Annotated in this window: 221 protein-coding genes, 12 tRNA genes and 3 pseudogenes (1 of these 236 only partly in view); 91 read left to right on the top strand and 145 right to left on the bottom strand. The window is 38.7% G+C overall.

Features of this window, described 5'->3' with window-relative positions; genetic code table 11:
• Window positions 1–206: 206 nt before the first annotated feature.
• Together pssA and PCI70_RS06720 are read right to left on the bottom strand one after the other, a co-directional pair.
• A complete protein-coding gene (gene pssA / locus PCI70_RS06725; protein ID WP_269914553.1) occupies window positions 207–1,016 on the bottom strand; it encodes a CDP-diacylglycerol--serine O-phosphatidyltransferase in 810 nt (269 codons plus the stop codon).
• Window positions 1,017–1,031: 15 nt separating this feature from the next.
• Window positions 1,032–1,889 carry a 23S rRNA (adenine(2030)-N(6))-methyltransferase RlmJ gene (locus PCI70_RS06720; RefSeq protein WP_269914552.1) on the bottom strand — a complete coding sequence of 286 codons (858 nt, stop codon included), beginning with the start codon at window positions 1,887–1,889 and terminating at the stop codon, window positions 1,032–1,034.
• 105 nt (window positions 1,890–1,994) lie between these two features.
• On the opposite strand from PCI70_RS06720, the gene PCI70_RS06715 reads away from it, so the two are divergent.
• Together PCI70_RS06715 and PCI70_RS06710 are read left to right on the top strand one after the other, a co-directional pair.
• The gene (locus tag PCI70_RS06715) at window positions 1,995–2,594 is read left to right on the top strand and encodes a 2OG-Fe(II) oxygenase (protein WP_269914551.1); all 600 of its coding nucleotides are present in this window, start codon (window positions 1,995–1,997) and stop codon (window positions 2,592–2,594) included.
• Window positions 2,595–2,607: 13 nt separating this feature from the next.
• A complete protein-coding gene (locus PCI70_RS06710; RefSeq protein ID WP_269914550.1) occupies window positions 2,608–3,126 on the top strand; it encodes a hypothetical protein in 519 nt (172 codons plus the stop codon).
• Here the strand turns inward: PCI70_RS06710 and PCI70_RS06705 are convergent.
• The 4 genes from PCI70_RS06705 to PCI70_RS06690 all read right to left on the bottom strand — a co-directional run bounded on the left by PCI70_RS06705 (window position 3,118) and on the right by PCI70_RS06690 (window position 7,036).
• A complete protein-coding gene (locus PCI70_RS06705; RefSeq protein ID WP_269914549.1) occupies window positions 3,118–3,351 on the bottom strand; it encodes a DUF2789 family protein in 234 nt (77 codons plus the stop codon). The two genes, PCI70_RS06710 and PCI70_RS06705, sit on opposite strands and share 9 nt — an antisense overlap.
• A gap of 84 nt (window positions 3,352–3,435) precedes the next feature.
• Window positions 3,436–4,419 (bottom strand): malate dehydrogenase, encoded by a 984-nt coding sequence (locus PCI70_RS06700; RefSeq protein ID WP_269914548.1) that lies wholly within the window; start codon window positions 4,417–4,419, stop codon window positions 3,436–3,438.
• Window positions 4,420–4,466: 47 nt separating this feature from the next.
• Window positions 4,467–5,111 carry a ribonuclease T2 family protein gene (locus PCI70_RS06695; protein WP_269914547.1) on the bottom strand — a complete coding sequence of 215 codons (645 nt, stop codon included), beginning with the start codon at window positions 5,109–5,111 and terminating at the stop codon, window positions 4,467–4,469.
• 2 nt (window positions 5,112–5,113) lie between these two features.
• Window positions 5,114–7,036 (bottom strand): lytic transglycosylase domain-containing protein, encoded by a 1,923-nt coding sequence (locus PCI70_RS06690; RefSeq protein ID WP_269914564.1) that lies wholly within the window; start codon window positions 7,034–7,036, stop codon window positions 5,114–5,116.
• A 126-nt stretch (window positions 7,037–7,162) separates the two neighbouring features.
• On the opposite strand from PCI70_RS06690, the gene miaB reads away from it, so the two are divergent.
• Genes miaB through ybeY form a run of 3 tightly spaced genes read left to right on the top strand, consistent with a single transcriptional unit; the run spans window position 7,163 to window position 10,182 of the window.
• Window positions 7,163–8,608: a tRNA (N6-isopentenyl adenosine(37)-C2)-methylthiotransferase MiaB gene (gene miaB / locus PCI70_RS06685; RefSeq protein ID WP_269914546.1), complete on the top strand. Its 1,446-nt coding sequence runs from the start codon at window positions 7,163–7,165 to the stop codon at window positions 8,606–8,608.
• A 35-nt stretch (window positions 8,609–8,643) separates the two neighbouring features.
• Window positions 8,644–9,684 (top strand): PhoH family protein, encoded by a 1,041-nt coding sequence (locus tag PCI70_RS06680; RefSeq protein ID WP_269914545.1) that lies wholly within the window; start codon window positions 8,644–8,646, stop codon window positions 9,682–9,684.
• 9 nt (window positions 9,685–9,693) lie between these two features.
• Window positions 9,694–10,182, top strand: coding sequence for an rRNA maturation RNase YbeY (gene ybeY, locus PCI70_RS06675; RefSeq protein ID WP_269914563.1), 489 nt, complete (start codon window positions 9,694–9,696; stop codon window positions 10,180–10,182).
• Here the strand turns inward: ybeY and PCI70_RS06670 are convergent.
• Window positions 10,158–11,024, bottom strand: coding sequence for an energy transducer TonB (locus tag PCI70_RS06670; RefSeq protein ID WP_269914544.1), 867 nt, complete (start codon window positions 11,022–11,024; stop codon window positions 10,158–10,160). The two genes, ybeY and PCI70_RS06670, sit on opposite strands and share 25 nt — an antisense overlap.
• A 113-nt stretch (window positions 11,025–11,137) precedes the next feature.
• On the opposite strand from PCI70_RS06670, the gene PCI70_RS06665 reads away from it, so the two are divergent.
• From PCI70_RS06665 to PCI70_RS06655, 3 genes are all read left to right on the top strand, one after another.
• Window positions 11,138–11,755 carry a hypothetical protein gene (locus PCI70_RS06665; RefSeq protein ID WP_269914543.1) on the top strand — a complete coding sequence of 206 codons (618 nt, stop codon included), beginning with the start codon at window positions 11,138–11,140 and terminating at the stop codon, window positions 11,753–11,755.
• Between the two features lie 4 nt (window positions 11,756–11,759).
• Entirely contained in the window at window positions 11,760–12,434 is a 675-nt protein-coding gene (locus PCI70_RS06660; protein ID WP_269914542.1) for a DUF3108 domain-containing protein, read from the top strand.
• 74 nt (window positions 12,435–12,508) lie between these two features.
• On the top strand, window positions 12,509–13,090 hold the full coding sequence (locus PCI70_RS06655; protein WP_269914541.1) for a xanthine phosphoribosyltransferase: 582 nt from the start codon (window positions 12,509–12,511) through the stop codon (window positions 13,088–13,090).
• Here the strand turns inward: PCI70_RS06655 and cycA are convergent.
• Both cycA and wrbA read right to left on the bottom strand, forming a co-directional pair.
• Window positions 13,087–14,460, bottom strand: coding sequence for a D-serine/D-alanine/glycine transporter (gene cycA, locus PCI70_RS06650; RefSeq protein ID WP_269914540.1), 1,374 nt, complete (start codon window positions 14,458–14,460; stop codon window positions 13,087–13,089). The genes PCI70_RS06655 and cycA overlap by 4 nt on opposite strands.
• A 39-nt stretch (window positions 14,461–14,499) precedes the next feature.
• Window positions 14,500–15,093 carry an NAD(P)H:quinone oxidoreductase gene (gene wrbA, locus PCI70_RS06645; protein ID WP_269914539.1) on the bottom strand — a complete coding sequence of 198 codons (594 nt, stop codon included), beginning with the start codon at window positions 15,091–15,093 and terminating at the stop codon, window positions 14,500–14,502.
• A 103-nt stretch (window positions 15,094–15,196) separates the two neighbouring features.
• Between wrbA and PCI70_RS06640 the strand changes: the two genes are divergently transcribed.
• Window positions 15,197–16,444, top strand: a complete 1,248-nt coding sequence (locus PCI70_RS06640; RefSeq protein ID WP_269914538.1) for a YihY family inner membrane protein — start codon at window positions 15,197–15,199, stop codon at window positions 16,442–16,444.
• A gap of 22 nt (window positions 16,445–16,466) precedes the next feature.
• Here PCI70_RS06640 and PCI70_RS06635 read toward each other — a convergent pair whose 3' ends face one another.
• The 8 genes from PCI70_RS06635 to PCI70_RS06600 form a co-directional block, all read right to left on the bottom strand.
• A complete protein-coding gene (locus PCI70_RS06635; RefSeq protein ID WP_269914537.1) occupies window positions 16,467–17,099 on the bottom strand; it encodes a fumarylacetoacetate hydrolase family protein in 633 nt (210 codons plus the stop codon).
• Between the two features lie 17 nt (window positions 17,100–17,116).
• Window positions 17,117–17,611: a YcxB family protein gene (locus PCI70_RS06630; protein WP_269914562.1), complete on the bottom strand. Its 495-nt coding sequence runs from the start codon at window positions 17,609–17,611 to the stop codon at window positions 17,117–17,119.
• Between the two features lie 85 nt (window positions 17,612–17,696).
• A tRNA-Arg gene (locus PCI70_RS06625) sits at window positions 17,697–17,773 on the bottom strand.
• A gap of 77 nt (window positions 17,774–17,850) precedes the next feature.
• Window positions 17,851–18,024: a hypothetical protein gene (locus PCI70_RS06620; RefSeq protein WP_269914536.1), complete on the bottom strand. Its 174-nt coding sequence runs from the start codon at window positions 18,022–18,024 to the stop codon at window positions 17,851–17,853.
• A 53-nt stretch (window positions 18,025–18,077) separates the two neighbouring features.
• Window positions 18,078–18,377, bottom strand: coding sequence for a hypothetical protein (locus tag PCI70_RS06615; RefSeq protein ID WP_269914535.1), 300 nt, complete (start codon window positions 18,375–18,377; stop codon window positions 18,078–18,080).
• A gap of 178 nt (window positions 18,378–18,555) precedes the next feature.
• Window positions 18,556–18,632, bottom strand: a tRNA-Arg gene (locus PCI70_RS06610).
• 27 nt (window positions 18,633–18,659) lie between these two features.
• A tRNA-Arg gene (locus tag PCI70_RS06605) sits at window positions 18,660–18,736 on the bottom strand.
• Window positions 18,737–18,744: 8 nt separating this feature from the next.
• Window positions 18,745–18,834 (bottom strand) — tRNA-Ser (locus tag PCI70_RS06600).
• A gap of 211 nt (window positions 18,835–19,045) precedes the next feature.
• Between PCI70_RS06600 and rnr the strand changes: the two genes are divergently transcribed.
• Complete coding sequence (rnr, locus tag PCI70_RS06595) at window positions 19,046–21,373, top strand: ribonuclease R (protein ID WP_269914534.1); 2,328 nt, start codon at window positions 19,046–19,048, stop codon at window positions 21,371–21,373.
• Window positions 21,374–21,383: 10 nt separating this feature from the next.
• Here rnr and PCI70_RS06590 read toward each other — a convergent pair whose 3' ends face one another.
• Window positions 21,384–21,896, bottom strand: coding sequence for a TetR/AcrR family transcriptional regulator (locus PCI70_RS06590; protein ID WP_269914533.1), 513 nt, complete (start codon window positions 21,894–21,896; stop codon window positions 21,384–21,386).
• 62 nt (window positions 21,897–21,958) lie between these two features.
• On the opposite strand from PCI70_RS06590, the gene PCI70_RS06585 reads away from it, so the two are divergent.
• Genes PCI70_RS06585 through PCI70_RS06570 form a run of 4 tightly spaced genes read left to right on the top strand, consistent with a single transcriptional unit; the run spans window position 21,959 to window position 25,103 of the window.
• The gene (locus tag PCI70_RS06585; protein ID WP_269914532.1) at window positions 21,959–22,405 is read left to right on the top strand and encodes an HPP family protein; all 447 of its coding nucleotides are present in this window, start codon (window positions 21,959–21,961) and stop codon (window positions 22,403–22,405) included.
• 25 nt (window positions 22,406–22,430) lie between these two features.
• Window positions 22,431–24,458: a M3 family metallopeptidase gene (locus PCI70_RS06580; protein WP_269914531.1), complete on the top strand. Its 2,028-nt coding sequence runs from the start codon at window positions 22,431–22,433 to the stop codon at window positions 24,456–24,458.
• A gap of 37 nt (window positions 24,459–24,495) precedes the next feature.
• Window positions 24,496–24,696, top strand: a complete 201-nt coding sequence (locus PCI70_RS06575; protein WP_269914561.1) for a YheV family putative zinc ribbon protein — start codon at window positions 24,496–24,498, stop codon at window positions 24,694–24,696.
• Between the two features lie 8 nt (window positions 24,697–24,704).
• The gene (locus tag PCI70_RS06570) at window positions 24,705–25,103 is read left to right on the top strand and encodes a hypothetical protein (protein ID WP_269914530.1); all 399 of its coding nucleotides are present in this window, start codon (window positions 24,705–24,707) and stop codon (window positions 25,101–25,103) included.
• On the opposite strand, the gene PCI70_RS06565 is transcribed toward PCI70_RS06570, so the two are convergent.
• From PCI70_RS06565 to rpsJ, 30 genes and pseudogenes are all read right to left on the bottom strand, one after another.
• Window positions 25,093–25,479 (bottom strand): hypothetical protein, encoded by a 387-nt coding sequence (locus PCI70_RS06565; protein WP_269914529.1) that lies wholly within the window; start codon window positions 25,477–25,479, stop codon window positions 25,093–25,095. The two genes, PCI70_RS06570 and PCI70_RS06565, sit on opposite strands and share 11 nt — an antisense overlap.
• Window positions 25,472–25,717, bottom strand: a complete 246-nt coding sequence (locus PCI70_RS06560) for an FAD assembly factor SdhE (RefSeq protein ID WP_269914528.1) — start codon at window positions 25,715–25,717, stop codon at window positions 25,472–25,474. The genes PCI70_RS06565 and PCI70_RS06560 overlap by 8 nt, the downstream gene beginning before the upstream one ends.
• Before the next feature lie 64 nt (window positions 25,718–25,781).
• Window positions 25,782–26,159: a 50S ribosomal protein L17 gene (gene rplQ, locus PCI70_RS06555; protein ID WP_269914527.1), complete on the bottom strand. Its 378-nt coding sequence runs from the start codon at window positions 26,157–26,159 to the stop codon at window positions 25,782–25,784.
• An 18-nt stretch (window positions 26,160–26,177) separates the two neighbouring features.
• Window positions 26,178–27,185, bottom strand: coding sequence for a DNA-directed RNA polymerase subunit alpha (locus PCI70_RS06550; RefSeq protein ID WP_269914526.1), 1,008 nt, complete (start codon window positions 27,183–27,185; stop codon window positions 26,178–26,180).
• Between the two features lie 18 nt (window positions 27,186–27,203).
• A complete protein-coding gene (rpsD, locus tag PCI70_RS06545; protein ID WP_269914525.1) occupies window positions 27,204–27,827 on the bottom strand; it encodes a 30S ribosomal protein S4 in 624 nt (207 codons plus the stop codon).
• A gap of 12 nt (window positions 27,828–27,839) precedes the next feature.
• On the bottom strand, window positions 27,840–28,226 hold the full coding sequence (rpsK, locus tag PCI70_RS06540; protein ID WP_179989923.1) for a 30S ribosomal protein S11: 387 nt from the start codon (window positions 28,224–28,226) through the stop codon (window positions 27,840–27,842).
• A 19-nt stretch (window positions 28,227–28,245) separates the two neighbouring features.
• Window positions 28,246–28,602 (bottom strand): 30S ribosomal protein S13, encoded by a 357-nt coding sequence (gene rpsM / locus PCI70_RS06535; RefSeq protein WP_269914524.1) that lies wholly within the window; start codon window positions 28,600–28,602, stop codon window positions 28,246–28,248.
• A gap of 107 nt (window positions 28,603–28,709) precedes the next feature.
• Window positions 28,710–28,826 (bottom strand): 50S ribosomal protein L36, encoded by a 117-nt coding sequence (gene rpmJ, locus PCI70_RS06530; RefSeq protein WP_017395330.1) that lies wholly within the window; start codon window positions 28,824–28,826, stop codon window positions 28,710–28,712.
• Window positions 28,827–28,846: 20 nt separating this feature from the next.
• Complete coding sequence (gene secY / locus PCI70_RS06525; RefSeq protein ID WP_269914560.1) at window positions 28,847–30,166, bottom strand: preprotein translocase subunit SecY; 1,320 nt, start codon at window positions 30,164–30,166, stop codon at window positions 28,847–28,849.
• A 44-nt stretch (window positions 30,167–30,210) separates the two neighbouring features.
• A complete protein-coding gene (rplO, locus tag PCI70_RS06520) occupies window positions 30,211–30,651 on the bottom strand; it encodes a 50S ribosomal protein L15 (protein WP_269914523.1) in 441 nt (146 codons plus the stop codon).
• A gap of 3 nt (window positions 30,652–30,654) precedes the next feature.
• On the bottom strand, window positions 30,655–30,831 hold the full coding sequence (rpmD, locus tag PCI70_RS06515) for a 50S ribosomal protein L30 (protein WP_004985357.1): 177 nt from the start codon (window positions 30,829–30,831) through the stop codon (window positions 30,655–30,657).
• Between the two features lie 6 nt (window positions 30,832–30,837).
• Complete coding sequence (gene rpsE / locus PCI70_RS06510) at window positions 30,838–31,335, bottom strand: 30S ribosomal protein S5 (protein WP_269914522.1); 498 nt, start codon at window positions 31,333–31,335, stop codon at window positions 30,838–30,840.
• Window positions 31,336–31,337: 2 nt separating this feature from the next.
• On the bottom strand, window positions 31,338–31,688 hold the full coding sequence (rplR, locus tag PCI70_RS06505; protein WP_269914521.1) for a 50S ribosomal protein L18: 351 nt from the start codon (window positions 31,686–31,688) through the stop codon (window positions 31,338–31,340).
• A gap of 14 nt (window positions 31,689–31,702) precedes the next feature.
• Window positions 31,703–32,236, bottom strand: coding sequence for a 50S ribosomal protein L6 (gene rplF / locus PCI70_RS06500; protein ID WP_269914520.1), 534 nt, complete (start codon window positions 32,234–32,236; stop codon window positions 31,703–31,705).
• A gap of 13 nt (window positions 32,237–32,249) precedes the next feature.
• On the bottom strand, window positions 32,250–32,645 hold the full coding sequence (gene rpsH, locus PCI70_RS06495) for a 30S ribosomal protein S8 (protein ID WP_269914519.1): 396 nt from the start codon (window positions 32,643–32,645) through the stop codon (window positions 32,250–32,252).
• A 12-nt stretch (window positions 32,646–32,657) separates the two neighbouring features.
• Entirely contained in the window at window positions 32,658–32,963 is a 306-nt protein-coding gene (gene rpsN / locus PCI70_RS06490; protein ID WP_269914518.1) for a 30S ribosomal protein S14, read from the bottom strand.
• Between the two features lie 9 nt (window positions 32,964–32,972).
• Window positions 32,973–33,509, bottom strand: coding sequence for a 50S ribosomal protein L5 (gene rplE / locus PCI70_RS06485; RefSeq protein ID WP_269914517.1), 537 nt, complete (start codon window positions 33,507–33,509; stop codon window positions 32,973–32,975).
• Window positions 33,510–33,525: 16 nt separating this feature from the next.
• On the bottom strand, window positions 33,526–33,846 hold the full coding sequence (gene rplX, locus PCI70_RS06480; protein WP_269914516.1) for a 50S ribosomal protein L24: 321 nt from the start codon (window positions 33,844–33,846) through the stop codon (window positions 33,526–33,528).
• Between the two features lie 9 nt (window positions 33,847–33,855).
• A complete protein-coding gene (gene rplN, locus PCI70_RS06475; protein WP_023273394.1) occupies window positions 33,856–34,224 on the bottom strand; it encodes a 50S ribosomal protein L14 in 369 nt (122 codons plus the stop codon).
• A gap of 91 nt (window positions 34,225–34,315) precedes the next feature.
• On the bottom strand, window positions 34,316–34,573 hold the full coding sequence (rpsQ, locus tag PCI70_RS06470; protein WP_269914515.1) for a 30S ribosomal protein S17: 258 nt from the start codon (window positions 34,571–34,573) through the stop codon (window positions 34,316–34,318).
• On the bottom strand, window positions 34,570–34,767 hold the full coding sequence (gene rpmC, locus PCI70_RS06465) for a 50S ribosomal protein L29 (RefSeq protein ID WP_269914514.1): 198 nt from the start codon (window positions 34,765–34,767) through the stop codon (window positions 34,570–34,572). The genes rpsQ and rpmC overlap by 4 nt, the downstream gene beginning before the upstream one ends.
• Complete coding sequence (gene rplP / locus PCI70_RS06460) at window positions 34,767–35,180, bottom strand: 50S ribosomal protein L16 (RefSeq protein WP_269914513.1); 414 nt, start codon at window positions 35,178–35,180, stop codon at window positions 34,767–34,769. The genes rpmC and rplP overlap by 1 nt, the downstream gene beginning before the upstream one ends.
• Window positions 35,120–35,936, bottom strand: a pseudogene (gene rpsC, locus PCI70_RS06455) (30S ribosomal protein S3). Before rpsC ends, rplP begins: the two are co-directional and overlap by 61 nt.
• A gap of 1 nt (window position 35,937) precedes the next feature.
• Complete coding sequence (gene rplV, locus PCI70_RS06450) at window positions 35,938–36,267, bottom strand: 50S ribosomal protein L22 (protein ID WP_269914512.1); 330 nt, start codon at window positions 36,265–36,267, stop codon at window positions 35,938–35,940.
• Between the two features lie 12 nt (window positions 36,268–36,279).
• The gene (gene rpsS, locus PCI70_RS06445) at window positions 36,280–36,555 is read right to left on the bottom strand and encodes a 30S ribosomal protein S19 (protein WP_086189610.1); all 276 of its coding nucleotides are present in this window, start codon (window positions 36,553–36,555) and stop codon (window positions 36,280–36,282) included.
• Window positions 36,556–36,575: 20 nt separating this feature from the next.
• The gene (gene rplB, locus PCI70_RS06440; RefSeq protein WP_269914511.1) at window positions 36,576–37,400 is read right to left on the bottom strand and encodes a 50S ribosomal protein L2; all 825 of its coding nucleotides are present in this window, start codon (window positions 37,398–37,400) and stop codon (window positions 36,576–36,578) included.
• 11 nt (window positions 37,401–37,411) lie between these two features.
• A complete protein-coding gene (rplW, locus tag PCI70_RS06435; protein WP_269914510.1) occupies window positions 37,412–37,732 on the bottom strand; it encodes a 50S ribosomal protein L23 in 321 nt (106 codons plus the stop codon).
• Window positions 37,729–38,331 (bottom strand): 50S ribosomal protein L4, encoded by a 603-nt coding sequence (gene rplD, locus PCI70_RS06430; protein ID WP_269914509.1) that lies wholly within the window; start codon window positions 38,329–38,331, stop codon window positions 37,729–37,731. The genes rplW and rplD overlap by 4 nt, the downstream gene beginning before the upstream one ends.
• A gap of 11 nt (window positions 38,332–38,342) precedes the next feature.
• A complete protein-coding gene (gene rplC, locus PCI70_RS06425) occupies window positions 38,343–38,981 on the bottom strand; it encodes a 50S ribosomal protein L3 (RefSeq protein WP_269914508.1) in 639 nt (212 codons plus the stop codon).
• 56 nt (window positions 38,982–39,037) lie between these two features.
• Window positions 39,038–39,349: a 30S ribosomal protein S10 gene (gene rpsJ / locus PCI70_RS06420; RefSeq protein ID WP_000070912.1), complete on the bottom strand. Its 312-nt coding sequence runs from the start codon at window positions 39,347–39,349 to the stop codon at window positions 39,038–39,040.
• A gap of 310 nt (window positions 39,350–39,659) precedes the next feature.
• Here rpsJ and yihA point away from each other — a divergent pair, with 310 nt between their 5' ends.
• Window positions 39,660–40,445: a ribosome biogenesis GTP-binding protein YihA/YsxC gene (gene yihA / locus PCI70_RS06415; protein WP_269914507.1), complete on the top strand. Its 786-nt coding sequence runs from the start codon at window positions 39,660–39,662 to the stop codon at window positions 40,443–40,445.
• A gap of 28 nt (window positions 40,446–40,473) precedes the next feature.
• Here the strand turns inward: yihA and purU are convergent, their stop codons facing one another.
• Together purU and PCI70_RS06405 are read right to left on the bottom strand one after the other, a co-directional pair.
• Window positions 40,474–41,340 carry a formyltetrahydrofolate deformylase gene (gene purU / locus PCI70_RS06410; RefSeq protein ID WP_269914506.1) on the bottom strand — a complete coding sequence of 289 codons (867 nt, stop codon included), beginning with the start codon at window positions 41,338–41,340 and terminating at the stop codon, window positions 40,474–40,476.
• A 76-nt stretch (window positions 41,341–41,416) separates the two neighbouring features.
• Complete coding sequence (locus PCI70_RS06405) at window positions 41,417–42,091, bottom strand: TetR/AcrR family transcriptional regulator (RefSeq protein WP_269914505.1); 675 nt, start codon at window positions 42,089–42,091, stop codon at window positions 41,417–41,419.
• Window positions 42,092–42,373: 282 nt separating this feature from the next.
• Between PCI70_RS06405 and rpmB the strand changes: the two genes are divergently transcribed.
• The 3 genes from rpmB to PCI70_RS06390 all read left to right on the top strand — a co-directional run bounded on the left by rpmB (window position 42,374) and on the right by PCI70_RS06390 (window position 44,559).
• Window positions 42,374–42,610, top strand: coding sequence for a 50S ribosomal protein L28 (rpmB, locus tag PCI70_RS06400; RefSeq protein ID WP_000048256.1), 237 nt, complete (start codon window positions 42,374–42,376; stop codon window positions 42,608–42,610).
• 12 nt (window positions 42,611–42,622) lie between these two features.
• A complete protein-coding gene (gene rpmG / locus PCI70_RS06395) occupies window positions 42,623–42,778 on the top strand; it encodes a 50S ribosomal protein L33 (RefSeq protein WP_001205031.1) in 156 nt (51 codons plus the stop codon).
• A gap of 83 nt (window positions 42,779–42,861) precedes the next feature.
• A complete protein-coding gene (locus tag PCI70_RS06390) occupies window positions 42,862–44,559 on the top strand; it encodes a cation:proton antiporter (RefSeq protein ID WP_269914504.1) in 1,698 nt (565 codons plus the stop codon).
• Between the two features lie 24 nt (window positions 44,560–44,583).
• Here PCI70_RS06390 and PCI70_RS06385 read toward each other — a convergent pair whose 3' ends face one another.
• Genes PCI70_RS06385 through PCI70_RS06375 form a run of 3 tightly spaced genes read right to left on the bottom strand, consistent with a single transcriptional unit; the run spans window position 44,584 to window position 46,601 of the window.
• Window positions 44,584–44,862: a hypothetical protein gene (locus tag PCI70_RS06385; protein ID WP_269914503.1), complete on the bottom strand. Its 279-nt coding sequence runs from the start codon at window positions 44,860–44,862 to the stop codon at window positions 44,584–44,586.
• A gap of 52 nt (window positions 44,863–44,914) precedes the next feature.
• Entirely contained in the window at window positions 44,915–45,415 is a 501-nt protein-coding gene (locus tag PCI70_RS06380; RefSeq protein WP_269914502.1) for a DUF6586 family protein, read from the bottom strand.
• 22 nt (window positions 45,416–45,437) lie between these two features.
• Window positions 45,438–46,601, bottom strand: a complete 1,164-nt coding sequence (locus PCI70_RS06375; protein WP_269914501.1) for an MFS transporter — start codon at window positions 46,599–46,601, stop codon at window positions 45,438–45,440.
• Between the two features lie 98 nt (window positions 46,602–46,699).
• Between PCI70_RS06375 and PCI70_RS06370 the strand changes: the two genes are divergently transcribed.
• A complete protein-coding gene (locus PCI70_RS06370; RefSeq protein WP_269914500.1) occupies window positions 46,700–47,557 on the top strand; it encodes a LysR family transcriptional regulator in 858 nt (285 codons plus the stop codon).
• On the opposite strand, the gene PCI70_RS06365 is transcribed toward PCI70_RS06370, so the two are convergent.
• The 5 genes from PCI70_RS06365 to PCI70_RS06345 all read right to left on the bottom strand — a co-directional run bounded on the left by PCI70_RS06365 (window position 47,554) and on the right by PCI70_RS06345 (window position 53,660).
• Window positions 47,554–47,790, bottom strand: a complete 237-nt coding sequence (locus PCI70_RS06365; RefSeq protein WP_269914499.1) for an RNA recognition motif domain-containing protein — start codon at window positions 47,788–47,790, stop codon at window positions 47,554–47,556. The two genes, PCI70_RS06370 and PCI70_RS06365, sit on opposite strands and share 4 nt — an antisense overlap.
• Window positions 47,791–47,822: 32 nt before the next feature.
• Window positions 47,823–49,733 (bottom strand): ATP-dependent helicase, encoded by a 1,911-nt coding sequence (locus tag PCI70_RS06360; protein WP_269914498.1) that lies wholly within the window; start codon window positions 49,731–49,733, stop codon window positions 47,823–47,825.
• A complete protein-coding gene (locus PCI70_RS06355) occupies window positions 49,730–50,485 on the bottom strand; it encodes a hypothetical protein (RefSeq protein ID WP_269914497.1) in 756 nt (251 codons plus the stop codon). The genes PCI70_RS06360 and PCI70_RS06355 overlap by 4 nt, the downstream gene beginning before the upstream one ends.
• Before the next feature lie 82 nt (window positions 50,486–50,567).
• Window positions 50,568–53,198: a type I DNA topoisomerase gene (topA, locus tag PCI70_RS06350; protein ID WP_269914496.1), complete on the bottom strand. Its 2,631-nt coding sequence runs from the start codon at window positions 53,196–53,198 to the stop codon at window positions 50,568–50,570.
• Window positions 53,199–53,219: 21 nt separating this feature from the next.
• A complete protein-coding gene (locus PCI70_RS06345; RefSeq protein ID WP_269914495.1) occupies window positions 53,220–53,660 on the bottom strand; it encodes an ammonium transporter in 441 nt (146 codons plus the stop codon).
• Between the two features lie 207 nt (window positions 53,661–53,867).
• Here PCI70_RS06345 and dps point away from each other — a divergent pair, with 207 nt between their 5' ends.
• A complete protein-coding gene (gene dps / locus PCI70_RS06340; RefSeq protein WP_269914494.1) occupies window positions 53,868–54,362 on the top strand; it encodes a DNA starvation/stationary phase protection protein Dps in 495 nt (164 codons plus the stop codon).
• A gap of 85 nt (window positions 54,363–54,447) precedes the next feature.
• Window positions 54,448–56,070: an SEL1-like repeat protein gene (locus tag PCI70_RS06335; RefSeq protein ID WP_269914493.1), complete on the top strand. Its 1,623-nt coding sequence runs from the start codon at window positions 54,448–54,450 to the stop codon at window positions 56,068–56,070.
• Between the two features lie 29 nt (window positions 56,071–56,099).
• Here PCI70_RS06335 and PCI70_RS06330 read toward each other — a convergent pair whose 3' ends face one another.
• Both PCI70_RS06330 and PCI70_RS06325 read right to left on the bottom strand, forming a co-directional pair.
• Window positions 56,100–56,900, bottom strand: coding sequence for a PIN domain-containing protein (locus PCI70_RS06330; RefSeq protein WP_269914492.1), 801 nt, complete (start codon window positions 56,898–56,900; stop codon window positions 56,100–56,102).
• 52 nt (window positions 56,901–56,952) lie between these two features.
• The gene (locus tag PCI70_RS06325; protein ID WP_269914491.1) at window positions 56,953–57,198 is read right to left on the bottom strand and encodes a SlyX family protein; all 246 of its coding nucleotides are present in this window, start codon (window positions 57,196–57,198) and stop codon (window positions 56,953–56,955) included.
• 31 nt (window positions 57,199–57,229) lie between these two features.
• On the opposite strand from PCI70_RS06325, the gene PCI70_RS06320 reads away from it, so the two are divergent.
• The 3 genes from PCI70_RS06320 (at window position 57,230) to PCI70_RS06310 (ending at window position 60,307) form a co-directional block, all read left to right on the top strand.
• Window positions 57,230–59,125 carry an ATP-binding cassette domain-containing protein gene (locus tag PCI70_RS06320; RefSeq protein WP_269914490.1) on the top strand — a complete coding sequence of 632 codons (1,896 nt, stop codon included), beginning with the start codon at window positions 57,230–57,232 and terminating at the stop codon, window positions 59,123–59,125.
• A gap of 52 nt (window positions 59,126–59,177) precedes the next feature.
• On the top strand, window positions 59,178–59,678 hold the full coding sequence (locus PCI70_RS06315) for a hypothetical protein (protein WP_269914489.1): 501 nt from the start codon (window positions 59,178–59,180) through the stop codon (window positions 59,676–59,678).
• A gap of 203 nt (window positions 59,679–59,881) precedes the next feature.
• Window positions 59,882–60,307, top strand: a complete 426-nt coding sequence (locus PCI70_RS06310) for a hypothetical protein (protein WP_269914488.1) — start codon at window positions 59,882–59,884, stop codon at window positions 60,305–60,307.
• 35 nt (window positions 60,308–60,342) lie between these two features.
• Here PCI70_RS06310 and phoA read toward each other — a convergent pair whose 3' ends face one another.
• The 4 genes and pseudogenes from phoA to PCI70_RS06290 all read right to left on the bottom strand — a co-directional run bounded on the left by phoA (window position 60,343) and on the right by PCI70_RS06290 (window position 62,776).
• Window positions 60,343–61,722 carry an alkaline phosphatase gene (gene phoA, locus PCI70_RS06305; protein WP_269914487.1) on the bottom strand — a complete coding sequence of 460 codons (1,380 nt, stop codon included), beginning with the start codon at window positions 61,720–61,722 and terminating at the stop codon, window positions 60,343–60,345.
• A 46-nt stretch (window positions 61,723–61,768) separates the two neighbouring features.
• Window positions 61,769–62,002, bottom strand: a pseudogene (locus PCI70_RS06300) (GNAT family N-acetyltransferase); the annotation flags it as partial.
• An 86-nt stretch (window positions 62,003–62,088) separates the two neighbouring features.
• The gene (locus PCI70_RS06295; protein ID WP_269914486.1) at window positions 62,089–62,220 is read right to left on the bottom strand and encodes a hypothetical protein; all 132 of its coding nucleotides are present in this window, start codon (window positions 62,218–62,220) and stop codon (window positions 62,089–62,091) included.
• Window positions 62,210–62,776, bottom strand: coding sequence for an O-acetyl-ADP-ribose deacetylase (locus tag PCI70_RS06290; protein ID WP_269914485.1), 567 nt, complete (start codon window positions 62,774–62,776; stop codon window positions 62,210–62,212). The genes PCI70_RS06295 and PCI70_RS06290 overlap by 11 nt, the downstream gene beginning before the upstream one ends.
• A gap of 184 nt (window positions 62,777–62,960) precedes the next feature.
• On the opposite strand from PCI70_RS06290, the gene PCI70_RS06285 reads away from it, so the two are divergent.
• The 8 genes and pseudogenes from PCI70_RS06285 to infA all read left to right on the top strand — a co-directional run bounded on the left by PCI70_RS06285 (window position 62,961) and on the right by infA (window position 71,427).
• Complete coding sequence (locus tag PCI70_RS06285) at window positions 62,961–63,896, top strand: LpxL/LpxP family acyltransferase (protein ID WP_269914484.1); 936 nt, start codon at window positions 62,961–62,963, stop codon at window positions 63,894–63,896.
• A gap of 35 nt (window positions 63,897–63,931) precedes the next feature.
• Window positions 63,932–64,966, top strand: a pseudogene (locus PCI70_RS06280) (glycosyltransferase); the annotation flags it as partial.
• Window positions 64,967–65,300: 334 nt separating this feature from the next.
• Window positions 65,301–66,416: an aspartate-semialdehyde dehydrogenase gene (asd, locus tag PCI70_RS06275; RefSeq protein WP_269914483.1), complete on the top strand. Its 1,116-nt coding sequence runs from the start codon at window positions 65,301–65,303 to the stop codon at window positions 66,414–66,416.
• A 126-nt stretch (window positions 66,417–66,542) separates the two neighbouring features.
• The gene (locus PCI70_RS06270; protein WP_269914482.1) at window positions 66,543–67,712 is read left to right on the top strand and encodes a FimV/HubP-related protein; all 1,170 of its coding nucleotides are present in this window, start codon (window positions 66,543–66,545) and stop codon (window positions 67,710–67,712) included.
• A 45-nt stretch (window positions 67,713–67,757) separates the two neighbouring features.
• Complete coding sequence (locus tag PCI70_RS06265; protein WP_269914481.1) at window positions 67,758–69,290, top strand: hypothetical protein; 1,533 nt, start codon at window positions 67,758–67,760, stop codon at window positions 69,288–69,290.
• A 48-nt stretch (window positions 69,291–69,338) separates the two neighbouring features.
• A complete protein-coding gene (locus PCI70_RS06260; protein ID WP_269914480.1) occupies window positions 69,339–70,286 on the top strand; it encodes an asparaginase in 948 nt (315 codons plus the stop codon).
• A 12-nt stretch (window positions 70,287–70,298) separates the two neighbouring features.
• Window positions 70,299–71,096 carry a tRNA pseudouridine(38-40) synthase TruA gene (gene truA / locus PCI70_RS06255; protein WP_269914479.1) on the top strand — a complete coding sequence of 266 codons (798 nt, stop codon included), beginning with the start codon at window positions 70,299–70,301 and terminating at the stop codon, window positions 71,094–71,096.
• Window positions 71,097–71,205: 109 nt separating this feature from the next.
• Window positions 71,206–71,427: a translation initiation factor IF-1 gene (gene infA, locus PCI70_RS06250; RefSeq protein ID WP_004718087.1), complete on the top strand. Its 222-nt coding sequence runs from the start codon at window positions 71,206–71,208 to the stop codon at window positions 71,425–71,427.
• A gap of 219 nt (window positions 71,428–71,646) precedes the next feature.
• On the opposite strand, the gene leuB is transcribed toward infA, so the two are convergent.
• From leuB to PCI70_RS06215, 7 genes are all read right to left on the bottom strand, one after another.
• On the bottom strand, window positions 71,647–72,723 hold the full coding sequence (gene leuB, locus PCI70_RS06245) for a 3-isopropylmalate dehydrogenase (protein ID WP_269914478.1): 1,077 nt from the start codon (window positions 72,721–72,723) through the stop codon (window positions 71,647–71,649).
• Window positions 72,724–72,737: 14 nt separating this feature from the next.
• Window positions 72,738–73,319 (bottom strand): hypothetical protein, encoded by a 582-nt coding sequence (locus PCI70_RS06240; RefSeq protein ID WP_269914477.1) that lies wholly within the window; start codon window positions 73,317–73,319, stop codon window positions 72,738–72,740.
• Window positions 73,320–73,401: 82 nt separating this feature from the next.
• Complete coding sequence (gene leuD, locus PCI70_RS06235) at window positions 73,402–74,052, bottom strand: 3-isopropylmalate dehydratase small subunit (protein ID WP_269914476.1); 651 nt, start codon at window positions 74,050–74,052, stop codon at window positions 73,402–73,404.
• 11 nt (window positions 74,053–74,063) lie between these two features.
• On the bottom strand, window positions 74,064–74,603 hold the full coding sequence (locus tag PCI70_RS06230; RefSeq protein ID WP_269914475.1) for a YbhB/YbcL family Raf kinase inhibitor-like protein: 540 nt from the start codon (window positions 74,601–74,603) through the stop codon (window positions 74,064–74,066).
• Window positions 74,604–74,618: 15 nt separating this feature from the next.
• The gene (gene leuC, locus PCI70_RS06225) at window positions 74,619–76,037 is read right to left on the bottom strand and encodes a 3-isopropylmalate dehydratase large subunit (protein ID WP_269914474.1); all 1,419 of its coding nucleotides are present in this window, start codon (window positions 76,035–76,037) and stop codon (window positions 74,619–74,621) included.
• 230 nt (window positions 76,038–76,267) lie between these two features.
• Window positions 76,268–76,984: a hypothetical protein gene (locus tag PCI70_RS06220; RefSeq protein WP_269914473.1), complete on the bottom strand. Its 717-nt coding sequence runs from the start codon at window positions 76,982–76,984 to the stop codon at window positions 76,268–76,270.
• A gap of 131 nt (window positions 76,985–77,115) precedes the next feature.
• Complete coding sequence (locus PCI70_RS06215; protein WP_269914472.1) at window positions 77,116–77,775, bottom strand: hypothetical protein; 660 nt, start codon at window positions 77,773–77,775, stop codon at window positions 77,116–77,118.
• Window positions 77,776–77,915: 140 nt separating this feature from the next.
• Here PCI70_RS06215 and PCI70_RS06210 point away from each other — a divergent pair, with 140 nt between their 5' ends.
• Complete coding sequence (locus PCI70_RS06210) at window positions 77,916–78,779, top strand: LysR family transcriptional regulator (protein ID WP_269914471.1); 864 nt, start codon at window positions 77,916–77,918, stop codon at window positions 78,777–78,779.
• On the opposite strand, the gene PCI70_RS06205 is transcribed toward PCI70_RS06210, so the two are convergent.
• On the bottom strand, window positions 78,771–79,421 hold the full coding sequence (locus PCI70_RS06205; RefSeq protein ID WP_269914470.1) for an HAD family hydrolase: 651 nt from the start codon (window positions 79,419–79,421) through the stop codon (window positions 78,771–78,773). The two genes, PCI70_RS06210 and PCI70_RS06205, sit on opposite strands and share 9 nt — an antisense overlap.
• A gap of 171 nt (window positions 79,422–79,592) precedes the next feature.
• On the opposite strand from PCI70_RS06205, the gene PCI70_RS06200 reads away from it, so the two are divergent.
• The 3 genes from PCI70_RS06200 to PCI70_RS06190 all read left to right on the top strand — a co-directional run bounded on the left by PCI70_RS06200 (window position 79,593) and on the right by PCI70_RS06190 (window position 84,293).
• Complete coding sequence (locus PCI70_RS06200; protein WP_269914469.1) at window positions 79,593–80,066, top strand: RNA pyrophosphohydrolase; 474 nt, start codon at window positions 79,593–79,595, stop codon at window positions 80,064–80,066.
• 35 nt (window positions 80,067–80,101) lie between these two features.
• Window positions 80,102–82,402 carry a phosphoenolpyruvate--protein phosphotransferase gene (gene ptsP / locus PCI70_RS06195; RefSeq protein ID WP_269914468.1) on the top strand — a complete coding sequence of 767 codons (2,301 nt, stop codon included), beginning with the start codon at window positions 80,102–80,104 and terminating at the stop codon, window positions 82,400–82,402.
• 373 nt (window positions 82,403–82,775) lie between these two features.
• Complete coding sequence (locus tag PCI70_RS06190; protein WP_269914467.1) at window positions 82,776–84,293, top strand: catalase; 1,518 nt, start codon at window positions 82,776–82,778, stop codon at window positions 84,291–84,293.
• Window positions 84,294–84,324: 31 nt separating this feature from the next.
• On the opposite strand, the gene PCI70_RS06185 is transcribed toward PCI70_RS06190, so the two are convergent.
• Complete coding sequence (locus PCI70_RS06185; protein ID WP_269914466.1) at window positions 84,325–85,368, bottom strand: MBL fold metallo-hydrolase; 1,044 nt, start codon at window positions 85,366–85,368, stop codon at window positions 84,325–84,327.
• A 205-nt stretch (window positions 85,369–85,573) separates the two neighbouring features.
• On the opposite strand from PCI70_RS06185, the gene hcaR reads away from it, so the two are divergent.
• Entirely contained in the window at window positions 85,574–86,464 is an 891-nt protein-coding gene (gene hcaR, locus PCI70_RS06180) for a DNA-binding transcriptional regulator HcaR (protein ID WP_269914465.1), read from the top strand.
• Here hcaR and PCI70_RS06175 read toward each other — a convergent pair.
• From PCI70_RS06175 to PCI70_RS06165, 3 genes are read right to left on the bottom strand one after another with little or no spacing between them, the layout of a single operon-like run.
• Window positions 86,456–87,187, bottom strand: a complete 732-nt coding sequence (locus tag PCI70_RS06175; RefSeq protein ID WP_269914464.1) for an SDR family oxidoreductase — start codon at window positions 87,185–87,187, stop codon at window positions 86,456–86,458. The two genes, hcaR and PCI70_RS06175, sit on opposite strands and share 9 nt — an antisense overlap.
• Before the next feature lie 29 nt (window positions 87,188–87,216).
• On the bottom strand, window positions 87,217–87,870 hold the full coding sequence (locus PCI70_RS06170) for an HAD-IA family hydrolase (RefSeq protein ID WP_269914463.1): 654 nt from the start codon (window positions 87,868–87,870) through the stop codon (window positions 87,217–87,219).
• On the bottom strand, window positions 87,870–88,790 hold the full coding sequence (locus PCI70_RS06165) for an RluA family pseudouridine synthase (protein ID WP_269914462.1): 921 nt from the start codon (window positions 88,788–88,790) through the stop codon (window positions 87,870–87,872). Before PCI70_RS06165 ends, PCI70_RS06170 begins: the two co-directional genes overlap by 1 nt.
• 636 nt (window positions 88,791–89,426) lie before the next feature.
• Between PCI70_RS06165 and PCI70_RS06160 the strand changes: the two genes are divergently transcribed.
• The 9 genes from PCI70_RS06160 (at window position 89,427) to PCI70_RS06120 (ending at window position 99,697) form a co-directional block, all read left to right on the top strand.
• On the top strand, window positions 89,427–92,633 hold the full coding sequence (locus PCI70_RS06160) for an Rne/Rng family ribonuclease (protein WP_269914461.1): 3,207 nt from the start codon (window positions 89,427–89,429) through the stop codon (window positions 92,631–92,633).
• Window positions 92,634–92,718: 85 nt separating this feature from the next.
• Window positions 92,719–94,515, top strand: a complete 1,797-nt coding sequence (locus PCI70_RS06155) for a long-chain-acyl-CoA synthetase (RefSeq protein ID WP_269914460.1) — start codon at window positions 92,719–92,721, stop codon at window positions 94,513–94,515.
• Window positions 94,516–94,613: 98 nt separating this feature from the next.
• Window positions 94,614–94,689 (top strand) — tRNA-Lys (locus PCI70_RS06150).
• Window positions 94,690–94,706: 17 nt separating this feature from the next.
• Window positions 94,707–94,782, top strand: a tRNA-Lys gene (locus PCI70_RS06145).
• 122 nt (window positions 94,783–94,904) lie between these two features.
• Window positions 94,905–95,123, top strand: coding sequence for a PspC domain-containing protein (locus PCI70_RS06140; RefSeq protein ID WP_269914559.1), 219 nt, complete (start codon window positions 94,905–94,907; stop codon window positions 95,121–95,123).
• Window positions 95,124–95,243: 120 nt separating this feature from the next.
• Window positions 95,244–96,221 carry a glycine--tRNA ligase subunit alpha gene (gene glyQ / locus PCI70_RS06135; RefSeq protein ID WP_269914459.1) on the top strand — a complete coding sequence of 326 codons (978 nt, stop codon included), beginning with the start codon at window positions 95,244–95,246 and terminating at the stop codon, window positions 96,219–96,221.
• Complete coding sequence (gene glyS, locus PCI70_RS06130; RefSeq protein WP_269914458.1) at window positions 96,221–98,290, top strand: glycine--tRNA ligase subunit beta; 2,070 nt, start codon at window positions 96,221–96,223, stop codon at window positions 98,288–98,290. Before glyQ ends, glyS begins: the two co-directional genes overlap by 1 nt.
• A gap of 166 nt (window positions 98,291–98,456) precedes the next feature.
• Window positions 98,457–99,290, top strand: a complete 834-nt coding sequence (locus tag PCI70_RS06125; RefSeq protein ID WP_269914457.1) for a hypothetical protein — start codon at window positions 98,457–98,459, stop codon at window positions 99,288–99,290.
• Window positions 99,291–99,430: 140 nt separating this feature from the next.
• Window positions 99,431–99,697: a hypothetical protein gene (locus PCI70_RS06120; protein WP_269914456.1), complete on the top strand. Its 267-nt coding sequence runs from the start codon at window positions 99,431–99,433 to the stop codon at window positions 99,695–99,697.
• Here the strand turns inward: PCI70_RS06120 and PCI70_RS06115 are convergent.
• The gene (locus tag PCI70_RS06115) at window positions 99,694–100,650 is read right to left on the bottom strand and encodes a 2-hydroxyacid dehydrogenase (RefSeq protein WP_269914455.1); all 957 of its coding nucleotides are present in this window, start codon (window positions 100,648–100,650) and stop codon (window positions 99,694–99,696) included. The genes PCI70_RS06120 and PCI70_RS06115 overlap by 4 nt on opposite strands.
• A gap of 115 nt (window positions 100,651–100,765) precedes the next feature.
• A complete protein-coding gene (locus PCI70_RS06110; RefSeq protein ID WP_269914454.1) occupies window positions 100,766–102,028 on the bottom strand; it encodes a hypothetical protein in 1,263 nt (420 codons plus the stop codon).
• Window positions 102,029–102,259: 231 nt separating this feature from the next.
• On the opposite strand from PCI70_RS06110, the gene PCI70_RS06105 reads away from it, so the two are divergent.
• Window positions 102,260–102,748 (top strand): hypothetical protein, encoded by a 489-nt coding sequence (locus tag PCI70_RS06105; RefSeq protein WP_269914453.1) that lies wholly within the window; start codon window positions 102,260–102,262, stop codon window positions 102,746–102,748.
• On the opposite strand, the gene PCI70_RS06100 is transcribed toward PCI70_RS06105, so the two are convergent.
• Both PCI70_RS06100 and PCI70_RS06095 read right to left on the bottom strand, forming a co-directional pair.
• Window positions 102,730–102,987, bottom strand: a complete 258-nt coding sequence (locus PCI70_RS06100) for a DUF7709 family protein (protein ID WP_269914452.1) — start codon at window positions 102,985–102,987, stop codon at window positions 102,730–102,732. The genes PCI70_RS06105 and PCI70_RS06100 overlap by 19 nt on opposite strands.
• Window positions 102,988–102,989: 2 nt before the next feature.
• A complete protein-coding gene (locus PCI70_RS06095; protein ID WP_269914451.1) occupies window positions 102,990–103,826 on the bottom strand; it encodes an aldo/keto reductase in 837 nt (278 codons plus the stop codon).
• Between the two features lie 139 nt (window positions 103,827–103,965).
• Between PCI70_RS06095 and PCI70_RS06090 the strand changes: the two genes are divergently transcribed.
• Window positions 103,966–104,754: a class I SAM-dependent methyltransferase gene (locus PCI70_RS06090; RefSeq protein WP_269914450.1), complete on the top strand. Its 789-nt coding sequence runs from the start codon at window positions 103,966–103,968 to the stop codon at window positions 104,752–104,754.
• Window positions 104,741–105,229 (top strand): hypothetical protein, encoded by a 489-nt coding sequence (locus tag PCI70_RS06085; RefSeq protein WP_269914449.1) that lies wholly within the window; start codon window positions 104,741–104,743, stop codon window positions 105,227–105,229. Before PCI70_RS06090 ends, PCI70_RS06085 begins: the two co-directional genes overlap by 14 nt.
• 19 nt (window positions 105,230–105,248) lie before the next feature.
• On the opposite strand, the gene PCI70_RS06080 is transcribed toward PCI70_RS06085, so the two are convergent.
• The 3 genes from PCI70_RS06080 to PCI70_RS06070 form a co-directional block, all read right to left on the bottom strand.
• Window positions 105,249–105,650, bottom strand: a complete 402-nt coding sequence (locus PCI70_RS06080) for a protease inhibitor I42 family protein (RefSeq protein WP_269914448.1) — start codon at window positions 105,648–105,650, stop codon at window positions 105,249–105,251.
• 63 nt (window positions 105,651–105,713) lie between these two features.
• Complete coding sequence (locus PCI70_RS06075; RefSeq protein ID WP_442865161.1) at window positions 105,714–106,271, bottom strand: hypothetical protein; 558 nt, start codon at window positions 106,269–106,271, stop codon at window positions 105,714–105,716.
• A 578-nt stretch (window positions 106,272–106,849) separates the two neighbouring features.
• Window positions 106,850–107,311, bottom strand: coding sequence for a Holliday junction resolvase-like protein (locus tag PCI70_RS06070; protein ID WP_269914447.1), 462 nt, complete (start codon window positions 107,309–107,311; stop codon window positions 106,850–106,852).
• 116 nt (window positions 107,312–107,427) lie between these two features.
• On the opposite strand from PCI70_RS06070, the gene PCI70_RS06065 reads away from it, so the two are divergent.
• Window positions 107,428–108,063 (top strand): ParA family protein, encoded by a 636-nt coding sequence (locus tag PCI70_RS06065; RefSeq protein ID WP_269914446.1) that lies wholly within the window; start codon window positions 107,428–107,430, stop codon window positions 108,061–108,063.
• Between the two features lie 29 nt (window positions 108,064–108,092).
• On the top strand, window positions 108,093–109,106 hold the full coding sequence (locus PCI70_RS06060) for an AI-2E family transporter (protein WP_269914445.1): 1,014 nt from the start codon (window positions 108,093–108,095) through the stop codon (window positions 109,104–109,106).
• A 136-nt stretch (window positions 109,107–109,242) separates the two neighbouring features.
• On the opposite strand, the gene PCI70_RS06055 is transcribed toward PCI70_RS06060, so the two are convergent.
• The 3 genes from PCI70_RS06055 to tusA are packed head-to-tail and all read right to left on the bottom strand — an operon-like array spanning window position 109,243 to window position 110,806.
• A complete protein-coding gene (locus PCI70_RS06055; RefSeq protein ID WP_269914444.1) occupies window positions 109,243–110,013 on the bottom strand; it encodes a nucleotidyl transferase AbiEii/AbiGii toxin family protein in 771 nt (256 codons plus the stop codon).
• Between the two features lies 1 nt (window position 110,014).
• The gene (locus PCI70_RS06050; protein WP_269914443.1) at window positions 110,015–110,566 is read right to left on the bottom strand and encodes a hypothetical protein; all 552 of its coding nucleotides are present in this window, start codon (window positions 110,564–110,566) and stop codon (window positions 110,015–110,017) included.
• Window positions 110,567–110,569: 3 nt separating this feature from the next.
• Window positions 110,570–110,806, bottom strand: coding sequence for a sulfurtransferase TusA (gene tusA, locus PCI70_RS06045; RefSeq protein WP_269914442.1), 237 nt, complete (start codon window positions 110,804–110,806; stop codon window positions 110,570–110,572).
• A 178-nt stretch (window positions 110,807–110,984) separates the two neighbouring features.
• On the opposite strand from tusA, the gene PCI70_RS06040 reads away from it, so the two are divergent.
• The 8 genes from PCI70_RS06040 to PCI70_RS06005 all read left to right on the top strand — a co-directional run bounded on the left by PCI70_RS06040 (window position 110,985) and on the right by PCI70_RS06005 (window position 120,673).
• Window positions 110,985–111,818: an HlyC/CorC family transporter gene (locus PCI70_RS06040; RefSeq protein WP_269914441.1), complete on the top strand. Its 834-nt coding sequence runs from the start codon at window positions 110,985–110,987 to the stop codon at window positions 111,816–111,818.
• Window positions 111,815–113,344: an apolipoprotein N-acyltransferase gene (gene lnt, locus PCI70_RS06035; RefSeq protein ID WP_269914440.1), complete on the top strand. Its 1,530-nt coding sequence runs from the start codon at window positions 111,815–111,817 to the stop codon at window positions 113,342–113,344. The genes PCI70_RS06040 and lnt overlap by 4 nt, the downstream gene beginning before the upstream one ends.
• 51 nt (window positions 113,345–113,395) lie before the next feature.
• Window positions 113,396–115,582, top strand: a complete 2,187-nt coding sequence (locus PCI70_RS06030; protein ID WP_269914439.1) for a primosomal protein N' — start codon at window positions 113,396–113,398, stop codon at window positions 115,580–115,582.
• A gap of 12 nt (window positions 115,583–115,594) precedes the next feature.
• A complete protein-coding gene (locus PCI70_RS06025) occupies window positions 115,595–117,016 on the top strand; it encodes a cation:proton antiporter domain-containing protein (RefSeq protein ID WP_269914438.1) in 1,422 nt (473 codons plus the stop codon).
• A gap of 43 nt (window positions 117,017–117,059) precedes the next feature.
• Window positions 117,060–117,935, top strand: a complete 876-nt coding sequence (hslO, locus tag PCI70_RS06020; protein WP_269914437.1) for an Hsp33 family molecular chaperone HslO — start codon at window positions 117,060–117,062, stop codon at window positions 117,933–117,935.
• 60 nt (window positions 117,936–117,995) lie between these two features.
• Complete coding sequence (locus tag PCI70_RS06015; protein WP_269914436.1) at window positions 117,996–119,357, top strand: flavin monoamine oxidase family protein; 1,362 nt, start codon at window positions 117,996–117,998, stop codon at window positions 119,355–119,357.
• Between the two features lie 103 nt (window positions 119,358–119,460).
• Window positions 119,461–120,342, top strand: a complete 882-nt coding sequence (locus tag PCI70_RS06010; RefSeq protein ID WP_269914435.1) for a DnaJ C-terminal domain-containing protein — start codon at window positions 119,461–119,463, stop codon at window positions 120,340–120,342.
• Between the two features lie 13 nt (window positions 120,343–120,355).
• Window positions 120,356–120,673, top strand: coding sequence for a chaperone modulator CbpM (locus PCI70_RS06005; RefSeq protein WP_269914434.1), 318 nt, complete (start codon window positions 120,356–120,358; stop codon window positions 120,671–120,673).
• 295 nt (window positions 120,674–120,968) lie between these two features.
• Here the strand turns inward: PCI70_RS06005 and PCI70_RS06000 are convergent, their stop codons facing one another.
• Both PCI70_RS06000 and PCI70_RS05995 read right to left on the bottom strand, forming a co-directional pair.
• The gene (locus PCI70_RS06000) at window positions 120,969–121,370 is read right to left on the bottom strand and encodes a gamma-glutamylcyclotransferase family protein (protein ID WP_269914433.1); all 402 of its coding nucleotides are present in this window, start codon (window positions 121,368–121,370) and stop codon (window positions 120,969–120,971) included.
• Window positions 121,371–121,373: 3 nt separating this feature from the next.
• Window positions 121,374–122,222: a Cof-type HAD-IIB family hydrolase gene (locus PCI70_RS05995; protein WP_269914432.1), complete on the bottom strand. Its 849-nt coding sequence runs from the start codon at window positions 122,220–122,222 to the stop codon at window positions 121,374–121,376.
• Window positions 122,223–122,414: 192 nt separating this feature from the next.
• Here PCI70_RS05995 and PCI70_RS05990 point away from each other — a divergent pair, with 192 nt between their 5' ends.
• Window positions 122,415–124,631, top strand: coding sequence for a TonB-dependent siderophore receptor (locus PCI70_RS05990; protein WP_269914431.1), 2,217 nt, complete (start codon window positions 122,415–122,417; stop codon window positions 124,629–124,631).
• Between the two features lie 33 nt (window positions 124,632–124,664).
• Here the strand turns inward: PCI70_RS05990 and PCI70_RS05985 are convergent, their stop codons facing one another.
• The 6 genes from PCI70_RS05985 to PCI70_RS05960 all read right to left on the bottom strand — a co-directional run bounded on the left by PCI70_RS05985 (window position 124,665) and on the right by PCI70_RS05960 (window position 138,307).
• Window positions 124,665–125,885 carry a magnesium transporter CorA family protein gene (locus PCI70_RS05985; RefSeq protein WP_269914430.1) on the bottom strand — a complete coding sequence of 407 codons (1,221 nt, stop codon included), beginning with the start codon at window positions 125,883–125,885 and terminating at the stop codon, window positions 124,665–124,667.
• Between the two features lie 79 nt (window positions 125,886–125,964).
• Window positions 125,965–128,088: a polyribonucleotide nucleotidyltransferase gene (pnp, locus tag PCI70_RS05980; protein WP_269914557.1), complete on the bottom strand. Its 2,124-nt coding sequence runs from the start codon at window positions 128,086–128,088 to the stop codon at window positions 125,965–125,967.
• Between the two features lie 205 nt (window positions 128,089–128,293).
• On the bottom strand, window positions 128,294–128,563 hold the full coding sequence (gene rpsO, locus PCI70_RS05975) for a 30S ribosomal protein S15 (RefSeq protein ID WP_269914429.1): 270 nt from the start codon (window positions 128,561–128,563) through the stop codon (window positions 128,294–128,296).
• A 702-nt stretch (window positions 128,564–129,265) separates the two neighbouring features.
• Entirely contained in the window at window positions 129,266–131,035 is a 1,770-nt protein-coding gene (gene recD / locus PCI70_RS05970; RefSeq protein ID WP_269914428.1) for an exodeoxyribonuclease V subunit alpha, read from the bottom strand.
• A 57-nt stretch (window positions 131,036–131,092) separates the two neighbouring features.
• A complete protein-coding gene (locus PCI70_RS05965) occupies window positions 131,093–134,692 on the bottom strand; it encodes a UvrD-helicase domain-containing protein (RefSeq protein ID WP_269914427.1) in 3,600 nt (1,199 codons plus the stop codon).
• Window positions 134,693–138,307 (bottom strand): exodeoxyribonuclease V subunit gamma, encoded by a 3,615-nt coding sequence (locus tag PCI70_RS05960; RefSeq protein WP_269914426.1) that lies wholly within the window; start codon window positions 138,305–138,307, stop codon window positions 134,693–134,695.
• 138 nt (window positions 138,308–138,445) lie between these two features.
• Between PCI70_RS05960 and PCI70_RS05955 the strand changes: the two genes are divergently transcribed.
• Window positions 138,446–138,952, top strand: a complete 507-nt coding sequence (locus tag PCI70_RS05955; RefSeq protein ID WP_269914425.1) for a hypothetical protein — start codon at window positions 138,446–138,448, stop codon at window positions 138,950–138,952.
• Between the two features lie 28 nt (window positions 138,953–138,980).
• Here the strand turns inward: PCI70_RS05955 and pap are convergent, their stop codons facing one another.
• Entirely contained in the window at window positions 138,981–140,363 is a 1,383-nt protein-coding gene (pap, locus tag PCI70_RS05950) for a polyphosphate:AMP phosphotransferase (protein WP_269914424.1), read from the bottom strand.
• 89 nt (window positions 140,364–140,452) lie between these two features.
• On the opposite strand from pap, the gene PCI70_RS05945 reads away from it, so the two are divergent.
• Genes PCI70_RS05945 through PCI70_RS05930 form a run of 4 tightly spaced genes read left to right on the top strand, consistent with a single transcriptional unit; the run spans window position 140,453 to window position 144,379 of the window.
• Window positions 140,453–141,163 (top strand): FFLEELY motif protein, encoded by a 711-nt coding sequence (locus PCI70_RS05945; RefSeq protein ID WP_269914423.1) that lies wholly within the window; start codon window positions 140,453–140,455, stop codon window positions 141,161–141,163.
• A 39-nt stretch (window positions 141,164–141,202) separates the two neighbouring features.
• Entirely contained in the window at window positions 141,203–142,084 is an 882-nt protein-coding gene (gene ubiE / locus PCI70_RS05940; RefSeq protein WP_269914422.1) for a bifunctional demethylmenaquinone methyltransferase/2-methoxy-6-polyprenyl-1,4-benzoquinol methylase UbiE, read from the top strand.
• Window positions 142,085–142,099: 15 nt separating this feature from the next.
• Window positions 142,100–142,756, top strand: coding sequence for a ubiquinone biosynthesis accessory factor UbiJ (locus PCI70_RS05935; protein ID WP_269914421.1), 657 nt, complete (start codon window positions 142,100–142,102; stop codon window positions 142,754–142,756).
• A 3-nt stretch (window positions 142,757–142,759) separates the two neighbouring features.
• Window positions 142,760–144,379 carry an ABC1 kinase family protein gene (locus PCI70_RS05930; protein ID WP_269914420.1) on the top strand — a complete coding sequence of 540 codons (1,620 nt, stop codon included), beginning with the start codon at window positions 142,760–142,762 and terminating at the stop codon, window positions 144,377–144,379.
• 486 nt (window positions 144,380–144,865) lie between these two features.
• On the opposite strand, the gene PCI70_RS05925 is transcribed toward PCI70_RS05930, so the two are convergent.
• Window positions 144,866–145,699, bottom strand: coding sequence for an alpha-glutamyl/putrescinyl thymine pyrophosphorylase clade 3 protein (locus tag PCI70_RS05925; protein ID WP_269914419.1), 834 nt, complete (start codon window positions 145,697–145,699; stop codon window positions 144,866–144,868).
• Window positions 145,700–145,773: 74 nt separating this feature from the next.
• Here PCI70_RS05925 and PCI70_RS05920 point away from each other — a divergent pair, with 74 nt between their 5' ends.
• The 11 genes from PCI70_RS05920 to PCI70_RS05870 all read left to right on the top strand — a co-directional run bounded on the left by PCI70_RS05920 (window position 145,774) and on the right by PCI70_RS05870 (window position 158,107).
• The gene (locus PCI70_RS05920; protein ID WP_269914418.1) at window positions 145,774–147,003 is read left to right on the top strand and encodes an FAD-dependent oxidoreductase; all 1,230 of its coding nucleotides are present in this window, start codon (window positions 145,774–145,776) and stop codon (window positions 147,001–147,003) included.
• A 50-nt stretch (window positions 147,004–147,053) separates the two neighbouring features.
• Entirely contained in the window at window positions 147,054–147,827 is a 774-nt protein-coding gene (gene hisIE / locus PCI70_RS05915) for a bifunctional phosphoribosyl-AMP cyclohydrolase/phosphoribosyl-ATP diphosphatase HisIE (RefSeq protein ID WP_269914417.1), read from the top strand.
• Window positions 147,824–149,284, top strand: a complete 1,461-nt coding sequence (locus PCI70_RS05910) for a UvrD-helicase domain-containing protein (protein ID WP_269914416.1) — start codon at window positions 147,824–147,826, stop codon at window positions 149,282–149,284. Before hisIE ends, PCI70_RS05910 begins: the two co-directional genes overlap by 4 nt.
• A gap of 360 nt (window positions 149,285–149,644) precedes the next feature.
• Window positions 149,645–152,461, top strand: coding sequence for a monovalent cation/H+ antiporter subunit A (locus tag PCI70_RS05905; protein ID WP_269914415.1), 2,817 nt, complete (start codon window positions 149,645–149,647; stop codon window positions 152,459–152,461).
• A gap of 3 nt (window positions 152,462–152,464) precedes the next feature.
• Window positions 152,465–152,836, top strand: a complete 372-nt coding sequence (locus tag PCI70_RS05900) for a Na+/H+ antiporter subunit C (protein ID WP_269914414.1) — start codon at window positions 152,465–152,467, stop codon at window positions 152,834–152,836.
• Complete coding sequence (locus PCI70_RS05895; RefSeq protein WP_442865164.1) at window positions 152,830–154,656, top strand: monovalent cation/H+ antiporter subunit D; 1,827 nt, start codon at window positions 152,830–152,832, stop codon at window positions 154,654–154,656. The genes PCI70_RS05900 and PCI70_RS05895 overlap by 7 nt, the downstream gene beginning before the upstream one ends.
• Before the next feature lies 1 nt (window position 154,657).
• Window positions 154,658–155,140, top strand: a complete 483-nt coding sequence (locus tag PCI70_RS05890; protein WP_269914412.1) for a Na+/H+ antiporter subunit E — start codon at window positions 154,658–154,660, stop codon at window positions 155,138–155,140.
• Entirely contained in the window at window positions 155,137–155,412 is a 276-nt protein-coding gene (locus tag PCI70_RS05885) for a monovalent cation/H+ antiporter subunit F (RefSeq protein ID WP_269914411.1), read from the top strand. The genes PCI70_RS05890 and PCI70_RS05885 overlap by 4 nt, the downstream gene beginning before the upstream one ends.
• Before the next feature lie 9 nt (window positions 155,413–155,421).
• Window positions 155,422–155,862, top strand: a complete 441-nt coding sequence (locus PCI70_RS05880; RefSeq protein ID WP_269914410.1) for a Na+/H+ antiporter subunit G — start codon at window positions 155,422–155,424, stop codon at window positions 155,860–155,862.
• 119 nt (window positions 155,863–155,981) lie between these two features.
• Window positions 155,982–156,845, top strand: a complete 864-nt coding sequence (locus PCI70_RS05875; RefSeq protein ID WP_269914409.1) for an SDR family oxidoreductase — start codon at window positions 155,982–155,984, stop codon at window positions 156,843–156,845.
• 47 nt (window positions 156,846–156,892) lie between these two features.
• Entirely contained in the window at window positions 156,893–158,107 is a 1,215-nt protein-coding gene (locus tag PCI70_RS05870) for an AGE family epimerase/isomerase (RefSeq protein ID WP_269914408.1), read from the top strand.
• A gap of 35 nt (window positions 158,108–158,142) precedes the next feature.
• Here PCI70_RS05870 and PCI70_RS05865 read toward each other — a convergent pair whose 3' ends face one another.
• From PCI70_RS05865 to PCI70_RS05770, 20 genes are all read right to left on the bottom strand, one after another.
• Entirely contained in the window at window positions 158,143–158,538 is a 396-nt protein-coding gene (locus tag PCI70_RS05865) for a ribosome-binding factor A (protein WP_269914407.1), read from the bottom strand.
• Window positions 158,538–161,228, bottom strand: a complete 2,691-nt coding sequence (gene infB / locus PCI70_RS05860; protein ID WP_269914406.1) for a translation initiation factor IF-2 — start codon at window positions 161,226–161,228, stop codon at window positions 158,538–158,540. The genes PCI70_RS05865 and infB overlap by 1 nt, the downstream gene beginning before the upstream one ends.
• 10 nt (window positions 161,229–161,238) lie before the next feature.
• On the bottom strand, window positions 161,239–162,723 hold the full coding sequence (nusA, locus tag PCI70_RS05855; RefSeq protein ID WP_269914405.1) for a transcription termination factor NusA: 1,485 nt from the start codon (window positions 162,721–162,723) through the stop codon (window positions 161,239–161,241).
• A gap of 28 nt (window positions 162,724–162,751) precedes the next feature.
• Window positions 162,752–163,273, bottom strand: a complete 522-nt coding sequence (gene rimP, locus PCI70_RS05850; protein ID WP_269914404.1) for a ribosome maturation factor RimP — start codon at window positions 163,271–163,273, stop codon at window positions 162,752–162,754.
• A gap of 179 nt (window positions 163,274–163,452) precedes the next feature.
• Window positions 163,453–163,529: transfer RNA gene (locus PCI70_RS05845), tRNA-Met, on the bottom strand.
• Between the two features lie 78 nt (window positions 163,530–163,607).
• Window positions 163,608–163,684: transfer RNA gene (locus PCI70_RS05840), tRNA-Met, on the bottom strand.
• Between the two features lie 105 nt (window positions 163,685–163,789).
• The gene (locus PCI70_RS05835) at window positions 163,790–164,710 is read right to left on the bottom strand and encodes a glycosyltransferase family 2 protein (protein WP_269914403.1); all 921 of its coding nucleotides are present in this window, start codon (window positions 164,708–164,710) and stop codon (window positions 163,790–163,792) included.
• A complete protein-coding gene (locus PCI70_RS12160) occupies window positions 164,710–165,060 on the bottom strand; it encodes a GtrA family protein (protein ID WP_442865159.1) in 351 nt (116 codons plus the stop codon). Before PCI70_RS12160 ends, PCI70_RS05835 begins: the two co-directional genes overlap by 1 nt.
• Window positions 165,057–166,496, bottom strand: coding sequence for a glucosyltransferase domain-containing protein (locus PCI70_RS05825; protein ID WP_269914401.1), 1,440 nt, complete (start codon window positions 166,494–166,496; stop codon window positions 165,057–165,059). The genes PCI70_RS12160 and PCI70_RS05825 overlap by 4 nt, the downstream gene beginning before the upstream one ends.
• Window positions 166,497–166,649: 153 nt before the next feature.
• Complete coding sequence (locus PCI70_RS05820; RefSeq protein WP_269914400.1) at window positions 166,650–167,078, bottom strand: prepilin-type N-terminal cleavage/methylation domain-containing protein; 429 nt, start codon at window positions 167,076–167,078, stop codon at window positions 166,650–166,652.
• A 281-nt stretch (window positions 167,079–167,359) separates the two neighbouring features.
• A complete protein-coding gene (locus PCI70_RS05815; protein WP_269914399.1) occupies window positions 167,360–168,781 on the bottom strand; it encodes an FAD-dependent oxidoreductase in 1,422 nt (473 codons plus the stop codon).
• Between the two features lie 14 nt (window positions 168,782–168,795).
• Window positions 168,796–173,271, bottom strand: coding sequence for a glutamate synthase large subunit (gene gltB, locus PCI70_RS05810; RefSeq protein ID WP_269914556.1), 4,476 nt, complete (start codon window positions 173,269–173,271; stop codon window positions 168,796–168,798).
• A 286-nt stretch (window positions 173,272–173,557) separates the two neighbouring features.
• The gene (locus PCI70_RS05805; RefSeq protein ID WP_269914398.1) at window positions 173,558–174,265 is read right to left on the bottom strand and encodes a hypothetical protein; all 708 of its coding nucleotides are present in this window, start codon (window positions 174,263–174,265) and stop codon (window positions 173,558–173,560) included.
• Window positions 174,266–174,270: 5 nt separating this feature from the next.
• The gene (gene aroB / locus PCI70_RS05800; protein ID WP_269914397.1) at window positions 174,271–175,356 is read right to left on the bottom strand and encodes a 3-dehydroquinate synthase; all 1,086 of its coding nucleotides are present in this window, start codon (window positions 175,354–175,356) and stop codon (window positions 174,271–174,273) included.
• Window positions 175,356–175,895, bottom strand: coding sequence for a shikimate kinase AroK (gene aroK / locus PCI70_RS05795; RefSeq protein WP_442865163.1), 540 nt, complete (start codon window positions 175,893–175,895; stop codon window positions 175,356–175,358). The genes aroB and aroK overlap by 1 nt, the downstream gene beginning before the upstream one ends.
• A gap of 24 nt (window positions 175,896–175,919) precedes the next feature.
• Window positions 175,920–177,947 carry a type IV pilus secretin PilQ gene (locus tag PCI70_RS05790; RefSeq protein ID WP_269914395.1) on the bottom strand — a complete coding sequence of 676 codons (2,028 nt, stop codon included), beginning with the start codon at window positions 177,945–177,947 and terminating at the stop codon, window positions 175,920–175,922.
• Between the two features lie 14 nt (window positions 177,948–177,961).
• A complete protein-coding gene (locus tag PCI70_RS05785) occupies window positions 177,962–178,489 on the bottom strand; it encodes a pilus assembly protein PilP (protein WP_269914394.1) in 528 nt (175 codons plus the stop codon).
• A gap of 1 nt (window position 178,490) precedes the next feature.
• The gene (locus PCI70_RS05780; protein WP_269914393.1) at window positions 178,491–179,183 is read right to left on the bottom strand and encodes a type 4a pilus biogenesis protein PilO; all 693 of its coding nucleotides are present in this window, start codon (window positions 179,181–179,183) and stop codon (window positions 178,491–178,493) included.
• Entirely contained in the window at window positions 179,180–179,812 is a 633-nt protein-coding gene (locus PCI70_RS05775) for a PilN domain-containing protein (RefSeq protein ID WP_269914392.1), read from the bottom strand. Before PCI70_RS05775 ends, PCI70_RS05780 begins: the two co-directional genes overlap by 4 nt.
• A complete protein-coding gene (locus PCI70_RS05770) occupies window positions 179,812–180,870 on the bottom strand; it encodes a pilus assembly protein PilM (RefSeq protein ID WP_269914391.1) in 1,059 nt (352 codons plus the stop codon). Before PCI70_RS05770 ends, PCI70_RS05775 begins: the two co-directional genes overlap by 1 nt.
• Before the next feature lie 161 nt (window positions 180,871–181,031).
• On the opposite strand from PCI70_RS05770, the gene PCI70_RS05765 reads away from it, so the two are divergent.
• The gene (locus PCI70_RS05765) at window positions 181,032–183,518 is read left to right on the top strand and encodes a penicillin-binding protein 1A (protein WP_269914390.1); all 2,487 of its coding nucleotides are present in this window, start codon (window positions 181,032–181,034) and stop codon (window positions 183,516–183,518) included.
• A 110-nt stretch (window positions 183,519–183,628) separates the two neighbouring features.
• On the opposite strand, the gene PCI70_RS05760 is transcribed toward PCI70_RS05765, so the two are convergent.
• Genes PCI70_RS05760 through rsmH form a run of 7 tightly spaced genes read right to left on the bottom strand, consistent with a single transcriptional unit; the run spans window position 183,629 to window position 191,512 of the window.
• Window positions 183,629–184,426, bottom strand: a complete 798-nt coding sequence (locus PCI70_RS05760; protein WP_269914389.1) for a putative RNA methyltransferase — start codon at window positions 184,424–184,426, stop codon at window positions 183,629–183,631.
• Between the two features lie 48 nt (window positions 184,427–184,474).
• Window positions 184,475–185,593: a phospho-N-acetylmuramoyl-pentapeptide-transferase gene (gene mraY, locus PCI70_RS05755; RefSeq protein WP_269914388.1), complete on the bottom strand. Its 1,119-nt coding sequence runs from the start codon at window positions 185,591–185,593 to the stop codon at window positions 184,475–184,477.
• Complete coding sequence (locus PCI70_RS05750) at window positions 185,594–186,973, bottom strand: UDP-N-acetylmuramoyl-tripeptide--D-alanyl-D-alanine ligase (RefSeq protein WP_269914387.1); 1,380 nt, start codon at window positions 186,971–186,973, stop codon at window positions 185,594–185,596.
• Between the two features lie 3 nt (window positions 186,974–186,976).
• Window positions 186,977–188,446 (bottom strand): UDP-N-acetylmuramoyl-L-alanyl-D-glutamate--2,6-diaminopimelate ligase, encoded by a 1,470-nt coding sequence (locus PCI70_RS05745; RefSeq protein WP_269914386.1) that lies wholly within the window; start codon window positions 188,444–188,446, stop codon window positions 186,977–186,979.
• A 10-nt stretch (window positions 188,447–188,456) separates the two neighbouring features.
• Window positions 188,457–190,256 carry a penicillin-binding protein PBP3 gene (gene ftsI / locus PCI70_RS05740; protein WP_269914385.1) on the bottom strand — a complete coding sequence of 600 codons (1,800 nt, stop codon included), beginning with the start codon at window positions 190,254–190,256 and terminating at the stop codon, window positions 188,457–188,459.
• A gap of 9 nt (window positions 190,257–190,265) precedes the next feature.
• Entirely contained in the window at window positions 190,266–190,604 is a 339-nt protein-coding gene (ftsL, locus tag PCI70_RS05735; RefSeq protein WP_269914384.1) for a cell division protein FtsL, read from the bottom strand.
• Window positions 190,601–191,512 (bottom strand): 16S rRNA (cytosine(1402)-N(4))-methyltransferase RsmH, encoded by a 912-nt coding sequence (rsmH, locus tag PCI70_RS05730; protein WP_269914383.1) that lies wholly within the window; start codon window positions 191,510–191,512, stop codon window positions 190,601–190,603. Before rsmH ends, ftsL begins: the two co-directional genes overlap by 4 nt.
• 227 nt (window positions 191,513–191,739) lie before the next feature.
• Here rsmH and PCI70_RS05725 point away from each other — a divergent pair, with 227 nt between their 5' ends.
• The 6 genes from PCI70_RS05725 to PCI70_RS05700 all read left to right on the top strand — a co-directional run bounded on the left by PCI70_RS05725 (window position 191,740) and on the right by PCI70_RS05700 (window position 196,760).
• On the top strand, window positions 191,740–191,997 hold the full coding sequence (locus PCI70_RS05725) for a hypothetical protein (protein ID WP_269914382.1): 258 nt from the start codon (window positions 191,740–191,742) through the stop codon (window positions 191,995–191,997).
• Between the two features lie 64 nt (window positions 191,998–192,061).
• Window positions 192,062–193,573: a glutamate--tRNA ligase gene (gltX, locus tag PCI70_RS05720; RefSeq protein WP_269914381.1), complete on the top strand. Its 1,512-nt coding sequence runs from the start codon at window positions 192,062–192,064 to the stop codon at window positions 193,571–193,573.
• A gap of 87 nt (window positions 193,574–193,660) precedes the next feature.
• A tRNA-Glu gene (locus tag PCI70_RS05715) sits at window positions 193,661–193,736 on the top strand.
• Window positions 193,737–193,819: 83 nt separating this feature from the next.
• Window positions 193,820–194,158 (top strand): hypothetical protein, encoded by a 339-nt coding sequence (locus tag PCI70_RS05710; protein WP_269914380.1) that lies wholly within the window; start codon window positions 193,820–193,822, stop codon window positions 194,156–194,158.
• A gap of 441 nt (window positions 194,159–194,599) precedes the next feature.
• Window positions 194,600–195,364 (top strand): osmolarity response regulator transcription factor OmpR, encoded by a 765-nt coding sequence (gene ompR / locus PCI70_RS05705; RefSeq protein WP_269914379.1) that lies wholly within the window; start codon window positions 194,600–194,602, stop codon window positions 195,362–195,364.
• Between the two features lies 1 nt (window position 195,365).
• Entirely contained in the window at window positions 195,366–196,760 is a 1,395-nt protein-coding gene (locus PCI70_RS05700) for an ATP-binding protein (RefSeq protein ID WP_269914378.1), read from the top strand.
• Here the strand turns inward: PCI70_RS05700 and PCI70_RS05695 are convergent.
• The 4 genes from PCI70_RS05695 to PCI70_RS05680 all read right to left on the bottom strand — a co-directional run bounded on the left by PCI70_RS05695 (window position 196,743) and on the right by PCI70_RS05680 (window position 199,071).
• Window positions 196,743–198,251, bottom strand: coding sequence for a hypothetical protein (locus PCI70_RS05695; RefSeq protein ID WP_269914377.1), 1,509 nt, complete (start codon window positions 198,249–198,251; stop codon window positions 196,743–196,745). The genes PCI70_RS05700 and PCI70_RS05695 overlap by 18 nt on opposite strands.
• Window positions 198,252–198,420: 169 nt before the next feature.
• A tRNA-Phe gene (locus tag PCI70_RS05690) sits at window positions 198,421–198,496 on the bottom strand.
• A 122-nt stretch (window positions 198,497–198,618) separates the two neighbouring features.
• Window positions 198,619–198,694: transfer RNA gene (locus PCI70_RS05685), tRNA-Phe, on the bottom strand.
• Between the two features lie 35 nt (window positions 198,695–198,729).
• Window positions 198,730–199,071 (bottom strand): GNAT family N-acetyltransferase, encoded by a 342-nt coding sequence (locus tag PCI70_RS05680; RefSeq protein WP_269914376.1) that lies wholly within the window; start codon window positions 199,069–199,071, stop codon window positions 198,730–198,732.
• Window positions 199,072–199,134: 63 nt separating this feature from the next.
• On the opposite strand from PCI70_RS05680, the gene hisB reads away from it, so the two are divergent.
• From hisB to hisA, 4 genes are all read left to right on the top strand, one after another.
• Window positions 199,135–199,728, top strand: a complete 594-nt coding sequence (gene hisB, locus PCI70_RS05675; RefSeq protein WP_269914375.1) for an imidazoleglycerol-phosphate dehydratase HisB — start codon at window positions 199,135–199,137, stop codon at window positions 199,726–199,728.
• Complete coding sequence (gene hisH, locus PCI70_RS05670) at window positions 199,729–200,346, top strand: imidazole glycerol phosphate synthase subunit HisH (RefSeq protein ID WP_269914374.1); 618 nt, start codon at window positions 199,729–199,731, stop codon at window positions 200,344–200,346. It abuts the gene before it with no gap.
• A gap of 101 nt (window positions 200,347–200,447) precedes the next feature.
• Window positions 200,448–201,041, top strand: a complete 594-nt coding sequence (locus PCI70_RS05665; protein ID WP_269914373.1) for a DUF805 domain-containing protein — start codon at window positions 200,448–200,450, stop codon at window positions 201,039–201,041.
• A gap of 148 nt (window positions 201,042–201,189) precedes the next feature.
• The gene (gene hisA, locus PCI70_RS05660; protein ID WP_269914372.1) at window positions 201,190–201,933 is read left to right on the top strand and encodes a 1-(5-phosphoribosyl)-5-[(5-phosphoribosylamino)methylideneamino]imidazole-4-carboxamide isomerase; all 744 of its coding nucleotides are present in this window, start codon (window positions 201,190–201,192) and stop codon (window positions 201,931–201,933) included.
• Window positions 201,934–202,067: 134 nt separating this feature from the next.
• On the opposite strand, the gene PCI70_RS05655 is transcribed toward hisA, so the two are convergent.
• Together PCI70_RS05655 and PCI70_RS05650 are read right to left on the bottom strand one after the other, a co-directional pair.
• Window positions 202,068–203,483 (bottom strand): NAD(P)/FAD-dependent oxidoreductase, encoded by a 1,416-nt coding sequence (locus tag PCI70_RS05655; RefSeq protein WP_269914371.1) that lies wholly within the window; start codon window positions 203,481–203,483, stop codon window positions 202,068–202,070.
• A gap of 10 nt (window positions 203,484–203,493) precedes the next feature.
• Complete coding sequence (locus PCI70_RS05650) at window positions 203,494–204,828, bottom strand: APC family permease (protein WP_269914555.1); 1,335 nt, start codon at window positions 204,826–204,828, stop codon at window positions 203,494–203,496.
• A gap of 84 nt (window positions 204,829–204,912) precedes the next feature.
• On the opposite strand from PCI70_RS05650, the gene PCI70_RS05645 reads away from it, so the two are divergent.
• Window positions 204,913–205,272 carry a helix-turn-helix domain-containing protein gene (locus PCI70_RS05645; protein ID WP_269914370.1) on the top strand — a complete coding sequence of 120 codons (360 nt, stop codon included), beginning with the start codon at window positions 204,913–204,915 and terminating at the stop codon, window positions 205,270–205,272.
• A 176-nt stretch (window positions 205,273–205,448) separates the two neighbouring features.
• Here PCI70_RS05645 and PCI70_RS05640 read toward each other — a convergent pair whose 3' ends face one another.
• Genes PCI70_RS05640 through PCI70_RS05630 form a run of 3 tightly spaced genes read right to left on the bottom strand, consistent with a single transcriptional unit; the run spans window position 205,449 to window position 207,390 of the window.
• On the bottom strand, window positions 205,449–205,829 hold the full coding sequence (locus PCI70_RS05640) for a DUF4870 family protein (protein WP_269914369.1): 381 nt from the start codon (window positions 205,827–205,829) through the stop codon (window positions 205,449–205,451).
• A gap of 12 nt (window positions 205,830–205,841) precedes the next feature.
• On the bottom strand, window positions 205,842–206,450 hold the full coding sequence (locus PCI70_RS05635) for a DUF1294 domain-containing protein (RefSeq protein ID WP_269914368.1): 609 nt from the start codon (window positions 206,448–206,450) through the stop codon (window positions 205,842–205,844).
• Window positions 206,443–207,390, bottom strand: a complete 948-nt coding sequence (locus tag PCI70_RS05630; protein ID WP_269914367.1) for a homoserine kinase — start codon at window positions 207,388–207,390, stop codon at window positions 206,443–206,445. Before PCI70_RS05630 ends, PCI70_RS05635 begins: the two co-directional genes overlap by 8 nt.
• A gap of 84 nt (window positions 207,391–207,474) precedes the next feature.
• On the opposite strand from PCI70_RS05630, the gene hisF reads away from it, so the two are divergent.
• Complete coding sequence (gene hisF, locus PCI70_RS05625) at window positions 207,475–208,233, top strand: imidazole glycerol phosphate synthase subunit HisF (protein ID WP_269914366.1); 759 nt, start codon at window positions 207,475–207,477, stop codon at window positions 208,231–208,233.
• Between the two features lie 23 nt (window positions 208,234–208,256).
• Here hisF and PCI70_RS05620 read toward each other — a convergent pair whose 3' ends face one another.
• Window positions 208,257–209,024 (bottom strand): CDP-diacylglycerol diphosphatase, encoded by a 768-nt coding sequence (locus PCI70_RS05620; RefSeq protein WP_269914365.1) that lies wholly within the window; start codon window positions 209,022–209,024, stop codon window positions 208,257–208,259.
• 173 nt (window positions 209,025–209,197) lie between these two features.
• On the opposite strand from PCI70_RS05620, the gene PCI70_RS05615 reads away from it, so the two are divergent.
• Window positions 209,198–209,273 (top strand) — tRNA-Thr (locus tag PCI70_RS05615).
• Window positions 209,274–209,310: 37 nt separating this feature from the next.
• Here the strand turns inward: PCI70_RS05615 and PCI70_RS05610 are convergent.
• The 4 genes from PCI70_RS05610 to PCI70_RS05595 all read right to left on the bottom strand — a co-directional run bounded on the left by PCI70_RS05610 (window position 209,311) and on the right by PCI70_RS05595 (window position 213,513).
• Window positions 209,311–210,075, bottom strand: a complete 765-nt coding sequence (locus PCI70_RS05610) for an SAM-dependent methyltransferase (protein WP_269914364.1) — start codon at window positions 210,073–210,075, stop codon at window positions 209,311–209,313.
• Window positions 210,076–211,374, bottom strand: a complete 1,299-nt coding sequence (locus PCI70_RS05605; RefSeq protein ID WP_269914363.1) for an FAD-dependent oxidoreductase — start codon at window positions 211,372–211,374, stop codon at window positions 210,076–210,078.
• A 182-nt stretch (window positions 211,375–211,556) separates the two neighbouring features.
• Window positions 211,557–212,099, bottom strand: coding sequence for a single-stranded DNA-binding protein (ssb, locus tag PCI70_RS05600; RefSeq protein ID WP_269914362.1), 543 nt, complete (start codon window positions 212,097–212,099; stop codon window positions 211,557–211,559).
• Window positions 212,100–212,151: 52 nt separating this feature from the next.
• On the bottom strand, window positions 212,152–213,513 hold the full coding sequence (locus PCI70_RS05595; protein WP_269914361.1) for an MFS transporter: 1,362 nt from the start codon (window positions 213,511–213,513) through the stop codon (window positions 212,152–212,154).
• Between the two features lie 298 nt (window positions 213,514–213,811).
• Between PCI70_RS05595 and PCI70_RS05590 the strand changes: the two genes are divergently transcribed.
• Window positions 213,812–214,444, top strand: a complete 633-nt coding sequence (locus PCI70_RS05590; RefSeq protein ID WP_269914360.1) for a TenA family protein — start codon at window positions 213,812–213,814, stop codon at window positions 214,442–214,444.
• Between the two features lie 8 nt (window positions 214,445–214,452).
• On the opposite strand, the gene PCI70_RS05585 is transcribed toward PCI70_RS05590, so the two are convergent.
• The 8 genes from PCI70_RS05585 to PCI70_RS05550 all read right to left on the bottom strand — a co-directional run.
• On the bottom strand, window positions 214,453–215,040 hold the full coding sequence (locus PCI70_RS05585; RefSeq protein ID WP_269914359.1) for a TerD family protein: 588 nt from the start codon (window positions 215,038–215,040) through the stop codon (window positions 214,453–214,455).
• Between the two features lie 5 nt (window positions 215,041–215,045).
• Window positions 215,046–215,762 carry a TIGR00266 family protein gene (locus PCI70_RS05580; RefSeq protein ID WP_269914358.1) on the bottom strand — a complete coding sequence of 239 codons (717 nt, stop codon included), beginning with the start codon at window positions 215,760–215,762 and terminating at the stop codon, window positions 215,046–215,048.
• An 87-nt stretch (window positions 215,763–215,849) separates the two neighbouring features.
• On the bottom strand, window positions 215,850–216,428 hold the full coding sequence (locus PCI70_RS05575) for a TerD family protein (RefSeq protein ID WP_269914357.1): 579 nt from the start codon (window positions 216,426–216,428) through the stop codon (window positions 215,850–215,852).
• Window positions 216,429–216,447: 19 nt separating this feature from the next.
• Window positions 216,448–217,512, bottom strand: coding sequence for a DUF475 domain-containing protein (locus PCI70_RS05570; protein WP_269914356.1), 1,065 nt, complete (start codon window positions 217,510–217,512; stop codon window positions 216,448–216,450).
• Window positions 217,513–217,514: 2 nt separating this feature from the next.
• Entirely contained in the window at window positions 217,515–218,090 is a 576-nt protein-coding gene (locus PCI70_RS05565; protein ID WP_269914355.1) for a TerD family protein, read from the bottom strand.
• A 16-nt stretch (window positions 218,091–218,106) separates the two neighbouring features.
• Window positions 218,107–219,237, bottom strand: a complete 1,131-nt coding sequence (locus PCI70_RS05560; protein WP_269914354.1) for a TerD family protein — start codon at window positions 219,235–219,237, stop codon at window positions 218,107–218,109.
• 13 nt (window positions 219,238–219,250) lie between these two features.
• Entirely contained in the window at window positions 219,251–219,532 is a 282-nt protein-coding gene (locus tag PCI70_RS05555; RefSeq protein WP_269914353.1) for a YciI family protein, read from the bottom strand.
• 1 nt (window position 219,533) lies between these two features.
• Window positions 219,534–219,887: the 3' portion of a DUF2867 domain-containing protein gene (locus tag PCI70_RS05550; RefSeq protein ID WP_269914352.1), read on the bottom strand. The gene runs 147 nt beyond the window's last position; only the last 354 of its 501 coding nucleotides appear in the window; its start codon lies beyond the right edge, outside the window; the stop codon is at window positions 219,534–219,536.

The following is a 219,887-nucleotide window of genomic DNA, read 5'->3' as shown; positions in this document are numbered from 1 at the left end:
ATCGCACATCGCACATCGCACATCGCACATCGCACATCGCACATCGCACATCGCACATCGCACATCGCACATCGCACATCGCACATCGCACATCGCACATCGCACATCGCACATCGCACATCGCACAGATGATTTGTCTTTTCTATATTATAAGTAAAGATTTTTTATAAAAAAAGGCACTTGAATTAAGTGCCTTTTAAAACTACTTAGTGTCGCCTAGCTAGAAATGTCGTGACAAATCCTGAGAGTGCATAGAGCGAACAAACAATTAAAATGCCAACAGGAATGTTATATGTCATTGCCGCTAATATAAGTACTACTGGAAGCATGAAAATGAACGGTACTCGCTTTCGATCCATTTGCTTAAACGAATAATACTTCACATTTGAAATCATCAGTAAGCCAACGACTACCATAATCACAGCATAAAAAATCTGTGTGGTTCTTTCTTTGAGTGTAAATAATTCAGGGTAATCTTTACTAACCCAAACCAAACAAATCACCAAGATTGCAGCTAATGGACTCGCAATTCCAATGAAATAGCGTTTATCCACAGTCCCAATTTGTACATTAAAGCGTGCTAAACGAAATGCACCACATGCTGTATACACAAAACAGCATGCTAAACCAATACGTCCTAACTCGTGTAAATCCCAACTGTACATTAAAATTGCAGGCGCAACACCAAAAGCAATAAGGTCTGATAAAGAGTCAAACTGTTCGCCGAATGGACTTTGTGCACCAATAGCTCGTGCTACTCGTCCATCTAAACCATCTAGTAATGCCGCAATAAAAATTGCATAGATTGCATGCAAGTAATGACCATCCATACTCGCAACAATAGAATAAAAACCCGATAATAGCGCTGCCGTTGTGATGAGGTTTGGCCAAAGATAGATACCACGGCGTTTTACTTTTTCACCTTCGTTCGTATCTTCTTCTTCGATAACTTCAAATGTAAGTCCATCATGGGTATCGTCAGAATAGTCCCCATCATTTTTGGGTGTATTGCGCATATCTACGTTCCTTTGTTATTCGCCAACCGTCCATTTCACTGCAATTTGTGCGCCTTCCTCTTGCATACGTAAATGAGGAAGTAACCATTGCAATGCATCTTTTGCTTGTTGTGCAAATTTCCAAGGTGGGTTGATTACCATTAAGCCACAGCCATTGAGTCCAACAGGCGTATCGTCTGGCCAAATACAAATTTCACATACAAGTTGACGGCGAATATCTGTTTTTGCCATTTTTTTGTAAAAACGATCTGTCATCACACGGTCTTTAATTGGATACCAAATGGCAAATACGCCTGTTGGCCATTTTTTGTGTGCTTTTTGAATAAGTTCTACCAATTGAGGAAAGTCTTTACGTTCAACCTCATAAGGTGGATCAATCATCACTAATCCACGCTTTTCTTTTGGTGGAATCATCGCAAGTAAGCCTTCGTAAGCATCACGATGGTGTAGTCCCATACGGCGATCACGAATGTTATGACGTAATTGTTCAAACACATCAGGCTGCATTTCAAATACAGTGGCTTTGTCTATTTCGCGCATGCCTTGAAGTGCAAACCACGGCGAACCTGGGTAAGCACCTTTACTTTCTTGATCACGTAATTGCTCAACATGATTCATATATTGCTTAATAGCTTCAGGTGCTGTTTTCTTTTGCGCACTTTCTAACTGAATTAAGCGATGGATACCTGTTAAAAATTCACCCGATTTTTGTGATGGTGCTTCTGATAAATTGTATTTACCTGCCCCACCATGGGTGTCGATATAACGGTACGGTTTATCTTTTTCGTTTAAGCGTGTTAAAAGCTGAAGGAGTAACACGTGTTTCATAACATCAGCAAAGTTGCCTGCATGAAAATGATGACGATAATTCATGAATATATTCCTAATTTCTGAGGCTATATTAACATGAAAAAAAAACTTACATGTAACGTCTCAAATCAGGGTATTCTTCTGTGTCATTTTTTTTGCTAAACAGTTATGCAAATGTCTTTGCCTGCGCATTGGAATATTGAGCGCATTATCAATCAATTAGATGAATTTGGCTTTTATATTCTTGATGCGGCTTATTCTACTGAATATTTAAATGCAGTACGTCTTGAATGCATGTCTCATTTAGAATCTTTTCGGCAAGCTGCAATCCAAAATGGGGTTGTAAGTAATATTCGTAGTGATCATATTTTATGGTTAGATGACACCCTTTGTATTGCACAGCAACACACGCAGTGTTTAATGGCATTAGCACAGCAGTTAAATCGGGTATTCTTTTTAGGTATTAAAGATATAGAAGCACATTTTGCATGTTACAACGCAGGTGAGTTTTATGCGTTACACCGTGATAATCCACAAGAAAAAAATGGGCGCATAGTTTCGAGTGTGTTCTATTTGCATGAAGCATGGCAAAATGACTTTGGTGGCGAACTACGTTTGCAAGATAAACAAGGTCATTGGCATATTGTTCAACCCATGCCAAATCGTATTGTAATTTTTCAAAGTAACTTACTGCATGAAGTACTTTTGTCTAAGCAACAACGTTTATCTATTACGGGTTGGTTACGAAGCGATATTCCTTTAATTTAAGTGAGTGAATTGAATGACTAAACGTATTATTGAACGCCTTGGTGAAACAGATCAGTTATTTTTAAGTGAAAATTCGGCTGAGTTAGCTTTAGAGCGTGGAGATTTACGCTTACAATTGGTGGCACTAAGCAAAAATAAACAAGAACAAATTCATTTTTTGCACGAAGCGATTGCTATTTTAGAGCAAGGACGAATTGAGTTTGAAGATATTTCCGTATCGCTTTATCTTGATTTGTCTTTACAACTGGCTAAAGCGTATATGATTTATTTTGAACTGAGTCATGATACAAAGTTTGCACTGATTACCCAGCAAATTTTAAAGCCATTGGCACACTTAAATGATGGCAATATATTCTTATTTTTGGCATATTCCTGTGCTTGTAAACAAGAAAACGCGTTAACACGACATTGGTTAGTTAAATACGAAAAAACGGTTACTTTTGACCCAATTTTATTACAACAATACTCTGCATTTAAACCATTTCATGCAGAGCATTGGTTCAAAACATTAATTCAGCACAAGTTAAATTGATTTTTCATGTAACAGTTGATTAAGCGTATCTACAATAATTGCCCATTCATCATCTTCTGCACAGCGATTTTTTAAAAAAGAACGTTGAGAGTCATTCCAAAACGGCGCGTGTTCAAGTTGAACATCTTTTGGAAGTTGATGTGATTGTATAAATTGATCCATTTCATCAACCTCTAAGCCAAGTTGCTCAAAGAGTAGTTCTAGGGTGGGTTGTTCATTAAACATGTTGTTATCCTGCCTTGTTGTTTGTTTTATTGTATGCACAGTTTGATATAAAAAAGCACCTTCTAAAAGGTGCTTTTTTTGTTACTAAAGTAAGTGGCTAATGGCACTACGCTCTTCTTCTAATTCGGCAAGTGTTTTATCCATATACTTACGGCTAAACTCGTCAATTTCTAAATTCTCAACGCGTTTATATTCACCATTTTCGCACGTTACAGGTACACCATAAATGATGCCTTCAGGAATACCATAAGAACCATCTGAAGGTACACCCATTGTCACCCACTCACCTTGAGTGCCGAGTGCCCAATCATGCATATGATCAATCGCTGCATTTGCCGCAGAAGCTGCAGATGATAAACCGCGTGCTTGAATGATTGCCGCACCACGTTTACCTACCGTTGGTAGAAAAACATTTTCATTCCATTCTTGATCGTTAATTAAATCTTTAACTTGTTCACCATTTACTGTTGCAAAACGATAGTCTGCATACATGGTTGGTGAATGGTTACCCCACACTGTTAAGTTTTTGATATCTTTAACAGCTTTATCTGTTTTTTTAGCAATTTGCGTTAAAGCACGGTTGTGATCTAAACGTAACATTGCAGTAAAGTTTTTAGCAGGTAAATCTGGTGCAGATTTCATTGCAATATAAGCATTTGTATTTGCAGGATTACCTACAACCAATACTTTTACATCACGGCTTGCTACATCATTTAATGCTTTACCTTGTACAGTAAAGATTTTTGCATTTTCTTGTAATAGATCAGCACGTTCCATACCTGGACCACGCGGACGCGCGCCGACAAGTAATGCGTAATCTGCATCTTTAAATGCAACATTTGGATCGTCTGTACCAATCACATCAGCAAGTAATGGAAATGCACAGTCGTCTAATTCCATAATGACACCTTGCAGTGCCTGTTGTGCTTTTTCTACAGGAATTTCGAGTAATTGTAAGATAACTGGTTGGTCTTTCCCTAACATCTCACCACTTGCAATACGGAACAGTAAACTGTAACCGATTTGACCTGCAGCGCCAGTCACGGCAACACGAACGGGTTGCTTCATGTCATGATCTCCTTGTTAAAATCTTAATGATTGTACTCTTAAACTGCCTAATATGTACCCTGAATATTAAAATTTGTTGGACAATTTGCCGTGATTTGTGTTGGGCATGCTTTAAATTGTCCATTGGTTTTGTAACAAATACTGGCATGGGTAAGTAATGCTTTACGTCCAGCACGTTGACAATTAAATTGAATTGCATTTGCAGGCAAACTATTATTCAGTTTCATAAATTGGTCTTGTAACGCACTATAAGAAACTGTATGCGATGCAGCATCTGTGAGTAAGGTTGGAATTTTCAGGTTTTGTGCAAATGTCGTCATTGTTCTAAAATACTGCGATGCATTCATTGGCATACAACCACCAATGGTGCGCCAAAGTTGTACACGATATGCTTCATCAGGAATTAAGCGTGCCACAACTTTAGATTGTACTTGAGATAAATTAGCTGACGTATTGGTAAAGCAGTCCGAACGCATCACTTCAGGTACCAAACTTGCAACTGTCATGGCGTACCCTTCTAAGCATTTACGTTGGCGTTTTGCGTTATCATCAATTTCACAGATGGCAGGGGTCATCTGGATATGTAATACATATCCTAAATTACCCGTTGTGGTCATTGCAATATCTGCCCGACTGACCACACAACATCCCATCATGACTAAAATGACGACATAATGTTTTAACTTCTTCATATCTATTGTTCTGCACGCGTCGGAATGTCGCGCATCCATTTTCCAATATCCTGTAATCCCTGTCCCAATATGACGCCATAATGGGTGGCATTGGTCATGACATTTTTTACGTAGTTTCGTGTTTCATTGAGTGGAATACTTTCCACATATTGATCGGCTGGTAAATACTGATCTGTTGGTTGCCAACGGCGTGCTCGGTTAGGTCCTGCATTGTAACCTGCCGTTGCAAGCACTGCATTGCCTTCTAACTGACCTTGTATCATAGATAAATAATATGTGCCATAGCGAACATTGGTATTCATATCAGTTAATGCCGCAGGATTATAGCTTTCGCCCATTTGGCGAGCGACTAATTTAGCAGTATTTGGCATCACCTGCATAATCCCACCTGCACCAACATTAGAACGTGCAGTGGTCACAAAACGGCTTTCTTGACGCATTAACCCATATGCCCACGCAGGATCTAGCGTTACATTTGCGCTATGTGCCACAACTGCATCTTGATGTGGTGTTGCATATCTCAAACGGTAATTATGGCGATTTTGGGTACGATCTGCCGCGTAAATTGCACGGTCATACCAACCCATTTGGGTTGCGCGTTGTGCTGCGGCAAGTAGCAGCCCATCATCATGTTTTAAATATGATTGGCGTACTGCCCAATTCCACTCACGATTGGTATAGGTAGCAGGTGCATTAATACTCTTAAGTGTAAATGCCCGATTAAAATTGATATCTTGATTTAAACGTATAATATCATTTGATGTGGGCTGACTTTGTTCTAACTTATTGTATTTTCGACCCAAATGTTCTTGCGCTAGTAAGTTATGGTAATCATCACCTTGATCGGCAAGACGTTGATAGATCGCATTTGCTTGTGGTTTGTTACCCGAATTTTCATAGCTCCGTGCCAACCAATATTGCCAACGGTCTTCTTGCTGCTGCATTACATTCATACTTGAAATAGCACGAATCACACTTTGCCATGAACCAAAACGAATGGCTTGGCGTGCATAAATTTCTGCTTCTTCAGGACTAAATGCAAGCCCCACACTCGCGTTAAAATAATTAAGCACAATACGGTTAAAATTATTTTTAAGTACTGTGGTGCCACCAATATATGCCACTGTACGATATAAATACTTTTGCACATCAGGAGGCGTATTTTCGGCAGCACGATTGGCAGAACTTAAACCTGTGACTAAATCATTGGTTGCCAAACGCCCAAGCGCAAAAATTAAATAAGCATAATCGGTTTCGTTATTTTTAGGCGCAGACCACAAATAACCCAAAGGATTTTGTTGAATTTGGTTAAGCTGAGCTAAAGAAACATTTAAACCAATCGCTTGGGCAGTCGACACCGCTTGTCCTGTTTGCCCTGCTCTAAGTTGTGTCCATAAGCGTTGTTTTTTATCTTCTGTGGTCATCAAAGGGCTTTGTAATAATATACGGCTAAGCCCCATACAAGACTCTGGCATACTCTCAGTACTTAAAGATAAATCTTGATATTCTGCAAGTGCTAACGCATCGCCTGTTTTGGCACGTACTTGAGCAATTGCACAAGTTTCTGCTTGGTCAGGATTAGAAATATAAGGCAGTAATGGCTGTGCCCCAAAAAAGTCAGCTTGTTTTACTTTTTCTTCTACAAAATCGGATGCGAGTTTTTCTGCCATTGCCGACTGTGGGTAACGTTGAACAAAATTAAGAATATTGGCAGCAGGTTGAAAAGCAAGATTTTGATTAAGCTTCCAATATTCAGGATAATAACCGAGCACATCGTTTTGCATAGAAAATACGTACTGATCTAACGCCGTACTTGAGTTTGCAACTCTTAGTGCCTGACTAAAATCTTGGTTATCTGCATAGCTTGTACATGCTGTACCGCATAAAAAAAGCCATAGCCAATTTTTTGCTGTTCCCACACCCATTCCGTTTTGCGCCATCATTTTTGTCATCAGTTTAAATGCAACCGCCTCAGGTTTCTTGTTACGTTATGTAATATTTTTGGATAAAGTGATAAACTGCCGCTCTTTTTATCTCTGCTAGGAGCCAACATGACGGTTGAAACCTTCATTCCTACTCACGCCCCAGCTGCCTCAGACAACACTGTTCACCAGCACACGCCAAGCGATTCAATAAAAAAACTTTATATTGAAACGCAAGGGTGTCAGATGAATGAATACGACAGTCATCGTATGGCAGACTTATTAGGCGATTCGCACGGTTATGTGCTCACAAAAGACCCTAAAGAAGCTGATATTCTACTCATGAATACCTGCTCTATTCGCGAAAAAGCACAAGAAAAAGTGTTTAGTGAACTTGGACGCTGGCGCAAACTTAAAGACAAAAACCCTGATCTTGTGATTGGTGTTGGTGGCTGTGTGGCATCTCAAGAAGGTGATAACATTCAAAAGCGTGCGCCGTATGTCGACATGATTTTTGGACCACAAACACTGCACCGTTTACCTACGATGTTAGATCAGCATCAAGAACAAATTGAAAAACCAAAAAAAGAAAAAATTAAATTGGTCGATATCTCATTTCCAGATATCGAAAAATTTGACTTTTTACCCGAGCCACGCGTAGAAGGACACAAAGCTTTTGTTTCTATTATGGAAGGCTGTTCAAAATACTGTTCATTCTGTGTTGTGCCATACACACGTGGCGAAGAAGTTTCACGCCCATTAGATGATGTACTTGCCGAAATTGTTGGGCTTGCAGAACGTGGTGTACGTGAAATTAACCTATTGGGACAAAACGTAAACGGCTACCGTGGCGAAACATTTGACGGTGGTATTTGCACATTTGCAGAACTGTTGCGTCTTGTTGCAGAAATTCCGGGTATTGGACGTTTACGCTATACCACATCGCATCCACTTGAATTTTCTGAAGAGTTAATTGAATGTTATCGTGATTTACCACAAATGGTGTCTCACTTACATTTACCTGTGCAAAGTGGCTCTAACGATGTGTTACAAGGCATGAAGCGCAACCATACCATTGATATTTACGTGGATAAAATTGCAAAACTTCGTGCAATTCGTCCCGACTTACACTTATCAAGCGATTTTATTATTGGCTTCCCGGGTGAGCAAGATCATCATTTTGCAGAAACATTACAGTTTATTGAAGACTTAGATTTTGATCACTCATACAGCTTTATTTACTCAAAACGTCCGGGAACACCTGCGTCTGAACTTGAAGACAATATTCCTGAAGATGTAAAAAAAGCGCGTTTGGCTAAAGTACAAAAAGTGATTAAACAATCAAGTATTGCTAAAACAGATGCCATGTTAGGTACTGTACAACGTGTGCTCATTGAAGGTATTTCCAAGAACGATCCAAACGTATTAACAGGCACTGCCGATAACACACGTTTTGTGAACTTTATTGGTGATGCATCTTGGATTGGACGTTTTGCAGAAATCGAAATTACCGAAATTAAAACATTGAATTTAGTTTACGGAGAACTCTTGAATCTTGAGCCTGACGTAGCGTAATGTAAGGGTATTAACTCAAAGATAAAGGAACTCTCTTGACTGCAGCGATCCGACGTACAATAGCTTTTCCGGGTGTTTCAATGGAGCGTTTAAAAAGCATGCTCGGTGCTTATAACGGTCATTTGAAACAAATTGAACAACGCTTAGAAGTGCAAATCACACATCGTGGTGATACCTTTTACGTTGATGGCGATTTAGAAGCAGTTGAGCGTGCCGAAACGCTACTCAATAAAATGTATGAAGAATCCACTGATCCCATCAGTGCCGATCAACTTCATGTGATGATTCAAGGTAGCCAAACTCAAGAACACACAGGGTTAGATGAGGTTTGGCTACAAACACGTAAAGGACGCATTAACCCACGCGGTGCCAACCAAAAACGTTATGTTCAGCGTATTTTACAAAGCGACATTTCGTTTGGGGTTGGACCTGCAGGAACAGGTAAAACTTATCTTGCAGTTGCTGCTGCGGTAGATATGCTAGAGCGCAATGAAATTCAGCGTATCTTGCTTGTGCGCCCTGCGGTAGAAGCAGGTGAAAAACTTGGCTTCTTACCGGGTGATCTTACGCAAAAAATCGACCCGTATCTACGCCCATTGTACGATGCACTTTATGAAATGTTAGGCTTTGAGAAAGTTGCAAAACTGATTGAACGCCAAATTATTGAAGTTGCACCCTTAGCATATATGCGTGGTCGTACCTTAAATCATTCCTTTGTCATTTTAGACGAAGCACAAAACACCACGCCTGAACAAATGAAAATGTTTTTAACACGTCTAGGCTTTGGTTCTCGTGCTGTGATTACAGGAGATATTACACAGGTCGATTTACCTCGTGGACAACGTTCAGGGCTTTCTCATGCCTTACGTGTGCTTGAGAATATTCCCGAAATTCATATTACTCACTTTCATTCACGCGATGTTGTACGACATCAACTTGTGCAAAAAATTGTAGAAGCTTACGAAGGTTGGGACAGCGAGCAAAATCGCTTGAATAGCGAAGAGCGTGCTGCCAAAAAAGCAGAACAAGAAGCACTCGTTGCACAAAACGATGCGGCAGCAGATGCACAAAATTAAGGAATTGTGTTGAAACTTAACCTTTCATTACAACAAGATGTTTCAGTGCCAGAATTGGTGCTGAAACGTGCTTATATTAAAAAAGTGGTCGAAACTGCCCTACGTCATATTGGTTTAAACGAAGATTGTGAGATTGGCATTGCCTGTGTTGACCATGCACAAAGTCATGAACTGAACCTCGCTTATCGCCAAAAAGACAAATCAACCAATGTATTGTCTTTTCCAAGTGATATACCCGAAGAAGTGCTGAGCATGTTAGATGCGATGCCATTGGGTGATTTAGTGGTGTGTGTTCCTGTTGTATTACAAGAAGCGCAAGAACAACAAAAACAACCTCTACATCATTTTACTCACATGCTTGTACACGGCACGCTACACCTTCTTGGCTATGACCACGAAACAAGCGAAGAAGATGCAGAAGAAATGGAAGGTTTAGAAATTGAGATTTTAGCAAAACTTGATTTAGCTAATCCTTATTTAACTTCAAACTCTGCTTGAGCAGGATCAAACCGCCACGTTCTTACAATACGAAGCTCGGAAATATTCTGCATATTTTTGTCAAAACGTCCAAAAGGCGCACCACGGCGAACAGAGTTTTTCGCAGCTTCATCTAAAATTGTATGTCCTGAGCTTTCTAATAATCGAATAGCACGTATGCCACCTTCGGCATTTAAAATCACCATCAGTTGTACCTCACCTGCAAGCTGTTTGGCTTGTTCGGGATAATAACGATTACCGTACAACTCTACTTTTTCACGGAATTTTTCTAAATAAGCCGCAGAAGCATCACGCTTTGCTTGAATACCATCCACCGTTTTAATACTTTGTTGACGACTATAATCTTGCTGACGGCGTAAATATTGGGCTTCTAGACTTGCAATCATGGCTGCTTTAGCTTGATATTGACTTTCAAATTGTTCTTTAGCTTTTTTACGCTCTTGTTCTTCACTTTGTTTTTGCCAACTTAGCACTGTCATCAGCACCTTTTCTTCAAAGTGTAATTGGCGTTGTTGTTGGATCATTTCTAATTCATGTAATTGTGCCTGTTCGCCTGCCGTTTGCGTTTCGGGTGCAGGGGCAATCTCAGTCGATGTTTTATGTTTATCCTTATATTGACCACTACCTTGTTGATCTGCTTGTGCCAAAAAGTCAGCATGCTCAACAGATTTTTCACTTGGTCGAATCGTCACTGCAATATCTTGTACCGAACCTTGTTGCTGAGGCATTGTAAATTGAAACAACAACAACCCTGCATGCAGGAGCACAGCGATTACAATGCATAGCAAAAAAAATTTATCTTTTAATGACGAATAATCTTCGCCTATTTGCGCTCTTGCCATAACATTAAAATGACCACAATCTATTAAAAAAAACGTAAACTATAACAACTTGCCAATAAAGGCGATTATAATGTTATTTCTTGTCTAAAAATAACCGATTTTTGGAAAAATTTATGCCAACGCTAATCACCAGTATTTCTAATCATATACGTAATGCTTACCAAAAAGCAGGTGGATTTATTGAGGAAGAGCGCGAATTTGCTTTGTCACAAGTTTTTTTAAATGCCACTTTTCAGCGTTTTGTGACCGACAACGTTGGTTTATTAAAAGACCTCCATGCCGATGTACACGACGATTGGTTACGTTTATATGCCACAATTGACGTACAAGGGTTACATACAACGCTCTCTGTAGATTTAAAACTCTTACAGATGGAACTCAATAAAGACGTACAACTTTTAGTTTTTGAACAAATTAGTAAAACTAACGTCATTGAAGCCACATTTAAAAATATCTTCCAAAAAATGGGCTTTAAATGTGCCCTATTTGTTTTTCAAAAAGTGTTAAACAAAGACCCATTGGGTATGATTTTACAAAAATTTAACGTGGTACAAGTTAAAGATGGTTTACTTTATTTAGACCTGAACCAATGGCTTGGTAAAAACCGCTCTGTATTAGAAACGCTCAATAAAGTTCATGTCAATCATGCCGTATTACGTGAGTCAGAACTTGTAGTAATGGGTAATGTAAATTTAGAAGCTTTATTTAATAAAATGCCAAGTGGTGAATAATACTATGAAAAAAATTCTTTTTTTTATTGCAGCGAGTACGTTGTCTTGTAATTTATTTGCAATAACTCCTTTTGAGGCAAGTTATAAATTTGCCTACAATGGTAAAAATTTAGGAAGTGCAACACGTACACTGTCACAAAAAAATCAGAATTGGAATTATGTTTTCACTGCTACGGCAGGGATGATTGCATCAGCTTCTGAAAAAAGCTCATTTAATCTAAATAAAGGTATAGTTGATTCAAAGGACTTTAGCCGTACAAGTAAAATTTTAGTACATCAAGACAATATGAGTATTCATTTTGATGCTAACAAGCATGTTATTTCAACACAGAAAAAAGAAAAAAAACGTAGTTTTCAGTGGCAGCCTAATGTATTAGATGAACTCAATGCAGAAGTTCAAATTCGCGAAGACTTAATAAATAATCGTTTGCGCTCTACTTACTTATTAACTGATGCTAAAGGTATCGATGAACGTCAATTCATTAAGGAGGGAACAGAGCAAATACAAACTAATTATGGAACATTTGAGGCAATTAAAGTACGTATGCAACATAGTCGCCCTGACCGTAATACAATTTTTTGGCTTGCTCCAAAATTAGATTATTTACCTGTAAAGATTGTACATAACGATGATGGAACATCATATGGTTTAACACTCACCAATTATAAGAAATTTTAACTTGTAATTTTTTAAATGCTTCTTAAAATATCTTTTTGCTTAAAAAGCAAACAGAATATAGAGGTCTATTTAAAGTGCACGCACTTGAAGAAAAAATTCGTACAGAAGGCATTGTGCTTTCTGACCAAGTTTTAAAAGTTGATGCTTTTTTAAATCACCAGATTGATCCTGTTTTAATGCAACAAATTGGGCAAGAATTTGCAACACGCTTTAAGGATCAAGGCATCACCAAAATTATCACCATTGAAGCATCAGGTATTGCACCTGCTGTCATGGCAGGTTTAGTGCTTGGCGTACCTGTTATTTTTGCTCGTAAATACCAATCGCTTACACTTAAAGATGATCTATTTAAAGCAAAAGTTTATTCATTTACTAAGCAAACTGAAAGTACAATTGCTATTTCTAAAAAGCATTTAACAGCACAAGACAAAGCATTAGTGATTGATGACTTTTTGGCAAATGGGCAAGCTGCGTTAGGTTTGATTGACCTCATTAAGCAAGCAGAAGCAGAAGTGATCGGTGTTGGAATTGTGATTGAAAAATCATTTCAGACAGGGCGTCAGCTTTTACTCGATAAAGGCTACCGCGTAGAATCGTTAGCCCGTGTGGCATCACTAGAAAATGGCGTTGTTCGTTTTGTAGAAAAGACTGCTTAAGCAGTCTTTCTTTTTTTGGTAGATAAGTAATAACCAAATGCCAATAATACAAACCAAAGTGGTGTATATAACAATGCAGTGAGTGTGTCTTTTTCTAATGTTAGTAACACTAAAATAAACGCAAAAAAACTCAGCACCACATAGCACATCACAATACCGCCCGGCATTTTAAAATTAGACTTTGCATGTAATTCAGGTGATCTACGGCGATAGACCATATAACTGATTAAAATAATTGACCACACAAAGATAAATAAAATTGCAGCCACTGTGGTAATAACGGTAAATGCAGCCATGGCTGTAGGCATTAAAGATAAAACCCCATAAGCAAGCAACACACACAAACAAGAAAAAATAAGTGCATTTGCAGGCACACTATTACTTGAAAGCTTTGCAAAACATGCAGGAATGACCTTTTTTTCTGCTAAACCATACAACATACGGCTTGTGGAAAATACGCCACTATTTGCAGCCGATGATGCTGAGGTTAATACCACAAAATTGACCAAGCTTGCTGCAATTGGAATTCCTGCAAGTACAAACATGGTCACAAACGGACTCTGCTCAGGTACAATCTGATCCCACGGCGAAACTGACATAATAATGATCAGCGAAAAAACATAAAAGAAAATAATACGTAACGGAATAGAGTTAATCGCTTTAGGTAGATTTTTTTCAGGATTTTTAACCTCTGCGGCGGTTGTTCCTGCAAGCTCAATCCCTACAAAAGCAAATACTGCAATCTGAAACCCTGCAAAAAAGCCCATTAAGCCTTTTGGAAATAAATCGCCATGATTCCAAAAATTTGCAAAAGATGCGGTTGTTCCTGTAGGTGATGTAAAGCCTGTTGCAATCATATATAAGCCAAGCACAATCAAACCTGCAATTGCCACAATTTTAATCAAGGCAAACCAAAACTCTAATTCACCAAAGAGTTTTACTGCTGCTAAATTGAGTGCTAAAAATAATAAGATTGCACTTAAAACAGGTAACCACGAGTTTAGATCGGGCAACCAAAAATGAACATATGATGCAATCCCTATCACATCGGCAACAGCTGTTACAATCCAACACAGCCAGTATGTCCAACCCACAAAATAACCTGCCCAATCCCCTAATAAATCAGAGGCAAAATCAATAAAAGATTTATATTGTGTATTGGACAGTAATAATTCACCCATTGCACGCATTACAAAGAAAAGCATAAAGCCAATCACCGCATACGTAATCACAATAGATGGACCTGCCAAACTAATTGTTTTACCAGAGCCCATAAATAACCCTGTCCCAATGGCGCCACCAATTGCCATAAGTTGAACGTGACGATTATCTAAGCCTCGCCGTAACTCTTGAGGATCATGTGAGCTCATAACCTTTAAACTCTAAAAAAAATAGGCAGGCACTATACCTTATTTTAGGAGTTGTTGGGCAACTTGTCCTAAACGCACGCCCTGATGGAAACATAGTGTTTTTTCATCTGTACTCATTTTTTGGTCATGACGTGAGCCACTGACATGACTTGCACCATACGGTGTGCCACCTGTTTTAGTATTTGATAATTCAGATGATCCATTGGTAAGCCCTAATAGCATCATGCCATGATGAAATAACGGCGGTAACATACTTAAAAGTGTACTTTCTTGTCCGCCATGCATAGAGCCTGAACAAGTAAAAACACAAGCAGGTTTATTATGCAGTGCACCACTAAGCCACAATGTTGTGGTTTGGTCTAAAAAGTACTTTAGTTCACTTGCCATGTTTCCAAAACGAGTTGCTGAACCTAATGCCAAGCCTGCACAGTTTTGCAAATCTTCCAATGTACAGTAAATATCACCTTCTTCAGGAATGCTTGGTTCCACTGCCTCTATTGTAGAAGATATTTGCGGTACAGTTCTAACTTTGGTTGCAATTCCTGTCGACTCAATACCATCTGCTATTAAATGCGCCATTTTTTTTGTTGCGCCATATTTACTGTAATATAATACTAAAACATAAGGTTGCATCAAATTTTGCTCATTATAGAAATCAAAACTATACGGTATTTTTACTATTTATGTGTAAGGCTATACACTATTTAATAAATCATCATTAAAACTAATTTAAACCATGCTAGAACAGTATTTAAAAAAACTCCCTTTCTATGAAAAAACGTGGTTCCAATTTATTATTTTTGTGATTGGACGTTTTGAAGAAGATCGTTGCCGTGATAAAGCAGCGTCTTTAACCTATACAACACTATTTGCTGTTGTCCCTATGCTAACGGTCTTTTTGGTCATTGTGTCTTCTATTAAGGCACTTGAACCTGCAAGACAACAAATGCAACACTTGATCTATAGTAACTTTTTACCTAAAAGTTCAATTGCATTTGATAAAACCCTTAATTCATTTGCAGAAAACTCAAGTAACTTAACTGCCATTGGTGTGATCTTTCTATTTATCACTTCTGTAATGATGCTCAACAGCATTGAAGATGTGTTCAACCGCATTTGGCGTATTACAGACCGCCGAAATGGCATTGTCGGTTTTATGCGCTATTGGACAATTATCTCACTTGGTCCTATTTTACTAGGTGGCGCATTTGCACTTTCATCTACCGTTGCCTCAATGAATGTACTCAGTAACAACTTTGCAGGTTACGAACTTGATGGCACGATGTTTCTAGGTGTACTGTCTTATGCTTTAACTGTTCTTGGCTTTTTCTTTTTATATTGGACCATTCCAAACCGTACTATTCCACTACGTTCTGCCTTAATTGCAGGTGCATTTAGTGGCACAATTTTCCAACTGCTCAAAACAGTATTTGGCTATTTGATGTCAAATTTTACCAGTTATGAATTGGTGTATGGTGCGTTTGCTGCTGTCCCTATTTTTCTATTATGGATTTATCTTTCTTGGAATATTGTACTACTTGGTGTAGAGGTAAGTTTTGCAAGTACCTCTTTTAACACAGGTAAAGTCCAAAAACGCCATCCATTAGTGATGATGTTAGATATCTTAGATATGTTTTACCAAAAACAAAAAGTGGGTGAAACAGTGAATGATAATGAAGGTCTCAAAATCTTAGGACGCGGTGAGGTAGATCGCTGGTCATCTTACATTGAGATTTTAGAACAGCAACAAATGATTAAACGGACCGAAAATGATGAATACGTATTAGTCCGTAATCTATCTAAAGTTGATTTTTGGCAATTCTTCAGTGAGCTACCTTTTTCACTGCCAACTCGTAAAGACATTGGCAACATCCACCCAGATGATGAATGGATGCAACGTCTTGGTCCTTTTCTTGTTGACTCTAACGACTACTTAGCCGCTAAACTTTCAATTCCACTTGCTACAATTTTTGAAGAAAAGTAAAAAAAAGCCCTCTCTTGAGGGCTTATCTTACAGTCGTTTTCCAACAAAAATCTTGAGTCTTTCCTTTTAAAATCATTTTGAGCTGTTCGTTTGAATTTAATGCACCTACACCTGCAGGTGTACCTGTCATCACCACATCACCTTTTTCTAAGGTAGAGGTTTGACTGATGTCACATAACAACTCACCAATACTAAATAATAACTCTTTGGTACGTCCTTCTTGACGGATTTTGCCATCAATTTCTAGACGATACTCAATTTTGTCTAACTCAGGCAGTTCACTTAGCTCAACCCATTCACCCAAAATACAAGACCCATCATAAGCCTTAGCACGCTCCCATGATTGTGCTTTGGCTTTTAAAGCACTCTGTATATCTCTTAATGTTAGGTCTAATCCTAATGTTACAGCGCCGACTGCTTGTAATGCTTTTTTAGGATCTGTTTCATTTTTTAACACGTGATCTATACGTAAGCTGAGTTCGCACTCATAATGGCAACTACCTAAAGATTTATTCCATACAACCCCATCATCAAGTTCAGCAAGTGCACTTGGAGGTTTCATAAAAATCATGGGTTGTTCAGGAATTTCATTCCCCAATTCATGCGCATGATCGGCATACGTACGCACCAGACATACAATTTTTGATGGTCTCATCGTTCCCTCTGATTTTTTTATTGAAATGTATTTTTAAATACCGTCTGATCTGCAGATGATGCAAATGCACGTTTAGGTATAATAATGACTGTACGACTTTTTAACTCTAAAATATAGGTGATTTTTCCCTCACAGAAGCGCTTTACATCACTATATTCAAATGTACGCGTACGTCCTGCCGAGCTAAGTTGTGCATAATCTTGGTATAAAGAAAGATGTTGCTCGCTTTTACCTAGTTGATATTTAACAAATTGGCGTTTAAAAATAATAGGTAAAAGTGCGTAACGGACAATAGACTGCATGATAAGAAATAGTGCACCTAGAATAACGTAATAACGTCCTGCACCACTTGCACCTAAATACACACCCCAAATAATCAAACCAACACTAATTAATGGCGTAATAAACTGAGTGATTTGTTTTTTACCAAAAGTTGCAAGTTTAAAACCATCTTGAGATTCTTCTAGATTAAGAAGATAGTGAACAGATACCGCAGGCTTTTTGTCTGACATAACACGTTTCATCATATAAAAACTGCGTTATTAGAGCATATAAACAGGCACAAAAAAACCGCATTTAAGCGGTTAATTCTTCAATTGGTGCGCTCAGAGAGATTCGAACTCCCGACCCCTTAGTTCGTAGCCAAGTGCTCTATCCAGCTGAGCTATGAGCGCATCGTCTTGATAAGGTGGCATTATACGGAAGTTTTTAATTTTAGCTAGCTTATTTTCATAAATTTAGTCTGATTGTATTATTTCTCAACACTATTTAACTCATTTTTCCATTTTGGAATTAGATTTTGACCAAACTGTTGTTCTGTTTGTTGAGTGTTATGCTGATAATTACTTAAACTATCTATACATAAGTAATATGTTGCCTCTATACGCAACTCAAAATTAGTCTTTTGCCAAGTTTGATCAGTCATACAACTCTCAAACACTGAGTATGCTTTTTTATATCATGTATATCTAATTCATCTTATATATGAGAATAAGCCATCATTAATGCGTTTGCTTGTTTGGGCGTTAGTTTTTGACTACCATCATCCAAGGCAATCAATTTTTTGGCGGCTATATCAAATAATTCTTTTTCTTCATCCGTTATCCAAAGCGAATAACAAGTTTTCATACAATTTTCTAATGCTTTTCGATTACCCTTTAATACACCTTGATTACGTTCAAGCCTCATTCTATCTTCTTCTATTGTAGAAGACTCAATATAGTCTTCCAAGAAAGATAATGGTAGTACAATTGGAACCAATACCACCATATAAATCATATCTAAATTAGAACAACTACCACTTGAAAGAATATTGCATTTTGATTAGCTAATGAGTGCAACTAAACTACCTACAAGCAAAAGATAAATCACTACAACACAACCTAACACTTTTATTTTTCTTCTCACTAAAAATTAGGCACAAAAAAACCGCATTTAAGCGGTTAATTTTTTCAAGTGGTGCGCTCAGAGAGATTCGAACTCCCGACCCCTTAGTTCGTAGCCAAGTGCTCTATCCAGCTGAGCTATGAGCGCATATACTTGTGTGTTCAATTTATTACTTGGTGCGCTCAGAGAGATTCGAACTCCCGACCCCTTAGTTCGTAGCCAAGTGCTCTATCCAGCTGAGCTATGAGCGCGTAAGTAATGGCGGTGAGAGAGGGATTCGAACCCTCGATACAGTTACCCGTATGCATCCTTAGCAGGGATGTGGTTTCAGCCACTCACCCATCTCACCGGAACGAGACGAATAATACAAATTAAAAGACAGGTATGCAAGTGCTTTTATTACTATTTACTTATTTTTTAAGCAATTCGCATATTTTTTGCTAATATATCGTTCAATTTGAATAAAAACTGATATAACAACACATTGTTGCAATCATTTTCGTGCAGTCTCTATCTGCATGACTTATGCTAAACCTATCCATTAAATGAAACAAAAAGATATGATGAAAAACTGGGTCGATCCTGAAGCTAAAAATGAAGCACAGCGCTACGATAATCCCATCCCAAGCCGTACCTTAATTTTAAAGACACTTGAAACACACAATACGCCACAATCTCATGCAGAGTTTGTCGATCATTTTAATCTTTCTGATGAAAAAAGTATTGAAGCCCTTAGTCATCGCCTTAGTGCAATGGTACGCGATGGGCAATTGGGTAAAGAAGGCTTAAAGTTCCATGTTTTAGCAGATCAGCCTACTTACGAAGCAACGGTTTATATCAACAATAAAGGCTTAGGTAATGCCAAGATTGATGGTGAAAAAGAACTGTTACTCCCTGAACGTGAATTACGCTTAGTCTTTAACGGCGACCGTGTGAAAGTGCGTCAAACCTCTGTAGACCGTAAGGGCAAAGGTTGGGGATATATCGAAGAAGTATTACAACACCGTGTAAAACAAGTGATTGGTACACTTAAAACACATGATGGTGAATACTATATTCAACCTGCTGCTCCTAACCAACATCAACCTATTACACTTGAAAAAGAATTGGTTGATCATGCCAAAATTAAAGACGGCGAAACGATCCGTGTTGCATTAGACACATACCCAACGCGTGAGGAGTTTGCAACAAGTCATATTGTGCAATCTATGGCAGACAAAGCCGATACTGAAATTATTATTCCACAAACCATTTTAGAATACGGCTTACCTTACGAGTTTCCAAAAGAAGTGGTTGAAGAAGCAGAACGCTTTAAAGAACCTTCTGCACAAGAAACCCAAGGGCGTGTTGATTTACGTGACTTACCCCTTGTGACCATTGATGGTGAAGATGCACGAGATTTTGATGATGCCGTTTATGCAGAAAAACGCCCAGGCGGGGGTTATCGCGTTGTTGTTGCCATTGCCGATGTCAGCCATTATGTAAAACCAGAACATCCGTTAGATGACGAAGCACAAGAGCGTGGTACATCAGTTTATTTTCCACATTTTGTGTTACCAATGTTACCCAAAGCGCTCTCTAACGGCTTATGTTCACTTAATCCGCATGTAGACCGTTTATGCATGGTGTGTGATTTAACACTATCACGCGCAGGGCGTGTAACAGGGTACGAATTTTATCCGTCTGTGATGCATTCTCAAGCACGTTTAACGTATACACAAGTTGGACGCTTCTTTGATGGCGACTCACAGGCTATCCCTGAAGACCGTGGTATTCGTAAATCGATTAATACCCTATTTCAGCTCTACCAAGTTTTAAAAACCTTGCGTGCAGAACGTCATGCAATGGAATTTGAAACAGTCGAAACGTACATGACGTTTGACGAACTAGGCGGTATTAAAGAAATTTTACCGCGTAGCCGTAACGATGCACATAAACTTATTGAAGAATGTATGTTGTTAGCCAACGTTGCAGCAGCAGAATACTCACTTAAAAATGATATTCCAATGCTGTACCGTGTGCATGAACCACCTGAGTTTTCACGTATCCAAAAGGTACGAGATTTTGTCAAACTTCTTGGTTTACCGTTTCCTGAACAACCTACCCAAGCAGATTATCAAGCTGTTATTGATGCAACCAAAGATCGTATTGATGCAACCACAATCCATGCCGTTTTATTACGTTCAATGATGCAAGCTTATTACGGCGCAAAAAATGCAGGACATTTTGGCTTAGCATACGAGGCATATACGCACTTTACTTCTCCAATTCGTCGTTACCCTGATTTACTGTTACACCGTGCAATTAAATCTCACCTTAAACAAAAACCTTATCCTGTTTCAGGTGCAGAACTAGATAACGCAGGTGAGCATTTTTCACAAACTGAACGCCGTGCAGATGAAGCGTCACGTAGCGTAACGTCTTGGCTTAAATGCCATTATATGCAACAGCATTTAGGCGAAGAATTTATTGGACATGTTAGTGCTGTCACAGAGTTTGGTTTATTTGTGACACTCAAAGACTTATATGTCGATGGTATGATGCACGTTAGCCAACTTGGCGATGACTTCTTTGTTTTTGATGCACCTACACAGTCGTTAGTTGGACAAAATCGTGGGCAAATTTTTGGTTTAGGCGATGAAATTAAGATTAAAGTGGCTGGGGTAAACCTAGAAGAACGTAAAATTGATTTTGTACCTGTACAACAAATTACTCACGCAGGACGTACTGTACGTAGTCGTGCTCCTCGCGTTGTGACAGAAAACAACGAAAAGAAAAAGCCGAGTTCTTATAGCAAGAAAAAACCTGCTAAAAAGAAACCTGAGACAAAAGACAAAAAGAAAGTAAAGAAAAAAAGTAAGTCCAATGCCAAGGCAAAAAAAGACTAACAAAAAGGCTCTAAATTAGAGCCTTTTTTAATATCTGCTCTGCTACTTCTTCACAGTAGCCTTCAACCAAAAAACGGCTAATTAAACCTTCGAGCAAACAATACAATAACTCGCCTCGCACCTGATCAAACCTCACAATAAAATCCCTTAGCCATTGTTTATGTGAGATTGCAATTTGGCGAATTTCTTGCTGTTCAGGCGTAGATTCTGCTACAGCCCTAACAAATAAACACCCTTTAAATGTATCTGTTTTAAACCAACTCAAATGCCACTGTACAATTTTCTCTAATGCCTTGTGCCCCTCTAAACCTGCTGTTATTGCATACAATTGTTCTTTAAAAAAATTATCTCTTTGTATAAGTACCTGCTCAATGAGCTGATTTTTGTTTTTAAAATAAGTATACATCGTGGTCTTTGAACAACCTGATGTATCCCGAATTAAATCTACCCCTACGCCTACAAAACTATACGAATTAAAAAGCATTTGTGCTGTTGTTAAAATTTTTTGTGCAGATTTAGACATTTTTAATTCCAAAATAGTACAGATCTGTACTATTATAATTTTAAACACAAGGATGACAAGCAATGAAAATATTAACAGGATTTTTAGGCGGTTTTATTAGCATACTCATTTTATTGCTATTAACCCATTACACAACTTATCCATTGATTATGGCACCCTTTGGAGCAACCTGTGTCTTGTTATATGCAGCATCACAGTCGCCTTTAGCACAACCCAAAAACGTTATTTTAGGACACTTTATTTCTGCACTCATTGGTTTGGTAGTTTTACATACTTGGGGTTCGTCATCACTAAGTATTGCATTTGCTGTTGGGCTTGCCATTGCTGCTATGCAGTTTTTTGAGTGTATCCATCCCCCTGCCGGTGCAAATCCATTGGTTATTTTATTAAGTCCTGTGCCACTTCATTCCGATTTTTTACTTTTTCCTGTCTTATTAGGTGCTGTCGTTTTAGTCATTATCTCTAAGATTAACTTGATTTCTGCTTACCGAAGACTCACATTAAGATAAAGTACTTATTTAGTGGCATATAATTATGAAAGCACAGCTCCCCGTTCCAAATTTCGATACCATCAATTTACAAGACCTCAAACAACAAGTTGAAACGCTGTTAGAACAAAGTAAAGACTACTTAGAAACACTCACCCAAGTTCCTCAAAGTTTTTCTGAGCAACTTGCCGTTGTGTCTCACATGGATCATGTTGCCAATGATATTGATGAAGCTTGGGGAATTATTTGTCACTTAAATAGCGTCATGAGTACGCCTGAAATTCGCGAAATTTATCAGGGTATTATTCCACTTATGAGTGCCTACTATACCCGTATAGGACAACACCAAGCGTTATATCATACTTATCAAGCTATTCGCCAAGCACAAGATTTTGTTACTTTGTCAGATGCTCAACAAAGTGCTATTAACCACCGCTTAGCAAGCTTTGAGCTTTCTGGAATTGCACTTGAAGGTAAGGCAAAAGAACGTTTTGCAGAAATTTCTACACGCCTTTCACAACTTTCTTCAGATTTTTCCAATCATGTCTTAGATGCAACTCAAGCCTATTTCAAACCACTTTCAGATGAACAGCTCAAAGGCTTACCTCAAGATAGTATTGAACTTCTTAAGCAATATGGGCAACAACGAGAGCTTGACCAAGCTGTTGCAACGCTAGATTTTCCATCCTACTTAGCTATTATGACCTATGCCCAAGACCGTGTATTACGTGAAGAGTTATATAAAGCGTATACCACACGTGCATCTGAACAGGGTCAGCCTGAGTTTGATAATACGGCTGTGATGGAAGAAATTCTTAAATTACGTGCAGAAAAAGTAAAACTTTTAGGCTTTAATACATTTGCTGAATTATCACTCGCACGTAAAATGGCGCCTAATGTTGAAACGGTACAAACCTTTTTAACTGACTTATCAACACATGCAAAAACACCTGCACAACAAGAAATTAGCGAACTTAAAGCAATTGCTTTAGAAGATGGTATTGACGAACTCAAACCTTGGGATAGTACGTATTACTCCGAAAAGCTAGTTCAAAAGCAATTTAACCTTTCACAAGAAGAACTCAAACCATACTTCCCTGCACCTAAAGTCATACAAGGATTATTTGAAATTGTAAATCGCTTATACGGTATTAAGATTATTCAAAAAGATGCACCTGTATGGCATAAGGATGTGAGGTACTACGAAATTGAAGATCACGGAAAAGTGATTTCTGGTTTCTATTTTGATTTATATGCCCGTAGTGGTAAACGTGGTGGTGCATGGATGAGCGGTTTTCGATCACGCATGCAAACACAACAGGGCCTACAGCTACCAATTTGCTATATGGTCGGTAACTTTACGCCACCTCTTGGTCATCAGCCATCTTTACTCACACATGATGAAGTCATTACCTTATTCCATGAATTTGGACACGGCTTGCATCATATGCTAACAGAAGTGGATGACCTATCCGTAGCAGGTACACATAACGTTGCTTGGGATGCTGTAGAACTTCCAAGTCAATTTATGGAGTTTTGGGCATGGGATAAAGAGGCCCTCCACCTCATTAGCGAACATATCGAAACTAAAGAGCCTTTACCTGAACACTTATTAAAAGCCTTACTTGATGCTCGCTTCTTCCAATCAGGAATGCAAACACTTCGTCAACTCGAATTTGCTTTATTTGATTTTACAATCCATAACTTGCCAAGTTCACCAAATGCTCAGCAAATTCAAGAAGAATTAAACGCAGTACGACAACAAGTAGCTGTACTTCCAACAACTGAATATAACCGTTTTCAGCATAGTTTCAGTCATATCTTTGCAGGTGGTTATGCTGCAGGTTATTACTCATATAAATGGGCAGAAGTGTTAGCAAGTGATGCTTTTGACCGTTTTGAACAAGAAGGAATTTTCAATACTGCCACAGGTACTGCATTTAGAGACACTATTTTAGCTGTAGGTGGTAAAGAAAGCGCCCTTGATGCTTTTGTTAATTTTAGAGGACGTGAACCAAAAATTGATGCACTTTTACGTCATCAAGGTTGGACGAACATATCTCAAACCGATTAAACTAGTAGCATAGAATAACTGTGGTGATGTGATAATGATCAAAAAGCGTTTTATTGCAGGCGTAAATTGCCCTAAATGTAATACTTTTGATTCAATTGTTATGTTTACCACGGTTGATAGAGAGTGGATTGAATGCATTCAGTGCGACTATACCGACAATAGACCTGAATTTCCAACATTATCAAAAACACAAACTTCAGATATTGGCGTTGTTCAATTTCGCCCATCTAAACATTAATTAAGCATATGAAATCAAATAAACTATTGTGGGGAATTGTTACCGTTCTCCTTACTGTAACTATTCTTTTTGTTTTTTGGTTGAAGCCTACACAGCCTACACAGCCTACACAGCCTACACAGCCTACACAGCCTACACAGCCTACACAGCCTACACAGCCTACACAGCCTACACAGCCTACACAGCCTACACAGCCTACACAGCCTACACAAAATAGTTCACCTCCCCCCTTAGCACAACCTCTAGCTACTACTAAAGATGAAATTTCTAAATTTAAAGATATTAATGAGCGGCTAGAACAACAACAAGAGACCCTGCATGAACAGCATAAAAATGCAGATGAATTAATTAAACTCAAACAACAACAAATCGCCTTATTAGAACAACAACTTAAATCTACTCCTTAAAATGAGGATATAATTTGGTAAATAAGACTAACTTTTTCCAATCTTTTTTAGAAAGTTGGTCTTGCCAAATAATTACATTATGCGAAGTTGTATGAAAAATAATGTACAATCGATGATTAACTGTATAAGTAATATTAAATTTTTCTTTTTTGCAATCTGAATAAACAACGGTCCAAATATTCTTTTCAAATTCTGCAATCGCAATGATTTGTCTTTTTGTTTTCCAAAAGAACCAAAAACTTAAAAGTAAAGATACAGCTAATATAAAAAAACATAAAGGTTTTACCGTAATATATAACAATACTAAAATACAACCTAATCCATTTAAAGGTGCATACAATGCATAACGACTAGGTTGTAGCTCAAATTCAAGCATGAACATACTCTTTCATTTTTTGAATTAACTGCTTTAACTCTACAGTATTTGGTTCGCTTACTTCCATGAACCAATCTAGTAGATCTGGATCCTCACATTCTACTAGCTCAGCAAATAGTTTTTTCTCTTTTTCATCAGCCATTAAATAATAATTACTTGCATAAGGATGAAAATAAATATCAAGCTCCATTAAACCTCGGCGTGCACGATAAATTACTTTTCTTTCTTCTAATGTCATTTTTAATACCTCATAACAAAAAAGACCGGATAGTCCGGTCTTTTTTGAGAATAATATTTAACTATTACTCAGCTGAAGATTTAACTTCACGATCTACTAGCTCAACGTAAGCCATCGGTGCTGCATCACCAGCACGGAAGCCCGCTTTAAGAACACGTAGATAGCCACCGTTACGTTCTTTGTAACGAGGGCCAAGAACGGTAAATAATTTACCTACAGTTGCTGCATTACGAGTACGAGCAAACGCTAAGCGGCGGTTTGCTACAGTATCGTTTTTAGCTAAAGTGATTAAAGGCTCAGCAACACGACGAAGCTCTTTCGCTTTAGGCAAAGTTGTTTTAATTAACTCATGCTCTACTAAAGCATTTGTTAAGTTTTGAAACAACGCCTTACGATGGCTGCTTGTACGGCCTAATTTCACACCACTATTACGATGACGCATGGTGATAGTCCTACTTAATTAGCGGCTACGATAGGCAAAACGGTCATCCATTCGAAGACTAGCAGGTGGCCAGTTCTCTAAACGCATACCGAGTTGTAAACCTTTCGATGCCAAAACATCTTTAATCTCAGTCAACGATTTTTTACCTAAGTTAGGAGTTTTTAATAACTCAACTTCTGTACGTTGAACAAGATCACCAATGTAGTAAATATTTTCTGCTTTCAAACAGTTAGCAGAACGAACAGTAAGCTCTAGATCATCTACTGGACGAAGCAAGATTGGGTCAACTTCTTCACGAGGTTCTTGAGCAACAGGAGCTTGATCTTTCTGAAGATCAACAAAAATTGCAATTTGTTGTTGCAAAATTGTTGCCGCTTTGCGGATTGCTTCTTCTGGATCAACTGTACCATTGGTCTCAAGATCAATGACCAATTTATCAAGGTCGGTACGCTGTTCTACACGTGCATTTTCTACAGTGTAAGACACTCGTTTAATCGGGCTATAACTTGCATCTAACTGCAAGCGACCCACTGGGCGGGTTTCGCCTTCTGGGAAGCGTGAATCAGATGTTTCATAACCACGACCTTGAGCAACTTTCAGGCGCATTTTTAATGAACCTGTAGCACTTAACGTGCCAATCAAATGCTCAGGGTTAACCAATTCAACGTTATGAGGTAAACGAAGGTCTGCAGCTGTTACGTTGCCAGGACCTTGCTTTTCTAACGTTAAATATGCTTCATTTTGATCGAACAGCTTAATCGACAATCCTTTAAGGTTCAGCAAGAGCTCGACGATGTCCTGCTGCAAGCCTTCTAAAGTACTGTACTCGTGCTCGACGCCTTCTATTTCTACTTCAACCACAGCTGCGCCAGGTAAAGAAGACAATAGAATGCGACGTAAAGCATTACCAAGAGTATGACCAAAGCCACGCTCTAAGGGTTCTAGAATTACTTTTGCCGAGGTCCCGCTTGCCGCTTCGACCTTGATCGCTTGCGGAGTTAGAAACTCGTTTGCAGTACGCGTCATTTATTGCTACCTCAAGGATTATTTAGAATACAATTCTACAATCAAGCTTTCATTGATTTCAGCAGGTAGATCAGAACGATCTGGTGCAGCTTTGAACGTACCTTCTAACTTAGAATGATCAACTTCCATCCAAGTAGGAATACCACGTTGTGCAGCTAATTCAATTGCGCTTTTAATACGTAATTGTTGTTTAGCACCTTCGTGTACAGCAACAACATCACCAGTTTTCACTTGAATAGACGCAATATTTACACGACGACCATTTAAAGTAATAGCACGGTGACTTACAAGCTGACGAGCTTCTGCACGTGTAGAACCAAAACCCATGCGATAAACAACGTTATCAAGACGGCTTTCAAGTAACTTTAATAAGTTTTCACCTGTAGCGCCTTTAACACGAGCAGCTTCTTTATAGTAGTTACTAAATTGACGCTCTAACACACCGTACATACGACGTACTTTTTGTTTTTCACGTAATTGTAGTGAGTACTCTGATTGCTTAGCACGAGACTGACCATGTTGACCAGGTGCTTTTGCATGTTTTTTAGTTTTGACGTCAAATGGTTTAACGCCAGATTTTAATTGCAGGTCTGTCCCTTCGCGGCGAGAGAGTTTGCATTTTGGACCAATATAACGAGCCATGAATGTTTCTCCTTACACGCGACGTTTTTTAGGTGGACGGCAACCGTTGTGAGGAATCGGTGTCACATCGGTAATGCTGTTAATCTTATAACCCACTGCGCCTAATGCACGTACCGCAGACTCACGACCTGGACCTGGACCTTTTACAAGAACTTCCAAGTTTTTCAAACCATAATCTAAAGCTGCTTTACCAGCAACTTCAGCAGCTACCTGAGCAGCAAATGGAGTTGATTTACGTGAACCACGGAAGCCTTGTCCACCTGAGGTAGCCCAAGCCAATGCATTACCTTGACGATCGGTAATCGTTACAATGGTGTTATTAAAAGACGCGTGAATGTGTGCAACACCTTCAGAGACGGTACGAGTGACCTTCTTGCGTGTGCGAGTATCTTTAGCCATCTTTTAGCTTCCAGAAATCTTACTTTTTAATCGGTTTGCGCGGACCTTTACGGGTACGAGCGTTAGTTTTAGTGCGTTGACCGCGGACAGGCAAGCTACGACGATGACGAAGACCACGGTAGCAGCCTAAATCCATTAAACGTTTAATGTTCATGGAAATTTCGCGACGTAAGTCACCTTCGGTAGGAACCTTAGCAACTTCTGTACGAATCGCATCAAGCTGAGCATCATCCAAATCACGTACTTTAGTTGTTGGAGCAATGCCAACAGCTGCAAGAATATTCTGTGCAGTGTGACGACCAACACCAAAAATATACGTAAGGGAGATAACAGCATGCTTGTTATCCGGAATGTTTACACCGGCAATACGAGCCATTCACTTTCTCCAAAAAGGCAGCTGAGATAATTAACCGCCCATCAAATTCTTGAGGGGCGGATAGTAACCCAATTTGCCTACTGAAATCAACAGGTCTGAGTTATAAATTAACCTTGACGCTGCTTATGACGAGGTTCTGCGTTACAAATAACACGAATAACCCCATTACGACGGATAACTTTACAGCTACCACAAATTTTCTTTACAGAAGCTTGTACTTTCATGATGAAACCTCTAAGTACGCTTATCCTTTAGGATGAGCTGTCGTTTTTTTCATCAATGTTTGATTATCATATTGATGTGATGTCAAATGTGCTTGTAATTGTGCCATGAAGTCCATTACGACTACAACAACGATTAATAGCGATGTACCACCAACGCTCATTGTCATGCTGAATGCACTTTGAAGTATCATTGGCATTAAACAAATAAACGTAATATAAATTGCACCAATAAAAGTCAAACGATTGAGAATATGATCTAAATAACGAGCAGTTTGTTCACCTGGACGAATACCAGGTACATATGCGCCACTACGTTTTAAATTTTCTGCTACTTCTTTTGGACTAAAAACCAAAGCCGTATAAAAGTAACAAAAGAAAATAATTAACGCGCCAAATAGCACTAAATACAAAGTGTGTCCAGGTGACAAAACAAGTGCCAAGTCTTGTAGCATAGTTTTCACTATACCAGCATTTGGATCAGCACTACCAACCCACTGGCCTATACTTGCAGGAAACAACAATAACGAACTTGCAAAAATAGCTGGAATTACGCCAGCCATATTAATTTTTAATGGCAAATGCGTTTGCTGTGCCGTAAAAATACGACGACCTTGTTGCTTTTGAGCATAATTAACTGAAATACGACGTTGTGCTTTTTCAATAAACACAATTGAAGCAAGTACGGCTAATGAAAGTAACGCAAAAACGACTAAACCAATAATACTTGTTTGACTATTTTCGATCGCTGATACAGATTGCAAAACCATATTTGGTAAATTTGCAACAATACCTGCAAAAATAATCATAGAAATACCATTACCCACACCACGTTCTGTAATTTGTTCACCTAGCCACATTAAGAACATCGTCCCTGCAACTAAAGATGTTACAGCAGGAATGTAAAATGCTAAGCCCGATGAAAGTGTAATACCTTGGCTAATTAAGCCTGCACACATACCTACAGCTTGCACAACAGCAAGTAATAACGTTCCTTGACGTGTATATTGATTTATTTTTCGTTTACCTTGCTCACCTTCTTTTTTCAATGCTTCTAAAGATGGAATAACAGTTGACATTAACTGCACAATAATAGAGGCAGAAATGTAGGGCATTATTCCTAAAGCAAGAATAGACATACGTTGTAATGCACCGCCCGAAAACATGTTGAACAAACCAAGGATCGTACCTTGGTTTGCACTAAACAAATGTTCAAGAGCTGCATTATTAATGCCTGGTACAGGAATATGCGATCCTAGTCGAAAAACCAACAACGCACAGATTAAAAATACCATACGACGTATAATTTCACGATATTTTACGTGAAATGGTTGGCCTTTCATCATGTTCACATGACCAGAAGAACTAGGAGACATAGACACTGGAATTACTCCTCGACTTTACCGCCAGCAGCTTCTAGAGCAGCTTTAGCGCCTTTAGTCAATGCAACACCTTTTACAGTAAATGCACGAGTTACATCACCAGAAAGTACAATACGAGCACGCAATTGGTCACGACGTACAACGTTTGCAGCTTTTAAAGTTTCTAGGCTAATAATATCACCTTCAACTTTATTAAGTTCCGAAACACGTACTTCAGCAGTTTTTAATGCCATTTGGCTAGTGAAACCAAATTTTGGAAGACGACGGTATAATGCCGTTTGACCACCTTCAAAACCTGGACGTACACCACCACTTTTACGTGAGTTTTGACCTTTCACACCACGACCACCAGTCTTACCAACACCAGAACCGATACCACGGCCTAGACGACGATGTTCGCGCTTTGCACCTTCTGCTGGTGCAAGTTCATTTAAACGCAGAGTCATGGCTTATTCCTCTACACTAACCATATAGTAGACTTTATTGATCATACCACGGTTAGAAGGAGTGTCCTGCACTTCTACAGTATGACCGATACGACGCAGACCTAAGCCCTGCAAGCAAAGTTTATGATTTTTTAAACGATGCGAAGCAGATTTAGTCTGGGTAACTTTAATCGTTTTCATGATTGATTACCCTTGAATTTCTTCTACTGATTTACCACGTTTCGCAGCGACTTTCTCAGGAGAAGTCATGTCACGCAGACCATTAAAAGTCGCGTTTACTACGTTAGCAGCATTTGTAGAACCGTAACATTTAGCAAGTACGTTGTGTACGCCCGCAGCTTCAAGAACGGCACGCATAGCACCACCAGCAATTACGCCAGTACCTTCAGAAGCAGGTTGCATATAAACACGACTTGCACCGTGACGAGCATTCACAGGGTGTTGTAAAGTAGTCCCGTTTAGGTCAACTGTAATCATGTTACGACGAGCAGCTTCAAGTGCTTTAGAAATAGCAGCTGGAACTTCACGTGCTTTACCACGACCAAAACCTACACGACCATTACCATCACCTACCACAGTCAAAGCTGTGAAAGAGAAGATACGACCACCTTTAACAACCTTGGCTACGCGATCAACGGCAACCAGCTTCTCAACGAAACCTTCGTTTTGTTCAACTTTTGCCATGATTAGAACTCCAAGCCGCCTTCACGAGCAGCATCAGCCAAGGCTTTGATACGACCATGATATTTAAAACCAGAACGGTCAAATGCAACTTTAGTAACACCAGCTGCTTTAGCACGCTCTGCAATTAAAGCACCAACTTTATTTGCTGCGTCAATATTACCAGTAGCACCGCTACGCAAAGATGCATCTAAAGTAGAAGCTTGCGCTAATACTTTGCCACCATCTGCTGAGATAACTTGAGCATAGATGTGACGCGGAGTGCGGTTTACACACAAACGAGTCGCACCCAATGCACGAATGTGCAAGCGTGTGCTTTTCGCACGACGCAAACGGGATTGTTTCTTTTCGTTCATAAGAACCTCGCGCCTTATTTCTTCTTAGCTTCTTTACGAAGAATAACTTCATCCGAATAACGAACACCTTTACCTTTATATGGCTCTGGAGCACGGTATGAACGGATATTTGCAGCTACTTGACCTAATAATTGCTTATTAGCAGATTTTAATAAAATCTCTGTAGGTGTTGGAGTTTCTGCAGTCACACCTTCAGGCAATGTATAGTCGATAGGGTGAGAGAAACCAAGATTAAGATTAACTACGTTACCTTTAATCGCAGCTTTATAACCTACACCAATCAGTTGTAACTTACGTTCGAAGCCTTCGCTAACACCTTTTACAAGGTTATTTAACACAGCGCGAGCAGTACCAGCTTGCATCCAAGCGTCTTTAGACACTGTAACTGGAGCAATTTGAAGTTTACCTTCTTCCTGTTTTAGCTCGACCAGCGCATGCAGGTTGAAAGACAATGTACCTTTAGTGCCTTTCACTTCGACCTGCCGGCCGTTCTGAGTAACTTCTACACCATTTGGTAGAGCTACTGGGGCTTTAGCCACACGAGACATGAGGAATCACCTATTAAGAAACAAAAGCAATAACTTCACCACCAATGCCTGCAGCACGTGCAGCGCGATCAGTCATGATGCCTTTGCTTGTAGAAACAATTGCAATACCTAAACCTTGCTTAACGCTAGGAAGTTTATCTTTACCGCGGTATTGGCGAAGACCTGGACGGCTTACGCGCTTCACAGTTTCGATAACTGGTTTGCCTTCAAAATATTTTAAAGTGATAGTCAAAGTAGCTTTGCCTTCATTATCAGCAACTGCCACATTTGAAATATAACCTTCTTGCTCTAATACGTTTGCAATTGCAACTTTTAATTTAGAGCTTGGCATAGAAACATTTTGTTTTTTTGCCATTTGTGCGTTACGAACACGTGTTAGCATGTCGGCAACGGTATCTTGCATACTCATTTATGTCGCCCCTTACCAGCTAGCTTTCACAACGCCCGGTACATCACCTTGCATTACTGTATCACGTAATTTGTTACGGCTTAAACCGAACTTACGGAAGTAACCATGAGGACGACCAGTTAAACCACAACGGTTGCGAAGACGCACTGGAGATGCATTACGTGGCAATGCCTGTAATTTCAACATCGCTTCAAAACGCTCTTCATCACTTGCATTTACGTTTGCAATAACAGCTTTTAATTCAGCACGTTTTGCAGCGTATTTAGCAACTGTTTTTTCGCGTTTTAATTCGCGATTAACCATACCTTTCTTAGCCATATCGACCTCTTATTTGAACGGGAAGCCGAATGCACGCATAAGCGCACGGCCTTCGTCATCGGTGCGAGCAGTCGTAGTAACGGTAATATCCATACCACGAATACGATCAATCTTATCAAAATCGATTTCAGGGAAAACGATTTGCTCTTTCAAGCCCATAGAGTAGTTACCACGACCATCAAATGATTTCGCTGAGAAACCACGGAAGTCACGGATACGAGGGATTGCAATAGAGATCAAACGGTCTAAGAATTCGTACATTTGTTCGCCGCGTAAAGTAACTTTACAACCAATAGGCCAACCATCACGGATTTTAAAACCAGCGATTGATTTGCGAGCTAACGTAAGTACTGGTTTTTGACCAGCAATTGCTTGCATATCTGCTAATGCGCCATCTAATAATTTCTTATCAGCTGCTGCAGCACCAACACCCATGTTAAGCGTAATTTTTGTAATGCGAGGGATTTCCATCACATTACCAAGACCAAGTTCTTCTTTTAACTTAGCCTTTAATTCGTCGTTGTAACGTGTTTTAAGTCTAGCCATTGGCTTTTTCAACCTATTACTTCGCTACCGCCACTGATTCACCATTTGATTTATAAACACGAGTTTTCGCGCCATTTTCATCAATTTGGTAACCAATACGGTCAGCCTTTTGGGTTGCAGCATTTAAAATTGCCACGTTTGAAATATGAAGCGAAGCCTCTTGAGTAACAATACCGCCTTCAGCGCCTGTTACACGGTTTGGCTTCTGGTGCTTCTTCACTAAGTTAAGGCCTTCAACCTTAACGCGGTCATTAGAAACAGACAGAACAGTACCCTGTTTGCCCTTTTCTTTACCTGCGATCACAATAATTTGATCGCCTTGCTTAATCTTAGCCATGATTGCCTCTTATAGAACTTCAGGAGCCAATGAAATGATTTTCATGAACTGTTCAGTACGAAGTTCACGAGTCACTGGTCCAAAAATACGAGTGGCAATCGGCGCTTTGTTAGTATTTAACAAAACTGCAGCGTTGTCATCAAAACGGATTAATGAACCATCTGGACGACGGATACCGAATTTTGTACGAACCACTACTGCATTCATCACGTCGCCTTTTTTAACACGACCACGTGGGATTGCTTCTTTTACAGTAACTTTAATAATGTCGCCAACGGAAGCATAACGACGATGTGAACCACCTAGTACTTTAATACATTGTACGCGGCGTGCACCACTGTTGTCTGCTACGTCTAGCATCGTTTCGGTTTGAATCATTGCCCTACTCCAAAACCGAGCATCACCGGTCACAATTTCAAAAGCACATAGCGTACTCGAAATCGACCGATGATGCAACAAGAACGTCTAATTACTCAGCAGCTGCTGCAACTACTTCCACTAAAGTCCAAGCTTTAGTTTTAGAAATTGGGCGGCTTTCTTTAATGGTCACAACATCACCAGTTTTAGCAGTGTTGTTCTCATCATGAGCGTGTAATTTTGTTGAACGGCGAATTAACTTGCCATACAACGGGTGTTGAACTTGGCGTTCAATAAGCACAACAATAGATTTATCCATTTTGTCGCTTACAACTTTACCAGTCAACGTGCGGACTGTTTGTTCACTCATTGTCCGTTCCCCTGTTTTTCGGTAAGGAGTGTCTTAATACGAGCAATTGCCTTTCGAGTAGTTTGCACTTCGTGCGTTTTACCTAATTGACCAGTTGCTTTAGCCATACGAAGACGGAATTGGTTAAGCTGTTGCTCATCAAGCAAAGCTGTCAACTCTTCTACCGACTTTTCACGTAGATCTTTAGTTTTCATTACATTACCGTCCGAGTCACGATAGTGGTTTTAAACGGAAGTTTAGCAGCCGCTAGCGTGAATGCTTCACGTGCTAATTCTTCGTTTACACCTTCCATTTCGTAAAGGATCTTACCTGGTTTGATTTCGCAAACCCAGTATTCTACACTACCTTTACCTTTACCCATACGCACTTCTAAAGGCTTTTGAGTAATTGGCTTATCTGGAAATACGCGAATGTAGATTTTACCACCACGTTTAACACGACGGCTAATAGTACGACGCGCAGCCTCGATCTGACGAGCAGTCATGCGACCACGCTCTACAGATTTAAGTGCAATAGTACCAAATGATACTGTGCTTCCGCGGTGTGCTAGACCAGTGTTACGGCCTTTTTGCACCTTACGGAATTTAGTACGTTTAGGTTGCAACATGAATTATTCTCCTTTATCAGCAGAACGATCATTGCGACGACCACGACGCTCTTGACCTTCACCACGACCACGACCACGTTTAGCTGGACGTTCTTCTTGTGGTGCTGGGTTCATGACTTGTTTCATGCCACCTAAGATTTCACCGCGGAAAATCCAAACTTTTACGCCAATCGTACCGTAAGTAGTTTCTGCGCGAACTGATGCATAATCAATATCAGCACGAAGTGTATGCAAAGGTACACGACCTTCACGATACCATTCTGTACGTGCGATTTCTGCACCACCTAGACGACCAGAAACTTCAACTTTGATACCTTTAGCACCAGCACGCATTGTGTTTTGTACCGCACGCTTCATAGCACGACGGAACATTACACGCTTTTCTAATTGTGATGCAATTGCATCAGCAACTAAACGCGCGTCTAAGTCTGGACGATCGATTTCATTGATACTTACTTGCGCAGGAACACCCATGATAGTGGTAAGTTCACGCTGTAATTTCTCAATGTCTTCGCCTTTTTTACCGATTACGATACCAGGACGAGCAGTGCTAATTGTTACTTTAGCAGCGCCTGTTGGACGCTCGATAAGAATTTTACTTACCATCGCATTCTTAAGTTTTTTAGTTAAAAACTCACGAACTTGAAGATCTTTTAGTAAATATTCAGAATATTGTTTCGGATTCGCATACCAGTTAGCATTGTGACGTTTCACGACACCTAGGCGGATACCGATTGGATGAACCTTCTGACCCATATCAAACTCCTACCTTAACGGTAATGTGACAAGTACGCTTAGTGATACGATCCGCACGACCTTTTGCACGAGGCATGATGCGCTTAAGGCTCACACCTTCATCAACGAAAATCGTTGTTACTTTTAGGTCATCAACATCTAAACTGTTGTTGTGTTCAGCATTTGCAATTGCAGATTCTAATGCTTTTTTAACAAGCACAGCTGCTTTTTTATTGCTGAAGTTTAGAATGTCGAGTGCACGTGCAATCGATTTACCACGGATTTGATCAGCGACCAAACGTGTTTTTTGTGCCGAAATGGCGGCACCGCGTAATTTAGCAGTTACTTCCATGATTAGCACCTATTAACGTTTAGACTTCTTATCAACACCGTGACCACGATAGGTACGAGTTGGCGCGAATTCACCGAGTTTATGACCAACCATATGCTCAGATACGATTACTGGTACATGGTTACGGCCATTATGAACAGAAATTGTTAAACCAACAAAGTCTGGGAGGATCATCGAACGACGAGACCAAGTTTTAATCGGCTTGCGAGAGTTACTAGCAACAGCCGCTTCAATCTTAGCGAACAAGTGCGCATCGACGAATGGGCCTTTTTTCAATGAACGAGGCATTAGTCAGATTCCTTTACTTGTTACTTAACGCGACGGTCGCGAATAATCATCTTAGTCGTACGCTTGTTGGTACGTGTTTTGTACCCTTTAGCTTTTTGACCCCATGGGCTTACAGGTTGAATACCTTTATTACGCCCTTCACCACCACCATGTGGGTGATCAACTGGGTTCATTGCCATACCACGTACGGTAGGACGAACACCACGCCAGCGAGAAGCACCCGCTTTACCTAATGAGCGAAGGTTGTTTTCTTGGTTAGAAACTTCACCAATTACTGCACGGCATTCAACATGAACTTTACGCATTTCGCCTGAACGAAGACGAATAATTGCATAAGAACCATCACGACCCAATAATTGAACTGAAGTACCAGCAGAACGTGCTAATTGCGCGCCTTTACCAATTTTAAGCTCAAGATTGTGTAGTGTAGAACCGATTGGCATGTTGCGAAGTGGTAAGCAGTTACCTGGACGAATTGGTGCATCGTTACCAGATTGTACTTTATCACCAGCACGTAAGCCTTTAGGCGCGATGATGTAACGACGTTCGCCGTCAGCATACTTTAACAAAGCAATGTGTGCTGTACGGTTAGGATCGTACTCAATACGTTCTACAGTTGCAGGAATACCATCTTTGTTGCGTTTAAAGTCAACAATACGGTAATGCTGCTTATGACCACCACCAACGTGGCGAGTGGTAATGTGACCGTTGTTGTTACGACCACCTGTACGTTTTTTTGCTTCAACCAACGCTGCAAACGGGCGACCTTTGTGAAGGTGGTTATGAACCACTTTTTCTACAAAGCGACGTCCTGGAGACGTTGGCTTACATTTTTGAATAGGCATAATTCTCGTCCTTATTCCGCTGCGTTTTCAGCGGTATCGCCCAAGTCAGCCATTTCAACATCTTGGCCAGCTTTCAGGGTGACGTATGCTTTTTTAACATCAGAACGACGTCCTAATGTCTTACCAAAGCGTTTTGTTTTACCCTTAGTGATCGTTGTGTTTACTTTAACAACTTGAACACCAAAAAGTTGCTCAACTGCTTTTTTAACTTCAAGCTTAGTAGCACTGATGTCTACTTTAAATACTTGAACGCCAGCAGTTTCGCCTAAAACTTGTGCTTTTTCTGAGAATACTGGTCCACGTAGGACTTGATAGATACGTTCGTTGTTCATCCGAGTTCTACCTCAATTTTCTTAGCAGCAGCTACAGACATGACAACTTTATCAAACGCGATCAAGCTTACAGGATCGATAGCAGTTGCATCTACCACATCAACGTGTGGAATATTGCGTGCTGCAAGATATAAGTTCTCTTCTACAGCTTCTGTTACGATCAATGCACGTGGTGCGTTTAATTCGTTAAGTTTTGCAAGCAATTCTTTAGTTTTAGGTGCAGACACTTGAACGTCTTCAACTAATACTAAACGATCTTGGCGAACAAGTTCAGCTAAGATACATTGCATCGCACCGCGGTACATCTTACGGTTAACTTTTTGAGACCAGTCTTGTGGACGAGCAGCAAATGTTTTACCACCGCCAACCCAGATTGGGCTACGAATAGAACCAGCACGAGCACGGCCAGTACCTTTTTGACGGAATGGCTTTTTACCACCGCCAGATACTTCACCACGTGATTTTTGAGCTTTTGAACCTTGACGGCCGCCTGCTAAGTAAGCAGTAACCACTTGGTGTACAAGAGCTTCGTTAAATTCACGTCCGAAAGCAACTTCAGATAATTCAACAGCAGAGCCGGAAACAGTATTTAAATTCACGTTATTTCCCCTCAGGCCTTAATAGTAGGACGAACGATAACGTCGCCACCAGTTGAACCAGGAATAGCACCTTTAACAACAAGAACTGAACGTTCTGCGTCGATAGATACAATTTCAAGACCTTGAACTGTTACGCGATCATCACCTAAGTGACCAGGCATTTTTTTGCCTTTGAATACGCGACCAGGTGTTTGGTTTTGACCTGTAGAACCTAAAGCACGGTGAGATACAGAGTTACCGTGTGTTGCGTCTTGCGTACGGAAATTCCAACGCTTAACACCACCTTGGAAACCTTTACCTTTTGATTGTCCAGTTACGTCAACAATTTGACCTTCTGCAAACAAATCAACACCGATAGTTCCGCCAATTTCACGACCTTCAAGATCAGCTTCCGTTACACGGAATTCTTTTACTAAACGACCAGCAGCAACGCCAGCTTTAGCAAAATGACCTTTTTGTGCGTTTGTAACGCGTGATTCGCGACGTTCGCCAGTTGTCACTTGAATAGCTTGGTAGCCATCTGTTTCAAGTGTTTTAATTTGAGTGATACGGTTTGGATCAACTTCGATCACTGTAACTGGCACAGAAACGCCGGCTTCTGTAAAGATACGGGTCATACCGCACTTACGACCGACTAAACCAATAGCCATGTGTGTAAACCTCTTAAAATGCGGCTTGATTAACTAAGTTAATCAACCGACAAGCCTTATCCCAATGCGATCTGAACATCAACACCAGCTGCTAGATCTAATTTCATCAATGCATCAACAGTTTTGTCTGTTGGTTGAACGATATCGATCAAACGTTTGTAGGTGCGGATTTCGTACTGGTCACGCGCGTCTTTGTTTACGTGCGGTGAAGTCAGAACGTTGAAGCGTTCGATGCGAGTAGGCATCGGGATTGGACCACACACTTGTGCGCCAGTACGCTTTGCTGTTTCTACGATCTCTTGAGCAGATTGATCAATTAAACGATGATCAAAAGACTTAAGACGGATACGGATTCTCTGGTTAGACATACCAGTAAACTCCAAGCCAAAATATGTAAAGAATCACCCATGACGCATCTCACCTATTAAATTGGTAAGTGTCAAGGGCAGTGAAAATCACTAAGGTCGTGATCGATGCCACGACTGTAACGATAAAATTACTCGAATTTATCGTGAGCAATTTCCCCTTAATTAGGGGTCACTTATTATAACCATTGTTTAATCGTTACGCAAAGTTATTTTTGACTTAATTTTATTTTGTTAAATTTGCTTGTACATTTCACAGCGCTAGATGCTTGCTTTATACTTATCTTTAAATTTTATATTTGGCGTGATTTTTATGCATCGCTATGCAAAATCTAAAGATACGAAAGCAAAGCTAGCTCCGAAACAAAAAATTAGTTATGAAAAAAAGGAAAACCCAGCTTTAACTCAATATGCCCATCAAAGTTTAAACTGGCTCAGACAAGCTGAATTTTTAATGAGTGCACCAAAGCTGTCTATTTGTGTTGAAGATACAGGTTATGAAATCGCTTTTGCAGGGCGTTCTAATGCAGGTAAATCAAGTGCAATTAATGCCTTAACCAATCAAAAACAGCTTGCCCGTGCCTCTAAAAAACCGGGTCGTACGCAAATGCTTAACTTCTTTAGCTTAGGTAATCCACATCAGCGTTTAGTGGATTTGCCAGGTTATGGTTATGCGGCTGTACCCGAGGAGATGAAGCGCGTTTGGCAAAAAGAGTTAGAAAATTATTTAATACATCGCCAAAGTTTGCAAGGGCTTGTGTTGTTGATGGATATTCGTCATCCATTACAGCATTTCGATTTGATGATGCTTGAATGGGCTCACTCACGTAAGCTTTTTGTTCACATTTTATTAACCAAATCAGATAAGTTAAACCGTGGTCCTGCCCATAAGGTATTACTTGAAGTTAAGCAGTCATTAAAGAAACTAAAGATGGCGTTTTCTATTCAGCTATTTTCTTCTTTAAATAAGCAAGGCTTAGAAGAATTAGCAAGTGTCATGGCAGGGCGTTTACACTATACACTTGATGAAAATGCTCAAGCAATTGATATCAGTTTAATTCCTGAAGCATCTGATGATGATATAGTTGAAGAAGATTAAAAAAAGGCATGTTTAACATGCCTTTTTTTTATTGAAATACGACTGTTTTTGTACCATCAACAATAACACGATCTTCTAAGTGCCATTTGACCGCGCGCGCTAGAACATTACGCTCAACATCTTCGCCTAACTCACGTAGCTCTTCTACACTATTTTTATGGCTAACACGTTCTACATCTTGTTCAATAATTGGCCCTTGATCTAAATCGGCTGTTACATAATGGGCTGTTGCACCAATCAGCTTAACGCCTTTTTCGTGCGCTTGCTTATATGGATTTGCACCCACAAATGCAGGTAAAAATGAGTGGTGAATATTGATCACTTGCATTGGCCATTTTGATACAAAGTCTTCACTTAGAATTTGCATATAACGTGCTAGAACAAGTACATCATTGCCTTGCATAATTTCATTAATTTGCGCTTCTGCTTCTGGCTTGTTGTCTTTATTTACAGGCACAACGGTAAATGGGATACCAAAATTCTCAACAGACTCACGCAATGTGTCGTGATTTGAAACGACATGCGTAATTTCACATGGTAATGAGCCACGTGCATGACGCCATAATAATTCTAATAAAGCATGGTCTACTTTAGAAACTAAGATACCCACTTTTTTGATATCGCTTACTGAAGAAATATGCCATTGCATGTTATAGCGATGTGCGACATTGGTATCGAATGTTTGTAATAATGCTTCTTTACGCGCTTGTAAATGTTCTAACTCAAACTCAACACGCATGAAATAACGCCCGCCCTGCGCTTCTGTTGCATATTGGTCAAGTGCTGTAATATTTGCCCCTTGATGATACAGAAAACTTGATACAGCTTGTACGATACCAGGCTTGTCTTCGCACGTAATTAATAAACGTGCTGTATTGGCGGTCGTCATATTCATCTTGCTCTAATTGTTTATAAAAAAATCTAGCTCAACATTTTACTCATTTTTTATTTTTTGCACAGTCCTATTTGGGTTATACAGGGCTAAACAAATCTACTTCCTCCATAGATTCAAGTAGTGCTTGGCAAGCCGTTTTACTTTCTCCAAGTAAATAAGGCGACTCTAAAAAAATAAGCTGTCTAAGTGCTAAAAGCTTCCATTTCTCATTCAATTGGCTTTGTTCGGTGATATGTCCAGACATAAATAAAAAATTTGTCCAATTCGTCAGTACAATCCAACTATTAATAATTAATGCCTGAATTTCTGAAGGATTCATTTTCATAAGTTCTGCATCTACAAAAGCTTGATATAAGCATTGCACCTGTTGCATCACCTTTTGTGAAAAAAAACTCGATTGTTGTTGGAAGCTTTGATGATTTTCAACTAAATGGTACACATCTCGATGTAAAAAACGATAGTTCCAAAGTTGCTCACTCAATATTTTAAAATAATGTATTTTATCATTTGGTGTAACGTTGCGATTTTGAGGAAGTTGCAGCAGACTTAACGTTTGCTGCTGATATTGCTCAATCAATGCTTTTATAATGTCTTGCTTATTACTGTAGTGATAGTATAAATTGCCCGGACTCATACTCAGTGCTGCTGCAATATGATTAGTTGTAACCGAACGCTCTCCTTTTTCATTAAATAGCTGTAAACTGATATTGAGGATCCGTTGTTTCGTTTTTGAGGTCTTAGCAAGTCCCATTCAATTTCATTTCCAGCAAAATAAAAGGCTATTATAGATATATTAGAATAATTACTCTATATTTAAATCCATCAATTCCATTTGGTTTTAAATTTTTTTAAAATTTAGTTAGAATTAAATGATCAAGGCATGAGCTGTTACACAGTCTAGTGTTGTGTTTTATCTAAATTCGCTTGTCTTTTAATCGCATTTTTGCTATAAAACGCCCCTTGAATAAATTCAATCTGTTTGTTTTATGACTGGCCACAGATTTGCTGTTGGCTAAATCAATGGAGTTCCACCATGTCTAAGGTTTGCCAAGTTACCGGCAAGCGTCCAGTCGTTGGTAACAACGTCTCACACGCAAACAACAAAACTAAACGCCGGTTCGAGCCGAACCTGCACCACCACCGTTTTTGGTTAGAAAGCGAAAAGCGTTTTGTACGTCTTCGTTTAACCACTAAAGGTATGCGTATCATCGACAAATTGGGCATTGAAAAGGTTGTAGCTGATCTTCGTGCTCAAGGCCAAAAGATCTAAGGAGTCCTTGCCATGCGTGATAAAATTCGCCTAGTTTCTTCTGCAGGTACAGGTTATTTCTATACTACTACGAAGAACAAACGTACTATGCCGGAAAAAATGGAAATCAAAAAATTTGATCCAAAAATCCGTCAACACGTAATTTTCAAAGAAGCTAAAATCAAATAATTTTAGTTCTTTAAAGAAGCGACTCCTTTTGGGGTCGTTTTTTTTGTGCTATTGATAAGTTCTTACCTTATAAGGAATTTGCTGTGCCACATGATATTGACCTATTGGTATTACTTGCCGTAGGTTTTGGACTTGCCTTGTTTTTTGGCTATATAGCTGCGCGTTTGCGTCTTCCACCCCTTGTTGGCTATTTAGTTGCAGGTGTTGTCATTAGTCCAAATACACCGGGTGTTGTAGGTGATATTACGCTTGCCAACCAACTTGCAGAACTCGGAGTTATGTTTTTAATGTTTGGTGTGGGCATGCACTTTTCATTAAAAGACCTATTAGAGGTAAAACGCATTGCACTGCCTGGCGCTATTTTGCAAATTATTGTGGCAACCTTACTTGGGGTCGCAATGTGCTTTTGGTGGGGATGGTCTTTTGGTAGCGGTTTAGTCTTTGGTCTTAGTTTATCTTGTGCGAGTACAGTAGTACTCCTTAAAGCATTAGGCGACCGTGGGTTACTTAATTCTGTAAATGGTAAAATTGCGGTTGGTTGGCTTCTTGTTGAAGATTTAGTCATGGTTTTAGTCCTTGTACTATTACCTGCAACAGCAGTGCTATTAGGTGGTAAAGCACCTGCATCGGATCAATCTTTATTAATTACTATTTTACTTACATTACTTAAAGTATCTGCCTTTATTGCCTTTATGCTGATTGTAGGCAAACGCGTTGTCCCTTTAATTATGCAGTTTGTTGCACGATTAGGCTCTCGTGAATTATTTACACTTACTGTGGTTGCAGCAGCTGTTTCTATTGCCTATGGTGCGTATGCCGTTTTTGGTGTTTCTATGGCATTAGGCGCATTTTTTGCAGGAATGGTGGTTAAAGAATCTGATTTTAGTCATCGCGCAGAAGAAGAAACTTTACCCTTACGTGAAGTATTTTCTATTTTATTTTTTGTTTCTGTAGGAATGCTATTTGACCCCAAAATTTTGATTGAACAACCTTGGCATATTTTAGGGGTTGTTGGCATTATTATGTTGGGTAAAACTTTAGCAGCGATGGGCTTGGTATTATTTTTTAGATACCCCATTAATACCGCGCTGACAGTAGGTGCAAGCCTTGCCCAAATTGGAGAATTTTCTTTTATTTTGGCAGCATTAGGTATGTCTTTAGGGCTACTTAGCAATGAAGCACAAAATCTAATTTTAGCCGGTGCTTTGTTTTCTATTACCCTCAATTCTTTTATTTTCTCTGCAATTGAACCTACACAAAAATGGATTAAATCACGCTCACATCTCGCTCGTTTATTAGAACGTAGTGGCGATCCCCTTGCCATGTTACCTGATGAAGTTGACCAGTCTTATTTGCGTGATCAGGTGGTTATTGTAGGGCATGGTGAAGTAGGTAGACGCATTACTCAAACCTTGATGCAACAAAATATTAAAGTGGTCATTGCTGAAGAAAACCGTGAAATTGTTGAAGGTTTACGGGAAAAAGGAATTGCTGCTGTCAGTGGTGTCGCAACCGAACCCAGCGTTTTAATTCAGGCGCATATTATGCATGCTCGCCTACTCGTCATTTCACCCATGGATTTAATCAATATTCATCGTATTGTTGATATTGCTAAACAGCTTAATCCACAAATTCAAGTTTTAGTTTGTGCGGAAAACAAAGAAGAAGCTGATGCGATTCGTGCTGATGAAATTGGTGATGTCTTTTATGCCAAAGAAGAAATGGCAAATAATATGAGTACATACATCTTAAAACAAATTCATATTGCACACCAACATTAAAAAAACGCACATGATGTGCGTTCTTTAACTAAAATGTTTGGGCTGTTGGTCAAAAATTTCGGCTTGTAGCTCATTCATTTCTTTTTCTAGCAAACCTGCTAAAGCAGCTTGAATCATATTTTGAGCCACCACAGGCGTATTTTCACCTAGAAGTTTTTTAACCTCATCATTAAATTGAATGGTCACTAATGGCGCATTTTCAGAGCCAGCGTTGCGTAATGCAAGTTCACCATTTTCAAGTTGTACAAGTTCTAAAACGGCTTCTTGACTACCAAAAAGTTCTTTAAGTTGCTGTATAGACATATAACCTCCGTGCGCCTTTTTGTATTTAGGGCTGTTTTAGGTAAATTTCAAGTCAAAACTCAACCATTTCATTACGAAATCCATCAAACAGTGCCATTATTTCTTGGTGCCACTCTCTTAAAATAGCAGTATCGGGTAACCATGCCTGTGGTGTTTGTGTGACTTTGATAATCAGTTGCGATGATGCCTCGCCCTCATATTCAGGTACGTGAGGAACAGGTGCATAAAGACAATGATGATATGCTGTACTTAGTTCTGCTAAAAAACCTGATTTAAATAATGATTCTAAAACTAGAATTTCTGGAGACACCTGCCCTTTTTGTGCCATTTTTTGACTTACAGAAATAAGCGTGGGTTGTGAATCTGAAAGTTGATAGTAACGTACTAATTCTTGTAAAAAAGCAAAAATAGATTGATATAAATGACTCACTGCTGCTTCTTGATACGCCTGTTTTTCTTGATGCTGTGTTTTCTCAGCTTGCGAAATAGCTAACCTTGCAAAATAAAGTTTTTGATTTGTACGATCTGCATGATAGCGTGCAACCCGAGACATAAAATATTCCTTACTCTTTTTCTTAATATTTAACAGTTTTTTTAAAATTAAAATAGGGTAAGGGCAATAAAATAAGCGAAATAATGGCACAACCTAGGGCTGTTAACCAAACATTTTCCCAGCGTGCTATATGTGGCACGATTGCTGTTGTAATAAAAAAGCTCCCAAAAACAAAGGTATTTGCAATGCCTAAACCGCGCCCAACATATTGCTTCTGAGCCAGCACTGCCATCTGTGTATAGGCTAAACCATTCCAACAAGATGCAATGATGGCTGTAACAATAAATGTGATTATAATTGCCATTTGTATTTTAAAGTAAGTCAATATGCTTAAAATTAAAAACAAAATAACTAGAACAAAAGGAATCTGAGATAGTAATACGGCACGATTTTGTTTTCGATCTGTCCAATATCCTACAGAAACTCGTGCTGCACCTGCACCTAACTGAATAATCATCATCACAATACTAGTTTGAAGCAACGAAAGTGCACAAACTTGGTGTAAAAAAACCACAGCAAATACGACCATCGCAATTTGTGGGAAACACATCACACTTGAAAATAAAACAGTACGCCAAAAGGCAATTGTTTTTAAACCATTTTCAGAGATTATATGTTGTTCTTCAATATGCTGAGGTTCTTTAAGCCAAACAAAGACAAGGATTAAAGCTAAGATATTTAAACCACATAAAGTGCCATATACTGCAGTAAAACCAAAATGTGATGCGATAAAAGGTAAAATGACTGCACCCAATGCCCCACCAATCGGCAATGCAGTTTGGCGAATACTCATCGCTAAACCATGCTCTTGATGAGTAAACCAAACCATAATGGCACGCCCACTTGCGCCATTAATACTTCCACCTAAAAACCCAACTAAAAAAAGTAAATAAATAAGGTGTTGAGAAGATATTGCCATACACGCAAATAAAATAATGAGTCCCACTAACCCTATTTGTAAAACACGGCGATCTCCTAGCCAATCGGTCAAAATTCCCCACAGTATTTCACTTACTGCGATACCTAATGCAATCATGCCCAATGCAAGACCTAATTGTTGCGGTGTAAGCAAATAATGATGTTGCAATAGTACGGCAATTGCAGGAATTCCCGTTGCCGCAACTGAAAATATTGCATTGGCAAAAAAACCTGCCGCTAATACAAACCAACGCTGATGACTTTGCATATCCATATTTCTAAGTTAAAAATTCAGCGTAAATGAATTAAACTGTTCTGAAAATCACATAATATTAAACATATCATCCCAAATTTAAGGACAATATTTTGAACAAAACAAACTTAGATATGGATGCCTTAAGAACATTTGTGATTGGGCAAGAATTAGGGACTTATCGACAGGCAGCAGAAAAACTTAACCGCTCTACTTCTGCAATTAGTTCGCAAATTAAAAAACTAGAACAGCAAGTGGGCGCACCTTTATTTTATAAAGAAGGACGTTTACTCAAACTGACTGCTGTAGGTGGCATATTGTTTGAAGATGCAAAACACTTACTTACTTTAAATGACCACTTTTTTTCTAAGCTGGATCAACAACAGACAACAGAACATCTAAAGATTGGCTTAACTGAAGATTTTAGCCACTCTTTTTTACCTGTTATTTTAAAAAAATTGGCTGATTTATACCCACAAGTGCATGTAGAAGCGCACATCATGCGAAATGATGATTTGTTGACGCGTTTACAGCAAAAACAGTTAGATTTTGTGATTGGTTGGGCTCAAGAAGATTACATTGCCACTCAAGTCATTGCAGATTTACCCATTTGTTGGGTAAGTGCCTCTTCTTATTTTGTAACCACACCTGTGAAGTTGGTGTCCTACCATAACAGTTGTTTATTTCATAATTTAGCAACGCATGCGCTTAATGAAGCAAAGACAACTTGGTATTTAAGTTTTACAAGCTCAAACCTAGTGGGTTTATGGGCGGGGCTATCTTCTCATTTAGGTATTACCGCACGTACACCCTTATTTTTACCTTCTTATTTAAAAATTTTGCCACCCTGTCAACAGTTGCCCGTCCTCCCCAATATACAGCTCTGTTTATATCAACAAAAAGCATCAGTAATTGCAGATTTATTTGCCAAAACCATTATTGGAGAAGTACAGCAACATTTACAGATTTAGTCAGCAGCTTTTACACGAATTCCTAAACCTTTTACTCTAAGCGTATTTAAACCTTTGATTGCTTTCACAGCATCACGACCGTTTGGCATTTCAACAAAACCAAAACCTTTTGATTTTTTGGTTTCTTGATCCATCACAAGCGTACAACTTTGCACTTCGCCATAAGGCTTAAATAACGCTTCTAATTCAGCTTCTGTAATTGAGCGTTCTAAGCCACGGACTAAAATTTTCATTCATTCACCTTACGTTTTATCTAATACATAGTTTAATCGAAATTGATCCCAAATGATCTAGGGCGTTGATGGATTTCTGTATTCACCAATAATGCAGGTAAATCACCTAGAAAATATTGGCTCACTTTTCGTCCTTGATCGTCAATTTGGTCGTATGTCCATGTATTAAAGTCGGGCTTTGTTAATATTAATTCATTTTTAGCACGTGTCAGTGCAACGTACAAAATACGGCGTTCTTCTTCTACAGCATCAAAATCACCTTGCGCACGAGCATGTGGATATTGCCCTACGGTAAGATGTGGCACATAACAAACATTTTGTTCTGTTCCTTTTGCCGAATGAATCGTAATCAGCGTAACCACATCATTGTCTTGTGCTTGTTCTACTTCCGAAATAGAAATGGGCTCTAAAACATATTCTTCTAAAAATTCTGCCAAGCGACCATGTTTTTTTGCCAGTTTCTGTACCAAAGCAAAATCTTTTTCACGGCGTTTCCAATCTTGGTTTTTATAGTTTTGTTCCAACTGTTCTGCCAAAGCCTCTACTGCAAGTGCAATACATGCCTCTACTTCTTGTTGCAATACAGATAACTGCTTAAGAATGAGTAATGCTTTAGCGCTTACTTTGCCATGTTGTTCTAAACATGCAACTTGGGCATCAATATCATTTATTTGCGTTAAGCGCGTGGTGAGCTTACTTGCACCTACATCCCCAATACCGTTCCATAACGTTAGAAATCGCATCCATGCCAACTCATCTTGCGGATTAGCAGACACACGCAAAAAACTCAGCACATCTTTTACATGAGCAGACTCAAGTAATTTTGTACCCCCAATAAAACGATAAGGAATATTACTTTTAATAAAAGCACTTTCTATATGACGTGCAGCAAAACTTGAACGTACTAATATCATGTGCTCTTGCCAATCAGCATGCTGATGGCGTCTTTTTAAATCTTCAGCAATCCAATTTGCTTCTTCAAATTCATTTGCAAAAAGGTGCAAATCAGGTAATTCGCCATCACCACGTACGGTACGCAGATGTTTGTTATATTTAATCGGACTTTTTTCGAGTAGCCAATTTGAAACATCTAAAATGTTTTGAGTAGAACGATAATTTTGTTCTAATGTCAGCACTTGAGCATCGGGAACATGTGTTTTAAAGTGATGAATATTCTCAAAATCTGCACCTCTAAACCCATAAATTGACTGTGCATCATCACCTACACAAAATAATTGACTATGTCCTACTAAAGGTTGTAACAACGACCATTGCAGAGGGTTAGTGTCTTGCATTTCATCTACTAAAAACACATGACACAACTTACTCACCCAATTTACAAAAGCTGTAGAGGTTTGTAGTTGTTGCGCCACAATCGCTAAAATATCATCATAGTCTAAATAGCGATTTTCTTGTTTGCGTTGCTCATACGCTTGCATAATTTGCGCAATATCATCTTTAAGCTCAATGACATCGGGTAATACTTTTTCTATAGCAATAGACAGTGTGTTTTGGGTATTACGTGCAAATGAGTAGATATCGCAAAGTTGTGCTGCTTTTGGCAGTGCATCATTGCCTTTGCCACGTAACAATCGGAACATCATGATTTGATCATCACGGTCAATCACACTAAATTGACCTAGACCAAATGCTTTTGAGTTACGGCGCAATAAATGCAAACAAAATGTATGAAAAGTCGATGCACGTATGCCTTTGGCTTGTGTGTATTGTTCAATACGCGTCACAATTTCACTCGCTGCACGGCGTGTAAACGTTAAAATCTGAATTTTATCAGCAGGGACACCTTGAGAAATTAAATACGCAGCACGCGCTACAATGGTTTTCGTTTTGCCACAACCTGCCCCTGCAAGCACTAAACAGTTTTGTGCTTGAGTCGTTGCTGCTTCATACTGCTGTGTATTTAACTCTGCTTCAAAACTCATTTAGTCCAACCGACCTCTTTTGCTGTTTCTTGCCCAATAATGGTGTGTGCCAAATTATCAGGCATTTTATTGGTTGTTTTAGATAGTGGAATATAGCCTGCCATAATCTCAGCTTTGTGTTGCGGATACAAAGGTTGTTGCTGTGGATTTACATACCCAATTGGGAAAATGGGTTGACCTGTCGATAAGTCATATTTATCTGTTGCACCAAACGCATGTAAGAGTTCGTGAGTTAAAACAATATTATTTTGATTTTCTTGCTTTGTAGATGCAAATAAATTCACTGCACCAATACGCCCTTTTTCAAGTGCAGTGGAGTGCTTTAACATATTGGTGGTTTGTGGGTCATAATAATTTAAATACAGCGTTACACTTGGATGCCCATCACTCGATTGATGCTGTTTCCATGCATAATAACGGAACTTCAAACTCCATAATATCGCATCAAGCATATTACCTTCAGGCACTTTAGGTGGAGTTTGACGGATTTCACGCCCCATTTGGAAATAAAATGCGGTACTTTTCCCCCTTATTTTTTCTGCATTTTTCTGTAAATATTCACTTGCTTCTTGAAACTGCGATAAATTAAGACGATTAATATATTGCTGTGTGGATGTACGTCCATCTGCATTAATTGGATGCAACAACACAATGGTTGCTTGATTCCAATTTTTATTTTGATCTCGCCATGTGTCTACTGCCACATACAATAAAACTGACAAAAGCAATAAAATACGAAGCGCTTTCCACATTATTTTATCCTTGTTATTTTAAAACGCTGATTTTAGGGAGCAGACAAAAAAAATGCCAGCTTAACGCTAGCATTTTTTATCATTAACCTTCAATCCACTTGCCATCTTCAAATAGCAAACTCCACTTGGTTGGTTTGCCGTCTGCTTTTTCTGATCCGACATATTGCGCTTGGTTTTTACGACTAAAGCGTACAATGGTTGGATTACCCTCAGGATCAACATCAGGCGCACCAAGTAAGAACTGAAACTTTGGATCTAGCTGATCTTTGACTGTTCTCAGCTCTGCCACTTTAGGCGCACGCGTTTCGCGGATTTTGGGAAATTTACTTGCTGCCAAAAATAAACCTGCTGCTCCATCACGCAATACAAAAAAGTCATCGTTTTTGGTCGAGCGCAGATGCTCCATTTTAATTGGATCAACACGTGGTGGTGCAGGTTGTCCACTCTTTAAAACTTTACGGGTATTGTTACAGCTTGTGCAGGCAAAATAAGGACCAAAACGCCCTGTTTTTAACTGCATTTCACCATCGCACTTGTCACATGGAATGGTTGGACCATCATAACCCTTAATTTTGAACTCACCTTCTTCAACTTCAAAACCATCACAATCGGGGTTATTACCACATACATGCAATTTACGACCGCCATCAATAATGTAGCTGTCCATTGCTGTGCCACATTTTAAACAACGGCGTTTTGCCATTAAGTCTGCGGTTTCTGCCCCTTCATCATCAGACAATACTGCTAAAGACTCGACAGGCGTTAAATTAAGTGTACCTTTACAACGCTCTTTAGGCGGTAAGTTATAGCCCGAGCAACCTAAAAAGACACCCGTGGTACCTGTGCGAATTTGCATTGGACGGCTACATTCAGGACACGCAACATTTGCAACCTCTACAGGTTGGTTACGACGCATCCCATTTTCGCCTTGTGCATGGGTAAGCCGTTTTTTAAAGTCGCCATAAAAAGTATCTAATAACTCTTTCCAATTACGGTCACCAATTGCAATTTTATCCAGTTGCCCTTCTAAATCTGCTGTAAACGCATAATTCATCAAGTTATTAAAACTTTCATCAAGGCGATCTGTCACAATCTCGCCCATTTTTTCTGCAAATAAACGGCGATTTTCTAACTTCACATAACCACGGTCTTGAATAGTCGAAATAATCGCTGCATAGGTCGATGGTCGCCCAATCCCACGTTTTTCTAATTCTTTTACTAAAGATGCTTCGGTAAAACGTGCAGGTGGTTTGGTAAAGTGTTGGCTTGGGTCTAATTTTTCAAGACTCAGCACATCGCCTACCTTCACCGCAGGCAATAACACATCGTCATCAGACTTGTTTGCACCACGAACTTTGGTAAAACCATCAAAAACGAGCGTACGACCTTTTGCTTTTAACTCTAAATCTTCAATTTTAACAATAAGATTAGAAGACAAATACTGCGCAGGTGTCATTTGACACGCAACAAACTGACGCCAAATTAAATCGTATAGACGCTGTGCATCACGCTCCATTGCACTAAGCTGATCACCCACTAACTCAACATTTGATGGACGAATGGCTTCATGGGCTTCTTGTGCACCTGCTTTATTGCCATAACGATTGGCTGTTTCAGGTAAATACTTATCGCCAAATTCACTTTGGATATGTGTTCGTACCATCTGTAATGCATCATCACTTAAAAACGTAGAATCAGTACGCATATAAGTAATAAAGCCTGCTTCATACAAACGCTGTGCAAGCATCATGGTTTTTTTAACCGAGAAGCCTAAACGTGTACTTGCCGCTTGTTGTAACGTAGAGGTAATGTACGGCGCACTCGGATTAACCTTAGTCGGTTTATCTTCACGCTGTGCAACTTGATAGGCACCTTGTTTAAGGATGTTTAAAACGGCATCGGTTTCGGCTTTATTTTTAAGTTTTAATGCCTTACCTGCACGTTTTACTGCCTCAAAACGAATGGGGTCTTGCCCTGCTTTGGTGTCTGCAAAGACTTGCCAATATTCTTCTGGAATAAAAGCACGAATTTCACGTTCACGCTCTACCACCAATTTTACCGCCACAGATTGCACACGGCCTGCCGATAAACCACGGGCAATTTTTTCCCACAACAATGGCGAGATCATAAAGCCAACCACACGGTCTAAGAAACGACGAGCTTGTTGTGCGTTCACACGGTGAATATCTAAACGGGTTGGATGTTTAAAGGCTTCTTGAATGGCATTTTTGGTAATTTCGTTAAACACTACACGATGATAACGTGAATCATCTCCACCAATCACCTCACGTAAGTGCCACGCAATGGCTTCACCTTCACGGTCTAAATCCGTTGCAAGGTAAATTTCATCTACTTCAGATGCTAATTTTTTAAGCTCATCAACAACTTTTTCTTTACCTGGTAAAATCTCGTAATGCGCTTTCCACGCATGTTCTGGGTCTACCCCCATGCGATTGACCAAGGCTTTTTGCGCTTTTTCTTGTTTTTGTAGATCTGTTAATTTAACACGCGGTGTTGGTGCTTTTTTTTCTGTTGTTTTAGAACCGCCTGTAGGCAAATCACGGACATGCCCCACTGATGAGCGTACAACGTACTGCGAGCCTAAATACTTATTAATTGTTTTCGCTTTGGCAGGCGACTCCACAATCACTAAAGCACGTTTTTTTGCAGTCGATTCAGCGCTTGCTGTGCTGCGCTTAGGAGCATTCGCCATAACGTTATCTGTATCCTATTTTTAAATTTCTGACAAAGAAATTAGGTAAGTTTTCATTTCTTCTAATTGAGTTGCATGCAAATCTGCGTATTCATCCCAATAGACACCAATGCAGTTTGCTTGCATATCAATAGCATAAATTCCCTTTAAGGGCATAGTGTAATGCTGAAATTTTTCATCACCATACACCACCTTTAATTGTTGATCTTCAACCAATGCACGCATCAAAGGCAAACGTGCTTGAGGGAGTAACACACTATAATATGCCACCATACTGGCACGTTTTTCAGTGGCTTTTGGGATTTTCGTCCAATCTGGTGCCACCACTAAACGTGGATGTAACCCAATTTTACGAGCTTGGTCACGCATCATACCCAATGCTTTTTCGCGCGGGCTGATTCTTAAACCCAAAATCGAACCCAACACAAAAATCACAATAATGAGGGCAACCCAAAGTCCCATAATGTTCTCTGTTGATCACTAATATTGGCGTATGCTACTCGAATTTCAAGAAATAACAAATTACAAAAACGAAGCTTTGTGTATTTAGTTAACAATCAAGTTTAAATTTTACAATCGTTTACGCTATGTATCTGATTGTAAATAGCCCTCGACTTATGTCTAATATCGTTATAACTTAAAAACATACTTAAAAAGCGAGAGATAGTAATGACTAAGAAAAACGCTGCACTTCGCGTATATACACGTAACAATTTAGACGAAACAATCAAAACAGAAACACATACTATTTTAAATCAGGTGTTGTCTAACCTCATTGATTTATCTTTAATTACAAAACAAGCGCATTGGAATATGCGTGGTAGTAACTTTATCGCCGTACATGAAATGTTAGATACATTTAGAACGTCTCTGATTGATCATTTAGACAATGTTGCAGAGCGTATTGTACAAATTGGTGGTACAGCATTGGGTACAACGCAAGCGGTCGATAAGCAATCTCAATTGCCTGCATACCCAACAGATATCCATCAAGTACAAGACCATATTGTACAGCTTGCTGATCGTTATGCGATTGTGGCTAACCATCTGCGCGATACTATTGAAGAAATTAAAGAGCCGATCTCTGAAGATATTTTACATGCAGCACTTGAAGATTTAGATCAGTATTTATGGTTCTTAGAAGCCAATATTGAAAAGCAATAATAGTAAAGAGCCAGCGTTAAGCTGGCTTTTTTCTTCTAAGAAATAAAGATACAATTTATCTACAGAAACAATATATTGTATTTTTATGAAAGATTTTCAGGCACTATGTTTTGGTTTAGCCTTAAGTCTCTCTCCAATCACTCTAGCCTCACAAGTCAGTACAGAAAAAGCTGAAACAATATATAATACAGGCGTAGATTATTATAATGGTGAGGGAAAAAATCAGAAAAACCACTCTACAGCCTACGAGTATTTTAATAAAGCTACAAAACTAGGCTACAGTCCCGCTCAAGCGACCATTGGTATCATGTATTATTATGGATACGGCGTAAAACAAGATTATAAAAAAGCATACGAAAACTTTTTAAAAGCAGCAGAAAAAGGAAATTCAGATGGCCAATTGTATGTAGGAAGCATGTATTTAGACGGATATTACGTTAAAAAAAATGAAAATAGTGCCATACAATGGTTTACCAAATCTGCCGAACAAGAAAACTTAAAAGCACAGGAAGCTCTAGCCCGCCTTTTTGTTGAGAAAAATGACTTAATAAATGGTAAAAAATGGCTACTTAAAGCTGTAGAACAAAATTCAGCTGATGCTCAAACAGCTCTAGGCGCAATGTATTACTACGGTATAGGTATGCCACAAGATTTTGCTCAAGCTAAAGACTTATTTTTAAAAGCAGCAAACCAAAACCATCCGCGTGCACAGTATTATTTAGGTGTTATGTATATGGATGGATTGGAAGCTCCCACTGATTATGTCGCTGCTAAAGTGTGGTTAGAAAAATCAGTAGAACAAGAATACTCACCTGCCCAAGTTGCTTTAGGTGAAATGTATGAAAAAGGTCTAGGTGTTTCTCAAAACTATACAAAAGCAGCATCGTTTTATAAACAAGCAGCGGAACAAAACAATAGTGTTGGAGTTTATTCTTTAGGCTGGTTATATTTAACAGGTCACGGTGTAGAAGAAAATGAAGCTTTAGCCTTTAAATATATTAAAATGGCTGCCGAGCAAGACCATTTACCCGCACAAAGTGTCTTAGGTTCTTTATATAAAAATGGCTGGGGTACAAAACAAGATTACGCAGCTGCAATAACATGGTATCAAAAAGCAATTCAAGCAGGTAATACACCAAAAGCTGAATATCAGTTAGGTGAAATGTATTATGAAGGTTTAGGTACTCCTAAAGATATTCCTAAAGCAATTGAGTTATTTACGGCATCAGCAAATCATGGCAATGATGATGCTCAAGTACAACTAGCACTGATGTACTATATGGATACAGATTTACCACAAGATATCCCAAAAGCTCTTGAATGGGGTTTAAAAGCAGCAGAACAAGACAATACAACGGCTCAAGAACTTGTTGCTGATATCTATTTATTCAAATTAGACCCTATTAATTATGAAGAAAGCTTTAAATGGAATCTTATCCTTGCTCAGAAAGATGCCGTTGTAGGTCAAAATAATATAGCTGAATTTTATTTTAATGGACAAGGTACTAAGCAAGACTATCAACAGGCATTTTACTGGGCAAGTAAAGCAGCTCAAAAAGATGTCAGTGAGTCTCAATACTATCTTGGAATGATGTATTACAAAGGCTTAGGTGTTAAAAAAGACCAAAAACTTGGTAAATCATACATTGAAAAAGCTGCTGCTCAAGATTACGAGAAAGCTATTCAACTTTTACCTACTTTAAAATAACTCACTATCAAGGATAGCCACCTGTTTGGCTATCCTTGTATATAATTTTCAATAATCTTCAAATTATACTGAATCTTATTATTTCGATCATTCTGTATCACAATTTTATGCTTTACCAATAAATTATAGCGGTCAATAAGCGTTGTCTCTTTTTCAATATTCATCACGGTTTTAATAGAATTTAAAAGTGTTTTTTGAGTGGCGGGTCTATTGTTTTGGTTAAATAAATATTGGCAATATTGCTGTAAAAAAACTAAATGCGGTTTAGTTTGTGGCACAATTTTTTCTTTTTCTTCAGAAGTTAAAATACCTAACTGTAACACTTGCTTGAGTAACTGATTGGCTTGTGTACGATCTACCTTTGTCCAAGACATAATAGAGTTTAAAAAAGCCTCTTCACTGGTAGGTTTATTATTTACCTTAGCAAGCGTACTCACCAATTTTTCTAAAATGTCGCTTGTTTGGACTGCTTTTTTCTTCACTTCTACTTCAAAGTTTTGTCTTTGTAATAATTCAGCCACATAATCCATGGCATGATCATTTGAGATGATTTCAAAGCTCGTGTCTATCGGCTGATATTGCTGACTCAATTGTCCTGCAATAAACGCCAAGCCAAAATCTGCCGCATCCTTACCCACCGTTGGCATTTTAACCAAATGAAAACGCTGATTTTGAATAAATGGAATAAGCAGATACAATCCATCTAAAGATAAATTTACATTAGACGTGGCATACACCACATAAATTTGCGTATAGGTTTGTAATTTTTCTTCAAGTTGATGAAGTGCATGACCGCAGTTTTCAATATCAATCAGTAAAATTTTATTCATATTCAAAGTACGCTATTTTTCTTTTGAATATAACGTACTTTTTTTCATCACTCTAGTAGTGTGGTGGCTTATCCAAAATCGGATCAAACTGTGCAATGCCCTCTTGCAAATCTGAGGCTTCCACACGGCGATACAACAACTGCATCTGCTTTTGTAAATTTGCAATTTCTTGGTTTTGCTTAGCAATTTGATCATTTAACTGATCAACTAAATCATCTAAAAATGCAATTCGCACTTGCAAATCTTCAATGGGTGCGGAAAATGACGCTTGATCATCATGGTATGGTGGTTTAGTCACTCAACACTCCTCAATCTGAGATTTTAATACTATGGCATATATTACCTTACGGGATGTCCAACTGGCTTTTGGTGGACCTGCCCTACTCGACGGCGCAAACTTTACGCTAGAACGTGGCGAAAGAGTCTGTTTGATCGGTCGTAACGGCGAAGGTAAGTCTACTTTACTTAAACTCATTGAGGGAAGCCTTGTTGCCGACCAAGGTGAAGTTTTAATTCAAAATAGCTTAACCGTGGCAATGCTTGCCCAAGATGTACCGATGGATTCGGGCAAAGTTGCCGATATTGTGGCAGACGGTGCAGGCGAAGCAGCAAGTGTGTTAAAACAATATAATGCCGCAAGCGACGCATGTGTATTGGGTGACATGGATGCGTGTGAACGCATGGGCGATTTACAACACAAGATGGATCAGCTTGATGGCTGGTCACTTGAAAACAAAGTAAATACCATTTTAGGCAAGATGGGCTTAAACCCTGAAGATGATTTAGCGGATCTATCAGGTGGTCGTAAACGCCGTGTTTTACTTGCTCGTGCACTTTTGACACAGCCTGACGTACTTTTACTTGATGAACCAACCAACCATTTAGATGTAGAAAGCATTGAATGGTTAGAAAAATTCTTACTCGAACAAAATAACCTCACACTTTTATTTATCTCACATGACCGTTCATTTGTAGATCGTCTAGCAACACGTATTGTAGAGCTAGACCGTGGCACATTGCGTAGTTTTGATGGCAACTATTCACGCTATTTAGAACTTAAAGCACAGCAAATGGAAGCAGAAGAAAAACAAAACGCACTATTTGACAAAAAACTTGCAGAAGAAGAAGCATGGATTCGTCAAGGTATTAAAGCCCGCCGTACTCGTAACGAAGGACGTGTACGTGCCCTAAAAGACTTACGTGAGGCATCAAAAGCCCGTCGTTCACAACAAGGCAAAGTAAACATGGGCGTGCAAGAAGCACAACGCTCAGGCAAATTGGTCTTTGAAATTGAAAACCTAAACGTAAGTTATGGCGATACCCCAATCATTAAAGATTTCTCTGCAATGGTGATGCGTGGTGACCGTATTGGTTTAGTAGGCGATAACGGTGTAGGTAAAACGACACTGATTAAAGCCATTTTGGGTAACCTTGAACACACGGGTAAGGTTAAAACAGGTACACAGCTAGAAGTGGCTTATTTTGATCAGCTACGTAACCAACTTGACCTAGAAAATACCGTTGCCAACAACGTATCAGAGGGCTCTGACTTTGTTGATGTGAATGGTCAACGCCGTCATATTTATAGCTACTTGCAAGACTTCTTGTTCTCACCTGAACGTGCACGTACACCTGTTAAAGCACTCTCAGGTGGTGAGCGTAACCGTATCTTATTAGCTAAGCTTCTTCTTAAACCATCTAACCTAATTGTGATGGATGAGCCAACCAATGACCTAGATATGGTAACACTTGAGCTATTAGAAGAAATGCTCGGTGAATACAAAGGGACATTGTTACTTATCAGCCATGACCGTGCCTTTATGGACAATGTGGTAACATCAACTTGGGTATTTGATGGTAAAGGTGACGTACAAGAATATATTGGTGGTTACCAAGATTACCTTGTACAACGCGATGCGATTGCTGCACTCAAAAAAGAGTCTAAAGCTGCTTCATCAACACCCAAATCAACTGCAAAACCTGCAAACACGCCAAAAGTAAAACTTAGCTATAAAGATCAGCGCGAGCTTGATCAATTGCCAAAAGAAATTGAGGCATTAGAAGCTGAACAAACTGAGCTGACAGACCAACTTGCAGATGGTTCTTGGTTTTTAAAAGATGCTGATGCTGCAACGCAAGCAAGTCAGCGCCTTTCAGAAATTGAAGAGACATTGCTTGAAAAATTAGAGCGTTGGGACGAGTTAGAAAACTCTACTAAAGGTTAAAAAAATAAAGCCATACATGATGTATGGCTTTTTTATGAGAATTTTATAAAAAATGATTTCTTTTATATGGCTTATTCAAATACTTATTTATATATGTCTACCTGTTTTTTTATTTTGGGGATTATTAAAGTTACAAAGAACAGAAGTATTCAAAGCTTATTTATTGTTTAGCTTACCTGTTGCTACTGCTACTTTTTTTATATTTTTTCTTGATGTAATGGGCATGCAAAATGACCCAGGTCCTGAAATTTTTGGATTAGCAATATTTATGTTTGTTGCTCCTATTTATTTCATCCAGCTTTATTTAATTTACTTTGCAATTTTTTTTAGTCTAGTCTATATCATCAATCAAATTAAAAAATGGAAACCTGAATACGGTTTATATCTAATAACCTTTATTTCTAATATTATTTTTCAATATATTTGGTGGAAATATTTTTATACTTCTATTTCACTTCCTCGCAGAATCATCGGATGGAATGTTATTACAATTGTTTTCCCATGGTTACCTGTATTAGGTGCTTTATTTTGGACAAAAAGAAAAGGGGTTTAAGCCCCTCTTTCAATATTCAAAAATTGTTCTGCTGTTATAATATGTGCAAAGTTTTGTAATGCAGACAAATAGGCAATTTGTACATCTTGAGCTTGTTATATCGTAGTGGCTTGTTTTTCTAGCCATCAACTTAATTTATTTTTAGAAGAGATTGAACCTTTTGCAACTTATACAGTGGAAACGGTAATCAAACAAATTAAACCATGAAAAATCAAGTATCGCTGTTCTCATATTATGGCTATTTTAGCTTTCCATTTGCACTAATAACATGTGGTGTTTTTTTTATTGATGCAGTTAATCCACAAAGTGACCCTGGTCCTGGTTTTCTTGGATTTGCAATATTTTTTTTAGTTATGCCATTTTATTTTTTATCAGCATACTCTTTGTATTTGTTTATTTTTTTCGTTTTGGTTTACTTTACAAATAAAGTATTAAAATGGAAGCTCGAATATGGTTTATATTTTGTTACCTCTGTATTCATCATTATTTTTCAGTCTATTTGGTGGACAAAATTTTATACAGAGATATCTCTTCCAAGAAGAATAATCGGATGGAATATTATTACCATTATTTTTCCGTGGTTACCTGTCATTGGTGCTGTCTGGTTAGGAAAAAGAAAGTTTTCATAATAAAAAGAGGTACCGAAGTACCTCTTTACTTTTAACTATTTAATCTTCAAAGCATTTTTCATAATAAAGAACATATCAGTCTGGTCTAGTAAACCTGATACTTGCTCTGCCCCTGGTCCGTATGCTGCTGTACGTACTTGCGAACCTGTATGCTCTTGGCTAGAACCTGTTGATGTCGCATAGTTCACTACCATTGGTGAATTATCTTGCGTCAGTAAACGTGCCGTTTTACCTGGGCTTGGGCTATCGGTTGGAATAATTTGGCTTGCATGTGCATGGTCACCTGTCACAATAATTAACGTATCAGGATGTGTTTTCGCAAATGCCAAACCTGCTTGAATGGCTTCATCAAATGCAACCGTTTCACCAATTTGCCCACATGGATTGGCTAAATGGTTTTGTTTATCAATCGAGCCACTTTCCACCTGCAAGAAAAAACCTTTTTTATTCTGTTCCAATAAACTGATTGCTTTTTCCGTCATCGTTTTTAAAGATGGTGTAGATGCAGTCATTTCAGGGTTATTCTGACAACGTTGTGCTGCCATTTCTGAACCTCCTTGTACTGCTTGTGGACCTGTCCAACGTACAGGCAAATTACCTTGTGCAAATAAGCCTAATAGAGGTTTGTTTTGATTGGCTTGTGTGATGCTATCCAATCCTTGGCGATCCGTCACAACTTGATAGCCCTTATCTTGTGCCTGTGCAAGTAACGTTTGCCCTTTATATTTCCCTGCGCGTGCAGTTTCTTCAAAAGAAGCATAGCCACCACCCAATGTCACATCAGGTCGTGCATCCAATAATTGCTCACTAATTGAACCTAAACCATTATTTTCAAGTGCTTCATTTGGACATAATTTGGCTGTCGATGAAGGTGAATAACATTTACGATGGCTCACATGTGCCACTAATGCTGCAGGCGTTGCATCTTGGATTTCTGTTGTCGTGACATCCCCTGTTGCATAACCTGCTTTTTTAGCTAGTGCTAAAATAGACTCGCGTGGTTTTTGTTGTAAATCTACGCCAATAGCACCGTTATAGGTTTTAATTCCTGTTGCCCATGCAGATGCAGATGCGGCTGAATCAGTTACATAATCAATGGTACGGTCTTTATTAATCGAATATGTGGTGTAGCTTCCTGTATGTGGTAATGCATCGATGCCTTTAAAATAACCTGATGCACCCTCTACATAATTTCGTGCAATTGTAATTTCTGAATCACTTGTTCCATCGCCAATAAATAAAATTACATGTTTTACAGCAGGTGCATGCTCATTTTTTAGACGTGTTGCACCGCCAAACTGACGAATATCGCCTTTTACAGAGGCATCAATCAACGGGTGTTTTGGTGTAGTTGTCGTGGTACATGCAGCAAGTAATGAAATAAGGGCAGGTAAAAGTAATTTTTTCACGAACAAGAAGCTCCATCTTTTTTATATTGGGAGCTAACTTAGTTGGTAATTGTTACAGTTTTGTTGATGTCATAAAAGTTTCATATAAAACATGGGGTGCAAGTAGATGATCTTGCGCTAATTTGGGATGTAAAAATGTCTTTACATATCGCATATTTAATCGTTTCATCAAATTTTGTGAAGGAATATTGATAACGGCAGTCAATGCCATCATTTTGTTGGGATGCATATAAGACAGTACACAGTCTGCCGCCTCAGTGGCATAGCCATTCTCCCAAAAATTTAAATCAAAATACCATAAGTTAAGTAAGGTGCAACGATTTCACTTTGATTAAGCCCAATGAATTGTAGTGTTTTTAAATGAATAACTGCCTATATCACAGAGTATTGTTTTAACTGTTTAAAAAAAGCAATACTTTCTTGCTTATTAAGCCAATTTGGAAAGAATTGCATTACGTTTGGATTAGCATTTAATGCAATAAATTCAAGTCGATCAGTTTTCATTTTCCACTAAACGAATATTTGCTTGCTCTTGCTGAGATGAACTTAAACTACGAGTACGGTAGATTTGATAATTTTCATCGTTAAAACATACAAAAATAACCTCTTGTAAATTTTCAGATGTTTTTAAAAAATCAACTACTGTTTCAAGTGCAATTTCTGCTGCACGTACTTTAGGAAAATTATAAGCACCCGTTGAAATATTCGGAAATGCCATCGTTTCTAACTTTAAAGATTCGGCAAGTTGTAAGCTGTGTTCATAAGCACTTTTTAATAATTCTTCTTCATTGTGCGTACCACCTTGCCAAACAGGACCTACCGTATGAATCACATAGGTAGAGGGCATATTACCTGCTGTAGTGACAACAGCATCACCAACAGGGCACTCACCTTGTTTTTCACGAATACGTTTGCATGCTTCTAAAATTGACTGTCCGCCTTTGGCATGAATTGCACCATCTACACCACTACCACCTAATAAAGACGTGTTTGCTGCATTTACAATCGCATCCACGGTTTGCTCTGTAATATCTCCTTTTATAATCTGAATACTTTTCATAAATTACCCCAAACCTTCAATCAAATTTTGCGTATATTACTGCACATTGTCAGTAAAATGCATGATTTATGTATTATATGCCCAAGTTTTGCAAAACGATATGGATAAGTTTGTGTTCAGTTTGTTATCGAAAAATGGGTTTTAATGCTAAAATTTTCATCTTACTTGTTCAATTTATACACTCATGTCTAACAAGAACGCCTATCAATCTGGCAAATTTTATTGGTCTTTTCTACTCCCTCAATACTGGCTCACTTGGTTAAGTATTATTAGCTTAATGCTTCTTGCTGTTTTACCTTGGGCAATACAACGGCGTGTCGCACATGTGTTGGCAAATATTGCATGGAAGTTTTTAAAGTCGCGCAAAAAAACGACTTTACGTAATTTAGAAGTGTGTTTTCCTGAATGGTCAGAGCAAGAACGCTTGAAGCAAGCCAAACAAGTGTTTGTTGATATGATGCTTGGTACATTTGAAACCTTAAACGCATGGTATTGCCCTGATTGGTTTAATGGACGTGTTACCATTGAAGGCTTAGAACATATTCAAAACGCACAAGCACAAGGGCAAGGTGTTTTGTTACTCGGCACACACAGTACCCTACTTGATGCAGGTGGTTATATTTGTGCCAAATATTTTGAACCTGATGTGGTTTATCGTCCACAGAATAACCCTTTACTTGATATGCTGATTTACCGTTGTCGCAGTACAATTTATAAAGCACAAGTTGACCATGATGATATGCGTGGATTGATTCGCCACTTAAAAAATGGTGATGCCATTTGGTATAGTCCAGATCAAGATTTTGGACTTAAACAAGGCGTGATGGCACCTTTTTTTAATATTCCTGCTGCAACTGTCACCGCACATCGCCGTTTACTTAAAATCTCAAAAGCTGCCGCAGTCCCGCTTTATTTTTATAGATATGGCACAGAAAAGAATCCGAAATACAAAATTTTAATTGAACCTGCACTCAACAATATGCCATCAGATAACGAACTTGATGATGCAACACGTACCAATAAAATTATTGAACAACAATTACGCATTGCGCCAAGTCAATATATGTGGTTTCACCGTCGCTTTAAAACTCGCCCCGATGGATTTGAGCGTATTTACTAGGATTTTACCATGAAAACTGAACTCAACAGTGGTAGCGTGGCACGTTAGAAATTGCACGTGCCTTAGTTGCACAAGGATATCAATCTATTGTGGTGTCTAACGGTGGGCGTTTAGTCCCTGAATTAGAAGCTGAATGTACACAGCACTTAACCTTACCCGTGCATAAAAAATCGTTGGCAAGTTTGTGGCAAATTCGCCCATTACGCCAACTTATTTTAAAACATCAACCTGATGTGATTCATGTTCGCTCGCGTGTTCCTGCATGGTTAACGCACTTTGCTTTAAAAGGCATCGCTCATCCACCTCATCTTGTCAGTACCGTACATGGGTTTTATTCAGTTAATCGTTATAGTGCGATTATGACGCGTGCAGAAAAAGTGATTGCGGTCTCTGATAGCGTGGTTGACTATATCCATCAAAACTACCCGCAATGTCCGCCAAAAGATATTATTAGAATTTATCGTGGTATTGATCCCACTGCATTTCCTCATGGTTATCAACCTTCTGCACAATGGCTTAATCAAGTTTTTAGTGATTTCCCACAATTAGAAGATAAAATTATTGTGTGCTTACCTGGACGCATCACACGCTTAAAAGGACACGAAACACTCATTAAGCTGATGACACAACTTAAACAACATTATCCAAATGTTCATGCTGTGGTTGTAGGGGGTGCAGACTCTAAAAAACAAGCCTATTTAAGCGAACTCGAACAGACCATTCAAACTAAAAATTTAGTCGATCAAATTACATTTGTGGGGCATCGATCAGATATTCGTGAATGGTTGGCGTTTAGCAACATTGTATTGTCTTTATCTAACCAAGCCGAAACTTTTGGACGCACCGCTTTAGAAGCACTGTCTGTAGGTACGCCTGTAATTGGTTGGAAACGCGGTGGTGTTGCAGAAATATTGGATCAGCTTTATCCAGAAGGGTTAGTTGAAATTGATAATGAAACTCAACTTTTAAATACGCTGACACAACATATTCAAAATTTGCCTCATGTTACACCTGTACATACTTTTAGTTTAGAAGATATGTGTCAAAACACTATTAATGTCAAAAAATAATTAAACCCGAGCTAACGTCCTGTTAGACTCGGGCTAATTTGAGGTTGTGTTTTCAATTTTTTTGTTTTAGTGAACTCCGTTCTAAGCATCTTTTCCATGATGCAAACTCCATCAGCTTATGTCTTCCATAAGTGGGACTCTCCATTCCCGCTTCCATTTGCTGATGTGTTTAGAATAGGCCTTTTGATTTTCTGAAAAAAGTCGTCATCTACGGTTTTTAATGTAAGCATTTACTTACAGCAAAAAAACTCGAATTGTTGCTTGCAGTTAAAAGCACTTTTGGTACACTGAAAAATCGTCTAATTTTTTAACATAGCACCGAGGCAAAGCGACAATGAAAGTAGGTCTGGTCGGTTGGCGTGGAATGGTAGGTTCCGTTCTTATGCAACGTATGGTAGAAGAAAATGATTTTGCTCACATCGAGCCATTTTATTTTTCTACCAGTAACGCAGGTGGTGAAGCGCCTGCATTTGGCGGTAAAACTGCCCCAGCACTTATGGATGCAACAGACATTAATAGTCTGAAGCAGATGGATGTCATTATTACCTGCCAAGGTGGCGATTACACCTCTGCTGTTTATAGCAAGCTTAAACAAACAGGTTGGGCAGGCTATTGGATTGATGCTGCATCAACACTACGTATGACAGATGACGCGGTGATTGTACTTGATCCTGTAAACGCAGATGTGATTCAAAATGCCCTTGTAAATGGCACTAAAACCTTCACAGGTGGTAACTGTACAGTATCGTTGATGCTAATGGGACTAGGTGGTTTATTCAAACACAATCTTGTGGAATGGATGAGCGCAATGACCTATCAAGCAGCTTCAGGTTCTGGTGCGCAAAACATGCGTGAATTATTATCAGGTATGGGCTACTTATACAATAATACCCAAGACCTATTAAATGACCCTAAATCTGCAATTTTAGACATTGATCGTCAAGTTGCAGCATTACAACGTGGCGACCAATTTCCAAAAGAACATTTTGGCGTACCACTTGCAGGCTCTTTGATTCCATACATCGATAAACAACTTGAAAATGGGCAGTCTAAAGAAGAGTGGAAAGGACAAGCAGAAACAAATAAAATTTTAGATCGTTCACATATCATTCCAATTGATGGACATTGTGTACGTATTGGTGCAATGCGTTGTCATTCTCAAGCGCTTACCATTAAACTACGTAAAGATGTACCACTGAATGAAATTGAGGATATTATTCGTCAATCAAATGAGTGGGCAAAAGTAGTGCCTAACACGCGTGAAGCCTCTATGAATGAGCTGACACCTGTGGCAGTGACAGGAACACTATCTGTACCTGTGGGTCGTTTACGTAAAATGAATATGGGTAAAGAATACCTTGGTGCATTTACCGTAGGCGATCAACTTTTATGGGGTGCAGCAGAACCATTACGCCGTATGCTCCGTATTTTAATTGATTATAAAGCTTAATTTATAGCCAATTAAAGAAAGTCGACCTCGTCTGGTCGGCTTTTTTGTATAATCATTTTACAATTGATGATCATATCGCTACATTATAGCTGGGGAATCTTTTTTTGTTTTTTTAAGTTAGTAAGAATGATTACATATAATAAACTTTCTGCAGCTTTATTGTTGTTGTGTGCATCTCAATGGGGCAATGCTCTTACTTTTAGTCAGCCTGATATTCAATCTGCCCAAGATCAACTTCTCTATGTAGAAATACCATATAGCGGTGCGAGTAATAATGCGACTCTCTCTGCTAACACTGCAAGTGATGATGAGCTAGTTCAAATTGGCGTTTCACCTTCTCGCAATTTAGGTGAACTGAATTTTTTTGTGCGAAAAACAGATGACCAAAGTGGTGTAATCGTTGTTACTTCCTCACGCCCTATCATAGAAAAAAATATTAATCTTGTTTTAAAAATTCAAGATGGTGATGCTGTACATTTACAACAAATTCATCAGTCGCTATCTACAACAGTACCAACATATAAAGTAAAAGTTCATCAGGATGAACAGCCCCTGATACCACAAAAAATTAATGAAGAAAAAGAAATTGCACTAAATTTACCTCAAAGTCAGCAATACAATACACTATCAGCAACATCAGCAACATCAGCAACATCAGCAACATCAGCAACATCAGCAACATCAGCAACATCAGCAACATCAGCAACATCAGCAACATCAGCAACATCAGCAACATCAGCAACATCAGCAACAAATCATAAAGAAAAAACCAAAGCTGTCAAAAAAGTTACTGAAAAAGCGATGTTAAATCATTACATTGTCAAAAACCAAGATTCTTTATGGTCAATTGCATCTAGAATTTCTGAACAGACGCGTCGTCCATTCGCACAGGTTATGCGTGAATTAAAAGACCTCAACCAACATGCCTTTGTTGATGGAAACGTGAATCGCTTACGACAAGGTGTTACACTAAATACAAATCTTACTCAAGCACCTGCTGCAAAACCTAAACTATCTAAGGTAAAGGGACCGCATGCACAAACTACTAAATATCGTCTTAATCAAGCAGAAATGACGCTTGTAGGAGGTAAAAATGATAAAAGTGGTATTGCATCTTCTGAACTTTCTAAGAAACTAGGACATGCACAGCAAAATACCGTAACACTTCAAAAAAATGTTACAGACCTTGATCAAAATTTAAAGCAAAAAGAGCTTAAAATTGAGCTACTTAATTCTAAACTTGCTCGCCTTCAGCAAAAACTGAAAGAGCAAAATAGTAAAAAGAAACCGCTTTAACCTATTTCACGTTTGTTCCTTGTCAACACAACACAGGATTAAAATATGTTGCTCTACATTCTTCCCTTTGTTCTCTTGTTAGTCGTAGCAGTGATTCTCAAAAAACGTGAATCTAGCAAAACCGATGAACAGCCTAAAAAAACAGCCAAAAAAACTGTTGCAACTAAGACAACTAAAAAGGCAACAAAACCTGTATCTGAGCAACCTAAAAAAGAAGTTGTTGTTGAAAGCAAAGAAATTGAACCTGCTTTACGTCGTCAGATTGAGAACCTCATTCAACAACAAAACTTCTCTGCTGCAGAAGCGTTGATTAACCAAGCATTAAACGAAAATAATAAACAACATGATTTATACTTTTTGCTATTAGATATTCATCAACAACAAAATGATGAGTTTGCAATTAATCAATTACTTAATCATCTTAAAGCACTGCAACTACATGATATTAAATTAGAACTTGAACAAAAAATTAAAGAAAAAGAACGTAAAGCACCAAGTGATGGTATTCAATATACGCCTGTCCAACTAAATGAGTTAAAGCAAGAAGAATCAAAACCAACGCCTAAATCATCTGATAACAATGCATTTGATCAACTAAAGTCAAATCGTGATGATGCATTTAATTCAATTTTAGAAGAATCTAAAATTGAGCAAAATTCCAATAGCTTAGATTTTGGGAAAGAGCAAAAATCAATCTCTACACCTGAAATACCAAAAGAAGAAAAGAAAACTGACGATACACACGAATTAGATTTTAGCTTTTCGCCTGAATCAAAAGCGGAACAGCCTGAAGAAGAGAAAAAGCCTGATGATACCCATGAACTAGACTTTAATTTCTCACCTGAGCCAAAAGCGGAACAGCCTAAAGAAGAGAAAAAGCCTGATGATGCTCATGAACTAGACTTTAATTTCTCGCCTGAGCCAAAAGCGGAACAGCCTAAAGAAGAGAAAAAGCCTGATGATACCCATGAACTAGACTTTAGCTTCGCGCCTGAACCAAAAGCGGAACAGCCTAAAGAAGAGAAAAAGCCTGATGATCCTCACGAATTAGACTTTAGCTTCGCGCCTGAACCAAAAGCAGAACAACCTAAAGAAGAGAAAAAGCCTGATGATGCTCACGAATTAGACTTTAGCTTCTCGCCTGAACCAAAAGCGGAACAACCCAAAGAAGAGAAAAAGCCTGATGATGTTCATGAACTAGACTTTAGCTTCGCGCCTGAACCAAAAGCAGAACAGCCTAAAGAAGAGAAAAAAGCTGACGATACGCACGAATTAGATTTTAGCTTTTCGCCTGAACCAAAAGCGGAACAGCCTAAAGAAGAGAAAAAAGCTGACAGTACACATGAATTAGATTTTAGCTTATCAACTGAGCCTGAAGTAGAAAAAGCTTCAGATCCACTTTTAAACGAATTCCCTGAATTAAAAAATCTAAATGAACACGAACTTGATTTGGACCTTGCAGAACAATACATTAAACTTGGTGCTAGTGAATCTGCTAAAGTGCTTTTAACTCAAACGAGTTTTAATGAACAACAACAAAATCGTGCAAAAAACTTGCTGAATAAAATAGCATCTTAAGTCATATCGTTTTAACATAAGCAGTCACATTTGGCTGCTTTTTTTATTATGTCTAATATTGCTTTAATTTATATGGGTGGTACATTTGGCTGCGTTGGCGAGCCTTTAAGCCCAATGCCCGAACATCAATTTTTACCGCATTTAAACTCAGATACATGTGATTGTTTTGCAGCCCCTAGCATTAAAGACAGTAGCTCATATACCGCCACAGATTGGCTTCAGCTCGTTCAATTTATTCAAGAAAAACAAAAAGATTACGATGACTTTATTGTCATTCATGGTACAGATACTTTAAGTTATGCCAGTGCCGTACTTGCACGCTTTTTAGCACAATCTTGTCGTGTCATTATTACAGGTAGCCAATATCCACTCCTCAACACGCAAGGTACTGCTGTCCGCGATTTTACAGATGCACAAGACAACCTTAATTTTGCAATACAACAAATTAAACAGATCAATAAAGGTGTTTACTTAGCATTTCACCAACAGCTCTTTCATGGGCGTACAGCACTCAAAGTACACACCACAGAGCTTGATGCATTTTCAGGTCTAAGTACTCAAGAAATCATCGCGTTTGATCAAACGCAGACTATTACAGATCATGATATTGCCCGTAGTAAATCATTAAATATTGCTAATTTAATGATGCAACCGATCGGCTTAGAACAATTAGAACAAAATCTGAATGCTTTTATTACTGCACCGCCACACTTCCTCATATTACAAGGATTTGGTACAGGCAATTTAGTGACCAACACAGCAATCACTCACATTTTGCAACAGCTTAAACATCATAATTGTTTGCCTATTTTAACCACTCAAGTGACATTTGGCGGTATCGATCAACGTTATGCTGTGAGTGCATGGGTAAAAGATGCACAAATTATCACAACAGATACGCTTGGACATGCTGATTTATATGCCAAAATTTTACAATTATATTTACAATACGAACATGCCGAACAATGGTATACCCATTGGTCTGATTTTGTTTAATTTGAGGTGAGTATGCAACGCTACGCTGTTGGGATTGAGTTTTGTGGAACAAATTATCGAGGATGGCAAACTCAACAAGCGGGTGTGGTCAGTGTACAAGAAACTTTAGAGACCATTTTAAGTAAAGTTGCCAATCATCGTGTTGACTTGCATGGCGCAGGACGTACCGATGCAGGTGTACATGCAACCAATATGGTGGCACATTTTGATAGCGACGCAGAGCGTACAGACCGTGGTTGGTTGATGGGCTGTAACAGCCAACTGCCCTCTGATATTTCAATACAGTGGATTAAACGTATGGATGATGATTTTCATGCACGTTTTAAAGCCACAGCTAGGCGCTATCGCTATGTAATCTATAACGCGCCTGCTCGCCCTGCATTATTACACAAACAAGTAACGCATATTTACCACTCACTTGATATTCTTAAGATGCAACAAGCCGCTAAAAAATTTGAAGGCACACATAACTTTGAAAGTTTCCGAGCGGCAGCATGTCAATCCAATCAACCTGTCCGTACTGTTAGTCATTGTACGCTCACTCAACATGGTGCTTTTTTAATTCTAGATATTCAGGCTGATGGTTTTTTACACCATATGGTGCGTAATATTGTGGGCTGTCTGTTAGAAGTGGGACAAGCAAAATACGATGTCGAGCATATTGATGCTATTTTTGCAGCACAAGACCGTAAAGCCGCAGGCGTTACAGCACCTGCAGATGGGCTTTACTTTATTCAAGCCTATTACCCAACACAATTTGATTTACCCCAAATTATGCTAGGTCCACAATGGCTCAATTGGCCAAACTAAACAACTGACTGCTATATTTGAAAACAGTTGAACCTAGCCGTTATCTTGTTTTTCTAGTTTGTTCTGTATATAATTTGCACCTTCTGATTTTATATTATTTAGGTAGGCTATGGCCAATAAAGAGGAACTAATTGAGTTCGAAGGCGTTGTCACCGAAACGCTTCCTAACACTATGTTTCGTGTACGTTTAGAAAATGGTCACGAAGTCATTGCTCACATTTCTGGTAAAATGCGTAAACACTATATCCGTATTTTAACTGGCGATAATGTGAAAGTTGAAATGACTCCATACGACTTAACAAAAGGTCGTATTACTTACCGTGCACGCTAAGTATTAGTCGAAGCAAAAAAGCCACTGTATGAAGTGGCTTTTTTTGTTTTTGGGCTATAATAAAAGCAAGCTGAAGCATTAAGTAAGCTGCTCTAGAGGGGCGTTACTATACTTTCTTTAAACCTTACAGAGGATGATTCTTCATAGTAACGCAAAGAAAGAGTAAGACCTCCCACAATGCGAGAGGCAAAAGTCCCCGTTAACCACACGGGGCATTTTTTATAATGCGCTTACAACTGCCTCACCCATCGCTTTTGTACCTACTTTGGTCATGCCTTCAGACATAATATCGCCTGTACGGATACCTTGATCAAGTACTTTACCGACAGCATCTTCAATTGCTTGTGCTGCAGCTTCTTCACGGAAGGTATAACGAAGCATCATTGCTACAGATAAAATAGTCGCAAGCGGGTTAGCAATATCTTGTCCTGCAATATCAGGTGCAGAACCATGACAAGGCTCATACATCCCTTTACCGTTTTCATCTAAAGAAGCAGACGGTAACATCCCAATTGAGCCTGTTAGCATTGCAGCTTCATCAGATAAGATATCACCAAATAAATTACCCGTTACCAATACATCAAACTGTTTAGGTGCACGCACCAATTGCATCGCAGCGTTATCTACATACATATGCGATAAATCAATGTTTTGATACTGAGCTTGCTGTAAATCGGTTACTGTTTGACGCCATAACTCTGTGACTTCTAAAACGTTTGCTTTATCAACAGAGCAAACCTTTCCACCACGTAACTGCGCTAACTCAAATGCCACTTTTGCAATTCGCTTAATTTCAGATTCTGAATAAACGTCTGTGTTATAACCTTGCTTTTCGCCATTTTCTAATTCACGAATACCACGCGGTTGACCAAAATAAATACCGCCTGTCAATTCACGCACAATCAGAATATCTAAACCTGCCACAATTTCAGGTTTTAAGCTTGAAGCATCTGCCAATTGCGGATACAAAATTGCAGGGCGTAAATTTGCAAACAAGTTCAGTTCACTACGGATTTTTAACAAACCACGCTCAGGACGGATTGAACGCTCAATTTTATCCCATTTTGGACCACCTACAGCACCTAATAAAATAGCATCAGCTTTTTGTGCTTGTTGGCTTGTTACCTCAGGGTATGGCTGTCCATGAGCATCAATGGCTGCGCCACCCAACAAACCCTGTTCCCACGTTAACCCTAAGTTAAATTTTTGGTTAACTGTGGTTAAAACAGTTTCTGCTGCTGCAATAATTTCAGGACCAATTCCATCGCCTGCTAAAATAAGAATATGTTTAGACATCTCGTTTTCCATTTTTAAAATATTGTTTTTTGCTCCGCAAACTCGCCCAAACCTGTTAGCACATTATATGGCTTACAAAAACGGCGTACTGTACGTTTATCATCTAACAATGCTACACATAACGGGTCTGGGGCAGATACATTGAGTAAACTACCTGTACCACGGCTTCGGGCACGGTACATATTAAACGTATAGGTATGTCCTGCCATAAATTTGTGAATCACCGTAATTTTTTCTGCACGGTCTTTAGAAATTGGGTAAAAACGAATAACCACTTCGTTTTGTCCCGCAGGTACAGTTAAATAAATTGAGTTTGCTTGCAAAGTTGTAAGTTTGGGTTTTAAGCGAATGTATCCTTTTTGAATCGCATCATGGTTCACAAGGTGCGTACTTTCATTCACAATTTCGGTACGATTAATCCGCTCAAATTCGCAGTTTTCTGTACCTGTACAATAAATTTGTATATTGGTATTTGTGACTGGTTTCGGTGCTGTATAAATATTGACAGTATCTAAAGCACGTTGTGTATGTTGACATGCACTCAGTAATACCGCACACCCACCTAAAAGTAATGCTCGTCCCACAATGTTTTGCATGATATTGCCCAACCTTACAGCTCACTTTGCCTAAAAATGATGGCTCATGTTAGCAACAGTCGGGCAATTTCGCTATAATTTATTAACCTTGAATTTCTGCAAACACCCAAGGACGTGACTGCTTGGTTTTTTGCTCATAATCTTTAATGACTTCGGCATCTTGTAACGTCAAACCAATATCATCAAAACCATTTAATAAGCAGTGCTTACGAAACGGATCAACCTCAAATTTAAATGTTGTTCCATTTGGTGTGCGTACTTCTTGTGCTTCTAAATCAACCGTGATGCTATAGCCTTCGTGTTCAGCACATTCTTTAAATAACTGCTCGACTTGGTCTTCGGTAAGCACCACAGGCAACATACCGTTTTTAAAACAGTTGTTAAAAAAGATGTCAGCAAAACTTGGTGCAATTACGGTACGAAAACCATATTCATTCAATGCCCAAGGCGCATGCTCACGGCTAGAACCACAGCCAAAGTTTTGACGAGTAATCAAAATTTTAGCATCTTGATAGCGAGATTGGTTCAATACAAAATCAGGATTAATCGGACGTTTTGTATTGTCTTGCCCCGGATAACCTTCATCTAAATAACGTAATTCATCAAATAAGTTATCACCAAAACCTGTGCGTTTAATCGACTTTAAAAACTGTTTTGGAATAATTAAATCGGTATCTACATTGGCACGGTCTAATGGTGCAACAATACCTTGTTCTACTGTATATGCTTTCATGCGAAATTCCTCTAACGACCGTAGTAGCCAATAAACTGTGATTTTGCAATAACTTTGCCATTTAAACTAAACCCAAGTACCGCAGGTGTCACTGTATTGGGTACATCTAAGGTTGTGTTTAAAGCATAAAGGGTAAAAATGTAACGATGTGGCTGATCACCTACAGGTGGGCATGCGCCAAAGTAACCTTGTGTCCCTGCATCATTTTTTAATTGCTGTGCATTGTGTGGCACCGTATTACTTTGAATATGCGTCACGGTTGGGTCGATGTTATAGACATTCCAATGCCAAAAACCACTACCTGTAGGTGCATCGGGGTCATACATCGTTACCACTAAAGATTTTGCCTCTTTAGGTACATTTTTCCAACTTAACTCAGGGCTTGCATTGTGTCCTTCACAGCCAAAGGCATTGGCAACGTGTTGTATATTAAGTGTCTTAGATGGACTATAAAGTTGCATTGTTGATGATACGGGTGCATCAGGTTGTTTAATATCTAACGCATAAGCCGAACTAGACACCATTAAACTCAACAAAACACGGCGTATCATCTGCATCACCTTGAATTAAAATGTACGAACATCAACAAAATGACCTGCAATCGCCGCTGCCGCTGCCATTGCTGGACTCACTAAATGTGTACGGCCGCCATTCCCCTGACGCCCTTCAAAGTTACGGTTTGAGGTAGAGGCACAATGCTCTCCTGCTTGTAACTTATCTGCATTCATTGCCAAACACATCGAGCAACCCGGCTCACGCCATTCAAAGCCTGCGTCTACAAAAATTTGGTCTAAACCTTCTTTTTCTGCTTGTGCTTTAACAACGCCCGAGCCCGGTACAATCATAGCTTGCTTAATGCTTGATGCCACTTTACGACCTTTAACCACTTCAGCCGCTGCACGCATATCTTCAATACGTGAGTTGGTACAAGAACCAATAAACACACGATCAAGCTGAATCTCTGCCAATGCCTGACCTGCATTTAAACCCATATATTGATAAGCACGCGTCCAATCTTTACGCTGAACTTCATCTTTGGCTTGTTCTAATGTAGGCACAGCTTGCGATACAGGAATCACCATTTCAGGTGATGTACCCCAAGATACCTGAGGCTCAATCTCTTCACCTTTTAATACTACAACCGTATCAAAGTGTGCATCTTCATCAGAATGTAGGGTATTCCAATACTCAACCGCTTTATTCCAATCTTCACCTTTTGGTGAATACGGGCGGTCTTTTACATATTCGATAGTTTTTTCATCAACACCTACTAAACCAACACGCGCACCTGCTTCAATCGCCATGTTGCACACCGTCATACGTCCTTCAATCGACATATCACGGAAAACCTGACCACCAAATTCAATAGCATGACCTGTACCGCCTGCTGTACCAATTTTACCAATAATGGCAAGAACGACATCTTTAGACGTTACACCTTTGCCCAACGTGCCATCTACACGTACAAGCATGTTTTTCATTTTCTTTTGAACTAAACACTGCGTTGCAAGTACATGCTCTACTTCTGATGTACCAATACCATGTGCCAAACAACCAAATGCACCGTGTGTCGCTGTATGTGAATCGCCACACACAACTGTCATACCTGGTAATGTTAAACCTTGCTCAGGCCCCACCACATGCACAATGCCTTGACGTACATCGTTAATACCAAATTCAACAATGTTAAAACTTTTGCAGTTATCGTCTAATGTTTGAACCTGAATACGTGATGTAGTGTCTTCGATCCCTGCAATGCCTTGTTCACGTTCTTTTTTAGAGGTTGGCACGTTATGGTCAGGCGTTGCTACATTGGCACTCAAACGCCATGGCTTTCGACCTGCAAGCTGTAAACCTTCAAATGCTTGTGGCGATGTTACTTCGTGTAAAAGCTGACGATCAATGTAAATTAAGCTTGAGCCATCGTCACGTTGCTTAACTAAATGGTCGTCCCACAATTTGTCATATAAAGTTTTGCCTGCCATGTCGTGCTACTCCATTGGACTGGGTAATTTTTCTTAAGTATAGCAAGGGTTTTTTATAAATCTAATTTATCATTTTTATACGTTAGAAAACTTTTTGGAATGATTTAGTCATCTCCTCCATCATCTGAACTATCAGCATTATGAGAGTCATAAGAATCAGAGTTATGGTAACTTGAGCTTGCATCTGATGAAGTAGAACTATTCCAACTTGAACTAGAATCTGAACTACTCTAACTTGAACCTGTACCTAACCAATCGATAGGTTCGGATTGATAATCTTTAAATAATTGCTCCAATACAACATTTGAAACAAATGCAGTCGTTGCTATTTCACTTGTTTTAAACGATTCGTTGAGATGATAATTTTCTTTGATGTGTAAAATTTCCCTTAAACTGTAAGCCACACCACCTAAGTTTTCTAATGTCCAATCTAATAAAAACACATCAGGTAAACGGTTTGACCCGACGCCTCTCCCTTTTTTATTTAGTGCATGGTAAGTATGTAAATATGCAGGTACTCTACGATAGTTTCTTAACTTAACATGTCTTATTTTTCGTCTATACCGGCTAAACTTAAAATCTCTAAAATCAGGATTCGCTTCATAATTCCAAAACCGATTTAAATGTCTGCATGTCATTTTTTTAGATAATTCGGTATGCGCTTGATAAGTTAAAATAAACTCATTTAGTACATAAGATGATGAGACATAGTTTTTATTTTTACCTTTATGAATGCAAATAAAATCCCAAAATGCATGTTCAATTTCTTTTTTTTGCATTGGTGTAATAGAAAAACCTTTTGATATAAAGCTCTCCCAAATTTGATCAGGAATATTAAATTTTCTTTTTTCAAAAGAATAAGGAACAATTAACATACTAAAAGTGGCTGATAAAACGAGCTCTACAAGAAATTGTTCTTTTTTTAAACCAAAATTTAATGCAAACAATAATACATCTAACGTTGGCATAACTTGTAATAACATGATCTTAAATAAAAACTACCGTAAAAAATTCTTTAAATATTGCATTGAACACCAAATATCTTAATCATCATTATTTTATAAAAATAAATTCTAACTTAATCACATCCGCTACTACTATCAGAAGATGAGTCGCTGTTCCACATAAAATCAATACTACTATTTGTATCGCTATTAGAATAAGACGAACGGCGTGTTTTAATTTTAAAAAACTTCCTAAACCAAGTCCTGTAACGGTCTGACTTTTTTAAATCAAAAGACAAATTTGAAAACAATACAGAATGATCAAATATTTTGGCATCTTTAAGCTGATCTTGTAGCTGTTCATCTATCTTAAATAAACGAGGTAACTGACAAGATGGCTTCACCTTGTTTAAGTAACATGCCATTTTAAATGTTGATGCTAATGCAGATTTTTGTTCATTTACATAATAACGAGGTACATCAGATAAAAACTGTTGCCACATCGTTTGATAGGCAACACCATGACGTGCGTAGACTTTAATAAAGTGATGAACTGCATGTGATGGTAGGTAGTATCTTTTTTTATCCAACAAATATAGGGCAATAAAATCTTTAAAACCTGCCACAATAAGTTGGTACTGTTTTTGGGTTAAACGAGGATAATTTGCTTTAAACGCATCTTCGACATCTTGAGGAATTTTATAACGATTAAGTTGCCACAACCGATAACTTATTTTGAAGTAACGCCAAGGGCGGTAAGATAGTAAAAAAAGCCCTGTTACAAATGCCGTCACCCCTAAAATAAAACTTAAAAAATCCCCAAATAAACAGGCAAAAATAAAGCAAAGAAAAAAACATCTAAGTAGACCATAACAGTCTGTATAATTATAACGCCGATAACTCAATCAATACCCCTTTGATTTACAGGAAAAATATGAACCTTGCTGCGTTTGAAGCTTTTATTAAAGTTATGGAAACAGGTGCTATTTCAACTGCTGCCGATCAGCTGTTTATTACACAACCTGCAGTCACCAAACGTATTCATAGTTTAGAACAATATTTTGGTATTTCTTTATTTGAAGCCGCAGGACGAGGTATACAACCCACCCATGCTGCCCACACGTTACTGCCTAAAGTAAAAATTTGGCTCAATGAACTTAAAGAAATGCAACATACCGTAAGCCATGAACAGCATCATATTCAAGGCACATTACGGTTGGGTACAAGCCACCATATTGGCTTACACCATCTTGCCCCTTACCTCAAAAAATACGCCCAACTTTACCCACAAGTTACCCTTGATGTACGTTTTGTAGATTCAGAGCAAGCACACGAACAAGTTTTGGCAGGCGACTTAGAAATTGCATTTTTAACCCTACCGCCGCATGGTGATGAACGTTTGACCTATCAACCCATGTGGGAAGACCCTCTTATCTTTGTAGTGGCACCTTTTCATGCCTTAGCACAAGCTAAAAACTTACAGCTACAAGACTTAATGCATTATCAAAGTTTATTGCCTGCGGCAAAAACCTATACTAGTCAAATTACATTAGCCGCCTTTGAACAACAAGGGCTTAAGCCTAAAATTATGATGCGTAACAATCCTTTAGAATCCATTCGTATGTTGGTTTCTATTGGTTTGGGTTGGTCGGTATTGCCTCAAACTTTACTCAATCAAGACCTGCACCGCCTAGACATTAATTTAGAGCTTAAGCGCGAGTTGGGCTTGGTTTGGCATCCTGCACGCACACAGTCCAAAGCCTTACAAGCCCTCATTGAACTCGTTAATTTACAATGACCAATCTGCAATACGCCAGCCTTTTTCTTGTGCAAGTGCCAATAATCGCTCATCAGGATTAACCGCAATAGGATGTGTGGCATGTTCAAGTAAAGCACGGTCATTTATAGAATCTGAATATGCCCAAGATTCTTCTACCTCTTGCCCTGCTAACCACTCATTTAGACGCGTAATTTTACCTTCTTGATAACACGGCACACCTGCTACTTTGCCCGTATAACGCCTATCTACATATTCAGCACGCGTGGCAATCACGTTATGAATATCAAACGCATTAAAAATAGGCATGGTAATAAAATCACTCGTTGCTGTAATTCCGACTACAGTATGCCCAAGCGATAAATGCGCTTGAATGGTTTTTGCACCTTCAGGGCGCATTTGTGGTGCAATTACATTTTGCATAAAACGCTGATGCAATGCCTGAAGTTCATCATCGCTATGCTGTGTTAAAAATTCAAACACAAATTCATTATAAGCAATTGGGTCTAACTGCCCTGCCTTATAATCTTCATAAAACTGATCATTCATCTGACGATGGCGTACAGGATCGACTAAACCCTCATTGACTAAAAACTCGCCCCATGAATGGTCTGAATCGGTATTTAACAAGGTATGATCAAGATCAAATAAAGCCAATTTCATAAAAATTCTCGTTTAATCTGAAAAATAAAGAAAAAAAATGTAAATCAATTCTCGCTAATGGCAAGAAATTCGTTAAGATCATAGCAATTTTTAACAATATTCTTTGGTCTTTTTTTGAGATGGATTATCCCCGAACAAAAGACAACTAGAAAACAGATTTAGGAAAGCCAAATGATCGACTCTGAAGGTTTCCGACCCAATGTCGGGATCATTTTGGCAAACGATAACGGACAAGTTTTATGGGCAAAACGCATTGGACACAATGCATGGCAATTTCCACAAGGTGGTATCCAATACGGAGAAACACCCGAACAGGCACTTTACCGAGAGCTTGAAGAAGAAGTCGGTCTCTTGCCAGAGCACGTCCAAATTATTGCGCAAACCCGAGGTTGGTTGCGTTATCGTCTGCCTCACCGTTACATTCGGATTGGTTCAGAACCCGTTTGTATTGGACAAAAACAAAAATGGTTTTTGCTGAAATTGGTGGGTTCACCCCGACATATTCAGCTTAATTTATCCGATCCACCCGAGTTTGATCAATGGCAATGGGTGAGTTATTGGTATCCACTAGGACAAGTAGTAAATTTTAAACGTGACGTTTACCGTAAAGCGATGACAGAACTGTGTAGATATCTACCTCATTAAGTCACTGCTGTTTTTATTGCTCGGAGTATGCTTTTATGTCGAACATGCAACTAGACACCCTAAGACGAATTGTCCAAGAAATTAATGCGTCTGGCGGTTTGCATGAATCCTTAGAGATTATGGTCAATCAAGTCTCTGCCGCTATGGATGTTGATGTCTGTTCGATTTACCTCCTTGATGAGCGTAACCAATGTTATGTTCTTATGGCAACCAAAGGCTTAAACCCCGAAGCAGTCGGTACAGTATCGTTACAATCAGGCGAAGGCTTAGTAGGCTTAGTCGGACAACGTGAGGAAATTGTTAACCTAGACAATGCGGCTCAGCACACGCGTTATGCCTACTTTCCACAAACAGGTGAAGAACTCTATCACTCGTTTTTGGGTGTACCTGTCATGTATCGCCGCCGTGTGATGGGTGTTTTAGTGGTACAAAATAAAGCGCCTCAAGACTTCAGTGAAGCTGCCGAATCGTTTTTAGTGACGCTATGTGCCCAGCTTTCAGGTTTAATTGCACATGCCCATGCTGTGGGTAATATTGATGTCTTTAAAAAAGTGTCTAGCTCCAATATTGCCAATTACAAAACCTTTAAAGGTGTTTCAGGCTCAGGCGGCATTGCACTTGGTCGCGCTATTATTTTATATCCCCCTGCAGATTTAAGTGCTGTTCCCGACCGTGAAGCAGAAGATATCAGCCAAGAGCTTAATTTACTTCATCAAGCGATTACTTCTGTACGTACAGAAATTCAATCACTCGATGAAAAAATGAAAGATGCACTCATGGCAGAAGAACGTGCCTTGTTTAGTGTGTTTTTACGCATGCTTGATGAAAATGCTTTGCCTGCCGAAATTCAAGCAGAAATTAAAGATGGTATTTGGGCACAAGGTGCGGTTAAACGTGTCATTGATAAACATATTTCTTTGTTTGCACAAATGGAAGATGACTACTTACGTGAACGAGTATCCGACTTAAAAGACTTAGGACGGCGTATTCTTGCCTCACTGCAAGAGTCAGATCCAAGCCACCGAGAGATTAGCTCCGAAAGTATTTTGATTGGCGAAGAAATTAGTACAGCGGCATTAGTTGAACTGCCTGTCGATAAAATTGCTGCAATTGTAACCAGCGAAGGCGCTGCAAACTCCCACATGGTGATTGTGGCACGTGCACTTGGCATTCCTACTGTGGTTGGCGTTACAGAGTTACCCATCAACACCCTTGACGATGTGGAGATGATTGTAGATGCTTATCAAGGGCGTGTGACCATTCACCCACCACGCAGATTACGCCAACGCTATAAAGAAATTCAAAAAGAAGAAGAAGAAATTGCCAAAGACTTAAAACAATATGAAACTAAAGACGCGATTACACCCGATGGTGTACCCATCAAATTATTTGTAAATACAGGCTTAATGATTGATGTGATCCGTGGCGTACAACGTGGGGCAAAAGGCGTTGGTTTATACCGTAGCGAAATTCCATTTATGCTACGTGACCGCTTTCCTGGTGAAGAAGAACAACGCACCATTTACCGTCAGCAACTGAGTCACTTTGCGAATAAACCTGTGATTATGCGTACCCTTGATATTGGTGCAGACAAGGAATTACCGTATTTCAGTATTGATGAAGATAACTCTGCACTCGGTTGGCGTGGTTTACGTTTTACTCTTGATCATCCCGAAATTTTTTCTGCACAAATTCGTGCCATGCTCAAAGCAAGTATTGGGCTCAATAACTTACATATTTTATTGCCGATGGTCACTAGTGTCAGCGAAGTAGAAGAAGTACTGTATTTACTTGAACGTGATTGGATGGCAGTACAAGAAGAAGAACAAGTTAAAATTGCCAAACCTAAAATTGGAATTATGGTTGAAGTACCAAGTATTTTGTTCCAAATCAAAGAATTCGCTCAATTAGTCGATTTCTTCTCGGTAGGCTCAAATGACTTAATTCAATACTTACTCGCTGTTGATCGTAATAACCCACATGTATCGGGAGTGTATTCACACTACCATCCTGCTGTTTTACGTGCTTTGTCTTATCTTATTCAAGAATGTCAAAAATACGATAAACCGATTAGCGTATGTGGTGAAATGGCAGGCGATCCACTGTCTGCAATACTTCTTATAGCCATGGGCTTTAATACACTGTCTATGAGCTCAAGTAATATCTTAAGAGTGAGAAAAGCAATTTGTCATGTGTCATTAGAAGATGCAGAGCAATTACTCCAAGATGTCATTCATTTAGACAATCCACTTGTGGTAAAAAGTAAAATTGAGCACTTTTTTAGACAACATGGTTTGCATGACATGGTCAAAACCGATCGCCTTATTTCTGCATAGTTGGTTAAGATATGGTTTAGAAGTATCGTTCTACTTCTAAACCAATGCATATAGTTTAACCTCTAAATTCAAAAATCTGATTTTTTGTAAAATCATTGAATAATCAAAATAAACTGTGTTTTAAATTCTAAAATGGCTGTCATCTAAATACAAAATGTAGCGGTACACTATTCAAATTAAACCAATCGTTTTTATCTATTAAAAACATAGCTTTTATCTATTTAACAACAATATAAAAATGACGTATTTTTACAATAACGTGATAGTGATTTTTGCAATTTCGTGTAACAGTAGTTAAGATTTTTTATACGCTTGTTTATTCTTTTTATTTACTACAAAAACAGCAAGCCCTTACAACAAGGAGTCAGCAATAATGAGTAAGTGTCCTTACCATCAAACAACAACAGCGGGTTCACCCATTGCAGATAACCAAAACAGCTTAACGGTTGGTTCGCGTGGACCTGTGTTAATGCAAGATTGGCAACTTATCGAAAAACTTGCACATCAAAACCGTGAGCGTATTCCTGAACGCACGGTACATGCCAAAGGTTGGGGAGCATTTGGTACATTCACACTTACAAAAGATTTATCAGAATATACACGCGCTAAAATTTTTAATGGTGTTGGCAAACAAACGCCAATGTTAGCGCGTTTTTCTACCGTTGCAGGTGAACACGGTGCTGCAGATGCAGAACGTGATGTACGCGGTTTTGCATTGAAGTTTTATACAGAAGAAGGCAATTGGGATTTAGTGGGTAACAATACCCCTGTGTTCTTTGTACGCGATCCGTTAAAGTTTCCAGACTTTATTCATACACAAAAACGTCACCCACGTACTAACTTACGTTCACCCACTGCAATGTGGGATTTTTGGTCGCTTTCGCCAGAAAGCTTACACCAAGTGACGATCTTGATGTCTGACCGTGGTTTACCAACAGATGTGCGTCATATCAATGGTTACGGTTCACATACTTACTCATTTTGGAATGAACAAGGTGAGCGTTTTTGGATTAAATTCCACTTTAAAACCCAACAAGGACACCGTCATTGGACGAACCAAGAAGGGCAACAAAAAGTAGGTGAAAGCCGTGAAACGACACAAGAAGATTTGTACTATGCGTTAGAAAATGGCGACTATCCACGTTGGACAGTACAAGTACAAATTATGCCTGAATTAGATGCGCATAATACTAAATATAACCCATTCGATTTAACCAAAGTGTGGCCACATGCCGATTATCCACCTATTGAAATTGGTCACTTTGAATTAAACAAAAACCCAGAAAACTACTTTGCACAAGTAGAACAAGCAGCATTCTCACCGTCAAATGCTGTGCCTGGGATTGGTTTTTCACCAGATCGTATGTTGCAAGCGCGTGTATTTAGTTATGCAGATGCACATCGTCACCGTTTAGGGACACACTACGAAAATATTCCTGTTAACCGTCCTGTATGTCCTGTACATACCTACCATAAAGACGGACAAATGAATATTCAAGAGCATTTCCCTAACCCAGATGCTTACTACGAGCCAAACTCATTTGGTGGTCCAACTGAAAATCCAGACGTGAAAGAACCGCCTTTACGTTTAGATTCAAATGTTATGGATCATTTTAACCATCGTGAAGATGAAGGCAATAACGATTACGTACAAGTAACAGCATTGTTTAATTTGTTTGATGATGGTGAAAAATCTCGTCTATTTGGTAACATTGCAGATGCAATGCAAGGCGTACCAAAAGAGATTATCGAACGTCAGCTTGTTCATTTTGGACGTGTACATCCAGATTATGAAGCAGGTGTCCGCAAGGCACTACGTGAAAGTGGTCACAGCTCATATCAACAAGAAGATGGCAGTGAAGGCGAACAAAACGACGGTCACGCAGAATAAAAAAAGAAGCCCTCAATATTGAGGGCTTCTTTTATACCGTTAATTTTTTGCCTTCATGAATACAATAAAACGGATTCATCAATTTAGATGAATATTTAACTGCATGCTCTAACACTTTTTCGGGCTGATCTCTTGGCTCATCTGTAAGTTGAAATGTACGATAATGAATTGCCACCGAACGCTGTGCCTGTAAGTCCATATGTGCTTTTAAAGCATCATACGGATTCATATGCATATACTCCATCAGCTCTCTAGGTTCATATGCACCAATTGGTAAAAGTGCTACACGAGGTGCACCTAATTTATTATAAATTTGCTTGAAATGAGGTGAATAGCCTGTATCACCTGCAAAATAAACATATTGCTTACCCTGCTTTAAACAAAAGCTCCCCCATAACGCTTTATTCTGATCTCTTAAACCACGCCCAGAACCATGCTGTGCAGGCGTATATAAAATTTCAAAATCTTTAAAATGTGCACTTTGCCACCAATCTAGCTCAATCACATTAAACTCTTTTGGCAAATAATAACGATTACCTAATCCTGTATAAATAGGCATAGCAAACTGATCATGCAACCACTGTAACGTGGCAAGATCCATATGATCATAATGATTATGGCTTAATAACACCCCGTGAATAGGCGGTAAATGCTCCAAAGCAATCCCTGCAGGACATACACGTTTTGGACCTGTTCCCTTTTTAGGACCTGCGTACTCTGCCCAAACAGGATCTGTTAAAAAATTATATTCTCCAATCTGAATGAGCACAGTTGCATGCCCCACAAACCAAACTTTCCATTGATTGGGCACGGTTGCTTCAGGTACCTCATGCGGTTGCGCCAAACAGTCCTCAAATTCTTGTTCTATATTGATATTCCAAGAACTAGACTGACGTGATGCAATCCACTTAAACAAACGCCACTTACTACGTGTCACTGTTTTTGGAATTTGATTATGAAACTTACCATCCTTGAAATGCACAGAATGCTCAAAGTCTGGTTGAGGGCTAGAAATAGTGTGTGACCAACTGTTTTTTACAGGCAGTTGATAGTGGAGTACTTTAGATTTATTCATGCCTTCTTTTTAATTTTTTAATCAGATTAAAGAATGTTGGTATCAACAGATATTAGCATTAATAGCGCAAAAATTTGTGACATGATGTAGTCTCATTTAAGTTTTATTCATCGGACTTGGTTGTTTTTTAAACTTCAAAAAGAAACAGATTGTTCTATACTGAACAATAAATGTAATAAAAACTCTATTTTTTGGGATTGGTCTAATGGAACTACGCCATCTACGGTACTTTATTACTGTGGCAGAAGAACTTAATTTTAGTAAAGCTGCATTAAAACTTTTTACAGCACAGCCTTCTTTAAGTCAACAAATCAAAGACTTAGAAGAAGAAATTGGTGTAAGATTGTTTAACCGTACTAAACGAAAAGTAGAACTAACAGAAGAAGGTGCGGTATTTTTAGAACAAGCCCGTTTAACTATGGCACAAGCCGAGCGTGCTGTTGCAATGGCGCGCCAAGCCCACTTAGCTAAACAACAAATTTTACGTATTGGCTTTATTACTGCTGCTGAAATTCGTATTTTTCCTAAAATTTTGCCGACATTTAGAATTCAGCATCCAACACTTAAAATTGAACAGCAAATCTTGCATGATTTAGAGCAACATAAAGCACTTAAAAAAGGCGATTTAGATATTATTTTTAGCCGTCAACAAATTGAAGCTAAAAATATTAAAAATCATGTTGTATTTAAAGATGAGCTTGCACTTATTTTACCGAAACAACATCCGTTAGCACAGCTTGAGCGCATCCCTGTTAAAGAACTCGAAAAACTCAACTTTATTGTGCCAACATCAAATACCTTTGCCATCATGAACCAAGCAGTAAGTGAGTTTTTACAAGCCCATCACTTACACTTAAATGTTCATACAGAAACACAAAATATTGTAGATAGTTTGGCATTAGTCAACTCAGGTGTGGGTTGTGCAATTTTACCTAAATATGTTGATCCATTTAGTAGCTTACCTAATCTTGCAGTCCGCCCTTTAGAGATTGACTTACCAACGCTTGATTTAATTGTAAGCTACCGTACCGACACCATGACGCAACCTTTAAAAGAATTTATTGAAATTTTAGCTGCTGCGTTTCCACTACACTAGACCGCCATTTGCCCGAAGCGTTTGTCCATTGATCCACGCACCATCTTTACTTGCTAAAAAGGCAACTGTGGCTGCAATATCATCAGGTTGGGCAAGACGTTGTAATGGGCTTGCTTGTGCCATGCGTTCAATTAATTCTGGCGATTTTTCATTTAAAAATAAGTCAGTCGCAGTTGGACCAGGTGCAATGGCATTTACACAAATATTTTTACCACGTAATTCTTTAGCAAAAATAGCAGTCATGGTTTCTACGGCTGCTTTAGTTGCCGCATACACTGCATAGTTTTCAAGTTTCAAACCCACAACACTGGTCGAAAAATTAATAATCCGCCCGCCTTCGCGCAAATACTGTGCTGCTTCACGCAACGTATTAAATGTCCCTTTTAAATTCACATTTATTTGCTGATCAAACATATCATCTGTGGTATCTGCTATGGGAGCTAATTGCATAATCCCTGCATTGTTTACCAGTACATCCACACCACCATAAACCTGAATGGTCTGCTCAAATAATGCTTTAACTTGATGTGGTTGCGCAATATCGGCTTGTAGTGCAATAGCTTGACCACCTGCTTGTTCAATTTCTTCAACAACTCTTAACGCAGATTTGGCAGTTTGAGAGTAATTGACAACTACTTTAAACCCATCTGCTGCTAGGCGTTTTGCAATTGCCGCACCAATACCACGGCTTGCCCCTGTTATAATTGCAACTTTATTATCCATTCTATTTCTCATTTAAGTTTTAAATGAGTTTAGCCAATATATTGCTTTAATGTATGATGTAAATTTGTGACATTGTGTTCTATAGATAGGGGTTGATACTGTGCCAATGTCTTTTCATGATGAACCCCGTAACTGACGCCAATCCGAGGCATCTTTAAACGTTGTGCCATTTCCAAATCGTAACTGCTATCACCCACCATAATAGCTTGAGCAGGTTCAACCCCTGTATATGCCAAAATTTCTTCAAGCATTTGAGGATGTGGCTTAGATTGCGTTTCACTTGCTGCACGCGTAATACAAAACAGATCTGTACTTTGCGTTTGTTTAAGTACACGGTCTAAGCCTGCCCTATTTTTACCTGTTGCTACAGCCAATAATGTATTTTGTTGTTTTAAATCATGCAACATTGTTGCCACGCCATCAAACCATTTATCTTGAGTTGATAGCGTGGGATAAAAACCCTTATAGCTTTGTGTAATGGCTTCATGCAAATGCGGTACTTGAGGAAATAGCGTGTGCATCACTTCGGGTAAACCTAACCCAATCACACTTTTAGCTGCTTCTGGAGTTAATGGTTGTGCATGCTGTTCGGCGGCAAAGCACAAACTTTTTACAATTTGTGCCACAGAGTCAAACAGTGTTCCATCCCAATCAAAAATAACTAAACGTGTGTTTAAAGGCATTAGGCGTTCCTAAGTTGTACGAGCACTTCTTGCATATCTTCAGGCAAAGGTGCTTCTATGATTGGATAATTTGGAATTTGTAAACGCAATGCATGTAAACACAAACGGCGTGCTTGCACTTTTGTTGGCGTTTGATGTCCATATTTATCATCTCCAACTAGCGGATGTCCAATACTTAAACCATGGACACGAATTTGATGCGTACGCCCCGATAGCGGTGAGGCATGTACCAAGGTTGCTTGCTTAAAGCGTTCTGCCACTTTAAAAATAGTTTGGCTTGGCTTGCCATCTTTAGCAACACGTACACGGCGCTCGCCATTAGCAAGCTCATAACGTAATAACGGCGCATCAATACGCTGTTCATCTAAACTAATTTGCCCTTTTACAATTGCCGCATACGTTTTTTGAATTTTATGTTCGCGCAATAAATCTTGTAAATGTTTTAAGGTACTGCGCTTTTTACTAATCATCACTAAACCTGAGGTATCACGGTCAATACGATGAATGAGTTCTAAATATTTTTTACCTGTTGCCACGCGTAGGGCTTCAATTAAGCCATATGCCACACCGCTTCCGCCATGTACTGCAATGCCTGAAGGTTTATTAATCACCAACAGTCCTTCGTCTTCGTACACAATACGGCTCAATAAACCTTGTGCCACTTGATCGCTTACAGGGGCATCTTGTTTTTGCTCATAGCGAATAGGCGCAACACGGATTTGATCTCCAATGTTTAAGCGGGTTTCGGCTTTAATTCGCTTTTTATTTACACGTACTTGGCTTTCACGAATCAAACGATAAATGCGACTCTTTGGCACACCTTTTAAACGAGAAAATAAAAAGTTATCAATACGTTGCCCTGCTTGATGCTCGTCAACGTCAAACCATGTCACACTTTGCCACTCTTGATTGGAATTCATACAACTATTGAACCTTAAACTTTGATAAATTTGCGTAATATTTGAACACTTAGATGGTTTTTTTCATCAGAAACATCAACTCAACCCATAGGCAGATGCCCTAAGGTTTGATATAGTCAGCGCTCGGATACCGCCGTAAATAAGAAAACAACTTTAATAGTTGCTGACGACGATGCAGATTTGCATCACACATCGGAACGGTCCCAAAAGAATATGCCAACGCCGAGGGCTTATTATATCGGCAAAATAGTAGGCTGTTGCGTTAATTTGTGCTTTTGCATGCAAAACAGCCTGCCCCAAAAAAATATGTCGCCAACTTTGGTTGGTTATTAAACGTAAACTGGAACACATCAGACAAGTCGCTCCCTGATGGTATGTTCAGGCTTCAACGTTTGATGTATTGGAACTGTAGCGTTAAATCACATTACGACGAACATTCCGTAATGTGTTATTTAAACAAGGATGAATCTGCCTAATACAGTGAAAGTTTTACATCCAATACACCGTTAGACTGCCAGTGAATAATTCAGGTCGCTTGAAATAAGCAAGTATTACATGAGTGGCAAGAGATGATATAAGCTCACCATGTAACACGGATTGCTTGTCGTTGTGTGCCAACGATTAGGTATTACACCCATGAAACGTATGTTGATTAATGCAACACATGCCGAAGAGGTTCGTGTTGCACTTGTCACTGGTCAACGCCTGTATGACTTTGACCTTGAAAACCGTACCCGCGAGCAGAAAAAATCAAATATTTATAAAGGTCATGTCACTCGCGTAGAACCTTCTTTAGAAGCTGTATTTGTAGAATACGGTGCAGGACGCCAAGGCTTCTTGTCGATGCGCGAAATTGCACGTAGCTATTTCAATTCAGATGCCCGTGATACCAGCAATATCCGCGACTTAATTTCTGAAGGTACAGAATTACTTGTTCAAGTAGAAAAAGAAGAACGTGGCAACAAAGGTGCTGCGCTTTCAACTTATATTTCTTTAGCAGGTCGCTACCTTGTTTTAATGCCAAACAACCCTAAAGGCGGTGGTATTAGCCGTCAAATTTCGGGTAATGTGCGTGAAGAACTCAAGCAAATGTTATCGGCACTAAATGTACCGCGTGGCATGAGCGTAATTGTGCGTACAGCAGGCATTGGACGTACACAAGAAGAATTACAACTCGACTTACAACATCTTTTAGACCTTTGGGGTCAAATCCAAAATACAGCACGTTCTGGTCCATCACCAATGCTTGTACATCAAGAAGCAGGTGTTGTAACGCGTGCTATTCGTGATTATTTACGTGATGATGTTGCAGAAATTTTAATTGATAACGAGCAAGCCTATAACGAAGCATATAACTTTGTTAAAGCAGTGATGCCAAATCAATTAGACAAGTTAAAAACTTACACATTAAATGAGCCATTATTTGCACACTTCGCGATCGAAAGCCAAATCCAAACAGCGTACGAACGTGAAGTGAAATTACCATCTGGTGGGTCAATCGTGATTGATCAAACAGAAGCATTGGTTGCTATCGACATCAACTCTGCAAAATCAACCCGCGGACAAGATGTAGAAGATACAGCGCTCAATACCAACTTAGAAGCAGCCGAAGAAATTGCACGCCAATTACGTTTACGTGATATTGGCGGTTTGGTCGTGATCGACTTTATTGATATGAGTAAAGATCGCAACCAACGCATGGTTGAGGCTAAGTTACGAGAAGCCACGCAAAGCGACCGTGCGCGTATTCAATTTGGACAACTTTCACGCTTTGGTTTAATGGAAATGAGCCGTCAACGCTTACGTCCATCTTTAGAAGAAGCAACAGGCTACGTCTGCCCTCGCTGTCATGGTACAGGCATGGTGCGTGACGTACGCTCAATGTCATTGTCTATTATGCGTAAACTAGAAGAAATTGCGCTGGGTCAACGTCATGGTGAAGTACAAGTTGAAGTACCTGTCGAAATTGCAGCGTTCTTACTCAACGAAAAACGCCATAGCATTGTTTACTTAGAACAAACCACTAATGTCCGTGTCACTGTATTGCCTCACCCGCACTTAGAAACACCACATTACGAAATTAAATTTAATCCTGAAGGCTTTGCCCCAAGCAGTTACGAGCGCACAGAAGCAACACGTTCTAACGAAATTGGCTACGAATCTTCAACATGGCACTTAGATGAAAGCGAACAGCTTATTCCTGCGCCATCAGCTGATAAAAAACAGCAACAATCACAGAAGAAACAGCAACCTCAACAACAAGCGGTTGCACCAACAGCACAAGCACAAGTGCCTGCTCAAGACAGCAACAGCCCATGTGCATGGTTAGAAAACTTGTTTGTACAAAAACAAGCGCATACTGTAGACCAAGCACGCTCTGCAAATAACGCTGCTGCTGCCATTGAACAAATGGTGAATAACGGTGCTGTGAGCCGTGGTCAATTTGGTCAAGTGCAACAAGTTGCGAATACCACTGTTACAACACAAGCTGTAAGCAATACCACACAAGGTAATGCTTATATTTCTCAAACGCATAGCACCACAACTGCAACTACACATAAAGCAGAAAAACGTGATGTGCAACAAGACAAAGAAGAGAAAAACCAACGTAAAAATAACAAGCCGCAGCGTCAGCAAAAGCAACAACGTGACAACCGTGAACAGCCACAACATGAGCAACAAGAAGAGCATGTGCAGCTTTCTCGTCACGAAATGCGTGAGCTAAAACGTCAAAAGCGTCAACAACAGCAAGAGCAACAACAAAACGACCAACCACAGCAAACAGAAAATACTGTGCCACGTCGTGACCGCCATCAACAGCGTCCGCAACGCCCAAATCGCCAACGTGATACAAGCGTACTGAATACACCTGAAGAAAAAGTGGTTGAAGCACCTAAACCACAACAGGTTAAAGTGGATATGGTTGATGCACCACGCCATGAGGAAACTCCAACGGCATTAGTGGTTAATGTTGATCAGGCAACGCGTGATATTGTTGCATTAAACGATGCACCACAAGCGCAACCAAAGCAAAAAGAAGCAAAACCTGTTACTAAAACAGAAGAGCCAAAAGCGAAAAAAGTAGTTGCAGAAAAAGTGCGTTCTGAACCAGAACAACCTAAAGAAGCAACCAAACCACAACGTGCAAGCAACGACCCTCGTTCACGCCGTCGTGCGCAAAAATCTGCTCAACCTGTTGTACCTACAGTTGTAGCAACGCAAAATCCTGCACTTGCAGGGCATACATTGCGTAGTTTAATTCAGCATGTTTATGGTGAAGACTGTAACGTTCTGATTGAACAGTTTGGCTTAGTACAAACTTTCAGCCGTGCGTTAGTGAAATTTACGCAAACGTATGCCGAAACGTTAGTCAACACAACTGCGGTGGAAACAGCAAAACAGCCTGTAACGCGTGATGTTGCTGTACCAAGCAAAACCACAGAAGAAGCACAACCTGCACCTGTGTTATCGCTTACACCTGAAAAAGCAGATAAACCACGCGTGGCAAATGATCCGCGTGAGCGTCGTCGTTTAGCAAAACAGGCAGCCGAACAAGCACACGAGCAAGCAAAGGCAAAACATATTGAAGAAGAAGCTGTTGAAAAACCGCAAGAAACACCTGTGGCGACTCAAGAAGCTGAACCAACAGCTGAACAGGTAGAAGCACCAACGGTAACTGAAGAACCTAAGGCAGAAGAAAAACCTGCCGAAGAAGAAACAGCTAAGGAAAAGAAAACCACAACTAAGGCAAAAGCAACGAGTAAAGATAAAGCTGCTCGTCCGCGTCGCCCACGTGGTCGTCCACCTAAAAAGGCAGTGACACCGCCTGAATCAGAATCATAAAATGAAAAACCGCTCCAATGTGAGCGGTTTTTTTTACTTTCAGTTAAACTAAAACCTATGTACTTTTAAATTAGAGAAAATAAGAATGAAAAAATCTCCTAAAAATGTCGTTCATTTTAAAGAGATCATGCATCAATTCCCTCATGTTTTACCTAAAATTCCGCGCCTATTACGTGGTCTCAAACAGGTTTATACACAAAAACAAGAAACACCAATGGGGCTTGGACTTATTTTTGAAAAAATTGCTAAACAACATCCACGTTATAATGCCTTAAAATTTGGTGATCAAACCACAACCTATCAACACCTCAACCAACATGCCAACCAAATTGCCCATCTACTTATTGCGTATGGGTTTAAAAAAGGTGATGTTTTAAGTTTGGTCATGGAAAATCGACCTGAGTTTTTTGCAGTTATATTAGCAACAGCCAAGGTGGGTGTGATTTGTGCTTTAATTGATCCGACCAAAATAACTACAAAGACATTATTAAGCACCGAGCCTAAAGGTCTTATTGTTAGTGATCAATATCACCAACAAATAGATGCTTTAAAATTAAATTTTGAGCATTGTTTTTGGGTTGCATCTTCAAACCAAGATAAACAAGAAAATGCGCCGAGTGGTTATCGTAATTTAATTTATAGCGCTCAAGAATACCCAACGTTTAACCCACCCACTACTGCTCATATTTATGCACAAGATGGTTTATTTTATATCTACACATCAGGCACAACAGGACAACCCAAAGCAGCCCTTTATACGCATGGACGTTGGATTTTGGCTTATAACACCTACGGACAAACACTTGGGTTAGTCAATAAAGATATCCTTTATGTTCCCTTACCTCTACACCATGCTACCGCCAGTATTGTATGTTGGAGCAGTGTCCTTGCAGGACAAGGAACCTTTTCATTTAATGCTCATTTTTCTACACAAACATTTTGGCAAGATGCCCAAGATGCTGTAGCGATTGGCTATTCAAGTGATGTTTGCCGTCAACTGCTTGAACAACCTGTTCAGGCCAATAAACATCAAGTTAAAAAAATGATTGGCTATGGTTTACGTGCTTACTATTGGCGAACATTTAAACACCGTTTTAATATCAAAGAAGTATTTGAGCTGTATGCCTCAAACGAAAGTAATATTGGATTTAATAACTTATTTAACTTTGACAATACGGTTGGATTTTCTCCCCTACCTTTTGCAGTCGTTCAATATGATATTGACAGCCAAAAGCCAATTCGAGATAAAAATGGCTACTGCACCGAAGTAAAAAAAGGCGATGTAGGTTTACTGTTAAGCAAAATTACTAGCCGTACACCATTTGATGGTTATGGCAAACATGACATCAACGATGATGCTGTTTTACACCATGTATTTAATGAGCACGATGCTTACTACAACACAGGCGATTTGATGCGTCGCTTGGGATATCGCCATGTTCAATTTATTGACCGCTTAAGTGATACCTTTCATTGGCAAAATCAACGCATTTCAACACATGAGGTTGAAGATGTGATGTGTACTTGCCCAAGTATTAAAGAAGCCTCTATTTATGGTGTTAAAATTCCAAATTATGAGGGTAAGGCTTGTATGGCAACCGTTATTTTAAATTCACTCTCGCCTATCTTTGATTGTAAGAATATCTATGCAGAGTTTAAAAAAGCCTTACCTACGCATGCAATTCCATTATTTTTGCGCATACAGCTAACTTTACCTGTATCGTCTGCATTTAAATATTCTAAAAAAGAACTACAAAAGCAAGGCTTTGATATCCATCATTGCGATGATTTGTTACTTGTACAACTCCCCCATCAAGACACATATCACCCGTTAAATCACAAAATTTACGAACATATTATGCAAAAAAAGCCTTATTTTTAATATTTTTGTAGCTTTTATAAACAGTTGAGCATTTTTTTCTAGATTAGGACTTGCCATCACACAATAAATTGCTACAATACGCACCATCAAGACGATATGGGTCGTTAGCTCAGTTGGTAGAGCAGTGGACTTTTAATCCATTGGTCCCGCGTTCGAGTCGCGGACGACCCACCATTAATCTTGACCTTTACGGGTCGTTAGCTCAGTTGGTAGAGCAGTGGACTTTTAATCCATTGGTCCCGCGTTCGAGTCGCGGACGACCCACCAAGATTCAAAAAAGCCTCTTAACATTGTTAAGAGGCTTTTTTTATTACAAAAATATACTTTTAATTCATTCCCTTCCCCTCATATAAATACATATCTATTTATTCTTTTTTTGGAGTACCGCCATAATGTCAACAGGTCTATATCGTTCACGTAAGCATTGCATGATTGCAGGCGTTATGGGAGGTATTGCCGAACGCTTTGGTTGGAATGTCACATTAGTGCGTGTCTTATTTGTCTTAGTGTCTATATTAAGTGCCGCATTCCCTGGTATTTTAGTTTATATCGTGCTGTGGTTTGTGATGCCAAAACAATCTCGTTTCCAACCCACACAATACCGCTAAACCTTTTGCCATGTTCTTATCCTTAAGAATATGGCTTTTTTATATTTAGAAGCCTTTGCCACCTCAAGGCAAAATCCTTATACTTAAACTCAATTTTTCTCATAATTAAGTGGATGCTACATGAGTCGCGCCATCTCTCATATTGATACTTTTCAAGGCTTAATTCTTGCCTTACAAAATTACTGGGCTGAGCAAGGTTGTGTGGTTTTACAACCATACGACATGGAAATGGGCGCAGGGACTTTCCATACCGCAACTTTTTTACGTGCTTTAGGTCCAGAAACATGGAACGCAGCATACGTACAGCCTTCTCGTCGCCCTAAAGATGGACGTTACGGCGAAAACCCAAACCGCTTACAACACTACTATCAATTTCAAGTGGTGCTTAAACCAAATCCAGACAATATCCAACAACTCTATTTAGATTCTTTAAAAGCCATTGGAATTGACCCACTTGTACATGACATTCGCTTTGTAGAAGATAACTGGGAGTCGCCAACATTAGGTGCTTGGGGCTTAGGTTGGGAAGTATGGTTAAATGGCATGGAAGTGACACAGTTTACCTACTTCCAACAAGTAGGTGGTATTGAATGCTACCCTGTTACAGGCGAAATTACATACGGTTTAGAACGTCTTGCAATGTACCTTCAAGGGGTAGACTCTGTATACGACCTTGTTTGGACAAAAGGACAATTTGGTACTGTGACTTATGGCGATGTGTTCCATCAAAATGAAGTAGAACAATCAACTTATAACTTTGAACATGCCAACGTACCAAAATTATTTGAACTGTTTGATTTTTACGAAGCAGAAGCCACTCGCTTAATTGATGCCGAATTACCATTACCTGCTTACGAGCAAGTGGTTAAAGCATCACATACCTTTAACTTACTTGATGCACGTGGTGCCATTTCGGTAACAGAGCGTCAACGTTATATTTTACGTGTTCGTACACTTGCCCGTGCCATTGCACAAAGTTATGTACAAGCCCGTGCCAAACTTGGTTTCCCAATGGCAGAACCTCATTTAAGAGATGAAGTCCTTGCACAGCTAAAAGCACAAGTTGAAGCAGAAGCAGCAAAAGCGGAGAAGAAATAATGAACCACCATACCGTTTTATTTGAACTTGGCTGCGAAGAACTTCCACCCAAAAGCTTAAAAAAATTACGTGATGCCCTTCTTGCCGAAACTATCAAAGGCTTAAACGATGCAGGGCTTAAATTTAGCAGTACAGAAGCCTATGCAGCACCACGCCGTTTAGCCCTTAAAATTGTAGATGTTGAAAGCGCACAAGCAGATTCACAAAAACGTTTTGATGGTCCTGCTGTCCAAGCTGCTTTTGATGCTGAAGGTAAACCAACCAAAGCACTCGAAGGCTTTATGCGTGGGCAAGGCATTACAGCGGATCAAGTAAAAACATTCCAAGCAGGCAAAGTCGAAAAAGTTTGTTATTACAAAGACATTCAAGGGCAAAGCTTAGACACCCTACTGCCACAAATTTTACAAAATGCTCTTGATCGTTTGCCAATTGCAAAACGTATGCGCTCGGCAACTAGCCGTACCGAATTTGTACGTCCTGTAAAATGGGTGGTATTGCTTAAAGATGATCAAATTATTGATGCGACCATTCAAGACCATCAAACAGGTAATGTAACGTATGGTCATCGTTTCCATGCCCCACAAGCCATTACGCTGAACCATGCAAACGACTACTTAACAGCATTAGAGCAAGCACATGTGATTGCAGATTTTGCAACACGTCAAAACCTTATTCAAACTCAAGTAAAAGCATTGGCAGATGAAGTAAATGCCACTGCCATTGTGCCCGCAGATTTACTAGATGAAGTCACTGCATTGGTTGAATATCCTGTAGCTTTACGTGCAACGTTTGAAGAGCGTTACTTGGCTGTACCGCAAGAAGCACTCATTACGACAATGCAGGATAACCAAAAATATTTCTGCTTAATCAATGCCGAAGGTAAGTTACAACCGTACTTTATTACGGTGTCTAACATTGCGTCAAAAGACCCAGCACAGATTATTGAAGGTAATGAAAAAGTTGTACGCCCTCGTTTAAGTGATGCAGAATTTTTCTTCTTACAAGATCAAAAACAACCACTCGCAAGCCGTAAAGACAAACTTGCCAATATGGTGTTCCAAGCACAGTTAGGTACACTTTGGGATAAGTCTGAACGTATTGCCAAACTTGCAGAAAACTTAAGCCAAATTACAGGTGCAAATGTAGCAGATGCTCAAAAAGCAGCATTACTTGCAAAGTGCGATTTAACGTCTGAATTGGTCGGTGAGTTCCCTGAATTACAGGGTATTGCGGGCACATACTATGCCCGTATAGAAGGCGAAAATAACGAAGTTGCACAAGCCCTTGGTGAGCAGTATTTACCAAAATTTGCAGGGGATGTATTACCGCAAACCAAAACGGGTACAACACTTGCACTTGCAGACCGTTTAGATACGCTCGTGGGTATTTTTGGTATTAACCAACCGCCAACAGGCTCAAAAGACCCATTTGCCCTACGCCGTTCTGCTATTGGGATCTTGCGTTTAATCATTGAAAATCAGCTTAATGTAACCATTGAGCAACTTGTGAATTTTGCATTACAAGGTTACGGCGATGTGATTAAAGACCACGATAAAACCCGTACAGAAGCGACTGCCTTTTTAGAAGGGCGTTACCGTGCAAAATATGAAGATCAAGGCGTTGCAGTTGACGTATTACAAGCGGTACAAGCACTTTCGCCAAACTCACCGTTAGATTTTGACCAACGCGTCAATGCGGTGAATCACTTCCGTACATTACCAGAAGCAGCAGCACTTGCAGCAGCCAATAAACGTGTTGCTAATATTTTGGCAAAAGAAGCTGCACCAACAGGTGATGTGGTTGAGAGCAAGTTGGTTGAAGATGCAGAAAAAGCACTTTACGCTGAGTTACAAGCGATTACCCCTGTGGTACAACCATTGCTTCAAGCTCATCAATACACAGAAGCGTTATCTAAACTTGCAACATTACGCACCACCATTGATGCGTTCTTTGACAGTGTGATGGTGATGGCAGATGATGCCGAACTGAAAGCTAACCGTTTACGCTTACTTGCACAGTTACGTGAACTCTTTATTGCAGTTGCAGATATTTCCGTATTGCAAAGCTAATAAATAAAACAGAGAGCTTTGATGGCTCTCTGTTTTTACTTATATTTAAAAACTATAAAAAACATTATTTTTCTTTATATAAAATAAAGACTTAATTTTTAAAACTAGAAAAATTCTCTCTAATAAATATAATATGCACACTTATAGTATTTATTTTATATTTTTTATGAAGTTCTCTCATATTTTATTGTTAGTTCCTATTGCTACAGCATTCACTGGATGTAATACCGTTACTTCTATTCAATACCCAGCAGCAAATGTAAACAAAACCTTATCTGTTTCTTCAGAAACAACATCTCACTCTAAAAGTGTTGCAGGTCAGCACTTAATTGAAAATACGCAAACAACAGTTTCTGGACAAAAAAACTTATCTCAATCGGCTTTAGGGTCAGGTACTTTTGGCTTACTTGGTTCAATGACTGCAATGGCAATGGATAAAAGTGCTAATCATAATGCAATCAAAAAAAGTACTTTAAACCAAGCTATTAAATTTGATAAGTTGCTCAATACGGATTTAAAAACTGATATAGACAGAACATTAAGTCCCAATATCAAGATGTTAGAAATGAACCAAGCGTCTGATATTAAAATTACACCTTATGCCCATCTTTCTTTTGAATATAAACCAAAGGTTCTTGTAAGTTATGGTGTAGTCAGTGAGTTCTTAAATGCTGCAAACAATAATAAAAAAGCACGTCGTGAATATCAATTTATTAGCAAACAAAATAAATATACATTACCAGAACTTGAGGCAAATAATAATGCCCTCTTTACTGATGGTGCCAATAAAGCCTTTGCATTAATGTCTCAGGCAATTGCTTATGATATTAATCATAATTTTTCTTTAAATATATTTGACGAACAAAAACAACGTGATTGTAGTAATGCATATAGTTTTGGGGTGTCATTCTTAAAAACACCCGATAACTCATGCATTGGTGTTGAAAAAGATATAAAGGGAAATGTCATTGAAAGTACAATCTTTGTTACTGAACAATGAATCTTCTTGGGTGACAACTAAAAAAGTTGTCATCCTTTTACATACCATTTAACTATATAAAAAAATGCTGTGTAACGTTATATTGTATAAAACAAACAACTTTTTAAGCGATGAAAAAAATACTATTTGCTATTTCAGTTATGTCTAGTTCAATCGTTTTTGCAACACCCACTATCGAAAATCAGCCTCTAAACTCAGGTACAGATAATCCAAGTGTTTTTCGTGTGGTTAGCACAACGACAGGTCAGGCATTAGTGCGTGTAGGCGATGCCACTCAACGTGGTGTAGACCGAGTACAGCAATCTTGGAAAAATTCAAAACCTGAGCGTACAGCACTTAAACAAAAGATGGTTGGCACACCCAACACACAGCCTACACCCATAGAGCAAAACCAACTGTCTAATTAAACCTGACGAATTGGTTGCCCTGCTTTAAACGCTTTGGCATTTTCTACAAGTTGGCTGACCATTCTTTGGCGTGCTTCTACACTTGCCCATGCTGTATGTGGTGTCACAATTAAATTTGGAATTTCATCATCTAACAATACATTGCCTTCTTCAGGAGGTTCTACCGTCAGTACATCAACTGCCGCACCTGCAATTACCCCTGTTACCAATGCTTCAGCAAGTGCAGTTTCATGCACAATACCACCACGCGCTGTATTAATTACAAATGCGGTCGGTTTCATTAAATGAAGTGCATCAGCATTAATTAAATTACGAGTATCACTTGTTAAAGGGCAATGAAGCGTGAGTACATCCACCTGTGGCAATAACTCATTTAAGTCTAAACGATCTGCTTGTTTAGGACGATGTGGCAAATTACCAATTAACACCTTCATACCAAAGGCTTCTGCAATTTTAGCGACGGTTTGTCCAATATCACCATAACCCAAAATACCAATCGTTTTACCTGCAAGCTCAGTAATTGGATGATTTAACATACAAAACTGTGGAGACTCTTGCCACTCGCCTGCTTTAATGTCTTTGTCGTATTGCACTAAAGAGGTTGCAAGTGCCAAAATTAAGCTAAAGGTATGTTGTGCAACTGATGCAGAGCCATAATTGGTACAGTTACACACCACAATGCCTTGCTTTTTAGCCGCGTCTAAATCTACATTATTCGTGCCTGTGGCACACAATAAAATCAGTTTTAGCTTTGGTAGTTGATGTAATACATGCGCATCAAGCAGTACCTTATTTACAATTGCCACACTCACATCTTGTAGGCGGTCAACTGCTTGAGAGTAGTTGGTACGCTCATAAATATGTAAATCATCAAATACATGATGCAGTTCGTGCATATCTAAATCGTGTTGATCGAGTGTTGCATAATCCAAAAAAGCTGCCTTAAATAACATTGTATTTGTCCCTCATTTGCATGTTTTTTATATTTATCTTTTAGATATAACACAGCTTTTTTACAGGAGAAAGATGACTTCTATAAAAAAGACGGGTGATCAACCCGCCTTGTTGTTAAATCAGAATAAATTTTTCGGTCTCTTTAACAGGCGGTTCAACCAAGGCACATAAACCATGATCATCACTGCTTAAATTTAACCCTTTATAACTGATTACATAATAATCGGTGAATTTTTTAAGCACCAATGGACTCATATCACTCGTTAACGCATCCTCTTCTTTAAATAGCTTCGTCACACGGCGGTCATTCATTGCCACAATATAACGCTCACTATTCATCTCAATTTTTGCCAAACAGGTTCCTTTAGCCAAAATTGGAATAAGATATTTATGATTAAGCTCAATGGCATCTTGTGGATAGCTTTCTACTTTGTTGCTAATCATATTAAACACCAAGAAATTGCCAAAACAGTCTTGAAGCTGTGGGCGCGTTTCTTTAGGTGTATTCACCTGAATACCCAATTTTTGTAAATCTTGCTCTGTAACCTGACGGCGACTTAACATCACACGGGTAATCAGTTGTTTTAAGTTAGGGTCTAAATATTGCGCATCTAACTGTAGGTCGTTATTTTTTAAGATACGTCCTAACGCTTTACTATGGCGTGACATCAAACTGTTAATGACATTGCGGTAGTAAAATTTACTGTTTTTCTTTACTTCACGCATTTGCTCGTAAAAATAAGACGCATCTAAAGGATGACGAATAAAATCGTTGAGTAAACGTGAACTTGCCAAAACAGACAATGCCTCATGTCCTGTGAATGGCAATTTAAGCGTCAGTACATGCGGAATGAAAGGCTTAATCTTTAAATAATGCTCACGGTCATTGGCATAGTACGGGTCGTACACAATAATATACTCTGTACTTGGCAACACATCGTCCGCGGTAATGTGCATATTTTGATGTAAATTCTCATCAAAAAATTCTGTATAACGGCTGTCTTCCACTTCTTGTGGGTCAATACTGTATTGCGGTACAAATGAAATGGCACGCGTCATTTTAAGTAGTTTAGAGTACTTTAAAACCGCATATCCGCCCATAGAACCGCCATAGCCAATCACAGTATCAAATTGGTCTAAAATTGGCTGAACGTGAGGCATCATATTTTGCATGCTTGCCACAGGAAACCATGACTTTTCTTTTGGCATAATACCAATCACGTTATATTCATATTTTGTTAGTGATTTTTCAGCATTAATGCTTAAGCCTTTTGCACGAGTAATCAAATCACCAAACGAAAAAATCAATTCTTTTGAATTTCCGGGTAGAAAAATAACTCTGATTTGTTCATCTTCAAAAATGATTTGCTTTTCCATTACGCACCAAAAATTAAAATAATCGATTGCAATTTGATTCGCTCACCCCGCAAATTTGGGGGCTGACATACTCAAAGGGCACAAAATATAACACCTTTAGATATTAACACTAAATGATGATGGAAAAAATGAAGCACAAAATAACGAAGATCAAACAAAATACGTGATCTTTCATTGATTTGTCATATATTTTTGCCACATTACGGTGATCAAATTCAATGGATGTTGAACATGTCTTATACGAAAACAGCAGAAGGGATCACTGCACTGCAACAACGCAATAAAATTCTTTCCGTTAAACAAAGACAACTTCTCATTCTCATTGATACACCCGATTTTAAACGTTTAAACGATCAGGCACGCCAAAAAGTTTGTTCATCACAACTCCTTAACGAGTTAGTTGAATTAGGCTTTATTCAAGATAAAACTAAGCCAACACAACCGCCCCACCCTATTTCACCAAAACAACCGCAAGTGAGTATTGTGTTTGATGAAGATGGATTTGATGGCATTAAAAAACTTATGATTGAAACCTTAGAACAATACTGTGGACTCTTGGCACAAAGTCATATCAGACAATTAGAACGTACTACCACCTCACAACAATTACACCAATGCCACCGAATTTGGATTACGCTTTTGCAAGAAAGTCGTATACCAACCACTTACTTGCAATCGCTTAATCAGCATATCCAACAGTTTTATTTAAAGTACATTTGAGCCTCACGTGCAACAAAATGGCGTCCTGCATTATTGCCTTGCAACCATTCATTAATACTAAACAAGTTAAATAACCCCACTTTAATGAGTGTTGGAATTGCCACCTCACCGCGCGCACCTGCATTATACCGCTCGATGTTACGCAACATATTGGCAACCGTACCTATTTGCACCACTGTGCCATCGTTTAAAGTCACCTGTGGAAAATGATCGCCTTCTTTGAGGAGGTTATTATTCATGTTCAAAACTCTTCATAAATAGCAGGATCTTGATTTTTTAAACGCCCATCTGCTTTCGTCAGTGTGTTAATGCGTTGCATTGCATTATCATTTAAAGAAAAATCAAAAACCTCTTGATTGGCAATTTGGTTTTGATGACTTGCCGACTTTGGAATTGGAATAACACCTAATTGTACCTGCCATCTTAGAATGATTTGAGGCACAGAATAGCCCACCTCTTGGGCAATTTGTTGTAAAACAGGATGTGTTAAAACATCACTTGCACGTCCCAGTGGACTCCATGCCATCGTTATAATCCCTTGAGATTGGTCATAAGCGCGTTGTTTTTCCTGATTAAAAAATGGATGTAGCTCCACTTGATTAATGACAGGTAAAACGCCAGTTTCTTTTTTCAAAGTTTCGATATGTTCGGGTAAAAAATTACTTACCCCTATCGATTTAATTTGTCCTTTTTTTTGTGCATCAATGAGTGCTTGCCATGCTTCAACAAATAAGCCTTGTTTTGGATTTGGCCAATGGATTAAATACAAATCGTAATAGTTAAGTTGTGCACGAAACAAAGATTCTTCTATGGTTTGTACAGCTTGCTCGTAACGTTGACGGCGTCCGGGTAGTTTAGAAGTAATAAAAAATTCATCTCGTGGCACATCAGATAAACGTACCGCTTGTCCAACCGCACCTTCATTTTCATAGTTAAAAGCACTGTCAAGCATACGATAACCTTGTTCGATGGCTTGGCTCATAATTTTGACACCTTCGTGTCCATTAAGTGTATACGTACCAAATCCTAAAGCAGGAATTTCATAACCATCTTGTAATTGTAGTTTTGGAATTTTCATCACAGACTCCTTTGTGTTGTTGTTGCTGTTATTATGACCGATGGAGCGGCATAGTTTTGTATAAATCCTGCTAAGACAATATTTCTTTTTCAATGTAATTGTCCTATGCTTAAAACACTCTTGTGCCTTGGACCAGATTATGCGTCGCACCATTCATCCCACAGCCGAACATGGTTTTCGTTTAGGTGCAGAGCGGTACGCACAATCACGTCCTAATTATCCAGAAGATATTGTATTTTGGCTGCGAAATACACTTAATTTATCCGAACAAAAACAAGTTATTGACTTAGCATCGGGTACGGGTAAATTTACACAATACTTAAAAAGAATTACCCCACACGTCACTGCCATTGAACCTGTAGAAGAAATGCAGGCACAATTTTTAAAAGCACACCCCGAACTTGAAGTAGTTTCTGCGTTTAGTGATCATGTTCCACTCAATACACAAGCCTTTGATGCGGTATTAAGCGCACAAGCATTTCATTGGTTTGCACATGAATACACCCTTAAAGAAATGCATCGTTTACTCAAACCACAAGGACATTTGGGTTTAGTTTGGAACGACCGTGATACTTCAATTGAATGGGTACATGCTCTTGCAGAGTTGTTAAAACCCTTTGAGCAAGGCACACCACGTTTTTATCATCAATCTTGGAAAAAAGCGTTCCAAAAACAACCTTATTTTAAGTTAGAAAGCGAACAGCACTTTTGCTACGTGCATACAGGAACAGTCGAGCAAGTGGTGAGCCAACGTTTACTCTCTACTAGTTTTATTGCGCTACTCCCAAAACCACAGCAGCAAGCACTTAAACAACGCTTTGAGCGTATTATTTTTAAATATTTAGGCAAACATCCTCAAGATATCATTGAGTTTCCATATATTACTTATGCCTTTCACTTTCAACGGTTAGATCATGAATCAACTTAAAGCTATTTTTACAATATTAGCAACGAGCGGTGTGCTGATGGCTTGCCAACCACAGCAATCAGAACAAACCCAAAGCTCTGCCCCTCAACCCACAATAGAAACGGATATCAAAGCATTTTCTGCAACTCAAGAAGATGCCACCGATATTGAACATCTCAATACGTTTAATACGAATTTTATTACTATGAGCAATGAGATGTATCATGAACTTGAACAGCTTAAAACTCAAAACACGCTACAACCCGATTTTGTGCAACGCCGAAAGCGTGACCAAGCCTTATCTGCGCTTAATATGCTGAAAGACTTAGAGCTAAGTACACCACAAGGACACTATATTCAGGGCATGCTGTACGATTATTGGGAACAACAACTCAAATTTTTAGATGGGCAACAACAGCAAGCCCCAAATAAAAATATTGTGTTGCAAGCCGAGCATCAGTTACAACATTGGCAAGCACAAACAAAAAAAGCATGACGATCATGCTTTTTTTATATTACGATACTCGAACCCGACAAAACCATTGCTCGGCAGGTGGTGCACCTTTTTCCCAAGGGCGAACATAAACCAGTTCAATTTCTTCCTCGCCTGCGGTTTGTGCATTAAACTGATAAATCTTTTCAGTTTCTTGCCCAACAATTTGTTTATCGTTTTTAGGTGATTGCTTCGATTGTTCGACCGAAAATAAAGCCAATGGTTGATTAATTTGCCATTCATACCCTGTACTGACATTTTCAGGTGCATGAAACATCAAACTTTGCCCCACTTTCATCTCTAATAATGCAGGACACTTTTGCTTCAAAGTAAAGACATGTGTTTTGCCATCTACCGTTGGGCTACTGTTATGACACGCACTTAACCCAAGCAAAAGCACCAACATGCCAAAGACGTTTTTCATGATGTTGCTCGCTGTTTAAATCTGCTGTAGTTAGATTTTTACAAATCTTTGTTACATTAAACCTCAGATTTTAGATTTTTCAATCCATTGAATAGAATTTACTCGAAATAATTCACAAGCGCCCTCTCCAACGTCTAAATGACTCAGCGAAGAACGCCATACTAAATTCTGATCTTTAATTTCAACTAAGTCGCCTTTAAGTTTAACTAAATCACCGCGTGACACTTGTTTGATCTGTTGCGCAATTTTAGGGTTGGCAGGCACAATATGCATATTAGAGACCATTTGCATGGCTGTTTTAGGTGCTACAGGTAATGTTTTAAGTTGCCAATTTAAAAACCGATCGTACTGTTTAACCTGAATTTGCTTAGCAAAGTCAGGGCTTGCAAACATGCCAATACTTACAGCGTAATCAATCGGGGAAAATTTAGCTTGCTCATCTTGTGTATATGTTTTTGTGCCTAAAATTCTAAATTGCCCTGCATACGGTTTTAAGCTTGTAATAGATTGTCCATTTGCTGTAGGTGTTAAACCATTTGCAATACGATATTCAGGTAATACAGATGCCCAAACGGGCATACTTAAAAAACCCAATACACAACTCAACAATATTTTTTTCATTGATCACACTCAATTTAAAAGTCTATTGTAAAATTTGAATGCAAAAATACGATGTAGAAAAAAGAGGATTTTTGTATTCCTATAAAATAGACTATTTATGCGTAAATAAAAAAATTTACAAAAACTAAAGTGCAAGTATGCAATTCATTTTACAGCGTAAACGGTATTTGACTCTTTTTTTTAAATCCATTGTGTCTCTCAGAGGTTTAAAAAAAGTAAATTACCTCACTGTATTATGGTTAATCGCTCATACAGCCATAAAACTCTATTCCAATTAGAGAGTAATTACTCAAAATGCTTTTTTGCTGTTGCAATATACGAGATGACTTAAAAAGATCTATTACTCTAACTTTAAGTAAACAAAATTTTTATCAAAAAAAACTTCTTGATATGTTTTAACTAAATCAACTTTGGAATTTAGAAAAATTAAGTAAAACATTCTTCTAATTTCCAAAGATAATGCTTAAATCAAGCTTATTTTTTGTACTTATTTAAAAATTTGACCCAATAGCTTTTCTTACAACCTCAAATAAAGTGAAAATCAAAAAATAGGTCTATTAATATGCTTTAAAAGGGAATTAAAAATCTACTCGAATAGTCTCAAAACGAATACGCCCTTTTTTAATCGCATGGGCAATCGCTTGCTGTCCCTTAGTTAGACGTGCATTACCACTTTTGATATCAATTAAGATAATTTCAATATCTTTGGCATCTAACTCACCCTCTCTAAATTGGCTATATCCATTAAAAACGATGTAATCAATCGGATCACCTAAAAATTTAGAATCTGATGGCAGATAATCAAATTGGGGGAAAACAGGCGCAAACTGCTCTGCAATTTTACCTTTAAGTACGGCACGGCTACTACTCACACTACGTGACATCGCCTCATTTAATTCAATACGATGTTGTGCTTTGAGTTCTAACAGTTGTTTTTCATATTCTGCTTTGGTTTTTTCATCTTTAATACTTGCCATCACAAAAGCTGTAAAAATACCACCAATGAGTACGCCGATCATAATTGCAAGCCCAATAGACACTCAGCTTTACTCCACACATTTAATCAGGCGATTAAATCAAGATTAATCCACTTTGTCATGTCACAAATTTAAGCTATAAATGTTAAAGTATGTAAAAGCATAAAAGTTGATCACGGATGAAAACAATTTTAATTGCAAATCAAAAAGGCGGTTGTGGTAAAACCATGACCGCGATCTCACTTGCCAGTGCCCTTGCAAACAAAAATTACCGCGTTGCGCTTGCCGATGCCGACCCGCAAAAATCTGCACTACAATGGCTAAAGTCACGCCCAAAACATGTTGCGCATATTCAAGCACTCGATTGGCGACATCAACAAGAAATCCCTAAAAATTTGGATTACCTCATTATTGATGCGCCAGGTGCGCTCACTTCAAAACATGCCCATGATTTGATTGCACAAAGCCATACCATTATTACCCCGCTTCAACCCTCTTATTTTGATATTGATAGTACCAAACGATTTTTAAAACATATCAAAGAGGTAAAACGTATTCGTAAAGGTAAAGTGAATATTTTACTTATCGCAAACCGTATGCGCACCCAGCGCACCATTCCATCCGAAATTCAGCAATTTTTTGAAAAGTTGCAACAACCTGCAACCACTTGGATTTCAGAACGTGTGATGTATGGACAGCTTGCCATGCAAGGTTTGAGTATTTTTGATGGACAGCAAAAACGCTTTTTAGATGTGCAACCCCAATGGCAACCTATTTTAGATGCCATCATTGAAGATGATCAGCCTTGGTTCTAAGATAACTAAAACGATTATAGAGATTCACGATGTTTCATCGCATTTTACTGTTTGGGCTATTTGCCACACTCATTTTTTTAAGTTTTGATGTCTTAAAATATTTTATTATTCCTGTGGTTTGGGCAATGATCATTGCCTATATGACCTTTCCAATTTATCAATGGATTAAACAACGCTGTCAGCAAAAAGAAATGCTCAGTGCCTCAATCATGCTGTGTTTGATCACCTGTGTGATTGGTTTACCACTTATTTTAGGTGCAATTTTAGTTCAACACGAAGGACGGCATTTATTTACCGAGCTTCAACAACAGTTAGTTTCAGGTAACTTACAATTACCTCAGCAAGTGTATCAATTTCCAATTATTGGCGAAGAAGCACAACGTATTATGGCAGAGATTAACCAAAATCCACGTTTAATTACGGTTTGGATTCAATCTCATCTGAGCTATGGGCGTTTGGTCTTTACCGAAATTAGTAGTCAATTGGTTAAATTATTCTTAGCACTTTTTTCTTTGTTTTTCTTTTACCGCGATGGGCATACCTTACTTAATCAAGGACGTCAGGCATTACAAAAAATCATTGGAGACCGTGCAGATCATTATATCCAAACGATTTCAGATACCACGCGCGCAGTGGTGTATGGCTTTGGGTTAACAGCACTTGCCCAAGCTATTTTAGCGGGTATGAGCTACTTTTTTGCAGGTGCACCTAACCCTGTACTACTTACGCTTGTCACTTTTGTTCTTGCTATTATTCCGTTTGGTACACCTGTGGCATATACAGGCGTGGCACTGTGGTTATTTTCACAAGGGCAAGTTTTACCTGCTATTGGCGTCATGGCATGGGGTGTTTGTGTAGTAAGTACATCCGACAATGTTATTCGCCCACTTGTAATTTCAGGCGCAACTAAAATTCCATTTCTACTTATTATGTTTGGTGTACTCGGTGGTATTGCAAGCTTTGGATTAGTTGGTTTGTTTATTGGTCCTGTGGTACTTGCTATTTTACTTGCTACATGGCGTGAATGGTTGGAAACCAAATAACCCACATTAACGTGGGTTTTTTACTTTATATTCTAAATCTTTATCCATTACATATTTTGTTACTTCAAAATTAGGAGCATAGATGCCTATTAGCATAAAAAGATAATATCTTAGATTTACGTGAAAAATTATTTACCTATGACGTTGTAAGTAGTAACCTTAAGACTTGAGTAAAATTACTCCAAAATACATCAAAATTTTTAGGCAATTTATAAGATGGATGAGTAGGTAAATTCACCTGACTCCATGTTTTAGCTAAAACATTTTTAGCCTCACAAAACAATAATTTATTTTTATCTAGATCAATATTATCTCTTAAACATTCATCTTCTAATGTTTGCCAAATCATATCACGCTGTTGTTGAGTTTGAATATAAGGCAATAAGTGAGTTAAATCTAAAATATCTTTATGGCGTGGATTAACTAATGTTTGATGTAGTTTCCAAGCCACTTGCAATGCCACAGATGCACTTTGCTCAATGGTAAAAGGTTTGCCCTCATACGGTTTATAATTAATTGCAACAGGCGCATCTATCAAATTTAAGTTGAATGAAATATCAATCTCTAAGGTGATAAGTTTATTATTAAACTTTGCCTTAATATAATATTTTACTGTCGGAAAATCATCTGCCATTTCATATTCAGGATTCCACCAAAAATCATCTTGGTTGATGTCCTCAAATACAATATCATCATATAAATCTATCTTTGTCACCGTCTGTAAAAAGGCACATACAGTATTTTGAATTTGCTCTAACTCACAATGTTTTAAACATACAAAATCTAAATCGTTAGGAATACGCTGATAAAAATACTGACGTGTTAAAAAACTTCCCTTCAATAAAAAACGATGTCGATAATGACTCACTGCCCAACGGCGCAAAAATGCTTCATATAGGTTTAACATGCTATGCCCATCCCTGATCTAAACATATCCCATTATCATAAATACAACATTCGTGCTGTTGTTTTTCAAGCTCTCTTTCTTGCTGCACTAATATATCTTTAAAATTCTTTAGGCGTATTTCAAACTGCGTTTTATCTGTATCTCGCAGGGTTAAAAATCGAGTTTGACTATGTTGCTTAAGGGCATTTTTAGATAAATGTACATTGTATCGTTCACATAAGGCAATCAACTTAGGTACATCTTGATATAACACACGCCCATGCCATTCATAGTACAACGCTGTGTACAAATCATTTATTGGTGTTTCTACTTTTGTACGCAATAACGCCATATTATTTTTGGTAAAATAATTTGCCCAACCTTGTGCTGTATTTAAAACATCGGCTAAATGGTTTGCTTGCAGGGTTTTAGAAATCATCATATGTTTAGGGTATTGCCCTGTTGCCAATACAATTTCTAACGGCTTTGCACCTAATACATCACATACATTTAAAAATAACACATACTGATGGGGCTGAACATCAAAGGTTAAATGCACCTCAAAACATGGCATAACTTAACCTTTTTTCACCAAATAGTGATATTCCTTGGATGCCGTTTCTTCTTGAAGCAAAAGCTCATGTCCCATATGCGTACAAAAACGCGGAATATCCCAAGAGGTAGATGGATCTGTTGCAAATACTTCGACCACTTCACCACTTTGAATTTTACGGATTGCTTGACGCAACATCATAATTGGGTCTGGACAATATAACCCACGTGTATTTAACTCAACTTTTACATCTACAGACACAGCGCTTTGCCTTATACCAAAAACGCTAATTTTAACATAGAAAGTCTGTAGGTCTTGTCTTGGCTAAAATTACATCACTTTTTCAAAATTTTCATACAGTTTTACTAATGCATACGCGCTTTTTCTTCGGTATGATGATCACTTATTGCAAACACATACACCTTATTTAGGAAGGATCATGCACGAGGAATCTGGCTCATCGTGGGGCATGCGTGGCTTAAGAAAATGGTTAGGCACAGCACCAGAAACACGAGATGAATTATTAAAATTAGTTCACGATTCACGCCGTTTTTTAGAACCAGACACTGTTGCAATGTTAGAAGGCGTTTTAGACCTTCCTGCAACAAAAGTACGAGAAGTGATGACCCCTCGTACTGCAATGATTAGCTTACAAGAAGATGATCAATTACTTGATATTTTGCATGTTTTAACAGAATCAGCGCATTCACGTTTCCCTGTTTTTTCAGCAGATCAACCCGAAAACGTGGTGGGTATTTTACTTGCAAAAGATTTACTGCCATTTTTGCGCGAACCTCATGCCAAAGTCGATATTCATACCCTCATGCGTCAACCGCTGTTTATTCCAGAAAGCGCACGGTCTGACCAAGTGTTGCGTATGCTTAAAAATACGCAAACACATATTGCGATTGTGATTGATGAGCACGGCGCAACATCAGGTCTTGTAACGTTAGAAGATATTTTAGAAGAAATTGTGGGCGAGATTGAGGACGAGCATGATAAAAATAATGAAGAAGAACAATTTATTATGCCCGACTCAAAACATGACGGCTCTTGGATAGTACAAGCGCTTACCCCTATTGAGCATTTTAATGATGTACTTGATGCCAACTTTTCAGATGATGAAGTTGAAACTGTGGGTGGATTACTCTTACAAAAAATTGGTTTAGTGAATGATTTACAAGGTCAAACCATCGAGCTTGATAATTGGACATTTACCATTTTAGAAGCAGATTCGCGAACCATTCATTTAGTTCGGGCTGTACGTCAATGAGCCTAAGAGCTTCTTTTAATAAACCTAAAACAGCCAAAAAACCACTACCTAGTGCCCTGTTATGCTTAATTGCATTGGGTGCAGGGAGTGTCTTTAGTTTAAGTCTTGCGCCATTTTATTATTGGTGGTTAGCGTTGCTGTCACCTGCTTTATTGTATATGTGTTTAAGCAAACGTACTGCACCGCAAGCCTTTATGATTGGTTGGAGTTATGGCATTGGCACTTGGTTTACAGGTGCGTTTTGGCTGTACCACTCCATCCATTATTACGGCGATACCAGTGCATGGCTTAGTGTGGTTTTAATTGGTTTGATGTCCTGTGTTATGGGGTTGTTTACAGCCGTACAAACATGGCTTTACCGTCGCTTTTTCCCTGAAACACCGCTCACCTTTGCCCCATTGTGGATTGTTTTTGAATGGCTCAGAACATGGCTATTTACAGGTTTTCCGTGGTTGTTTGTTGGCTATGCATTTACAGAACGCTTTTTAGATGGTTATGCACCGTTATTTGGTGTACTCAGTATCTCATTTATTGCAGTTGCCATTGCTACAGGTGCAATAGAACTCATTAAAAAACGCTTTGTTTGGGCTGTACCTATTACCATTATGTTATTGGGTGCATGGGGTGCTTCGTTTTTACAATTTGTGCAACCAAGTCAGCAAAAACCTCTCTCTGTTTCATTGGTTCAAGGCAACATACCACAAGATGTTAAATGGTTAACGCAATACCAAGACAGAACCTTAGAAATTTACCAAAACTTAAGTGCTTCTGAATGGGGGCGTGACTTAATTGTTTGGCCAGAATCTGCAATTCCAATGGCACAAACAGCCGTTGAGCCTTTTATTGAGCAAACAGCACAAACGGCAAATGCATATGGTTCTGCGTGGATTACAGGCATACCGTATTACAACCAATTAGCTCAAGAAATTTATAACAGTGTTATTGCAGAAGGGCATCACACCCAAGGGCAATATAACAAGCAACGTCTTGTACCCTTTGGCGAATATGTACCCTTTGCAGGCTTAGCAAAATGGGTTGTGCCTGCTCTACAAGAACATGCAGGTTTAACCGCAGGTGCATCGGGGCAAAAGGCACTTAATGTACAAGGGCACGATTTAGGTACAGCCATTTGTTATGAAGTTGCCTATCCAAATATTACCCGTATCAATGCCCAAAACAGCGACTTTATGCTCACAGTTTCTAACGATGCATGGTTTACAGGCACAAGTGGTCCTTGGCAACATTTACAAATGGTACAAATGCGTGCCAAAGAAAATGGACGTTGGTTTATCCGTGCTACCAATACAGGCATCACGGCATTTATTGATCAAAATGGGCATATTGTTAAACAAGCTCCACTAGACCAACCGTATGTATTGCGTGGAGAACTTCCTAGCTTTGAAGGGCAAACGCTTTACAACCGTTTAGGCGATACACCTATTTTAATTTTTAGTGCCTTACTGCTTTTGCTTGGCTTGCGCTATCGCCCTAAAAAAGTAGATGTTTCTTTTAAATCTAGACGCTAACATTAAAAAGGTTTTCAACATGAAAACCTTTTTTCTACTTAAGGATATGCTATGAACCCACTTCGTGTGCAGGTTGCCGTACCTGTTCCGCTTTATGATTGCTTTGATTATGAAGTCACGGCACACCAATATGCACAAGTTTGTGTGGGTATGCGTGTACTTGTACCTTTTGGACGGCAACGTCTAGTGGGTATTGTAATGGGTAAACAAGACACGCCTTTTGAGTCTAGCTTTAAGCTTAAATCTATTTTAGATATTCTTGATGAACACAGTTTAATTGACGATATTACTTTTAAACTATTAACATGGTCATCAAAATATTATTTGTTTCCATTGGGCGATGTGATGCACTGTGCATTTCCTACTCTGCTCAGACAAGGCAAACCATACAACTTGCTTGCTCGCAATTGGAAAATAACTGATCCCAATGCACAGGACAAAATTAAACGTTCACTCAAACAGCAAGATGCTTACAAACTCTTAAAACTAAAACCACAAGGTACGCCCGAGAATATTTTAACCATGAGTGGCATAGAAACAGCCACACTCAAAGCCCTCGAAAAAAAGCAAATCATTGAATTTGACTTACAACAAATAGATTTTAAACCTGAACCTATGAAATTGGCAGAAATGCCCCTAACTCCCAACCCAGACCAACAAACTGCCATTACCCACATCAATAAAGAACTCAAACACTACCATGCTTTTTTATTAGACGGCGTGACAGGTAGTGGCAAAACAGAAGTGTACTTGCAGGTTATGCAAAAGGTACTTGAACAGGGCAAACAAGTCTTGGTTCTTGTGCCTGAAATCGGGCTAACACCACAAACTATTTCACGTTTTCAATCACGTTTTCATTGTCATATTGATGTGCTTCATTCGGGTTTAAATGACACCAAACGCTTACAAGCATGGCAACATGCCCAAACAGGTAAAGCCTCTATTATTTTGGGTACACGTTCTGCAATCTATACGCCTTTACCCAATCTAGGGCTGATTATTTTAGATGAAGAACATGACTTATCGTTTAAGCAACAAGAAGGCTTTCGTTACCATGCCCGTGATGTTGCGTTATACCGTGCATATCTCACAAAATGTCCTATTATTTTAGGCTCTGCTACACCTAGTATTGATAGCCTTGCACTGGTTGATCAGCACAAAATTACACACCTGCAACTGAACCAACGTGCAGGCAATGCCTTACTGCCTAAAGTGCATGTATTAGACTTAAAAGTTGCACCCAAACAACATGGGTTAAGTGAACATCTTATCCATCAAATTAAAGATCGCCTGAGTAAAAACGAACAAGTTTTAATTTTTTTAAACCGTAGAGGCTATGCCCCTGTTTTAATGTGTGAGGCATGTTCTTGGCAAGCTAACTGCCCACGCTGCGATGCTCACTTTACCATTCATACGCACCCTTATACGCATTTGCACTGCCATCATTGTGGTCTTATTCAACGTATGCCTGACGATTGCCCCGAATGCAAACACAATACGTTAAAACCTATTGGTATGGGGACGGCAAAAGTTGAAGATGGACTTAACGAACTGTTCCCCGATTATGATGTGATTCGTGTAGATAGAGACAGCACATCTAAAGTAGGCAGTTGGCAAAAAATTCTAGATAAAATTCATCAAAGCCAACCGCTTATTTTATTGGGTACACAAATGCTTGCCAAAGGACATCATTTTCCGTATGTAACATTAGTTGCCATTTTGGATATTGATGGGGGTCTGCTGAGTGTCGATTTTAGAGCACCCGAACGTACAGCACAGCTCATCACACAAGTTTCGGGACGTGCAGGACGTGGTGAACAAAAGGGCGATGTTTACTTACAGACTTTACGCCCTGAGCATCCTATTTTTAATACCCTTGTGCATCACGACTACCGCACTTTTGCCAAAGAAACCCTACAAGAACGTAAAAGTGCACTCTTACCCCCTTATCGCTACACCATTTTATTACGATGTGAAGCCCGTACAGCCGAGCAAAATTTAGATTTTTTAACACACATTGCCGAACAGCTCAGACACAACAGTCAAAATGAGATCGAAATTTGGGGACCTATTCCTGCGCCGATGCAACGCAAAGCAGGACGTTTTCACGCTCACATGGTACTACTTGCTACAGATCGGGCACGATTGCATTATTATGTAGAGTATTGGTGGGCAAGTCTTCAAATACCACCACAAATTCGCTTGACGTTAGACGTTGATCCGCAAGAACTTAACTAATTCAGGACATCTATGTCTGTTTTACTACAAATAACACTTTTTTTGGGTACGGCGGTTTTGATTGTACCTTTAGCTAAATATTTACGTTTACCTGCTGTTTTAAGCTATTTTTTGGCAGGTCTTGTTGCTCATTGTTATATAACGCTTCCTCAAGATTTTCTAAACTTGAGTATCATTTTACTTATGCTCATGATGGGGTTTAATTTTGAGCGCCCCAAACAGTGGCAAGTGGGGACTATCTTTACGTTAGTCAGTAGTTTAGTCCTTACAGCCATTACATGGTCAGTCTTTGGACAATATCTAGTCAGTAGTATGATTATTGGTTTTTCACTTGCGTTGTCTTCTCATTTTTTAAGTTCTCATCAACAGCACAATATTTTAAATACACAAATGATTATTGTTGTTCTTTTACTTACTATTTTACCTGTTCTGGCAGATGAGCAATCGATTCAACATGGTGTAGCAAATCTTTCAGTGACGGTGGCATGTCTAAGCGGATTATTGCTCATAAATCAAATTTTAATTAAAACCTCGCATTACTTAATCGTATCGGCATTTATCGTTGGGCTTGCCTTAACCATAGTGCAGGTTTTTAATATTCATCCTGCTATTGGTGCATTGTTTGCAGGTATTACCCTTGCCAATAGCCCATTTAAACATCAACTTACTGCATGCTTTATGCCATTTAAAGAAGTCGCGATTGGCTTATTCTTTATGATGATTGGTATTAATACACATCTAAATACCGTTATTGAATACCCGATTGCCATTTTAACAGGCACATTAACGCTTATTGCTTGCAAGGCATTGATTATGTTTGGGCTGAGTTATCGTAAACAAGGACAACTGATCAGCGTTGCATTAGCACAAGCAGGTGAACTTTCGCTCATTGTAATTATTTCCACAAGCAATCAACAACTTATCGACACACCCGAGCCACTGATTTGGGTTACCCTATGTTCAATGGCTTGCACACCGCTACTGTATAGACTTGTACAAAAATACATGCCGCAACCCTCTACACAGACAAGCACATATGATGTGACCATTATTGGATTTGGTAATTTTGGTACATTGGTGGGGTGTATTGCACAATCTCAAAATATTGAATTTTGTGTCGTAGATAAAAAGCCTGCACAACCTCATATTCATTGGCATCAAGCAGATGCAACCCAATACCAACAACTGCAAAACGTCAATCTTGAACAGACAAAAACGGTAGTCATTGCGCTTTCTGATCTTGAGGATGCCCTCAATGTTGCACGTTATCTCACTTTAAACTATCCACATATTCAAATTTTAACGCGTTCACACAGTGCCTATGAAGCCCAACTGTTTAAAGATTTAGGAATTCAATATGTTTATCAGGAGGTTGAAACGTCGGCGGTTCAACTTTCTAGACAATTGATTGACCTGCACAAACCTGCCTTGTGATTTATAATAGTGCCACCATTTAAACAGGGTATCGGAGGAATATATGCCAAACTTACGCCAACGTTTTTATGTTGAAGACTGCCCTGTTCGTGGTGAAGTCGTTCATGTAGAAGATGCGTTACAGACCATTTTAGCGCAAAAAGATTATCCCCAAGCTATTCAAGTTCTATTGGGTGAAATGCTGACTGCAACCGCTTTGCTTGCTAGTACCCTTAAAATAAAAGGACGTATTAGCTTACAAATTCAGGCACAAGGCTCATTTAAATGGGCAATGGCAGAGTGCAACCATTTAGGGCAAATTCGTGGATTAGCAGACTTTGAAGCCGACCCACGTTTTGAGCAAGCCACTAACAGCAGTACTGTATTTGCAACATTAGTTCAGCCTGTTTTATTTATTAATATTGAGCCTGAATTTGGCGAGCGTTACCAAGGAATTGTACCTTTAGATAAGCCGACGCTTGCACAGTGCTTAATGCAGTATTACGATTTATCTGCACAAATTCCAACGCAAATTACCCTTGCAAGTACACCACAACGCGCAGGTGGTTTACTCATTCAGTTATTACCACGTAATAACGAAGAAGAGCAAAACTTTGTAGATGAAGATCTTTGGCCACGTCTTAAAATGCTGACCGAAACGCTTAAACCTGAAGAGCTTACAGATTTAGAAGCCAACGAAATTCTATATCGTTTATATAACGAAGAAGACATTCGCTTACCTGAACCTGAACCTCTTGAGTTTGCCTGCACCTGTTCACGCGAAAAATGTGAAACGGCGCTTGTACAAATTGGTGTGGATGCTGTAAAAGAAACTCTCGAAATTCAAAATCCAATTACAATGGATTGCCAATTCTGTAATGCACAATATCGCTTTACTGCCGAACAAGCACTCGGTTTGTTTGGTGAGCATTTAAGTTAATTGCATTTTAGATCATATAAAAAGAGCAATTTATTTGCTCTTTTTTATTAGGATACCATTATGTTCAAACCTATCAAAACACGCCTTATGTGTATCGCTGTCATGAGCTTATGTATGTCACAACTTTATGCAAAACCGCCTATTATTATTGTGGGTGCAGGTACAGCAGGATTAAGTGCAGCGCAAACGCTACAAAAAGCAGGCGAAGAAGTTTTAGTCTTAGAAGCGCGTGACCGTATAGGAGGACGGGTTTATTCACAAACAATGCCAAAGCATACATTAGATTTAGGCGCATCTTGGATTCACGGTATTGAGGGTGGCAACCCCATTTGGAAAATTGCGCAACAAAATAAAATTAAAACGGTTGTATATGATTACGATGAGTCAACTTATTTCCATGATAATGGACAAGCTTTTAATAAAAAAGAACAACAAACCTTTGAACATGCCATTGAAAAAATTGAAAAAAAACTGAACCAAGCTGCACCCAACACCAATGCAGATGATGCTGTAAAGAATGCACTTGAACATACTTCTTTTAAAAATAAATCGTTTAATGAAACTGATCTTAAAAGACTGGTTTATAGTTTCTATAGCTATACAGCAACAGATCCCTACGCCACATCTCTCAATCAACTTTCTGCCCACTATACAGATTTTGAAGGCTATTTTCCTGGCGATGAGGTTATTTTTCCTAAAGGCTATCATCAAATTATTGATGTACTTGGAAAAGGAATTAAAATTCAAAAAAATACCCAAATTGAACAAGTAATGTTACTTAATGATGGCGTTGAACTCGTCGATCAAAATAACCAACACTATACTGCTTCTAAAGTAATTATTACTGTACCTTTGGGTGTGCTTCAGCATCATAAAATTAAATTTACGCCTGAATTACCAAATGAATATCAAAATTCGATTCAAAATATTGGATTTGGTTCATTTAATAAAGTGTTTGTGGAATTAGATAAGCCTTTAGCTCTGCCTGCCAAACACTTAAAAAATGATATTTATTATCAATATAAAGGACAATGGTTTAATATTTTAGATCTGTCTAAACCTTATAAAAAACCCATGTATTTATTTTTATTTGGTGGCCCTTATTCACAATGGGTAGATCATGCCAGTAATGAGCAGGTATGGGCTCTTATTCATGATGGATTAAATCAAAACTTCAAGCATATACCGTTAAAACCTAAAAACATAACAATTACCCGTTGGGGAAGCGACCCATATAGCTATGGTTCGTTTAGTTTTCCAACACCGCAATATAATAAAACACTGGTAGATACACTGACAGCTCCTATTCAAAACAAAATTTACTTTGCAGGTGAACATACCAATTTTGAATATTCCGGTACTGTTCATGGCGCTTATATTTCGGGGCAAGAAACGGCAAATCGAATTTTAAATCAGCCATAATTTTGGTTATTTTTAGAACAACAAGAATACAACACAATCATACTATTGCTTAATATTTAATCTAAGTATGGTGTAGGTATACCTAGTATTCCTCGCTATGCTTATGCCTAAAAATTACTATGAAGCACTTGGGGTTGACCGCGACGCAACACCAGAACAAATAAAAAAAGCGTATCGTAAACTTGCTCGAAAGTATCATCCCGATGTAAGCAAGGAAAACGATGCTGAAGCTAAAATGCAAGAAATTAATGTGGCTTATGACACACTAAGCCATACTGAAAAAAAAGCAGAATATGATCACCAACTTGATCATCCTCAAGGGCAACATCAGCATTATAGTCAAGATCAGCAAGGTTTTAGCGGTTTTGAAGACCTTTTTGGGCGGTTTGGTGCAGGTTTTGGTGGTGCGCGTCATCAAACCCATGCTTATAAAGGCGAAGATCAACATGCCTCTATTGAAGTGCCTATTCAGGTCGCTTATCAAGGCTCAACACAGCACATCACCCTACAAATTCCAACTTACAATGCTTATGGTGAACCTGAAGTTCAGCGCAAAACTTTAGAGATTAAAATTCCCAAAGGTTTAAAAGCAGGACAACAAATTCGTTTGACTAAACAAGGACAAGCTGGCATTAACGGTGGTGAAAACGGCGATTTATATATCGAAGTGCATTATCAAAATACAGCAGATGTTACGGTTGAAGATACAGATGTCTTTTTAACCACAAATATTAGCCCATGGGAAGCCGTTTTAGGTAGAACCATTCAAGTACAAACCCCTGCCGGTCTCTTGCAAATTAACCTTCCTAAAAATGCAAAGACAGGGCAAAAATTACGTTTAAAAGACAAAGGAATTCCTGCAAAAACCGCAGGACAACTGTATTTAATTTTGAATATTGTTTTACCTGATGTGCAGAATCAGCAAGATCAACACGCATTTGAACAACTTGCCCAACACTTTAAACACTTTAACCCGCGTGGGTGATTAGGAGTCCCAAATGACAACCATTCATTACCGTGAAATAACCACTCAGGGTGCTCAGCATCCTGAAATTGTAGATGATGAGCTAAGTTTAGACCAATTTGCACAAGCATGTGGGCAAACTCAAAGTTGGATTTTACAACTGCTCGAATATGAAATTTTACCTACACGCTCTCAACAGGTTTATACCTTCTTAAGCGATGATGTAACGCGTGCACGGCGTGCCTATCGTTTACAGCGTGATTTTGATGCCTCTTTTTCTGCTGTTGCCATGATGCTTGACTTAATTGATGAAGTACAACAGCTCAGACGCCAAGTTAAATTTGTTCATTAAATAAAGTAGGTACAGAGCGATACTGTACCTTTTTTAAAACATTTTAATTTTGTTAGTGACATTCTTTTAAAGATAATCATTAATTTAAAATAATAACTCTACGGTTCTACGGTTCTACGGTTCTACGGTTCTACGGTTCTACGGTTCTACGGTTCTACGGTTCTACGGTTCTACGGTTCTACGGTTCTACGGTTCTACGGTTCTACGGTTCTACGGTTCTACGGTTAAATTATCTTTGATACTGCAATAAGGTAAAGAAACACCATCCGTTTTAAGCAAATTATATTGAAACTCTTTATTTTAGAAATCCAACCAAATTGATTAAAAAATTGAATATATCAATTACATTCCAAAAATTTTCACTTGGTTTTTGTTGATACAACCATGCCTTTTTACCCGATTTTAACTCAACCCTTACACGTTCATAATTTTCAGCTTCATAATCATCTATTTTGAGTAACTCTGCCCCTGTAACTTCTAAAATAGAGCCATGAATTTCTTGGGTAGAAGCATTATTTTTTACCAAAATAGGATGAAAAGGCTCGCCACTTTGTTTAATGACCAGTGGATCCTTAATCTCGATTAATTTTTTCTCATAGCCCACTAAAATATCTTTAGAAACACATAAAGTTCTATTTAAAAGCTGTTGCTGTACTTGAGGATTTTGCAGTGTGCCATAAGAAAATATAAAAGCCATGCATTACTCTTGTTTAGCCAATTGATGGATTAAATCTTCTGTATTTTGTGCATGTAATACACAATCGAGTACATTGAGTACGCCTTCTTCCTCATTGCTTCTTACCACATAACTTGCAACATCTTTGAGTTCATCAACTGCATTTTTCATTGCAATGCCATAACCTGCTTTCTCAACCATTTCAATATCATTATTATTATCACCAATTGCTAAAATTTCGTGATCTGCAACTTGCCATTGTTTTTGTAAAAACGCTAACCCATAGGCTTTATGTTTTTTTGGCACAATTAGATCAATAAACCCAAATCCACTCGATACCATTTTCACTTGTTGTTGTTCAATATAGGTTTTCTTTTTAAGGGCATTTTGCAATGTGTCAAAATCAAAATGTTGCGTATTGATGGTCACTTTGCAAATCTCATCATCAATATTTAGTAAGTTTTCTACACTGGTGAGGCGCTTAAAATATTTATTAAGCTTAGGCATATCACTTTGAGGAACTTTTTGGCTGATATATGCACCTTTTTTACCACACACAATCGTGGCTTGTTCATACTGTGTTATTAAATCAGTCAAAAGCTGTTCTTTAATTTTTTGCGAAAAATGAGAAAAATGGATTTCCTCTGTGCCACTCATTACAAATGCGCCATTTTCTGCCACATAACTAATTTCGTTGGCAATCTCGGGAAAATAGTTTTTAAGGGTATACAACTGATTACCACTTGCCACAACAAAATGAATACCACGTTCTTTTAACTGTTGGTATTGTTGTAAAAAGCGTTGTTTATTGTATTTTTTTTCTTCATTTAAGAAAGTGCCGTCCATATCAACAGCGATGAGTTTTACTGTCATTCACACCTCTACTTTTATTATTTGTAATTCAGTATAGCGCGAACATATGACAAATTTGTGATTTAACTTGTTTCTTTAATGTATAAAACAACACCAAATTTGTATCTTTTGATAATTAAAATGTTATTGATAATCTTTCTCAAATGATACAAAATAAGACTTACTTCCACTTATTCACGTGCACGATTATCTATGTTGTCTGCAAAACTTTCCACTCGTCTTACAACACTTTCTTTAAGTCTCCTTATCTGCTCATGGGCTTATGCTAATGACGCTATGGATGTTGCTCAACCTCTAGAGACGATTGTCGTTAAAGGTCAAACCTCTTTACCCTATCAAACTGAAAAGAGTAAAAGTTATACCACTTCAAGCATGCGTACTACCACAGGCTTAGACTTAAGTGCCAAAGAAACACCTCAATCTGTAAGTGTTATTACGCAACAACAACTTAAAAATCGTGGCACAACAACACTGGCAGATGCTTTAAAGCAAACAACAGGCATCAATGTTATTCAAGATTCAGGACGTTATCGTTTTCAATCTCGTGGTTTTTATATTGACCAAATTGAAGAAGATGGTTTAAGCAGTACAGTTCCTGGTTCATCTTCTAACCCTTACCGTAGTTCTAGTAGCTCTACTAGCCTAGATATTTATGATCATGTTGAGGTTTTACGTGGTGCATCAGGCTTAACACAAGGTAATGCTGAACCAGGTGGCACAATCAATGTGATTCGTAAACACCCAACCGAAGATTTTCAAGCTCAAGGTTATATACAAGCAGGTACTTGGAATAATGTACGCTCAATGGCTGATGTTTCAGGTAGTTTAAATCAAGATAAAACTATTCGTGGACGCATGGTGGCTGCAGGTGGCTCATCAGACTCATTTAAAAATAATGTATCGAGTGATGATCGCTTACTTTATGGTGTTTTAGATTTCGACTTAAATCCAAACACGCTTTTACGTATTGGGGCACTTTACGAAAAAAGCAACGATACACCTGACTACTACGGTATTCCAATGGCTGCCAATGGTGCAGATAGCCATTTGCCAAACTCGACTTTTTTAGGAGCAAGTTGGTCAAATATAGAGTATGAAAAATACAATGTATTTACTGAGTTAGAACATAATTTTAATGATGATTGGAAAATTTCTGGAAAAGTAAATGCGAACTTTAATAAGTCAATCACAAAATTTTCAGGGCTTTCCAAACTTACCACAAGTTATACAGGACTAACCGATAGCAATTCAAGCCTTCCGACCAACAATAAAAATTATTACGATAATGATGGTAAAGAAATAACAGCTAAAATTAACTTAAATGGTAAATACAATTTATTTGGCAACACGCACGATTTATTTGTCATCGCAAATTATTCTAAATTGAATGAGAACTCTGAATGGCGACGTGTTTTAGATTCCACAGCATATGATGTGTGGACATTTAATCCAAATATGATTAGTCAGCCAGATTGGAGTAATGATAGCCTTTTAGATAACAATACATTCTATAAAACACAAATTGAACAGACTGCACTGGCTTTAGGAACACGTTTTAACTTCCTCAACGATTTTCATTTACTGGTGGGTGGTCGTTACACACAATATCATTACAAAGGTTCAACGTATTATCGTATCTATAATGGCTCATACGATGGTGAATATGCGACCAGTGACGTCAAAAAGAATAAGTTTATTCCTTATGCAGGTTTAACTTATGATATTACACCTAATACAAGTGCCTATTTAAGCCATACAGAAATTTTTAAGCCTCAAAGTAATAGAAATTCAGCAGGTGAAGTATTGTCACCTGTCGTGGGTAAAAATGATGAAATTGGCTTAAAATCCGCATTCTTTAATAACCGTTTAAATACATCCCTGGCTTTATTCCAAATAGAACAAGAAAATCGTGCAATTTATAACACAGCAACATTATCTTACTTTGCAGATGGAAAAGTGCGTAGCCGTGGGGTAGAAGCTGAAGTTTCGGGTAAATTGACAGATCAACTTGAACTTTTTGCAGGCTATACGTTTAATAAAAGTAAATATTTAGAAACTGAAAGCACAAGCTATCCAGCAGGAACTAACTTCAGCAAACATACGCCAGAACATATGTTTAGACTCTCATCACAATACCAATTTGGTGGTGAGCTAGAAAAATGGTCAGCAGGCGTTGGATTATCTGCTCAATCAGATACAAGTAGTTTATACAATATCCATCAAGGGGGTTATACCCTACTCAATGCCAATATCCGTTACGATATTAATCAAAACCTTTCGGTTAATTTGATTGGTAATAACCTCACAAACAAACGTTACTACCAAAATCAAAAAACACGTATGGAAGGTGGTAATAACTACTTAGGCGACCCTATTAATGCGATGTTACGTGTAGATTGGAAATACTAAGTTTAAGAAGCCAGAGCACTTGCTTTGGCTTTTTTAATTTTTTCTATTTGTTATTTTTTCCATGCCTTTTTTGATCGGTTGCATATCCACAAATGAGAAAATATTAATATTTTTCTGATGATGCGATTGTGACAACATATCAATTACACTTTTTTTGCCACGCCCTACCAAATGACGACGATAAAAATAAACAATGAGTAATACTGTACAAATAAGCATAGCAATTAACATCATCCAAAAACCTTGTGGCGATTTCAGCCCAGGAATAAACTCAAAGTTCATACCATAAATGCCTGTAAGCAAAGTTAAAGGTGCAAAGACTGCGGTAATGATGGCTAAAATTCGCATATTTTCATTGGTTTGGTTTGAAATAGCAGAAAAATGTAAATCTATCGCAGATTGAATAGAACTTCTTAAACGTGACGTATGTTTTTGGATACGTTCTATATGGCTCACCAAATCGTTTAACCGCACTAAAATTAAATCTAAAGATTCTGTTTTTTTCTGATCTGTTAAATGATGATAATCTTCTACCACCTCATCTCTGAGTTCTTGAAGTACCTCAATTTGTTCTTCACACAAATTTTCAACTTGCTGAAATGCCATGTTTTCTTGTAACAATGGTTGCCATTTTTTAAAAGAATGACTACGTTGTAATAGTTCGGTTTGCCAATATTCTACACGGCGTGTTAATGGCACACGTAACCCTAAATAATCATCAATAATATTGTTTAAAAGACGCATCGTTAAATTGAGGGGCGTATTCGGCAATTTACGCATACGGTTTTGTTCTTTGGTTGGCTTCTTAAGTGTGCCTTCCAAGCGTTCTAAATACATCTCAACTGATTTATTACCCCGTTCACTTACCGTAATTAACGCATGTGGTGCAATAATAAAATTAACAGGGGTAGTCACTAAACCAAATTCACTGTTATGTTGTTCTAAGCTTTTTTCTGTTTCTAAATTAATATGATCTTCTGGCGTAATCAGCTTACGAAAAATCAAGCTGTCATAATTCTCCATGGCATCAAATGCACAAGGGTGCTCTAAATTTAAAATATCTAAAATATGAAATTCATTAATTGAAATATTAGTCAGTTGTTTTATTTTTTCTTGCCATTGGTCGCTGTGTCCAATGACATCCTCTCTTAGACTATCTACCCATAAAAATAAAAGATGATGTGTCGTGTTTTCTTCGGTCGTTACAAAAATATGGTTTTCTTGAGCGTGGCGGTAAAAATAGTAAACTTGCATAACCCATCATCAATTTGTCTTTATTTTTATGATGCCACAAAAAAGCCCGCATAAAGCGAGCTTTTCTTTAAATCAACAATTATTCAGCTGCTGGTGCAACTGCTGCTGACGCTTCTTCTTGCTGTGCAACGTCTTTCATGCTCAATTTAATACGACCACGGTTATCGACGTCTTGTACTTGTACTTTCACTTCTTGACCTTCCGTTAAAACGTCTGCAACGTTGGCAATACGCTCGTTCGAAATTTGAGAAATGTGAAGTAAACCATCAGTACCTGGCATAATGTTTACAAATGCACCAAATTCAACAATACGGATTACTTTACCCACGTAAATTTTACCTGGTTCAATTTCTGCTGTTAACGCTTGGATTTTTGCAATTGCTGCTTTCGCTGCTGCTTTAGACTCACCAAATACACGTACTGTACCGTTGTCTTCAATATCAATCGCTGCTTTTGTTTCTTCTGTAATTTGACGGATGGTTGCACCACCTTTACCAATTACATCACGGATTTTATCAGGATTAATGCTGATTACTTCAAACGTTGGTGCATGTGCATTAATTTCTGGACGCGCACGAGAAATCACTTTGTTCATTTCATTTAAAATATGCATACGACCAGCAAACGCTTGGTTTAATGCCACTTCCATGATTTCTTCAGTGATGCCTTCAATTTTGATATCCATTTGAAGTGCAGTAATACCGTTTGCAGAACCTGCTACTTTAAAGTCCATATCACCTAAATGATCTTCATCACCTAAGATGTCAGACAATACAGCAAAACGCTCGCCTTCTTTTACTAGACCCATTGCAATACCTGCAACTGGTGCTTTTAATGGTACACCTGCGTCCATAAGAGAAAGTGATGCACCACATACTGATGCCATAGAAGAAGAACCGTTTGACTCTGTAATATCAGACACAATACGGATTACATATGGGAAACGGTCGATTGGTGGAAGTACAGCTTGTACACCACGGCGTGCCAAACGACCATGACCAATTTCACGACGCTTAGGACCAGACTCACGACCTGTCTCACCTACAGAGTATGCAGGGAAGTTGTAGTGCAACATGAAGTTGTCAGTTTTTGTACCCGCTAATGTATCTACCATTAACGCATCACGCGTGTTACCCAAAGTCGTTGTTACTAACGCCTGAGTTTCACCACGCGTAAATAATGCAGAACCGTGTGTACGCTCTAAAACACCCACTTGAACGTCTAACGCACGTACAGTTTTAGTATCACGACCATCGATACGTGGCTTACCAGACAAAATGTTGTCACGTACAGTACGGTATTTTAAATCGTCAAATAAGTAGTTAACTTCGTCTGCAATACCTGCTTCGTCTTCTTCAGGTACAAACTGCGCTACAGCTTCATCATATAAAGCACCTAATGCTGCATAACGATCTTGTTTAACCGCAATTGTGTATGCTTCAGAAATTTTTGCTTCAAATGCTTCTTTTAATTTTGCACGTAACTCTTCGTTGTGTGTTGGCGCAGACCATTCACTACGTTGTACGCCAACTGCTGCAGCAAATTCGTTGATTGCTTGAATCGCCACTTGCATTTCGTCGTGACCATACAATACAGCACCTAACATTTGGTCTTCTGAAAGCTCTTTTGCTTCAGACTCAACCATCAATACAGCTGTTTCTGTACCTGCAACCACTAAGTCTAGGTCTGACTGTGCAATTTGCTCATGATTTGGGTTAAGAACGTATTCACCGTTAATTAAACCAACACGTGCAGCACCAATAGGACCATTAAATGGCGTATCTGAAATTGCAAGTGCAGCAGATGTACCTAGCATTGCAGCAATATCTGCATCCATTGTTTTATCAGAAGAGATAACGCTTGCTGTTACTTGTACTTCGTTATAGTAACCTTCTGGAAATAACGGACGAATTGGACGGTCAATTAAACGAGAAATTAGTGTTTCTGCTTCAGATGCACGACCTTCACGCTTACCGTAACCACCTGGAATACGACCTGCTGCATATTGTTTTTCTTGGTAGTTTACAGTTAGTGGGAAAAAGTCTTGACCTGATTTCGCTGTTGGTTGAGCAACCACAGCCACGAGTACAGACACACCACCCATTGTCACTAAAACAGAGTTTGCTTGACGTGCAACACGACCTGTTTCTAAAACAACTTGCTGTTGACCAAATTGAAATTCTTTACGAACGATATTAAACATCGACATATTATTTTTCCTATCTTTTATTCTAGTGGCGACCCCTAAGGTTTGCATTCACACATGTAAATGGCAAAGCTTAGAAGCCCAAGCTCACTAGAGTTTACACACAAAGAAGGAGCGAACATTCGCCCCTTCTAGATGACTTAGCAATACACTAAGCCCTGCTTTATTTTCAGCAATGCCGAAAACATGCGGTTAAATCGAATTAACGACGTAAACCTAAAGCACCAATTAACGCTACATAACGACCATGGTCTTTACCATTTAAGTAGTCAAGTAATTTACGACGTTGGTTAACCATACGGATTAAACCGCGACGGCTATGGTGGTCGTGTTTATGAGCTTTAAAGTGTGACTGTAAATCATTGATTTGAGCAGACAATAAAGCAACCTGTACTTCTGGAGAACCAGTGTCGTTTTCTGCACGAGCAAATTTAGCGATGATGTCAGCGCGGTCTTGGTTAGTTAAAGCCATTCGATTTCTCCGAGATGCTTATAAAATTAATGAATCTGATATAAATCAATTTATAAAAATTGACTGCCGTGCATCACTACAGCAATGGTTATATTAAGTGAAAAATGGTGAAATTGCAAAAATTACCCAATAAAAAAAGCCCAAATTTCTTTGGGCTTTCATGCGCTATATTATTATTCTTTGATTTATACCAGCGACTCGCTTCGCTATTATTTTTACTTTTTTTGTTCTGTCCTGCGAAAGTTATATTGCCCTGATTGCTTTATTTAAAATAGAGCAATTGACCTCTATCTATGTGAGCATTTTCGTACATATTTTATTCACATTTTAATAAGATGAGATAAGTATTTATTTTTTAAGTAACTTAAAAAATTTCCCTATCAATTAATTTATTTTGACCAAGATTTAATCTTTAAATTTTTTATCTACTGGATTGGATATTTTGGAACAGTAGTTCTACTATTTACAGTTAAAATAAAAAAGCCCTGTAGTCTCTCCCAAAACTACAAGGCTTAGCGGCTGTAAATTTCTTCTCTGTTACTTACATCTTTGTAAGTTCGCTGCCCTTCAGACATTATTATTATCGTTAGCGCGACTTTGTTGCTTTCGTCTTCCTGACTAAGCTTATTTGATGTAAGTATCTTCTCAAAAAAAGATTTGCCCTACTATGCGTTAATGTCTTGATCTTATGTAAGCAATTGCTTACATCTTTGTATTTAAATTGCTACAGACCTGTTTACCTTTAATTTTTCTAATCAATCCGCTCTTACGTTTGGTTTTTATACTTAATGCGCATTGCAGTGCTTGAGGATGAACCAACAAACTTACGACCTTTTTGGCACGGGTAATGGCTGTATAGAGGAGCTCTTGACTCAACAGTTGTTGCGCTTGATTATCTAGTACCACTGCGGTATGTGTAAATTCTGACCCTTGCGATTTATGAATAGTGAGTGCAAATGCAGTTTGAATATGGCGTGGTAAACGTGTTGCATGCATCCACTTATCTAGACTTGGAAAATAAACCTCGTACTGCTGTGGTTCAGTTCTATGCCAAAAACAAATGCCTATGTCACCGTTAGATAAGCCAATTTGGTAGTCGTTTTCGGTCATTATCACTGGACGCCCAACATACCAATCACCCGCTTTTTGACTATATAACACCGTTTCTTGTAGCAACTGTTGTTCCATATAGCGATTAAGCTGTTGAATACCAAACATGCCATAGCGCATGGCAGTCAATATACGGTAATCATCAAATGCTTTGAGTACCTCTTCATAGCCATGCTCTTGTTTTAAATATCCTAGAATAGCTTGGCTATATGTCTTAAATCCGTACCATAATTTTTGTAAATAAAGCTCGGCTTGTTTGATATGCTGTGGCAAATATTCAAGCTGTACAGCGTCTTTTTCTACAGATTCTAAAACAATCGGTTGTAGCTCAGTAGGCTGTACCACGTGTTGTTCAAATTCTTTGAGTTGTGTTTGATGATCTGCTTGTTGAATAAATTTTGCCATACCTCCAATTTGTGCATCATCACTAAAACGGCGGCTATGTTTTAAATTCACATGATGAGCTTGCAATACAGCCTGCAAATCTGCCAAAACAGCCCCAACATCTACCGATGCCAACTGATTTGCATCGCCAAGCAAAATAAGTCGTGCGTTATCAGGCAATGCTTCAAACAATAAAGTCGCTAAATTTAGATCAAGCATTGAGGCTTCATCAACCACCACAATATCGTACGGCAAGGGTTGTTTTAAATTAAATTTTGCCACACCCTGATGCCCCATCCCCAACAAGCGATGCAGTGTCATCGGCGTAAGCATCTGTAACGTGGGTGTCACGTATTCTTTTAAAGTAGCGTCTGAAAAAGCAGCTTGTAAAGCTTCCTGCATTCGCTGTGCAGCTTTACCTGTGGGTGCTGCCATGGCAATTTTAAGATTAGGTTGTGCATGGTGTAAGGCAGCAATAATTCTTGCGAGTGTATAGGTTTTACCCGTACCAGGTCCGCCTGTAATAATATTAAGTCCCTGCTCACATACCATATTTAAGGCTTGGCGTTGGAATTCATCTTTTAAAAGTGTTTGATACGCAGCTGAATCCACACTTTTGGGTATTTGTTGAGTTAAACGGTTCACTTGCAGAGCAAGCCGTTGCTCTAGCGCATAATATCTATACAAATAAAGTAAATTATCTTCAAAAACAAAGGGTGCAAGGTGGTTTTTTTCTGCAAAAGCCACTAAACTGCGCAGCCCTTGTGCCTGTGTACTCGTCACAGGTAAGCAACTGTCACCATTTTGTATGGCATTTAACAGAGTAAGTATGAGTTGTTGTGCGTGTTGCTTTTCATTTTCTGTTGAAAAAACAACCGATTGCGTTAAATATTCTACCCACAGATTTTCCCATCCATTTTCTTGAATGTTTTCTTGTACTAACGCATTTTCCACAACACTATCCTCAAGTTTATTCACAGTCCTATCAACACAGTTATACCCATCTTTTTCCACAGTTGATGTAAAAACAACCACTTACATATAACCTAAAATTGCATCTAATCTTAAAATAAATTCGCTTTCAGGTCGCCAATGGCACACCCCTTGTTCGGGTTGTCCATTCATACCACGTAGATATAAATACGTTGCACCGCCTAAATGTGTATCAATATCGTAGTTGGCAAGCTGTTGTTTTAAATAACGATGTAATGCCACCAAATACAAACTTGCTTGTAACCAATAACTACTTGTGGTCATATTGTCTTGAAGTGCCGTTTCTTGATAATGCACTTGCAAGTCACCTAAAAAATTACTTTTATAATCGGCAATATAAAAAGCACCTTCATACTCATATACCAAATCAATTGCACCCGTTAAAAAGCGTGCCGATTCTGCACGGTATAATTCAGGAATATGAATATCGTACTCTTGTAAAAGTTGATGGATCCGTTGTACCGCAAATACCTTATCAGTCATTGCCAAATAAAAAGGAAATTCTGATAAATAATGATCTTGCTGGAGTTGGCTTAAACTAAAGTCATCGTGTAATGGCGTATTGAGCACATCAAACAACCATGCTTTTACATCGGCAATTAAATTAGGCGCTTGGGTATACTGCTCTAAAATTTGTTGTTGTAAATTTGCATAGTCATTTTTAAAACGGCGTGTAATTTCTAAATCCCACCCTGTAGTATCTTTAAAATCAAGATGCTCAAAAATTTCGTGTAAAAAATTACCTGCTTGTTTGCCCATTGGGAAATGTTGTGCAATCCACGTAATTTTTTCACCTATTGATGTCGGTGTTAAAACAGGTATATCGGTTTCATCGTCTGTTAGCTCGGTATGTTGCTGTTGCTCTGCTAATAAATCTAATGCCTGACGACGATTTAAGTGCTGAGCGAGTGCTGTAAAACTTGTTTTTAATCTTGGATAAAATCGCTGATTTGGTAAAGCAAGTGCATCTAAAACAACTATTTGTTGCTGTTGAGTTTGATACATTAAAGGCTGTTGAACCTCTAATTCATCACTGCTTGCCACATGGCTAAAATTGCCTTGAGCATTTAACCAAAAGGCTAAACCTGTGGTAGAGCTTGCAAATTTTTCACTTAACATGGCATATACACGGTGGCTTGCACGGGTAAGTGCCACATACCAAAGTCGATGCTGTTCTGCCTCTGCACGTTCTTGGTGTTGTTTTAAGGCTTCTTCTTTTAAATTTTCTTTGTCATTAATTTCTAAAATTCGTTCATGCTGTTGCTGTTCATTTATTACACTTGAAAAGTTCAGGGTTTTTTCTTGTTCTTTAAATGAAGCATCTGCACCTAATAAAAACACAATTTTAAACTCTAAACCTTTCGATTGATGAATCGTCATCAACTGTACGCCTGCTTCATCAGACAATTTACGCTCTAATTCCCACTCGCGCTCACTTGGTGAAGCAAGCTGTTTGAAATACCACTGGTATAAATTCTGTGGTCCTTGGTAATGCGTACTATGTTGACTTAATAACTCTGTCAGATGGCGTAAATTAACCACTGTGCGCTCGTTGTCTCGGCTTTTACTTGCCACTGCAGTTTGCCATACATCAAAGCACTTTAAACAATATTGCCATGCGCTTAAGAAGTTACGTTCAAACCACATTTCACGTACTTCATCAAAAATAGTAATGTACTTGCTCAGTCCATCGGCTTGTTTTTCTAAATCTTGTAATTTTGCTAGATTAAAACCTAACATACGGCTGAGTAAAGCCCGCTTGATTTTGGCTTCATCAAATGGATGCATGATTGCGGTTAAAACTGCGGCAACATCCTGGGCAATCGTACTATCAAACACACTGCGTTTAGCAGGACGATTCACCCGAATACCTAAACGCTCTAAATAATATTGCACTTTATCTAAACCAACATGATTTTTAGACAGTACCGCAATATCATTTTCAATAATGGGTGATGTACCCACCATCAAACGGTTTTGTTGTGCTTTTTGTAATAGATGACAAATTTGCCATGCCACTTGCTGATGCTCTTCTGCTGTTTTGTACCAACGTAATGGAGTGAGATTTTCTACGCCATCTTCAATCAAAGCAGGATGCGGTTTTTGCCCTGCTTGTACGGGTAAATACTCAACATCTTCACCAAAGTTAGGTTGTTGTCTAAAGAGTAAATCGACCACCTCGACCAACGGCGTTACTGTACGATAATTATGAATAAGGTTATAAAATTTACCTTTTTTAAGCGTGACATCTTGATGCGCTTTTAAGAAGGTAAGCATGTCACCGCCTCTAAAACCATAAATCGCTTGTTTACGGTCGCCCACCATAATCATACAACCTTGCATATAGCGTTTAGGATTGCGCCAAATACTCGCAAGCATATCGTCTTGGTCTTGGTTGGTGTCTTGGAACTCATCCACCAAAATAAGTGGGTACTGCTTTTGCACAAATTCGGCAAATTTTTGCCCTTGCTCATCTTTTAACGCATCTGCTAGGGTTCGGATTTGTTGCGAAAACGTGGTTTCACTTTTTTGTTGTAACAGTTGTGGTAAACGTTTTTTAACTTCTTGGCATAAATAAAATTTTAAATAATTTTGTGTACCTTTGAGTTGGCTACTCAGCTTTTGTTTTTGCTCAATTAGACAATCAACAACTTGTACCACAGGGTGTTGATGAAAAGCATCAACAATGGCATCATCACATTTATTAAATAAACTTTTTCTGCGTTCGCCTTTGCTGTCTAAAAATAATGTTTCTACCCCTTGCCATATACCTTCTTTAAAAAAAACTTCTGCACCTTTTAACTGAAATTGAGCAATTAAACTTGGAATAGACTCAGCAAAAATAGTGGCAAATTTCTCTTTAGGAAATGCTTTTTTGTTTACAAACTTAAAATAGTCACCTTGCGTATACGGTGCTAAGTCTGTGATTTGATTTTGCACACTTGCCAACTGCTCAAGTGCTCGTTTAAATTGAGTAAAATCTAAATCAGGTTTAATGGGTGTTTCTAGTTTGGCTGTACTAAAATTTAACGCGTCAGACACCAATTTACTGTAAGTCTCTACAGAACCAATCATGCCACTACGATACAACCAATCGACTTGTGTTTGCGATTGTGCTTGCAACCATTCACGCAATACATCATGAATAATTTGATGTGTATATGACTTGACATCTTCTGTTAAATTGGCAGGTTCTATTTTACCACTTTCAAAGGCAAACTCTCGCAGTAGTTTTTGACTAAAACTGTCTAACGTGCCTACAAACAATTCATCTAATTGCTCTGATGCTAACCGTAATCGTTCCGAGGCATAACCTGTTTGATCGGCAAATCTATGCAACAGTAAACTTTCCAGCTCATCGCTGAGCTGTTTTGCTTGTTGTAAATTTTGTTCAACTGTTTGACTCCGCCTTATATCAAAAAAACGGCGCATTTCGTTCACACGTTTGCGTATTCTCAGTTTAAGTTCTGCAGCAGCTTTACGAGTAAACGTCGTCGCAACCACTTGCCTCGGCATATATTTTTCTAAAAAAATACGTACCATCAGTGCAGACAAAGTAAATGTCTTGCCCGACCCTGCCGAAGCCTCAATCCAATGTAGCCCCTCAAACTCAATATCAGCAATGGGTGTGGTGGATATCACTTAATTTTTCTCCGCAGTTTGATGGGCATAAATTGGGGCATAAAGGGGCATTAAAAACTGTTCACATGCTTGTTTAAGCAGTAATGTGGCATCTTGCTCTTGTAATAAAAATTGCCAATCTCGATGGTATTGCGACGATTTATCTCGGTGCACATCAAAGCTAGTAAAAGTATTGGTGTTTTCCCATGCTTTGAGCATTTTTTCTATATCACACTCGCCTGTGGGCTTCCAAAAGGTAAGTTTTTGATCTTTGACTTTTAAAACAAGATCGGCAGGTAAAACCAATGGCGTTTGCCGAGCATAATGCCATGCCTTAAACCACTCATCTAAATAAATTTTAGCTTGCTCACCTGTTACGCCACTGCAAATAATGGTTTGGTCGCTAAACACCACAATACGTTGATGTTCTGCCGTACCTGCAATATGTCTTAACCATAGTAAATACTCTAACCACACCTTAGCACGGCGTTCACCTTTGGCACTTGAGGCTTGCAAGCTCACCCATATGGTTGTACGGCTTTTGGGAGCTTGAAACTGTAAAAATAACTGCGATGTCACCTGCCATGTATATTGTGTGATTGGTGTCGGTTGCGGTGTATATTCATGCAGTTTATCCAATAAATCTTGATACTCTGCTTCGGTACTTTGCCACGCACTTTGGCTTACTTTACCTACAGGCAACTGGTCCAATAACAAGTCTGCATTGGCGTGTTCATTTTGTTGCATAAAATCACGTACCGCATAGCGTGCCAATCCATCTAACACAATCGGTTCTTGCGTATCGGGTAATTCCTCAGGTTTTACATTTTCTATGCCTAGTGTTTTTAAATAAAGTTGTGCAGGAAAAGTCATATCACTGAGCCAGTGCTGACTATTTAACACCTGAATATCCACATTTTCTGCCAAATACCGCTCAAGTGTCCACGGCTCACGTTGTCCTTTAGCAGATTGCAGTTGCTGTGCCACTTTAAACCATTGGTCTTGGTAACGAAATGTAGGATGTAACGCATCAAAAGGCTGTAATGGATGAATGTGGTACAGACTTTCAAGCTGTTTGGGTATTTCAATTTTTGATACTTCAATCAGCTCCTCATCAACATCTGGTGTTTGCACAATAAAGGCTAAATGTGCCATAAGTTCACGCAACACACTCGATGGCTCTCGTATCTCACCATCGTTCACATCAAAACCATTATAAAATAACCAAAAATTTTCTTTGGCAAGCAACAAAGCATCTAAAAATGCCCCTTGGTCATCGTCTAAACGTGAACGATCACCCAAGTACGGACGTAAAGCTTGCATTAAATCAAATGGAATATGCGTATTACGGTTTGGGAAAGTTCCGCTATCTAAATTAAGCAAAACTACCAACTTATACGGCAATGGACGAATACTACCAATTTGGCTAAAGGTGACTTGTCCGCTTGGCTCGGCATTTTCAAGTTGACTATCTATGCCTTGTTGAATTTCTGCTAGTACATACACCAATGGCAGTTGTAAATTATCTAAAGGAATAGATGCATTTTCTTCTTGTTGATGATCGTGATAAATAGACAGCGTCAGCATACGAATATGCTTTTGCAAAATATCTGCCACAGGTTTTAAGTTTTCTTCACCTTGTTGTCTAAACTGTTCGACTTCTTTTTGCAGTATCTTTAACCAAGATTCAACACTTTTCGGCTGTCCTTGTTCATGGCAAATCAGCCAATCACGGCGATGGTTTAAATCTTGGTAAATTTGAATGAGCGTACCAATCAGCTCAAAATCATCAGGGCGTACACGCGTATAACTGAGTTTTTCTTCAAACAGTTGATGCTCAGGTATTGCAATACCTAACGCCAAACGGTCTAACGCAAACTTAAATGTAAATCTAAAATCGGTATCTTCTTGACTTAAAAACCGTACAAGATGTGCTTCATCTAAACCACGTTTAAAGCCTGCATCTTGCAATAAATGTAAAGCACGAGCAACGGTATTAGCATCTAAAGCATAGTATTGTTGCGTGGTTAGCAAACTTAACCAATCGGCAAATTCTTCAAAGCTAAACCGCCCTTGTGGCAACTCCATACGCCCTAACACCGCACGCCACGCATTACTCACATCAAGCTGTGGCACACCACCAATTTTGATGGGTACATAACTTTCTTGGGCTTGCCCTTGCTGTCTAGGTGGTGGTGCAAACACACTCCGAATATACGGTTCTAACGACTTTAAATTGGGCGTGAGTACCAAAATATCATCAAGTTTTCTGCCTTTTTGTTCCGATAACCAATACAACAATTGATCTTTTAAAACTTCTAACTGCCGAATTGCCGAATGACACACATGCACCTGAATTGAACGATCATCTTGTTGCAGTGGATAAGCATGCTGTTCAGGTTCCATCAAATACAAAATATCGGACTGTACTTTGCCTAATAATGTGTCAGGAAAATCATCTAAAAATAAATCAAACCATTCGCCTTCTTCACCCGACGAAAAACCTGCCAATAAGGAAAAATGGTCACGGGCTTGCTTACCAAAACGCGTCAGTAACGGATGGCGTGATTCACGGGCTTCTGAATTAAAACGATGATTAAATTGCTCAAAAAACTGATCAATGGCTTCATCATCGACCACTTTGCCACGTTGTTTATTTTTTTCGATAAAACGCTCTTTTACTTCTAAGTCGTAACGTTTTTTCCAATTTGGATCGACACTATCTGCCCAATATTCTTGCGATGGGTTGTAGTGGTAAATTACCACATCAATATACTGCCCCAAACGGCGTAAAAATTGCAGTTGGCTTGGCGGTAAATCCAATAAAGTAAACACCACCAACTGTTTGGGTAACGTTTTTAAAGCAGTTTTTTGGGTATCGGAATGTTCAAGAGTTTGCCAAAAAGTATGATCAATCTTTTGGATATTCAAAAAATCATTATGAAAAATATGTTGCCACAACCAACGTTGCCATTGTTCTAATTCTTTGGCTTGTTCTAAGTCATATAACGATACCGACTGATCTTTATTTGCCATAAAACGTTCAACGTCAATGGCTTGATCTTTGCCCCATGCACTTAACCAATTTTGTGGGCAGTTACAGTTGTCGGCATGTCCTTTTAAGCAGTACCCGCGATACTGCATATAATGGCTAAACAAGCGTGACACTTGGTCGGCAATCCAATACAACATGCTTTGTTTTTTAAGCTGTTTGTCTAAACCTTCATCTAAATTGAGGGCACTGTCATAAACACGGCTAATTACACCATACAGCGGATGCGTGGCTACAAGGTTTATTTTTTCAGCAGTAATAAAGGGTTTTAGTGCTTCAAAAATTCGCCATTTCATTACCAAACGCGGAATATTAGCTTGGCGAACTTGGTCTTTATCGGTTAAAACTTGCTGATAAATGTACCACTGAAATGATTGAATACGTTGATGATAAATCCGGTTAGCACTGATGCCCTGTTGCTCAGCAATTGATTGCGTCAGCCATTGCTCTACTGCTTTACTTGGTACAATAAAGTGTTGTGTTGCCAACACGCTTAAGGGTGATGTTTTGGGTTGTCCTATTTGTTTTAGCAATGCTTGTAATAAAATATCTAAACATTGACTTTGACAAACATGAATTCCCATAAATTTTCCTTTAAGCTCGCCTTGAAAAACATATTGTAATGTTTATCTTGTTAAAAATATGGCATTTTAGAGTAATGTAATAGATATGGGGGCATCTCCCTCATTTTCTCCCTTAAAATGTAAAAAAAAGGTACTGTTATGAAAATAGAAAATGCACCCGACCGTATTGATCCAAAAATTAATTTAGAACAAGTACGTCGTGAATGTTTAGAATTGACCAAAAAACGTGCCTATATTTCGGCAGGGGCAGCTATTGTACCCATTCCTTTTTTTGATGTTGTTGTCGATGTAGGTGTACTCACTGCACTATTGCCCGATGTAAACCATCGTTTTGGTTTATCTGATGAACATGTCACTGTATTTGATCCAAAAACACGCCAAATTCATTGGGAAGAATTACGCAAACGTGGCATTCAATTTTCGGGCTTAGCCGTTGCACGTACAGGCGTTAAACAGTCTATCAATGGTTTTATTGGGCGTATGCTCAGCAAACAAGTAACAAAATTTATTCCACTTGGTGGGCAAATTGTAGCAGGTACATTAGGCTATATCGTATTTAAAAAGATTGCCGAAGCACATGTAGAAGATTGCTACAAATTAGCCAAACAAATTCAAAACAAACAAAATGCCGAAACAGTGGCATAAGTTAAAAGGGCATCTTTAAGATGCCTTTTTAACTCTTCATCTGCTTTACAATTGCTTCTAAAACTTGCAAACGTGCCTGTTTTTTATCGTTTGTGGCAATAACATGCCACGGCGCTTGTTCTGTGCTGGTCTGTGTAAACATATCAGCTGCTGCATTTAAATAGGCATCCCATTTTTCACGGTTACGCCAATCTTCAGCCGTAATTTTAAAACGCTTGTGTGGTGTTTCTTCACGCGCTTTAAAGCGTTTGGATTGTTCGTCTTGATCTATAGCAAGCCAAAACTTAATTACCACGGTTTTACTCTCTGTTAGAGTCTTCTCAAATCGGTTAATTTCTTGATAAGCACGTTGCCACTCATGTTCATTTGCAAAACCTTCTACACGTTCTACCAAAACACGTCCATACCAAGAACGGTCAAAAATATTAATTTTATCCTGCCCAAGTTTTGTCCAAAAGCGCCACAAGTAGGGGTGTCTTAATTCATATTCTTCAGGTGCAGCAATACTATGAATATCATATTCTCGTGGGTCTAGTTTTTTGACAATACGTTTAATTGCCCCACCCTTCCCTGCTGCATCCATTCCCTCAAATACTAAAACCACTTTTCGATCATCGTAACGTAACAAGTTCGCAACTTTTTTTGTCAGCTTTTTAAGTTTTTTCTTGTAGTTTTCAGGGTCTTCAGGTGTTTCAAACTGAGTAAGTATTTCAGGTACTTCCATTTGTTGCCACGGTTGTAGCATTTGGTTTTGATGCTCAGGTAAATGCTTCAATTTTGCCAATATTTCTTGAGCAAACACCTCATCGCGGTGTTCTTTGTCATCGCCATCAATTAATACCCAATCACGGGTAAAACGTTGGCGTAAACGTTGAATATTGTCGTATTGTTTATGGTCTCGCCAATCTAAACCGTGTAAGCGATGCCATTGCATATCATCTGCATCAATATGGCTAATACGTTTTTGCAAAGTTTTCCACGGCAAATCAAACCAAAACTTCACCACATCTACATTGTTATTTTTTAAGTCTTCTTCAAACGCACGCATGTTTTGTACATAGGCATCAAACAGTGTTTCATCAAATGGTTTAGATACATGCATTGCCGTAGCAAGTAAATCGCTGTACCAATTACCAAACAGCACTACAATTTGCCCTTCACGCGGAATATAACGTGCGTAATCTTGCCAAAACGGCTGATCGGTACTCAGTAAATGTGGGCTGTCTGCCTTTACACGTAAATAACGTGGATCTACCCACTCTCTCAGCTGTTTAACTGCTTCCCCTTTGCCTGCAAGCTCAATACCACTCACCAAAATCAGTAAACTTTTCCCTGTATCTGTGCCACGGGCTTTTTTAAGGGCATATTGTGCTTCTATTAAATCTAAAGAAAGTTGTTCTTTTTGTTGCATGTTGGGTGTCCTACTCACACAAAAGTCATCGTTTTTTTATCAATAGCCCTTTATGATGGGCGCTATGTTCTTTTAAACCGATTTTTGATATGTCTAAACTTGCTGTATTAGATGACCTACTTGTCCGCTATCATCAGTTAAAATATCATCACAACGCTACTTTAAAACAAAAATTAAACGATGTACAAGATTGGCAACGTAAACGTCTGTGCCAATCACACCATGCTTTTTTTACGCAAAAAAATCATCAACTCATGGCAGATTACTTTGTTAATCGTTTATATGGTGGTGATGAGTTTGATGAGATTGCCATCCAAATTGAACGCCTTGTTAAACATGCACATAAAGTTGAAAAACTCATTCCCGAAACTGCCATTAAAACAGGTACACACGGCATTGAACTTGCTATTTTAGCCGTAGAGCTAGATGAGCATGTGGCAGAAAAACTACTCGAAACCTACCCTGCTGATACCCCCCTGAATAATGAAATGATGCGTCTGACTTATTTAGCCGTGGGGCAAAAAGATGACCGGTTAAAACAGCTTAAAATGGCAGATGAATTTGGCTACAATTTAGATCATTATTTACGTTCTTTTATTGTACAAACTGCCTTTAAAATGGCAAAACCTGTGGCATACAAACACCGCTTTAACGTGATGTACGACTTTATGCACGATGGCTTCGTGGCAATGAAGCCCTTAAAGTCGGCACAAACCTTTGTTGAAACATTTACACAAAAAGAACGTCAGGTGGTATTAAACGTACATTCGGGCGACCTTAATCCCTTTGCCTGTGTATAATGCATCTTAAAACTATTTTCCGTTGTAGGGAGAGACTCCGTGTCAAACGAAAACCAAAAAACCAATACAGCTAAAGTGAGTCCCTTTTTAACCTCTCCTTTGCCTGAAGGTACAGAGCAAGGGCAACAAACCACAAAACAATACAACTTACCGCGTGGCGTAAAAAACACAGGCAATGTGGGCGATACCACACACTTTGGTTTTGAAACGGTAAAAACCGAAGATAAAGAACAAAAAGTGGCACACGTTTTTCATTCTGTGGCAAAAAAATACGACATCATGAACGATGTAATGTCATTTGGTATTCACCGTTTATGGAAACGCTTTGCCATCAATATGTCAGGTGTACGTCGTGGACAACGTGTCCTTGATATTGCAGGCGGTACAGGCGACCTTGCAAAAGTATTTAGCCGTGAAGTTGGCTCAACAGGGCATGTGGTATTGTCAGACATCAACGAATCTATGCTTAATGTCGGGCGTGACCGTTTAATTGATGCAGGCTGTACCAATGTTGATTTTGTACTTGCTAATGCCGAAAGCCTAGAACCATTTGAAGACAACAGTTTTGATTTAGTGACCATTAGTTTTGGTTTGCGTAACGTCACAGATAAAGATGCCGCTTTAGCATCAATGTACCGTGTACTTAAGCCAGGTGGTCGCTTACTCATTTTAGAATTCTCAAAACCTGTATTTGAGCCGTTTTCTAAACTCTACGATTTCTATTCATTTACCGCATTACCTGTGATGGGCAAAATTATTGCCAACGATTCAGAAAGCTATAAATACCTTGCCGAGTCAATTCGTATGCATCCGGACCAGCGCACCCTAAAAGGTATGATGGAAAATGCAGGCTTTGAAAACTGTGACTATAACAACCTTACAGGTGGTATTGTTGCAGTACATCGTGGTTTTAAACTATAAAAAAGGAGTTTCCTAATGTGGTCAATTCTTGCATTAGGTGCTGCTGAGCGTTTGGTCAATCGTGTAATTGACCTAGACGCCATTACGCGTACACAATTAAATGCCTTACATGGGCAACGGTTACGCGTAATTATAGATCAGCCCCAACTCAGTGTTGATGTGTTTTTTGATGAGCAAAAATTGCGCTTAGAACCTACCCCAACAGGGCAAGCACAGCAATCTTCTATTTTTGAACAACGTCAATTTGACCAAGCAAATACAAGTACCGTTGCCAATACAACATTGCACGTCCGCAATGTCGTTGAGCTGATTAAACTTTTAATCAGCGACGATACGGGTACTGTGCCTATTCAGGGTGACTACCGTTTACTGATGCAAATTCAGCAGATTATGGCAAATACATCGCCTGATTTAGCTGCACATTTAAGCCCATGGATTGGTGCAAAAGCAGCCCATGAAATAGGTAAATTACAACAATTACCCAAACTGGCAAAACGTACTGTACAAAGCCAACTTTTCTTTGCTCAAGACTACATTAAAGAAGATACAGGCTTATTTGCACCTCGTTGGCAAATGGACGAATTGCAACAAAGTACCCGTACATTGAACCAAAATTTAGACCGTTTGGATGCCAAGATTCAAGCACTACAAAGCAAACTGACATTAGGTTAAACCATGATTCCGCATATCTCTCGTTTACTTGATTTATGGCGCATCGCAGCCCATTACAGACTCGATACTCTGATCCCTGCGGAAGACGTTCCCCCTAAAGCACGTCGTTTACTTAAAATTATTCAGGCACATCCCGCTGCATGGTCAAGCAAACAACAGAAAAACCCGCTTAAACTCAAAGAAGCACTTGAAGAGATGGGACCGCTTGCCATTAAATTAGGGCAACTGCTCTCTACACGGCGTGACCTTATTCCGCCACATGTGTTAGAACAATTGGTGATGTTGCAAGACCGTGTTAAACCTTTTGATGCCAATATTGCCAAACAACGTATCGAAACTTCATTAAAAGCAGACATTGCAACATTATTTGCACGCTTTGACGAAAAACCACTTGCTGCTGCCTCTATTGCACAAGTACATACCGCCGCATTGCATGACGGTAAAGAGGTTGTGGTTAAAGTCACACGCCCCGACATCAAAGTACAAATTATCCAAGATTTTGAAATTTTAGCTTGGCTTGGGCAAGCACTCGAACGGCGTTTAGAAGCAGCACGCGCACTACACTTATGCGAAATTATTCAAGATTACCGTCAAACCATATTAAACGAGCTTGATCTGACTTTAGAGGCAGACAATACACGTCGTATGCGCCACTACTTTACAGGTTCAAGCATGATGTATGTGCCTGATGTGTATATGGACAGTACCGATGTGATGGTGGCTGAACGCATTACAGGCGTGCCTATTTCGGATAAAGAAACTTTTGATCGCTTGGGAATGAACAGAGCCGAACTTGCCGAAAAAGGACTCACTATCTTTTTTACCCAAGTGTTCAGAGATAACTTTTTCCATGCCGATATGCACCCTGGTAATGTGTTTGTCGAAACTATTGATCCGCAAAACCCACGTTATATTGCACTCGATTGTGCCATTATGGGTGAGTTGTCTAAACAAGATCAGATGACTGTTGCACGCATGCTTCTTGCTGTGATGAACAGTAATTTTATGCAACTTATTCAAGTCGTACATCAAGCAGGTTGGATTCCACCGGGCACAGACCAAGATGCCCTGTCGCGTGAAATGCGTCGTACAGTTGGACCGATGGTATCTAAGCCAATGCACGAGTTAGATTTTGCAGGAATCCTTATTCAGGTCATGGATATTGCACGTCGCTTCCATCTTGAAATTCCACCTCAACTCATGCTTTTGCTCAAAACATTGGTACATGTAGAAGGCTTAGGTACAGACTTATATCCTGACTTAGATATTTGGAAACTGGCAAAACCAATTCTGACGCAATGGGTCAAATCCAATATGGATCCCATCAAAAATATTAAGGAATTAGGGCAACAAATCCCCGATTTATTATTGGGTGCACAAGATATTCCAAGCCTTGTGATTGACAGTTTAAATGGTTTAAAAAATCAATCGGCTTGGCAAGAACGCCAATTGCGTGAGCTACAACAAGTACGCGTACAGATGGAACAACAACAACGCAGAAGTTGGACATTTGGCAGTATTATTGCCATTTGCTTAACCATTGCGATTGTTGCACCGTGGTATGCTTCTATTATCCTGATTGTATTTGCAGGTTTATTAGCCATGTGGCGTATTGTTAAATAACTTGGATTTGTCTACTTTGTATGATGGCTAAAACCTATAAAGTAGATTTTTCCTTAAAAATCTCTTAAGAAACTGTTATGTATAAAAACATCACTCTAGAAAAGTTAATTTTTTAAGTCAGAGCGACTTTTTCAATTTTACTTAAAAAACTAATATTTTCTCTACACCTTCTACTTGATCTAAAGAAGTCCTATAAATTTTTGTTTTACATTATCAGCAATGTTTTTCAAGATTACATGCTTTAAATAGATGTTGTAAAAACACTTTAAAATGATAAGTTAAAAGCTCAAACTATCTAATGACATCGTAAATGCAATAACGCAAGATCGAAGGATTTAAAACACAAATGTTATATCAATTAAATGTACTTAAAAAATTAGATTTCACTTGATTTTAAGTAGTGATTACTAAAGATTATGACAAAGTGTTACTTATCTTCTCAATAAAAAAGAACCTGCAATATACTCGCTTCTTTTAGTATTCAAATTATTTATTATTTTTATATCGTTGCGGAGATTTCTGCCAATTACATAAAGCATCTTCAATTTCCTGATACCCTATTTCTAAGTTTTCTGCTAAACGCATCGTCATTTCATTGAGTGTATCTTCATCATATGCCCCAAATAAACGCTTTGCGCCTTTAAGTGGCCCACTAGACCCTTGAATATAACAGCGGTCTGCTTTTAACGAAGCAATACCTGTTAAAGCACACAAACCTAAATAATCGTACTTGGCTAAACGTCCAAACCGAAAAATACGCATTTTGTGATAAATCCATGCATAACGCTGTTTGGGTGTGTCAAAAGGTTGATTAAAAAGTGCTACATGTCCACCCATCTTTTTAATCCAAGTTTGATAGCTAAAAACCACATCCATCAACTGTGATAAAGACTCATATTTACGATGACCACCAAATTTAAATTTAGGGGCTTGCTTTAGCCAATTTTCCACTGTATCAAGATTTATTTGATCCCATTGACCTATAACATCATAGAGTTCACGAACAAACTGCCAATTCTTTTTTGTGCTGTCTCCTGTATGTACCATTAAAAAAATAAGCCAACAAGCTTCGTCTATATCTTTATTTTTGTAATACAAAACGCTACGGATAGGATCAAATAAAACATGATGTGGTTGTGTACGGACTATTGAAACCTGACGCTGTGCAATCATTTTAAAATAGGTGGTTTTGTTTATACTATCGACTATTTGCCGAGCAAATGTTTCAATTTCTATCGCTAATAAAGTTTGAATATTTGTTTGCTGTAAAAGTTTTTTTTTAAAACACATGATGGCTTGTTCTTTTTGCTGTGTATTCATTTTTTCTATCAACTCTTATTTTAACGATTTATAAAATGCTAATATAACTAAAATATCAAATATATACTGATTCAATGACGAAGCATTTTGCCATTATTGGCGCAGGAACAGCAGGGCTTGCAACCGCAACCTTACTTGCTAAACAGGGTTTTAAAGTTAGCATTTTTGAAAAAGTAGCACAGCTTGCACCTGTCGGTGCAGGGCTTTTGTTACAACCTGCGGGGCTTGCCGTATTTGAGCACTTAGATATTTTAGAACAAGCCATGCAACTTGGGGCACACGTTACAGGATTAGAAGGGCAACTTTCGGGAGGTTCTCTGCTTGTTAATAGCCACTACAAACAAGCAGGCACAGGCTATTCAGGCTTAGGGATTCATCGTGCAACGCTTTGCCATGTGTTAAAACAAGCCACCCAACAATATGCCAATTTAATTGATTGGCAAATGAATACAGACATTACCCACTATATCGAAACCCCACAAGGCATCACGCTATTTGGTCAATATAATAATCAAAATTTTGAACAACATGCCGATGCCATCATTATAGCTAATGGCGCAAAAAGCCAATTAAGACCAAGCGCATGGGTTAAAATTGATAAGCCCTACCCGTGGGGGGCTGCATGGACAATTTTGCCAGAATGCTTAGCCTTTAATCCTCAAATTCTTCATCAGTTTTATCATGGTTCAAATACTATGATGGGCATTTTACCCACAGGTGCTATTCCTGACGTACCTAATCAACGGCTATGTAGTATTTTTTGGAGTATACCAACACATCAACTTGCACAATTTAAAGCAGATGATGCATGGCTTAAAAATATTGCAATCCATTGGCAAGATGTGGCGGATTGGTTAAAAACTACAATGCCCACTCAACAAACTTGGTTGAGTGCCCAATACCGCGATGTAGTAATGTCGCAATATGGCACAGGAAAAATTGGCGTGATAGGTGATGCCGCCCATGCCATGAGTCCTCAACTTGGGCAGGGTGCAAATATGGCACTATTAGACGCATGGTCATTCGGACAAGTAGCTCATCATGCTCGGCAAAATGATTGGGCAAAACTTTGGCAGGAGTACCATCAACTACGGCGTTCTTCTATTTATTTTTATCAGTCTTTAAGCCGTTTACTGACTCCAATGTATCAATCCGATTCTAAATATGCACATAAAGTACGTGATTTGGTTTTTCCATGGATGTACCGTTTGCCTTATTTTCAAAAAGAAATGGCAATGACCATATCGGGATTGAAAACCTCCCCTTTTAAACAACGGACTTATCAAGAGATTGCACAAAGCTAAATATGCCGTAAACTAGCAGACATACAGACTAAAATATTTAAGGTTTCTCCATGAACAATATGCAATGGCTCGATGAAGTAAAATTTAACGAACAAGGTCTTATTCCTGCTATTGCACAACATCATCAAACAGGGCGTATCTTGATGGTGGCATGGATGAACCGTGAGTCTTTGGCATTGACTGCACAAAAAAATCAAGCGGTCTATTTTTCTCGTTCTCGCCAAAAATTATGGCACAAAGGCGAAGAGTCAGGACACTTTCAAACGGTTCATGAAATTCGTTTAGATTGCGATGCCGATGTGATTACCCTACAAGTTGAACAACACGGTGGCATTGCGTGTCATACAGGGCGTGAGTCGTGTTTTTATCGTAAACTGACGCCAAATGGTTGGGAAATTGTAGATGCTCAACTCAAAGACCCTAACCAAATTTATAGCAGTAATGCCCATACTCAAGTGATGCAAAACTCAACTGCTCAGGCAGAAAGTGTTGAGGTTTTAGACTATTTAGGCAAAATGATGGCAGAGCGTAAGCAGGCAAATCCTGACAGCTCATACGTTGCTAAATTATTTGATAAAGGCTTAAACAAAATACTTGAAAAAGTAGGCGAAGAAAGTATCGAAACCATTTTGGCAGCAAAAGAATATGCTCAAGATGCCAGTGCCGACCATAAAAATGATTTCATTTACGAAGTTGCTGATCTTTGGTTCCATACCATTGTAATGTTGGGTTACTTTGACTTTGACCCACAAATTATTCTCAATGAACTTGCGCGTCGTCAGGGATTATCAGGCTTAGTTGAAAAAGCGAACCGTACACATTGAGTAAACCGCAGCCAACACCTGAGCAACAGCAAGCGATTGATCACGGTTGTTCAGGGCAGTCCTTTAAAGTCATTGCGTATGCAGGTACAGGTAAAACCACCACACTCCAAATGATTAGTGATGCCATGCCCAAACGGCGTGGTATGTACCTTGCATTTAACAAAGCCATTGCCAGTGAAGCTAAACAAAAGTTTCATCATGGCGTAGACAGTCGTACCTTTCATTCATTGGCTTATCGTAGTGTTGAACGCAATATTACAGATAAATTGCGTCTGCCTCGGTTAAGTCCCAGTTTTTTAGCCAAAGACTACCGTTTAGAACCCATTACATTACGGCGTTTAATGGGTGGACGCTATGAACGCTTTACCATTATGCCCAATCGCTTGGCAAGTTTAGTGGTCAATGCAGTCGGTTACTTTTGCTCCACAAATTCGCAATACCCTGCACCACGGCATATTCAAGCACCAAGTTGGTTACATACAGAGGATATTGATGCCTTACAAAAGCACCTTTACCCGCATGTAGAAAAACGTTGGTTAGATGCCATCAACCCACAGCATCAAGCAGGGATTGGGCACGATATTTATCTTAAATTGTGGGCATTATCTAATCCTTATATTCCTGCCGATTATGTATTATTTGATGAAGCTCAAGATGCCGATCCATTAATGCTTGGTATTTTACTCAAACAACAAAACACCCAAGTCATTTACGTGGGCGATGCACATCAACAAATTTACGCATGGCGTGGGGCAATTAATGCCATGCAACAACTGCCCTTGCCTGCGTCTCGCCTGACGACATCATTTAGGTTTGGCGACGAAATTGCACAAGTTGCCAATACTTTGTTGGGTGGCTTAGAAGAAAAAGTCCCTTTATTGGGTAACCCTGCTCTTAACTCTAAAGTGGTGAATAAACCACATACCAAACAACGTGATGCTATTTTGTGTCGTACCAATGCCCGTGCGATGGAGCTGTTACTTTCAGGTTTGGTGAGTGGTGATCGTGTGAGTTTACAAGCAGATCATGCACGTTTAGGTAAATTTTTAGAGGCAGCCAACCTACTCAAACAAGGCAAACGTGTGACCGATGTGCCAGAACTAAGCTGGTTTAACTCTTGGCAAGATGTGCATGAATATTGCGAAACGCATGATGGCAGTGACATTAAACCGCTTGTACGTTTAGTGGATGATCATGGTACGTCGGCATTACAAAAAGCTTTGCATAAAATTACACCACTGCATGAAGCAGATTATGTGATATCGACAGCACACAAAGCCAAAGGCTTGGAGTGGAGCCGTGTGCATTTAGAAGATGATTACCAATTTAAACTCAATACGCACGATTATAAAATTACAGATGAAGAATTACGTTTGCTCTATGTGGCGTGTACGCGTGCAAAGGACAGTTTAAATATTCATCACATTCATGATTTACTGAAACGTATGAAAAAATAATGTCGGATGTCGGATGTCGGATGTCGGATGTCGGATGTCGGATGTCGGATGTCGGATGTCGGATGTCGGATGTCGGATGTCGGATGTCGGATGTCGGATGTCGGATGTCGGATGTCGGATGTCGGAAATTTTGAACGTGGCATTCCTGTTAAAAAAGCTGTATTTCTCCTCTAAATTATGTATAAATGTTACAAACATACATGTTTCATTAAACCTTCACGACCACTACTTTATGCTAAATAAGATAAAGTAGAAATAGGCTTTTAAAGTTTGAATATTGGGTTGCCTTTTGCCATCCTCTAAACTTTAAAAGATAAAAATAAACCTAGGTATTTACCTAATTTATAAAAGGATATAAGTGTGCTAGCAATTATCATACTTCTACCTTTGCTCTTAGGTACAGTCCTAAGTGCCTGGTTACACCAAATGCCACGTCTAGTTAAAATGCTAATTGCCGTTGGTATTAGTTTAAGTTGCTTTGGACTTTTGCTTAGCCAAGCACCCACTGTATTTAATGGACAAAGTATTTCACAAAGTTGGGCTTGGTTACCCGAGCTAGGTATTAATTTAAGCTTCCGTCTAGATGCTTTAGGCTTACTCTTTGCATTACTCATTAGTGGTATTGGCACACTTATTTTTATTTATGCCTATTACTATTTAAGCGAAAAAAGTTCTTTAAGTAAGCTATATAGCTTACTCATGCTGTTTATGGCAGCTATGCTTGGTATCTCGCTTTCCAATAACCTCATCATTCTCACCACGTTTTGGGAACTCACCAGTATTTCATCTTTCTTGCTGGTCGCTTTTTGGCAAAATTATGAAGCTGCACAACGTGGTTCACGTATGGCGCTTACCATCACAGGTTTAGGTGGGCTTGCAATGTTAGGGGGCTTCATTTTATTGGGGCAAATGGCAGGCACGTATCAAATTGACCAAATTATTGGACTGAGTAATACCTTACAACAACAGCCTTTATTTAGTACGGCACTTATTTTAATTTTACTTGGTGCCTTTACCAAAAGTGCACAGTTTCCATTTCACTTTTGGTTACCTAATGCCATGGCAGCGCCAACGCCTGTTTCGGCTTACTTACACTCTGCCACCATGGTTAAAGCAGGCATTTTTTTAGTAGCACGTTTGCTTCCTATTTTTGTAGGCATGGCACTATTTCATAACATTGTCACCACAGTTGGACTCATCACCTTTTTTATTGGTGCGTTCTTTGCCATTTTTAAAGAAGATTTGAAAGGGTTACTTGCTTATTCAACCATCAGCCATTTAGGGCTCATTATGAGTCTATTGGGGATTGGTTCACCATTGGCGGTCGCTGCTGCAATCTTTCATATTATTAACCATGCCACATTTAAAGCGGCATTATTTATGATTGCAGGGGTGATTGACCATGAGACAGAAACACGAAGTCTAAAAAAACTAAAAGGACTATGGCAACTACTGCCTTTTACAGGCACACTCACACTTATTACTGCCTCTGCCATGGCGGGTGTACCACTTACCAATGGGTTTATTTCTAAAGAAATGTTTTTTACCCAAGTAGCAGAACAATTGGGTGGTACAGCAGGGCTATTTGCCATTATTGCAACAACGCTTGCAGGTATATTTGCTGTTGCTTACTCAGCACGCCTTATTCATGGCGTATTTTTTGATGGCAAACTCGGCAGTGAAATTCCCAATCAACATGCCCATGAACCTACTTTTGGCATGCGAGCACCGATTTTATTTTTAGCCATTTTATGTATTGCCGTTGGGCTTATTCCTGCATTTTTTGCAGAACATACGGTTAATGCCGTTACTCAAGCCACCGTTAATGTTCCTTTTGATGGTGTACATCTTGCCATTTGGCACGGCGTAAATTTACCACTGATGATGAGTGCGATTGCACTTGTAGGCGGTATTGGATTTTATGCAGTTCTCGTACCTAAAATTCGCCGTATTGATATCGAAGATTACCTTGGTATTTTTCAAGGAAAACTCATTTTTGAAAAAATACTGACCTTTTTAGAACGCACTGCACTTAAAATTAAACGTGCGACAGAAACCAGTAAGCTCCAAAATTACCTTGTACTTATTCTTATTTTTAGTTTGGTTTTTGCAGCACTACCGCTCTTACCTTACGATCTTTCTACAGGTACACGTGTTCTCACACATGCTTCTTGGCTTGCCATTGTCTTGTGGCTCATTTTATTTAGTGCCTGTTGGATGATGCTGTGGTTTCATCATGACCGTATTAAAGCTGTACTCATTAGTGGTGCAATTGGCTTAGTGGTCACGATGGTCTTTGTGGCATTGTCTGCACCTGACTTGGCACTGACTCAAATTACCGTAGATGTGGTGACCACTGTTTTACTGCTCATGAGCCTCTCTTTATTACCCCAACTTACTGCTTATGAATCCACACAAGCACGGCGTTGGCGTGATGCTATTATTGCCATTATTGCAGGCGGTGGTATAGGGTGGATCAGTTGGCTTATTCTCACCCGAGATCATGATTCAATTTCTTGGTTCTTTGTACAACAGTCTTTACCACTTGGCGGTGGCTCAAATATCGTCAATGTTATTTTGGTCGATTTTCGTGGCTTTGATACGTTTGGCGAAATTACGGTGCTTGGCATTGCAGCTATTGGCACGTTATGTTTAATGGATGGTATGCGAACACACGGCACACAAATGACCAAAGGGCTCACCTACCGTTTTAATCCTTCTCCGTTATTGGTGCGTACAACAGCGTCTTGGGTACTCCCCATTGCATTAGTGGTGAGCTTTTATATTTTTATGCGTGGACACAATTACCCAGGTGGTGGCTTTATTGCAGGATTAATCACGGCAATGGCACTAATTATGCAATACATCGCACTTGGGCAAGATGTTGCAGAACGCTTATTACGCGCAAAATCGGGGCGTTTATACGAAATCTGGATTGGTACAGGCTTAACCATTGCAGGCATATCGGGCATGTTATCTTGGTTTTGGTCACGCCCATTTTTAACCAGTGCGCATGTCTATGTTGAGCTTCCTATTCTTGGAAAACTGCATTTAGCTTCTGCTGCTATTTTTGATTTAGGTGTTTATTTTGCAGTGGTAGGTGCAACTATGCTCATGATCTCGGTACTGGGTGATTCAAGAAACTCATCGATGTCGGGTCCAGTTCCTAAGGAGTAATTTATGATTAGTATTGAACTTTTACTTGCCTCAGCAATTGGACTTTTAGTGGCATCAGGTGTGTATTTACTGTTACGTGCGCGTACATTTCCTGTGGTGCTTGGACTTGCCATGATTGGTTATGCAGTCAATCTATTTTTATTTGCGACAGGTCGTGTCAATGTTAACTCACCTGCTATTTTAACCGAAACTACATCCGTAACAGACCCTCTACCTCAAGCTCTTGTTCTCACTGCTATCGTCATTGGTTTTGCAACCACTGCCTTTGTTGTACAACTTGCTTTGCGTAGCCGTTATGAATCGGGTACAGATCACGTTGATTCTAAAGAAATTGCCGAACTTGCCAACGACCCAAGTGAGGACAAAGTATCATGACATTGTTTCACTTTTGGCAAAATAACATGCCAATTTTTAGTATTTTAATCCCCGCACTCGCAGGTTTTATTTTATTACTCTTTGGTAACCCTGGAGCAGATGCTTTACAAAATGATTGGCGACAACCATGGCGGCGTGTCATCAGTTACACAGCCACTCTATTGGGCTTATTTACGGCAATCAGTTATCTTATACAAGCCAATACAGGTCTCATTACGACCTACCAACTCAGCGAATGGACAGCCCCTTTTGGCATTGTGCTTGTGTTAGATCGGCTCTCAGCATTTATGCTCATTTTAACCTATACCCTTGCTTTACCTGTGTTGTGGTTTTCAAGTAAAGATTGGGATTTACGGGGTCGTTATTTTCATGCCCTATTTCAATTTTTGCTCATGGGTTTGTGTGGTGCTTTTTTAACAAACGACTTATTTAACCTGTTTGTCTTTTTTGAAATTTTGCTGATGGCATCTTATGTTTTGCTCATTTATGGACAAGGTAAAGCTCGTTTTCAGTTAGGTATCCACTATGTGGTGATTAACCTATTTGCAAGTACTCTATTTTTAATTGGGCTAGGTCTTATTTATGCCAATGTAGGCAGTTTAAATATGACAGACGTGGCACGTTTGCTTCCACAACTGCCTCAAGATGAACAACAGCTTGCCATTGCAGGTGGGTATTTACTCTTTACCGTTTTTGCCATCAAAGCTGCGATTGTCCCTCTTGGTTTTTGGTTACCCAAAACTTATGCCGTTGCAAGTACACCTGTTGCAGCTCTGTTTACTATCATGACTAAAGTGGGTATTTATGCCATTTTGCGGGTAAATTCTATTTTATTTATGCCTGAACAATATGCACAGCTTTTTGACTACTTACTTATCTTAGGGCTAGTAACATCCCTTTATGGGGCAATTGCAGCCTTAGGGGCTGTTCGTTTACGGCGCTTTGTTGGCTTTATGGTGTTATCCTCTTTAGGTACGGTTTGTATTGCTCTTGCACTGCATCAAACGCAAGCATGGTCGGCAGGTCTATACTACCTGTTTCATAGTACCATTGTGGGCGCTACTTTTTATTTACTGTGTGGTTGGATTACCGCACAACGAGGTGAATTTAAAGACCATCTACGCATTGCACCACAAATGAAACAAAATACCATTCTTTCGGTTTGTTTCTTTATCATTGCACTGATGATGGCAGGACTACCACCGTTAAGTGGTTTTTGGGGTAAGGTTTTTATTTTACAAGCCACGCAAGGACATGCCTACCAAACTACAATTATCGTGATAATCTTAATTGTAAGCTTAATTAGTCTTTTGGCATTTGTTCGAGCAGGTTTTATTTTGTTTTGGCAATCAAGCGAGCCAGAAACAGACCCTAAAACAGCAGACTATCAACTTTATCAAGCCTTACCCAATGTTGCACCTGCACGCAATGATACTGTTGTGTATATTCTTCTCAGTGTTTTAGGGCTATATGTCGTCTTTGCTCATCCCATTCAACAATATTTAGCAGATACGGCAACACAGCTGGGCTATCAAGAGATTTATCAATACAAAATCTTAAAACAAAATGATGAGGGACATTACATCAGTGTAGAACCATTTGATCCAAAAAATATTCCTGAAACCAAATATGGTGGCGAAAACCCTGATCCAAATGCCCATTTTATACCGTATATAATTGCTCCTAATACCTTAAATGGTGAACATATTTCAGAATATAAAAAACGTCAGATTGAAAAACAAAGTCAAAATCTTCACGACACCCCAATTTTGCCAAATCAATCTACAGGTGCAAAACTCCAACCCATGAGGGAGAGATAATATGCCACATCGTTTTGTCTCTTTATTGGTAGGTTTAACATGGCTCATGCTTTCTCATAGCATTGACCCTTGCGATTTACTGATTGCGTGTGTACTCGCTATTATCATTCCTAAATTAGTTAATCCATTTATTGTCAGTACCCCTAATATTCGTTGGAAAGGCACCATTGAGCTTTTTTTTATTGTGCTGTGGGATATTATTGTATCTAACTTTGTAGTGGCAAAACTTGTACTCGGTCCTAAGCAAAACCTCGCGCCTAAATGGTTTAGAGTACCGTTAGAAACCAAACACGAACAAGTCAATGCCTTGCTTGCGATGATTATTAGTACCACGCCAGGTACGGTCAGCGCAGGGATCGACCAAGAACGAGGCGATATTTTAGTTCATGCTTTAAGTAGCCATCATCCCGAACAAGATATTGCAATGATTAAAGAGCGCTACGAGAGTCGTCTCATTCATATTTTTATGGGAGAACAAACATGAGTATTTTACCTTATGTTCTTGGACTCTGTTTAACAGCCATCACCATTTCAATGTTGCTCTGTTTAATCCGTATGATTATGGGGCCATCCATTGTTGATCGCTTACTTGCACTAGATACTCTATTTTTAAATACCACAGCACTCATTACTGTTTTAGGTATTTATTGGTCAACTACCAACTTATTTGAGGGTGCACTACTCATTGCAATGCTTGGCTTTATTTCTACCATGGCACTCGCACGTTACTTCACAAGTGGACATGTCATTGACTAGGAGAAAAATATGAATAAACAAATGATTATGGAATATTTAGTTTCTTTTTTTCTCTTATCGGGCAGTTTTTTTATGCTAGTGGGAAGTATTGGTATGATTCGCCTGCCTGATTTGTTTACGCGCTTACATGCACCTACAAAATCGAGCACATTAGGATTAGGCAGTTTTTTAATTGCAGGCATGATTTACAGTGCTTTTCAGGGTTATTTTGGTTTTGCAGAACTTCTTTTAACTTTGTTTGCCTTTTTAACTGCGCCTGTTTCTGCAAACTTACTTGCACAAGCAGCACTACATTTTAAATTGCGCTCATTAAGTGGTGATGTACCCGAAGCCATTGATCGTCCACTACCTTGGGATAAACGTATGAACCAACGTAGAGAAGTTAAAAACTCTGCCTATCACGCCCAAAAAATTCCTAAAACAGCAGATGAAGATCAAAATAAATCTTAGATACGCATCTACGCATAAAAATACAAAAGCTTACGTTTCAACTGTTAAACACAACTTTTCATTCGCATAGAAAACAAGCAACATGAATCACGCCATAAAAATTAACAACGGAGTGATTCATGCAAAATTTAGATATTCATGCTCAAAAACAAGAACTACCAGGCAACGAAAAAGATATGCAACCCCCTGCAGAATTTATCCGAGAAAACTATGAAGGCTCAAATAAATTAAAAGATAAAGTTGCTCTGATTACAGGTGGCGACAGTGGTATTGGACGCTCTGTTGCAATGCATTTTGCCAAAGAAGGTGCAAAAATTGCCATTACTTATCTTAAAGAAGAACTTGATGATGCTAATGATGTAAAAGAGTGGGTCGAAAACATTGGTGGTACATGTAAGCTATATGAAGCAGATTTACGTGATGCAGATAAATGTCGCCAAGTTGTAGCCGATGTAATTAAAGACTTTAGTAAAATTAATATTTTAGTGAATAATGCAGGAACCCAAGCGCCTAACGAAGACTTAACAACTTTAAGCGATGAACAGTGGCTCAATGTATTTAATGTCAATGTTCATTCGATGTTTTATTTAAGTAAAGCTGTACTTTCTCAATTTACCGAAGGCGATAGCATTATTAATGTTGCATCAGTCAATGCGTATGTTGCACCTAAAGTATTGGTAGATTATTCAGCAACTAAAGGTGCCATGATCAGCTTCACGCGTGGTCTATCTAACCAAGTCGCATCAAAAGGCATCCGTGTTAATGCAGTTGCACCTGGCCCTGTATGGACACCACTGCAACCTGCAACATGGGGGCCATTTGATGCACAACGCTTAGAAGATTTTGGTTCAGATACACCACAAGGTCGCTGTGCACAGCCAAGTGAGTTGGGGCCTGTTTTTGTATTTTTAGCAAGCCAAGACTCGTCATTTATCACAGGCCAAACCATCCATCCTAATGGTGGCACAATGGTAGGCGGTTAAAAAAATATAGGGTTAGCATTTGCTAACCCTTTTTTATGAGGTGATATATGACACAACTTACACAGGTCAAACACAGTTGGCTTAACCAAGATTTTCACCAAACTTGGCTTACCCAACAATCTTTTAATTTACTCGGTTTTTATAAACGATCACGCTGCCAAGAAGGCGGCTTTTTTGATTTAGACCGCTCAGGTATTCCCCTAAATCATCGTCCAAATACGTTAAATACTGCACGTTTAACTCATTGTTATTCAATCGCAGCAAAGCGTGGTCATCCTGGGAGCTTAGAACTTGCAGAATGGGGTATAAAAAGCCTAAATACAGTTTTATTTGATCAAGAACATGAGGGTTGGGTGTCATCATTACCACGCGATTGTTTGTATGATCCTAAAAAATCTTATATTCATGCATTTGTTTTACTTGCTGCAAATAGTGCACAGCAAGCGGATATTGAAGGAGCAGACGAACTTTATGAAAAAGCGCTTACCCTGTTTGAGCGTTACTTTTGGTCTGAAGAAGAGCAATGTGTTTTAGAAAGCTATGATATTGATTGGAAAAATTTAGAGGAATATCGTGGTGCAAATTGCAATATGCACAGTACTGAACTCTTTATTCAATTGGCAATCACTAATCAAGATATTAAATGGCTTAAGCGTGCATTAGCAATTGTAGAACGTATTATTCATACTCATGCAAAACAGCATGATTATCATGTAGTAGAACATTTTGACCAACATTGGCAACCTATTTACGATTTTAACCAAGACCAACCAACAGATGATTTTAGACCATACGGCCTCACGCCTGGACATGGTTTTGAATGGTGTCATTTATTGCTTAACTTAGAACAAGCTTTTCATCACTTTAATGAATTGCCACCAAGCTGGCTAGTTGAAGATGCCATTGGCTTATTTAAAACAGCATGGGCACATGGATGGAAAGGTAATGGCATTATTTATACTTATGATTGGCAACAAAAACCCGTAGTAGAAGAACGTTTGCATTGGGTACATGCCGAAGCAGCTGTGGCATCAGCAACATTGCTTAAACGGCTAGATGACCCTAATTATGAGCCTTACTATAGAAAAATTACAGGTTATATTCACAATCATTTAGTTGATGAAAAAGATGGAGGTTGGTTTCAAGATTTAGACTGTAAAAATCGTATTTCCAACTTAATTTGGAATGGTAAACCTGATTTGTACCATGCATATTTAATGACCATTAAACTGGCAAACCCACTTACCTCCTCTTTATTATAAATAAAAAAAGCCACCCTTAGGTGGCTTCTTTCATTTTATTCTTCATCATTACGCTTTGGTAAATCTTTTACAGCTTCTTCAATCAAGCCAAACATATAATTACCATGAGCATTTGTTTTATCGTAATGAAAGCGTAAACGAGGCGTTACACGCGTTTTAATACGACGACTCAACTCTTGGCGTAAGAAACCTGCTGCTTTATTTAAAACATCTAAGGTTTCTTTATGCGATTCTTCATTTTGATCATCAGTCAGTTCACGACCCATTACAGTCACATAAACATCTGCATAACCAAGGTCAGGGCTTACCTTAACCGAAGAAATGGTAACAAAACCACCTAAGCGAGGATCTTTTAACTCTTGGCGAATCATTTCAGAAAGTTCTTTCTGTACTGTATCCGCCATGCGCTTAAGACGTTGACTACCCGCCATTAAAGACTCCGTTTAACAATTTGAATGTCGTAAACTTCGATCTTATCCAATGCTTTAATATCCTTATAGCCTTTAACCGCAAGACCACACTCCATACCAGCACGAACATCTTCAACCACTTCTTTATAACGACGTAGCGATTCAAGTTCACCTTGGAAAATCACGACATCATCACGCAATACGCGAATTGGTTTGTTACGATGGATAACACCTTCTGTCACCATACAACCTGCTGCAGCACCGAACTTACTAGAATGGAATACTTCACGTACTTGAGCCACACCTAGAATTGTTTCACGATGTTCTGGTGCAAGTTTACCGCTCATTGCATTTTTAACATCATCAATCAATTGATAAATAACGCTGTAGTAACGGATATCGATATCATCTTGATCTGCTTTTTGACGCGCGGTTGCATCTGCACGTACGTTAAAGCCAAGTAATACCGCATCAGAAGATTCTGCAAGTGTTACGTCAGACTCAGTGATTGCACCAACACCCGAACCAATAACACGTACTTTAACTTCTTCAGTTGCAAGGTCATACAATGCAGTTTGTAATGCTTCTAAAGAACCACGTACATCTGTTTTAAGCACGATATTCACAGTTGGAACATCTTTTTTGCCCATAGATGACATTAAGTTCTCTAAACGCATTGCGCTTGCACGCTCTAGACGTTTTTGACGTTCACGATCAGAACGTGCATCAGCCACTTCACGCGCTTTTTTCTCATCATTTACAACAAGAACTTCGTCACCTGCCATTGGCGCATCTGGTAAACCTAAAACTTCTACAGGAATAGATGGACCTGCTGTTTTAATACGTTTACCGTTTTCGTCTACCATCGCACGTACACGACCGTAAGAAGAACCTGCAAGAACAAGATCACCTACGTTTAATGTACCGTTTTGTACAAGAATAGATGTTACTGCACCACGACCTTTATCTACACGCGCTTCAATTACAACACCTTGTGCTGCACCTTCAGTTGACGCTTGAAGTTCCATCATTTCTGCTTGTACAGAAATAAGGTCTAAAAGATCGTCAATACCTGCGCCTGTATGTGCAGATACTTGTGCCACTGCAACATCACCACCCCATTGTTCAGGTACGATTTGTTTTGCAGTTAATTCGTTTAATACGCGGTCTGGATCAGCAGATTCTTTATCCATTTTGTTGATTGCAACAATAATTGGCGTACCTGCTGCGCGTGCATGATCAATTGCTTCTGCTGTTTGTGGCATTACACCATCATCAGCTGCAACAACAAGCACTACAATATCCGTTGCCTTAGCACCACGTGAACGCATAGACGTAAACGCTGCGTGTCCCGGCGTATCTAAGAACGTGATAATGCCTTTTTCAGTCTCTACATGGTAAGCACCAATGTGCTGTGTAATACCGCCTGCCTCGCCTGCTGCAACTTTTGCACGACGAATACGGTCAAGTAATGACGTTTTACCATGGTCAACGTGACCCATGATGGTTACCACTGGCGGACGAGTTGATTGCTCACCACGTTTTTGCTCAGCTTGCTCAAGTAAGTTGTCTTCTGCTGCTGTGTCAGATACTAAAACTGGGTTATGACCCATCTCTTCAACAACTAAAGATGCAATTTCTTGGTCAATGGCTTGGTTTTGATTAACTAATTCACCCATTTTCATAAGTGTCTTAATTACTTCACGCACCTTGATTGCCATTTTTTGAGCAAGATCGGCAACAACAATTGTTTCGCCAATTTCTACATCATAAATTTGCTTTTTAACTGGTTTTTCAAAGCCATGCTTATTGCCTTGGCTTGTTTTTAAACCGCGTTTGTGATGGTTGTTACGACCAAAGTTTTGATCTTCTTGACCATTACGACCACGTTTTTGGCTACGACCGTCTTTAGAGTTACCACCACGTTTAATTTCGCGGTCTTCTTTCTTAAATGATTCTTCGTATGCTTGACCAACAAGACCTGCTGCAAGTGGCGTATTGTCATCTACAACACGGATTTTTGCTGCACCATCATCGTTTGAGTATTTAGATGCCATTTGACGCATCTGCTCAAGCGTACGTTGCTGTGCTTCTTCTGCCGCTTTACGACGAGCAACTTCTTCGGTTGCACGTAATTTTGCTTCTTCGGCTTGACGCGCTTTTTTCTGTGCAGCTGTTTCAAACGATTTAGGTGTTTGAACTGGTTTTACAACACCACCACCACGTTTTTTAACAACAACTGCCGCTTTTGGCTTGTCTGCCACTTTTTCTTTGGTATGCGCAGCGCGCATCGCTTCAAGTGTTGCACTTGCTTTATTTTGTGCAGGTGCAGCTGTTGACGATTTCGCTTCTGATTGCGCTTTTGCTTCTAATTCAGCTTTTGCTTTTGCTTCTGCTGCAATTTGCTTAGGATCAGGCGTATTAAATGTATGCTTCTTACGAACTTCTACATTAATCGTTTTTGCCTTGCCTGAAGTACCTGCAACTTTAGCTGTACTCGTTGTTTTACGTTTCAAGGTAATCTTTCCTGCATTACCCTCATTTTGACCATGAACTTTTTTCAAGTGCTTAACGAGAGTATCTTGCTGTTCTGTATTAATAATATCATCAGCACCACGCTGTGGTAGTCCTGCATCACGAACTTGCTCTAGGAGCTTCTCTACTGGACGTCCTACGCTTTGCGCTAACTCTTTAATAGACTTGTCCGTCATGTATTACCTCCTAGTTAAACCATGATTCTCTGGCTTTCATAATCAGTTGACCTGCAAGCTCACGCGTTAAACCGTCAATATCTGTAATATCGTCAGTTGCTTGGTCTGCAAGATCGTCTACTGTAATAATGCCACGGCTAGCAAGTGCATAAGCAAGCTCTTGCGTGATACCTTCCATATCTAGCAATTCTTGGCTTGGCTCTTGCACGTTTTCTTGTTGCTGTAGCGCATCGGCTAATGCAACTTCTTTTGCACGTGCTTGCAATGTTTCTACTGTTTGTTCATCTAACTCAATTTCGTTAAATGTTTCAGCAGGTACATATGCAATTTCTTCTAAAGTGGTAAAGCCCATCTCTACAAGTGCCATTGCCAAGTTTTCTTCAATTTCTAGGCGTTGCACAAAAAGATCTAAATACTTTTGCGCTTCGTTTTGCTGACGTGCATGGTATTCTTCTTCCAACATCATGTTTAACTTATAACCCGTTAACTCTGATGCTAAACGAACATTTTGACCTTGTGAGCCAATTGCACGCGCAAGTTGATCGCTTGTTGCAAAAATAATATCTGCTGTTAGCGCATCTTCATCAATCACAATACCCGATACATCAGCAGGTTCTAATGCACTTGCGATATATTGTGCAGGGTCATCAGACCATACCACAACATCAATACGCTCACCATTAAGTTCTTGCTGAACTGCCTGAATACGCGTACCACGCATACCAATACATGCCCCAACTGGGTCAATACGGTGATCGTTGGTTTTCACTGCAATTTTAGCACGAACACCTGGTTGACGTGCAGCAGCTTTAATTTCGATGATTTCTTCAGAAATTTCTGGAACTTCTTTTTTCATCAATGCCATCAGCATATCAGGTTTTGCACGCGTTAATAATAACTGCGCACCACGCCCTTCGCGATTTACTTCATATAAAATGGCATTTACACGTTGTTTTGGACGTAATAATTCTTTTGGAATCATTTCGTCACGCGCAAGGTAACCTTCAGCATTGTCACCTAAATCGATGATAAAGCCTTCTTTTGTTTGCTTTTTCACTTCACCGTAAATGAGCTCGCCTACTTTAGATACATATGCATCTGCAATTAAAGCGCGTTCTGCTTCACGGATTTTTTGTACAATTACTTGTTTTGCAATTTGTGCCGCAATACGACCAAATTCAATAGATTCTACTTCTAACTCGCGGATATCACCAATTGAGCATTTTGAAGGGTCTAAATCTGAAATCGCATCTTGGCAAGCCGGCATTTCGTGGTCTTCATCTGCCACGACTTCCCACTGACGGAATGTACGGTATTCACCTGTTTTACGGTCGATTTCTACACGTAATTGCGCTTCTTCAGATTGCGTGCCTTCATAGAATTTTTTCTTTGTTGCGGCAACGAGTGCTTGCTCTAGTGCTTCAAAGATGGCTTCGCGACTAACACCTTTTTCGTTACTAACCGTTTCTGCAACGGTAAGAATCTCACGACCCATAAGTCACCTGTCTATACTTTTAAATGATTTAGTCTTGATAAACTAGATTTGCTTTATCGATATTATGGCTATCGATCTCTAGCACTTGTTGCTGTTCAACTTCTACTTGAATCATCTCATTTTCAAGATCAACAGAAATTAGTTTTGCTTGAAATTTACGACGATTTTCTACTGCACTAATGAGGCGTAATGCAACTTGATACCCCGTGTATGCAGACATCTGAGATAATTCAAAAAATGGACGATCCCAACCTGGTGATGACACTTCTAACGCATATTCACCCGAAATAGGGTCGTGAACATCTAAAATTGCACCCACTTGCTGTGTAACACGCACGCAGTCTTGAACACCAATACCACGTCCTTGCTCTTCACCGTCTTCACCTATTACAGGTTCTGCATTTTCATTGATTGGTTTATCAATAAAAATACGTAACATAGAGCGCTTACCTTGTGGCAAAAATTCGATGCCCCAAAGTTCTACATCACATGCTGCCACAGCAGGTGCAATCATGTCTTGTAACGCTTGAGTTTTATTTGATAGCTTCATGTATTCTCGTCATTTGTGCATATCGGTCTTTAACCGTATGTCGTGAATGTGACTCTTTGATGTCTGCACCACACAGTAAATAATAAAAAAGGGCGTAACCCGCCCTTTTTATAGCACAGAAAAGCATAGCCCACTGTGCAAAAAGACCCACCTATTTGTGAGCCTTTTTGAAAAAATCTTGGTAGCGGGAGCTGGATTTGAACCAACGACCTTCGGGTTATGAGCCCGACGAGCTACCAGACTGCTCCATCCCGCAATAATGCGTAAATTTTAACGAAACTGGGTGATTATTTCAATCAATTTCGTTTAACAAGTTTACGAAGCTTGTTAAAATTGGTAGCGGGAGCTGGATTTGAACCAACGACCTTCGGGTTATGAGCCCGACGAGCTACCAGACTGCTCCATCCCGCACCGATATTTACTTTCTGGTTTAAAGTAAATAAAACAGCTAATTAACTGTATGTGGCGTAGTATATAGCGTTTTTTAGGTTTTGCAAGGAGTTTTGTTTTATACGGTTATTTTTCATTCTTTTTTAGAATATAGCGTGGTCTGTTTTTGACTTCAATATAAATTCTACCAATATACTCGCCTAATACACCAATACCTATTAGCTGAATACCACCTAAAAAAAGAATAGAAACTAATAAGGAAGGATAACCTTTTACTTCATTACCCCATACAAGTGTTGTACATATAATCCCTACCCCATATATGAAAGATAAAAATGCAATTATAGAGCCAATATAAGTCCAAACTCTCAAGGGAACTGTAGAAAAACTAGTAATTCCTTCTAGTGCTAAATTCCAGAGCTTCCACATATTAAATTTTGTATTACCAGCTATTCTTTCTTGTCTTGTATATTCAACAACTTCTACTTGACCACCTACCCAAGACAATACTCCTTTCATAAACAGATTTTTTTCTTTAAGCGATTTAATGTCTTCTACAATACTCCGATCTAATAGACGAAAATCTCCTACATTTTCTTCAATTGGGGGAAAACTAATTTTATTATGAATTTGATAAAACATAGATGCTGTTTTACGTTTTAAATAACTATCTGTAGAACGATCCACTCTTTTAGCAAGTACTACAGATGCACCTTCTTGCCATTTTTTAATCATTGAAGGAATGACATACAAAGGATCCTGTAAATCTACATCTATTGGAATAACAATATTCCCAGTTGCATACTCCAAGCCCGCCATTAAAGCAGCCTCCTTACCAAAATTTCGGGTAAAATTCAATACCTTAATTGATTGATCAGCAAAAACTAATAATTCTAATATTTGTTCTGTTTTATCTGTACTACCATCATTAATGAAAATTAATTCTAAATTTTCTGTACTTAAATAGTTATCTTTTTTTATCGCCTCATAAAAAATAGGAATTGCATCTTGTTCATTAAATACAGGAATGACTAGTGTAATTTGCATCAATTTACTCTAAAAATGAAAAATTTAGAAAATAAAAAACCAAAAAATAGACTTAATAGTGATGTAATTATTAAGGTTATAATAGGTATAAAATTATATATATCTCCAACCTGCCCTATCACAAAATTTAAGCACCCCATTCCAATTAAAAATATACAATATCTACCAACATTTACTGGTTTATTGAAATTATATTTTGAATTTAGAATATACGAAAGTGTTGATGCAACGATAAAAGCAATTAAATTTGAATTACTTTGGGAAAAGTAAGAGAAAGTGCAGATATAAAATACAGACCAATGAATGGCTGTATTTAAAATACCAATTAATATATATTTAATAAAATTCATTTAAATCGATTTGGTTCATCTGAAATATTTACTACACCATTATCATTTTTAAAAGCTACTATTAAGTTACCCTGATATGAATATATATTGTAAAATGGGTCATCTACAATAGGTACTTTATTTTTTACCTGTTTGTAGAGATTTGCTTTTGTCAACAAATCATCACTTGGATATTGTTGAAAATTAAAGTTAAAATTATTCATAAAAGAATAAAAATAGCTATGCGTATTAACATCTAATTCCGAAATTATAGTTTTTCTTATACATGGATAGATATCTGCTAAAACTTGATATCTTTTCGTATAATCAGTATATCCGACAGCCACTAGGTAGCTTTCAGATTTTCTCACTTTTTTTATGTCATGTATTAAATAGGATATAATATTCTGATTATATTTTTTTATGTCATTTAAAGCATTATAAGTTTGAGCAATTATAATAAAATATAGTACAGGTAAATAACTTAAAATAGAAAATAGAAATACATACTCATTTTTTTTAATATTATTTCTAAAAAAATAAAATGCGATCGATAAATATATAAATAAATTTACAAAACCAAAGCCAATATAAGTTCTAGCATGTAATCTAGGTTGATATAAAAATATATTTGTATTTAATAAGCCTAACAAACATACCAAAGTCAATCCTAAAAAAATAGCAATCTTAAATATAAAAGTACTTTTATGATTTTTTAAAATTACTAATATTGAAAGTAGTGATAGTATAGATAAGATTAAAAAAAGAATATAATCGATTAACCTATTTGTAATAGTTAGGTTTTTTAAAGAATAATTTATATTTTCATAAATTAAATTTGTCCAATTTGAATAAGAAAATATGAAATTTAAATTTTTACTTGCGTAATGATTTGGCTCAATCAAAAAGTGAGATACGAAGCCAAAAATAATTAAAGCCCCAAGTAGTGCTAAAATATTTTTAGAAATAAATAAGGCTACTTCTTTTTGTGTATAGTTTTTAGATATTAAAAATAATGTATGTAAACAAACAATTACTGAAAACCCAATAATACTAGACTGATAAGTAAACAAAGTGAGTAAACAACATACTATGGAAACTATAATTTTTTTATATTCAAAATATAAGGGTAAACATACAAATATAATAGATAACATCATCGGTAAAGAATCATATCTAAAATAAATATTTTGTAGAAAAAAAGGATTAAGAAAAAGACAAAAAAAACCTAAAGAAATGAGCTTTTCATATTTATTATCAAAATTATAAATTCGTTTCGTTTTTTCAGTTATTGCATATATAAAATAGCTACAAATAAAAATTTGAATGATATATGTGTATGGAAATAAGTCTACAAAATAGCCTTGCCCTAAAATATAGTAAATTAAATCCGCAATTGGTCTATAATCACCTGTCCAATCATAATAACCATAAATAGAACGATAACTATCATCCATAAAATAGTTACCCCATAATATAGGTGGTAAATAAATTAAAAGACTAATGAAAAATATAAAACACTCATTTCTAATTTTTATAAACATATTGCTCTCTTTTTAATCAAAAAAAGAGAAACATAAGTTTCTCTTTTTAAAATCTAATTATTGATTTTAAGAACCAGTTTGATAAGCCTTTGGAAGAATCGTAGTATCTGTTGGCGTACCTGTAATACTATAACTCCATACACCATCCGCAGTTCTCGTTTGAACTAAAGCAACATTAGCAAGTTGAGATGGTGCATTAACAAGTTGGCACGTAATTGTACCTGCCCCAGCATTTATATTAGGTGTTATAGTACAGTTTTGACTAGATGTATTTACTCCAGCTGTTTTTAGGTTATCTGCTGTAGGAGCAGTAGTACCATCATTAATTAATTGATCTGTAATAGTTTTTACGCCAGCTAACTCTGAAGCTGCTGCCGCTGCTTTAGCACGAGCTTGATACTTACTGTATGCAGGAATCGCAATTGCAGCCAAAATACCAATAATCGCCACAACGATCATTAATTCAATTAATGTAAAACCTTTTTGAGCTTTCATAGTTAACCCCAATGTTATGTTTGGTTTAAGTTGGCGTACCAACCTTTGATGCATATATGTTAGCACAGAGCGTGCCAACTCTTACAACCCTTTTATTTAAAACAGTTTAATTGAATATTTTTAGAATTTTAACTAACATTCTTTGTTTAGAAGTGACATTTTTTGTCAGTAGAAATTACAAAATTTGTCAGTTTTTAAATCATTATTATACTTTTTAGTTTCAATATATTTTTTATTTAAATTTATATCAAAAATAAAAAGCCCCTTACGGGGCTTCATCTTTAAATATCTAAATAATCCAAAATACCTTCTGCTGCTTGTCTACCTTCCCAAATAGCAGTGACCACCAAATCAGAGCCACGTACCATATCGCCCCCTGCAAAAATTTTAGGGTTTGCAGTTTGGAATTTAAATTCTTGTTGCTCTTTTGCTACCACACGCCCCCAACCATCTAGCTCAATATTTTGACTATTAAACCAATCGGCAGGGCTTGTACGGAAACCAAAAGCTAACAATACCGCATCGGCAGCTAAAATTTCTTCTGAGTTAGGGATAGGCTCTGGGCTACGGCGTCCTCGGCTGTCTGGTGCACCAAGTTGCGTTGTAATTACCTTTACACCTGTTACTTTGCCATTTTCGCCTACAATCTCAATCGGTTGTCGGTTAAATAAAAAATTCACCCCTTCTTCTTTGGCATTTTTGACTTCACGGCGTGACCCCGGCATATTTGCTTCATCACGACGATAAGCACAGGTCACTTGTTCTGCACTTTGACGAATCGCCGTACGGTTACAGTCCATTGCCGTATCACCACCACCGAGTACAATGACTTTTTTACCTGCAAGATCAATAAATGCCTGTGGGTCTTTTTCCCACCCTTGGCAACGGTTTACATTGGCAATCAGATAATCAAGTGCATCATGCACACCCTCTAAATCCTCACCTACAAAACCGCCTTTCATATAGGTATACGTGCCCATCCCCATGAAGACCGCATCATAGGTTTCTAATAACTCATCAATGGTAATGTCTGACCCCACATTGGTATTTAAGCGAAACTCTACACCCATACCTGTAAAAATTTCACGGCGGCGTTTCATGACATCTTTTTCCATTTTAAATTCTGGAATACCAAACGTAAGTAGTCCGCCAATTTCTGGGTGTTTATCAAATACCACAGGTTTAACACCATTACGTACCAAAATATCGGCACAACCAAGCCCTGCAGGACCTGCCCCAATAATCGCAACTTTTTTATCTGTCCATTTCACATGCGACATATCGGGACGCCATCCCAACGCAAATGCCGTATCGTTAATGTATTTTTCGGCATTGCCAATCGTCACAGCACCAAAACCATCATTTAAAGTACACGCACCCTCACACAAACGGTCTTGCGGACACACACGCCCACACACCTCAGGCAATGTATTAGTCTGATGACATAGTTCCGCTGCTTGGAAGATATGCCCTTCGGACACCAATTTTAACCAATTGGGAATATAGTTATGCACAGGGCATTTCCATTCACAGTACGGATTACCACACCCCAAACAACGATGCGTTTGATTAGCGGCTTCTTCTTTATCAAATGGTTGATAAATTTCTACAAATTGTGCGGTACGCAGTCCAATCTCTTTTTTGGTTGGTTCTTGACGAGGCACATCCAAAAATTGGAAGTTGTTGTTAAGACGCTCTGCCATGATGTACTCCGTCCTTATTGTGGGTCTGCTTGAGTGGTCTTTAAAAGAGTAAGCAAGTTTGCCGCTTTCGGTTTCACTAACCAAAACTTACGGCTATAAAAATCAAACTCATTACGGATTTTATATGCCCACGCACTACCTGTTTCAGCAATATGCTCATCTAAAATTCTAAGTAAAAATTCTTGATGCTCTTCCATAGATTCAGTAGAAATACGATTTAAATCAATCAATTCATGGTTGTAGTAATCCACAAAATCGTTATCTAAATCTAGAACATAAGCAAAACCACCTGTCATGCCTGCCCCAAAGTTATGTCCTACTTTGCCAAGCACGGTGACTACACCACCTGTCATATATTCACAGCAATGGTTGCCTGCACCTTCAATCACTGCAAATGCACCCGAGTTACGCACTGCAAAACGCTCGCCTGCCGTACCTGCCGCAAAAATTTTACCGCCCGTAGCACCGTATAAGCAGGTATTACCAATAATGGCGGTTTCTTGCGTTTGGAACGGCGACCCCTTTGGCGGGAAAATACTGATACGACCACCTGCCATACCTTTACCCACGTAGTCGTTGGCATCGCCTTCTAGTTTAAGATGCAAGCCACCTGCATTCCATACACCTAAAGACTGCCCTGCTGTACCTGTTAAGTTAAGCGTAACAGGATGTGCCTCCATATCTAAATTACCGTAGCGACGTGCAATTTCACCACTTAAACGTGCACCAATAGAACGGTCACAGTTGCCAACGTTATAACTCAGTTCAATCGGTTGTTTCTGCTCAATACTTGGTAATGCATCGCGTACCATTTGCTCGGCAAGTTCGCCTTTATCAAATGGATGATTGCCCTGTACTTGGCAATATTGTGCTTTGCCTTGAGCTGATGGGTGCGACTGTAACAACGCATCTAAATTTAAATGCTGATGTTTTTGGGTTGTACCCGGTAAAATTTCGAGCAGATCTACACGTCCGATCAAATCTTTTAACGAACTTACCCCTAAAGCCGCCAACCACTCACGCGTTTCTTCGGCAATAAATCTAAAGAAGTTAATTAACATTTCAGGCTCACCAATATAATGGTCTTTACGCAAGCCTTTTTGTTGAGTTGCCACACCTGTTGCACAGTTATTTAAATGGCAAATACGTAAGTATTTACAACCTAATGCAATCATTGGGGTAGAGCCAAAACCAAAGCTCTCTGCACCTAAAATGGCAGCTTTAACCACATCTAGACCTGTTTTTAAGCCACCATCAGTTTGTACACGGACTTTGCCACGTAAATCGTTCACTCTAAGTGCTTGATGCGTTTCGGCTAAACCAAGCTCCCACGGCGACCCTGCATGATGAATAGATGAAATTGGAGATGCTGCCGTACCACCGTCATAACCTGAAATGGTAATAAAATCGGCATAGGCTTTGGCAACACCTGCGGCAATGGTACCCACACCTGGTTCAGAAACTAGTTTTACCGACACCATGGCTTGTGGATTGACTTGTTTTAAATCAAAAATAAGCTGTGCCAAATCTTCAATAGAGTAAATATCGTGATGTGGCGGTGGCGAAATAAGCGTTACACCCGGTACAGAATAACGTAACCGTGCGATTAAACTATTGACCTTACCGCCGGGTAATTGCCCACCTTCACCCGGTTTTGCCCCTTGTGCTACTTTAATTTGCAACACTTCGGCAGAGGTTAAATACGCAGGCGTTACACCAAAACGACCCGATGCAATTTGTTTAATTTTAGAGTTTTTGATGGTGCCATATCGTGCAGGGTCTTCACCGCCCTCACCCGAGTTTGAACGCCCACCAATGGTATTCATGGCAGTTGCAATGGCTTCATGTGCTTCTGGCGATAATGCCCCTAAAGACATACCTGCCGAGTCAAAACGAGGTAAAATCTCTTCGACTGCTTCTACACTTTCTAAATCAATAGATGCGTCTGTTTTAAGTTGCAATAAATCACGAATTGTCGCAACAGGGCGTTGGTTTACGAGCTCGGCATATTGTTTAAAGTCTGTATAACTGCCCGAACGTACTGCATTGTGTAGTGCATTAATCACTTCGGGGTTAAAAGCATGATATTCCTTACCAAATACAAATTTGAGCATACCGCCTTGATCAATTGGCTTACGTGTTTTCCATGCAAGTTCGGCAAGTTGTTTTTGGTCATCTTCTAAATCTTTAAAGGTTGCCCCTTCAATACGGCTTGGTACACCTTTAAAACATTGCTCAACCACTTCGCTTGATAAACCTACTGCTTCAAACAGTTGTCCACCACGGTACGAAGCAACGGTTGAAATCCCCATTTTAGACAAGACTTTAAGTAAGCCTTTTTCGATGCCTTTACGGAAATTGAGTTGAGCTTGTACAGGGTCGCCCAAAAGCTCACCTTTTGCCACAAGGTCATAAATCACGTCAAACGCAAGGTACGGATAAATTGCCGTTGCACCAAAGCCTAATATCACTGCAAATTGATGCGGGTCACGTGCGACTGCGGTTTCAACAATGATGTTAGCGTCGGTACGTAAGCCTGTTGCTATCAGGTGATGATGTACTGCACCCGTTGCCAATACAGCATTGATAGGTAAATAACCTTCACGGATTTTCTTATCCGATAAAATAATAACGGTTTTACCTTCTGCGACCGCTTGCGATGCTTCTTGGCAAATACGTTTAACTGCTTCTTGTAAGGTTTCATCTGTTGCGTAATTGAGGTCTAACTCTGCAACATCGTACCCTTTACGCCCAATACTGCGTAATTGATGCATTTTAGAATTAGACAATACAGGGCTTGCAATAATTAACCGGTCTGCATGCTCAGGACCTTGCTCAAATACATTTTGCTCACGCCCAATACAGGTTTCTAGTGACATCACAATAGATTCACGTAATGGATCAATCGGTGGATTAGTCACCTGTGCAAATTGCTGACGGAAATAATCAGACACATGGCGTACTTGGCTAGACAGCACTGCCATTGGTGTATCGTCCCCCATAGAACCTACGGCCTCTTGTCCGTTTTCTGCCATTGGACGAATAAGCTGATCTCGTTCCTCAAAGGTCACCATAAACATTTTTTGAGCAGATTTTAATTGATCGCCTGTTAAGCCTTGGGTAATGAGGTGCTCTTCTAATTGTGGGCTTGCTTTTAGGCGAACTGCATTTTCACGTAGCCATTCACGGTACGGACGCATACGTTTTAAATGATTATCAACCTCTTGAGTTTCTAATACTTTGCCTGTGTTTGTATCGACCACTAAAATTTCGCCCGGTCCTACACGTCCTTTAGAAACCACATCTTCAGGTTTGTAGTCCCATACGCCAATTTCTGAGGCAAGCGTAATATAGCCATTTTTGGTAATCACCCAACGTGCAGGGCGTAAACCATTACGGTCTAACATACAAATGGCATGGCGACCATCTTGAATCACTAATCCTGCAGGACCATCCCACGCTTCCATATGTTTAGAGTTAAACTCATAAAATGCACGTAAATCTGCATCTAAGGTTTCTACGTTTTGCCATGCAGGTGGTACGAGCATACGTAACGCACGGAATAAATCCATACCGCCACCGACCAATAGTTCAAGCATGTTATCTAAACTTGAACTGTCCGAACCTGTACGGTTAATAATCGGTTTGATTTGTGTAATATCGGGCAGTAAAGGATTTTCAAATTTAGGAGTACGTGCCATTGCCCAATTACGATTGGCAGTGATGGTGTTAATTTCACCATTATGGGCAAGATAACGAAACGGCTGAGCTAAATGCCAAAGGGGTAACGTATTGGTTGAAAAACGCTGATGGAAGACCACAATATGTGACTCCAAACGCTCATCTGCCAAATCTGTATAAAAGTCATCAATCGCTTCAGGCATCATCAAGCCTTTATAACTAATGACTGTAGAACATAGCGTTGTTACATAAAATGCAGGGTCATGTTGTAATTTTTGTTCTGCACGACGGCGTGCTAAAAAGAGCTTACGATTAAATTCGACTTCGGTTACACCCATTGGGCAGTTAACAATCACTTGCTCAAATACAGGCATAGATTGCAGTGCAATCTCACCTAGTGCATCTACATTGGTGGGGACGATACGCCATGCGATTACGCGTAGACCTTCGGCATTAATTTCTTTTGTGAGTGTATCTTTTGCTTGTTGTGCCAACGTAGCATCATGATTTAAAAAAATACTGCCAACAGCAAATATTTCACTTAATGTAATATCACTGAGTCTTTTGGCTTCGGCTCTAAAAAATGCCTTTGGCATAGAAAGTAATAAACCACAGCCGTCTCCTGTTTTGCCATCTGCGGCAATACCACCACGGTGGGTCATACAACTTAAACTATGAATGGCTGTTTTAACCAAATGATGGCTTGCATTTCCTTGCATTTGGGCAATTAAGCCAAAACCACAATTATCTTTAAACTCATGCGGTTGATACAAACCTTGAGCGGGAGCTAGTGTATTTGGCGATGGCATGTGCATAGCGTACCCTTCTTAAAATATGTGCGTCATACATACGCATATTGATGGTATAAGTGCAAATTCTTCCTGAATTTCATTAGCTTAAATCACAAGCTGTTCAAAAATAATACCTATATTGTTTAAGGATTGCACTGTTTTATATCAGATACTGTATATATGCAAAATTAATGCCAATTATTTTTTAATATTTAGAATTTAAATTATTGATTTATATTAATTTTATATTTAAGTGGATCGACATAATGCACTAAATTTGTGCACTATGCTTTCATGCGCTTTTTTAGTTCATTACTGCCGCTGCATCATCATTACTCAATTGTGGTGTTGGCGCTGGTTCAGGTGCAGGCGAAGAAACAATTGGCTGAGGCTGTGGACGAGGTAGACTTGCTTTTTTCAAACGCACCTCATATATGGTATTTGTTCCCATTTCTTCAGAACCTAAATCATTTACATATTTAAGATAACTTTTAAATGCTTGAGGCTCAGGATGAATAGAAGCAGGTAATTTTAAGTTAAGATGCTGTAGATTAAACTCAGCAGACTGTTCATTTCTATAAATACCATACGTTAAAACATAGCGCTCGGGCTGATCTTCGTCGCTTAATCTAAAGTACATGAAGTTTTGACGATCTTTACGATCTTTTAAAAATGCTTTAAGCACATCTTCTTTACTAAAAGAAAGAACTTGAATGGTATAAGATTTTGAATTAGCTTGTAGAAACTTAGTGCCTCTAAATTCAGCATCATGAATGCCCGAAGCCACAACGCGTGTCGTTTGTTGTAAAGGCTTAACTTGACCTGTTAAAACACCAATATCAGGCGTTGCTGAAATTTTTTCTGCTTGAAACTGCGGCTGTACATCTTCTTCAGGTTCTTGTTTTAAGATGGGATTCGTTTTTACTACCAAACTCATTACAAGTGCCACACTCAAACATGTACCACCGAGTAGCAGTAAAATCCAAGCATAGCTTTTTTTAGGCTTTTGCACAGGCATTATCCTTGTATTTGATAATTTAAAATGGCTTGATTCATTTTTTCGGTATCAAAATCTGCTGTAATGACTGCTTGCCCTAACGATTTTAATAAAATTAAACGTAACTGCCCTTCTAATACTTTTTTATCATGTGCCATATAAGATAAAAATTGTTCTAATGGAATAGATGGATAACGAATTGGCAATTTTGCACGTTTTAATAATGTTTCAACACGTATCACGTCTTGCTGAGAAAGCCATCCTATCTGACAAGATAAATCAGCTGCCATTAGCATACCCACAGCCACCGCTTCACCATGCAACCACTCGCCATATCCTAAGTAAGATTCAATGGCATGTCCAAACGTATGTCCTAGATTAAGTAACGCACGCTCACCTTTTTCTTTTTCATCATTTGCAACAATTTTTGCTTTATGCGCACATGAACGATACACTGCTTCAGCTAGTTTTTGCTCATCGCCTTGAACTAAATCATCAATATGTGCTTCAAGCCAAATTAAAAAATCAACATCGCCTAACAATGCATATTTAATCACTTCTGATAAACCTGCTGAAAGCTCACGCGGTGGCAGACTTTTAAGCTGCGACATATCTGCAAATACTGCTTGAGGCTGTTTAAATGCCCCAATCATATTTTTGCCAAGTGAGTGATTAATACCTGTTTTACCTCCCACACTTGAATCAACTTGAGACAACAAAGTGGTTGGAATTTGTACAAAATAAACACCGCGTTGGAAACTTGCCGCTGCAAAGCCTGCCATGTCACCAATCACACCACCACCTAAAGCAACAACGGTACAATCGCGGTTAAAATTTTCTTGTAAAAGTGCATCAAAAATTAAGTTGAGATACTCAATATTTTTATATTTTTCACCATCAGGTAAAATACATTGTTTAACTGTTTTGCCTATCCGTTTAAATGCATTGCTATAATGCTCAAGATATAGAGGTGCAACCGTTGTATTGGTTACGATCATTACTTGTTTACCTTTAATATAAGGAACAAGCTGCTCTGTAACATTTAATTGGCTTCCTATAAAAATAGGATAACGACGGTCACCTAACTCTACATATAGTGTTTGCATTACATTAACTCATTTAAAATTTGATAGGCAAGATCACGAGCTGCACCCTCATGGGTATCTATAATATAGTGTGCGACTTCACGATATAAAGGGTCTCGGACTTGCAATAAGTCCTGTAGTTTTTTTCTAGGATTTTCTACTTGTAACAATGGACGGTTTTTATCACGATAGGTACGTTGTAATTGCACTTCTACAGGTGCATATAAATACACCACAATGCCACGAGATTTTAAAGCATGACGATTAGGAAGCTGTGTAACAGCACCACCACCTGTTGCAACAACCAAATTTTTTTGATGTGTCAGGTCGTGAATCACCATTTGTTCACGTTGCCGAAATCCTCGTTCCCCTTCTTTTTCAAAAATCCAAGGAATGGTGGCACCTGTTTTCCGCTCAATTTCATGGTCACTGTCAATAAATTCACGACCTAAAATCTCTGCTAGATGCCGTCCAACTGTTGTTTTTCCAGCTCCCATAGGTCCTACCAAATAAATATTTGGTAGGTTATCGAATGCTTGATTTGGCAAGGAGCCACCTATTTAATTACATCACTACAAGGTATATTAATGATTTCTTGAACTACTGTCATTAACAATTCGTGGTGTGATAAACATCAATAGTTCACCTTTTGTGTTTTCTCTTAATGTATTTTTAAATAAACCACCTACATAAGGAATATCGCCAAGCACTGGTACTTTTTTAATGGTTTTAGAAGTAGTATCTTCATATAGCCCACCTAATACAACTGTTTCACCATCACTGACTAATACATTTGTATTGAGTTTATTGGTGTTAATTGCATAACCTGCATCTGTTAATTCACCTTGCGTATCTTTAGATAAATTTAACTTCATCTGGACCTTACCATCGGGGGTAATACTTGGTACAACCTTGAGTTCTAGTACTGCATCTTGGAATGTTGTTGTTGTGCCACTGTTTGCACTGGTCGTTTGATATGGAAGTTGTACACCTGAACGAATGACAGCTTCTTGCTTATCACCTGTCATAATTTTTGGTGTCGATAAAACCTCGCTCTCGCCATCACTTTGAGAGGCAGCTAATTTTAAATCTAAAAGGTTTGAACCTACACGCAATAAACCCAAAGACATGCTTCCATAAGATGTTGTTGTGCCTAAATCAATACCGAAATTATTAACACCAGTGCTTGTACTTGATGTTTTGCTAAAACTCCAATTAACGCCGATCTCATGAGAGAATGTTTTTGATGTCCTTACAATTCGAGCCTCAACCATGACTTGTTGTACCGGGACATCCAACTGAGAAAGTAAATTTTTCATTTGATTGACTTTATCTGCCGTATCACTAATCACAACAGTATTTGTTCGATCATCCGTGACAATTCGACCACGCTCACTTAAAAATGAATTTTCAGTATTTTTCTTATCTTCATTATTCTTAACCAAATTTAATACATCTTTGGCACGCGCATAGTTTAGTTGAATATATTCAGTTTGGAGTGGTGCAAGTTTAATGGATTGTTGATAAGCCTTTGCTTGATCCTCTTCATATTTAGCAATTTCAGCTGATGGTGCAATCCAAATGACATCACCACTACCACGTTTATCTAAATTTTTTGTTTTTAAGATTAAATCTAAGGCTTGATCCCAAGGCACATCTTTTAAACGCAGTGTGATATTACCCTGCACGGTATCTGCTGCGACAATATTAGTGCCTGTGAAGTCAGCCAATAGTTGTAAAACACGGCGAACCTCAATGTCTTGAAAATCAAGTGAAATCTTTTTACCTTTATAATTGGTTTGTAAAGATCTCGCATCAAACTGTTTTGGTTCTGCTTTTTTAGTCACACTGACTGTTAGGCGTTTTTCCGCCTGAAATGCCATGTAATCAAAATTACCTGTGTTTTGAACTTCAATAACACCATTACTTCCATCGTTATAAGCGTCTACCACAGATACCGGCGTTGCAAAATCTGTTACATTTAAACGACGCACTAAAGATGTCGGTAGTTTATTGCCTAAAAGACGAATAACCACTTTACTACCACGTTGTTGTACATCAACAGGGGTATTTGGACTGAGCAAATCAACAACGACTTGCCCTTCATCTTTTTTACTACCACGATTAAAACGCACATCTGCCGCACCTTGTACTTGTGCTTTGGCTACAGCTTTAGCCGTTTGGGCAGGTGAGTTAATTTTTAAAATAAAGGTATTGCCTTCCACACGCGTTGTAAAATCACCTGCTTTATTCAAGTTCACCGTAAGACGCGAACGCTGTAGATCAGATGAAATATCAACTGAACTTGCTTCAGAGGTACCCACAGGAATACTGGTCTTTTGTAACGATTGTCCTGCTTTATCAAAATCTAAAATTAAACGAGAGGGCTTATCTAGTTGATATGCTTGTGGTTGGGGAGGTAAACCATTAAACATGACACGAATTTCAGTCCCTTGCCCTGCAACTTGCATTGGAACAATATTGGTCACTGTCATACCTGCTTGCGCAACTTGTGCCATTGCAACAGCAATAACCCCTAAAGAAAATTGATGAACAAATGGCTTCATGTTTCGGTTATCCCCAATAAAAGAACGTTTTACTGCGTTTTTCATTATTATCCTCAAACTTATGATGGTTGTCCAAGTAGGACAAGACTTCTTGGACGTTCCACATAACCATCACGTCCATCAGATACAATTTCAATTAAATCAATTTGGTTTGGTAAAATTTTAATCACCCGCCCTTGATTTAAACCTACATAATTTCCAACCTGCACACGGTTCATTTGACCATCAGGCGTTTGAATTAGTGCAATAATTTTACCTTGCGTATTTTGCATACTACCTTTAAACATTAAAGACTCTAATGCGTAGGCTTCTAAAGGCTCAGCAGTACGTGATAAATCTGGATATACACGTTTACCTGCCATTATTTTAAGTTCTGTATATAAAGAGCTTGGTAAAAATGGGCTACGTAAATTTTGTGCTGAATATTGAAATTGTGGTGCATCTTCAAATGTTGGTGGCGGTTCTAATGGCAATGCAGGTTGACTACGAATTGTATTCATTTCGCTATTGACCACATCAACACGTGAGCCACATCCCACTAAGCAGCTACCGACCATTGCAAGCGTTAATAGAAGTGATTTATTCATATTAAGCTCCTTGATCTTTTTTATCAGGTACAGTACCTGCATAACGATATGTTTTTGCTTTAATTTCATATGTCATATCAGGAATATCAGACTTTTTATTCGCATTCGGTGTTGCCGTAATGGTGAAATCATGTAATGTCACAATACGAGGTAGCACAGCAATGTCACTTGCAAACTGTCCTAGTGCGTGGTAATTGCCTGTTGCAGATATAGAAATCGGTTGCTCAATAAAAAATTCTTGTTTAACTTCAGGATCAAGCCGAATATTATTAAATTTGAGACCTGAATTAACGCCCGTTACGTTAATATCTTCGACTAAACCTGGAATTTCTGACTCTTTAGGTAGTTGTTGTAATTGTTGATCAAAATTTTCTTGCATGGTCGCAAGTTGTGTTTGATATTGTTTTAAATTACGCAGTGTTGATTCTTTTTGACGATAGCTATTTAAAAGATTCGTTTCTTCTGCCTGTGCATTAGAAATGTCATCCATAAGAGATTGGATAATGACAAAATACCCTAAGCCACAGACAAATAAGAATGTGAAAATCCAACACGTAATTTTAACTGAAAGTGGCCAACTTCCATAGTTGTTTGGATCGAGTGAATTAAATTGCTTAATAAAGCGATCAAAGGTCAGTTTTTTCTTTGCTGGCTTTGTTGTTTCTTCTAATTCATCAAATTGATCTTGACTCATTGATGCCCCCCAATTTTTTCAGATTGTGCACCAGTTTTCTCTACTTGTTGGGCAGCCGCATCTAAATTGGCTGTCACGATAAATGTGCCATATTTTTCTTCAATACGAGGTATAACAGAGCTTGGCGTATTATTATTAGACGGTGTATTTGCTAAAAATGAGCTCATAAATACATTACGGTACCATGGCGATGCTTCCATCATACGCATCATATCTGCAACAGCATTTGGACTTTCTGCACGCCCCTCTATTGCAAAGCTATCTCCTGTACGAGAGAACTTTGTCAGATAAACATTGTTTGGAACAACACGAACAAGATCGTCAATTAAATGCACAGTGATTGGACGTTGTTGTTGTAAATTTTGAATGAGCTTCATACGTTCAATAATTGCCGTACGTTTATCCTTTAAACCTTCTAGTGATTTCAGTTGCTTATCAAGTTCGGTATTAGTATCTGTAATAAGCTGATTAGCACGTTGCTGATCACTCAATTGATGATCAAAATACATCCAAGTTAAAAACAGTAAAATACCAGCCAAAAGTGCTGAAAAAATACAAACAACAATAAAGTTTTTTTTACGTTGTTCTTTAACTTCATCACGCCAAGGTAGTAGGTTAATTTGTGCCATTAATCAAAACTCCTCAACGCTAAACCACATGCCACCATAAGCGAAGGGGCATCTTGCTCAATTTTACTGATATTCACTTGTGGTGAATAACTCATTTGTACAAATGGATTTGCAACAGTAACGCGGTAATTGAGTTGTTGTTGTAAGTATTTAGCAAGCCCATCTAAATTTGCTGTGCCACCTGCTAATAAAATATGATCAACATCTGCATACTGCGTTGCAGAGAAGAAAAGCTGTAATGAACGCTCAGCTTGTTGTGCCACACTTTCCATAAAAGGAAGAAGCACATCACTATCGTAGCTATCTGGAAGTGTTTTTTCTTTTTTAGCACGCCCTGCTTCAGCAACAGACAACCCATAATGGTTTTGAATATCAAGCGTCAGTTGACGCCCACCAAATACATGCTCACGTGTATAAACAATTTTGCCATTTTCCATCACCGACAAAGTCGTCATCGAATGCCCAATATCAAGCATTGCGACAATATGTGCACCCATTGGTAAGGTATTTGCAAACACAGTAACTGCACGCTCAATCGTATAATTTTCTACATCAGCAACTTTTGGTGTTAGACCTGCATACATCAGTGCTTCTGTACGTGCATCAACATTTTCAGTACGTGTTGCGACAAGTAATACATTTACTTTATCGGCACGACTTGTGCGCTCAGGTAATACTTCAAAATCAAGACTAACTTCATCAAGTGGAAAGGGAATGTATTGTTCAGCATCTAAACGAATTTGGACTTCTCGCTCATCATCTGTCATATCGCTATCCATCTCAATGATTTTTGTAATCACACTTGAGGTAGGAACAGCAAACGCAGCTTGGTCACTTGATGGATTACCCTTATCAAGCGCATTTTGAATCGCTTCAGCCACAGCTTCAGGATTAACAATATTTTTTTCGACAACGGTTCCTTCTGGTAAAGGAACGAGCCCATAACTTTCTACATGATAACGATCACTTTTTTTAGAAAGCTCTAAAATTTTTACAGAAGTTGAACTAATATCAACTCCTATTAACCCCTTTTTCTGCTTACGATATAACCTGAGCACAATAAATTTTCCTATTATTTTTTATAAAAACAAAGTCTTTAACGAAAATGACTTGTTTGGAAGATCTAGGCGTAATAACGTATATAATACCCTGACGACGAGTCTTCTAGGCTATACTCACACGTTGTTGCCCCTATAGTGTATCAAAATAATCATTTGTTATGAAAATGTTATCCTGTTCTGGTCGAATTTATCCCTTTTTTTTGTTTCTGCTGATTTGCATTCTTGCCATACCAATGGGGTTTTATGGTATGTACTTGTATATTGCACCCTCATTACCCGAGATGAGCAGTTTACAAAAAGCACCGCTTCTTAAGCCTATTCAAATCTATACTTCAGACAATGAGCTCATTGGTGAATACGGTGGAAAACTCTCCGTTCCTGTGGAATATAAACAAATTCCGCCTACGTTTATCCATGCATTTTTAGCGGCAGAAGACTCTTCATTTTTTGAACACAGTGGTATCAGTTTTAAAGGTTTAGGGCGTGCTGTTAGCGAAAGTATTACAGGATCAGACGTACAAACAGGTGGCTCAACAATCACCATGCAGGTGGCAAAGAATTACTATTTAAGCCCAGAACGTACACTTAAACGTAAACTCACTGAGGTATTTTTAGCGCGCAAAATTGAGGAAAATTTAAGTAAACAAGATATTTTGACACTGTATGTCAATAAAATTTTCTTAGGTAAAAATGCCTACGGTATTGCGGCAGCTGCTAAAATTTACTACAACAAAGACCTTGCGCACTTAAGTATTGCACAAATGGCAATGATTGCAGGGTTGCCTAAAGCACCGTCAAAATACAACCCTGTTGCAAATCCAGAACGTGCCTTAGAACGTCGTAATTGGATTTTAGGGCGTATGTTGCAACTGGGTTATCTTAATCAAAAACAATACCAAACTGCGGTAGCAGAACCGTTGAATTTAGATATGCCTGAACGTGGTGTGGCAACACGTTTTCCTTATATTGGGGAAATGGTACGTTCAGAAATTGTTGATAAATTTGGGGCACAAGCAGTTGATTCAGGATTAAAAATTTACACGACCATTAATAGTAAACGTCAAGAATATGCAGAAGATGCCGTACAATCAGGCTTAGAAGCATATGACCGTCGTCATGGTTGGCGTGGTGCAGAGGCACATGATGAGCCTTTAACTAAATTTGTGCCTTACGCCAATACTTATCCAGTACAAGTAATTAAAGTAAACAGTAATAGTTTTGAAGCCCAATTTAAAGATGGCAATAAAGTGACTGTCCCTTGGGCAGGTATGGCATGGGCAGCACCTTATCGTAGTGCAAATAGTGTAGGCGGACTACCTTCTCGGGCATCACAAATTGTAAAAGTTAATGATATTGTACGCTTACGCCCACACGATAACACATGGTCTTTAGTACAGGTGCCCAAAGTGCAGGGTCAGATTATTGCACTTAATCCAAATAGTGGCGCAATTGAAGCTGTTGCAGGTGGTTATAACTACTATCAATCTACCTTTAACCGCTCATTACAAGGCTGGCGTCAACCAGGTTCAACCATTAAACCCTTTATTTATGCACTGGCTTTAGAACGTGGCATGACCCCTTATACCATGGTTGATGATGCACCCATTACGATTGGAAAATGGTCACCTAGAAACTCTGATGGTCGCTACTTAGGAACAATTCCATTACGTCGTGCTTTATATTTATCACGTAACACCGTGTCTGTCCGTTTATTACAAAGTGTTGGGGTCGATCGTGCACGACAACTTTTAATGGATTTTGGTTTACAAGAAAATCAAATTCCAAATAACTTTACCATTGCACTAGGTACACCGCAGGTACTTCCTATTCAAATGGCAACTGGATATGCCACATTTGCAAATGGTGGTTACCGTGTTCAGCCTTATTTTATTGACCATATTGATGATGCCTATGGCAAAACAATTTATAAAGCTAACCCTGAATATGCATGTATTCCTTGTATTTCAAGCAATCAAACTGTAGAAAATACAGATGACATTACACCTGACGATGAAGCATTTGCTAAACATTCACCACTTAAACAAGTAGATGCCAGTAAAAGTGATTATCGCCAAGCACAACGTCTCATTAAATCAAGTTCAGCTTATGATATGGCGAATATTTTAAGAGATGTAATTCAAGTAGGTACAGGACGTGCAGCACTTGCTATTGGACGAGATGACTTAGGTGGTAAAACAGGGACAACAAACGATGCACGCGATGCTTGGTTTGCAGGCTTTAATGGGAAATTAGTTGCGATTGCTTCTGTTGGATTTGACCAACCGACCACACTTGGACGCCGTGAATTTGGTGGTGTTGCAGCGTTGCCTATTTGGGTAAATTTTATGAAGAACTCATTGGCAGGCACACCATATGCTTGGGTAGATTTAGACCGCAACGCGGTTGACCCGACGGTACATGGTAAGCAACCAAAAGTAAATCCAAGTGAAAATCGCTCTTCTGCACCATTGGCACGTCCAACGTATAAACCTGCACCTATCCAACCAAAACCACAAGACAGTGATTTTGCCGACTTACCCGATGAAGAGCCACTTAAACCAACCACACAAGCTCCTCCAAAAATGCAAGAGCATAAAAAGCAAAATAGTGATGATTTAGAAAATCTGATTAACGAAGTTCAATAAATAAAAAAAGCCGTTTTTAAACGGCTTTTTTATTGGCTCTATGCTCATCATAATAAATGAGAAAATGGAGCACTCCATTATTTCAAATTAAAAGCATAATGTCTTAAATATCATTTTTTAATAAAAAGTAAAATATTAAAACAAGCGGTTACCTCAAAATTATTCTGTTTCTCTAATTGTTGTCTTTTCTCAGGTTTAGCCTTGTATGCATAAGGGGTCATTGCAATCAGATTTTTTAAATCTTCTGACGACAATGTTAAAGGAGCTTCTACTCGTTTTTGCTCTACCAAAGTAAAGTGATCTTGTAGCTGTTGCACAAATTTATTTGGTTCATGTAAATTCACCTGATCAAATAGTGCTTCACGCATTGCATATAAATGCTGTGGTGCAGGTGTCACCACCAAACAAAACCCATCTTTTTTAAGCACACGCAAAATTTCTTGTTGCGGTATTGGGCTAAACAAACTTGTACATATGCCAATAGATTTATCTTGAACAGGTAAAATAGCACCCGTTCCGACTACCCAAGTGATTTCACGATTAAGCTTAGCTGCACGCTGTACTGCAGTTTTTGCAATATCTACACCTATACAATGCTCAACATGCTGCTGCATCGCATCCGTGTAATATCCTTCCCCACAGCCAATATCCAATAATGTTTTTTGATTGAGTGTTTTTAAAATATTTTCGATTTCATTTTTTAAAGGTGCATAGTGTCCTTTAGACAAAAACTCACGGCGTGCTGTGACAGACTCAACCGTATCTCCTGGTGTTTTGCTGTGTTTATGTTGCACCACATGTAAATTAACATATCCTTGTTTTGCCAAATCAAAACTATGCGCGTTCTCACAACGCCAAGTACGCTCATTTAGCGTGAGTTGCTCACGGCAAACAGGACACATCAACATCTTCTTTCTCCACCAATAAAAAAGCTGGCATTTGCCAGCTTTTTTATTTTAACGTAATTTTAAGGTCATCAAACCTAAAACCACCAAGAAAATTGTGATAATCCAAAAACGGATCACCACTTGGGTTTCTCTCCACCCTTTTTTCTCGTAATGATGATGCAGGGGTGCCATCAAAAATACGCGTTTATTACGCATACGCAATGAACCAATCTGTAAAAATACAGAAATTGCTTCCATTACAAATACACCGCCCATAATTGCAAATACAATCTCTTGACGCACCATTACTGCTATCGTACCTAGCATTGCACCTAAGGCTAATGCGCCTACATCACCCATAAAAATTTGTGCAGGGTGTGCGTTAAACCACAAGAATGCTAAGCCTGCACCCACCATTGCAGAACAAATAATCACAAGCTCAGACGTATATTTAATATAAGGAATATGCAAATAGTTAGCAAAACGAAGATCGCCAGACAAGTAAGCAAAAACACCTAAACCTGCTGCAACTAAAACCACAGGCATAATTGCTAAACCATCTAAACCATCTGTTAAGTTAACGGCATTAGATGCACCGTTAATCACCAAATAAGTAAAAGCAATAAACGCTAAACCAATTGGAACAGCAGAAAGTGGAATACTTATATTTTTAAAAAATGGAATGAGCAAATCTAGCATGTTATGTGTAACCAAAGGATCTGCTTGCTGTTGTGAAATACAATACAACGCAATACCTGCACCTAAAGACCCTACTGATGTCCAAAAGAATTTTTTACGTGCGGGTAAGCCTGCGTTGTCTTTATAACGAATTTTAATCCAATCGTCTGCCCAACCTACAGCACCAAAAATCACCATGACACCTAACACAATCCATACATATGGGTTAGATAAATCTGCCCAAAGTAAGGTGCTTAAACCAATCGATAATAAAATAAGTACACCACCCATTGTTGGTGTACCCATCTTCTTCGCATGGTTTTCAGGCGCAAATGAACTGACTGCCTGACCATATTTAAGCGCTTGCAATTTACGAATCATGGTTGGTCCTAAAACCAAACCAATCGTCAATGCTGTTAATACACTTAACAACGCACGTAAAGTTAAATACCGCACAACACCAAAAGAACTGTCGTACCCTGCTAAATGTTCAAACAACCATAACAGCATTTATAGCTTCTCCATCACATCAGCCATCAACGTTTCCATATGAGTATAACGAGAACCTTTAAAGAGGAAACTCATGGTCTGAGGTTGATGTTTTTCAATCAAGTTAGTTAAATATGGCAGTGCTTCTGCCTGCGTAGAAAATGCGTGAATCTTGTCATGACCCTCTGCCATTGCACAGGCATATTTACCTACTGCAACCACAGCGTCTAACTGTTTTGTATTTAAGTCCTGCCCAAGCTGTTGATGTTCAGCCACAGCATCATCGCCTAATTCACCAATATCACCGACCACCATCACCTTTATGCCTTGTTGTTGTGTCAGCACATCAGCAGCTGCACGCATAGAGGTTGGATTAGCATTGTAAGTATCATCAATAAACAAATACTGTTGATGTTGAATAAAATTAAGGCGACCTTTTGCCCCTTTAGCTTGTGCTAAACCCGCCACAATATCAGATAGATTTATACCAATCGCTATTGCAAAAGCGGTTGCTGCAAGTGCATTTTCAACATTATGCTGTCCTGCAAAAGGTAACTGTACATCGGCTTGTCCGTGTGGGGTATGCAACGTAAACTCAGCAGATTGTGCATATAACTGAATTTGTGTGGCATATACATCACCCCCTGTACCAAAGCTGAGCTGAGGCTGTGGCGCAATATTTTTTATCTGACCTGTAAAATCATCATGCGCAGGCACAATCGCTGTACCATTTACGTGTTGGTAAATCTCAGACTTTGCCTTACAAATGCCTTCGCGCCCACCAAACTCACCTAAATGCGCCGTACCAATATTTAAAATACCTGCCACATGCGGTTGCACTAATGCAGAGGTATAATCAATCTCACCTTGATGACTTGCACCCAACTCCATTACTGCATATTCATGTTGAGGACATAACTCCAATAACATCATCGGCACACCTAAATCGTTATTTAAGTTGCCACGCGTAATTAAAGTCGGCGCTAAGCGAGACAAAATTGCACCTAACATCTCTTTTGTGGTGGTTTTTCCGCTACTGCCTGTTAGTGCAATCACCTTTAAATTCGGATACTGACGGCGACGATAAGTACCTAATGCACCTAGTGCCAAACGCGTATCGGGAACAATCAGTTGTGCCATATCAAGGCGTTCATTCACCTGCTCCACGATAGCAACTTGGCATTGTTGCTCTTGGACTTGATGTAAAAACTGATGCGCATCAAACCGCTCACCTTTTAAAGCTAAAAAAACATCGCCTGCTTCTGCATCACGCGAGTCTGTTAAAATGCGTTTAAATTCACCTTGTGGAATTGTGCCAAACCACACCCCACCTGTTGCTGCTTTAAGGTCTTCTGCTGTCCACGGGGTTAAATCGCCCGTGCTTGTTGTTGAGGTATGCATTATTTAATCCAAATTTTTTATTGCAGCTTGTACTTCAACCACGTCATCAAACCAATGGCGTACGCCTGAAATCTCTTGATAATCCTCGTGCCCTTTACCTGCAATCACCACAATATCGCCTGCTTTTGCATGGCGTACCACAAACTTAATCGCTTCACGGCGGTCATGGAGTTCATGCATTTGATGACCTGAAAAATCAATTTCTTCTTTCATATCATCAAAAATTTGCTCAGGGTCTTCAGTACGTGGATTATCAGAAGTAAGTACAATCGGATTAGCATGTGCTAAGGCAGCTTGTGTCATCAGTGGTCGCTTACCACGGTCGCGGTCTCCGCCACAACCAAACACCGCCCATAAACGTGCATCTACATGACGCTTTAAGCTAGTTAACACTTGTATCAAGGCATCGGGGGTGTGCGCATAATCAACCACAAATAAACGGTTTTTATCACGGATTACTTGCATGCGCCCTGGTGCGCCTTTTAACACACTTACATGCGCAACTAAATCCTTTAAATCAAACCCTAAAGCTGATACTGCGACTAAACTTGCTACTAAGTTTTCAACATTAAAATGCCCAAGCAATGGACTTTTTACAGTGTAAGTTTGGTGTTGATGGTTTAGCGTAAAGGTTGCACCTTCTAAACTAAAAGTTAGATCAGACACATAAAAATCAGCGTTTGAATCTTTTAATGAATAGGTCAAAACCTTTGGGTTTGCAGGATTTTGCTGTGCCGTCTGTTGCATTAAATCGGCATATTCATCATCTAAATTAATCACTGCTGTTTTTAGTGTTTCAAACTCAAACAGTTGTGCTTTAGCCTTTGCATAAGCTTCTAATGTGCCATGATAATCTAGATGGTCACGGCTTAAATTACTGTAAATAGCCACCACAATATCACAGCCATTTAAGCGACCTTGTGCCAAGCCATGTGAGCTTGCTTCTAAAGCAACAAAACGTGCACCTTGCTTGGCATAACCATGTAAAGCGTTTTGAAGTTGTAACGCATCTAATGTGGTATGTGACGATGGTACAAGCTCGGGTAAAATTCCATTACCTGTTGTTCCCATTACGGCGCAACGCGCATGTTGTAATGCAATTAATTCAGCAACTAAACGCGAGATTGTTGTTTTGCCATTGGTACCCGTAACGGCAACCGCTTTTATTGGACAAACAGGTTGCGTAGCATCTAAATATTGTTTTTGCCATGCACCCATTTTTAAACGTACATCAGCATCAACTACGCTATTGTCTATTCCTAAATCTTGTTCAGAAATAATACCCAATGCACCTTGCGCTAATGCTTTTTGAGCAAATTCTTTTGTACGTTCAGGTTGAGAGAGACTCGTCAACGCAATAAAAATTTGATCTTTTTTAATGGCACGACTGTCTAAACAAAACCCTGTAAATGCTTGTGTTACCCATTGGGGGCTCTTTTTAGTTGTGTCTATGTCTTGTAGCGTAATCGACATAACATCTCTCTTAATTGTTTGTTTGTTGGAGCGGACGATCTAACGGTACGTTTAATAAACGCAATGACTCTTGCATAATACGTGCAAACGCAGGCGCTGCCACCAAACCACCATAATATGCACCACGCGGGTTTTCTACCACCACAATCATGGCAATACGTGGATCACTTACAGGAGCAACCCCTGCAAATAATGCACGGTACTCTGTTTTAGAATACCCACGGCGGTCTGGGTTAAGTTTATGTGCTGTACCTGTTTTACCACCAACACGATATCCCGGAATTTGTGCTTGGCGTGCTGTACCACCCGGTTGCGTAACTTGTTCCATCATCAATAAAACTTCATTGGCAATTTTAGGATCAAGCACTTGTTTGCCTTCGGGTGCATGGTCTAATTTGTATAAAGACAACGGCATTTGTAACCCATGATTGGCAAGCATGGCATAACCTTGAGCCATTTGTAACACAGTTGCGTTTAAACCATAACCGTATGCCATTGTCCCAATTTCAGAGACATTCCAATATTTCTTAGGCAAAATTAAACCTGGACTTTCACCCGGAAAATGTACCGCAGAACGCTCACCAAACCCAACACGTTTAAAGAATGTAGGTACGGTTGGCGTTGGTAACGAAAGGGCAATTTTTGCTGCCCCCACGTTAGAAGATTTAATAATCACACCTGCAAGGGTTAATGTACCGTAGTTATGCGTATCGCGGATGGTATGATCACCAATTCTCATATTACCCGGTGCAGTATTGATAATGCTGTTTGGTGTATATTTTCCACTTTCTAGTGCCGCCGCAATAGTAAATGGCTTCATGGTAGAGCCAGGTTCAAACATATCAATAGCCCCACGGTTACGCATGGCATCTTTATTTTTTAAATCATTTTTATCATTTGGATTGTACGACGGCCAACTGGTTAGCGCTAAAATTTCACCTGTTTTTACATCCACTGCAATTGCTGTTGCAGAACGTGCATTATTGGCAACACCTGCGGCAGTCAATTCACGATACATAATATACTGCAAGCGCGAATCAATACTTAAAGTATAGTTTTTTCCGTTTTGTACAGGCTTAATAATTTCAGGTTCTTTAACACGGTTACCAAACTTATCACGAATGCTAGTTTGTAACCCCGTTACACCTGATAAATCATTATTAAGCTTCATTTCCAAGCCTTCCACCCCTTTGCCATCATTGTTGGTTAAACCAATAATTTGTGCATTTGGCTGGGGTTGTGGATAGTAGCGTTTATACGATTTTTCGGTATAAATGCCTTGGAAATTACGTTTTAAAATAATATCTGCTTGTGGCGGTGGTACTTCAGTTTTAAGTACCAAATAACGTGAATGCTGATGCTCATACATCTTACGTTTTAGCTCACCACGATCCATGCCCACTGCATCAGCAAGCTCGTCTAAATTAAAGTCTTTATCAGGCAGTTTTTGTTTGGGTTTACGGCGTTTTCCATCTGCAGAAGGTTTGGTCATTTCCTCATACAATTTTTTATTTTCAAAATAGTCACGCGGATCCATCACAATTTTCATGATAGGTGAGCTAATGGCTAACGGCACACCATTACGGTCACTAATGACACCACGCATCGCTTCAATTTTTTGATCACGCAAAATCAGCGCGTTGGCTTTAGTCTGCAAGAAATTTCGATCAATCACCTGAACATAAAAGGCACGAAAAACAAGGGTTAAAAAGCACAGTAAAACAACACCCCACATTAAATAAAAACGCCATTTATCCGTGGCAATCGTCGTTGTTGCTGTTACTGCTTGTTTTTTAGTTCGCTTAGCCATCGAGTAACCTTATTTCTTTTGCTCGAGTGAAGGTAGAGAAATGACAACCGTATCTGAGGCTGGCGGTGAATACATTCTCAGTTGAGTAACTGCACGCGTGCCAATTTGTGATGTCGCACCAAAAGTCTGCTGTTCAATCAGCAAACGTCCCCACTCAGCGTTTAAATCATCTTGTTCTTTTAAATAGGTGGTCATTTGGCGGTAATCATGGCGATATTCATATACCTCAAATACCACCATCAAAGCACTCACAAATAAAATTGCCACCAATATACCGTAGGTTGCAACCTTACGAATACGTCCTTGGTATTCAGGTACAACAACATCTACGAGTCCTTGCTTCTTCATTTTAGACCTTCAGCTACTCTAAGCCATGCACTGCGTGAACGCGGATTTTGTTTTACTTCTTCATCACTTGCTTTTACACGCGCTACTTTTTTCAAACGACGTGTATCTACTTGTTGCTGAGGTAAGCCCCAACCGTGATCTTCAGGCAAAGTCGATTCTTTTTGAATAAACTGTTTAATTAAACGATCTTCCAGCGAATGAAAACTAATGACCGCTAAGCGTGCTTGTGGTTTTAACATTTCCACGGCTTGGGGTAAAAAGTTTTCAATATCATCCAACTCTTTATTAATGGCAATACGAATGGCTTGAAAGGCACGCGTTGCAGGATGTTTATGTTTTTCCCATTTAGGATGCGCCACTTTCACAATTTCAGCTAACTGTGCTGTGGTTTCAATATCCCCTGCAAGCTTAATCGCTTTAGCAATACGGCGACTATAGCGCTCCTCACCATATTGATAAATCACATTAGCAAGTGCTTCTTCTTCAATCTCTAACAACCACTCACGCGCGGTCTGACCTTTAGAATTATCCATACGCATATCTAGCGGTCCGTTATGCATAAAACTAAAGCCACGCTCTGCTTGGTCAAGCTGAGGAGACGATACGCCTAAATCTGCCATCACGCCATCTACTTTCTCAATACCGCGTGATATAAGTTCTTGTTTTAAATCGGCAAAACTGGCATGAATAATATGAAAACGTGGATCTTCTTGTTCTAATTCTGCTGCCACTGCTAATGCTTGTGGGTCTTTATCAAACGCATAAACATGGCTATTGTCATCTAATTGAGATAATAAAAGACGAGAATGCCCACCACGTCCAAAGGTTGCATCAACATAAATTCCTGTATGACGGTTAGCTAATAAGCCTTCAATTGTTTCGTGAAGTAATACAGAAATATGTGACATAAACAACAGCATCAGAAATTAAGAAAGGAATTCCCTATTATCTATGGGTTTAGGTGAAGTTCCAAATAACTTTTTGTACAGAAATATTATTTTAGCATTGTAAGTTCTATTTTTTTATGCATTGACGTTTTTTTAATCTTTGATATGTACACAATTTGTAAAACAAAATGGTTTTCATTTGAGAATTACTTTCAGTATCATGCTATAAAATTTGGGGAACTCTTGTGATGCGTCACCTTATCTTTATCACTTTGTGCTTAAGTACTGTGGTTACACACAGTGCCACAATAGAACAACATCAAAAAGCAAAAGATGCACGATACTCACTCATTGAACGTGCCGCACTCAACCAAAAACATAGCGATATTGATGACATTAAAATGTTAACGACCATTCATGTCAAACCGACACAAACTTTTTTTGCCCAACAGCAAGAACAGTTTTCTCGCTTTTTACAGAATTTGTTTTTTTCGCATGAATCTTAACGGCTAGACGAAGCAATAACACTCGTTATAATGACAGACATAGATATTCAAAAAAGAATTGATTATGACTGTCCGTACACGTATTGCTCCTTCTCCTACAGGCTTCCCACATGTGGGCACTGCCTATATCGCTTTATTTAATTTATGCTTTGCCAAACAACATGGTGGCGAGTTTATTTTACGTATTGAAGATACTGACCAACAACGCTCAACGCCTGAATCTGAAAAACTTATTTTAGACTCATTACGTTGGTTAGGTATTGAGTGGTCTGAAGGACCTGACATTGGTGGTCAACATGCACCATACCGTCAATCAGAGCGTATGGGTATTTATAAGCAATATGCAGAACAACTCATTGAAAAAGGTCATGCATTTTATTGTTTCGCAACCGCAGAAGAACTTGACCAAATGCGTGCAGAACAACAAGCACGTGGCGAAACACCAAAATACGATGGTCGTGGTTTAAAACTTTCAGAAGAAGAAGTACAACGCCGCTTAGCTGCAGGCGAACCACACGTTATTCGTATGAAAGTTCCTGAAGAAGGCATTTGTAAATTTAATGACTTACTACGTGGAGAAGTAGAAATTCCTTGGGCACAAGTAGATATGCAAATTCTGCTTAAAACCGATGGATTACCGACCTACCACCTTGCAAATGTTGTGGATGACCATTTAATGGAAATTACACATGTTTTACGTGGTGAAGAATGGTTACCCTCTGCTCCAAAACACCAATTACTTTACCAGTATTTTGGTTGGGAAATGCCAACACTGTGCCATATGCCGTTATTGCGTAACCCAGACAAATCAAAACTTTCTAAACGTAAAAACCCAACATCAATCAGCTACTACAAAGATATTGGCGTACTACCAGAAGCCCTACTTAACTATTTAGGACGTATGGGTTGGTCAATGCCTGACGAGCGTGAAGTCTTTACGCTTAGCGATATGATGGAACACTTTGATGTTAAGCGTGTATCATTGGGTGGTCCTGTATTTGATGTTGAAAAACTCAATTGGCTCAATGGTCAATGGATCAAAAACTTGACACCTGCTGAGTTATTACAACGCTTACTTGCTTGGCAAAATAACCCACAAAAACTTGAAGATATTGCAGCAGCAATTCAACCACGAATTAATTTGTTGTCTGAAGCGGTCGATTGGGCAGGTTTTTACTTTAACCATATGCCAAATATTACAGCTGAAATGTTTGAGCATAAAAAACTAAGCCAAGAACAAGTTCGCCAAAGCCTACAATTTGCGATTTGGCGTTTAGAAAAAACCTTTACATGGAATAACGATACGGTAAGCCAAATTCTGATGGATCTGGCAAAACAGATGGATATTAAACTCCGTGATTTTATGCCAACGTTCTTTATTGCCATTGCAGGTTCAACTAGTTCAACCCCTGTGATGCAATCTATGGTCACAATTGGACCAGATTTGACCTATGCACGTTTACGCCGTGCCCTTGAAATTGTAGGTGCACCAAGTAAAAAAGAGTTAAAAGCGTGGGAAAAACTTAATGAAAGCCTTCAATTGCCGAAAAATGATGCAACTGACGCATCTAATTGATTTTTTAGCTTGACGGTTTAGCGTTATATCACTAATATAGCGCTCACACAGAGAGAGGTCCTCTACCTCAATCATTAAGTGTGATACGTCCCTATCGTCTAGAGGCCTAGGACATCGCCCTTTCACGGCGGTAACCGGGGTTCGAATCCCCGTAGGGACGCCAAATTCTAAAAAGCCACTGACACATTCAGTGGCTTTTTTTTGCTTATAAATCTAGAATAGGCACAAAACAAACTTGGAGTATTCATGCAATACCGTTGTCCTCAATGCCAAAGTGCTAAAATTATGCCTGTGGCGCAAGGTGCAAACACACCCCGTCCAGAAATTCCAAAAAGTTTAATGTTGCTTATTTTTTCTATTTTTATTTTACTACTTCTTGTGATTACCAGTATTGCCATGTGGTTATTTGGACACGGTGCAGGCACAAATATACAAATTGCGACCGTGATTGCATTTGTAGTTACAGCTGTAGCTGGTTTTTTATTTTGGCGTGACCTACCTAACTTTAAAGTTTCAATGCAAGCTTTTATGCAATCTCAAAAGGTATGGAAATGCCGTGAATGTAACCATCAATGGCAAGTATAAAAAAATCCAATAAGCATACAATAAAGTATGCTTATTTTTTATATACTTACAATAAATTTGATTATTTTTTAACCTCATGTAGGTAAATGTCCACTGCGTAAAAAAACTAAACCCTCTAATATGTGTTTTAACAATAATTAAAAAAGAAAACTTTTCTCCTCTTAGCCATCCAAGAGGAGAAAAGTTTTCCACCTTCAAACACACTTAGGGGAAACGACATGCAAGTACTAGAATGGACAGTTATGGCAGTATCACCAATCATTATTAGTTGTGTTATCTACGCATTAGGTCAAATGGTCTAACTTGAAAAAACCATACCCTGCTCCCATTTAGACTGTAGATATTTGTAATATAACTTAATGAATACATAGCCTTTTATGGCTTTTAAGCAGTATACTCAAGTTATCGACAATGATATAAATGATGAAAAGGGAGCACTTCATGAGTTTAGTGGTACCTGCTGACAATCACGATGTCCTTCATCCTGAGGGTGATCGAGTTGAACGTATTTTAGTGGTAGACGACGATGTTCGTTTACGTACACTTTTACAACGCTTTTTAGAAGATAAAGGCTTTGTCGTTAAAACTGCACATGATGCAACACAAATGGATCGCTTGTTACAACGCGAGCTTTTTTCACTCATCGTATTAGATTTTATGTTACCTGTAGAAGATGGTTTAAGCATTTGCCGTCGTTTACGTCAATCTAATATTGATACCCCTGTCATTATGCTAACTGCCCGTGGCAGTGATGCTGACCGTATTGCGGGTCTAGATGCAGGTGCTGATGACTATTTGCCAAAACCATTTAATCCAAATGAGCTACTTGCTCGTATCCGTGCTATTTTGCGTCGTCAAATTCGTGAAGTTCCGGGTGCACCAAGTCAACAAATGGAAGTGGTAAGCTTTGGTCCTTGGTCGCTTGATTTGTCAACTCGTACATTGACACGCGAAGGTCAGGTGGTGACACTTACAACAGGTGAATTTGCAGTACTTAAAGCATTGGTACAACATCCTCGCGAACCACTTACACGTGATAAATTAATGAACTTGGCACGTGGTCGTGAATGGGGTGCTATGGAGCGTTCAATCGACGTTCAAGTCTCTCGCTTACGTCGCTTAGTAGAAGATAACCCTGCCCGCGCTCGTTACATTCAAACTGTTTGGGGTGTAGGCTACGTTTTTGTTCCAGATGGTGCAGAATAACGTGTCACTTGAGCCAATTAATCCAAAGGAACTTATAGACGAGTCTGGATACTATGCTAAAAAGCGTACACCTGTAGAACGTTTTTTAGATAAAATAAAACCACGCACAACGGCTGTACGTACAACTGTACTTGTTGGTTTTGTGGTGTTTTTTAGCTTATTTATGTCCCTTTGGTTCTTTTGGCGAACATTATATTTACCTGAAATTCAGCAACACGCACGCTATTTGGCTGTTGAGCTAGATGTCATTCATAATCCTGATTTTCAGATTATGTATGATAAAAAACAAATTGACGTTGATACGTGGTTAAAAGAACGTTTGGGCGTAGAATATGTTACTGATCCAAAACAATATCCTGATGTAAAAGATAAATTATTAGCAGGATTTTTCACAGATCGTATCGAAAAACGTCTTGCACAAGAAATAAAAGTTAACCGCGATGATGTTATTGTTTTCTTTAAACTAAAACCGCTTCCAACGATTTGGGTACAAACACCCGATATGCACGGTCACTGGCTCAAAGAACCCTTAACCACATACGCAAACTACCATCCCGAGCTTATTTTTGGATGGCTATTTGGAATTCCAATTATTGCATGCATTATTATTTTAACATTAGTACGTCAACTTAACCGCCCGTTAAAACGTTTACAAAACTCAGCCAACGCATACAGTGATACGGGGACTGCACCCTATCTTACGACCAACCATGGTCCTTTAGAAATTCGCCAAGTTAATCAAGCTTTTAACCATATGATGTATACGCTTGAGCAAATTGAAAAAGATCGTAAAATTATGCTTGCAGGCATTTCACACGATTTACGTACTCCTCTTACCCGTATTCGATTGACTGCCGAAATGTTACCTGATGAATTTTTACGTGAAGGTTTAATTTATGATGTAGATGATATGGACGCAATTCTTAATCAGTTTATTTCTTATATGCGTGATGGCTCGGACGAAGAACTGTCAGAAACAGATTTAAACTGCGTATTGCAAGAACTCATCGTACAATTTCAGCCTTTAGATATTCGTTATACCGCTCATGAACTGCCTATTATTATGGCACGTACTTTATCACTTAAACGCTTAATTGGTAACTTAATTAACAATGCCAAACGCTATGGTGCAGAACCCATTGAAATCACCACAACCGTGGTTCATGATCAAATTCAAATTAGTGTAGCAGATTGTGGCGAAGGTGTACCTGAAGAGCAAATTCAAGACCTTATGCAGCCTTTTGTACGTGGTAATGCAGCACGTACTATTCAAGGTAGTGGGTTAGGCTTAGCTATTGTTAAACGCATAGTAGACCTTCACCAAGGTACGCTTATTTTACAAAACCGTGAACAAGGCGGTTTTGAAGCGATTATTTCTTTACCAATTAACTTTTAATTCGCTTACGACTTTTAAGATAACGCTAAAAACAACTAAACGTGTTAGCCACTTTGTCCAATCAATTGACTGACTACGCTTATGCTTTAGAACAATTTTACGGGGCTTTTCATCTAAAATTGGCTGTTTAATTTTAATTTTTGAATATACTTCATTGTTTTGATTTTCATCATCAAAAATTAAATTTAAAGCTGGCTCAAGTGTTTGGAGTGTCCCAGGAACAATATTATGGCTACGCTCTAAGGATTTAAAAATTGAAGGCGTTAAATCATAGTCATACCCAAACTTTTCTTTTGCCATAGCCAACCATTTATGCCGTAGTGAAGGCAACCAAAACCATGCAGGCAATACCATCACTTCACTCATATAACTGGTAGATGGTACAATAATAGGAAAGCACGACATCATTAACATCCCATTGGGTAGATGTGGACGCCATATCAAGATACTCGATAGCTTCAAATCAGAAAATGATAAACTTTTTGGGCAAGGATAATTAACAAGCCGATCTCCTCGCTTTAAATAATCTTGAAAATCTTGTTGATCTTTTTCTTTAGGTTGATGATTTTGTAATTTCTTTGCGATCTGCATTAATTGTTTTGGACAAGTTTGTCCCTTTGGATCAAATACAATATTACCTAAACAATTATCGCCTGTTGGTTCAAAAATTTGGTCATTACTTTGAATAAGTGCTGCCCAAACAACGACGCCTTCTTTATACAGTCGATGATAATTTTTAACCTGTTGATAAATTGGATCTTGCTTAACCCATTGTGGCGGAGATACTTGTAAATAATAACGATAATGCTTGGGTAATTTATAGATTTCTTTATTTATTTTAATATCCTGAAACGGATTTTCATAAATCATATTTCTACGTTGTTGTGGTTTATTAACATGAATTGCTTCACTGAAACATGCTTCAGGCTCATTGAATAACGTATTAATTAAGCTACGCTTGGGAAAATAATAAATCTTTTCTTCAAATACATGTCGCCAAAAACTTTGCTTTGATTGAGGATCAGAAAAACTAAAAGCAGCTTCATAAAATGCGTTCATTCCTAAATCAAAATACTTTTCAGAAAGCACAGAATGACAATAACGTACGACTGAGAATATTTTAAATTGTTGCTTATCTAATACATATGGAATTGCCAAAACCAGTGAAAAGGGGAATAAATCATAGTTACGAATTTCTAAACGAATTGCTTTAACTTTTCCTATTGGTAAATAAGCATAGCTATGATGAGCCAAAATTTGGTAAGGTAACGTTTGTGGATTGACATTCAAATTATCAATCAAGTCTGTAATACTTTCGCCATTTAAGAAGAAATTTAAACTATAGCTTTGATCCACTTTAGGTTTAAGTAACGTTGTATTAACCTTAGCTTCTTGTTTTAACTGATAACTAGCAATTGCCGCTAACATACCTGCTTTTTGCATGATCTGAACAATATAATCTGTCATATCAATTTGCGACGAATGAGTCATATCACCCCTTTCATAAACGCTATAACAAATCTTTCTTGTCCGTGAAAAATATATTTTGTTATATTCATTTTTTATAAAAAGTTAATTTGACATTATAAGGTATTCATTTAAAAAATAACTATTTTAAAAGCAAAAAAAATCCTAAGAAAACTTAGGATTTTTTTGAATATGGTGGCGAGACCCAGGATCGAACTGGGGACACACGGATTTTCAATCCGTTGCTCTACCGACTGAGCTATCACGCCAATGGGTGTATTAAGCCTTATTTGAATGAATACGTCAATCTCTTTTTTAAATTATTGAAACAAATGAATATTTTTTACGCAAAAAAAATCCCTGATGGAATCAGGGATTGAAAACACAAATATGGTGGCGAGACCCAGGATCGAACTGGGGACACACGGATTTTCAATCCGTTGCTCTACCGACTGAGCTATCACGCCAATGGGGCGTATTAAACAAGGTAATGCATTAAAGGTCAAGCCTTTTCATCATATTTTTTTAAATACTTTTGAATAACAGCGCATTTCGCTTGCCAATTGTGCGCAAGCTGTTCCTTTTTGTACACTTCACTGAGTAAACGATCTGCGATGCCACGTCCCCGATTTGCAGGATGTACGACAATATGATGAAGAAAGTGATCTTTTAACCATACAGCAGCAATCATCTTTGTATTAAATACGGCGGTATACAAAGTTGCTTGCGTTTCTTCAAACTGTCTAAATGCATCTTCACCATTTAAAAACTCTGGGCTATTGTTATATAACTTTATAAATTCTTCTTTTTTTACGGTCGTTTGACGATCAACGATCACAGGCATTGATTAACCCTCCTCAGCAATCTAATATACAAATCTAAGCAAAACATGTTAAGGAATGTGTCAATGACGCAACGTATTAGTGAAGTGGTAAGAAACACGAATGAAACCAAAATTAAAGTTCGCGTCAACCTCGATGGTACAGGTCAAGGCACATTGCATACAGGCGTTCCCTTTTTAGACCATATGATTGATCAAATCAAGCGACATGGTTTATTTGATATTGATATTCATTGTGATGGCGATTTAGAAATTGATGATCATCATACAGTTGAAGATTGTGGTATCACATTAGGACAAGCATTTGCACAAGCATTGGGCGATAAAAAAGGTATCCGTCGTTATGGACACTTTTATGCACCTTTAGATGAGTCACTATCTCGTGTAGTGGTTGATATTTCTGGACGTCCAGGTTTATTTATGGATATTCCATTTACACGTGCACGTATTGGAACATTTGATGTTGATTTATTCTCAGAATTTTTCCAAGGCTTTGTGAATCATGCCTTAATGACGTTACATATTGATAATTTAAAAGGTCAAAACAGTCATCACCAAATTGAAAGTGTATTTAAAGCATTCGCACGTGCATTACGTATGGCATGTGAGCAAGATCCAAGAGCGCAAGGCACCATTGCATCAACAAAAGGAAGCCTATAAATGACACGTATTGCATTACTTGACTATGGCATGGGGAATTTACACTCAGCAGGTAAAGCGTTAGAGCATGTAGGCGCACAAGTTGATATTACCAATGACCCTAAAATTATTGCACAAGCAGATAAAATTGTGTTTCCTGGTGTAGGTGCAATGCGAGACTGTATTCAAGGTATGCAGGCATCGGGTATTGACCAAGTGATTCGAGATGCTGTTTTAAATAAACCTGTTTTGGCAATTTGCGTCGGTATGCAAGCCTTACTTGAACGCTCTGAAGAAAATGGTGGTAGTGATGCCTTGGGTATCTTTAAAGGAACAGTAAAAGAGTTTCCAAAAACTCCCCATTTGAAAGTACCTCATATGGGTTGGAACAAGGTTCATCAAATTGACTCTACTCACCCGATGTGGAATAACATTGAACAAGATGCACGCTTTTACTTTGTGCATAGCTTTTATGTAGAGCCTGAAAATCAGGACTTAGTTGCAGCGACCTGTGACTATGGTTTGCCATTTTGTACCGCTATCCATCAAGAAAATTTGTTTGCTACACAGTTTCATCCAGAAAAAAGCCATACCGCTGGTTTACAGTTATTAAAAAACTTTGTTGAGTGGAAGATTTAATATTTATAGATCAAGTCTTTAATAGGGCTTGATCTTTATTTTTGTAGTTTATTACAAAATATTATAAAATAATACATAAATATAACAGTGAAAAATTTTCCATGGACGCACCTTTTAATTCTTCTTCGCCTCAATCAAATAGTATTTTTTCAGCGCAAGGACGTATTGGTCGTATGACCTACTTTTCTTGGCTATTTGTACTTAACTTTGTCACTAACTCTATTATTTATACAGCACTTTTTACATCTGGTTTGATGGTAGCACTCGCAAGTGTATTGTATACAGGTCAAATTTCATCGCCACAAAGCAGTACTACTTTTCTTGTTTTTATTATTATTGTGCTTTTAGCGATTTACTGTGTCACATTCTACTTATCTATTATTTTTACAATCCGTCGTTTACATGATCGTAACCACAGTGGTTGGGCATCTTTACTTCTATTTTTTCCACTTGTTAATTTTATTTTTGCATTTTACTTATATTTTGCAAAAGGAGATGAAGGTGTCAATCAATTTGGTGTTCAACGTATTACACAAGGTTGGGAAAAAGTAGTGACTTGGATTGGTATTGTTTTTAGTGTCATCTTGACGCTTTTAATGGCTGTTTTCATTTCTATGGCAATCAAAAACAATCAAGACTTACCAACTGTGTCACAAATTGAACAAACCACTATTGCATCTGAAGTGACTCAATAAAACTAAAAGGCTCATACTCACGAGCCTTTTTATGATTTATATTCCTACAAAAACATGTTATTTATAAATTAATCCCCTTTAGCAATTGATAAGTAGTTTGCTAAGATGAAGATAAATTTAACTTTTTGTGCCTTCAAGGAATGAAAATATGCTAATTATCCCTGCAATAGATTTAAAAGATGGCAAGTGCGTCCGCTTAAAGCAAGGACGTATGGAAGATGATACCGTATTTTCTGATGATCCCGTTGCAACAGCAACACATTGGGTAAATGAAGGCGCACGTCGCTTACACCTTGTTGATTTAAACGGTGCTTTTGCAGGTACACCTATCCACAAAAATGTAGTGGAATCAATTACCAAAGCACATCCAGAGCTTCCTGTACAAATTGGTGGTGGTATCCGTTCGCTAGAAACGATTGAACACTATCTAGAAGCAGGCGTCTCTTTTGTCATTATTGGTACAAAAGCTGCAAAAGAACCAGAATTTGTTGAAGAAGCATGTAAGAAATTTGCAGGACATATCATTGTCGGTATTGATGCTAAAGATGGCTATGTAGCAACCGATGGTTGGGCAAATGTACTTGATGTAAAAGCAACGGATTTAGCAAAACGTTTTGCAGATGCAGGCGTTTCTAGCATTGTGTATACAGATATTGCACGCGACGGCATGATGCAAGGCGTTAACTTTGAGCAAACCGTTGCACTAGCTGATTATTGCAAACTCCCCGTAATTGCATCAGGTGGTGTTACCAACATAGATGATGTACATGCATTGAGTCAGCATCCTTCCTTATTAGGTGCTATTACAGGGCGTGCTATTTATGAAGGTTCACTCAACCTGCGTGAAGCACAACTGGTTTTAGATGAAGTTCAACAGCTTAAAAATATTTAAAAAAAGAGGTCATATGACCTCTTTTTTATTAAAGTGAATCTAAATCATCAATTAATATAAGCTTTTTTTTATAAAAATATTTCAGTCGAAGTCTTTAAGATTAAATACTTAAAACTATAAGAGCACGATTGAGCTTAAAATGAGACCATTTTTCCAGGATTGACCAGTGCCCCTACCCCATAAGCACTTTTAGCCAATGGAATAACTAAAGGAGCTAATGCACGCCCAAATGGAATATTATGATGCTGAATCTTGGTTAGTATTTCAAAATCTTTCGATTTTCCTGTTAAATCTTCAGCAATCGCTTTTCCAATACGTACAGTCTGTGCCACACCATGTCCGCTCCAACCTTGTACCGCATAAATTGGATATTTCTTGCCAAATTTTCGGCTATCTGTTGCGCCATTCACTGTTAAATCTGTTGTACCGCTCCATACAAAATCTAACGCAACATCATTCACTTGTGGAAAAACATGATGAATTCGATGTAACAGATAATCTGCAGTCTGCTGATGATCCCAACAACTTCCTGTACCTTGCCCGCCAAACAACAAACGGTTTTGGCTCACACCGCGGTAATAATCAATTTGAAATTGTGTGTCATAAACAGGCGTATCTTGCGGTAAAATTTCTTTCAAATCGACACTGAGCGGTGCAGTAGTACATACATACGTATAAAACGGAATAGTGGTCTGATTGTCTTCTTGCAACAGTTGAAACGATGCATGATGTACACCAAGTACCACACTCTTTTTTGCCTTAATTACACCTGTCTGTGTTGAAACATATATGCCATCATTTTTTTCTTCAATTTTAGTAACTTCTGTCTGTTCAAACACGCGCCCTGCGTGTTGATAAAATGCATAAATTAAGCCACGATTTAGTGCCAATGGCTGAATTTGTCCACCTAAAGTATCGAATAAACCACCAAAATAATGAGGAGATTTGACGTAATCGTATAGCTCATGCTGTCCAATAATTTGAGTATGATCTTCACCCAAATACTTACGTGCATCCGATCCCTTAGTTAAAGCAACTAAATGCCCTTCATGTACAGCAGCCGTAATATGCCCTCGTTTACGCCCTAAATCTAGTTGGTATTGATCTGTTAAATCATCAATAAGTTGCATAGCTTCTGTAGAGGTAAAGTGCCAAAGTCTCTTCGCTTCTTCAAAACTAAAATGCTCAACCATTTCCTCAGCTTCCCAACGTGCTAAACCGGGTGTTAGTTGTCCACCATTACGCCCTGATGCACCCGCACCAATTCTGTTTTTTTCCACCACCACAACATCTAATCCTTGTTGTGCTAAATGCAGTGCAGTAGATGAACCAAGTAAACCACCGCCTACAACCACTACATCACACTCAATGTCTGTGGTTAAACTTGGAAATTGATGCCATGTGTCCAAAGCACTTTCATAATAATTTGCGGGTAAATTTTCTGTGCTTAGCTTATCGGGATTAACCCATGTCCAATCTTGTCCAGTTTGCGTGTTAATTGAGGGTTTAAATTCAACATCATGAAGTTGTTTAGGTTTACTGATTTTCATTTTTGTACTCTCATTCGTAAGCATTGCTAATTACAAGGGGCTGTTTGGTAATTTTTCGATATAGATAAAATAACAAACCAATGAAGAACCAACTCGAACCAAAGATTAGAGCAGACTTTTCAAGATTGACCCATAAACACAAAATCGCAAGGACAGATAACAAAGGTAAAACAATATTGAGGAGTTTATTTTTTAAGCCTTCTTTTTGCTTTTCCTGCACATAAAATTTCATAAATACCGAGAAATTTACCGCAGTAAACGCAACCAACGCACCAAAACTAATTAAGCTCACCACTTGTGCGAGATCTAAAAAAATTGCACTGAGTGAAACCACACCTACAAACAAAGTTGAAAATAATGGAGTACCTAGTTTTGCGTTTGATGAACCAAAAAAACGCTTAGAAAAAATACCATCGCGCCCCATGATATAGAGTAAACGTGATGCACTAGCATGACTTGCTAAACCCGATGCCACGGTATTCATAATCTGTGCTGTCAAAAACACAGATTGAAATAATGCACCGCCCACATACAGTACAATTTCAGGTAATGCTTCATCAGGGTGTTTAAAGTGAGTATTATTTGGAAAATATAGCTGAATAAACCACGCCGCTGTAAAGAAAATAACACCACCTATTAACGTGGTTAACATCACAGCGCGAGGGATATTTTTTTGTGGTTCTTCCGTCTCATGCGATAATGTTGTTACTGCATCAAAGCCTAAAAATGAAAAACACAAAATAGAGGCACCTGCAATTATGGGCAGTAAGCTTGTATCTCCATTAAACAATGGTTGTGAGGTAAGAACATGTGTATAGCCTTGTGTTGTGCTGATGCCATGAATGACCAAATAAACAAACACCACCATTAAACACACAGGTGCAAGTACAAATAAAAAACTAAAGTTGGCTAAAATATTGAGGCGAAAACAGTTTACAAAAGTAACTAAGCCTGCTGCGATTGTTACCCATGCCCAATATGGCAATGCAGGAATTAATGCTTCTAAATAGATGCCACAAAGTAGCGCATTAATTAAAGGCAATAACAAATAATCAAGTAAAGCACACCATCCAACAAAAAAACCAAATGAATGCCCACAGCTTTGTGCCGTGTAAGTATAAGCTGAGCCCGATTCACCCGACACACGACTAAAACGTGCATAACTAAAAGCAGTCAGTAACATGGCAACAAGCGCAAATAAATATGCAAGCGGTACTCGCCCTTCAGTTGTACCTGACACAATGCCAAAGGTGTCAAATACCGTCATTGGCGTCATGTAAGCAACACCAATAATAATAACTTGCCACAATGCCAAACGCTTTCCTTTTTGTTCTGTACTCACCATAGTTCCCTTCATTAAGCCCTAAGCGGTTCTTTACTTATTTGCAGAAACTATGCCATATATAAAATATTTAAACAGGGGTAGAAAATGGCTAAATACTCATTAGAAACAAAAAAAGCAGCATTGGCACGATATAGAAAAACTGATTATAAAGCTGAAGTATGTAAAGAATTTAATATCTCTCGCGTGACTTTAGATGCGTGGATTAAAAAAGAAGAACTAACAGGCTCATTAGAAACTAAACCAAGAAAAAGACAGGGTGCTCCAACTCATATTAAAGATTGGAAAGCATTTCAAGACTTTGTTAAAAAACAAAAGTTTCAAAATATATCAGATCTCCCCTTTTTATTTGAAAAAGAATTTGGCTACTCAGTTTCATATGCCGTATTAGTTAAAGCAATTCATAAATTGGGGCTTAAAAGACGTAAAGGGCGATTTTATAGTTAAACTAAATAGGTACAGTTTTAAAAATTAAAAAGGTAAATTCTTATAAATTAAAAAGGTACATTTTATTATTTTAAAACGTACATTCTATTATTTTAAAATGTACAGTTATCTTATATTTTTCATTTAAAATACATGCACTTTTTAGGTTCAAAAAAAGTGGGAAAACCCACTTTTATCTAATAAATTGCTTTATTTTCGTTCACCTTGATTAGCCCTTTAATTGCTCTATATATAATCCAAAGCCAAGAAATAATGACAACAGCAATTAAGAAAATAAAACTTAATAATGCAACCCCATTAAATAATTGCTCATTATTTTGTACTAAAAATAAAAGAAAAAAAGGGAAAATACCGATAATATTCCAAATGAGATATTTCCAGACTGTCTGAATTTGCCACGTAAAATGACTTTCAAAAATAGTGCCTTTGACATCATCACGTTTTACATAATTAATAATCAAAGCAATAACAGCAAAAATACCTGCCGAAAAAATTGCCGCAATATACATGGCATAGAGTACAACGGTTAATGTTTTCTGACTTTTAAAATCCATCATTTCTCTCCCAATTTATTTTAAAAATGTGTTGAAGGGACTCACAAGAAAAATAACTAACGCAATGTTTAAAAATATAGTAACAATATACATCTGCTGAAATGATGATTTTTGTGTTTTATGTCGTAACTTTTGTTGAGCAAACCATGCCGCACTCCAGCCACCTAAAAACGACATCATATGCAAATTCTGCTCTTTAACACGCCAACTATTATGTTGGGCAGCATCTTTATCTTTTTTATAAAAATAATAAGTCACAACATTAACTAAAATTACAATAAAAAAATAAGTGTTGGATAGTTTATGCATTGCGGTAAGTACAAATAAAGTGATCCAATACACAGCAATCAACACCACCATTTTAGGTAATGCTGTGGAAGTTTGAGATGTTTTTTTGGGCACTTGTCGATGTGTTTTTAAATACATGACATCTTTTGCACAGAATCGACCGCGTTGATCTACTGTAACAACATAATTTAAGGCACATCCAACTAAAGGGCGTGGTCCTCTTTTAGCAAAATCTTTGATATGCACAAATATTTTTTGCTTTGTGACATCATGGGGTTGGATAAATCCATACCCCTTATCGTCAAACCATTCAATTAAACGCCCTTGATCACGCATTTTGTAAACGATCAACGAGCATTGCACGCATTTGAGCAGGGTCTTTTTGGAACACATCTGCCCCGCCACGCCCTTCTAGACGATTCAAACGTGCAACATTTAAACGCAATGTCCAAAAACGACAAGCTGCCATCGCTAAATATACATTAAGTGAATGTATTTCATCTTGAGTAAACGGTCTTATTTTTTGATAGGCATTTAAATAAGCATTTACACGTGTCTGATCAAGCTGTACCTCAGGATAATTGGTACAAAAGTCATTCATTGTAATGGCAATATCAAATAAAATATCATCAAAATTCAGTTCAAAAAAGTCTAAGATTCCTGATAATTGATTATCCTTAAATAACGTATTGTCACGGAATAAATCAGAGTGTATCCATCCCTTTGGACAATTTGGATATTTGGTGCGGTACTCGTTAAAAATTGAATATACATGATCAAATAACTGCGCATCTTCTGTGGTCATTTCTTCTTTTTGTAGTTCTTGACCAATCTGCGTCCAGTAAACATGCCCACGGCTATGGCTACGCGTTAAATCAAAATCTTGTAATGCCACATGCAGTTTTGCCTGAGCAGTTGCGATTTGTTCTACTTGTACAGCATTGGTTTGTTCAGGATGCTCGCCCCAAACACGCGGTGCAATTTGTGCAGGCTTTTGTTTAATATAATGAATTGCTTGACCACTATGCTGTAAAGGTGCAGCAACCGGTACACCATGTTCACTTAAACACTTTAATACCGGAATAAGCTCTCCTGCACTTTGTTCTGTTTCGTTTTCAAAAACCGTCAATACGTATTGCTTATCATCTGCACACACAATAAAGTAATTGGTATTTTGAATACCCCCTTGAATTGGAAGCAAATTGATAACTTCTAAACCATAAGCTGCAGCAAATTGCTGAACTTCGTCTAAATTCAAAGGCGTATAAACAGACATGGTAAACCTGCATAGAACAAAATGTGTGGGATAGAATACCGTCAAATTGTAAGAATTCAAAAACTTTATTTTAAGGAAATGCCCATGCTTGCAAAACGAATTATCCCTTGTTTAGACGTAGAAAATGGACGTGTGGTCAAAGGCGTTCAGTTTCTTGATATTCGTGATGCAGGTGACCCTGTTGAAGTTGCACGTCGCTATAACGAACAAGGTGCAGATGAAATTACATTCTTAGATATTACGGCAACCCATGATGGACGAGATACCACTTACCGTACTGTAGAGCGTATGGCAGAGTCTGTTTTTGTACCCCTCACTGTAGGTGGTGGTGTACGTAAAGTCGAAGATATCCGCTTATTGTTAAATGCAGGTGCAGATAAAGTGAGTATTAACTCTGCGGCTGTTTTTAACCCAGAGTTTGTCCAAGAAGCATCACAGCGTTTTGGTGCACAATGTATTGTAGCTGCGATTGATGCTAAAAAAGTTGCAGAAAACAAGTGGGAAATTTTCACACATGGCGGACGCAAAGCCACAGGCATTGATGCCATTGAATGGGCAGTAAAAATGGCAGATTTTGGGGCGGGTGAATTGCTTATTACCAGTATGGATGCCGATGGTACAAAGGCAGGCTATGACCTTGCTCTTATGCGTGCCATTAACGACCGTGTAACTGTACCTACAATTGCATCAGGTGGTGTGGGTAATTTACAACATTTGGCAGATGGTATTATTCAAGGTGGCGCAGATGCTGTACTCGCTGCAAGTATTTTCCATTTTGGACAGCATACAATTCCAGAGGCAAAAAAATACCTTGCAGAACAAGGTATCGAAATGCGACTCTAAAAGATGGCTAATGCCATCTTTTTTTATTGGTTATTTACCGCACAATGGGTGTCTTGAATTTCTTCAACAGACGCTTGGTTTAGCTCTTTTAAATTCACTTGAGATGCTAAGAATACAATTTCACCATCTTTAGCAGACACTATTGCAACACCAAATTGCCCCATGTTGGCTTTTTTCTGTTGGTTTACATAAGTTTCTAAATTTTTAAACGGACTTGTTTGCTCTAAATCTGCCAATTTTATTTTCTGAGCAATATACGTATGTCCGAATACTTTTTCAGGTAAAACTGTCCATTCATTTGTTAATTGGATACGGTTCTTTTCAACAATTTGATAGACATCTTTACGCAAACAAGAATTATGAATATGTAATTGATCCTGTGAACGACCATAAGATGAGTTTACAGAAAAGGATAAATATTGCGGATCAATTGGCTTTTGATTTTGCTGATCTAAAATAGCACGCGACTGCCATGCATCATAAAAATAGTTTCGTGCTTGTGGTGCAAGCAATTGTTTATCTTCTACGCCTGTAATTTTCAACGTTGGCATCGTTAGCGTTTGCACAGGTCCATGACGGTCACGGAAAATTACAAAACCTTGTTCACGATCTGTGACTAAACAATCTTGTTTAGCGTCTTTTTCTGTACCACAACGCTCATTTACAATATTCCATAAAATACTGCGTTTTTCGAGCTTTTCGCTTAGAGAAATAGGAGAATTTGACTGACAACCCACTAAAGCAACCATAGTGGCTAAAATAGCAGTTTTAAAATTAAACAATGACGACATATTAAACACTCGTTTCAAAATTCAGTACCTTATAAACGGACTGTAAAATAGCAATTTTATAAGTATTATATGTAAAATGAATAACATATTTTTAATAGGAATCATCTTTTCATCCAATCGTTCATTTTTTGGCTTGACGTTTTAGTAAATTCATATAGAATTGCTTCCACGTTGCCGACATAGCTCAGTTGGTAGAGCAACTGACTTGTAATCAGTAGGTCCTCAGTTCGAATCCGAGTGTCGGCACCAACGTATTCTAAAGCCCATCTTAATTAGATGGGCTTTTTTAATGGGCAATCACTTGTACATAATAAATTAAATTCTCTAAATACAGCTTATGGCACAATTTTGCAGTCATTTTTATTTTAAAATTTTGAATAGAATGTTGCGCTACAAAATCACTAAAACCCTTAAATACATCTTCTGTTAAATTTTCAGTTATTACGTGTTTATAGCCCTGATTTTTGATCAGCTCTTTTAAATTTGATTGAGTCATTAAATTATTGATATTGATATCAGCACATTTTAATAAATAGCGATATTGCTGTTGTTTTAAAAAAGAGGTTTTTTCCCACGCGTCACTTAACACCAAATAATGAAAACCTAAACGCCCATTTATATTTAGATGGTTTTGGACACTACTTAAAAATTCACTAATATTGTGATGATATAGCGCATCTATACACATCATCACATCAAAGTTTTGTTTAAACTTAAAATTTTGTAATGCTAAGAATGAATGACAATAAATATTTTTAAGCGCAGGTAAATTCTGTTTTTTAATTTTTTCAACACAGTGCGGTTGTAGTTCAACTGCTTCGATATGATGCAGTTGATATACATTTTGCCAAAGCGCCAAACTTGCACCTTGCCCACAACCTAAATCTAATAACACATCATGAGCTTGCAGATTTAAAGATTGGGCAAGATGTTGCGCTAAGTTTTGACAAGCAGCCGTATATACAGTTGTATATTGCCACAAACCTAAATTCGTCCATGGCAAGGCACTCTCATCCCCTAGCTGTTTGGCATCAATGGCATATTTATGCACTTAGTAACCAAGTTCTGGTGCAATTTCTACTTTTGGCTTTAAACCAACAAATGGTAACGGCGCACCTAAGCTTTTTGCAATGTGCATTGCAGATGTAACAGCCGACTCTAAAATTGGTAAACCATCACACGACCAAGAACCACAGAAATAAACCTTACGATCTGTTGATTTTTGACGGCGTTGAAGTTCATTGTTAAGTTCAACCGTTTGTGAATTTACAACGGCACGGCTGAGCTTCACTGTAGACACAATTTTTTTAGAATCAATCGGTGTTACAGGACGCCATGTTTGGAATACAGGTTCTTTACCCACCAATGATGGTTCCACCTTATTCATCCAAACTGTGAATTGCTGTTTAGTGAATTGACGATCCATCATATAACTTAAAACAGACCAATCTTTACGGCGCGGTGGCATGACAGAAGAGTCTGTATGAATGACTAAGTCGCCTTCTTCAAATTTAAATTGTTTGAGTAAAGCTAAGTCTTCTGCAAATTGATCTTTGTTTAAAAAGTCTTCTAGCTTATTGGTTGGTGTTGCCACAATAGCGCGATCATAAAGTTGCTCAAAACCTGCTTGGTTTTTAACACGAACTTTCTCGCCTTCTAATTCAACGGCTGTTACCGCAGAACCACTTTTAACTTCAATACCTTCAACCAACTTATTGACAAAAGCAGGTGTACCCCCTTGTAAGCGTAAAAGTTGGTCACCATTGGTCAGCTGTTGTAAAAATACCAATAACGGCTTTGCTGGCCATTCACCAATATTTTGAGGGTTACAAGTACAAATGGTATAAAGCACAGGCATGACAGCACCATGCCAAAACACTTCTTCAATTTCGTTTTTGTTCACAAATTCAGATAATGTGATGTCTTGGTTCTTAGACTTAAAGAAACGATAAATAGCACTTTTAAGCTGAAGCATACCTTTAACTAAACGTACACCATATTGCTGTAAGCCTTTACGGTTATTGATAATTGGAAAATTACCAATTGGCGCACGAGATGTCGTTAACCATGTTTGAGTTTTATCTTCAAATAACCAACTGCATGCCATGTAAGTGCGCACAGGGAATGCCTGAATACCCAAATGAGCCGCAAGACTGAGCGTATTTTTCCAAAGATATGGGTTCATTACACGCAAAGGTGAATCAATAATACCGCCATCAAATTCAATTGTATGACTGTCCATTCCACGACCAGGCAATGCTTCAAACACTGTAATATTGTGTCCTGCATCTTTTAATATTCTTGCAGTAGCAAGTCCAGCCATGCCACTACCAATGACTGCAATATCCAATTCTTTTGTCCATTTTCAACCTATTTTTTTTATTATGCGTGATCTATGTAAGAAAAACTTTATTAAAAAATACCATTTTGCATAAATATAGATGGTTTTTTGTGAACTTTTTATCCTGTGTTTACTGATCTTTACATCAAAAAACCCGATCATTTAAAATCGGGCTTTTATTTAGTTACCCATTAAAATGGTAAATCATCATCTAAATCTGCAGGTGCAGACGCAGGCTGTTGTGGTTTAGCTGCTTGAGGCTGTTGATTATAGCCATTTTGTTGTGGTGCCTGACCATAACCTTGATTTTGGTTATAACCTGTATTTTGCTGTTGATTAAAACGTGGTTGATTGTTGTAACCACCTTGATCGCCACCAAAGCCTTGGTCATTGTTTTGACGTGCAGAATCTAACATTTGCATAGAATCGCCACGAATTTCTGTTGTATAACGCTCTTGACCATTTTGGTCTGTCCATTGACGTGTACGTAATGAACCTTCGATATACACCTTAGAACCTTTACGCAAGTACTGCTGTGCAATCTCACCCAAACGGTTATTTAATACAATACGATGCCATTCTGTATGCTCTTTACGCTCACCTGTCGCCTTGTCCATCCAAGATTCACTGGTTGCAATAGAAAATTGCGTTAAAGAACCACCATTTGGAAATGATTTGGTTTCTGGATCACGTCCTAAAGTACCGACTAAAATAACTTTATTTACACCACGCATCTGCTGTCATTCCTCTTAATTTGTTTCTATTTTACTTGATATGGGCAATGAGTTAAATAACTAGGTCTTGCCCTAATAACTGCGTCATTTTGTGTCGTGCTGTTTCATCCAAGCGTTTTTTATCTACTTTTAAATACGCTACTTGTTGCTCACTCATAACCACCACTTCTTCTACGCCTTCAATAGCAAGTAGATCTTGTGTCCAATGTGGTGACATATTTTCAGGTAAACGATAGACCAATGATGATAAGTAACGAGGCTGAGAAAGCCCAAAACTAACCACGCACCATATAACAGCAATTACGGTTAAAACTGTCCAACCAATTGCGGTGTTATGTAACATTAATAATTGCCCACCCAATGTACCACCAAAAAATGCCCCTAAAAACTGTGCGCTGGCATTGACACCCATCGCAGTCGCCTTAGACTGAATAGGTGCAACTTTGGATAGCCATGAAGGCAATAATGCTTCCATTACATTAAATGCAACAAAAAATAAACCTAAACCAATCAGTAAAATATATTTAGATGTATAGCCAAAAATCAAAATCAATAAACCTAGTATTACGCCCACAATTGCAGTTAAAAAAATGCCGCGCATTTTGCGATATTTTTCTGCCACAATGATGCTAGGAAACGAGCAGATCACACCAATCAATAATAGTGGTAAATATACCAAGCCATGTTTAGCAAGCGGAATTTGTGCATATTCAATCAGCTGTGAAGGCACATAAATAAACATTGCAGTAAGTAATAAATGCAGTGAAAAAACCGACATATGTAAGCGGTTTAAATCACCCATTTTGAGGACTTGTTTGAGCTGATGGATATAACCTTGTCCAAAATTACGATGATGACGTGTGGTTTTAGGTACAAGTAATAACATGGCTATCGCAAGTAATCCCATCACTGTGGTGACCCAAAATAAACCCGAAATACCCACAATACTCGTCAGCCAAGGTCCTAAACTAAACGCCACAACAAACGACAAACCAATGCTCATACCCATAGCAGCCATGGCTTTAGTACGTTGTTCTTCACGCGTCACATCGGCAAGTAATGCCATAACAACGGCTGATACTGCCCCCGCTCCTGCAATTGCACGACCAACAATGACCCCATAAATACTGTCTGACATGGCAGCAACAGCACCACCTATGGCAAATAACAACAAACCTAATACCACTAACGGTTTACGGCTAAAACGATCTGCCAAAAGGCTGAATGGGATTTGTAAAATTGCTTGAGATAACCCATAAACGCCAACTGCCAAACCAATGAGTGCAGGCGTGGCATGATCATAAGATTGTCCTGCAACAGAAAAGACAGGAATAATCATGAACAGTCCAAGCATTCGTAGCGCAAAAATGCTACTTAAAGCAAATGTGGAACGGCGTTCTAAAGCATTCATCATATCAATTCTATTCACTCATGGTTTTATAAGGGTATGTTACGCGAATTATTTTATACAATTTTCTGAACTTTGGCTTAAACGTTTGTCAATTACGCACATGGAGAATATCTATGAGCGTCATCGCGTTTTGCGTTTTGCGTTTTGCGTTTTGCGTTTTGCGTTTTGCGTTTTGCGTTTTGCGTTTTGCGTTTTGCGTTTTGCGTTTTGCGTTTTGCGTTTTGCGTTTTGCGTTTTGCGTTTTGCGTTTTGCGTTTTTTAACGATTAAATAAAGTAACTTAATTTTTGTCTAATCATTTAATGAAATTTTCTGAACAACTTTGGCAAAATAACCACACACTTTATCAAAAAATACTTCAACACCCATTCAACCAAAAATTGGCAGATGGTACGCTTGAGCTAGATATTTTTAAACGCTATTTAATACAAGATGCACAATATTTAGTGGCATACGGCAAAGCCTTAGCTTTAGCTTCTACAAAAGCATGGACAACCGCAGATATGTTGCAGTGTTTAAGCCAAGCTCATGTTGCAGTAGTGTTTGAAAAAAGTTTACATGATGACTTTATGACACGCTTTAACATTACAGAGCAACAGCCACAAAGCACAGCGTGTCATCATTACTGTAGCTTTATTTTAGCAACTGCTTGGTCAGAGACCTATCCTGTTATTTTAGCCACCTTACTACCCTGTTTTTGGGTTTATGCATCTCTTGGGGAGGCATTTAAAATTACAGCAGATCATCCATATAAAACGTGGATTGAAACTTATACCGACCCTGAATTTATAACAGCAGTAGAAGCCATGAAAACGGCATTAGATAGCGTTGCCACGCAAAGCGATGAATGCACAAAACAGCGTATGCAGGAACACTTTACGTGGGCAATGCAACTTGAATTAAACTTTTGGGAAAGTGCTTACACCAACCCGTAGTAAAAAAATTACAGTACAGGAATAATTGATGGCAACATTTCTTTAAATGTACGCCCCTGACATGGTTCACCAATTGCGTGCATTTTCCATTCGCCATTATGACGATAAATTTTTGCCACTATTAACGATGTATAATGCCCCTGTGCCGAAATATTGTAGCGGGCAACTTCTTGATGAGTCGATTGGTCTAATAAACGAACAAAGGCATTTGCAACATTTTGGAAAGTCTGCCCACGGAAGCTACTGATCGTAAATACAAGCGATTGCACACGCGATGGAACCTGATCTAAATTTACATAGATGATTTCGTCATCGCCCTCGCCTGCACCTGTCAAATTATCACCTGAATGTTTTACAGAACCATCTAGGCTAGTAAGTTGCCCAAAATAAATAGCATCAACAAACTGTTGGTTTTGATCAAACAAAATCACAGAAGCATCTAAATCAATTTGGTCTGAACCACCAAAAATTTTACCAAAGAAGCCACCTTCTTTTTTAGCAACATCCCAACCACAGCCTAAAAATACCTGTTTTAATGCACTGCCATCTGTTTTAGAGAGGCTAATTTTCTGACCTTTTGTTAAATTTACTGCCATTTTATTTATCCATTTCTTTGTTGTGAAGATAACATTGAGCCTAACCACGTTAAATACGATTTACGATTACGCGAGCACACAATCACTTTACCTGTACCGTTAAACTTAATCACAAGTCCTTCACCACTGGTCATGCTATGTACCAAATTACCTACAAGCCCTCTATTTTGGGCACTTGGCATACCAATGTTGTACTGTAAACCTGCGTCCCATGCCACCACATGTCCATTATCAATGGTGGTTTCAATACCCGGTTGCACGTCAATCTCCATCAATGTACCAAAGCCTGAAATAGCAACCTGACCATAGCCTGCGGTTTCCATCACCACAAAACCACCTGTACCACCAAATAATGCACCACCAATATTAGACTGTACCTTCGCTTTAATTTCGACGGTTTGAGTAGCTGCCACAAACGCTTCATCTGCTAAGATGTATTGCGATTGTCCCACATCTAAAATTTGCATATCACCATCTAAATTTGGCGAGAGCAAACATTCACCTTGCCCGTAGGTGGCTTGGATTTCTTGCTGAAAGAGCGATTCACCCGTAGCAAAACGGCGTAAAACAGACTGTAAAATCCCCCCACGTGCCGCACCCGACATAGTGAGGTTGCTTTCCATCATGACCATGGCATCAGATTCACAAAAAATCTTCTCACCCTGATTGAGTTTAACGTGTAAAAAAGGTTCTGGCGTTCCAACAAGTTCAAATGTTGCCATGGGTGTAATCTCTTATTTTGGCATTTCAAAATAAAGCGGTCTTTACTTTGAAATGCCAAAAGACACAGCGGTCTTTTGACAATCAGTTTATACGCTTACGCCATAGCTTGCTGCCAATGGTCCTAAACCACCGTTAAAGCCCTGACCCACTGCACGGAACTTCCACTCACCATTGTGGCGATACAGTTCACCAAAAATCATAGCTGTTTCTGTACTACCATCTTCTGATAGATCAAAACGTGCCACTTCTTGGTTGCCTGCATTTTCGTTTAATACACGAATGTATGCACCACCCACTTGCCCAAAATTTTGGTTACGTGCTTGTCCTTCATGAATGGTCACAGCAAGGATAATTTTTTGGATATCCGCAGGAACACGTGATAAATCTACAGAGACAACCTCATCATCGCCCGCACCTTCGCCCGTACGGTTATCGCCGTGATGAACAATTGAACCGTCTGTCGATTGTTTTTGGTTGTAAAAAATAAAGTCTGCGTCTGAGCGTACTTTTTCGTTCTGACCAATCAAAAATGCAACCGCATCTAAATCAAATTCTTTGCCATCAGTTGCACGCGGATTCCAACCTAAACCCAGTTTCGCCTTGGTCATGCTTGGCGCTTCTTTACTTAGGTTAACGTTACCGCCTTTGCTTAAGCTAATTGCCATCGTTTTATATCCTCTTTTGTTATTGCTGTGTTTTTTGATGACGCACGGATGAGATAATTGCCCATACAATAAATGCAACACCAATTAAACCCGTCACAACTTCGGGAACATGCACACCTGTACCACTTGCCAACATAATGATGGCTAATGCACCAATGGCATAATGTGCACCATGCTCTAAATATATATAGGCATCCAATGTACCTTTTTCAACTAGGTACATCGTCATTGATCGTACAAACATCGCACCAATGGCTAAACCAAGCATAATAATGATGACATCATTGGTAATTGCAAACGCACCAATTACCCCATCAAAACTAAACGATGCATCTAAAACTTCAAGGTAAATAAAGCCACCAATACCACCTTTCATCACCGCAGTAACGGCTTCACCATTGCCTGATTTTTCTTCATCACCGTCAGATTGTGTGCCTTCTAACACATGCCCAATCACTTGTACGCCTACATACACCACAATGCCCCAAATACCTGCAATTGTGACTACCAAACGCTCATGTTCAGGCACGTAAGATGCCATTGCAAGCAAGCCAATCAGTGCTACAAACACAGACATTGCAGGCACAGAGGCAAACTTTGCTAAGCGATGTTCAATGATACGAAACCAATGCGTATCTTTTTCATCATCAAACAAAAAGTTAAGAAATACCAACAATAAGAACATGCCACCAAAAGCAGAAATCTCAGCATGATGTGCCGTCAAGCGTGACGAATATTCTGTCGGGTTATCCAGTGCCATATGCACCACATCTAACATTGGCATGTCTGCGGTCATTGCCACAATCACAATTGGGAAGACTAAACGCATCCCAAAGACAGCCACAATAATACCCACAGTTAAAAACAGTTTTTTCCAAAACGGATCCCAGTTTTTAAGCACAGACGCATTAACAATCGCGTTATCAAATGAAAGTGACACTTCCATCACCGCCAATATGGCAGTAATGGCAAGTGCATTCAGCATTGCTGATACACCTGCTGACGTACCATGTGTAAAGCCCCAATAACCTGATGCGGCTAAACACACAATGGTAAAAATAATTGAAAATTTAAAATGTTTCATCTTTATATATGAATACCGTACTCATGGCACATGGCTTTTAAACCACCATTGTAACCTTGTCCCACAGCACGGAATTTCCACTCCCCGTTATAGCGGTATAACTCACCAAAAATCATGGCGGTTTCTGTCGAATAATCTTCATTTAAGTCAAAACGCACCACTTCGTTATGGGTTTGATCATTCACCACACGAATAAAGGCATTTTCAACTTGTCCAAAATTTTGATGACGCATGTCTGCATCATGAATTGTCACTGTAATTGCAATTTTTTGAATATCTTGAGGAACGCGTGTTAAATCAATTTTAATGGCTTCATCATCACCATCGCCCGCTCCTGTACGGTTATCTCCCGTATGTTCTACCGAGCCTTCTGCCGAACGCATTTGGTTATAAAAAATAAAATCTGCATCTGAACGGACTTTGCCATTTGCACCCAATAAAAATGCAGATGCATCTAAATCAAATTCCGCACCGTCTGTTACGCGTGAATCCCATCCTAAACCAATTAAAACTTTTGTGAGTGATGGATCTGTTTTACTTAAAGAAAGGTTGCCACCTTTGTTTAATGAAATTGCCATTCTTATTTCTCCTTTGTTAATCTTTTGTGCCTTTACGCCAACGAAAACCAAATTGGTAAAATTTATCGAGTTGCTCTTGATCTTTAAAATAGTGAACTTCGCGCGTTGCCTGAATTTCACCATTTATATTCTGAAGTTGCACAATGCCACAACACGTTAAATGGTTGCCATCTGTGAGTGCCACTTCAATTTCGGGTTGTTGTGGCAGGCGAATCGTGACTTTTGCATCGGTTTCTGTCCATTTCGCCACCCCTTCGTAAATATAGGTATAAATCAGTACCCGCTTAATTTTGTCCCAATGATCACCATTAATTTGTAAGTTTTCTCCGTTAAGCGAACTGCCTGTGCGGTCATCTTGGTCTAATAAAATATAAGGCTTACTGTTTAAATGTCCAAAGCTTTTTCCTAATGCCTGTACTAAATCAATACCGCCATCTTGAAACTCTATCATCGCACCTAAATCAAGGTCGATTGAATCACTACGGGTGAGTTTTTGAAAAAAGGTTTTTTGTTTAGATGCACCTTTATTCCAATTTAAGTTGACTGCAATTTTGCCAAAACTTTGTCCTTTTTTAGACAAGTTAATTTTAGAATTGGTTTTAGACAAATTAATTTTAGATAAATTGAGTGGTGGCGGTTTTGGCTTACTATCAATCTCTACGCCAAAATGCTCGGCAAGCGGTTGTAACCCACCGTTAAAACCTTGATCAATAAATCTAAATTTCCATATACCGTTGTGGCGATAGACCTCTGCCAAAATCAATGCTTTTTCAGAGCGTGATTGGGTCTGTACCATCGCTTGTGCAATGAGTTGGTTTTGGCTATGTAGTTGCAACTTGAACGCAGGCAGTACATTAAATGTATGTGGTTCATTTAAAGTTGTACAAATCACGATTTTTTTAATATTAGGGTCAATAAGTTGAGTATTTATTTTAAATTGATTATTTGACTTTAAAATGACACTGCCATTAGGCGTTTGTGGTTGTCCGTAAAATACCATGTCATGGTCGCCACGGACTTTTTGCGTCTGTTCATCTAATAAATAAGCCGTACAATCAAACTCTATTCCCGTTGGGATTTGTGCTTGAATGGTTAACTCTAAATCAGCATGGTTTAAAGTTAAGTTACCACCTGCAATTAGTTCCATTTACGTCTCCACTTTATTCTTTTAAGGCAACTAAATCTGTCTGTACTTTAGAAAAATGAACTTCGGTAATACTGTATTTGGCAACTACTTGAAAAGGGTCTTGCTGTAAAATCTGTTCGAGTTGCTGTTTTGGCATGCTGTTTACTAAAATTACACCACCTGTACGTGGCTGTTTACGCCCCGATACCATAAAATATCCAAGTTGGTAATTTCTCTCTAACCATTCAATATGTTGATTAATTAACATATCTACTTGTTCTAGTGGCTGAATATAGTTCAAACTCACAATATACATATTATTTTACCTGTTGTTTTACTCGTTTTAACATCTGCTCAACAATAACGCCATGTGCCATAGATACAGGCACCATATACACATAACCAAACCAATTATAATTTTTAACATACGATATTACAGAGATGTCGGTAAAATCTGCTGTTTTGGTTAAAAGTACGCTGAGTGTGGTTGTTAAATGTCGATCTGTTGATCTCAGTACTAATTTATTCTCGGATATTTCAACGACATCAAAAAAATCAAGTTTTTGATTGGGTAGAGGTGCAATTTTTGGACGTGGTAAACAGAAGCCCCCAATGGGTTTTACCCCACCCCATCGGCTTAGTACATCGCGTACTTTAAAACAAAACTGTAG

The sequence above is a fragment of the Acinetobacter sp. HY1485 genome (assembly GCF_027568475.1).
Classification (GTDB): Bacteria; Pseudomonadota; Gammaproteobacteria; order Pseudomonadales; family Moraxellaceae; genus Acinetobacter.
Note: the sequence above shows the minus strand (reverse complement) of the source record. Positions and strands in the feature narration are given on the sequence as shown.

Bases quoted from the DNA above. Each gene is read 5' to 3' on its own strand.
- pssA (WP_269914553.1), bottom strand. From the start codon at position 1,016: ATGCGCAATACACCCAAAAATGATGGGGACTATTCTGACGATACCCAT.
- PCI70_RS06720 (WP_269914552.1), bottom strand. From the start codon at position 1,889: ATGAATTATCGTCATCATTTTCATGCAGGCAACTTTGCTGATGTTATG.
- PCI70_RS06715 (WP_269914551.1), top strand. From the start codon at position 1,995: ATGCAAATGTCTTTGCCTGCGCATTGGAATATTGAGCGCATTATCAAT.
- PCI70_RS06710 (WP_269914550.1), top strand. From the start codon at position 2,608: ATGACTAAACGTATTATTGAACGCCTTGGTGAAACAGATCAGTTATTT.
- PCI70_RS06705 (WP_269914549.1), bottom strand. From the start codon at position 3,351: ATGTTTAATGAACAACCCACCCTAGAACTACTCTTTGAGCAACTTGGC.
- PCI70_RS06700 (WP_269914548.1), bottom strand. From the start codon at position 4,419: ATGAAGCAACCCGTTCGTGTTGCCGTGACTGGCGCTGCAGGTCAAATC.
- PCI70_RS06695 (WP_269914547.1), bottom strand. From the start codon at position 5,111: ATGAAGAAGTTAAAACATTATGTCGTCATTTTAGTCATGATGGGATGT.
- PCI70_RS06690 (WP_269914564.1), bottom strand. From the start codon at position 7,036: ATGGGTGTGGGAACAGCAAAAAATTGGCTATGGCTTTTTTTATGCGGT.
- miaB (WP_269914546.1), top strand. From the start codon at position 7,163: ATGACGGTTGAAACCTTCATTCCTACTCACGCCCCAGCTGCCTCAGAC.
- PCI70_RS06670 (WP_269914544.1), bottom strand. From the start codon at position 11,024: ATGGCAAGAGCGCAAATAGGCGAAGATTATTCGTCATTAAAAGATAAA.
- PCI70_RS06665 (WP_269914543.1), top strand. From the start codon at position 11,138: ATGCCAACGCTAATCACCAGTATTTCTAATCATATACGTAATGCTTAC.
- PCI70_RS06660 (WP_269914542.1), top strand. From the start codon at position 11,760: ATGAAAAAAATTCTTTTTTTTATTGCAGCGAGTACGTTGTCTTGTAAT.
- cycA (WP_269914540.1), bottom strand. From the start codon at position 14,460: ATGAGCTCACATGATCCTCAAGAGTTACGGCGAGGCTTAGATAATCGT.
- wrbA (WP_269914539.1), bottom strand. From the start codon at position 15,093: ATGCAACCTTATGTTTTAGTATTATATTACAGTAAATATGGCGCAACA.
- PCI70_RS06640 (WP_269914538.1), top strand. From the start codon at position 15,197: ATGCTAGAACAGTATTTAAAAAAACTCCCTTTCTATGAAAAAACGTGG.
- PCI70_RS06635 (WP_269914537.1), bottom strand. From the start codon at position 17,099: ATGAGACCATCAAAAATTGTATGTCTGGTGCGTACGTATGCCGATCAT.
- PCI70_RS06630 (WP_269914562.1), bottom strand. From the start codon at position 17,611: ATGTCAGACAAAAAGCCTGCGGTATCTGTTCACTATCTTCTTAATCTA.
- PCI70_RS06620 (WP_269914536.1), bottom strand. From the start codon at position 18,024: ATGACTGATCAAACTTGGCAAAAGACTAATTTTGAGTTGCGTATAGAG.
- PCI70_RS06615 (WP_269914535.1), bottom strand. From the start codon at position 18,377: ATGATTTATATGGTGGTATTGGTTCCAATTGTACTACCATTATCTTTC.
- rnr (WP_269914534.1), top strand. From the start codon at position 19,046: ATGATGAAAAACTGGGTCGATCCTGAAGCTAAAAATGAAGCACAGCGC.
- PCI70_RS06590 (WP_269914533.1), bottom strand. From the start codon at position 21,896: ATGTCTAAATCTGCACAAAAAATTTTAACAACAGCACAAATGCTTTTT.
- PCI70_RS06585 (WP_269914532.1), top strand. From the start codon at position 21,959: ATGAAAATATTAACAGGATTTTTAGGCGGTTTTATTAGCATACTCATT.
- PCI70_RS06580 (WP_269914531.1), top strand. From the start codon at position 22,431: ATGAAAGCACAGCTCCCCGTTCCAAATTTCGATACCATCAATTTACAA.
- PCI70_RS06570 (WP_269914530.1), top strand. From the start codon at position 24,705: ATGAAATCAAATAAACTATTGTGGGGAATTGTTACCGTTCTCCTTACT.
- PCI70_RS06565 (WP_269914529.1), bottom strand. From the start codon at position 25,479: ATGCTTGAATTTGAGCTACAACCTAGTCGTTATGCATTGTATGCACCT.
- PCI70_RS06560 (WP_269914528.1), bottom strand. From the start codon at position 25,717: ATGACATTAGAAGAAAGAAAAGTAATTTATCGTGCACGCCGAGGTTTA.
- rplQ (WP_269914527.1), bottom strand. From the start codon at position 26,159: ATGCGTCATCGTAATAGTGGTGTGAAATTAGGCCGTACAAGCAGCCAT.
- PCI70_RS06550 (WP_269914526.1), bottom strand. From the start codon at position 27,185: ATGACGCGTACTGCAAACGAGTTTCTAACTCCGCAAGCGATCAAGGTC.
- rpsD (WP_269914525.1), bottom strand. From the start codon at position 27,827: ATGGCTCGTTATATTGGTCCAAAATGCAAACTCTCTCGCCGCGAAGGG.
- rpsK (WP_179989923.1), bottom strand. From the start codon at position 28,226: ATGGCTAAAGATACTCGCACACGCAAGAAGGTCACTCGTACCGTCTCT.
- rpsM (WP_269914524.1), bottom strand. From the start codon at position 28,602: ATGGCTCGTATTGCCGGTGTAAACATTCCGGATAACAAGCATGCTGTT.
- rpmJ (WP_017395330.1), bottom strand. From the start codon at position 28,826: ATGAAAGTACAAGCTTCTGTAAAGAAAATTTGTGGTAGCTGTAAAGTT.
- secY (WP_269914560.1), bottom strand. From the start codon at position 30,166: ATGAAAGGCCAACCATTTCACGTAAAATATCGTGAAATTATACGTCGT.
- rplO (WP_269914523.1), bottom strand. From the start codon at position 30,651: ATGACTCTGCGTTTAAATGAACTTGCACCAGCAGAAGGTGCAAAGCGC.
- rpmD (WP_004985357.1), bottom strand. From the start codon at position 30,831: ATGAAAACGATTAAAGTTACCCAGACTAAATCTGCTTCGCATCGTTTA.
- rpsE (WP_269914522.1), bottom strand. From the start codon at position 31,335: ATGGCAAAAGTTGAACAAAACGAAGGTTTCGTTGAGAAGCTGGTTGCC.
- rplR (WP_269914521.1), bottom strand. From the start codon at position 31,688: ATGAACGAAAAGAAACAATCCCGTTTGCGTCGTGCGAAAAGCACACGC.
- rplF (WP_269914520.1), bottom strand. From the start codon at position 32,236: ATGTCTCGTGTGGCTAAAGCCCCAGTAGCTCTACCAAATGGTGTAGAA.
- rpsH (WP_269914519.1), bottom strand. From the start codon at position 32,645: ATGAGTATGCAAGATACCGTTGCCGACATGCTAACACGTGTTCGTAAC.
- rpsN (WP_269914518.1), bottom strand. From the start codon at position 32,963: ATGGCTAAGAAAGGTATGGTTAATCGCGAATTAAAACGCGAAAAAACA.
- rplE (WP_269914517.1), bottom strand. From the start codon at position 33,509: ATGGCTAGACTTAAAACACGTTACAACGACGAATTAAAGGCTAAGTTA.
- rplX (WP_269914516.1), bottom strand. From the start codon at position 33,846: ATGGCTAAGATTAAGCAAGGCGATCAAATTATTGTGATCGCAGGTAAA.
- rplN (WP_023273394.1), bottom strand. From the start codon at position 34,224: ATGATTCAAACCGAAACGATGCTAGACGTAGCAGACAACAGTGGTGCA.
- rpsQ (WP_269914515.1), bottom strand. From the start codon at position 34,573: ATGAGTGAACAAACAGTCCGCACGTTGACTGGTAAAGTTGTAAGCGAC.
- rpmC (WP_269914514.1), bottom strand. From the start codon at position 34,767: ATGAAAACTAAAGATCTACGTGAAAAGTCGGTAGAAGAGTTGACAGCT.
- rplP (WP_269914513.1), bottom strand. From the start codon at position 35,180: ATGTTGCAACCTAAACGTACTAAATTCCGTAAGGTGCAAAAAGGCCGT.
- rplV (WP_269914512.1), bottom strand. From the start codon at position 36,267: ATGGAAGTAACTGCTAAATTACGCGGTGCCGCCATTTCGGCACAAAAA.
- rpsS (WP_086189610.1), bottom strand. From the start codon at position 36,555: ATGCCTCGTTCATTGAAAAAAGGCCCATTCGTCGATGCGCACTTGTTC.
- rplB (WP_269914511.1), bottom strand. From the start codon at position 37,400: ATGCCTATTCAAAAATGTAAGCCAACGTCTCCAGGACGTCGCTTTGTA.
- rplW (WP_269914510.1), bottom strand. From the start codon at position 37,732: ATGAACAACGAACGTATCTATCAAGTCCTACGTGGACCAGTATTCTCA.
- rplC (WP_269914508.1), bottom strand. From the start codon at position 38,981: ATGGCTATTGGTTTAGTCGGTCGTAAGTGCGGTATGACCCGTATCTTT.
- rpsJ (WP_000070912.1), bottom strand. From the start codon at position 39,349: ATGTCTAACCAGAGAATCCGTATCCGTCTTAAGTCTTTTGATCATCGT.
- yihA (WP_269914507.1), top strand. From the start codon at position 39,660: ATGCATCGCTATGCAAAATCTAAAGATACGAAAGCAAAGCTAGCTCCG.
- purU (WP_269914506.1), bottom strand. From the start codon at position 41,340: ATGAATATGACGACCGCCAATACAGCACGTTTATTAATTACGTGCGAA.
- PCI70_RS06405 (WP_269914505.1), bottom strand. From the start codon at position 42,091: ATGGGACTTGCTAAGACCTCAAAAACGAAACAACGGATCCTCAATATC.
- rpmB (WP_000048256.1), top strand. From the start codon at position 42,374: ATGTCTAAGGTTTGCCAAGTTACCGGCAAGCGTCCAGTCGTTGGTAAC.
- rpmG (WP_001205031.1), top strand. From the start codon at position 42,623: ATGCGTGATAAAATTCGCCTAGTTTCTTCTGCAGGTACAGGTTATTTC.
- PCI70_RS06385 (WP_269914503.1), bottom strand. From the start codon at position 44,862: ATGTCTATACAGCAACTTAAAGAACTTTTTGGTAGTCAAGAAGCCGTT.
- PCI70_RS06380 (WP_269914502.1), bottom strand. From the start codon at position 45,415: ATGTCTCGGGTTGCACGCTATCATGCAGATCGTACAAATCAAAAACTT.
- PCI70_RS06375 (WP_269914501.1), bottom strand. From the start codon at position 46,601: ATGCAAAGTCATCAGCGTTGGTTTGTATTAGCGGCAGGTTTTTTTGCC.
- PCI70_RS06365 (WP_269914499.1), bottom strand. From the start codon at position 47,790: ATGAAAATTTTAGTCCGTGGCTTAGAACGCTCAATTACAGAAGCTGAA.
- PCI70_RS06360 (WP_269914498.1), bottom strand. From the start codon at position 49,733: ATGAGTTTTGAAGCAGAGTTAAATACACAGCAGTATGAAGCAGCAACG.
- PCI70_RS06355 (WP_269914497.1), bottom strand. From the start codon at position 50,485: ATGTGGAAAGCGCTTCGTATTTTATTGCTTTTGTCAGTTTTATTGTAT.
- topA (WP_269914496.1), bottom strand. From the start codon at position 53,198: ATGGCGAATGCTCCTAAGCGCAGCACAGCAAGCGCTGAATCGACTGCA.
- PCI70_RS06345 (WP_269914495.1), bottom strand. From the start codon at position 53,660: ATGGGACTTTGGGTTGCCCTCATTATTGTGATTTTTGTGTTGGGTTCG.
- dps (WP_269914494.1), top strand. From the start codon at position 53,868: ATGACTAAGAAAAACGCTGCACTTCGCGTATATACACGTAACAATTTA.
- PCI70_RS06335 (WP_269914493.1), top strand. From the start codon at position 54,448: ATGAAAGATTTTCAGGCACTATGTTTTGGTTTAGCCTTAAGTCTCTCT.
- PCI70_RS06330 (WP_269914492.1), bottom strand. From the start codon at position 56,900: ATGAATAAAATTTTACTGATTGATATTGAAAACTGCGGTCATGCACTT.
- PCI70_RS06320 (WP_269914490.1), top strand. From the start codon at position 57,230: ATGGCATATATTACCTTACGGGATGTCCAACTGGCTTTTGGTGGACCT.
- PCI70_RS06315 (WP_269914489.1), top strand. From the start codon at position 59,178: ATGATTTCTTTTATATGGCTTATTCAAATACTTATTTATATATGTCTA.
- PCI70_RS06310 (WP_269914488.1), top strand. From the start codon at position 59,882: ATGAAAAATCAAGTATCGCTGTTCTCATATTATGGCTATTTTAGCTTT.
- PCI70_RS06295 (WP_269914486.1), bottom strand. From the start codon at position 62,220: ATGAAAACTGATCGACTTGAATTTATTGCATTAAATGCTAATCCAAAC.
- PCI70_RS06290 (WP_269914485.1), bottom strand. From the start codon at position 62,776: ATGAAAAGTATTCAGATTATAAAAGGAGATATTACAGAGCAAACCGTG.
- PCI70_RS06285 (WP_269914484.1), top strand. From the start codon at position 62,961: ATGTCTAACAAGAACGCCTATCAATCTGGCAAATTTTATTGGTCTTTT.
- asd (WP_269914483.1), top strand. From the start codon at position 65,301: ATGAAAGTAGGTCTGGTCGGTTGGCGTGGAATGGTAGGTTCCGTTCTT.
- PCI70_RS06270 (WP_269914482.1), top strand. From the start codon at position 66,543: ATGATTACATATAATAAACTTTCTGCAGCTTTATTGTTGTTGTGTGCA.
- PCI70_RS06265 (WP_269914481.1), top strand. From the start codon at position 67,758: ATGTTGCTCTACATTCTTCCCTTTGTTCTCTTGTTAGTCGTAGCAGTG.
- PCI70_RS06260 (WP_269914480.1), top strand. From the start codon at position 69,339: ATGTCTAATATTGCTTTAATTTATATGGGTGGTACATTTGGCTGCGTT.
- truA (WP_269914479.1), top strand. From the start codon at position 70,299: ATGCAACGCTACGCTGTTGGGATTGAGTTTTGTGGAACAAATTATCGA.
- infA (WP_004718087.1), top strand. From the start codon at position 71,206: ATGGCCAATAAAGAGGAACTAATTGAGTTCGAAGGCGTTGTCACCGAA.
- leuB (WP_269914478.1), bottom strand. From the start codon at position 72,723: ATGTCTAAACATATTCTTATTTTAGCAGGCGATGGAATTGGTCCTGAA.
- PCI70_RS06240 (WP_269914477.1), bottom strand. From the start codon at position 73,319: ATGCAAAACATTGTGGGACGAGCATTACTTTTAGGTGGGTGTGCGGTA.
- leuD (WP_269914476.1), bottom strand. From the start codon at position 74,052: ATGAAAGCATATACAGTAGAACAAGGTATTGTTGCACCATTAGACCGT.
- PCI70_RS06230 (WP_269914475.1), bottom strand. From the start codon at position 74,603: ATGATACGCCGTGTTTTGTTGAGTTTAATGGTGTCTAGTTCGGCTTAT.
- leuC (WP_269914474.1), bottom strand. From the start codon at position 76,037: ATGGCAGGCAAAACTTTATATGACAAATTGTGGGACGACCATTTAGTT.
- PCI70_RS06210 (WP_269914471.1), top strand. From the start codon at position 77,916: ATGAACCTTGCTGCGTTTGAAGCTTTTATTAAAGTTATGGAAACAGGT.
- PCI70_RS06205 (WP_269914470.1), bottom strand. From the start codon at position 79,421: ATGAAATTGGCTTTATTTGATCTTGATCATACCTTGTTAAATACCGAT.
- PCI70_RS06200 (WP_269914469.1), top strand. From the start codon at position 79,593: ATGATCGACTCTGAAGGTTTCCGACCCAATGTCGGGATCATTTTGGCA.
- ptsP (WP_269914468.1), top strand. From the start codon at position 80,102: ATGTCGAACATGCAACTAGACACCCTAAGACGAATTGTCCAAGAAATT.
- PCI70_RS06190 (WP_269914467.1), top strand. From the start codon at position 82,776: ATGAGTAAGTGTCCTTACCATCAAACAACAACAGCGGGTTCACCCATT.
- PCI70_RS06185 (WP_269914466.1), bottom strand. From the start codon at position 85,368: ATGAATAAATCTAAAGTACTCCACTATCAACTGCCTGTAAAAAACAGT.
- hcaR (WP_269914465.1), top strand. From the start codon at position 85,574: ATGGAACTACGCCATCTACGGTACTTTATTACTGTGGCAGAAGAACTT.
- PCI70_RS06175 (WP_269914464.1), bottom strand. From the start codon at position 87,187: ATGGATAATAAAGTTGCAATTATAACAGGGGCAAGCCGTGGTATTGGT.
- PCI70_RS06170 (WP_269914463.1), bottom strand. From the start codon at position 87,870: ATGCCTTTAAACACACGTTTAGTTATTTTTGATTGGGATGGAACACTG.
- PCI70_RS06165 (WP_269914462.1), bottom strand. From the start codon at position 88,790: ATGAATTCCAATCAAGAGTGGCAAAGTGTGACATGGTTTGACGTTGAC.
- PCI70_RS06160 (WP_269914461.1), top strand. From the start codon at position 89,427: ATGAAACGTATGTTGATTAATGCAACACATGCCGAAGAGGTTCGTGTT.
- PCI70_RS06155 (WP_269914460.1), top strand. From the start codon at position 92,719: ATGAAAAAATCTCCTAAAAATGTCGTTCATTTTAAAGAGATCATGCAT.
- glyQ (WP_269914459.1), top strand. From the start codon at position 95,244: ATGAGTCGCGCCATCTCTCATATTGATACTTTTCAAGGCTTAATTCTT.
- glyS (WP_269914458.1), top strand. From the start codon at position 96,221: ATGAACCACCATACCGTTTTATTTGAACTTGGCTGCGAAGAACTTCCA.
- PCI70_RS06125 (WP_269914457.1), top strand. From the start codon at position 98,457: ATGAAGTTCTCTCATATTTTATTGTTAGTTCCTATTGCTACAGCATTC.
- PCI70_RS06120 (WP_269914456.1), top strand. From the start codon at position 99,431: ATGTCTAGTTCAATCGTTTTTGCAACACCCACTATCGAAAATCAGCCT.
- PCI70_RS06115 (WP_269914455.1), bottom strand. From the start codon at position 100,650: ATGTTATTTAAGGCAGCTTTTTTGGATTATGCAACACTCGATCAACAC.
- PCI70_RS06110 (WP_269914454.1), bottom strand. From the start codon at position 102,028: ATGGAAAAGCAAATCATTTTTGAAGATGAACAAATCAGAGTTATTTTT.
- PCI70_RS06105 (WP_269914453.1), top strand. From the start codon at position 102,260: ATGTCTTATACGAAAACAGCAGAAGGGATCACTGCACTGCAACAACGC.
- PCI70_RS06100 (WP_269914452.1), bottom strand. From the start codon at position 102,987: ATGAATAATAACCTCCTCAAAGAAGGCGATCATTTTCCACAGGTGACT.
- PCI70_RS06095 (WP_269914451.1), bottom strand. From the start codon at position 103,826: ATGAAAATTCCAAAACTACAATTACAAGATGGTTATGAAATTCCTGCT.
- PCI70_RS06090 (WP_269914450.1), top strand. From the start codon at position 103,966: ATGCGTCGCACCATTCATCCCACAGCCGAACATGGTTTTCGTTTAGGT.
- PCI70_RS06085 (WP_269914449.1), top strand. From the start codon at position 104,741: ATGAATCAACTTAAAGCTATTTTTACAATATTAGCAACGAGCGGTGTG.
- PCI70_RS06080 (WP_269914448.1), bottom strand. From the start codon at position 105,650: ATGAAAAACGTCTTTGGCATGTTGGTGCTTTTGCTTGGGTTAAGTGCG.
- PCI70_RS06075 (WP_442865161.1), bottom strand. From the start codon at position 106,271: ATGAAAAAAATATTGTTGAGTTGTGTATTGGGTTTTTTAAGTATGCCC.
- PCI70_RS06065 (WP_269914446.1), top strand. From the start codon at position 107,428: ATGAAAACAATTTTAATTGCAAATCAAAAAGGCGGTTGTGGTAAAACC.
- PCI70_RS06060 (WP_269914445.1), top strand. From the start codon at position 108,093: ATGTTTCATCGCATTTTACTGTTTGGGCTATTTGCCACACTCATTTTT.
- PCI70_RS06055 (WP_269914444.1), bottom strand. From the start codon at position 110,013: ATGTTAAACCTATATGAAGCATTTTTGCGCCGTTGGGCAGTGAGTCAT.
- PCI70_RS06050 (WP_269914443.1), bottom strand. From the start codon at position 110,566: ATGCCATGTTTTGAGGTGCATTTAACCTTTGATGTTCAGCCCCATCAG.
- PCI70_RS06040 (WP_269914441.1), top strand. From the start codon at position 110,985: ATGCACGAGGAATCTGGCTCATCGTGGGGCATGCGTGGCTTAAGAAAA.
- lnt (WP_269914440.1), top strand. From the start codon at position 111,815: ATGAGCCTAAGAGCTTCTTTTAATAAACCTAAAACAGCCAAAAAACCA.
- PCI70_RS06030 (WP_269914439.1), top strand. From the start codon at position 113,396: ATGAACCCACTTCGTGTGCAGGTTGCCGTACCTGTTCCGCTTTATGAT.
- PCI70_RS06025 (WP_269914438.1), top strand. From the start codon at position 115,595: ATGTCTGTTTTACTACAAATAACACTTTTTTTGGGTACGGCGGTTTTG.
- hslO (WP_269914437.1), top strand. From the start codon at position 117,060: ATGCCAAACTTACGCCAACGTTTTTATGTTGAAGACTGCCCTGTTCGT.
- PCI70_RS06015 (WP_269914436.1), top strand. From the start codon at position 117,996: ATGTTCAAACCTATCAAAACACGCCTTATGTGTATCGCTGTCATGAGC.
- PCI70_RS06010 (WP_269914435.1), top strand. From the start codon at position 119,461: ATGCCTAAAAATTACTATGAAGCACTTGGGGTTGACCGCGACGCAACA.
- PCI70_RS06005 (WP_269914434.1), top strand. From the start codon at position 120,356: ATGACAACCATTCATTACCGTGAAATAACCACTCAGGGTGCTCAGCAT.
- PCI70_RS06000 (WP_269914433.1), bottom strand. From the start codon at position 121,370: ATGGCTTTTATATTTTCTTATGGCACACTGCAAAATCCTCAAGTACAG.
- PCI70_RS05995 (WP_269914432.1), bottom strand. From the start codon at position 122,222: ATGACAGTAAAACTCATCGCTGTTGATATGGACGGCACTTTCTTAAAT.
- PCI70_RS05990 (WP_269914431.1), top strand. From the start codon at position 122,415: ATGTTGTCTGCAAAACTTTCCACTCGTCTTACAACACTTTCTTTAAGT.
- PCI70_RS05985 (WP_269914430.1), bottom strand. From the start codon at position 125,885: ATGCAAGTTTACTATTTTTACCGCCACGCTCAAGAAAACCATATTTTT.
- pnp (WP_269914557.1), bottom strand. From the start codon at position 128,088: ATGTTTAATATCGTTCGTAAAGAATTTCAATTTGGTCAACAGCAAGTT.
- rpsO (WP_269914429.1), bottom strand. From the start codon at position 128,563: ATGGCTTTAACTAACCAAGACCGCGCTGACATCATCGCTAAATTTGCT.
- PCI70_RS05960 (WP_269914426.1), bottom strand. From the start codon at position 138,307: ATGGGAATTCATGTTTGTCAAAGTCAATGTTTAGATATTTTATTACAA.
- PCI70_RS05955 (WP_269914425.1), top strand. From the start codon at position 138,446: ATGAAAATAGAAAATGCACCCGACCGTATTGATCCAAAAATTAATTTA.
- pap (WP_269914424.1), bottom strand. From the start codon at position 140,363: ATGCAACAAAAAGAACAACTTTCTTTAGATTTAATAGAAGCACAATAT.
- PCI70_RS05945 (WP_269914423.1), top strand. From the start codon at position 140,453: ATGTCTAAACTTGCTGTATTAGATGACCTACTTGTCCGCTATCATCAG.
- PCI70_RS05935 (WP_269914421.1), top strand. From the start codon at position 142,100: ATGTGGTCAATTCTTGCATTAGGTGCTGCTGAGCGTTTGGTCAATCGT.
- PCI70_RS05930 (WP_269914420.1), top strand. From the start codon at position 142,760: ATGATTCCGCATATCTCTCGTTTACTTGATTTATGGCGCATCGCAGCC.
- PCI70_RS05925 (WP_269914419.1), bottom strand. From the start codon at position 145,699: ATGAATACACAGCAAAAAGAACAAGCCATCATGTGTTTTAAAAAAAAA.
- PCI70_RS05920 (WP_269914418.1), top strand. From the start codon at position 145,774: ATGACGAAGCATTTTGCCATTATTGGCGCAGGAACAGCAGGGCTTGCA.
- hisIE (WP_269914417.1), top strand. From the start codon at position 147,054: ATGAACAATATGCAATGGCTCGATGAAGTAAAATTTAACGAACAAGGT.
- PCI70_RS05900 (WP_269914414.1), top strand. From the start codon at position 152,465: ATGATTAGTATTGAACTTTTACTTGCCTCAGCAATTGGACTTTTAGTG.
- PCI70_RS05890 (WP_269914412.1), top strand. From the start codon at position 154,658: ATGCCACATCGTTTTGTCTCTTTATTGGTAGGTTTAACATGGCTCATG.
- PCI70_RS05885 (WP_269914411.1), top strand. From the start codon at position 155,137: ATGAGTATTTTACCTTATGTTCTTGGACTCTGTTTAACAGCCATCACC.
- PCI70_RS05880 (WP_269914410.1), top strand. From the start codon at position 155,422: ATGAATAAACAAATGATTATGGAATATTTAGTTTCTTTTTTTCTCTTA.
- PCI70_RS05875 (WP_269914409.1), top strand. From the start codon at position 155,982: ATGCAAAATTTAGATATTCATGCTCAAAAACAAGAACTACCAGGCAAC.
- PCI70_RS05870 (WP_269914408.1), top strand. From the start codon at position 156,893: ATGACACAACTTACACAGGTCAAACACAGTTGGCTTAACCAAGATTTT.
- PCI70_RS05865 (WP_269914407.1), bottom strand. From the start codon at position 158,538: ATGGCGGGTAGTCAACGTCTTAAGCGCATGGCGGATACAGTACAGAAA.
- infB (WP_269914406.1), bottom strand. From the start codon at position 161,228: ATGACGGACAAGTCTATTAAAGAGTTAGCGCAAAGCGTAGGACGTCCA.
- nusA (WP_269914405.1), bottom strand. From the start codon at position 162,723: ATGGGTCGTGAGATTCTTACCGTTGCAGAAACGGTTAGTAACGAAAAA.
- rimP (WP_269914404.1), bottom strand. From the start codon at position 163,273: ATGAAGCTATCAAATAAAACTCAAGCGTTACAAGACATGATTGCACCT.
- PCI70_RS05835 (WP_269914403.1), bottom strand. From the start codon at position 164,710: ATGCAAATTACACTAGTCATTCCTGTATTTAATGAACAAGATGCAATT.
- PCI70_RS12160 (WP_442865159.1), bottom strand. From the start codon at position 165,060: ATGAATTTTATTAAATATATATTAATTGGTATTTTAAATACAGCCATT.
- PCI70_RS05825 (WP_269914401.1), bottom strand. From the start codon at position 166,496: ATGGATGATAGTTATCGTTCTATTTATGGTTATTATGATTGGACAGGT.
- PCI70_RS05820 (WP_269914400.1), bottom strand. From the start codon at position 167,078: ATGAAAGCTCAAAAAGGTTTTACATTAATTGAATTAATGATCGTTGTG.
- PCI70_RS05815 (WP_269914399.1), bottom strand. From the start codon at position 168,781: ATGGCAGAGCGTCTTAACAACAACTTCCAATTTTTGGATGTGCCTCGT.
- gltB (WP_269914556.1), bottom strand. From the start codon at position 173,271: ATGCCATCGCCAAATACACTAGCTCCCGCTCAAGGTTTGTATCAACCG.
- aroB (WP_269914397.1), bottom strand. From the start codon at position 175,356: ATGCAAACACTATATGTAGAGTTAGGTGACCGTCGTTATCCTATTTTT.
- PCI70_RS05790 (WP_269914395.1), bottom strand. From the start codon at position 177,947: ATGAAAAACGCAGTAAAACGTTCTTTTATTGGGGATAACCGAAACATG.
- PCI70_RS05785 (WP_269914394.1), bottom strand. From the start codon at position 178,489: ATGAATAAATCACTTCTATTAACGCTTGCAATGGTCGGTAGCTGCTTA.
- PCI70_RS05780 (WP_269914393.1), bottom strand. From the start codon at position 179,183: ATGAGTCAAGATCAATTTGATGAATTAGAAGAAACAACAAAGCCAGCA.
- PCI70_RS05775 (WP_269914392.1), bottom strand. From the start codon at position 179,812: ATGGCACAAATTAACCTACTACCTTGGCGTGATGAAGTTAAAGAACAA.
- PCI70_RS05765 (WP_269914390.1), top strand. From the start codon at position 181,032: ATGAAAATGTTATCCTGTTCTGGTCGAATTTATCCCTTTTTTTTGTTT.
- PCI70_RS05760 (WP_269914389.1), bottom strand. From the start codon at position 184,426: ATGTTGATGTGTCCTGTTTGCCGTGAGCAACTCACGCTAAATGAGCGT.
- mraY (WP_269914388.1), bottom strand. From the start codon at position 185,593: ATGCTGTTATGGTTGTTTGAACATTTAGCAGGGTACGACAGTTCTTTT.
- PCI70_RS05750 (WP_269914387.1), bottom strand. From the start codon at position 186,973: ATGCATACCTCAACAACAAGCACGGGCGATTTAACCCCGTGGACAGCA.
- PCI70_RS05745 (WP_269914386.1), bottom strand. From the start codon at position 188,446: ATGTCGATTACGCTACAAGACATAGACACAACTAAAAAGAGCCCCCAA.
- ftsI (WP_269914385.1), bottom strand. From the start codon at position 190,256: ATGGCTAAGCGAACTAAAAAACAAGCAGTAACAGCAACAACGACGATT.
- ftsL (WP_269914384.1), bottom strand. From the start codon at position 190,604: ATGAAGAAGCAAGGACTCGTAGATGTTGTTGTACCTGAATACCAAGGA.
- rsmH (WP_269914383.1), bottom strand. From the start codon at position 191,512: ATGTCACATATTTCTGTATTACTTCACGAAACAATTGAAGGCTTATTA.
- PCI70_RS05725 (WP_269914382.1), top strand. From the start codon at position 191,740: ATGCGTCACCTTATCTTTATCACTTTGTGCTTAAGTACTGTGGTTACA.
- gltX (WP_269914381.1), top strand. From the start codon at position 192,062: ATGACTGTCCGTACACGTATTGCTCCTTCTCCTACAGGCTTCCCACAT.
- PCI70_RS05710 (WP_269914380.1), top strand. From the start codon at position 193,820: ATGCAATACCGTTGTCCTCAATGCCAAAGTGCTAAAATTATGCCTGTG.
- ompR (WP_269914379.1), top strand. From the start codon at position 194,600: ATGAGTTTAGTGGTACCTGCTGACAATCACGATGTCCTTCATCCTGAG.
- PCI70_RS05695 (WP_269914377.1), bottom strand. From the start codon at position 198,251: ATGACTCATTCGTCGCAAATTGATATGACAGATTATATTGTTCAGATC.
- PCI70_RS05680 (WP_269914376.1), bottom strand. From the start codon at position 199,071: ATGCCTGTGATCGTTGATCGTCAAACGACCGTAAAAAAAGAAGAATTT.
- hisB (WP_269914375.1), top strand. From the start codon at position 199,135: ATGACGCAACGTATTAGTGAAGTGGTAAGAAACACGAATGAAACCAAA.
- hisH (WP_269914374.1), top strand. From the start codon at position 199,729: ATGACACGTATTGCATTACTTGACTATGGCATGGGGAATTTACACTCA.
- PCI70_RS05665 (WP_269914373.1), top strand. From the start codon at position 200,448: ATGGACGCACCTTTTAATTCTTCTTCGCCTCAATCAAATAGTATTTTT.
- hisA (WP_269914372.1), top strand. From the start codon at position 201,190: ATGCTAATTATCCCTGCAATAGATTTAAAAGATGGCAAGTGCGTCCGC.
- PCI70_RS05655 (WP_269914371.1), bottom strand. From the start codon at position 203,483: ATGAAAATCAGTAAACCTAAACAACTTCATGATGTTGAATTTAAACCC.
- PCI70_RS05650 (WP_269914555.1), bottom strand. From the start codon at position 204,828: ATGGTGAGTACAGAACAAAAAGGAAAGCGTTTGGCATTGTGGCAAGTT.
- PCI70_RS05645 (WP_269914370.1), top strand. From the start codon at position 204,913: ATGGCTAAATACTCATTAGAAACAAAAAAAGCAGCATTGGCACGATAT.
- PCI70_RS05640 (WP_269914369.1), bottom strand. From the start codon at position 205,829: ATGATGGATTTTAAAAGTCAGAAAACATTAACCGTTGTACTCTATGCC.
- PCI70_RS05635 (WP_269914368.1), bottom strand. From the start codon at position 206,450: ATGCGTGATCAAGGGCGTTTAATTGAATGGTTTGACGATAAGGGGTAT.
- PCI70_RS05630 (WP_269914367.1), bottom strand. From the start codon at position 207,390: ATGTCTGTTTATACGCCTTTGAATTTAGACGAAGTTCAGCAATTTGCT.
- hisF (WP_269914366.1), top strand. From the start codon at position 207,475: ATGCTTGCAAAACGAATTATCCCTTGTTTAGACGTAGAAAATGGACGT.
- PCI70_RS05620 (WP_269914365.1), bottom strand. From the start codon at position 209,024: ATGTCGTCATTGTTTAATTTTAAAACTGCTATTTTAGCCACTATGGTT.
- ssb (WP_269914362.1), bottom strand. From the start codon at position 212,099: ATGCGTGGTGTAAATAAAGTTATTTTAGTCGGTACTTTAGGACGTGAT.
- PCI70_RS05595 (WP_269914361.1), bottom strand. From the start codon at position 213,513: ATGATGAATGCTTTAGAACGCCGTTCCACATTTGCTTTAAGTAGCATT.
- PCI70_RS05590 (WP_269914360.1), top strand. From the start codon at position 213,812: ATGAAATTTTCTGAACAACTTTGGCAAAATAACCACACACTTTATCAA.
- PCI70_RS05585 (WP_269914359.1), bottom strand. From the start codon at position 215,040: ATGGCAGTAAATTTAACAAAAGGTCAGAAAATTAGCCTCTCTAAAACA.
- PCI70_RS05580 (WP_269914358.1), bottom strand. From the start codon at position 215,762: ATGGCAACATTTGAACTTGTTGGAACGCCAGAACCTTTTTTACACGTT.
- PCI70_RS05575 (WP_269914357.1), bottom strand. From the start codon at position 216,428: ATGGCAATTAGCTTAAGCAAAGGCGGTAACGTTAACCTAAGTAAAGAA.
- PCI70_RS05570 (WP_269914356.1), bottom strand. From the start codon at position 217,512: ATGAAACATTTTAAATTTTCAATTATTTTTACCATTGTGTGTTTAGCC.
- PCI70_RS05565 (WP_269914355.1), bottom strand. From the start codon at position 218,090: ATGGCAATTTCATTAAACAAAGGTGGCAACCTTTCTTTAAGTAAAACA.
- PCI70_RS05560 (WP_269914354.1), bottom strand. From the start codon at position 219,237: ATGGAACTAATTGCAGGTGGTAACTTAACTTTAAACCATGCTGATTTA.
- PCI70_RS05555 (WP_269914353.1), bottom strand. From the start codon at position 219,532: ATGTATATTGTGAGTTTGAACTATATTCAGCCACTAGAACAAGTAGAT.